Source organism: Bacillus sp. FSL K6-3459 (assembly GCF_038003305.1).
GTDB lineage: Bacteria > Bacillota > Bacilli > Bacillales > Bacillaceae > Bacillus > Bacillus pumilus_O.
Map to the genome: position 1 here is coordinate 1,557,131 of NZ_JBBOOW010000001.1, position 230,686 is coordinate 1,787,816.

Below are 230,686 nucleotides of genomic sequence, written 5' to 3' on the forward strand. Positions count from 1 at the left end.
AAATTTTTAATCGAACTTGAAAATTTAAAATCTCATTAATCAAAACCCCTTTTCAGCAGAAATACAAGCTGAAAAGGGTTTTTTTTTATAAAAAAAGAGGATTTGTCCGAAAAATGACACTCTTTTTTCCAAGAAAACCCTTACAATTCTTAGTTCTTTGAATCTAGGTCTTTATACCTATTCGTAAAATAGATATATATTACGAGTTTTTTTTACATATACATCATAGACTTTAATCCTATTATTTCTTACAATGAACATATGGTTTTACAAATCTCGACATGATTAAATGGAATGAAATACATATGATTGGAGGTATATGGTTTTGGATATATTTTCTGGAACGATAAGCAACCTTGAAAATGCCTTGGGCAGAGCGAATGTTAAGCAAAAAGTCATAAGCAATAATATCGCGAATATAGACACACCGAACTACAAGTCGAAAAACGTCGCATTTCATGATATGCTAAACGATGCGTCGATCAAGTTAGATGCTAAAAAAACATACCAAGGTCACATTGATTTTTCTAAAACAGGGTCTAATTATTCAGTTGTTTCGAGCAACCGTACTTCATATCAAGAAAACGGAAATAATGTCGATATTGATCAAGAGATGAGTGAACTCGCTAAAAACCAAATTCAGTATAATGCGTTGGTTGAAAGAATGAGTGGAAAATTCAATTCTCTTAAAACAGTTTTGACAGGAGGTAAGTGATGTCAATTTTTTCAGGCGTTAACGCTTCAGCCTCTGCACTAACAGCACAGAGGCTCAGAATGGACGTTGTATCCTCTAACCTTGCAAATATGGATACAACAAGAGCGAAACAGGTTGATGGCAACTGGGAGCCTTATAGACGTAAGCTCGTCACATTACAGCCGTCAGGTGAATCGTTTTCATCTATATTAAACTCAAGCATGAATTCGAGCGGTAAATTAGGAAACGGCGTGAAAGCAACGAAGATTACAGAAGACGAAACTCCATTCAACCTTCAATATGATCCTACAAATCCCGATGCCAATGAAAATGGATATGTTCAAACACCTAATGTTGATCCATTAAAGGAAATGGTTGACCTCATCAGCAGCTCAAGGTCATATGAAGCAAACGTGACCGCACTAAATGCGAATAAAAGCATGTTGATGAAAGCTTTAGAAATAGGAAAGTAAGGTGAAAAGAATTGGTTAACGCAATATCTCCTTTCCAGCTTCAAGCTGCTCAGCAAGCAAGTGAATTGACTAATGCATCGTCTGTTCATGCGGCTGCACCTAAAAGTCAAACGAATTTCTCTGATGTGCTGAAGAATTCCATTGAGGCATTGAATCAATCACAGCTAAAATCAGACCAGTATACAAATGCACTTGCACAAGGAAAAGATGTCAATCTCGATGAAGTCATGATTGCCTCGCAAAAAGCGAGTGTGACACTCACAGCTGCAACGGAGTTTCGAAATAAAGCAGTCGAAGCGTACCAAGAGATTATGAGAATGCAGATGTAGGAGGTGCTGACGGACAAAAAAAGACTGAATGGAATGACCGGGGGTTAAGATGAATCGTACTTTAATGCAATTAAGAACAAAAACAGTTGAGTTTTGGCGAAATCGATCAAAATTACAAAAAACACTCATGATTGGTGGCGTTGCTGCCCTAGCAATCATTATTACGGTTGTTAGCATCTTTGCTTCTTCTGAAAAAATGGTTCCATTGTTTAAAGATTTGTCTGAGTCAGAAGCAGGACAAATCAAACAGGAACTGGATGGCAAAAAAATTAAATCGGAACTTGCAAACAATGGAACAACGATTCTCGTTCCAGAAAAGCAGGCAGACTCTTTAAAAGTAACACTCGCATCTCAAGGCCTTCCCAAGACAGGGAAGATTGATTATTCCTTCTTTGCGAACAATTCCGGCTTCGGTTTAACAGATAATGAATTTGATGTTCTGAAAGTAGACGCAACTCAGACAGAACTGTCCAATCTGATCAACACGATTGATGGAATTAAAGATTCAAAAGTTATGATTAACTTGCCAAAAGATTCCGTTTTTGTTGGAGAAGAGCAAAGTAATGCATCAGCATCTATTGTGCTGCAAGTTGAACGTGGCTACACGCTCTCGCCGCAGCAAGTAAAAGGCCTTTATCATCTTATTTCAAAAAGTGTACCGAATTTAAAGACAGAAAACATTGTCATTATGGACCAAGATTCCAACTACTATGACTTAAACAGCAGTTCCGATTCCTATGCAAGTGGAATGGATGCACAGCAGCAGAAAAAAGAAGAAATTGAAAAGAACCTTCAAAGAAAAATTCAACAGCTGCTCGGAACAATGATGGGTCAAGAAAAAGTCGCTGTATCGGTCACGACAGACATTGATTTTACTGAAGAGAAAAGAAAAGAAGACCTTGTAGAACCAGTTGATAAAGAAAACATGCAAGGCATCGCTGTCAGTGCTGAAAAGATTGCTGAAACTTATTCAGGAAATGGTGCAGCAGCTGGTGGAACCGCTGGAACAGGCGATGATGATGTCACAAACTATCAAGGCGCCGATGGAGCGAATGGTAGCGGAAATTACGAAAAGAGCGAAGATCGTATCAACTATGAAGTCAACCGCATTCATAAAGATATCAAAGAGAGCCCTTATAAAATTAGAGATGTTGGCATTCAAGCATTGGTCGAACCACCAACGGCAAACGATGTGAACTCTTTAACAGCTGAAAGGCAAGATGATATTAAAAAGATTCTTTCAACGATCATTAGCACGTCAATTGATAAAGAATACACAAATGGTCAAGCGCTCACTCAAGCAGACCTAGATAACAAAATTGTTTTATCTGTATCAAAATTAGACGGTAAACAGCAAACTGCAGCAGAAAACCCATCAAACAATATTCCAATCTGGGTTTATATTGTAGGCGGTGTGCTACTACTTGCAATTATCGCTCTTATTATTCTTCTTGTGCGTAGACGCAGAAAAGAAGAGGAAGAAGAGTTTGAGTTTGATGAACGTACACCACTCCATGTTCCTGATATTGACACTGAACCAGAAACAGAGGAAATGGTGAGGAAAAATCAGCTTGAGAAAATGGCAAAAGATAAACCAGAAGACTTTGCTAAATTGCTACGCAGCTGGCTGTCCGAGGATTAGGAGGAATACACATGTCGAGAAAAGATCCAAATCGACTAACAGGCAGACAAAAAGCAGCAATCCTAATGATTTCCTTAGGGCTAGACGTGTCAGCATCTGTATACAAACATCTGTCTGAAGACGAAATAGAAAAATTAACACTGGAAATTTCCAATGTACGAAGTGTAGATACTGCTAAAAAAGATGAAGTCATCGAAGAGTTTCACAGCATCGCCATCGCGCAGGACTACATATCACAAGGCGGTCTTATGTATGCAAGACAAGTACTTGAAAAAGCACTTGGTGAGGACAAAGCGGACAGCATCTTAAACCGATTAACATCCTCGCTTCAAGTGAAACCGTTTGATTTTGCTCGAAAGGCGGATCCAGAACAAATCTTAAACTTTATCCAGCATGAGCATCCACAAACCATTGCGCTCATCCTATCCTACTTAGATCCAGTCCAAGCAGGACAGATATTATCTGAATTAGGCGAGGATGTACAAACAGAGGTTGCGAGACGTATTGCTTTAATGGACCGCACATCTCCAGAGATCATCAATGAAGTGGAACGCATTCTTGAGCAAAAGCTTTCTTCAACCTTTACGCAAGATTATACGCAAACGGGCGGAGTCGAAGCGGTTGTAGAAGTACTAAATGGTGTAGACCGAGCGACCGAGAAGACCATTTTAGACACACTTGAAATTCAAGATCCTGAGCTTGCTGATGAAATTAAGAAACGTATGTTTGTCTTTGAAGATATTGTCACTCTTGACAGCAGAGCAATTCAGCGCGTGATCAGAGATGTTGAAAATGATGACTTATTGCTCGCACTCAAAGTGGCAAGCGAAGAGGTCAAAGAAATTGTTTTCCGCAACATGTCGCAGAGAATGGTCGAAACGTTCAAAGAAGAAATGGAGTTTATGGGACCTGTCCGGCTTAGAGATGTCGAGGAAGCACAAACCCGTATTGTCAGCATCGTAAGACGACTCGAGGAAGCTGGAGAAATCGTCATAGCTCGAGGCGGAGGAGACGATATCATTGTCTAGGATTATCAAACATGAAACATCTGTTACTCCTGAACAAGGCCGGCAAACGATTCCTTTGCAGCAAGTGGAGTTCAAAAAAGAACATCATGAAGAAGAGCTTATCAATGAAACAGAAGCATCGCAGCTTGTACTAAGTGATGCTGAAGATCAAGCAAGCCGTATAGTAGAACAAGCAAATAATGAACTTGAAAAAACAATGGCTGAAATCAATCAGCGTCGCGCTGATTTTGAAGAAGAAAGAATGCAGCTCATTGAAGAAGCGAAACAAACTGGTTACGAAGATGGCTTCCAAAAGGGTGAAGCAGATGCGATGAGTCAGTATCGATCAATTCTTGATCAAGCAAATGACATTGTCAGTCTTGCCAAGCAGGATTACGAAGAAAAAATTGAAAGCTCCGCAGAAAAAATTGTGGAACTGGCTTTTGAACTCGCTAAACGCGTTTGGTATTCGGCTGAGGACACGAAAGATCAATTTTTGGCTCTCGTGAAGCAGGTCATTTCTGAAGTGAAAGAATATGACGATATTTCCATCTATGTGGACCCTGAACATTACGATCACGTGATGGAGTATAAAGACGAATTAATCAGAATCCTTCAAAAGGATACACACCTTGCCATTTACTCGGATGAAAAAGCGCCAAAAGGGACTTGTTACGTAGAAACAAGCTTTGGAAAAGTGGAAGCGAGTGTTGATACACAAATGAATCAGTTGAAAGAAAAGCTACTTGAAGTCATTGATTCAGGTGATCACAAATGAACATCGATGTGTTAAAAGAAACGATTGAAACCGCCGATCCTTATAAACGATTTGGCAAAGTCAATCGAGTAGTTGGACTGATGATTGAATCTAAGGGGCCTGAAAGTTCTATCGGAGACGTGTGTCTCATTCATAAAAAGGGGCGTAAGCACGATCCGATAAAAGCAGAGGTTGTAGGGTTTAGAGATGAACATATTCTGCTCATGCCTTATGTAGAAGCATCCAATATTTCACCAGGAAGTCTAGTTGAAGCGACAGGTGAGTCGCTGAAGGTCAAAGTTGGGACTGGATTAATTGGCGAAGTTGTTGATGCTTTCGGTGAACCGCTGGACGGCAGTATGCTTCCAAAGGGACTTGCACCTGTTTCGACAGATCAGTCTCCACCAAATCCGATGGACAGACCACCTATTCGTGAAAAAATGGGCGTTGGTGTCAGAGTGATCGACAGTTTGCTTACAGTCGGCACTGGTCAGAGAATCGGGATTTTTGCCGGGAGTGGTGTTGGAAAAAGTACCTTAATGGGGATGATTGCTAAGCAGACAGAAGCAGACCTAAATGTGATTGCCCTTGTTGGAGAGCGTGGCCGGGAAGTTCGTGAGTTTATTGAAAAGGATTTAGGTACCGAAGGACTAAAGCGATCGATTGTTGTCGTCGCAACTTCTGACCAGCCTGCACTGACGAGAATGAAGGCTGCTTATACAGCAACAGCTATTGCAGAATATTTTAGAGACAGAGGAAAAAATGTCATGTTCATGATGGACTCTGTTACACGGGTCGCTATGGCACAAAGAGAAATTGGTCTTGCAACTGGCGAACCACCAACGACAAAAGGATATACGCCTTCAGTGTTCGCTATACTGCCAAAATTACTTGAACGAACTGGAACGAATCAGCTTGGTTCCATCACAGCGTTTTACACAGTGCTTGTTGATGGTGACGATATGAATGAGCCAATCGCTGATACAGTTAGAGGAATCTTAGATGGCCACATTGTACTTGATCGTGCTTTAGCCAACAAAGGACAATTTCCCGCTGTCAATATTCTGAAAAGTATCAGCCGTGTTATGAGCAATATTGCAAGTCATGATCACAAGGAGGCGGCCAACCGGTTCCGCCAGCTTTTATCCACTTATCAAAACGCTGAAGACCTCATTAACATTGGAGCATATAAAAAAGGCTCCTCGAAAGACATTGATGATGCCATGCAGGCTTACCCCCATCTGATTTCATTTTTGAAGCAGGATGTAGAAGAGGCTGTATCTATTGAAGACAGTGTGAATGTATTGCTCGGTTTGATGAATAGAGAGGATTGACGAAAACAGTGAGATATCAATACAAATTTCAAAAGCTCTTAGAACTGAAAGAAAGTGAAAAAGACAAGTCACTCGCAGCGTACCAACAATCCGTTTTGGCATTTGAGCAAGTCGCTGAAAAGCTCTATGAAAATATGAGTAAGAAAGAATTAATGGAAAAAAGCAAAGAAGAAAAGCTGAGAAGTGGTATGAGTGTTCAAGAAATGCGTCATTTTCAGCAATTTGTGACCAATTTAGATAACACCATTCAGCATTATCAGCAGCTTGTGATCATGAAGCGCCATCAAATGAACGAAAAACAATCTGATTTAACTGAAAAAAACATTGAGTTTAAAAAGTTTGAAAAAATGAAAGAAAAGCAGTATGAAAAGTTTTCCCTTGAACATAAGGCCATTGAAATGAAAGAAATGGATGATATCTCTATCAGCCAATTCATGTTTCAAGGACATTAGGAGTCGAGATGAATGCCTAAGAAGGAAAAAACGAAAGAATCAAGCGGCGGTAAATTTCAATGGATCTTGTTTATTGTCATCATCCCATTGATTGTGCTTGTGTTAGTGACTGGCACAATCCTTTCTATGGCAGGTTTTGATCTAAAGAAACCGCTCCAAAATATTCCGGGCGTCAGTAGTTTGGTTGGTTCAGATGACACGTCAAAAACGTCATCTTCACATAATAATCAAAACGATGCAGAATTGAAGGAACTGAAAAAGACCATTAAAGAGCAAAAAAATGAGCTTGAAATTGCGCAAAAAGACTTAAAAACAAGTGATGAAGAGATTAAAAGACTGAATCAAAAAATCAGTTCGCTTGAAAAAACATCTGAAAATGATGCAAATAATACGTCTTCGAGTGACAGTTCATCAAATAACAGCTCATCAAGCGATACATCAAGTAATAATGCATCAGGGACAACTTCTGATGGGGCAGCAGCCGCTAACCAGAAACCTAAAGGTAAGATTGTTAGTATCTATGAAAGCATGGACGCAGGGAAATCCGCCAAAATTTTATCAGAATTAAATGATAAAGAGGCATTGAAGATCCTCGAAGAGCTGAGCAAAAATAAACTAACAGACATATTAGCGAAACTAACACCTCAGAAGGCAGCTACGTTTACGAAAGAGCTTTCTAAAAAAGAAAGTGAAAATGGGGGTGGACAATAAGTGAAGCTATTGGATATTGGAGCCTTACAGCAATCGTCTCAAGGTCTCGCGGGACCAAAGGGGAGCGGGATGGCCTCTGCAAGCGGGTTGTTTAAACAATTACTTAGCGGGGCAGGAGCACAAAGCGGCCTTGTGAATGCTGAGACAGCGGGTGCCACTCTTTCTATTAATGATGCGATGCAAATCATTGAAAAATGGATGCAATCGCCTGAAGAAGGCATCAACGGAGACCTTCTTAGCGCCCTTCAAACACTTCAAGGTCAAACGCTTGATTCGTCTGATCTCAAGTCACTAGAAGAGTTATTTCAAAAAATGGAATCAGCCATTTACGGTGAACAAGCTGATAAGCCAGCTTCTGAACATAGTGAGCAGCTCATTCAAGTCCACTTTTTCTTATACCAACTGCTCAATCAACAGCCGCTCAGCTTTGATGCAAAGACAGTGCAGGATATTGAAGCAAAGGGTCAAGATTTCATCCACTTTCTTTCAAAAAATGGGGTAGATGAGAAACTGATTCAGCAAGTAAAAGAGCAGTTTTTCTCACAGCAGGGTTCAGCACCAAAGCTGAATTCGATGTCTCAAAGTGAGCTGAAACACTTTAATCAGTTAATCGACCATATGATGGCCAATGCAAAAGGGTCAGACAAAGAGTTGAAGATTGCTTTAGGAGAGTTAAAAGAATTGGTCTCTCCAAGACAAGAATCTACTCTCGCTACTCCTGCAAAAGGGGCTGCCTCTCTTGAATGGCTCATCAAAAAGGAAGTGGTCAAAGGACAAAGCACTGCTGCACCTGCTTCTGAAAAAACGATCACTCATACGCTGTTGCCTGGTCATAAGCAGTTTTTTCAACTGCAATCAGCAGCTCCTGTTCAGCAGACACAAACAAGTGATGAAAAGCCAGGAACGGTTGATCAGCAAATTCTAAATACGTGGAAGCAAATGAAATTCACGCCATTTGGTAACTCAAGCGGACGCTTTACAGTTCGATTAAATCCAGAAAATCTCGGATTTATCACGATTCAGCTGACAAAGCAAAATGGCATGTATGCAAGTAAGATTACTGCTTCGACACAAGCAGCAAAAGAGCTGCTAGAGCATCACCTGCCGCAGCTCAAACAGGCGCTTCCGAATATGTCGGTTCAAGTGGACCGTTTCCATATACCGCTTCAATCAAATGAACAGCCGTTATTTGGACAATTTAACGAAGAAAACAAGCAGCAACAGTCAAAAGGGCAGAATTTCCAGAATCCTGATGAACAGGAAGCAGAATTCCAAGATGTACTGGATGCTCTTGTTGGGTCAGATGAAGAAGAGGAGGAAATCTAATGGCAACAGTTGATGCTACGAATAGAACAGTCGCACAAACAGACACTTCTTCAAAAGCAGAAAAGAAAACAGATACGCTCGGTAAAGATCAATTCTTGAAAATATTGCTCACGCAGCTTCAAAACCAAGATCCGACAAACCCACTAGATGACCGTGAGTTTGTCACACAGCTCGCAACATTTTCATCTTTAGAACAGCAAACCAATATGAACGATTCTATCACCAAGCTGAATCAGCTCATGTCTACATTTGTTGCTCACCAAGATCCGTTTACGACGTATGTAGGCTGGATTGGCAAAGAGGTTTCTGGCAAATTGGATGATAAAGACATATCAGGCACTGTAAAGTCTGTTAAAAACATAAACAATGAATATTTCCTGTATTTAGAAGATGGAACGAAAATCAGCCCTTGGGATGTTACAGCAGTTGGAGAAAAAACGAAGTAATTCGAGGAGGAAAATAAATGTTACGCTCACTTTACTCAGGAATTAGCGGAATGAAAAACTTTCAATCAAAATTAGATGTTGTAGCCAATAACGTAGCCAACGTCAATACACACGGATACAAAAAAAGCCGTATCACTTTTAAAGATATGGTCAGCCAAACCATTGGAAGTTCTGGTGGACCAACGAACAACTCTGGTTCAATCAATTCAAAACAAATTGGTTTAGGATCATCTTTATCTTCTATTGATAAAATCATGTCAGCGGGAGCTTCTCAAAATACAAATGAACCTTACGACTTCTACATCAATGGAGATGGATTTTTCCGTATTCAAAATCAAGGAGAAGTTCTTTATACAAGAACTGGGAATTTTAAACCTGATTCAGAAGGAAGTTTAGTCACTCCTGATGGAAACTATCTGCTTGGAATGAATGGACAAAAAATAACGATTCCAGAGGGTGTTTCAAGTGTAAGCGTTGGTCCAGATGGAACGATTTCGGTTGTTGAAAACAATGTATCAAGAACCGTTGGTCAAGTATCACTGGTATCTTTCCGTAACGCAGGTGGGTTAGACAAAGTTGGTGACAACCTTTACCGCCAAACGTTAAGCTCAGGTGCACCAAGTAACCCTATCGTACCTGGTGAACAAGGAACGGGCGTCGTCCAAACAGGTCGACTTGAAATGTCAAACGTTGATTTAACAGACGAATTTACCGAAATGATTATCGCGCAGCGTGGATTCCAATCGAATGCAAAGACGATCACAACATCTGATGAAATCCTGCAAGAGCTTGTGAATCTGAAACGATAGGAGGTAGGGGGAGCGGAAGATCGCTTCTCTGCTTAATATGATTGAAGTGACAAGATTGAATGGCAAAGGATTTATGCTGAACGCTCTCCATATCGAGCAAATCGAAAGCTTTCCAGACACAACCATTACATTAGCCAATGGAAAGAAATTCGTTGTGAAAGAAAATGAAGATCAGCTTCAAGAAAAAATCATTTCTTTCTACAGAAAAATCCAAGTCATTTCATTGAATCAAGGAATAGAGGAATTTGAATGAAGAAGAAATTAGTCGTAGTAATGCTAATCATGATTATTGCCATCGGCGGAATAGGAGCAGGCATCATTTTTCTGCTGAATGGTTCAGACGAAGCAAAAGCTGAAAAAGAACCAACAGCAGATGAAGTCGTAAAAGCTTCTGTTGAAATTCCTGAGATTATCACCAATTTAAAGTCTGAAGGAAATGCGGTCAAACTTGTATTGAATATTGAAACGGACTCTGAAAAAGCAAAAGAAGAGCTTGAGAAAAGAAGTTTTCAAGTGAAAGACGCCGTAATTGACATTTTATCAGACACAAATGCAGATGAACTTGATGGCAAAAAAGGCAGAGAACATTTTAAAACACTAGTCAAAAACAAAGTGAATAACTATTTGCAAGATGGCAAGGTGAAAGAAGTATATATAACCTCCTTTAATCTGCAATAGAGGCGATTAATTGACACGATGGAGGTGAAGAAATGTCAGGAGAAGTGCTTTCCCAGAATGAGATCGATGCATTATTATCCGCCATATCTACAGGCGAAATGGATGCAGAAGAGCTGAAAAAAGAAGAAACGACGAAAAAAGTAAAGGTGTATGATTTTAAACGTGCACTTCGCTTCTCGAAAGACCAGATTCGAAGTTTAACAAGGATTCACGATAACTTCGCTAGACTGCTCACCACGCACTTTTCAGCTCAGCTAAGATCATATATTCAAATTACTGTCAGCTCGGTTGACCAAGTACCATACGAAGAATTTATTCGTTCGATTCCTAATATGACATTATTAAACTTATTTTATGTCAGCCCGCTTGAAGGAAGAATCATGCTTGAAGTAAACCCAACAATCGGCTATGCCATGATGGACAGGCTGATGGGTGGGATTGGCATTAGTCATAATAAGACAGAATCACTTACAGAAATCGAAACAAAGATCATCTCAAACATGTTTGAGGGAGCTTTGGAAAATTACAGAGAAGCGTGGCAGTCCATAACCGACATCGAGCCTGAAATGGCAGATTTCGAGGTAAATCCCCAGTTTGTTCAAATGGTGTCACCAAACGAAACAGTTGTCGTCATTTCTCTTAATACACAAATTGGTGAGGTAAGCGGGGTTATTAACCTATGTATTCCTCATGTTGTATTAGAACCTATTATTCCGAAGCTATCTGTACACTACTGGATGCAGTCTGAACGAAATGAACCAAAACAACAAGAAACAAAGGCCATTGAAAAACGGATTATGACGGCAAAAATACCGGTAGTCGCAGAGCTAGGGGAATCGGAAATGACGGTGGAAGAGTTTTTGAATTTGGAAATTGGTGATTGTATTGCCTTGGACAAACCAGTAAATGCGCCTCTTACTGTTATGGTCGGAAATAAACCGAAATTCTTGGGACAGGCCGGCCGCGTGAATCGGAAACAGGCGATTCAAATTCTAGATCACGACATAAGAGGTGAAGAAGATGGAGAATAACGGAAGTAAATTATCACAAGACGAAATCGATGCGCTCCTTAAAGGAGGTAGCAATGACGATATAGAGCCTGATACAGTCCTTTCAGCAATGGAGCAAGATGCCATTGGAGAAATTGGAAATATTTCATTCGGCAGCTCTGCTACAGCACTTTCAACCCTATTAAATCAAAAAGTGGAGATTACCACTCCAACTGTGACAGTGATTCAAAAAAGTATGCTAAATGAGGAATTCCCTCATCCGTATGTCGCGATTGAAGTGAATTATACAGAAGGCTTCAGCGCAAGCAACCTGCTTGTTGTCCAGCAAACAGATGCAGCAGTCATTGCGGACTTAATGATGGGCGGAGACGGGACAAATGCTGATCCTTCTTTAAGCGAGATTCACTTAAGTGCAGTGCAAGAAGCGATGAACCAAATGATGGGTTCTGCTGCGACATCCATGTCGACGGTCTTTAACAAAAAGATTGATATTTCTCCGCCGCGCGTCGAGTTACTCGATGTGAAAGAAGGAGAAGGAACAGACCGCATCCCAGCTGCAGAAATGCTTGTCAAAGTGTCCTTCAGATTAAAAATAGGTGAACTCATTGATTCAAATATTATGCAACTTTATCCTATTACATTTGCGAAGGATTTAATTGCAGAATTAACAGACCCAGCGCAAGAAGAAGAGCCGGTTCAAGAAGCTCAAGTGAGTACACCTGAACCTCAGCAGGCAGCGCCGCAAACGCAATCTGCACCAGCGCAGCAAGCAGCTCCGCCGAAAAGACAGGCGAAGCCAAAACCGGCAGCACCTGTAAATGTGGCACCAGTTGAATTTGAAGCATTCAGTGAGCCTCAGCATACAACAAGCCAGCTTGGAAATCTTGATATGCTGATGGATATTCCACTTTCCATTACGGTGGAACTTGGAAGAACTCAGCGAAGTGTCAAAGAAGTCCTTGAGCTTTCAGCAGGAAGTATCATTGAACTGGACAAACTTGCTGGTGAGCCAGTAGACATTCTAGTTAACAAACGAATCGTCGCCAAAGGGGAAGTCGTTGTCATTGATGAGAACTTTGGTGTTCGTGTGACTGATATTTTAAGTCAGTCAGAAAGACTTTCTAATTTAAAATAAACAAACATACAGGGAGAGAATAAGTAAATGGCTACTAAGGTATTAATCGTAGATGATGCAGCATTCATGAGAATGATGATAAAGGATATTCTTGTAAAAAACGGATTTGATGTAGTAGGAGAAGCAGAAAACGGCGCTCAAGCAGTTGAAAAATTCAAAGAAACGTCTCCAGACCTTGTCACAATGGATATCACAATGCCAGAAATGGACGGGATCACAGCACTTAAAGAAATTAAACAAATTGACGCTTCTGCAAAAATCATCATGTGTTCTGCAATGGGGCAGCAGTCAATGGTTATTGACGCGATCCAAGCAGGTGCAAAAGACTTTATCGTAAAGCCGTTCCAGGCAGACCGTGTACTTGAAGCAATTAATAAAACGTTAGGCTAAAAAAGGGTGTAAGACTTGTTGAAAAAACGTTTGATATGTATAGCAATGATCAGTTTTATGCTTTTCTTGACGATGCAGCCTGCCTCACTGTTTGCTGAAACGAAAGATCCTGAAAATGGCACAGTGAATGACTGGATTAAAGAAGAGAAAAGCAGCAAAAAGGATACAGAAAAGACAACCACTGACAATCAAACGAATCCGGCAGAAGAAGTTCCCTCTTCTTCTGTCTCCATTATGGATTTTGTCAAAATGATTGGTGCTTTACTTTTTGTCATCCTGCTTATATATGGATTGGTGAGATTTGTTGGTAAGCAAAACCGCTTACTTAAACCATTTCGCTATGTTGAAAATATTGGCGGAACGACGGTTGGCCAAAACCGTTCAGTCCAGTTGATCAAAGTGGGCAAACGAGTATTAGTTGTCGGAGTAGCGGACTCGATCCAGCTGCTAAAAGAAATTGATGATGAACAAGAATGTGAAGCGATCGTGCAACAATACGAAGAAGCGATGGAAAGTAAAACAGATTTACCAAAAATCGTTCAAAAATTCACATCTCAGATAAAGAAACAGGATCAGCCAACCACTTCTTCTTTTTCAGCCAATTTGAAGGCGCAGCTAGCCGAATTGAAAAAGACCCAATCAGAAGTCAGAAAGAAAGGCCCGAAACAAAATGAATGAGTTTATCGATTTATTTAATTCCAGCGGTGCAGGGAATATTAGCACGTCTGTCCGTCTTCTTTTACTTTTAACCGTATTTTCGGTTGCACCAGGCATTCTCATTTTAATGACATGTTTTACACGAATTGTGATTGTACTTTCATTCGTTAGAACGTCACTTGCAACCAACTCAATGCCGCCAAACCAAGTGCTTGTTGGGCTTGCTTTGTTTCTCACATTTTTTATCATGGCACCCACGTTCTCAGAGATTAATAAAGAGGCACTAACGCCGCTTTTAAATGATGACATTACGCTTAATCAGGCATATGAAAAAGCCGAAGTGCCCATTAAAGAGTTTATGAGTAAACATACGAGACAGAAGGATTTGGCTTTATTCCTTAGTTACGCAAAAATGGATACACCTGAATCGATAAAAGATATTCCGTTAACAGCGATGGTACCCGCTTTTGCGATTTCAGAATTAAAGACGGCATTTCAAATTGGTTTCATGATCTTTATTCCATTTTTAATTATTGATATGGTCGTCGCAAGTGTCCTGATGTCAATGGGGATGATGATGCTTCCGCCGGTTATGATATCGCTCCCTTTTAAAATATTGTTATTTGTTTTAGTCGATGGATGGTATTTGATTGTTAAATCTTTGCTGCAAAGCTTTTAGAGTAGGTGCTTAAAACATGAGTTCAGAATTTGTCATTACGATGGCTGAAAGATCAGTGTATGTGGTATTGCTTGTCAGTGGGCCGCTTCTAGCGCTCGCTCTTATTGTGGGACTGATTGTCAGTGTGTTTCAGGCGACAACCCAAATTCAAGAACAGACGCTTGCGTTTATTCCTAAAATTGTAGCAGTTCTCATTGGACTTGTTGTGTTTGGTCCATGGATGCTGTCAACAATTTTGTCCTTTACGACTGAGCTGTTCTCGAATTTAGATCGATTTACAGGTTAACGAGCGATGTCAATCATAGAATTATTCCCTGCTTTTCTATTGGTTTTTATTCGGATCACCGCTTTTTTTGTGACAGTACCGCTTTTAGCGCATAGAACGATCCCAGCTGTACACAGAGTCGGATTCTCACTGTTTTTAGCCGTGATTAGCTTTAGCACGATTAAGGAACCGCCAGCACTCGACATAGACGGTCTTTATATGATGCTTGCGGTGAAAGAAGCAATGGTCGGACTTCTGCTTGGTTTGATTGCATATATCATGGTGTCCGCTGTTCAAATTGCCGGCTCATTTATTGATTTTCAAATGGGCTTTGCGATTGCCAATGTGATTGATCCACAAACAGGGGCGCAAACGCCGCTGATGGGGCAGTTTTTTTATACGGTCACTTTGCTATTGATGCTAGCAACCAATGCACACCACCTGCTGCTTGATGGGATCTTTTACAGCTTTCAATATATTGCAGTTGATCAGTATGCACTGAATTTCGGCAGTGAATCCTTTGCTTATTTTATTGCAAAAAGCTTCAACCAAATGTTCATCATTGCCTTTCAAATCTCAGCACCGGTCGTTGCCAGCTTGTTTTTGGTCGATTTGGCACTGGGCATTGTGGCACGAACAGTACCGCAGATGAACGTTTTTGTTGTCGGACTTCCTATTAAAATGGCTGTGAGTTTTATTATGATCATCATCTGTATGGGCGTCATCTTCGGAGTTGTCCAAAATACATTTGATACGATTGTGCTTACCATGAGGAATTTCTTAGCATTGGTCGGTGGTTCGTCATGATGACAAGACTTAGACTAGACTTGCAATTTTTCGCAGGTGAAAAAACAGAAAAAGCAACGCCGAAAAAGAGACAAGATTCACGTAAAAAAGGTCAGGTTGCCAAAAGTACCGACGTCAATACAGCCATCTCATTTCTATTAATCTTTTTATCATTCTTTTTTATTGGGCCTTTTATGAAAGAGCGTATTATTGCGCTCATTGAACGTTTTTATTCAACAACCATGCTAATGAAAGTTAGCACATCTAATATTCATCAACTATTCGTGGAATTGCTTCAGGAAACAGGGCTCCTTCTCATGCCAATCCTTGGTGTTGGTATGCTGGCAGGCGTTATCAGTAACTATTTACAAGTTGGCTTTCTCTTTTCAACAGAAATCATCAAACCGAAATTAGAAAAGCTAGATCCTATTAAAGGATTTAAACGGATATACAGTATTCGAGCCCTCGTAGAGCTATTAAAATCCATTTTGAAAATTGGTTTAATTGGTTTTGCGACATTTATTGCACTTTGGATGCACTTTGACGAGATTCTGAGGCTTCCTTTATTAACAGCAGAGGAAACCCTTCATTTCGTCGCAAATATGACCTTGATTATGGGTCTGTATGCAGCAGGTGCTCTCATGATCTTAGCAGGGCTTGATTATATGTATCAGAAATTTGATTATGAAAAAAACTTACGGATGTCCAAACAAGACATCAAAGATGAGTATAAAAAATCAGAGGGTGACCCGCTCATAAAATCAAAGATTAAACAGCGTCAGCGGGAAATGGCCATGAGACGGATGATGCAGGAAGTCCCAAAAGCGGACGTCATCATTACAAACCCAACCCACTATGCCATTGCTTTAAAGTATGACGAAGAAAAGATGGACGCGCCCTTTGTTGTGGCAAAGGGAACCGATATTTTGGCTTTGAAAATTAGAACGATTGCGAAAGAGCACGATATCATGACCGTAGAAAACCGGCCGCTCGCTCGTGCACTATATGATCAGGTCGACATCGACCAAGCGGTCCCAGAGGAATACTTTAAGGCGATCGCAGAAATTTTAGCTTACGTCTATAAAACGAAACAAAAGATTTTATGAATTTTTGGTTTTAAAAGGAGAGAACAGGCATGTCAGCAAGAGATTTATCTGTTATATTCAGTGTTATTTTAATTGTGGCGATGCTGGTCATACCGTTTCCGCCAATGCTATTAAGTATTTTAATCATTATTAATATTTCTCTTGCGCTTATCGTGCTTCTCACCACTATGAACATGCAAGAACCACTGGAATTTTCAATTTTTCCATCATTGCTTTTGCTCTTAACACTGTTTCGTTTAGGGCTTAACATCTCTACAACACGTTCTATTCTTTCAACAGGAGATGCTGGAAAGGTTGTAGAAACGTTTGGTTCATTTGTTGTTGGAGGAAATATCATCGTTGGTCTCGTTGTTTTCCTTATTCTGATCATCATTCAGTTTATTGTTATTACTAAAGGAGCTGAGCGTGTATCAGAGGTTGCGGCAAGATTTACACTTGATGCGATGCCAGGTAAACAAATGAGTATTGACGCTGATTTAAATGCAGGAATGCTGACAGAAAGTGAAGCAAGAAATCGTCGTGAAAAAGTAGCGAGAGAAGCAGACTTTTACGGTGCGATGGATGGGGCAAGTAAGTTTGTCAAAGGGGATGCCATCGCAGGTATTATCATCGTTATTATTAATATTATTTTTGGGATTATTATTGGGATGCTTCAGCAAGGCATGTCGATCCAAGAATCAGCTTCCCACTTTACACTATTAACGGTAGGAGACGGGATTGTATCACAAATTCCAGCACTTCTCATTTCAACAGCGACAGGGATTGTCGTCACAAGGGCTGCTTCTAATGGGAACCTTGGGTCAGATATTACTGAACAGCTGTTTGCATTCCCTGCTATGCTTTACGTTACAGCAGGCACGATCTTCCTTCTTGGGTTGTTTACTCCAATTGGCGTACTTTTGACTGGACCAATCGCAGGTTTACTCGCTCTCGGGGCATACTTGATGTCGAAAAACAAACAAGATCAAGAAGAAATCGAAGAGGTACTAGAGGAACAGGCAGAGGTAGAAGAGATGAAAAGTCCAGAAAGCGTCATTCACCTTTTGCAAATGGATGCCATTGAATTTGAATTTGGCTACGGCTTGATTCCGCTAGCCGATGCAAATCAGGGTGGGGACCTGTTAGACCGAATTGTGATGATCAGAAGGCAGCTTGCCCTTGAACTCGGTCTTGTGATTCCAGTTGTACGGATCCGGGACAATATTGCACTTAACCCAAACGAGTATCGGCTTAAAATAAAAGGAAACGAAGTGGCAAAAGGTGAGCTGTTGCTTGATCACTACTTAGCGATGTCGCCTACGCCTGATGATGATCCGATTGAAGGAATTGAAACAATCGAGCCATCCTTTGGTCTCCCGGCTAAATGGATCTCAGAAGCAGAAAAAGATCAGGCTGAGATGCTTGGCTACACGGTTGTAGATCCTGCATCGGTTGTGTCCACTCACATCACAGAGAAAATTAGACAAAACACACACGAACTGCTCGGACGCCAAGAAACGAAGCAATTAATCGATCATTTGAAAGAAAGTTATCCTGTTTTAGTGGATGAGGTGACGCCAAACCCACTAGCAGTTGGTGATATTCAAAAAGTGCTTGCAAAACTGCTGAAAGAAAAGGTTTCTATTCGAAATCTTGTCACCATTTTTGAGACGCTTGCAGACTACGGAAAATTAACAACGGATACAGATTTGTTAACAGAGTATGTCAGACAGGCGCTTGCAAGACAGATTACCGCACAATATGCGAGAGAAAACGAATCGCTCAAAGTCGTGACATGCTCAGGCCGAGTGGAAAAGGTGATTGCTGACAGCGTACAGCAGACAGAGCATGGCAACTACTTATCGTTAGATCCAGAATCCTCTGAAAGTGTGATTCAATCAGTGGCGAGAGAAATTGAACAGCTTTCGCTTCGTCAGGAAACGCCGGTTCTATTGTGCTCACCTCCTATCAGAATGTACGTCAAGCAGCTGTTAGAAAGATATTTCCCGGACTTACCGGTACTATCTTATAACGAACTGGAAGCAAATGTGGAAGTACAGAGCATCGGAGTGGTGGATATCTAATGAAAATGAAAAAAATCATAGCAAATTCAATGCAAGAGGCAACGATTCAAATTAGGCAGCAGCTTGGGAAGGATGCCGTCATTTTAAATTCCAAAACCGTTGTGAAACGAAAGCTATTCGGTTTAAAGAAACAGCAAATGGTTGAAGTGATTGCAGTGCTGGATCAAGATTTTGAAGAAAGAGCGGGTAAAGGTGGCCCCCCTGCACCTCCTCTTCCAGTATTTCCGAAAAAGGAGCAGGTTCAACACCGACCAGAAGGACCGTCTCTTGCTCCTGAGGCAGTGAAATCAGTCCCTTCTCAAGCTCAACCTTTAGAATATGCGAGGAATGAGCGGCATGCTGGTATTTTGCCTGATCCACTTATGGCAATCGATCAAAAGCTGAAGGATCAAGGTCTTGATGATGCCATTCGAGACGAATGCCTCAAAGGTCTTTTAACGAAGGGTGCTGTCAAGGAAGATCAAATTCAAAAAGAACTTGAACAACTGCTGACAGATAAACTGCCGGCTCACACTTCAGATGAGCCGATGATTCGTTCTAAATACATTGTGCTGTTTGGTTCGACTGGGGCTGGTAAAACAACAACAATTGCAAAGCTCGCTGCCAAAACGGCCATTCAGAAGCAAAAGAAAATCGCATTTATTACAACAGATACGTACCGAATAGCTGCAATTGAACAACTGAAAACATATGCGGAACTGCTCAATGCACCCCTTGAGGTTTGTTATTCGAGAGAGGATTTTGTGAAAGCTCAAGAGACGTTCAAAGAGTATGATCATATTTTCGTAGATACAGCGGGTCGTAACTTTAAAGAAGAAGCGTATATCAAAGAGCTGACAGACATCATTCCATTTGATGAAAGCATTCAAAGTTTCCTAGTGATGAGTGCGACCTCGAAGTATCAGGACATGAAAGCCATGGTTAAACGTTTTGAACACGTTTCAATCGATCAATTCATTTTTACAAAAGTAGATGAAACAGACACGATGGGAACCATCTATCAAATCATTGCAGACTCTCAAATTGGACTTGGCTTTTTAACAAATGGTCAAAATGTTCCTGAGGATATTCTTGAGGGCTCTCCTCTTGAATTAACAAGGATGGTCCTACAATGATGAAGCCCGACCAAGCAGAAGGTTTAAGAAAGCTCGTTCAGCAGAATCAAACGTTCACACCAGCTCCTCTTGGTATAAGCGGACAGGCAAAAACCATTGCTGTCATGAGCGGTAAAGGCGGGGTTGGAAAATCGAATTTGACGCTGAATATGGCACTGTCTATCGCAAATGCAGGGAAGCGAGTGTTAGTCATCGACCTTGATTTTGGTATGGGGAATATTGATATTTTACTAGGAAAAGCATCAACTAGCTCTATATTAGATGTTCTTGTCAGGAAGAAATCCTTCCAAGCAGCTATGACTCAAGGAACGAACAACCTTTATTACATTTCTGGCGGAAGTGGACTTGAACAGCTGTTTTCTTTAGATAAAGATCAATGGTCGTTCTTTCTAGAGGAGATGGAAAGAATGATACACGACTTTGATTGTATCTTCTTTGATATGGGGGCTGGCCTTTCAAAAGATCAATTACCTTTTGTTTTATCAGCAGGAGAAGTTGTGGTTGTGACAACGCCAGAACCAACGTCAATCATGGATGCCTACAGCGCCATTAAACACTTAGCGATTCATCAGTTCGAACAATCTGTGCAAATCATTGTCAACCGTTGTAAAACCCCGTCAGAAGGGTCTGAAACCTATCGGAAATTAGCAGGAGTGGTTACATCATTTCTACACAGAAAACTAGTATTTGCTGGTGCTGTGCCGGATGATCCTGCGGTTCCAAAAGCGGTGGCTGAACAAATTCCATTTTATATGAAGCAGCCTCATTCACGGCTGAGTAAAACGATTAAAATGCTGGCAGAAACACTTTATCAACAGCAGATAAGAGAGGCACAGAGAGAGCAGCATACGTTTATAGATAAGTTGTCCTCTTTTTTTAAAAGGAGGAAGGTGGACTCATGATTAGAGTACTTGTAGTAGATGACTCGGCCTTTATGCGAAAGCTCATTAGTGATTTCCTAAGTGCCGAGCAAGAAATAGAAGTCGTCGGAACGGCGCGAAATGGGGAAGATGCCTTAAAACGGATCAAGGAACTGAATCCAGATGTCGTCACATTAGATGTGGAAATGCCTGTTTTAAATGGAACAGAAGCATTAAAACAAATTCTGGCTGAACACGACCTTGCCGTGATTATGGTGTCAAGCCAGACAAAGCAAGGGAAAGATTTAACCATCCATTGCTTAGAACTTGGTGCTTTTGACTTTGTGACAAAGCCATCAGGAAGTATTTCGCTCGATTTACACAAAGTAAGAGGCCAAATTGTAGAGCGAGTGCTTGCAGCAGGGCTGTCAAGGAAACGCACTGAAGTACAGTTTTCTCCTAAGCCGGTGATGAAGCCATCAATTCCAGTGGTTGCACCTCACCCGCAAGCAGTAAAAAGCAGCTCACTCCGAAAGATTATTTCAATCGGAACATCCACGGGAGGACCAAGGGCACTTCAACGAGTTGTCACGAAGCTGCCCAAGGACATAGAAGCACCTATTTTGATTGTGCAGCATATGCCGGCAGGATTTACAGCATCACTTGCTACTAGGTTAGACCATTTATCTCAAATTTCGATTAAAGAAGCGCAAGATGGAGACATCGCTAAAAATGGAGTAGCTTACATAGCGCCTGGTGGAATGAATATGTCACTTCATGAACAAGGGGCATCCTTAGTCATCAGGCTATCTCCAGAGGACACGGAAAGCCGGCACAAACCTTCTGTTAACTATTTATTTGAATCCATCAGTCATATAAAAGGTTACGAGAAAATTGCTGTCATTATGACAGGCATGGGTAGTGACGGCACAGAAGGTGTCAAAAAAATGGTCGCAAGCGGTCATACAAAAGTCATTGCAGAAAAAGAAGAATCATGTGTTGTTTTCGGAATGCCTAAATCAGTCATTAAAGCAGGCCTTGCACATGAAACAAGGCATGTGGATGACATCGCACATGCAATTATAAGCTCCATGAAAAAAGAGAGGGCGTGAACACGTTGGATGTAAACCAATACTTAGATATCTTTTTAGATGAAAGCAGAGAACACTTACAAACTTGTAATGAAAAACTTCTTGATTTAGAAAAGAACCCAACCGACTTGCAGCTAGTGAATGATATATTCAGAGCGGCTCACACATTGAAAGGCATGAGTGCTACGATGGGCTACGCTGATATGGCTCAGCTAACACATCATTTAGAAAACATGTTTGATGCCATTCGAAATGAACAAATGATTGTCACACCTGAGTCAATGGACACGATGTTTGAAGCACTTGACCACCTTGAAGCAATGGTTCAATCAATTGCAGAAGGCGGAGATGGGAAACGCGATGTCACAGAGATTAGTAAAAAGCTAGATGTGACAGGAAGCCATGCTGAGGCAGCTCCTAGTGTTGAAACAGCGGATGTACCAGCGGCTGCTGCTAACGACTTAGACTATAACGAATTTGAACGAACAGTGCTTGATGAAGCGAGGGAGCAAGGTTTTAAATGTTATGAACTGAATGTAACATTAAGTGACGCATGCTTATTAAAAGCCGTTCGTGTCTATATGATTTTTGAAAGACTGAACGAAGCAGGAGAGGTCGTCAAAACAGTTCCAAATGCAGAACTTTTAGAATCAGAAGATTTCGAATCTGAATTCAGCATTTCTTATTTGTCTAAACAACCGATGGACGAAGTGAAGAAAATCGTGATGACGATCTCAGAAGTTGAACAAGTTGAAATCTCAGAAGTTTCTGCATTTGAAGAAGCGGCTCCAGCTGAAAAACAAGAAGCCAAACCTGAACAGGTAAAAGAAGAAGTCTCTGTTCCTACTGCGAAAGCACCAGCAAACGATGCGCCAAAAGCAAATGGCAATAACGGTGCAGCTGCCGGCGGAACAAAAACGATTCGTGTCAACATCGACCGTCTTGATTCTCTTATGAATCTATTTGAAGAACTGGTGATTGACAGAGGCCGTTTAGAACAGATTGCCAAAGAATTAGAAAATAATGAACTGACAGACACAGTTGAAAGAATGACACGTATTTCTGGAGATCTGCAATCGATCATCCTGAACATGAGAATGGTCCCTGTGGAAACGGTATTTAACCGATTCCCTCGTATGATTCGTCAATTGACAAAAGAGCTGAATAAGAAAATTGAACTGATCATTGAAGGTGCTGAGACAGAGCTTGATCGAACAGTAATCGACGAGATTGGAGATCCACTCTTACACCTACTTAGAAACAGTCTAGATCACGGAATTGAATCGCCAGAAGAACGTGTGAAAAAAGGCAAGCCAGAAAAAGGCACCGTTCTATTAAAGGCGTATCATAGTGGAAACCACGTCTTCATTGAAGTAGAAGATGATGGCGGCGGAATTAACCGTAAGAAAGTGCTTGAAAAAGCATTAGAGCGCGGGGTTATTACAGAAAGAGAAGCAGAAACGCTTGAAGATCATCAAATTGATTCATTGATCCTTGCAGCAGGATTCTCTACAGCTGATACGATTTCTGACATCTCAGGCCGCGGTGTAGGTCTTGACGTTGTGAAAAACAAGCTGGAATCACTAGGCGGATCTGTGAGCATCAACTCAACAGAAGGACAGGGCTCACTATTCTCGATCCAGCTTCCGCTTACATTATCGATTATTTCCGTCCTTCTTGTGAAACTGGAAGAGGAAACATTTGCGATTCCGATTTCTTCTATTATTGAAACGGCTGTCATTAAGAAAAGCGACATCCTTCAAACGCATGATCGTGAAGTGATTGATTTCCGCGGATTTATCGTACCGGTCGTGTACTTGAAGAAACAATTCAATGTACCAAATGCGAATGAATTAGAGGAAGAACTGCACATCATCGTTGTCCGTAAAGGAGATAAGCTGACAGCATTTGTGGTCGATTCATTTATTGGTCAGCAAGAGGTTGTATTGAAATCACTAGGAGATTACTTGCCTAACGTGTTTGCGATCTCAGGCGCAACAATCCTAGGCGATGGTCAAGTTGCACTCATCGTTGACTGTAATGCACTGATCAAGTAAAAAACAATAGAGGAGCGGTCTGAAATGAGTACAGATATCCAAACTGGCGAAAAGATGATTGTGTTTATCGTAAACAAAAAAGAATACGCCATTTCAGTATCAGAAGTAAAGTCCATTGAAAAATGGCAGCAGCCGACAAGAGTCCCTGGCGTTGTCCCTTATATATGCGGTGTTATTAATTTGCGTGGTGTCGTGACGCCTGTCATCGATCTTAGAGTGAGGCTTGGATCAAGTGACAACGAAATTACAGATGAAACAAGAATGATTATTGTACAATTTGGTGACATTGAAGTCGGCTGGATTGTTGATGAAGCGAATGATGTTATTACTGTCCATCAAGAAGAAGTAGAATCTTCTCCTGAATCAGCTGAAAAAGAAGGGCAATCATGGGTGACAGGTATCATTAAGCATGATCAGCGTCTATTTAATATCATTCATCCTGGTGCTGTCCTCGACAAGAGTGTTCAAGATGCACCTGTTCATTAAGGAGGATGTGAAATGAGCATTTTCAATGAAATAAAAGATGAACAGCTGGATGTATTAAGAGAGGTTGGAAATATTGGAGCAGGCCACGCCGCGTCTGCTCTTGCCAGCCTATTGGATCGCAAAATAGATATGGCTGTTCCATTTGTCAAGGTTCTCTCGTTTGAAGAGTTAATGGAATTCTTTGGCGGTGCAGACCTCCCAGTTGCAAGCATTTTCCTGCGAATGGAAGGAGATTTATCCGGCTCAATCTTTTTCATTATGCCCTTTGAGCAAGCAGAGCAATTTGTAAGAGAGCTTGTACGAGATCCGGCATTTGATATTGATACCATTCACGAGCATGTGATGGGGACGTCAGCACTACACGAGCTGGGAAATATTTTAGCAGGCTCTTATTTATCAGCCCTTGCCGATTTAACAAAATTGCAGCTTCACCCAAGTGTTCCAGATGTTACGCTCGATATGTTCGGAGCTGTCATTAGCGAAGGATTAATGCAATTCAGTCCTTTAGGTGATCAGGCAATTGTGATTGATACATCGATTTTTGATGATCAAAATAAGCAAGAGCTGAAAGGAAATATGTTTCTATTACCAGACTTTGAATCGTTTGCAAAACTATTTAAAGCATTAGGTAACCTGTAATGAACGTTCAGATTCCGGCAGTTGTAAAGGTTGGTATAGCGGATGTTCAGCTCGTGAAAACACCGGACCGCATTCGGACATCCGGACTTGGTTCTTGTGTAGGACTTGTTCTGTTTGATCAAGAAAAAAAACTGGCAGGTCTTGTCCATGTCATGCTTCCAGACTCATCCCTTGCAAAAGGGGCAGTGGAGAACTTGGCTAAATATGCAGATACAGGTGTCAAGCATACAATTGATCTGCTCCTTAAAGAAGGAGCGCGCAAACATGCGCTAAAGGCAAAACTTGCTGGTGGCGCAGAAATGTTTAAATTTAAGTCAACCAATGATCTGATGAGAATTGGACCTAGAAATGTATCAGCTGTTAAAGAACATCTGTCTCTTTATCGCATCCCGATCATTAGTGAGGATACGGGCGGAAACAATGGTCGTACGATTGAATTTGATCCGCTTACGACAGAGCTTGAGATCCGCACTGTGAAGCAAGGCATTATGAAGATATAACTAAGGAAGTATAGGGGGAGAAAGATGCAATCCTTAAATTACGAAGATCAGGCGCTATGGGCTAGATGGAAAGAGTGGAAGGACCCAGCTGCTGGAGATGATCTTATGCGCCGCTATATGCCGCTCGTCACATATCATGTTGGAAGAATTTCCATCGGTCTCCCGAAGTCAGTGCATAAAGAAGACTTGATCAGTCTAGGGATGCTCGGTTTATATGATGCCCTTGAAAAATTTGACCCCGGAAGAGATCTGAAGTTCGATACATATGCATCCTTCAGAATCCGAGGGGCCATCATCGACGGTCTTCGTAAAGAGGACTGGCTGCCTCGTACATCAAGAGAAAAAACAAAAAAAGTAGAAGCGGCTATTGAAAAGCTTGAACAACGCTATTTACGAAATGTGACGCCGACAGAAGTGGCAGAGGAACTTGGTATGAGTGAACAGGATGTTGTCACAACAATGAATGAAGGTTTCTTTGCAAATCTGCTTTCAATCGACGAGAAGCTGCATGATCAAGAAGACGGCGAAAACGTCCAAGTCATGATTCGCGACGAGAAAACTGTGACACCTGAAGAGAAGATGCTAAAAGATGAATTAATAGAGCAACTTGCTGAAAAAATGACCGAGCTATCGGAAAAAGAAAAGCTCGTGATCAGTCTATTCTATAAAGAGGAACTGACGTTAACGGAAATCGGTCACGTGCTCAATTTATCGACCTCTCGCATTTCGCAAATTCATTCAAAGGCATTGTTCAAGCTTAAGCATCTGCTTGATAAAGCCATTCAATCTTAAAGAGTTAGTGAGTGAAAAAATATGTTATGGCTGATTAGCTTCATGCTTCATGCTGCACTTATTTATTTTGTGATCATTTTATATACGAGAATGAATACGCTGAAGGCAACTGAACAAAAGCAGCGAGAACTTCTAGAAGAAACGGAAAATACCCTGGCTGCATTTTTGATGGAAGTCAAAGAAGAGAATGACAAACTATCAAAAGTGGCAGCTGCTTCCCCTGATTTTTCTGCTGAAGAGCTGAAATCGGATTTTCAGACACCAAAGCAGCCACAAACACCAATTGAATCCCAGCAATCGGTAGAAAGTGAAGATCCAGTACCAGAGCACTTGTCAGCCCTCCTTAGCGAAGTTGAAGTGCAGGAAGAGAAGGTAAACGAACCCGTTCCACATCTTGAATCAGAAGTTTCTGTGCCTTCTGAAAGTGAAATAGAAGAAACATTCGAGAATCAGGTGAAGACCTTATATGACAAAGGGCATTCGCTAGAAGAAATAGCGAAAGAACTGAAAACGGGCAAGACAGAAATCGAGCTTTTATTAAAATTTAGCGGAAAGCTGTAAAGGATTCTTGATTGTCAGTCCATCATGTGTTATATTATTTCTTGGTGTTAAATACACACGCTTAATGATTCGTATGAAGGTGCTGCCGTGGCGCAGTTTTATGTGAACATGACTTAAGCGGAGGAAAAAAAACCATTATATTAGGAGGCAACAACATGTCAGTTATTTCTATGAAACAATTGCTAGAAGCTGGTGTTCACTTCGGTCACCAAACACGCCGTTGGAACCCAAAAATGAAACGTTACATCTTTACAGAGCGTAACGGTATCTACATCATCGATCTTCAAAAAACGGTGAAAAAAGTAGAGGAAGCTTACAACTTCACGAAAAACCTTGCTGCTGACGGAGGAAAAATCCTTTTCGTTGGTACGAAAAAGCAAGCACAAGATTCAGTGAAAGAAGAAGCAATCCGTTCTGGTATGTTCTATGTGAACCAACGCTGGCTTGGTGGAACTTTAACAAACTTTGAAACAATCCAAAAACGTATCAAACGTTTAAAAGATATTGAAAAAATGCAAGAAAACGGTACATTCGATGTTCTTCCTAAGAAAGAAGTCGTTCAACTGAAAAAAGAATTAGAACGTCTTGAAAAATTCCTAGGCGGAATCAAAGACATGAAAGGTCTTCCGGATGCACTTTTCATTATCGACCCTCGTAAAGAGCGTATTGCAGTTGCAGAAGCTCGTAAATTGAATATCCCAATCATCGGTATCGTTGACACAAACTGTGATCCAGACGAAATTGATGTTGTGATCCCTGCAAACGATGATGCAATCCGTGCTGTAAAACTTCTAACTGCTAAAATGGCAGATGCGATTCTTGAGTCTAAACAAGGCGAAGAAGAAGCTGTTGTAGAAGAAACGACAGAAACTGAAACAACAACTGCGTAACCTATTCAAAAGGTGATAAGAGGGAAATGCCTTTTATCACCTTTTTTTCACCTAGTAATCCGTGTTTTAACATAGAAGGAGGAAATGTAAAATGGCTATTACTGCTCAATTAGTTAAAGAACTGCGTCAAAAAACTGGTGCAGGTATGATGGACTGTAAAAAAGCGTTAACAGAAACTGATGGTGACATCGATAAAGCAATCGATCTTCTAAGAGAAAAAGGAATTGCAAAAGCTGCGAAAAAAGCAGACCGTATTGCTGCAGAAGGATTAACTCTTATCAAAACTGACGGCAACACAGGCGTGATCCTAGAAGTGAACTCTGAGACTGACTTCGTTGCGAAAAACGAAGGATTCCAATCACTTCTTAACGAACTTGCTGATCATTTGCTTGCTGCTAAACCTGCAACAATTGAAGAAGCTCATGCTTCTAAAATGGAAAACGGTTCAACAGTTGAAGAGCATATCACTTCTGCAATTGCGAAAATCGGAGAGAAAATCACTCTACGTCGTTTCTCTGTTATCACGAAAGAAGATAACGCTGTATTCGGTTCTTACTTACACATGGGCGGACGCATCGGTGTGTTAGCTGTTCTTAACGGAACAACTGACGAAGAGCTTGCAAGAGACATTGCAATGCATGTTGCTGCTGTAAACCCTAAATACATTTCTCGTGACCAAGTGTCAGAAGAAGAAGCAAACCGTGAGCGCGAAGTATTAACGCAGCAAGCGCTTCAAGAAGGAAAGCCTGAAAACATTGTAGCTAAAATGGTAGAAGGCCGTCTAAACAAATTCTTCGAAGAAATTTGCTTACTTGACCAAGCTTTCGTTAAAAACCCAGATGAAAAAGTGAAACAAGTAGTAGCTGCGAAAAACGCAAGCATTCAAACTTATGTTCGCTATGAAGTGGGCGAAGGCATCGAGAAGCGTCAAGACAACTTTGCTGAAGAAGTTATGAGCCAAGTGAAAAAATAATGTTTGAAAAGCTCTCTGGGGCTTTTTTAGGGAGCACAAGCACTGTGTTCCCTATTTTTTAGAGGATATTGATTTACAAAAGGCAGTTTCTTACGCATAATAAGAGACGGTATAGTTTACACTTGGAGGTTATCATGAGCAAACCGAAATATAATCGCATTGTACTGAAGCTAAGTGGCGAAGCACTAGCAGGTGATGCTGGAAATGGAATTAACCCAACTGTCATTCATTCAATTGCAAAGCAAGTAAAAGAAATTGCAGAGCTAGATGTAGAAGTTGCAGTTGTTGTAGGCGGAGGAAACCTTTGGCGCGGTAAGACAGGTAGTGACTTAGGTATGGACCGTGCAACAGCAGACTACATGGGCATGCTGGCAACAGTGATGAATTCACTCGCGCTACAGGACAGCCTAGAAACGCTTGGCATTCAGTCTAGGGTACAAACTTCTATCGAAATGAGACAGGTTGCAGAACCATACATAAGAAGAAAAGCGATCCGTCATCTTGAGAAGAAACGTGTCGTGATTTTTGCTGCAGGTACTGGTAACCCTTATTTCTCTACAGATACAACGGCAGCACTTCGTGCAGCAGAAATTGAAGCAGATGTCATTTTAATGGCGAAAAATAATGTAGACGGTGTCTACAGTGCTGATCCTCGTACAGATGCGGATGCAGTAAAATATGACAAGCTTTCATATCTTGATGTGCTAAAAGAAGGGCTTGCTGTAATGGATTCTACTGCGTCCTCATTATGTATGGACAATGACATTCCATTAATCGTATTCTCTATTATGGAAGAAGGAAATATTAAACGTGCCGTAAATGGCGAATCAATTGGAACGATTGTGAGGGGGAAATAACGTGTCAAAAGAAGTATTGAACCAAACGAAAGAAAAAATGGAAAAAGCCGTTCAAGCATACGGACGTGAACTTGCAACTGTCCGTGCGGGCAGAGCGAATGCTTCATTGCTTGATAAAGTAACGGTTGATTATTACGGTGCACAAACACCACTTAACCAAATCGCGTCAATCACAGTGCCAGAAGCACGTATGCTGATTATCACACCTTATGATAAAACAGCTATCGGTGATATCGAAAAATCGATCCAAAAGTCTGATCTTGGCATCACGCCAACAAGTGACGGAAATGTCATCCGTATTGCGATTCCAGCACTAACAGAAGAAAGACGTAAAGAGCTTGTGAAAGTGGTAAGAAAATATTCAGAAGAAGCAAAAGTAGCTGTTCGTAATGTTCGTCGTGATGCAAACGATGAATTGAAAAAGCTCGAGAAAAATGGTGAGATCACTGAAGATGAATTAAGATCATCAACAGAGGATGTTCAAAAATTGACAGATGAATATGTCGCTAAAATTGATGACGTGATGAAAGATAAAGAAAAAGAAATCATGGAAGTTTAAGATAAAACTATGTACAATAGATAATAGTGAAAAGACCCTCTTCATGTTTACAGGGGGTTTTTTTGTTAATACTGTTGGTGACTATATTATTAGCGGAAACGCAACCTTTTTGGGTGATGGAGGAATCTCATGCTCAATATACTCAAAAATTGGAAGAATCAGCAAACTGCTGCTTCCAACTTAGAAAGTCTGACAAAAGAAGACATATTAAACGGAGAAATTCCTGAACATATCGCCATTATCATGGATGGGAACGGAAGATGGGCGAAAAAACGTGCTCTTCCACGGGTAGCAGGACATCATGAAGGAATGAAAGTCGTCAAGCGCATGACAAAGCTTGCAAATGAGCTAAATGTCAAAGTGCTGACTTTGTATGCTTTCTCTACGGAAAATTGGAAACGTCCAAAATTAGAAGTAGACTTTTTAATGAAACTTCCTGAAGAATTTTTGAACATCTATCTGCCCGAGCTCATCGAGGAAAATGTCCGTGTGCGCTTAACAGGTGATCCAGACGGCCTCCCGCAGCATACGAAAAGAGCGGTAGAGAACGCAGTAAAGAGTACGGCGAATAATGACGGACTCGTTTTGAATTTTGCGCTCAACTATGGAGGGCGCACAGAAATCGTCTCCGCATGCAGACAAATTTCTGAAAAAGTCAAAGAAGGTAAGCTTCAAGCAGAAGACATCACAGAAGAGATGTTTTCAGCTTATTTAATGACAGAATCTCTTCAAGATCCGGATTTGCTTATTCGCACAAGTGGAGAAATTAGATTAAGCAACTTTATGCTTTGGCAAATTGCGTACAGCGAATTTGTCTTTACGGATGTGCTTTGGCCTGACTTTTCTGATGAGCATCTTATAGGCGCTATCGGAGAATACCAGCGCCGCGGCCGGAGGTTCGGTGGAATTTAGAGGGTGGTGCAGATGAAACAAAGAATTTTGACGGGTGTGTTGGCAGCTGCTGTCTTTTTACTTGCAGTTATATATGGACAGATGCCATTTACCCTCCTGATTTACTTAATGGGAAGTGTCGCTCTCTTTGAGCTTTTAAGAATGAAAAAGATATCGATTTTCAGCTTTCCTGGTATTGTCAGCTTAATATTGCTTTGGCTTTTAATGGGCGGAGAGAACAGCTTCTTCCCGAACGCAGACGAATCAAAATTGCAAATTGCTTTATTTGCAGTCTTAATCCTTTTAACTTATACAGTGTTGAGCAAAAACTCTTTCACATTTGATGAGGTTGCTTTTGTTGTATTGGCGACATTATATATTGGCGTTAGTTTCTATTATTTTATCCAAATTAGAGGCTTATATGGTATGACTGGGATCTTTTTCGCAGCAGTGATTATTTGGTCCACTGACTCAGGTGCCTATTTTATTGGGAAATCAATGGGGAAACGAAAGCTCTGGCCAGAGATTAGCCCAAATAAAACAGTAGAAGGATTTATCGGGGGCATCGTCACAGCTGTCGTGTTGTCACTTGTGTTTCAAGCGGTTACAGATTTTTTGCCATCATATCTGCTTGTTATGTTTATTACGCTTTTGCTCAGTATCTTTGGCCAGCTTGGCGACCTTGTGGAATCTGCTTTAAAGCGTCATTACGACGTGAAGGATTCAGGGACAATTCTCCCAGGACATGGCGGGATATTGGACAGGTTTGACAGCTTTTTATTCGTTCTACCGTTTTTATATTTACTGCTGGACACGTTTGTCAGCTAACCTCATAGAAACTTATTGAACGAGAGAAGGAGTGGCAATTTGAGATATATTTCGCTATTAGGCGCAACAGGATCAATTGGAGAACAAACGTTAGATGTGATCAGGCAGCACCCAGACAAATTTAAGCTAAAAGCCATGACGTTTGGCCGAAATGTAGACAAGGCCATACCAATTATTGAACAGTTTCAGCCTGAATTTGTCGGATGCTTAAGTGAAGAGGCCTATCACACGCTAAAAGGTCATTCATTTGAATACGATGTCAAGATGGCTGCTGGTGATGAAGCCAACATCGAAGCAGCGATCTATGATGCAGTGGACGTTGTGGTCAATGCCCTTGTCGGAAGTGTTGGGCTTGTTCCAACATTAAAGGCCATTGAACAAAAAAAGACGATTGCACTCGCAAATAAGGAAACACTTGTGACAGCTGGTCATATAGTAAAAGAGTACGCGAAAAGATACGATGTACCTTTACTCCCTGTCGATAGTGAGCATTCCGCTATTTTTCAATGCCTGCAAGGTGAACAAGCTAAAAACATTGAACGCTTAATCGTGACAGCTTCAGGTGGTAGTTTCCGAGATAAAAAACGAACTGAACTTGAAGGTGTTACGGTTGAAGAAGCGCTGAACCACCCAAACTGGTCAATGGGAGCGAAAATTACCATTGATTCAGCGACAATGATGAATAAAGGGCTCGAGGTCATTGAGGCGCATTGGTTGTTTGATATACCTTATGAACAAATTGATGTGCTGTTACATAAAGAGAGCATTATCCATTCAATGGTAGAATTTCACGACAAAAGCGTCATGGCTCAGTTAGGGACACCTGACATGAGAGTGCCCATTCAATATGCACTCACATACCCTGACAGGGCGCCATTACCAGAAGCAAAATCATTGAACCTTTGGGAGATTGGACAATTAAATTTCCAAAAAGCGGATTTTGACAGGTATCGTTGCTTACATTTTGCTTATGAATCAGGTAAAATAGGAGGGACAATGCCCGCTGTGCTCAATGCAGCAAATGAAATGGCAGTCGATGCATTTCTGAAAGGCAAAGTAACGTTCCTGCAAATTGAAGAATTGATTGAAAAGGCACTGAACAGACATCATGTGATTTCAACGCCTAGTTTGCAAGATATCCATGAAGTGGACAAAGAGACACGAGACTTTGTTCAATCAATCCTCACATAAGGTGGTATGTTCGTGAATACAGTGATTGCGTTTATTATTATTTTTGGAACGCTCGTTTTTTTCCACGAGCTTGGCCATTTAATTATGGCGCAGCGAGCGGGGATTTTATGCCGTGAGTTCGCAATTGGTTTTGGACCGAAGATTTTCTCCTTTAAACGAAAGGAAACCGTTTATACCATTAGACTTCTCCCTATTGGCGGGTTTGTCAAAATGGCAGGAGAGGACCCTGAAGTCATTGAAATTAAACCAGGTCATACAGTGGGGCTCTTATTCAATGAGCAAAATGAAGTAGAAAAAATCATTTTAAATGATAAAGAAAAATATCCTGATGCACTTGTCATCGAAGTGGAGCAGATTGATTTAGATCACGCCATGAGAATCTCAGGATATGAAGCTGGAAATGAAGATATTTTGACTGGTTACAATGTGAGTCAAACAAGCTTTTACATTGCAGATGGTGAAGAAATTCAAATTGCTCCGTACAATCGTCAATTTGGATCAAAAACGGTATGGCAGCGTATTAAAGCGATCGCAGCTGGACCGATTATGAACTTCATATTGGCATATGTGATTTTAGTTGCTTTAGGATTTATTCAAGGGGTCACCGTTGATGATCCTGTACTCGGTAAGCTGACGAAAGACGGCCGAGCGGCAGAAGCTGGGCTTATGCAGGGAGACCACATTGTGTCCATTAACGGGGATAAAATGAATTCTTGGACAGACGTCGTTCAAACTGTTCAAAAGAACCCTGAGAAAAAAATGAATGTCGTCATTGACCGAGACGGCAAAGAAAGCACTGTACAGGTTGTACCAGAAGCTGTGAAAGCAGACGGAAAAAACATTGGCCGTTTCGGTTCCTATCCGCCAACGGAAAATGGATTTTTGAAGGTTATTTCATCTTCAGGAACGACTGTGGTTTCAACAGCAGGTCTGATTTTAACGAACTTGCAAAAAATTGTCACAGGACAATTTTCACTAGATATGTTAGCAGGTCCTGTTGGGATCTATGACATGACAGGAGAAGTAGCTAAGCAAGGTGTGTTAACATTGATGCAGTTTGCGGCGTTCCTTAGTATCAACTTAGGTATCGTGAATTTATTGCCGATTCCTGCACTAGACGGAGGACGTTTACTCTTCTTGTTTGTTGAAGCCATTCGCGGTAAACCAATTAATCGTGAGAAAGAAGCACTTGTTGTCTTTATCGGTGTTGCATTCCTCATGCTTTTAATGCTAGTGGTTACGTGGAATGACATCCAGCGATTATTTTTATAAAACCAATGTCTCTTGTTTCTCATTACGGGAAACAAGAGTTTTTGTGAGAAGTCCTATTTCATAAATGAGGTGTAACGACATGAGACAATCCCTGACTTTCATACCAACTCTTCGAGAGGTGCCAGCAGATGCTGAAGCAAAAAGTCACCAGCTCTTAGTAAGAGCTGGGTTCATAAGACAAAATACAAGCGGAATCTATCATTATCTGCCGCTTGCTCATAAAGTCATTCAGCATATTCAATCCATCGTTCGCAAGGAGATGGAAAAGGCAGGAGCAGCTGAGCTGTTAATGCCAGTGCTGCAACAGGCAGAAATGTGGCAAGAGTCAGGAAGATGGTATACATACGGTCCAGAATTGATGCGTATGAAAGATCGTCATGGCCGCGAGTTCGCACTTGGCCCAACGCACGAAGAAGTGATTACATCACTCGTTCGTAGTGAAGTGAAATCGTATAAGAAACTTCCTTTAACTCTTTATCAAATTCAATCAAAATTCCGTGACGAACAGAGACCGCGTTTTGGGCTGCTGCGTGGACGTGAATTTATTATGAAGGATGCGTACTCATTCCATTCTTCACCAGAAAGCCTTGATGACACATACAACAAGATGTTTACAGCTTACTCCAATGTGTTCTCAAAAGTAGGTCTTAATTTTAGACCAGTCATTGCAGATTCTGGTGCAATGGGAGGAAAAGATACACATGAGTTTATGGCACTGTCAGAAGTAGGAGAAGATACAATCGCATACTCTGATACATCTTCCTATGCTGCGAATATTGAAATGGCTGAAGCTGTCTATCAAGGAGAAGAAGCAAATCCTGCGGACTTCAAAGAACTTGAAAAAGTTCACACACCGCAAGTAAAAACGATTCAAGACATCGCTGGATTTTTAGATGTTGATCCTTCTCTTTGTATGAAGTCTGTTTTGTTTAAAGCAGATGATGCGTATGTCCTCATACTGACGAGAGGCGACCATGAAGTAAATGATGTGAAAGTGAAAAACTTGGTAGGAGCACAGCTTGTAGAGCTGGCTACTCGCGAAGAAGTACTAGAAGTCATTGGAACAGAGCCTGGATTTGTTGGTCCTGTGAAGCTGGAAGCAGAAGTTGATATTTATGCAGATCTTGCAGTTAAAGGCATGACAAATGCTGTCGCAGGTGCAAACGAAGCGGATTATCACTATGTTAATGTTAATCCTGCGCGTGATGTGACAGTGAAAGAATTCACAGATCTCCGTTTGATCCAAGAAGGCGACGTTTCTCCTGATGGAGAAGGCACAATCCAGTTTGCCAAGGGGATTGAAGTAGGACAAGTCTTTAAACTAGGTACTCGTTATTCTGAGTCGATGGATGCGACGTACCTCGATGAGAATGGCCGGGCGCAGCCAATGATTATGGGCTGTTATGGTATCGGTATCTCTAGAACTCTTTCAGCGATTGTTGAACAGCATCACGATGAGAAAGGAATCATTTGGCCGGAAGCTGTTGCGCCATATGACCTTCACCTCCTTGCATTAAATATGAAAAACGATGCTCAAAAAGAGCTCGCTGAAACGTTATACGAGCGCTTAGAAGATGAAGGCTTTGACGTACTTTTCGATGACCGCCAGGAGCGTGCCGGCGTGAAATTTGCAGACAGTGATTTAATTGGGCTGCCAATTCGCATTAGCTGCGGAAAACGTTCAGAAGAAGGCATTGTTGAAGTGAAGTTTAGAAAATCAGGAGAATCACATGAAGTATCTGTTGACGAACTGATTTCATTTATACGCCAAGCATAAAAACGAACAAAAAAATGAAGGTACCTCCTGTAGAAAAGAGGTACCTTTCTGATTGACAAAAGGAGGGTCCTGTCTTGGATGAACAATTACCGATCACACGGCGGCAATTTCATATATTACTCAATCAGATTCAAATGACAGATGATGACCTCAGTCGTTACTTTGAAGAAGGAGAAATCGTCAAATTGACGGTGCATAAGCTGGCGAAAACGTGGCATTTCCTTTTTAAATTTAAGGCGCTTCTGCCTTACAAGGTATATGCAATGTTCCTCAGCAGGCTGACAAATGCATTTTCTCATATTGCACAAGTTACTTGTACGATTGAAGTCAATGATCCGAGCATCTCGGAAGAGCTCGTTCAATCGTATTGGTCACATTGTGTGGAAGAGCTTCAAGGAATTTCTCCTCCAATTATCAGCTTGCTTCAGCAGCAAAAACCATCGCTGTCTGGACATAAAATCATCATCAAAACGAAAAGCGAAACAGAGGCTTTGGCCATCAAGAAGAAATACAGTCCAATGCTCCAGGCTGCTTTTAAACAAGTAGGCTTTCCAGAACTGCAATTTGATACAGAAATTTTTGTATCAGATCAAGAGATTCAGAAGTTCAGAGAACAAAAGCTTGCTGAAGATCAAGAAAGAGCGATGCAAGCCCTCACTGAGATGGAGAAAAAGGAAAGTGAGGATCAGGAGGAAGGTCCGTCTGGCCCTCTCATGATTGGCTATCAAATTAAAGACAATGAAGAAATTCGTACGCTTGATAGTATTATGGACGAGGAAAGAAGAATCACCGTCCAGGGCTACGTATTCGATGCAGAAACGCGTGAGCTGAAAAGCGGCAGAACGCTTTGTATCTTTAAAATTACTGATTATACAAACAGTATTTTAATCAAAATGTTTGCAAGAGAAAAAGAAGATGCCCAGCTGATGAAATCATTGAAAAAAGGCATGTGGGTCAAAGCAAGAGGAAGCATTCAAAACGATACGTTTGTTAGAGACCTTGTCATGATTGCCAATGACGTCAATGAAATGAAACCTCAACTGAAAGAGGATACGGCACCTGAGGGTGAAAAGCGTGTCGAGCTTCATTTGCATTCACCAATGAGCCAAATGGATGCTGTTACTGGCATCGGCAGGCTGGTAGAACAAGCAAAAAAATGGGGACATGAAGCAATTGCCCTGACGGATCATGCAGTTGTACAATCCTTCCCAGATGCGTATGCAGCAAGTAGAAAGCATGACATCAAAATGATGTATGGTGTGGAAATCAACTTGGTTGACGACGGAGTGCCTATTGCCTATAATCCAGAGCACCGTTTGTTAGAGGATGCAACGTATGTCGTATTTGACGTAGAGACAACTGGACTTTCAGCTGTTTATGACACGATCATTGAGCTGGCAGCAGTGAAAATAAAAGGCGGAGAAATCATTGACCGTTTTGAGGCATTTGCAAATCCTCATCACCCATTATCAGCGACAACGATCGAATTAACAGGTATCACGGATGATATGGTCAGAGATGCGCCAGATGTCGTCGATGTCGTACGGGATTTCAAAGAATGGATTGGACAAGATATCCTTGTTGCGCACAATGCAAGCTTTGATATGGGCTTTTTAAATACAGCGTACAAACGCCTGTTAAAAACAGATAAAGCGTCAAACCCGGTGATTGATACACTTGAACTTGGCCGATTCCTATACCCAGAATTTAAGAATCACCGGCTGAACACACTTTGTAAAAAGTTCGATATAGAACTGACGCAGCATCACCGTGCCATTTACGATGCAGAGGCAACAGGCTACCTCATGCTAAAAATGCTAAAAGATGCGGCTGAAAAAGATATTGCTTATCACGATCAATTGAATGAAAACATGGGTCAGTCTAACGCGTACCAGCGCTCACGTCCTTACCATGCCATTCTGATCGCACAAAATGAGACGGGGCTGAAAAATTTATTCAAGCTTGTTTCTCTTTCTCATATTCATTATTTCTACCGAGTGCCGCGCATTCCGCGCTCACAGCTTGAGAAATATCGAGAAGGACTAATTATCGGGTCTGCCTGTGATAAGGGTGAAGTGTTTGAAGGGATGATGCAAAAATCACCTGATGAGGTGGAAGACATTGCCGCATTTTACGACTATTTAGAAGTTCATCCGCCAGAAGTGTACCAGCATCTGTTGCAGCTGGAGCTTGTTCGAGATGAGCGTGCGTTAAAAGAAATCATCACAAACATTGTGAAGCTTGGTGAAAAGCTGAATAAACCAGTCGTGGCAACAGGTAATGTGCATTATCTGCATCCAGAAGACAAACTTTATCGTAAAATCTTAATTTCATCGCAAGGTGGAGCGAATCCGCTGAATCGTCATGAACTGCCGAAAGTTCATTTTAGAACGACAGATGAAATGCTTGAAGCATTCTCCTTTCTAGGAGAGGAAAAAGCGAAAGAGATCGTCGTGACGAATACGAAAAAAGTCTCTGAGATGGTCGAAAGCATTAAACCAATCAAAGATGATCTCTACACACCAAAAATTGAAGGTGCAGATGAAGAAATACGAGAAATGAGTTATCAAATGGCGCGCAGCATCTATGGAGATGATTTGCCGAAAATCGTAGAAGACCGTATTGAGAAAGAATTAAAAAGTATTATCGGTCATGGATTCGCTGTTATTTACTTAATCTCTCATAAGCTTGTAAAGAAATCACTTGATGACGGATATCTTGTTGGTTCAAGGGGATCTGTCGGCTCATCACTTGTTGCCACTTTAACAGAGATTACCGAAGTGAACCCGCTTGCGCCGCATTATGTATGTCCAAGCTGTAAGCATTCCGAATTCTTTAACGACGGATCTGTTGGTTCAGGCTTTGACCTTCCTGACAAAGACTGCCCAGAATGTGGCACGCCGTACAAAAAAGACGGACATGATATTCCGTTTGAAACGTTCTTAGGTTTTAAAGGAGACAAAGTACCTGATATCGACTTGAACTTCTCAGGTGAATATCAACCGATAGCCCATAATTATACAAAAGAGCTGTTCGGTGAAGAGTACGTATACCGTGCAGGTACGATTGGTACTGTTGCAGAAAAAACAGCATATGGTTACGTGAAAGGCTACGCTGGAGATCATAATCTTCATATGAGGGGCGCAGAAATCGACCGGCTTGTACAAGGCTGTACAGGGGTAAAACGGACAACGGGTCAGCATCCAGGCGGTATTATTGTAGTGCCAGATTATATGGACATTTACGATTTTTCACCTATTCAATTTCCAGCAGATGCAACAGGTTCTGATTGGAAAACGACGCATTTTGATTTCCACTCCATCCATGACAACTTGCTCAAACTTGATATACTAGGGCACGATGATCCTACAGTTATTCGTATGCTTCAGGATTTAAGCGGAATTGATCCAAAAACGATTCCAACAGATGATCCTGAAGTGATGAAGATTTTCCAAGGAACAGAGCCTCTTGGTGTAACAGAGGAGCAAATTGGCTGTAAAACAGGTACACTTGGTATTCCAGAGTTTGGGACAAGGTTTGTTCGGCAAATGCTTGAGGATACAAAACCAACAACCTTCTCAGAGCTCGTTCAGATCTCTGGACTATCACACGGGACGGATGTATGGCTCGGGAACGCGCAAGAGCTCATCCACAATAAAACGTGTGAACTTAGTGAAGTGATTGGGTGTCGTGACGATATTATGGTCTATCTCATCTATCAGGGCTTAGAGCCATCACTTGCTTTTAAAATCATGGAGTCTGTTCGTAAAGGGAAAGGCCTTCCTCCTGAATGGGAAGAAGAAATGAAGAATAATAATGTACCGAATTGGTATATTGATTCTTGTAAAAAGATCAAATACATGTTCCCTAAGGCCCACGCAGCTGCTTACGTATTAATGGCTGTACGAATTGCCTACTTTAAGGTACATCATGCACTTTTATACTATGCGGCTTACTTTACCGTTCGTGCAGATGACTTTGATATTGAAACAATGACAAAAGGATCGAATGCGATCCGAGCAGTCATGGACGATATTAACTCAAAAGGTTTAGATGCATCACCGAAAGAAAAAAACTTATTAACTGTACTAGAGCTTGCTCTTGAAATGTGTGAAAGAGGCTACCATTTCAAAAAAGTGGATCTCTATCGATCAAGTGCAACAGAGTTTATCATTGATGGTGACGGATTGATTCCGCCATTTAACTCAATCCCTGGACTTGGCACGAACGTTGCGTTAAATATTGTACGCGCACGTCAAGATGGGGAATTCCTTTCAAAAGAAGATTTACAAAAACGCGGAAAAGTGTCGAAAACGATCCTAGAATATTTAGATCGTCAAGGCTGCTTAGAAGCACTTCCTGATCAAAACCAGCTTTCTTTGTTTTAATACGATCAATGAAGAGCGCCCTTAATGGGGCGTTCTTTTTATATATACAATAATATTATTATGTTAACTAATAAAGAATTCCCACCAATTGGAATCATTTTCTAATTCACTCATATACCTTGATTTAGCGTGATGTTTTAAGAGAAGAGATTGTATGTCATTCTTTCTACCCAAATAGAGCAAAAAAGAAAATTTCGCCGTCTGAAATGTTCTCATGCGACATATGATCATTCTGGGTACAGTCACAGAAAGAATCAAGAGAAAAAAACTTCGATGAGCGCAAAGCTGATTGCTGTTTACTATGCTTATTTTTGAAACATATTTGATTCTTTTCAAAGCTGTTCAAATCACGTTCTGAATAAAAGGAGGTGGCTTGTCTATTCATGTTTGACTAAAAAGAAGGGGTGAGTTATACGGAAATGGCATCTTATAACTATGTAGAGGTTCTTCAAAAATCCTTGTTGTTTTATGAAGCACAGCGGTCTGGAAAGCTACCTCAAAGCAACCGTCTCAACTGGCGGGGAGATTCTGGACTAGAGGATGGGAAAGATGTAGGGCATGACTTAACTGGCGGCTGGTATGACGCAGGTGATCATGTGAAGTTTGGCCTTCCAATGGCGTACTCAGCGGCTGTGCTTGCTTGGACAGTATATGAATACCGAGAAGCCTATGAAGAGGCAGGACTGCTTGATGACATCTTAGATCAGATCAAGTGGGCAACAGATTATTTTTTGAAAGCTCATACAGGTCCAAACGAATTTTGGGCGCAGGTAGGTGATGGGAACGCTGATCATGCTTGGTGGGGACCGGCAGAAGTGATGCCGATGAGCCGGCCAGCTTTTAAAATTGATGAAAATTGCCCTGGAACAGAAGTGGCCGCGCAAACTGCGGCAGCTTTAGCAGCGGGTTCTATCATTTTTAAAGAGACAGATGCCCCTTATGCAGCAAAGCTTCTGACGCACGCGAAACAGCTTTATGCATTTGCTGACAGGTATCGCGGCGAGTATACAGATTGTGTCACAAACGCTCAGCCGTTTTACAACTCCTGGAGTGGCTATATTGATGAACTCATTTGGGGCGGAATCTGGCTGCATTTGGCAACAAATGAAGAAACCTATTTAAATCAAGCATTAAAAGCAGTAGAGGAATGGCCAAAGGATTGGGATTATACGTTTACCATGTCGTGGGACAATACTTTTTTTGCTTCACAAATCTTACTCGCCAGAATTACAAAAGAGAATCGATTTATAGAATCAACAGAGCGTAATCTCGATTACTGGACGACGGGTTTTGTTCAAAATGGAAAAGTTGAAAGAATCACTTATACGCCTGGCGGTTTGGCATGGCTAGATCAATGGGGCTCCCTTCGTTATACAGCAAATGCCGCATTTTTAGCCTTTGTCTACGCTGACTGGGTGTCAGATGAAGAAAAAAAGAATCGATACCAAACGTTTGCGATCAACCAAACTCATTATATGCTCGGTGATAATCCGCTCAATAGAAGCTATGTCGTTGGGTTTGGCCAAAACCCGCCGAAGCATCCACACCACCGAACTGCACACGGCTCATGGTCTAACCAGCTGACAAATCCTCCGTATCATCGTCACACTCTTTATGGTGCCCTCGTTGGCGGACCTAATGCACAGGATCAATATGACGATGACATCTCTGATTATGTTTCAAATGAGGTGGCGACGGATTATAATGCCGCTTTTACAGGAAATATAGCCAAAATGGTGCAGTTGTTTGGAAAAGGGCAATCAAAGCTACCCGATTTTCCGCCTAAAGAACAACCAGAAGATGAGTTTTTTGTAGAGGCAGCAGTCATGAATAACGATGCTACATCTACTCAAGTAAAGGCGGTTCTATACAACCGCTCCGGATGGCCGGCTAGACGTAGTCAAACGCTCTCCTTTAGATATTACGTCAATTTGAGTGAGGTCTTTGCAAAGGGATTCACTGAAAAAGATATTCAAGTGACAGCTGCCTACAATGAAGGCGCTTCCTTATCTCCGCTCAATGTATATGACGCATCAGCCCACGTGTATTATGCAGAAATTGATTTTACGGGCGTAGCGATTTTTCCTGGAGGAGAATCAGAGCATAAGAAGGAAATCCAATTTCGATTATCTGCACCAAATGGATCGAATATATGGGATGCCTCAAATGATTATTCCTTTCAAGGCTTAACATCCAATATGCAAAAAACACCGAGATTACCTGTTTTTGATGATGGTTCTTTAGTATTTGGTACACTTCCAGACAAATAAAAATGAAGATTTATTGAAAGGGTGAAGGTTTTGTCAAACAAAGAACGATTTTTAACGCTTTATCATCAAATTAAAAGTGATGCGAATGGATATTTTTCACCAGAAGGAATTCCGTATCATTCAATTGAGACACTTATTTGCGAAGCGCCTGATTATGGGCATATGACAACGTCAGAAGCATATAGTTATTGGCTGTGGCTAGAGGTGTTGTACGGACATTACACAGGAGATTGGAGCAAATTAGAGGCAGCCTGGGATAATATGGAGAAATACATCATCCCGGTAAATGAAGATGGGAATGATGAACAGCCACATATGAGCGCCTACAACCCTTCTAGTCCAGCCACCTACGCAGCAGAAAAACCATATCCGGATCAATATCCTAGTCAGCTGAGCGGAGCTCGTCCTGCTGGTCAAGATCCGATTGATGGTGAATTGAAATCAACCTATGGAACAAATGAAACGTATTTAATGCACTGGCTGCTAGATGTCGATAACTGGTATAAATATGGGAACTTGCTCAATCCATCACATAAAGCCGCATATGTGAACACGTTCCAGCGCGGGCCGCAGGAATCTGTATGGGAGGCGATCCCGCATCCATCCCAAGATGATAAATCGTTTGGTAAGTCAAATGAAGGCTTTATGAGCTTGTTCACAAAAGAAAACCAAGTGCCGGCTGCTCAGTGGCGCTATACCAATGCGACGGATGCTGATGCGCGTGCAATACAAGCGATCTATTGGGCAAAGGAACTTGGCTACAATAATTCAACCTATCTTGATAAAGCGAAAAAAATGGGTGATTTTCTCCGTTACGGTATGTACGATAAGTATTTTCAAACGATTGGAAGCGGCAAGCAAGGGAATCCGTACCCTGGAAACGGAAAGGGTGCCTGTCATTACTTAATGGCATGGTATACCTCTTGGGGCGGAGGACTTGGCGATTATGCAAACTGGTCATGGCGTATCGGAGCGAGCCACTGCCACCAGGGGTATCAAAACCCTGTCGCCGCTTATGCTTTGTCCTCAGACAAAGGTGGTTTAAAGCCATCTTCCGCTACCGGTGCAAGCGATTGGGAAAAAACATTAAAAAGGCAGCTTGAATTTTATGTATGGCTTCAATCAAAAGAGGGAGCGATAGCAGGAGGCGCAACCAATAGCTGGAATGGAGACTATAGTGCCTATCCGGCGGGAAGAAGTACTTTTTACGATATGGCGTACGAAGATGCACCTGTTTACCATGATCCGCCTTCTAATAACTGGTTTGGGATGCAGGCATGGCCGATGGAGCGCGTTGCAGAGCTTTATTATATTTTTGTAAAAGATGGAGACAAAACTTCTGAAAATGTCCAAATGGCTAAATCTTGTATCACAAAATGGGTGAACTATGCACTCGATTATATTTTTATCGGCAAACGTCCTGTGTCAGATGATGAGGGTTATTTCTTAGATGACCAAGGACAAAGAATTCTAGGGGGAACAAATGCTGCTGTGGCAACAACGAGTGCACCAGGCGAGTTTTGGCTTCCTGGAAATATTGCTTGGAGCGGGCAGCCTGACACTTGGAATGGATTCCAGTCTGCAACAGGAAATCCAAACCTAACAGCTGTTACAAAAGATCCAACTCAGGATACGGGCGTACTAGGGAGTCTAGTCAAGGCTTTCACTTTCTTTGCTGCTGCGACTAAGCTTGAAACAGGGAATTATACAGCGCTTGGTGTCAGAGCGAAAGATGCTGCCGCACAGCTCCTTGAAGTTGCGTGGAATTACAATGATGGCGTCGGCATTGTAACAGAAGAAGAAAGAGAGGACTATGACCGCTTCTTTAAAAAAGAAGTGTATTTCCCAAATGGTTGGAACGGGACATTTGGTCAAGGAAATCAGATTCCTGGATCAAGCACAATTCCTTCTGATCCGCAGCGAGGAGGAAATGGAGTCTATACGAGTTTTGCTGATCTTCGTCCGAACATTAAACAAGATCCAGCATGGTCTTCACTCGAGAGTAAATATCAATCTTCATTTAATGAAGCAACAGGCAAATGGGAGAATGGGGCACCGGTTTTCACCTATCACCGTTTCTGGTCACAAGTGGATATGGCCACTGCCTACGCAGAATATCATCGCTTGATCAACTAACAGGTTAAATTTAAGCTGCCGGTTTCTTTGAGCCGGCAGTTTGATTAAGAAATATAAATCCAGTGAAGATAAGGGAGTTTTTACATGGTCAAAGAAAGAAGTTTTCTTCATCAATCATTAAACAAGGACGAAAATGGGCAGATCAATCTGATGTGGAAAAAAGAGGCGAATGATCGAATCTCAGAGCATAGACAAAGGGATCTTGAAATAAATGTCACAAATCATGAAAAAAAGCCAATAGCAGGTATAGAGGTTGAGATGAAGCAAATCAGGCATGAATTCGCATTTGGTTCAGCGATGAATGACCAAGTGTTATTTAATCAACAATATGCCGATTTTTTTGTGAAGCATTTTAACTGGGCTGTTTTTGAAAATGAGGCAAAATGGTATGCGAATGAGCCGGAAAGAGGGAGAAACACCTACGAAAAAGCAGATGCGATGCTGAATTTTGCAGATAAACATCAACTTCCAGTAAGGGGGCACGCTTTATTTTGGGAGGTAGAGGATGCGAATCCAAGCTGGCTGAGGTCACTACCGAATCACGAAGTGTATGAAGCCATGAAAAAAAGGCTTGAGCATGCGGGCAATCATTTTAAAGGAAGATTCCGTCATTGGGATGTAAACAATGAAATGATGCATGGTTCATTTTTTAAAGACCGATTCGGGAAAAGTATTTGGAAATGGATGTATGAAGAAACGAAAAAAATTGACCCTCAAGCACGATTGTTTGTGAATGATTATAATGTGATCTCATATGGTGAGCACCATGCTTATAAAGCACATATTAATGAACTTCGTCAATTAGGTGCACCTGTTGAGGCGATTGGGGTTCAAGGTCATTTTGAAGAGCGAGTCGATCCAGCCGTTGTAAAAGAAAGGCTTGATGTGCTTGCTGAGCTTGGACTTCCTATATGGGTCACAGAGTACGACTCTGTTCATCCTGACGCTAATAGAAGAGCGGATAACCTAGAGGCCTTATATCGCGTCGCATTTAGTCATCCAGCCGTAAAAGGAGTGCTAATGTGGGGATTTTGGGCAGGTGCCCATTGGAGAGGTGAGCATGCGGCCATCGTGAATTATGATTGGTCTCTAAATGAAGCAGGAAGACGTTACGAAAAGCTTCTAAATGAGTGGACCACACAAAGAGCTGAAAAAACAGATGCTAATGGCAATGTGACATGTCGAGCATTTCACGGAACATATGAGATTCGAATCGGTAAAGAAAATAAACTGTTGAAACAACAGACAATTGAACTTGATTCAAAAGAACAAACACCGCTTCGTCTAGATGTGATTGTATCTGAAGAAGGATAGATTGTGAGGAGAATGTAAATGAAAAAGTGGACTCAAAGAGTGTCCTGCTTCATACTTGTGGTCGCTGTATGGGCCGGTTGGTTTTCACTTACGATTAAAGCCGCCGCTTTTGTGCAGACATCTGGTACACAATTTACGCTGAACAATCAACCATTTTACTTTGCTGGTACAAATAATTACTATTTCCATTACAAATCTAAAAAGATGGTAGATGCAGTGTTCGATGATATGAAAGCCATGAATTTAAAGGTCATACGTATTTGGGGATTTCACGACGGGGCCCCTCAAGAAAACTCCGTCTTACAATCTAGTCCAGGGGTCTATGAAGAATCGGGTTTTCAAAAATTAGATTATGCAATTTATAAAGCGGGACAGGAAGGAATAAAGCTTGTCATCCCACTAGTGAACAATTGGGATGACTTTGGCGGAATGAATCAATACGTAAAGTGGTTCAATGCAGGATCACATGATGCCTTTTATACAGATCCTCGTATTCAACATGCTTACAAAAATTATGTACGTTATGTTTTAGAAAGAACGAATACGTACACAGGTGTGCAATATAAGGACGATCCAGCTATTATGACTTGGGAATTAGCCAATGAGCCGCGAGTGCAGTCAGATCCAGCGGGTCATATACTAGTCAAATGGGCAGATGAAATGAGTACATGGATCAAATCACTGGATCCTCACCATCTTGTTGCAGTAGGAGATGAAGGGTTTTTTCGCATCCCAGGCCATGAAGATTGGTTTTACAGAGGCGGAGAGGGCGTTGATTGGGACCGTTTGACGGCTCTCTCTTATATTGATTATGGAACCTATCACCTGTACCCAGATCATTGGAACAAGTCTGCTGCTTGGGGAGTGAAATGGATCGAAGACCATATCACCCGCGGGAAGACCATCGGAAAACCAGTTGTGTTAGAAGAGTTTGGCTATCAACATCAATCAGCACGTCCTGACGTATACCAAAGCTGGCTGTCAGCGGTTGAGCGGCTCGGAGGGGCTGGCAGTCAATTTTGGATTTTAACAAGCATTCAAGACGATGATTCGCTCTATCCCGATTATGACGGTTTTCGCATCATAAATGGGAGCAAAGAGGCAGCACTTATCAGTGAACATGCGAAAAGAATGAACGAAAAGAACCGATGACGAATGCCTGCTCAATAAGGAAGTTCATTTGCATAAAAAAATTGGATATGGTATAGTTTTTATGGAAATGCTAACGATTACCGAGACAAGAGTGGGGAAACCCGCTCTTTTGTATTGAACAGGCAATTTTTGTCTCGACATTATTCATCCGTTTTCTGCTCCCCCTGCTCACATAAAGCAGGGTTTTTATGCAGAATGATTGATAAGAGCGTTTATCGAAAGCACAAGGAGGAAGAGAATGAGCAAAAAAGTAGTGGATGTCGTAAGCGAAATGGTGCAGCCAATTTTAGATGGCTTACAGCTTGAACTCGTTGATGTTGAATTTGTCAAAGAGGGTCAAAACTGGTTCCTTCGCGTGTTTATTGACTCTGATAAAGGCGTCGATATCGAAGAATGTGCCAAAGTGAGCGAAGCCTTGAGCGAAAAGCTTGATGAGGCAGATCCGATTAGCCAAAACTACTTTCTTGAAGTGTCCTCTCCTGGAGCGGAGCGCCCATTAAAGAAAAAAGCTGATTTTGAAAAAGCACTTGGAAAAAATGTTTTCATGAAAACATATGAACCAATTGATGGTGAAAAAGCATTTGAAGGTGAGCTTACAAGCTTTGATGGTGAGATTGCAACAGTGACAGTGAAGATCAAGACAAGAAAGAAAGAGATCAATATTCCATACGAAAAAATAGCTAACGCAAGATTAGCAGTTTCGTTCAATTAACCTTTTCATTGATATAAGGGGGAACCATAAAAATGAGTAGTGAGTTGTTAGATGCCCTGACTGTTCTCGAGAAAGAGAAGGGTATTAGTAAAGAAATTATTATTGAAGCGATAGAAGCTGCACTCATTTCTGCATATAAGCGTAACTTTAATCAAGCGCAAAATGTTCGTGTTGATTTAAACCGCGAAACGGGAACAATTCGCGTATTTGCAAGAAAAGATGTTGTAGACGAAGTGTATGATTCTCGCCTTGAAATCTCTGTAGATGATGCAGCCAATATGAACCCGAATTACATGGTAGGTGACGTCGTTGAAATTGAAGTCACGCCAAAAGATTTCGGACGTATTGCAGCTCAGACTGCGAAACAAGTGGTGACGCAGCGAGTGAGAGAAGCAGAGCGAGGTGTGATCTATACTGAGTTTATTGATCGCGAAGAAGACATTATGACGGGAATCGTTCAGCGAATTGACAGTAAATTCATTTACGTGTCACTTGGCAAAATCGAAGCCCTTCTTCCGGTCAACGAACAAATGCCAAATGAGGACTACAAACCACATGACCGCATTAAGGTATTTATTACAAAAGTCGAAAAAACAACAAAAGGACCACAAATTTATGTGTCTAGAACACATCCAGGTCTTTTAAAGCGTTTATTTGAAATTGAAGTGCCAGAAATTTATGATGGTACTGTAGAGCTTAAATCGGTTGCTAGAGAAGCTGGGGACCGTTCTAAAATCTCTGTTCGTACTGAGGACCCTGATGTTGACCCAGTAGGTTCTTGTGTTGGACCAAAAGGTCAGCGTGTACAAGCAATTGTCAACGAGCTAAAAGGCGAAAAAATTGACATTGTCCATTGGTCTAATGACCCGGTTGAGTTTGTTGCCAATGCATTAAGTCCATCAAAAGTACTTGATGTGATTGTCAATGAAGAAGATAAGGCGACAACAGTGATTGTCCCTGATTATCAGCTGTCGTTAGCTATTGGTAAAAGAGGTCAAAATGCTCGTCTTGCAGCAAAGTTGACTAGTTGGAAAATCGACATTAAAAGTGAAACAGATGCAAGGGAACTCGGTATTTTCCCAAGAACTGAAGACTCTGAATCTCTTTTCTTAGAGGCTGAACCAGTAGCTGAGGAATCTGACGAATAAGAGGTGATGTAAAAGGTGAATAGCCGAAAAAAAATCCCGCTTAGAAAATGTGTCGTGACGGGAGAAATGAAACCAAAGAAAGAACTGATTCGTGTTGTTCGTTCTAAAGAAGGTGAAGTGTCTGTTGACGCAACCGGAAAAAAGAACGGACGCGGAGCTTACCTTTCTCTCGATAAAGAAACCATTCTTGCGGCAAAGAACAAACGCAGTTTACAGCAGCAATTTCAGACACAGATTGACGAACACATATTTGAAGAATTACTAGAACTAGCTGAAAAGGTGAAAAAACCAAATGACTCAAACTGAATGGTATCCTTTGCTTGGTCTAGCAAATCGAGCTCGAAAAGTCGTGTCAGGAGAAGATCTTGTGATCAAAGAAATTAGACATGCGCGTGCTAAGCTGGTTCTTCTTGCAGCAGATGCCTCATCGAACACAGAGAAAAAGGTATCTGATAAATGCAAATTTTATAATGTTCCGGTTAGAAGAGTTGAAGACCGTTCCGTTCTCGGACGTTCTATTGGGAAAGAAGCTCGCGTAGTTGTCGCTGTCACTGACCAAGGCTTCGCTAAGAAGCTTATAAGCTTGCTCGATTAATTTATTTGGGGGTGAACGAATGGCTAAAGTGAGAGTATATGAATACGCAAAAGCCATAGATGTTTCAAGTAAAGATATTATAGCAGCGCTTAAGGATATGAACGTGGAAGTGAACAACCACATGGCGACGCTTGAAGACGACACTGTGAAAAAGCTAGACGCGATCTATAAAAAAGCCAAAGCAAAAGAGACAGCTAACGAGAAACCCGCAGAACAAAAAAAACAATCATCTAACAAAATCAATGATAGAAAGAAGAATGACGTGCAGAATAATCAATTTAATAAAAACAAAAAAAACAACAACCAAAACAAAAACAAAAATAAACGCGGTGGAAATAACAAATCGCAGCATCAACAAGCTAGACCTGTAAAACCTAAAAAAGAGCTTCCTGAAAAAATTGAATTTACTAATTCAATGACAGTCGGCCAGCTGGCTGAAGAGCTTGGAAAAGAAACAGCTGAAATTATCAAAAAGCTGATGATGCTTGGTGTGATGGCAACCATTAACCAAGAGCTGGATAAAGATACAGTTGAATTAATCGCTTCTGAATATGGCGTTCCAGTAGAGGAAGTCATTATTTTAGAAGAAACTGAACTTGAAAAGTATGAAGTTGAAGATAAAGAAGAAGATATGCAAGTACGCCCTCCAGTTGTGACGATCATGGGACACGTTGACCACGGGAAAACAACGCTTCTTGACAGCATTCGTAAGACGAAAGTCGTCGAAGGCGAAGCTGGTGGAATCACGCAGCATATCGGTGCATACCAAATTGAAGATAACGGCAAGAAAATCACGTTCCTTGATACACCTGGACACGCAGCATTTACAACGATGCGTGCACGTGGTGCTGAGGTAACGGATACGACCATTCTAGTCGTTGCAGCAGATGATGGCGTTATGCCGCAAACGGTTGAAGCCATTAACCATGCGAAAGCAGCAGAAGTGCCGATCATTGTCGCTGTCAACAAAATTGACAAACCAACAGCGAACCCTGATCGTGTGATGCAGGAATTAACTGAGCATGGTCTAGTACCAGAAGCTTGGGGCGGCGAAACGATCTTCGTTCCTCTATCTGCAAAAACAGGTGAAGGCATTGACGAATTGATCGAAATGATCCTTCTTGTCAGCGAAGTAGGAGAACTGAAAGCCAACCCAAATCGTGCGGCAAAAGGAACTGTTATCGAAGCTGAGCTTGATAAAGGAAGAGGATCTGTTGCAACCCTTCTTGTTCAAACTGGTACACTTCAAGTAGGTGACCCAATCGTTGTCGGAAATACATTTGGCCGTGTACGTGCAATGGTCAATGACATCGGACGCCGCGTGAAAACAGCAGGACCATCTACACCTGTTGAAATCACTGGTCTAAACGATGTACCGAATGCAGGGGATCAGTTCCTCGTATTCAAAGATGAAAAAACAGCTCGTCAAGTAGGTGAGGCGCGTGCTTCGAAACAGCTTGATGAACAGCGTTCAGACAAAGCAAAATTATCTCTAGATGACCTATTTGAGCAAATCAAACAAGGTGAAGTGAAAGATATCAACTTGATCGTGAAAGCAGACGTACAAGGTTCTGCTGAAGCACTGACGGCCGCTCTTCAAAAAATTGAAGTAGAAGGCGTAAAAGTGAAAATCATCCATACGGGTGTTGGAGCGATTACAGAATCTGATATTATTTTAGCAAGTGCTTCTAATGCGATCGTGATCGGATTTAACGTACGTCCTGATGGAAATGCGAAGAGCACAGCTGAAACAGAAAACGTAGATATCCGCTTACACCGCATTATTTATAAAGTCATTGATGAAATTGAAGCAGCGATGAAAGGAATGCTTGATCCTGAATATGAAGAAAAAGTCATCGGTCAAGTTGAAGTTCGTCAAACGTTCAAAGTATCTAAAATCGGTACAATTGCTGGTGGTTATGTCACTGAAGGAACCATCACAAGAGATAGTGGTATCCGCTTAATCCGTGACGGCGTCGTTATTTTTGAAGGCGAAGTCGACGTATTGAAACGATTCAAAGATGACGTGAAAGAAGTTTCACAAGGCTATGAATGTGGTATTACCATTAAGAAGTACAATGATATCCGTGAAGGTGATGTCATGGAATCATTCGTTATGCAAGAAATCGAAAGAAAATGATCGGTTATACCGAATGTGAGTGCATCATTTATGATGCCTCCTCACTGAAGGAAAAACGTGCGGTTCTTCAGCGTATATTGACAAGAACGCGCCATAAATTTAATGTAACCATGGCTGAAATGGATTACCAGGACACATGGCAGCGTACATCAATTGGAATCGCCGTGATTTCCTCATCTCGGGTTCAAGTGGAAAAGGAATTGCAACGTGTTTTAAGCTTTATTGATTCTTTTCCTGAAATTGAACGAACGATCACGAAAACTGAGTGGTTTTAATTAGAGGTGATATGATCATGAGTATGAGAGCAACCCGCGTGGGTGAGCAGATGAAAAAAGAATTAGGCGACATCCTAGGCAGAAAGCTAAAAGATCCAAGAATCGGCTTTTTGACTGTAACCGATGTCGAAGTGTCCGGTGATTTGCAAATTGCGAAAGTGTACATTTCTGTTCTCGGTGACGAGAAGAAAAGAGAGGAAACCTTAAAAGGTCTTGCAAAGGCTAAAGGGTATATCCGTTCTGAAATTGGCAATCGAATTAGACTTCGCAAAACACCAGAACTGCACTTTGAATTTGATGAATCCGTGGATTACGGAAACCGAATTGAAAGCCTAATTGCTGAACTAAACACAAAAGATCACGAATAAGACGTTGAAATAAGGATAGACGATGATCGTCTGTCCTTTTTCATCGTTTACGAAAGGAGAGCGCGCAGATGATAAATGGTGTTCTTTTATTACATAAAGAAAGAGGGATGACCTCTCACGACTGTGTGTTTAAAGTAAGAAAGATCTTGCATACAAAAAAAGTGGGACATACAGGCACCCTCGACCCAGAAGTTTCAGGTGTTCTGCCTATTTGTATCGGAAGAGCAACGAAGATTGTCGAATACTTAACAGATAAATCGAAAACGTATGATGCAGAAATCACGATTGGTTTTTCTACAACAACAGAAGACCAAACAGGTGAGATCGTAGAAGAAAAAAAGGTGCAAAACCCCATCTCAGAAGAAGACATTGATGCTGCGTTGAAACAGTTTCAAGGAACCATTGAACAAATTCCACCTATGTTTTCGGCAGTAAAAATTGGCGGAAAAAAACTCTATGAATATGCAAGAGAAGGCATTGAAATTGAGCGACCGAGCCGTGAAATTACGATTCACCGTATCGAGCGGACAACATCTGCTTTATTTGAAAATGGAAAAGTATCATTTAGATTTACCGTTTTATGTTCAAAAGGAACGTATGTCAGAACCTTAGCGGTTGACATTGGAAAGAAACTAGGATTTCCAGCCCATATGTCACACCTCATTCGCACTGGTTCAGGTGATTTTACACTAGATGAGTGCATCACCCTTGATGAGCTGCGAGATATAAGCGAAGAAGGCATGGTAGATGAGCACCTTGTCCCGATCGAGCGTGCGCTCAATCATTTGCCGAAATGGGAGATAAATGATACATTAGCAAGTAAAGTGGAAAACGGTGCAGTCCTGCCAATGCCTGATGAATTCGCTCATTTCGCAGAGGAAGATCGTGTCGCTGTCTTTGCTCCTTCAGGCCGGTGTATGGCGATATATATGAAGCACCCGACCAAACAGAATTTGATGAAGCCGGCGAAGATCTTATCTCAGGACAAGCAATCTTAAAGAAAAGGTGACCATCTCGTGAAGACTATACATATTTCACACCCACATACATTGAATCAAAAGGATCAAGACCCGTCTGTTATGGCTTTAGGGTATTTTGACGGTGTTCACCTCGGACATCAAAAAGTGATTGACGCAGCAAAAAGCATTGCCAGAAAAGAAGGTTTGGCTTTAGCGGTCATGACCTTTCACCCGCACCCATCACATGTTTTGCAAAAAGCACGTGAACCCAAGGACTTAATTACGCCGCTTGAGGATAAAATTGATTTCATCGAACAGCTGGGCGCTGACTACTTATACATTGTGCAGTTCAGCGAAAGCTTTGCAGCGCTATCCCCTCAAGAGTTTGTCGATCAATATTTGGATGAGCTGAATGTGAAGCACGCAGTAGCTGGTTTTGATTTTACGTTCGGCCGTTTTGGTGCAGGCACAATGGAAACCTTCGATGAGTACGGAAAAGGACGTATGACGGCCACCATCGTTCCTAAGTTGTCCAATCAAGACCGAAAAGTCAGCTCAACACTCATACGATCTGCATTGAAAAATGGGGATGTTGAATATGTGAGTGAGCTTTTAGGAAAACCTTATCAGCTGCGCGGTATTGTCATTCATGGTGATAAACGAGGACGGACGATCGGCTTTCCGACTGCCAATGTTGGTTTATCTGCTGAGTATATCATTCCGCCAACAGGGGTTTATGCCGTAAGAGCAGAAGTGAAAGGCCACGTGTATGACGGTGTTTGTAATGTTGGCTATAAACCAACTTTTTATGAAAAACGTCCTGATCAACCTGCCATTGAAGTAAACCTTTTTGATTTTAGCGAAGAAATATATGGGGAACCGATTAAATTACAGTGGTTCAAGCGCATTCGCAGTGAGCAGAAATTTAACGGAATCCAGGAGTTAACGGCTCAAATCAGTCTAGATAAAGAAGAAGCGATTCAGTTTTTTCAACATCAGCGAAAGTAAACAAAAAATTCATAGAAAAACAGCTCTACCATTTGCAAATTCAGCATATTTTTAGTATGATTATTCCTGTAGCTTTAAAACCACTTACTTGGCAGGCCGACTTCACCGACGGTTGCGAGGTAGATGGGGCTAACATGATTTGGAGGTGAAACAGGATGGCTATTACTCAAGAGCGTAAAACTCAATTAATTAGTGAGTTCAAAACACACGAATCTGATACTGGATCTCCAGAAGTTCAGATCGCTGTCCTAACAGAATCAATTAACAACTTGAACGAGCATTTACGTACTCATAAGAAAGATCACCACTCACGTCGCGGTCTTTTGAAAATGGTAGGTAGACGTCGTAATCTTCTTACGTATCTACGTAATAAAGACGTAACTCGTTACCGTGAGTTAATTAACAAACTAGGCTTACGTCGATAATCGTAAAAAGCGGGAGGATTCCCGCTTTTTTATCGTATAATCACTAATATTTTATGGTTAAAATGTTGAAAGAATGGCAAAAACCCTTCTACATACACCTTTCACATTGATATGTGAAAATCATTTTGTTCATAATAAGAATTAACTAAAATTTCAAGATAAGAGAGGAGTTTTTCTCAGAATGGGACAAGAGAAACATGTCTTCACCATAGACTGGGCTGGACGTCAACTGACAGTTGAAACTGGCCAGCTTGCAAAGCAAGCAAACGGAGCGGTCCTCGTACGCTACGGAGATACAGCTGTGCTTAGCTCAGCAACAGCTTCTAAAGAACCAAAACCACTTGATTTCTTCCCGCTCACTGTGAACTACGAAGAAAGATTATATGCAGTAGGTAAAATTCCTGGTGGCTTCATTAAAAGAGAAGGTCGTCCAAGTGAAAAAGCGATCCTTGCGAGCCGCTTAATTGACAGACCAATCCGTCCATTGTTTGCAGATGGATTTAGAAACGAAGTACAAGTGATTAGTATCGTTATGAGTGTGGATCAAGATTGTTCATCTGAAATGGCAGCAATGTTTGGCTCATCATTAGCATTATGTGTGTCTGACATTCCATTTGAGGGACCAATCGCCGGCGTTACAGTAGGACGAGTTGATGGAAAGTTTATCATCAATCCAAATGTAGAACAGCTTGAACAAAGTGACATCAACCTTGTAGTCGCTGGAACAAAAGATGCGATCAACATGGTCGAAGCTGGTGCTGATGAAGTACCAGAAGAAACAATGCTTGAAGCGATCATGTATGGTCACCAAGAGATCAAACGTTTAATCGAATTCCAAGAGGAAATTGTCAAAGCAGTCGGTAAAGCAAAGATCGATATTCCTTTATATGAAGTAGATCAAACGTTAGCAGATGAAGTCAAGGCACTTGCTGAAACAGACCTGCTGAAAGCGATTCAAGTACATGAGAAGCATGCACGTGAAGATGCAATCAGTGCTGTGAAAAAAGCTGTGGTTGAGAAATTTGAAGAAGAAGAACGCGACGAAGCGACGATTAAACAAGCGAAAGATGTATTAAACAAGCTTGTCAAAAATGAAGTTCGTCGTCTGATCACTGAAGAGAAAGTACGTCCAGATGGACGCGGTGTAGATCAAATCCGTCCACTTTCTTCAGAAGTAGGACTTCTGCCAAGAACGCACGGTTCAGGTCTATTTACAAGAGGACAAACACAGGCGCTTAGTATTTGTACATTAGGTGCACTTGGCGATGTGCAAATTCTTGACGGTTTAGGCGTTGAAGAATCAAAACGCTTCATGCACCATTACAACTTCCCGCAATTCAGTGTTGGTGAGACAGGTCCAATGCGTGGCCCAGGCCGACGTGAAATCGGACATGGAGCGCTAGGTGAACGAGCATTAGAACCAGTGATTCCATCTGAAAAAGATTTCCCTTATACGGTTCGCCTTGTGTCTGAGGTACTAGAATCAAACGGATCTACTTCACAAGCAAGTATTTGCGCAAGCACACTTGCGATGATGGATGCGGGTGTTCCAATTAAAGCACCAGTTGCAGGGATTGCAATGGGACTTGTGAAATCTGGTGAATACTACACAGTGCTGACAGACATTCAAGGAATGGAAGATGCACTTGGCGATATGGACTTTAAAGTGGCAGGTACATCAAAAGGTGTAACTGCACTTCAAATGGATATCAAAATCGATGGTCTATCAAAAGACATCTTGGAAGAAGCTCTCCAACAAGCGAAAAAAGGAAGAATGGAAATTTTAGATAGCATGCTATCAACGATTCCTACTTCTAGAGGAGAATTGTCTCGTTATGCACCAAAAATCTTAACGATGAAAATCAATCCTGATAAAATTCGCGATGTCATCGGACCAAGCGGTAAACAAATCAATAAAATCATCGAAGATACCGGTGTGAAAATTGATATTGAACAAGATGGTACAATCTTTATCTCTTCTACAGAAGAAGACATGAACCAAAAAGCGAAGAAAATCATTGAAGATCTTGTGAGAGAAGTTGAAGTAGGACAACTTTACTTAGGTAAAGTAAAACGCATTGAAAAATTCGGAGCTTTCCTTGAAATCTTCAGCGGCAAAGATGGACTTGTTCATATTTCTGAACTTGCGCTTGATCGTGTAGGCAAAGTAGAAGATGTTGTGAAAATTGGCGATGAATTACTTGTCAAAGTCACTGAAATCGATAAACAAGGCCGTGTGAACCTTTCTCGCAAAGCTGTTTTACGTGAAGAAAAGGAAAAAGAAGAAAAACAGTCTTAATGAAATATATGAGAAGCCAGGTATCCGTACCAGGCTTCTTTCTTTTCTTGCGCTAACTATAGTTCTAGCTTGTTTCTCCCCATCATAATTTGTGGTAAAGGGGAGGGACAACCATTGAAAAAAACGTTACCATTCATTGTGTTTGTATTTTTACTGCTCGTGTCATATCAAACGATGAAGCAGCCGGTTGCTGTTACATATATTGAATCATTGAAAGAGCATGCTGAGGTTGCATCTGTTTCAAAAGATATTTTATATCAAGAGATTGAATCGAAGTCTTCTGACTATGAAGTGAAGGCGCAAAATGCTAAGATTGATAAAGTGTGGAAAAAGATGCCTGGTCTAAATGGACAGACGGTCAATATCGATGCCTCTTATGAAAAAATGAAAAAGCAAGGGTCATTTGATGAAAAGCTGCTTGTTTTCAATGAAACAAAACCGTCTATTCATTTACATGAACTTGGTGCTGAGCCTATTTACAAAGGACATCCAGACAAAAAAATGAATGCTTTTCTCATCAACGTGGCTTGGGGAGACGAGCATTTAATCAAGATGTTAAAGACACTGGAAAAGCATCAAGTCAAGGCGACCTTTTTCTTAGAAGGCAAATGGGTGAAAAAAAGCACGGAACTTGCTAAAAAAATCGTGGCAGATGGTCATGAAATTGGAAACCATTCATACAATCACCCAGATATGCGCACACTGACAAGAGAACGAGCATTAGAGCAGATTACCAAAACGAATCGTCAAATTGAAGAATCCCTTGGAAAAAAACCGAAGTGGTTCGCCCCTCCAAGCGGTAGCTTTAAAGAAGAAACAGTGAAGCTGGCCGCAGAAGAAGGAATGGAAACCATTATGTGGACGGTAGACACCATCGACTGGCAAAAACCGTCACCAAACATCTTACAAAAACGGGTACTAGGGAAAATTCACAATGGGGCGATGATATTAATGCATCCAACAGATTCGACGGCGAAAAGTCTTGACGCACTTATCACTCAAATCAAGGAAAGAGGATATGAATTAGGAACGGTTTCTGACCTCCTAAGTGAAAAAAGACATCCGTGATCCGATCTGTTTGTTGAATAGGAGGAGCAAAACTTGGTCAAAACGTATACATGCCAAAACGGAGTAAGAATTGTACTTGAAAACAATCCCACTGTAAGATCTGTCGCAATTGGCGTCTGGATTGGAACGGGTTCTAGACATGAGACACCAGAAATTAATGGGATCTCACACTTTCTAGAGCATATGTTCTTTAAAGGAACAAAGACGAGATCTGCACGTGATATTGCAGAATCTTTTGACCGCATCGGTGGTCAAGTAAATGCCTTTACGTCAAAAGAATACACTTGCTACTATGCAAAGGTGCTTGATTCACATGCCGGCTACGCCCTCGATGTATTGAGCGATATGTTTTTCCATTCCGCTTTTGATGAAGAAGAGCTGAAAAAAGAAAAAAATGTAGTATATGAAGAAATCAAAATGTATGAAGATACGCCTGATGATATCGTTCATGATCTGTTGAGCAAAGCGATTTATGGTGATCATTCTTTAGGGTTCCCAATTTTAGGAACAGAAGAAACACTTTCTACCTTTAACGGTGACTCTCTTAGAGCTTATATGGATGAATTCTATACGCCGGACCGCGTCGTCATCTCTGTTGCAGGGAATGTGGATGACACATTCATTAGTGAAGTTGAAAAGTTGTTCGGTTCGTATGAAACGAAAGGAAAAAAACAACCTGTAGAAGCGCCGCAATTTCACTATGACAAACTCACACGCAAAAAGGAAACAGAGCAAGCGCATTTATGCATGGGCTTTAATGGCCTTCCAGCTGGAGATAAAGGCATCTATGACTTAATCGTCTTAAATAATGTTCTTGGCGGAAGCATGAGCAGCCGCTTGTTCCAGGATGTAAGAGAAGACAAAGGCCTCGCATATTCTGTTTTCAGCTATCACAGTTCATTTGCAGATAACGGCATGCTGACGATTTATGGCGGGACTGGAGCGAAGCAGTTAAACTTGCTCTCTGAAACCATCTTACAAACGCTAGACGTTTTAAAACGTGAGGGAATCACACAAAAAGAGCTTGAAAACTCTAAGGAGCAAATGAAAGGGAACCTAATGCTCAGTCTTGAAAGCACAAACAGCAAGATGAGCCGAAACGGTAAAAATGAACTGCTCCTTGGCAAACATCGTACGCTTGATGAAATTATTGACGAAATAAACAAAGTCACATTAGACGGTGTGAATAACTTATCAAAACGAATCTTTACAGAGGATTATGCGCTCTCGCTTATTAGTCCTACGGGTGATCAGCCATCATAATGTAAACAACACGGCAGGCTTCTTAAGAGGTCTGCCGTTTATTGTATATCAAGTGGAAAGGAGTACTGCTTACATGGAACATGAAAAACTGAAACGTCTCTCTCCGCTTCTGACACAAGCCATCTCCTTTCAGCTGATGACATCTGGCTTTTCTGGCAACCGTACTTATCTCGTCACAACATCCTCAAGTGAAAAGCTAGTGCTCAAGCTATCAAACCTCAAAACGTATTTAAATTTTAAAAGAAAAGCATCAATTCAGCAAAAGTTTAAAGATCGAGGGCTTCTATGTTGTGAAGTGAAGGAGATTGGATTAGATACTGAACTCAACTGTACCTATCGTATTTTCTCTTATATTGAAGGAGAGAACGCAAGAGGAGCCATTCATCTCCTTACAAATGAAGAGCAGTATGAAATCGGGAGACGGGCAGGCAAAGAACTGAGTTTCATGCATAGAAGTCCCGCTCCTTCTCATGTTACGTCATGGTATGAGAGGGTCATAGCAAAACATGAACGGTATGTACATGCCTATCAATCAAGTGGAGTGACCTTTGCCCAGGATCAATTCGTATTAGATTTTATCAAATCACATGCTGATGCGGTAAAGGCAAGACCTAATCAATTCCAGCATGATGATTTTCATTTGGGGAATATCATCATACAAGAAGGTGAGTATGCAGGTGTCATTGATTTTGATCAATCTGACTGGGGTGACCCCGTTCATGACTTTTATAAATTGTCCTTATTTAGCCGAGAAAATAGTATTCCATTTTCAGCAGGGCAACTGGATCACTATGTAAATACGCATGCCACAGACGATTTTTGGCTACTTTTTTCTATCTATACAGCAATGAGCTGCTTTTCTTCCATTGTCTGGACGCTTTTTTATGACACTGAACATGTAAAAGATATGGTGAACCGAGTGGAAAGAATGCTGGGAGCCCATGATTACTTTCATCAACTGAAACCCGCTTGGTATTCAAATTGGCATCATTCATAACTTGAAAAAGCGGGACGGTCTATTTCATCTTATGGCTGCATATATGATACGGAAGGGAAGTGATGCGATTTTGAGGCTAAGTGAGCTGTCAGGAAAAGAGATCGTTGATATCAAAAGAGCGGAGCGGCTTGGCGTGCTTGGACAAACCGACCTTGAAATCAATGAACAGGACGGTCAAATCACGGCACTCATTATACCTTCGGTGAAGTGGTTTGGTTTTCGAAAGCAAGGAAATGACATTCGCGTCCCGTGGAATCACATTCAAAAAATAGGATCAGATATGATCATTCTCGATGTGCCTGAAGCACTTCAGCCGCCCGGGGAAAAAGAGCATCCATCATAAATGGGTGCTCTTTTTGTTTTCTCTCTCCGATTCGTTCACAGCCTGAATCCTCTCCTCATATGCTGAAAGGGAGATTCAGAAAATATTACAGACTTTTTTAAATAAAGAAGGTGAACGGTCAGTATGTTGAGCGGTTTAACGGTTGCGGTGATCGGGGGAGATGCAAGGCAGCTTGAAATTATTCGCAAGCTGTCACAGCAGCATGCCAAAGTGTTTTTGGTTGGATTTGATCAGCTGGATCACGGATTTATTGGGGCTGAAAAGCTAAAAATGTCAGAACTTCCATTCGAACAGGTAGACAGTATGATCCTGCCAGTATCAGGGGCAACGGATGAAGGTGTTGTCGCGACAGTTTTCTCAAATGAGCAGGTGTTACTAGAAGCAACATATTTAGAAAGAACCCCTGCCCATTGTACCTTGTACTCAGGTATTTCTAATACGTACTTAGACAATCTGGCAAAGCAGGTGAATCGAAAACTTGTGAAGCTGTTTGAGCGAGATGATATTGCCATATATAACTCTATTCCAACAGTTGAAGGGATTATCATGATGGCCATTCAGCAAACGGATTATACGATTCATGGATCACGAGTTGCTGTTCTCGGACTCGGAAGAACAGGACTCACCATTGCCCGCACATTTCGGGCACTCGGTGCGGATGTAAAAGTAGGGGCGGCAGATACAGCGCATTTAGCACGGGCCTTTGAAATGGGACTCGATCCATTTTCAATGGACCAGTTAAAAGAAGAAGTAACGGATGTAGATATCGTCATCAATACCATTCCAAGCCTTGTATTAGATTCATCTGTCATCGTCAGCATGACACCAAAGACACTCATTTTGGATATCGCCTCCCGCCCAGGAGGAACAGACTTTGACTTTGCACAAAAACACGGAGTGAAGGCGCTTCTTGCACCTGGACTCCCCGGAATTGTTGCACCAAAGACAGCAGGGCAAATCATTGCAAAAGTGCTTTCTGGGCTCTTATGTGAACTTGCAGAGGAAAAAAGGGGGATGGAATCATGACAACATTAAAAGGGAAAAGAATCGGCTTTGGCTTAACTGGTTCCCACTGTACGTACGAAGCGGTTTATCCGCAAATCGAAGCACTTGTAAAAGAAGGAGCGGAAGTGCGTCCAGTGGTGTCATATACGGTCCAGAACACGAATACAAGATTCGGAGATGGGGCGGACTGGATTGAGCGTATCGAGAAGTTGACTGGATTTAAAGCGATTGACTCCATCGTGAAAGCAGAGCCACTTGGACCTAAGCTACCACTTGATTGTATGGTCATTGCTCCATTAACAGGGAATTCAATGGCGAAATTCGCAAATGCCATGACAGATAGTCCTGTTTTAATGGCTGCAAAAGCAACCATTCGAAATCATCGTCCTGTCGTTTTAGGCATTTCAACAAATGATGCGCTAGGCTTAAATGGTACAAATCTGATGAGGCTGATGTCGACAAAAAATATTTTCTTTATTCCATTTGGTCAAGATGATCCATTTAAAAAGCCAACCTCCATGGTCGCAAACATGGATTTGCTTTCTCAAACAGTAGAAGAGGCATTAGAGCATAGACAAATTCAACCAATTTTAATCGGACCAAGCGAGTAATAGATTCACTAGAAAATCATGAAAGATTCAAAAAAGATGCTTCAAGCCTTGCTTTTCTATGGTAAAATAAAATGTAAAAAGTCATAGGATGGCCATCCGAAAGAAAAGAATCATGGATGGGTCGGAAGGAGTTTTACTGATGGGAAGAGGATTGCATGTAGCTGTAGTTGGAGCGACTGGAGCTGTCGGTCAACAAATGTTAAAAACACTAGCTGACAGAGATTTTGAAATGGATACACTGACTCTACTATCCTCAAAACGTTCTGCTGGAACAAAAGTGACATTCAGAGGTCAAGAGTATACCGTACAGGAAGCAACACCTGAAAGCTTTGAAGGAGTAAACATTGCATTATTCAGTGCTGGAGGAAATGTTTCCAAGGCGCTCGCTCCTGAAGCAGTCAAACGAGGTGCGATTGTTGTAGACAACACAAGTGCTTTCCGTATGGACGAAAACATCCCTCTTGTCGTACCAGAGGTAAACGAAAAAGACTTGCATGACCATAAAGGAATCATTGCAAACCCTAACTGTTCAACGATTCAAATGGTAGCGGCATTAGAACCGCTTCGTCAGGCGTATGGCATGAAAAAAGTCATCGTGTCCACTTACCAAGCCGTATCAGGTGCAGGACATGAAGCCATTGACGAGCTATATAGCCAATCACAAGCCATTTTAAATAAAGAAGATGTGAAGCCGGAAGTCATGCCTTATCAAATTGCTTTTAATGCAATTCCGCAAATTGATAAATTCCAAGACAACGGCTATACATTTGAAGAAATGAAAATGATCAACGAAACGAAAAAAATCATGCATATGCCAGAGCTGGAAGTAGCGGCAACATGTGTGAGACTTCCAATTGAGACAGGACATTCAGAATCTGTTTACGTCGAACTAGAATCAACCGACGCAACAGTTGAAGACGTCAAGTCCATTCTAAAAGATGCTCCAGGCATTACATTGCAAGATGATCCGTCTCAGCAAATTTATCCAATGCCTGCAGATGCTGTCGGGAAAAACGACGTATTTGTCGGCCGCATTCGGAAAGATTTGGACCGTCCAAACGGGTTCCATATGTGGATTGTATCTGATAACCTGCTAAAAGGCGCTGCATGGAACTCCGTTCAAATTGCAGAAAGCTTAAAAGCATTAAAATTAGTTTAACATTCAATGGATGATGAGGACGAACAGAAGAGAGTTAGGCATCTTTCGCCTGCTCTCTTCTGTTACGTCAGAATGAACTTGGAGTGAAAACAGTGAAAATAATTGTCCAAAAATTTGGCGGTACATCTGTCAAAGATGATCAAGGTAGAAAAAGGGCACTTGCACATATCTTATCGGCAAAAGAGAAAGGCTATAAGTCGGTTGTCGTCGTATCCGCAATGGGACGAAAAGGTGATCCTTATGCGACAGATACGCTACTTGGCCTACTTTACGGTAGCGGGCAGCAGATGACAAATCGAGAAAAAGACTTGCTCGTTTCCTGCGGAGAGAATATTTCAGCTGTTGTGTTTTCAAGTATGCTGAATGAAAACGGGCTAAAAGCTGTAGCGATGACAGGCGCTCAGGCGGGTTTTGTGACAGATAAGGAACATACGAGTGCGAAAATTATTGATATGAAGTGTGAGCGACTCGAGGCGGCACTATCTGAACATGATGTTGTCGTTGTTGCTGGGTTCCAAGGAGCTGCGAAAAATGGAGACGTGACCACAATCGGACGAGGTGGCAGTGATACGTCCGCAGCTGCTTTAGGTGCTGCATTACAGGCAGACTTCATTGATATTTTTACAGATGTAGAAGGCGTCATGACGGCTGATCCCCGCATTGTTGAAAATGCAAAGCCGCTCAGAGTCGTGACATATACAGAAATTTGCAACCTTGCATATCAAGGAGCAAAAGTCATTCACCCGAGAGCTGTCGAAATTGCGATGCAAGCAAAAGTACCAATGAGGGTCCGTTCAACATACTCTGATGAAGAGGGCACACTCGTCACGTCACACTACTCGGATAAAATGAGCCATGATGTGTACGACCGCCTCATTACGGGTATTGCACATGTCAATGATGTGACGCAAATCAAAGTCCCAGCAAAAGAAGGGCAGTACAGCGTCCAAACAGAGGTCTTTAAAGCGATGGCTAATGCACAAATCAGTGTCGATTTCTTCAACATTACGCCGAGTGAGATTGTCTATACCGTGACAGGTGCAATGACTGAAAAGGCCACCTCGATCCTAAAAGATCTTGGTTACACGCCAATTGTCACAACAAATTGTGCGAAAGTATCAGCTGTTGGCGCAGGTATCATGGGTGTACCAGGTGTCACTTCTAAAATTGTATCAGCTTTATCCGAGCAAAACATTCCGATTTTACAATCGGCTGACAGCCATACGACCATTTGGGTGCTAGTGAACGAAGAAAACATGAGAGCAGCTGTCAATGCCCTGCACGAAGTGTTTGAACTTTCAAGATAAATGTGATTGAATCATGATGAGGTGAAAAAAATGAATTTCGGAAATATCGCAACAGCTATGATTACACCTTTTGATAAAAAGGGCAACATTGATTTCCAAAAGCTATCAATTCTCATTGATTACTTGTTAAAAAACGGCAGTGACTCGCTAGTCGTTGCAGGGACAACAGGCGAATCGCCAACTTTATCGACTGAAGAAAAAGTCGCTCTTTTTCAGCAATCGGTAAAATTAGCAAATGGTCGTTGTAAAATCATTGCAGGAACAGGAAGTAATAATACAAATGCGTCTATCAAACTAACGAAAAAAGCAGAAGAAGCGGGCGTTGATGCAGTGATGCTTGTCGTACCTTACTACAACAAGCCATCACAGGAAGGCATGTATGCACACTTTAAAGCCATTGCCGAGTCTACATCTCTTCCTGTCATGCTTTACAATGTACCAGGGAGAACGGTTGCGTCATTAGCTCCAGAAACAACCATTAAGCTTGCGCAAATTCCTAACATTGTCGCAATCAAAGAAGCAAGTGGTGATCTTGATGCTATGACAAAAATCATTGCAGAGACACCAGAAGATTTCGATGTTTATTCAGGTGACGACAGCTTGACACTTCCAGCTGTATCTGTTGGCGCTAAAGGAGTGGTCTCTGTAGCGTCTCATATCGTAGGGCTTGATATGCAGCAAATGCTGAAAAGCTATGCTTCTGGTCAAACGGCCAATGCCGCATTGATCCATCAAAAGCTACTCCCAATCATGAAACAGCTATTCTCAGCGCCAAATCCAACGCCTGTTAAAACAGCTCTTCAGCTAAAAGGACTAGATGTCGGATCGGTTCGTCTTCCGCTCTTACCTTTGTCAGAAGAAGAGAGACTGGATTTAAGCAGCGTCTTAAACAGCTAATCAAAACAAAAGATTTCGTAAGCGGTCATTCTCAGATGTCCCTGAGTATGACCGTTTTTTATACATAAACACTTTCTTAAAATGTGACTTCATCTTGTTTTCTAAAATTAGATTCAGTTATAATAGCATTAAGCGATGATGGACGGGCTTGAGACTAGGAGGATAAGAATTTTGAAAAAGAAAAATACAGAGAACGTAAGAATTATTGCACTGGGAGGCGTTGGAGAAATCGGGAAAAACTTATATGTCATTGAAATCGATTCCGACATATATGTGGTGGATGCAGGCTTGATGCATCCAGAAAACGAAATGCTAGGCATTGACGTCGTTATTCCTGATATCTCTTATTTAACAGAACGTGCTGATCGGGTGAAAGCAATTTTTCTTACCCACGGACATGATGAAGCAATCGGAGGCGTATTCCATTGCTTAAGCAAATTGTCTGTACCAGTTTACGGAACGAAGCTGACCCTTGCGTTACTTCGAGAAAAATTAAAACAATATGGCTTCAATCAAAAAGCTGACTTGCGTGAGGTTCATGCAAAATCAGTCATTACGTTTGAAACAACAAAGGTATCATTCTTTAGAACGAATCACAGCATCCCTGATTCAGTTGGGATCAGCTTCAAAACCTCTCTTGGTTCAATCGTATGCACAGGTGATTTTAAATTTGATCAAACCCCAGCGCTTAACCAAGCCTGTGACATCGGAGAGATTGCGAAAATTGGAAACAATGGCGTGTTAGCACTTCTTTCAGACAGTGCCAATGCTGAAAAACCAGGTTATACACCTTCTGAGGCGCTCGTCCAAGACGAAATCTCAAATGCGATGTACAATGCTGAAAATCGTGTCATTGTGGCTGTATCTTCATCTAACATTAACCGAGTGCAACAGATCATTAATGCAACAAATCAAAATGGCCGTAAGCTTGCTGTAGCAGGTAAGAATATGATGACCACTCTTCAGCTGGCGATCAAACTTGGTTATGTCACAGCAGACGAAGAATTATTTGTACCAGTTCAAGAAGTGAAGAAAATGGCGAAAAATGATGTGGTCATCCTGACAGCTGGAAGCCACGGAGAGCCTCTTGCTGCGTTAACCAAAATGGCAAAACAAAATCACAAACAGCTTCATATTGAAAAAGATGACACGGTTGTGATTGCATCTACACCTCTTCCTGGACAAGAACTCACCTATTCAAAAACAGTGGATTTCCTTACAAGAAGCGGCGCACAAGTCATTTTTGCTCAAAAACGTGTGCATGTTTCTGGACACGGTTGCCAAGAAGAGTTAAAGCTCATGCTGAACTTACTAAAGCCGAAGTATTTAATTCCGGTGAATGGCGAATACCGTATGCAAAAAGCACATTCTCGTATTGCGGAAGAAGTGGGAATGAAACGAAGTGACATTTTCTTGATTGATAAAGGAGATGTTGTCGAGTTTAGAGGACAGAACGTCAAGATCGGTGAAAAAGTTCACCAAGGCAATATTTTGATCGATGGTCTTGGCGTTGGTGATATCGGGAACATTGTGTTACGCGATAGACGCCTACTGTCTCAAGATGGTATCTTAATTGTCGTCATTACGCTCGACAAACAAAAGAAACAATTAATTTCTGGACCTGAAATCATCACAAGAGGATTTGTGTATGTTAGAGAATCTGAAGAACTGATTGTGAAAGCGACAGAAATGGTCAAAGGGATTGTCAAAGAGCAAACGGAAAACTCAATTGTTGAATGGTCAACATTGAAACAATCCATGCGCGACGTACTGAATCAATTCCTATATGAAAAAACAAAACGTAAGCCAATGATCATTCCAATTATTATGGAAGTGTGATGTGATGAAAAAGCCCAAGGAGCATAAACTGGGACTGACCCCCGTTTTTGAGACAGGAATCAAAACACCTTTATACAGCCAATTGCCGATAGTTTATCGGTGATTGGTTGTTTAGTTTCGTTTGAATACGAATGTTGTTATAATAATAAATGTATTCTTTGACAGTGCGTTCTACGATGGTGGTTGTAGTGCGATCAATCCTGTTAAGATAGAACGTTTCAGACTTTAGTGAGGAATGAAACGATTCGATGGAGGCATTATCAGCGGGCGTCCCTTTACGGGACATGCTCATGGTAATGCCTTTTATATGAACCGCTTTCTGATACTCGTAAGATGTATACACAGAACCTTGATCGCTATGTAACACGCAATTCTCAGGAAGTGCTGGGAGCTGATTAAGTGTGTTTAAGATAAAGTCTGTGTCCTGCTTATCACCAATCGTAAAAGCAATCACTTCTCCATTATATAAATCCAATATACTGGAAAGGTACAATTGTTTCTGTCCATAAGGCAAATACGTGATGTCCGTTACTAGTTTTTCAAGAGGGCGATCAGACTGAAAATTCCGATCCAGTATATTACCGGCTACGGCATAAGGCTGCCCATTCTTCTTACGCTTTTTCATTTTAACCCGGCATTGCCACTGGTTTTTCTGCATGATACGTTGAACAGTTTTATGGTTAATACGCATTCTCATTTTTAGTATGGCTGTGATTTTCCGATAACCATATCGATATTTGTGCTTTCGGCACAACGTGCCGACCTGTTTCTCTAGTTGTCTTTCAGAATGAGTCTGAGTCAAATCTTTTTTCCATCTATAATACGAAGTACGTAAGATGCCTAAATGGACACAGATGTCCTGTACCGTCATCGTTTTGCGAAATTCTTCTACCAGTTTGATTGACGTTTCCTTATCAACTTCCTTTCCAATTCGTTGTACTTTTTTAAAACTTCATTCTGTTGACTCAAATAGCGATTTTCTGCCTGTAGTCTCTCTAATTCAGAAGAGTACTCGGGACCCTTTCCATAGGTATATTGTTTTCCAACAGGTTGTTCGAACCTGTGTGTATCCCCAGCTTTATGCCATCTCACCCATGTCTGAACCTGCGTCTTATTCTTGATATTCAATTCCTGCATGATCTCTTTCATAGGTACGCCTGCCAACCTCATTTCCACAGCCTTCTGTTTGACTTCAACCGGATAACTCACTCTTGTCCCCATAGAAAAAACACCTCCATGTTTTATTTCGGATCACAACGATCCGTTTTCAAACTTGAAGGTGTTTTTTATTTGTCTCATCTTATGGGGTCAGTCCCACTCTTTGGGCTTTTTTGATGTGGTGTGAGCAATGCGGATTGAATACGGTCTTCTTGTTCATAATAGGAGGAGAGTTTGAGGAAAGGATGGAGACAAATGGACGAAAAAAATGAACAGCAGCCTGAGCGAAAGCCAGAAGAAAAAGACAGCATAATGAGCAAAATACAGCAGCTTGGTGAAACAGCCATACCACAGCTACCGCAAGATACAAACATCCATTGCCTTACCATTATTGGACAAATTGAAGGCCACATGCAGCTACCACCACAAAATAAAACAACCAAATACGAGCATGTCATTCCGCAAATTGTAGCAGTAGAGCAAAATCCAAAAATTGAAGGTCTTTTGATCATCTTAAATACAGTAGGAGGAGATGTTGAAGCAGGACTAGCGATTGCAGAGATGCTTGCGTCTTTATCAAAACCGACTGTATCAATTGTACTTGGCGGCGGCCACTCCATTGGTGTCCCAATTGCTGTATCATGCGACTATTCCTATATTGCGGAAACAGCCACGATGACCATTCATCCTGTACGTTTAACTGGACTTGTCATTGGTGTTCCGCAAACCTTTGAATACTTAGATAAAATGCAGGAAAGAGTCATTAACTTTGTGACAAGCCACTCCAATATTACAGAAGAGAAGTTTAAAGAACTCATGTTTTCAAAAGGCAATTTGACAAGAGACATAGGAACAAATGTTGTTGGTCATGAGGCGGCAGAATACGGACTCATGAATGAAGTAGGCGGTGTAGGACAAGCAATTAAAAAGTTAAACGAGCTGATTGGAGAAAGGACATCTCAAAACGAGGGGCTGATCCAATGATTTTATACACACCTATGCCATATGAAGCCATTTACGCAGAGGAACAAGGAGACCGCAAACTTCAGCAGGTAAACATCCAAGGCGTGCCAGTTATGGTTGAAATGAAAGAGGATGAAGCAGAAATCGTTCAAGTCATGAGCACTAATCCAATGGACTTTCTGAATCAAGAGCTTGCACCAGGCAAGCGATTGAAGTTACAATTAGGCTCCAATCAAACCGACTCATATGAATGATTCTATGCTATAATAAAGGGAAAACTTACAACAAGATGCAGCCAAAACCAGGCTGCTTTCTTTCTGATCTTTCGGTAGGTTATATTTTCTTTCGTAGTAAGGTGATGAGTATGGCGAAAAAGAGAAAACGGAAAACGAGAAAAAAACAAAATAAACAGCTAAAACTGAAATATGAATTAAATGGGTTAGTCTGTATTGCCATAGCGATCATTGCCATTTTACAGCTAGGCGTCGTTGGACAAACCTTCGTATATTTATTCCGATTTTTTGCAGGTGAATGGTTCATTCTCTGCCTTATCGGATTATTTCTTTTTGGCGTGACCATCTTCTGGAAAAAACAAATCCCAGATTTGTTGACAAGGAGAAAGGCAGGGCTATACTGCATCATTGCGAGTATCTTGCTTTTGTCTCATGTGAAGCTCTTTCAGCACCTTTCATCTGCGGGTGCGATAGGCTCTCAAAGTGTGATCAGAAATACATTTGAGCTTTTCCTGATGGACACGAAAGGTGAGACAGGATCTCCTGATTTAGGAGGCGGCATGATCGGTGCCGTATTATTTGCTGCTTCTTATTTCTTATTTGCGCAAGCAGGCTCTCAAATCATGGCAATCGTTTTGATGCTGATTGGAATTGTGCTGATTACAAATCGATCTCTTCAAGAAATGGTGAAAAAAGTGACGCTGCTTATCTCGCAATTTATGGTGAAGCAGTGGAAAGCGTTTGTTGAAGATATGAAAGGGATTAGGCAGGCGAAAAAGAGCGCCCCCCCTCAGAAAACGGCTGAAAAGAAAAAACGGTCTCGTATTCAGGAAGAGGATGAAGATGATCAAATCTTAGTTGAAGAGGAAGCGCCAGTGCCTGACAATAGTCAGCCGATTATCTCAAGCTTTGCTGACAGAGATGACATTCTCAACCCGATCGTTCAAAAAGAGCAGGCGGCAAAAGAGACTTCGCCTCTTCAAGAATCTGTACAAAATACGCCGTCTCCATCAGATTCAGCTGATGAACCAAAAGAGGCGCCGCCGATGACGTTTACGGAACTTGAAAACAAAGATTACGAATTGCCGTCACTGGATATTTTGGCAGAGCCGCAGCATTCAGGACAGCAAACAGACAAGAAGAATATATATGAAAATGCAAGAAAACTTGAAAAAACGTTTCAAAGCTTCGGCGTAAAAGCAAAAGTTACACAGGTTCACTTAGGACCAGCCGTGACCAAATATGAAGTCTATCCAGATGTCGGCGTGAAGGTAAGTAAGATCGTCAATCTAAGTGATGACTTAGCCCTAGCTCTTGCAGCAAAAGATATTCGGATTGAGGCACCGATTCCTGGGAAATCAGCCATCGGTATTGAGGTTCCTAATGCAGAAATTGCGATGGTTTCTTTAAAAGAGGTACTAGAATCGAAGCAAAATGACCGTCCAAATGCCAAGCTACTGATTGGACTTGGCCGCAATATTTCGGGTGAAGCTGTACTCGCTGAAATGAACAAAATGCCGCATTTACTTGTAGCAGGATCGACAGGAAGCGGAAAAAGTGTGTGCATCAATGGCATTATCACAAGTATTCTCATGAGAGCGAAACCTCATGAAGTAAAAATGATGATGATTGATCCGAAAATGGTGGAACTAAATGTGTATAATGGCATCCCGCATCTGCTCGCTCCCGTTGTAACGGACCCTAAGAAAGCCTCACAGGCACTGAAAAAAGTCGTCAGTGAAATGGAACGCCGCTATGAATTATTTTCTCATACGGGGACAAGAAATATTGAAGGGTACAATGATTACATTAAACGAATGAATCAATCAGAAGAAGCGAAACAGCCAGAATTGCCTTATATTGTCGTCATTGTAGACGAGCTTGCAGATTTAATGATGGTCGCTTCCTCTGATGTGGAAGATTCCATTACAAGACTTTCGCAAATGGCTCGTGCAGCCGGGATTCATTTAATTATTGCTACACAAAGACCTTCTGTTGATGTCATTACAGGTGTCATTAAAGCAAACATCCCATCTCGCATCGCCTTTAGTGTGTCCTCACAAACCGATTCAAGGACGATCCTTGATATGGGGGGCGCAGAAAAATTGCTCGGCAGAGGGGATATGCTGTTTCTACCAGTCGGGGCAAACAAACCGGTTCGTGTGCAGGGCGCCTTTTTATCTGATGAAGAAGTGGAGCATGTCGTTGACCATGTGATTACTCAGCAAAAAGCACAATATCAAGAAGAAATGATTCCAACTGAAGAAACGCAGGATCAGCTGACAGCTGTGGATGATGATTTATATGATGAAGCAGTGGAACTCATCATCGGCATGCAGACGGCTTCTGTCTCTATGCTTCAAAGGAGATTCCGTATCGGCTATACCCGAGCTGCCCGCCTCATTGATGCAATGGAAGAGCGAGGCGTTGTCGGTCCTTATGAAGGCAGTAAACCGAGAGAAGTCCTGCTTTCAAAAGAACAATATGACGAGCTCTCTTCATAAATCGAAGAGAGCTTTCTAAAAAAAGAAGTAAACGATAGTATGATTATGTTAACTGGAAGTCAGACTATTTATTTATTTGCAAAAACATGATATAGTTATGTTCAACTTATCTCGGAATAGAGATTTCTCATCTTATCATTTGCATTGATTAGACGGAGGGAAAACATGTCGACCAAAACAGACAATCGCCATTTATATTTGAAAGTGATTGACCGTATTAAAGAAGATATACAATCAGGCGTATATGCCGAAAAAGAAAAGCTACCTTCTGAATTTGAGCTCTCAAAGCTTTTAGGCGTCAGCAGAGCGACACTGCGTGAAGCCCTTCGTATATTAGAAGAAGAGAAATATTTAATTAGAAGGCATGGTGTGGGAACATTCGTCAACACAAGACCACTCTTTTCAACAGGCATAGAACAGCTGGCAAGTGTCACGAAAATGATAGAGCAGGTCAATATGACGCCTGGTACCATCTTTTTATCCTCGCAAGAAGGGGAGCCAACAGAGAATGATGTGATTCGTTTTCAGTGTGATGCATCTGATGAGATTTTTTCAATGGAGCGCGTTCGAACGGCAGATGGACAGCCCGTGGTTTATTGTTTAGATAAAATTCCAGTCAAGCATCTTCCCGCTTCTTTTACACATGAAGAAGAGTCTCTTTTTGAGCTGTTTGGAAGAGAACCACACAGCGGGATTAAATATGCAGTTGCTGACATTGAACCAATTGGCTACCATGATCAGGTTTCACCGATACTAGAATGTGACCCTGAAACAGCATTATTATTACTGAAACAAATGCACTATGATCAGGATGATCAGCCGGTCTTATACTCGCTTAATTATTTTCGAGCAGATAAATTCAGCTTTCATGTGATACGTAAACGTTTCTAACGAGCAGTCGCTTTCATAAGCGGTTGCTTTTTGTTTGTCCATACATAATACCCGTAAAACTTGCCACACTAATACGTAACAGTATATAGAATTGGGTGAATGATGTTGGGCGAGAAAACAGTCAGTAAAAAGAATATTATTGCATTATCATCAGTGCCTTTAATCATGACACTCGGGAACTCAATGCTAATTCCCGTATTGCCACAGATAGAAAAGACACTTTCCATTACTTCCTTTCAAGTCTCCCTCATTATTACGGTATACTCCGTTGTTGCGATCTTATGTATTCCGATCGCTGGCTATTTATCAGACCGAATCGGGCGAAAAAAGGTACTCCTGCCATGTCTGTTAATCGCAGGACTTGGAGGGGCTGTGGCAGCAGTTGCCTCAACGATCATGAAAGAACCGTACATGTGGATTCTATTTGGCAGGGTCCTTCAAGGTGTTGGATCAGCCGGGGCAGCACCTGTCGTGATGCCGTTTATTGGAGATTTATTTCATGATGATGAAGAAGTCAGTGCGGGTCTAGGCGCCATTGAAACTTCTAACACAGCTGGGAAGGTATTGAGCCCGATTATTGGGGCGCTTTTGGCTTCATGGTTTTGGTTTGTGCCGTTTTGGTTTATTCCGTTCTTCTCCATCATCAGCTTTCTCATGGTACTATTCATGGTAGAGTCTGGGGAAAAAGAGGAGGACCCGCCTTCATTCAAAAAATTCTTAAAATCAACAAAGACCATATTTAAGCATGAGGGACGCTGGCTGTATGCCATTTTTGCCATTGGCGGTTTTATTATGTTTCTTCTTTTTGGTGTGCTTTTTTACTTATCTGATAACCTAGAGGCAGCTTATCAAATTAAAGGTGTCAAAAAAGGGCTCCTGCTTAGCATTCCGCTCCTTTTTCTATCCATTAGCTCATACGTTGCTGGGAAAACGATTGGAAAAGAAAAAGGGAAAATGAGGATCTTTTTAATTGTAGGTATGGCCTTGCTATCACTTTCCTATATGTTTTTATGGTGGAATCACAGCTTTTACGTATTGTTTATCTGCTTAAGCATTGGCGGTGTTGGCATCGGTATTGTCCTGCCCGCACTTGATGCCCTGATCACAGAAGGAATTGAAAAAGAGCAGTGCGGAACCATTACGTCGTTTTACAGCAGTATGCGTTTTATCGGTGTCGCTTTAGGACCTCCGATTTACGCTTATCTCATGGATAAAGGAGACTCCATCGTTTTTATTCTTTCGACCATTTGCAGTCTTATTTCTCTATTTTTGGTTCTCTTCTTTATCCAGCCAGATGAAGAAGATGAAAGTGAACAATTAAAAACGATTTAATCTAGAAAAAGACGGTATTTTGCCATCTTTTTTCTTTTTTATAAATTGACATGTAAAATTTTGATAGTTAAACTAATGTATAGTAATATCTTTTAAATTATTCCAAACAGGAGGTGTTCAAAAACATTCAATTTCTGTCCTTCTTTAGGCAGAAATTGAGTTCGCGTGGTGATGATGAATGTGTGTTCTTCAACACGAAAAGACAATTGAATAGGTCATCCTGCCATTAGCACGTTGAAGGAGACGCAGTCAGCACTTCAGACACGCTCAAATACAGCAAATTGATTGATGAACTAGAAGGAGCTTGAAGCAGCTATGTTGCAAATAATTAAAGCAAGATGGATTGTATTAGTGGTGTGGATGATAACAGCTGTAATTCTGTTTATTACTGCGCCCAATTTAGAGGAATTAACAAGAGAAAAAGGGCAATTAAAGGTTCCGGAGGGGACACCAACAGCTGAAGCACTTCACTTATTGGATAAGCTCACAGATCAAAATGGGAAAAAGGATACGGGAGTTATTGTATTTTCCGAACAACATCTGTTCCCTAAGAAAGAGCAGGAATTAAAAAAGGCTTTATCTGCACTTATGACACATGCTCCAGACCTCCACATTGACGGAATTACTTCGTATTTTCATGTAGATCCGGACATTCAAAAACAACTTTTATCAAAGGATAAAAGTACACTTCTTGTTCCATTCAAATTCGACCACTACGAAACAAAAGCTGTGAAGATTAAAGAACAAATTGAGGAAGTTTTAAAGCCCTATCATGTCTCATATGAAATGACGGGACAGAAATTTGTGGATTCAGATGTCATTCAAAGCTCTCAACAAGGTCTGAAGAAAACCGAACTTATTACCATCATTTTTATTTTCTTTATTTTAATTATTGTTTTCAGATCAATTTTGGCACCTGTTGTTCCACTCATTACGATCGGCATTTCTTATGCGGTCAGCCGTTGTATTGTGGCTTTTCTAGTAGAATATATGCAATTTCCTCTATCTAACTTTACTCAGATTTTTATGGTAGCGATTATGTTCGGTATAGGAACAGATTATTGTATTTTGCTGTTAAGCCGTTTTAAAGAAGAGATCGGTCAAGGTCGTGATGTCAAAGAGTCGATTATCATCACATATAAATGTGCAGGGAAAACGGTCCTTTTTAGTGGCTTAGCCGTGTTAGTTGGCTTCTCAAGCATTGGGTTTGCCAAATTTCAATTGTATCAATCAGCCGTTAGTGTTGCAGTTGGAGTTGGCATTCTGCTGATCGCCCTTGTCACCATCGTTCCCTTTTTTATGTCTGTTTTTGGAAAATCCCTTTTTTGGCCATCTAAAAGAGAAAACATTCGCCACCCGCAAAGTAAAATGTGGGAATGGGCTGGGCGTTTTTCATTTAAAAGGCCACTGATCAGCCTAGGTTTAGTTGCACTCATTACGGTGCCTCCTATTCTGATGTACGACGGGACTCTTTCTTATAACAGCTTAAATGAGATTGGGACAAAGTATGAATCAGTGTCTGCATTTAATACGATATCTGAGCAATTTGGCTTTGGGGAGGCGCTGCCCCTGAATGTACTTGTTGAAAGTGACAATGAGTTAGATAATCAAGAAAAGATTGTCATGATTGAAAAACTAACCCGTAAATTAAATGACATTGACGAAGTCAAAACAGTCCGCAGTGTCACTCGTCCTGTTGGAGATGGGTTAAGTCAGCTTTACGTTACCTCTCAAGCAAAAGAGCTGGGAGGAGAACTTGGTAAAGGACATGAAGGAATCGGGAAAATTTCAGATGGTTTGACCGAAACAAATCTTGCCCTACTTAAACAAAAACCAAAAATTCAAGAATCTGCTAAAGGCATTGACCAGCTGATTGATGGAACAAAAGCGATCAAAAGCGGCATTGGAGAAGTCAGGGAGTCCCTGATCTCTTTAGAAGATGGGGTGAGGCGCAGTAAAGATGGCGTCGGGACCATCCGAAGTAAAATCAAAGAAGCAAAAAAGGAATTAGAGCAAGAATATCGCAGCAGTGAAGCGATGATCCAAGAGCTTAAGCGAATGGTGAGTACGCTAGAACGTCATGCGAAATCAAATCAGCAGCTGATAACCACCATTAAAAAAGTAAAAAGTTCTTATGAAAATGTATCGTTTGAAGCACTTGAAAAACGGCTTCCAGAAGTAAAAGGTATGGATGAATATAAAGAAATCAAGAACGTGTTCAAAGAGACAAAAGGAATGCTTGATCAAGCAGGGGACCAAATGAATCTGTATGAAGAGGAAGCCTCTCTGTTTAAAGAAAAGATCAAAAAAGCAGATTCAGTGATTCAAAGCTTTTCAAGCAAGCAAAAAGAAGTAAAACATCAAGTGCGAGCGCTTATGGAAGGACTGGATCAAATTTATGCCGGTCTTGATCAAACAAATGAAGGGCAAAAACAATTGATCAAAGAAATGCCTAAAATTGAAGATGGCGCAGATCAACTGACAGGTGGACAAAAAGCCATCAAAAAAGGATTTAATCAGCTTTCATCAAAACTTACATTATTAACAGATGGATTAGGTGAAAGCATTGAAGGGCTTGAGCAGGTCAAAAGCGGCTTCACAGAGGCGGACGACTATTTAAAGCAGCTTCAGCAAGCACCAGATGAAGAGATAACGGGCTGGTTTATTCCAGAAGAAGTGCTGAAACGCCATGAATTTAAGCAAATCTTTCAAACGTATATGTCTCCAGATCGTAAACTAACAACCTTAGAAGTTATTTTAAATGTGAATCCATACAGCAATGAAGCGATGAAAGGCGTTGCAAAAATTGAAGAAACCCTCGATCAATATTTACCTGTCAGCGGGTTAAAGAATGCAAATTACGGCGTGTCTGGTATTTCAAGTTTAAATGTCGATTTAAAAGAAACATCTGACGGTGACTTTATTCGAACAGTCATTTTTATGCTAGCTGGCATCTTTATTATTTTAATTATATTATTACGGTCGATCGTCATGCCGATATACTTAACTCTTTCACTCATTTTAACGTATTTTACATCCGTCGGATTAACAGAGTGGATTTTCAACACATTTTTTGGCTACGACGGTCTCAGCTGGGCTGTCCCATTTTTCAGCTTTGTCATTCTTGTCACCTTAGGCATTGATTATTCAATCTTCTTAATGGATCGCTTTAATGAATGGAAGGGAGAGCATGTGCAAGCATCAATGATATCAGCGATGAGAAATATGGGTTCTGTCATTATTTCAGCAGTCGCAATATTAGCGGGGACCTTTGCCGCTATGCTGCCGTCCGGTGTCTTATCACTTGTTGAAATTGCAACGGTCATACTCATTGGACTTTTATTATATGCGTTTGTTGTATTACCGCTCTTTATTCCGGTCATGGTTCGTATTTTTGGAAAATGGAATTGGTGGCCTTTTAGAATGAAATAACGACTGGCGTCTCTGCTTATAGCAGAGGCGTTTTTATTTCCTATCCTTTCCTCTGATTGATATAATGTCTATTAAATGGCTGTTTTACGTATATATCAGCTATGTTCTAATACATAATAAATAGGATGAACAAAGGAGGTTTCTCATGACGTACTTACAAGAGAAGACACTAGACACACCTGGTCTTCATACTCATATTGTCAAAACAGAAAAATTTAAAACGGTCACAATTCTTTTTAAAATGCTCGCGCCTCTATCGAAAGATGACGTCACCATGCGTTCACTTTTCCCGCATGTGCTGTTAAGAGGAACAGAGAAAATGCCGAAAACAGGAGAATTGCGTGCTTATTTTGATGAGCTTTATGGTGCGACTGTTTCAGCAGACATGGCGAAAAAAGGGGAGAATCACATCATTACCTTCCGCCTGGAAATGGCAAATGAAAAATATTTAAAGGATCAAACCCCTTTACTAGAAAAAGGAATTTCCTTACTATCTGATCTACTATTCCATCCGTATGTTGAAGATGGAGCGTTTAGTCAATTATATGTAGATCAAGAAAAACGCACTTTAAAACAGCGAATTCAAGCGGTGTATGATGATAAAATGCGTTACTCGAACTTAAGGCTTGTACAGGAAATGTGCAAAGGTGAACCGTATGCACTGCACGTCAATGGAGAAATGGAAGATATCGAAACGATCACAGCTCATTCGCTGTTTGAAGCATATCAGCATGCGCTTCAAACAAATCAGCTTGATCTTTATGTAGTCGGAGATGTAGACGAACAAGACATCAGCCGAATGGTCTCTCAATACTTCAAAACAAGTGATAGAGAACCGGTTAAACAACACGCTGAATCAACAAGCACGCAAAGAGAAGCAAAAGAAGTCATCGACGAAGAAGACGTAAAGCAAGGCAAGCTGAATATCGGCTTTCGCACGCATACGACGATTGCAGATGACGATTATCCGGCTTTGCATTTGTTTAATGGCATATTTGGCGGCTTCTCGCACTCGAAGCTATTCATCAATGTTCGGGAAAAAGCAAGTCTTGCATACTACGCTGTGTCTAGACTTGAGAGCTTTAAAGGCTTAATGATGGTGATGTCAGGGATTGAAGTCGGCAACTATCAGCAGGCAGTAGATATCATTAAAGAACAATTTGAAGCGATGAAAAAAGGTGATTTTTCAGATGAAGCGATTGATCAAACAAAAGCTGTCGTCAAAAATCAGCTTCTTGAAACGATCGATACATCTTATGGGACAGCAGAATACCTGTATCAGCATGCCGTTGTGCCAACAGGAGAAACGCTTGATTCCTTTTTACAAGCACTTGACCGAGTGACAAAAGAGGACATCATCAAAGTGGGTCAGAAAATCGAATGGGATACGACCTATTTTCTTAAAGGAACGGAGGGTGCTTCATGACAGTGAAAACAATTCAATTCGACCAGCTGCAAGAAACGGTCTATCACGAAAAAATGGAGAGCGGACTTGACGTCTATGTGCTCCCAAAGCAAGGGTTTAACAAAACCTATGCAACTTTTACAACCAAATATGGCTCTGTCGATAACGAATTTGTGCCGCTTGGTAAAGAAGACATGATTCGAGTGCCTGACGGAATTGCTCATTTCTTAGAACATAAACTGTTTGAAAAAGAAGATGGAGACGTATTCCATACATTTAGTAAACAAGGGGCATCCGCAAATGCTTTTACGACATTTACGAGAACAGCTTACTTATTCTCAAGCACCTCAAATGTCGAACAAAATCTTGAGACACTCATTGATTTTGTCCAAGAGCCTTATTTTACTGAAAAGACGGTCGAAAAAGAAAAGGGCATCATTGGTCAAGAGATTAACATGTATGATGACAATCCGGACTGGCGTTTATTTTTCGGTCTGATTGAAAATCTATATCAAGAGCACCCTGTAAGAATTGATATAGCTGGAACTGTAGAAAGCATTGCTCCGATTACAAAAGATCATTTGTACGAATGCTATGAAACGTTCTATCATCCAAGCAATATGCTTCTATTTGTTGTCGGTCCCGTTGATCCGCAGCAAATATTAGATCAAGTTCGAGCAAATCAGGCGAAAAAGCCATTTACAGATCAGCCAGAGATTAAACGAAAAGACATCAACGAGCCTGAAGGTGTGTACCGAAAAGAGTACGAACTTCCAATGAACGTACAAGGCTCGAAATGTATGTTTGGATTAAAAACAAAGAATCCTCATAAAAAAGGAAATGATCTGCTAAAACATGAACTCGGTATGAATCTCATTTTAGAGACGTTGTTTGGTAAAAGCTCCTTACAATATGAACAAATGTATGAAAAAGGTTTAATAGATGAGACCTTCAGCTACGATTATACAGAAGAAGGCGGCTTCGGCTTCACGTCAGTTGGTGGAGACACAAATGATCCTGATCAATTGGCGAAAGTATTAAAAGAAACCCTTCTTCAAGCAAAGAACTTGATCTCAGAAGAGAAAATCGAGCTCGCGCGCAAGAAGAAAATCGGCAGCTTTTTAAAAGCCATGAATTCTCCTGAATACATTGCGAACCAATTCACTCGATATGCATTTTTAGACATGAGCTTATTTGATGTCGTGACCATGCTGGAACAGATCCAATTAACTGACATTCAGCACATTTTAGAGGAAGAAATTGACGAAGAACGGATGTCCGTTTTCAAAGTTGTCCCGAAAACAAAATAAAATAAAAAAAGACAAACTCAACGTATAAGAGTTTGTCTTTTTTGTGTCCAGCGGAAGAAAGCGCTTTATATGTGAGGATATTGATTGACAATTGTTTTGGTAATTAGTTAAACTCTTTAATAGTTAAATAATCAAACTAAAGGAGAAGCATATGGTACAAAATAAAATTGCACAGCTCATCCAGAGGTATGCGGACGTCTATCTCATGATGGAGAAAAAAGTATCGAGTATGATCACGGAAAAGCTGGATAAAGAACTGACACTTGATCAATATTACTCGCTTCGATACATCAACTTACACCCAGGATGTACATCAACAGACCTTGCCATCGAATGTAATGTCAATAAAAGTGCTGTGACATCCATGACTAATCGTCTTTTTAATAAGGATTATATTTATCGAGAGCATGATCAAGCTGATCGAAGAAACGTTCATCTCTACGTGACACCTGAAGGAAAAGACGTGGTCAGCCGAATGGAGAAGCAGCTTCAGGATCTTGTTCGGTCATATTTAGAAAAGTTTGATGAAAAAGAAATCGAATCATTTATTCAAACATATGAAAAGATTTATCAAATTATCATCGAAGAGGAGGCACAACATAGTAATGAGAGCAATCATAAAAGGTAGATGGCTGATCACGATCCTCTGGGTCGTACTAGCGGCAGTATTACTCATCACCGCTCCTAATATGGCGCAATTAACTAAAGAAAAAGGGCAAATTTCTGTTCCTGATGGTTATCCTTCTTCCTACGCCGATCAATTATTAAAGAACATGTCTAAAAATGGGGATACGGAGAAATCGATCGTCATAGTCTTCCAAGGTAAGGATATCGTTAAAGAAAGAGAAACCTCTTTAAAGAAAGCGATGGAGATATTAGAAAAGGATCAAGACCTCCATGTGCAAGACATCACTTCTTATTTTGATGCAAACAAAGATATCAAAAAACAGATGCTCTCTAAAGATCAAACAACACTTCTTGTTCCTGTTACATACGACTCGAACAAAATCAAAGCATCTGATTTTAAAGAAAGAGTCAATGAAAAGCTAAAGAGTCTGAACCTGACATTTGAAATGACAGGGCAGCCGCTGATCGACGATGATGTCATCACAAGCTCGCAAGAAGGTCTGAAAAAAACGGAATTCATTACAATTGGGTTTATTTTAATTGTTCTTGTGCTTGTCTTCAGATCGGCAGTAGCACCATTTGTTCCTTTAGTAGCAGTGGCGCTTTCTTATTTAATCAGCCAATCGATTGTGGCTTACCTAGTAAAGTATGTTGATTTTCCGCTCTCGACCTTTACCCAAATTTTTATGGTCGCCATCATGTTTGGGATTGGTACCGACTACTGCATCTTATTGCTAAGCCGGTTTAAAGAAGAACTATCTCATGGAAAAGATAAGATTGAGGCCATTATTACAACATATAAGACGGCAGGTAAAACTGTTTTATTCAGCGGAATTGCTGTCCTCATTGGTTTTACGTGTATCGGTTTAGCTCAATTCCAACTGTATAAATCAGCTGTAGCAGTGGCAGTTGGTGTCGCCGTGTTAATTGTGGCACTCCTCACGGTCGTTCCATTCTTTATGGCGGTTTTAGGAAAAGTGTTATTCTGGCCGATTAAAGGAGATATTGCCCACCCGCAATCGAAAATGTGGGAAACAGCAGGTCGTTTTTCATTTAAGAAACCACTTTTCAGCTTGCTAATCGTTGCAATCATTACCCTTCCGCCGATTCTCATGTATAAAGGGACACTTTCATATAACAACCTTGACGAAATCGGCAATAAATACGAATCCGTCAATGCATTCAATACCATCTCTGACAAATTTGGACCAGGTGAAGCTCTTCCAGCAACAGTTGTGGTAAAATCATCTGATCTTTTAGACAATAATAAAGGCCTGATTGCTGTTGAAAAACTCAGCCGCGCGATCGAACAAACAGATGGCGTGAGTAAAGTGAGAAGTGCCACACGTCCTGTTGGTAAAGGGCTGAATGATCTTTACGTGAAATCTCAAGCCAAAGAGCTAAATAGCGGGCTTGATAAAAGTAATGAAGGGTTGAAAAAGATCCAAGATGGACTTGCGAAAGCGAGTAAATCTATTGAAGATCAAACTCCACAAATCAAATCATCAGGAAAAGGCATCAACCAACTCATTTCGGGTACTGAATCGGTACAAACGGGTATTCAAAACGTCGAGAAATCGTTGAGAAAACTAAAAGACGGTATCGATCAGAATAAACAAGGTGTTGCTAAAATTAAAAATGAAATAAAGGCTGCGAAAAAAGAACTAACGGATCAGGTTGCACAAGTAAACCAGCAAGTGACCTTATATAAAAACATTTCGAAAGAATTAAAAGCAGCATTGGCACAAGTCGATACATCATCCTCTGCTGCAGCGGATGTAAAAGCTTTGATCAGTCAAGCGAATAAACAATTCAGTACACTTGAGAATCAAATTCCGCAAGTAAAAGAAAATCAATCGTATCAAGCCATCAAAGCTTCCTATAATGAACTTTCTGCTACTTTGCAAGAGGGTGCTAAACAGGCAGACAGCTATGCAAAACAAGCAAAAGAAGCCAAAAAGCAGCTTGAAGCAGCAGATGCTTTTATCGCAAAAGCCTCAGAGCAGCAAAAAGTGTTTACAAATAAAATCGATGAGCTGATTGCTGGCTTAGAAGCCATTGAAACTGGACTGAATCAAACATCTAAAGGCCAAGGACAGTTAGCAGATAGTATGCCTCAACTTGAAAATGGTGCAGGTAAAATCGTTGATGGTCAAAAACAAATGAAAGAAAAGGTTGGAGGCTTTGGTGATGAGCTCACCAAACTGACAGATGGTCTCAATAAAAGTGTAGATGGACTTGAGAAAATTTCAAACGGCTTAATGGGTGCAGGAGACTACTTAGATGAACTGAAAAACGCACCAGATCAAGACATGGCCGGTTGGTTTATTCCAAAAGATGTCCTGAAAAATAAAGCATTCAAGCAAGTATTTGATTCATACATGTCGGATGACCGCAAGATGACAAAGATTGATGTCATTTTAGAAAACAATCCATATGGGAACGACGCCATGAAAACGATTAAACAAGTAGAAGCTTCGGTAAAACGTGCACTTCCTGAAACAAATCTAAAAGATGTTTCATTTGGCGTATCTGGTGTATCAAGTATGAACGCTGATTTAAAACAGCTGTCAGACCAAGACTTCAATAAGACGGTTCTTTACATGATGATCGGCATTTTCCTGATACTCGTGATTCTGTTCCGTTCTCTCGTTATGCCGCTTTACTTAGTTGGATCGCTGATTTTGACTTACTTCACTGCGATAGGTGTAACAGAATTTATTTTCACCCATTTCTTCGGATATCCGGGCATCAACTGGGCTGTTCCATTCTTTGGCTTTGTCATCTTAATGGCGCTCGGGGTCGACTATTCGATTTTCTTAATGGAGAGGTTCAATGAATACAAAACAAAAGACATTCAGTTTGCGATGACTGAATCAATGAAGAATATGGGCTCTGTCATTATGTCTGCTGCTGTTATTTTGGCAGGAACATTTGCAGCCATGCTTCCTTCAGGAGTGCTGTCTCTCTTACAGATTGCAACACTTGTTCTCACAGGGCTTTTGCTATACGCACTCGTTGTGCTACCATTGTTCGTACCTGTGATGGTGAAATTGTTCGGATCAGCGAACTGGTTCCCATTTAAACGGAAAGAATAGATATTTTAAATAGAAAGTAGGAATCCATGTGATGAGTCGTTGGGCGCTGATAACAGGTGCCAGTGGCGGGATTGGGCAGGCTACGGCTAAAAAGCTTGCCCAAGAAGGCTGCCACATGATACTCCATTATCACAAAAATGAACAGGCAGCCGTGCAGCTTGCCGCTGAGCTGGAAGAAACATGTCATATTCAAACGCATGTCGTTCAAGCAGATTTAGCTAAAATAGGCGGAGCTGATGAGCTCGTCAGCCGTCTTTCTGTATCTCCGGATATCCTTGTGTTAAATAGTGGTAGGAGTCATGTCGGATTAGTGACAGATACAGAAAAAGACGTATTAGCCAGTATGGTTCAGCTTCATGTCACAAGTCCATATGAGCTTACCCAACAGCTATTGCCAGCCATGATTCAAAAAAAAGCAGGTCATATTGTTGCGGTAAGCTCGATATGGGGAGAAACAGGGGCATCATGTGAAGTGCTGTATAGCATGGTGAAGGGTGCGCAAAATGCGTTTATTAAAGGTCTGGCAAAAGAGCTTGCCCCAAGTGGAATTAGAGCAAATGCTGTTTCACCAGGTGCTGTCCATACTGATATGATGAAAAGCTTCACACAAGAAGATATTGACATGCTGGAGGAAGAAATCCCGCTTGGCCGGCTTGCATCCCCTGAGGAGATTGCTGATGTCATTTGGTTTCTCGCCTCAAAGCAGTCAAGTTATATGACAGGTCAAATTTTATCCGTTAATGGCGGCTGGTACTGTTAAAAAACGTGTATAATTCGTCACTTCATGACAAAAGCTATGGCTGTAATTCATCTTTTCGAATGGAGGAATCGACATGTCAGTACTTGAGAACTGGGACCATTGGAAAAACTTTTTAGGTGACCGTTTAAATCATGCGCAGGATAAAGGTTTAAAAGATGATACCATCAATAACCTTGCGTATGAAATTGGCGGATATTTAGCTAACGAAGTTGAAGCAAAAAACGAGCAAGAAAGAGTACTTGCTGACCTTTGGAGCGTCGCATCAGAAGATGAGCAGCGCGCAATTGCCAATATGATGGTCAAACTGGTTGAAAATAATAGCTCGCACTAAAGAAAAAGAGGGGTCGTTTGTGCCTCTCTTTTTATTTTAACTGTTTCACAACATTGTGCTTTCTAAAAATGTGAAAATGCTTTATGATATAGGAAGGTAAAAATTTGCCACAATGAAGGGGGTAATATCATTTGGCAAAGCTCGAATGGTATTTTGAATATGAGATACAGGTAAACCGTCCCGGACTATTAGGAGACATTTCATCTCTGATGGGGATGCTTTCAATTAATATTGTGACAATTAATGGTGTTGATGTATCAAGACGCGGAATGCTTCTGCGCTGTGACCATACAGATCAAATTAAGCGCCTTGAATCAATTTTAAATACAATGGAAACGATAAAAGTAACGAAATTAAGACAGCCAAAACTTCGTGACCGCTTAGCGGTTCGTCACGGCAGATATATTCAGCGTGATGCAGATGACAAAAAGACGTTCCGATTTGAAAGGGACGAGCTTGGTCTTCTTGTTGATTTTATGGCTGAGCTATTTAAAAAAGAAGGACATAAATTGATTGGGATTCGCGGGATGCCGCGTGTCGGAAAAACAGAATCAATTGTGGCCTCAAGTGTATGTGCTAGCAAAAGATGGCTTTTTGTATCATCCACTCTTTTGAAACAGACGATCCGAAGTCAACTGATTGCGGATGAATATAGCCCAGATAACGTTTTTATTATTGATGGGATTGTGTCGACGCGAAGAGGTTCTGAGAAGCACTTGCAGCTTTTAAGAGAAATTATGAGACTGCCGGCAACGAAAGTAGTAGAGCATCCAGACATCTTTATTCAAAATTCAGAATATACAATGGATGATTTCGACTATATTATTGAATTGCGTAATAGTGCAGATGAAGAGATTACATATGAGCACGCTGAAGAACCACAAGTGTTTGATCATTCTGGTTTTTCTGGCTTCGATTTTTAATATGGTAATGGTAGGTGTTTGTTTTGACTGAATTGGGAAAACGGCTCATTGAGGCCAGAGAGGAAAAAGGGATGTCGCTGGAGGATCTTCAGACGGTGACCAAAATCCAAAAGCGCTACTTGCTAGCAATCGAACAAGGAAACTATGATATTATTCCAGGTAAATTTTACGTCAGAGCGTTTATTAAACAATATGCCGAAGCCGTTGGACTAAACCCTGAACAATTGTTCGAAGAATTTCGTAAAGATGTACCGAGCACGTATAACGATGAAGTATCTGATAAATTATCAAATATTAAGCCGCAAAGAGAGCTGCCAAAGCCTGCCTCGAAGGTGCTTGAGCTGCTGCCTACCATCTTGATTATTGGAGGCGTCCTTGTGGTCATCGCGATCATTTATGTCATCGTGCAGGCAGTTAATCATGATAGCGGACAGAAGAACAACCAGACGGCTCCTCAGCAGTCAGAATCTAAGTATGAAGTATCTGAGGATTCATCTCTTGCAAAGGATCAAAAGAAAAAAGATAAAGCTTCGTCAGATGATCAAGAAAAATCATCTAAAAAAGATGACTCATCAAAGGATTCATCTAAAGACGATGAAACGGTCTCTTTGAAGGCAGCGAATACAGAAGGCTCAACGACAACGTATGAAGCGTCAGGCACAGAAGAGATGGAGTTAACCATTTCTGCTACAAAAGCTTCATGGCTGCGCGTCAGAGACGAGTCTGGAAAAGTGCTGAAAATGGGTGAACTAAAAGATGGCGAATCGTTTAAAACAGACTTGACTGAGCTCTCTCAGGTCGATATCCGTCTAGGCAATGCGACTGGAATTGATATCAAGGTGAATGACGAGACGCTTAAGTACGAATTAGACCCTGAGAACACCATGACACAAAACATTGTGATTGTGAATAAAGGAAAGGAAAAGTCATCTTAAGCAAGTAGATGACTTTTCTTTTGTTCCTACTATTATATATACATAAAAAAATGGCCTATTGGAGGATTGAAATTCATGTTTAACTTACCGAATAAAATAACTCTTTCTAGGATCGCTTTGATCCCTGTTTTTATGATTATTATGCTTGCACCCTTAGATTGGGGCGTTGTTCGTTTTGGTCACGTCAGCATCGAAGTGACGCATCTTGTTGGCGCAATCCTGTTTATTGTTGCTTCGACAACGGATTGGATTGATGGGTACTATGCACGTAAACTGAACTTAGTGACGAATTTTGGTAAATTTTTAGATCCGCTTGCAGATAAATTGCTTGTTTCAGCTGCTTTAATTATACTTGTTCAGTACAACCTCACGCCGGCATGGATGGCGATTGTGATCATTAGCCGTGAATTTGCTGTTACTGGTCTAAGGCTTGTACTAGCCGGAGGCGGTGAAGTGGTAGCAGCTAATATGCTTGGAAAAGTGAAAACATGGGCACAAATCATTGCGATTTCAGCTCTTCTATTGCATAACCTGCCGTTCGAACTTGTATCATTCCCATTTGGTGACCTAGCGATGTGGGTAGCAGTGTTCTTCACTGTTGTGTCAGGCTGGGATTACTTTGTGAAAAACTGGGAAGCTTTAAAGAATTCTAACTAAAAAGGACGTGTACGCTTTGAAGTCAGAGAGAAAAGCAGAAATTATTGCAGTCGGTTCCGAACTTTTGCTAGGGCAAATTACGAATACGAATGCACAATTCATCAGCAAACAGCTAGCTGAAATTGGTGTGAATGTTTATTACCATACAGCAGTTGGTGACAATCCAGAGCGTTTAAAAAGGGCCATTCAAGTGGCGCAGGAAAGATCGAATTTTATTATCTTCTCAGGTGGTCTTGGACCAACAAAAGATGATTTAACAAAAGAAACCATTGCGAGTACGCTCGGTAAAGAGCTTGTGCTAAATGAAGAAGCATTTGAATCCATTCAAGAATACTTTCGAAAGACTGGACGAGACATGTCACCGAATAACCGGAAGCAGGCACTCGTTCTAGAAGGATCTGATGTGCTCGTGAACCGGTTTGGTATGGCTCCGGGTATGTTTATTCAAGAAAACGATACGTTTTATATGCTTCTTCCAGGCCCGCCAAGTGAACTGCATCCGATGTTTGAGAACGAGGCGAAGCCGCTCATATCTGAGAAACTAGGTTTAAAGGAAAAAATCGTGTCTGTTGTTCTCCGCTTCTTTGGAATTGGTGAATCACAGCTTGAAACAGACCTAGAAGATTTAATTGATGCTCAAACCAACCCAACGATTGCACCTCTTGCATCTGACGGTGAAGTGACACTTAGGCTCACGGCTAAGCATGAGGATGAAAAAGAAACGGAGCGTCTGTTAAAAGAGACGGAAGCGAAAATTTTAGCGCGAGTAGGAGAGTACTTCTACGGGTATGGTGATACATCACTTGTCCGCGAAGCTTCTAAGGCCTTGCACGATAAGGGGAAAACAGTGGCAGCGGCTGAGAGCCTAACAGGCGGAATGTTTTCTGAATGGCTGACAGATCTTGAAGGTGCATCGTCAATTTTAAGCGGCAGTATCGTTTGTTATACAAACCAAGTCAAACAACAGGTGCTTGGCTGCCGGGAGGAAACATTGTCTTCTCATGGTGCTGTCAGCAAAGAGTGTGCTTTAGAGCTTGCTGAAGGTGTTAGAAAGCTTACGGGAAGTGATATTGGCATTAGCTTTACGGGTGTAGCAGGCCCTGATACCCACGAGGGACAGCCGGTCGGCAAAGTGTTCATCGGGCTATCTACGAAAGACCATACAGACGTGTTTGAATGGATGTTTACTGGAAGCCGGTCAGGCATTCGCAAACGCGCTGTGAAATATGGTCTTCATCACTTGCTCAATTTATTAAAAGAAAGTTAATTTTGTTTTTTGTTAGGTTTCTCCTTTAGAAAAGAGTGTTTTTTCTACTAGAAATCACTCTTTTCTTAAAAATCCACCAAGAAAAAAACGAATATGTGTTCGATTTTTTCTTGGCAAATGACGTAAAACAAGGTATAGTATAGATAGTGGAATTGATAAAGGAGGAAACAATAGAATGAGTGATCGTCAAGCAGCCTTAGATATGGCTCTTAAACAAATAGAAAAACAGTTTGGTAAAGGCTCTATTATGAAACTAGGAGAGCAAACAGATACACGTATTTCAACAGTACCGAGTGGTTCGTTAGCACTTGATACTGCACTGGGAATAGGCGGATATCCTCGCGGCCGTATTATTGAAGTATATGGTCCAGAGAGTTCTGGTAAAACGACAGTAGCACTTCATGCCATTGCTGAGGTTCAGCAGCAGGGAGGACAAGCTGCATTTATCGATGCAGAGCATGCACTTGATCCAGTTTATGCTCAAAAACTAGGTGTCAATATTGATGAACTGTTACTTTCTCAGCCTGACACAGGAGAACAAGCACTTGAAATTGCAGAAGCGCTTGTCCGCAGTGGTGCAGTTGACATTGTTGTTATTGACTCAGTAGCTGCTCTTGTACCAAAAGCAGAGATTGAAGGAGACATGGGTGATTCACACGTTGGTCTACAAGCACGTTTGATGTCCCAAGCACTTCGTAAACTATCTGGTGCCATTAATAAATCAAAAACCATTGCCATCTTTATTAACCAAATTCGTGAAAAAGTTGGGGTCATGTTCGGTAACCCTGAAACAACGCCTGGTGGACGTGCGCTGAAGTTCTATTCATCTGTTCGTTTAGAAGTGCGCCGTGCTGAACAGCTGAAGCAGGGAAATGACATTATGGGGAATAAAACGAGAATTAAAGTAGTGAAAAACAAAGTAGCACCGCCATTCCGTATTGCAGAAGTAGACATTATGTACGGTGAAGGAATTTCAAAAGAGGGCGAAATCATCGACCTTGGAAGCGAACTAGATATCGTACAAAAGAGCGGTGCTTGGTATTCTTACCAAGAGGAACGTCTTGGACAAGGTCGCGAAAATGCGAAACAGTTCCTTAAAGAAAACAAAGATATTCTTCTCATGATTCAAGAACAAATTAGAGAGCACTACGGTTTGGATACAAACGGAGTGAAAGCACCTGAAGATGAAGAAGGTCAAGAGGAATTGGAAATTTAAAGACTAAAAGATGCTGAAAAGCGTCTTAGATAGTTGACAAAGGGCTAAAATGATCTTGATTTTAGCCCTTTGTCTTCTTTTCAGCGTGATAGAAAACCTTTGAAGGCTAGGAAGGGTGAGCACCGGAGCACAGACCTGACACCGAATGCGAGGATTTGACTACACGCTAAAGACGCTGAAAAGCGTCTTTTTTTTACATTTACATGACAGCTAGCAGGTCAAAAGTTCTGTCTTTACTTGAAATAACGACTTACGCCTCAGTCTGACTAGCTTGACAAGTATTTCCGACACAATTACAATGGGAATGTATCACTTGTTTTTCTTAACATGATTGATAACTAATTTAAACTTGACAAGGGCAGTGAGGATCTCATTCCCTGTGAAGGCCCTGTATGTTGAGACACAAAACAATGTACATGCCGACACTTTATTTGTAAAACCAAGTTCATAGCAAGAGGAGGTGAAAATATGTCGCCTACGATGTTTACGATCATCTCCATTTTGCTGAGCCTAATCTGTTTAGTTGTTGGCTACTTTGTTCGTAAAACCATTGCAGAAGCAAAAATATCCGGCGCAAGAAACATGGCCGAACAAATTGTTGAGGATGCAAAGCGTGATGCGGAAGCATTGAAGAAAGAAGCGCTCTTGGAAGCGAAAGATGAAATTCATTCCTTTCGTGTAGAGGCGGAGCAAGAAGTTCGTGAAAGACGTAATGAGCTTCAAAGACAAGAAAACCGTTTACTTCAAAAAGAGGAAAATCTTGATCGCAAAGATGAATCTTTAGATAAACGGGAGTCCCTGTTGGAGAAGAGAGATCATTCTCTGAATGAACGACAACAACATATTGAAGAGATGGAAAGCAAAGTGGATGATATGATTCGTTTGCAGAAAGCCGAGTTGGAACGTATTTCAAGTTTAACTCGAGATGAAGCGAAACAAATCATTCTGGATCAAGTTGAAAATGAGCTTTCCCACGACATTGCAGTCATGACGAAAGAATCTGAAAACCGAGCGAAAGAAGAGGCTGATAAAAAGGCGAAAAACATTCTTTCACTTGCGTTACAGCGTTGTGCAGCTGATCATGTAGCTGAAACGACGGTATCTGTAGTCAATCTTCCAAATGATGAGATGAAAGGTCGTATTATCGGACGTGAAGGACGAAATATCCGTACGTTAGAAACGTTAACAGGTATTGACTTGATCATAGATGATACACCTGAAGCTGTTATCCTATCGGGCTTTGATCCGATTAGACGTGAAACAGCGAGGATAGCTCTGGACAAGCTAGTCCAGGATGGCCGCATTCATCCTGCACGAATTGAAGAAATGGTGGAAAAATCACGCCGTGAAGTCGATGATTATATCCGTGAGATGGGTGAGCAAACGACATTCGAAGTCGGAGTTCACGGTCTGCATCCGGATCTCATCAAAATTCTCGGTCGCTTAAAATTCCGTACAAGTTATGGACAAAATGTCCTGAAGCATTCAATTGAGGTTGCACATCTTGCAGGTCTCATGGCTTCAGAACTTGGAGAAGATGCAAAGCTTGCAAAACGAGCAGGTCTTCTGCATGACATTGGAAAAGCCATTGATCATGAAGTAGAAGGAAGCCACGTAGAAATTGGCGTTGAGCTTGCGACGAAATATAAAGAGCATCCTGTTGTCATCAACAGTATTGCCTCTCACCATGGTGACCAAGAACCGACGTCTATTATCGCTGTTCTTGTTGCGGCAGCAGATGCATTATCTGCAGCACGCCCTGGTGCAAGAAGTGAGACGCTTGAAAATTACATTCGGAGACTTGAGAAATTAGAAGATATCTCTGAATCTTATGAAGGTGTTGAAAAATCGTTTGCGATACAGGCTGGACGTGAAGTACGTATTATGGTGAAGCCGGATTCAATTAATGATCTTGAAGCTCACCGTCTAGCAAGGGATATTCGTAAGCGGATTGAGGACGAGCTCGATTACCCTGGTCACATTAAAGTGACGGTCATTCGAGAAACTCGCGCAGTAGAGTATGCAAAATAGAGCGGTGCGCTTAGCGCCGCTTTATTTTTTTGTGTAAATATGCAACACTGATAAGAAGTCAATTTATAAGAGGAAGGGTTCAAAGCGCATGAAAATATTATTTGTTGGAGATATTGTCGGTTCACCTGGACGAGACACACTGAAAGAATACTTGCCAAAACTAAAGAAAAAATATCAGCCCCATTTTACTATTGTCAATGGAGAAAATGCTGCTCATGGAAAAGGGATAACTGAAAAAATCTATCATGAGCTGCTGCAAGCAGGAGCTGACGTGCTCACAATGGGCAACCATACATGGGATAAAAGAGACATTTTTGATTTTATCGATGATGCAGCCCAAATGGTTCGTCCGGCGAACTTCCCAGAAGGCACACCTGGTAAAGGTCTGACGTTTATCAAAAAACAAGGGAAAGAATTAGCCGTCATCAACCTGCAAGGACGTACTTTTTTACCCCCACTTGACTGCCCATTTCAAAAAGTAGACGAGTTAATTGCGGAAGCATCCAAACGTACACCGTTCATTTTTATTGATTTTCATGGTGAAGCCACAAGTGAAAAGCTAGCGATGGGCTGGTATACAGACGGCCGTGCATCTTGTGTCGTTGGAACGCATACACATGTTCAAACAGCAGATAACCGCGTTTTGCCAAAAGGAACTGCGTATATTTCAGATGTGGGAATGACAGGACCTTATGATGGCATTTTAGGTGTTGATCGGGAGACGATTATTAAACGATTCAAAACAAGTCTTCCCGTCCGTTTTGAGATTGCAGAAGGGCCTACGACATTAAGTGCAGTCATCGTAGAAATTGACGAACAGTCGAAAAAAGCTGTCAAAATTGATCGAATTTTGATAAATGATGACCATATTTTCTTTGAATAAATGTTCACAAATTTATTTCAGAAAAATATTAATCAGAAAGAAGGAATATGCGCCCTCTATCGTGAATATAGTAAAAATGGTAGGTAGCCTGCTATTTTTGAAAAACATTTTGGGGATGGATTTTCAAAAAATAGCATCATCTAACAAAGATTGTTCTAATGAACACTCACTTATCCATTGTAAATTTAAGGGGGAGCAGAAATGGAAATTTTAAAAGTTTCAGCAAAGTCAAATCCGAATTCAGTAGCAGGAGCTTTAGCAGGCGTTTTACGTGAACGCGGTGCAGCGGAAATACAAGCAATCGGCGCTGGAGCGCTGAATCAGGCGGTCAAGGCTGTAGCCATAGCAAGGGGATTTGTTGCACCAAGCGGAGTGGATTTGATATGCATTCCAGCCTTTACTGACATTCTTATCGATGGAGAAGAAAGAACAGCCATCAAATTGATTGTTGAGCCACGATAATTCTAATTTTATTATTTTCAACCTGCTTACATCATGTAAGCAGGTTGTTTTTGTTTACCACTATACATTTCTTATATAACATATTCAGTTCATGAAATAGATAAAAATTACATATTAGAGCTTGCATTTTTTCACCATGATGATAAATTAAGATTAAGTTGAAAATACTTCATCAAAAATAAATATTTAAGTAGGTGAAATAATGATTGAAGCTTTTTTGAAAAGAGGAAAGCTTGTTTTTATTTTATTTTTTATAGTTCTTATCGCTGGTGGCTATTTATTTACGCAGCTTCCAAAGCGAGAACTGCCAGAATTTCAAGCAAATATCGTTACGATTTCCACTGTGTTTCCTGGTGCAGATGCAAAACAGGTGGAAAGTGATGTAACCAATAAGCTCGAATCAGCCATATCTGATATCAATGGTGTAGAGAAAACGAGCTCTGTTTCTGCCATTGGTTTTTCAAATATTGTGCTTGAAATTGATGATCAAGCCGACTTTCAAAAGGTGGCAAGTCAAATTAAGAACGAAACCACCAGTGCTGCGTCGTCCTTTCCTGATGGAGTGCTGGAGCCAGATGTAAAGGATGAGTTTGGCAACGTACCGGTTGGTTCTTATATGGTTGTGGCAAGTCAATCAGCAGACTTAGCAAAAAGTCAGGAATCGCTTCGTGCGTTGAAGGAAAAGGTGGAGGACATCAAAGGGGTAGACAGTGTCGTCATCAAAGGGTTCAATGACAAACAAGCAGTATTAAACATGGATTCAAGCAAACTAGAGGATGAAGGGTTAAATGTAACGGATGTCACAAATGCCATTAATCAGGAGTTTGACACATCCCCACTAGGTGACATTCGGACAGGCGGCGAGAAGGCCAAACTGTCCATCAATACCTACGACCGTTTGGATCAAGTGAAAAAGCTTGAGCTTTTCTCCAAAACGAACCGTGAACCGGTCACAATCAGTCAGCTTGGCAGTTTAAAAGAAGTAGAAAAAGAGAAAAGTGACATTGTGTCGTATAACGGAAAGCCTGCCTATTCATTTACAGTCAATATCAAACCAGGGCTTGATATCCCGAAAATGTATGACAAAGTCAGTGATGTTATTGAGAAAGAGAAAGAGCTTCCAAGTGATGTCGAGTGGGTAAACTACTATTCGCAAAAAAGTGAAGTGGATGCCATTTTTAATGATTTGATAAAAGAAGCCATTGTTGCGGTCATCGCTGTTATTGTGGTCACCACACTTGGTCTCAATATTGGCGGTGCGTTTATCGTTTCACTTGCCATCCCATTATCCATCACCATCGGAACGATTCCGTTGCCATTTTTACAAGTGGACCTCAATCAGATTTCGATTATCGGCTTTATCATTGCCCTAGGAATACTTGTCGATGATGCCATTGTCGTCAACGATAATATTTTAAGGCAGATGAGAAAATATGAAAGTCCGCTGAAAGGAACGATTGCAGGGGTCAAAGAAGTGGCAGGGTCTATTTTGACCTCAACACTTGCGGTTGTGTTTGCTTTCTTGCCACTTGTTTTCCTATCAGGTGCAAACGGTTCATTTATACGAGCATTACCGTCTGTCCTCGTAACGACTGTACTTGCGTCTATGGTCATTTCTCTGACACTAGTGCCGGTCTATCAATATACCGTGAACCGAAAAAGACAGAACAAGAAAATTCAAAAGGAGCCAGGATTCCTAGGCAAACCATTAAAAAAATTAGCTGATTTTTATGCAGACCGCGTGCTGACGAACATTGTGAAGCGTCCGCTGCTTATTGGCTTAAGTGGTTTGCTTGTTGCAACGCTAGCCTTTTTACTAATTTTCGTCACACCATTTGAATTTTTCCCTGCAGCGAATAAGAAAGAAGTGGTTGTCACTGTCACACTTCCGAGTGAAACAACATTAGACAAAACAAATGAAACATTAGAGAAAATAGAACAAGAAGTGAAAAAACAGAAAGGTATTGAAGAGACGGCGATCTTTGCAGGGGGTGGTGTACCGAACCTGTTCAATGAAAGTATCTCAAATGCAAGTGATCATACTGGTCAGGTTGTCGTGAGAGTAGACAATGATCAAATGACGAGTAAACAATTAATCGATCGTATGACAGAGCCATTGCGTAATAAATTTAAAGATGCTGATATCTTTATGAAAACCATTGTTCAAGGTCCACCAACTGGTGCGCCTGTAACAGTAACCATTGCGGGTGACTCTTTCGCAAAGCTCATTGATGCCAAAGAAACACTCACAAGTGAAATGAAAGAAAAAGGAGCGAGCTTGATCACTGACGATGTCAATCAGCCGGTAAAAACGATCTCCTTTGAACTAAACCGTGACCGAATGACAGAGGATGGCCTCAGCGCTCAGTTTGTTAGCAGACAGCTTGGTCTTGTGACAGAAGGCATGCCTTTAGGCAGCTTTAAACAAGGAACAAATGATATCGACTTAGTAGTCAAACAGGATGTAGGTACACATCAAAATGGATTAAAGCTAAACAAAATAAAAGTGCCTGTGAATTCAAATGAAGGCGGTATGCCTTCACTCGAGCCACTTAGCCGATATGTAAAAGAAAAAGAAACAGAGCAGTACGAAAGCATTCCTCATGAAAATGGAATTCCGACCATTACGTTGAAGGCGTACCCTGGCACGTCAGACTCGTTTAAAGACGACATGAAAGAAGTTGTCGATCAAGTAGGACAAACGGATGCAGCGAAGAACTTAGCCATTTCTCAAGGCGGAGAAAATGAAGATCAATCCCAGTTCTTTATTGAAATTAGTCTCTTATTTGGGGTTGTCTTGCTGCTCATTTATGTGACCATCGCTTTCCAGTTCAATTCATTGATGCTTCCACTATTAGTTCTAGGAACGGTTTACTTAGCGATATCTGGAGCTGTTATTGGACTATTTGTTACACAAACGCCGTTCAGCTTTATGGCAACAATGGGAATTGTCTCTTTAGCTGGTATCGTGGTTCGAAACGCCGTTGTCTTGTTCGAATTTATTGAGCAGCGGCGTAAGCAAGGATTCGATCAACAGACTGCTGTCATTGAAGCGGGAAGAGCAAGGATCAGGCCAATTTTACTTACAGCATTTACGGCACTTGTTGCCCTTATGCCTGTAGCATTAAGTAATGATCCGCTGTTTAAGCCGCTGGCCATCTGCATTGTATCGGGTGTCTTTTTCTCAACCATTTTGACACTATTAATCGTGCCAGCTTTATATATTGCTGTTTCAAAAAGACGGTGAAATTAAAAAGTAAATCTCTTTTTCTAAGGAGATTTGCTTTTTTTTTAGAAAAATATCCAAAAAAATATGTGGAGTGTTCATTTGTCCTCATGCAGTAGACATTGGTATTTACGACGAAAATAAGACGTGTTAAAATCTCATTGGGAGAAGTTTTTTAACAAAGGGGTTGTACGCCATGTGTGGAACGATGAAAGCAATTGTTAAAAAAGAAAGCGCTTACGGAGCGGTGCTAATGGAGATGCCGATTCCAGAAATCAATGATCATGAAGTATTAATTCAGGTAAAAGCCACATCGATATGCGGAACAGACGTGCATATTTATCATTGGGATGATTGGGCAAAGGGGAGAGTGAAAGCGCCCTACATTTTTGGACATGAATTTACAGGGGAAGTTGTCAAGACGGGGAAGCAAGTCTCGCGTGCAAAAGTAGGGGATTTTGTATCGGCAGAGACTCATGTTGTATGTAATCAGTGCTCTATGTGTTTAACTGGGCAACAGCACTTGTGCAATGAAACGAAAATTTTAGGGGTAGACATTGACGGATGTTTTGCTGAATATGTCAAAGTACCTGAACAAAATGTGTGGCACAATCCAGCTCAAATGCCAGTAGAGCTTGCGTCTATTCAAGAGCCGCTTGGAAATGCGGTTCATACAGTGCTTCACACACCTGTTTCCGGTAAGGCAGTGGCGATTTTTGGCTGCGGACCAATCGGTTTAATGGCGATCGCCGTCGCGAAAGCTTCAGGTGCTGTCCAAGTGTTTGCTGTCGATCAAAACGAATACAGGCTGGATCTTGCCAAGAAAATGGGGGCAGACCATATCGTGGATATTGGAAAAGGTGATCCTGTTGAGGTGATTAAGCAGTTCACGCGGATGGAAGGCGCAGATGTGATATGCGAGATGTCAGGACATCCAGTTGCCATTAATCAAGCACTCGAAGCTTGTGCAAATGGAGGGAAAGTGAATATCCTCAGTTTGCCCGAACGACCAGTGACAATTGACATTACGAATCAAATTGTTTTTAGGGGATTAACCGTGCAAGGGATCACGGGGAGAAAAATGTTTGAGACGTGGCGTCAAGTATCTGAGTTATTAAGAACGAATACCATTGATGTCCAGCCAGTTGTCACCCATACACTGCCATTTGAACAGTTCGAAAAGGGATTTGAACTCATGAGAAATGGTACGTGCGGAAAGGTCGTACTGATGATGCCATCAAATCAAAGGGGGAAGAAACGATGAAAGAATTCACGTATTTACAAGATGAACTGGAAACAATGAAGCAGCAAGGCACCCACCAAATATTGAAAGAGATTGACTCAAAACAATCATCCACTGTGACATTAAATGAACAATCTGTCATACAGCTCTCCTCAAATAACTACTTAGGCCTCACCTCGCATCCAAGGCTGGTGAAAGCGGCAAAAGAGGCCATTGATGAATTCGGTGCTGGTACAGGATCTGTACGAACGATCGCTGGTACAATGACGATGCACGAACGCCTTGAAAAAAAGCTTGCTACATTTAAAAAGACCGAGGCAGCCCTTGTGTTCCAATCAGGCTTTACGACAAATCAAGGGGTCTTATCAAGTATCTTGACGAAAGATGATATTGTGATTTCAGATGAACTGAATCATGCTTCAATCATAGACGGCATCCGATTAACAAAAGCAGATAAAAAAGTATATGGTCATGCCAATATGGAAGAGCTTGAGAAAATTTTAAAGAAATCTATGAATTACCGCGTGCGTCTCATCGTCACAGACGGTGTGTTCTCTATGGATGGAGATATTGCGCCACTTCCTGAGATTGTCAGGCTAGCAGAAGCATATGATGCATTTGTGATGGTAGACGATGCACATGCCTCGGGCGTGCTTGGTGAAAATGGCCGCGGGACAGTCAACCATTTTAAACTTGATGGCAGAGTGCATATTCAGGTTGGGACACTTAGTAAGGCTGTCGGAGTGCTCGGCGGCTATGTAGCGGGGTCAGCCGTTTTAATTGATTATTTAAAACATAAAGCAAGACCGTTTTTATTCAGCACCTCACATCCACCAGCTGTGACTAGAGCGTGTGAAGAAGCGATTGAAGTGCTGTTAGACGAACCAGAGCGAATTGAAATTCTTTGGGAGAATGCGGCCTATTTTAAAGAAAAAGTCATCGGCCTTGGATTTGAGGTGGCACCAACAGAAACGCCTATTATTCCAATGATGATTGGAGACGAGGCACTCACTTTCCGTTTTTCAAAAGCGTTAATTGAGCGCGGTGTTTTCGCTCAAGGCATCGCTTTCCCAACTGTAGCAAAAGGAAAAGCGAGAATTAGAGCCATCATCACAGCAGAGCACACAAAAGAAGAGCTTGACCGTGCACTGACGATCATCGAAGAAGAAGCAAAAAAACTAAACATACTTGATTGAGAGAGCAAAGGCTCTCTTTTTTTAATAAAGAGATTGGCTGTGACCTTCTTGATGAATAGCCATTTTTTATAGAAAGACTGCATATGAATTTATTTTCAATTCACGACAAAATAGTCTATACTGTAGGGTGGAGCTTGGTTTGAAAGGAGTACAAATACATGAATGAAGAGCAGAGAAAAGCGAGCGGACAAGTAAGTTCATCGGACAAAAAATCCGAGAAGGACTACAGCCAGTATTTTGAAGCTGTGTACATTCCGCCTTCCTTAAAAGATGCAAAAAAACGGGGTAAAGAAGAAGTCGAATACAATCAATTTCAAATTGACGAGCGTTTTCAAGGGTTAGGAAACGGGCGCAAGTTTTATATTCGCACATATGGCTGTCAAATGAATGAGCATGATACAGAAGTGATGGCTGGTATTTTTATGGCGCTTGGTTATGAACCGACAAACTCAACGGAAGATGCAAATGTCATCTTATTAAACACTTGTGCAATTCGTGAGAATGCGGAAAACAAAGTGTTCGGAGAGCTTGGTCATTTAAAAGCATTAAAGCGTGAAAAGCCAGATTTAATTTTAGGTGTCTGCGGATGTATGTCACAAGAGGAATCTGTCGTCAACCGTATCTTGAAGAAACATCCATTTGTTGATTTGATTTTCGGTACACATAACATTCACCGCCTGCCAGAGTTATTATCTGAATGCTATCTTTCAAAAGAAATGGTCATCGAGGTTTGGTCAAAAGAAGGCGATGTCATTGAAAACCTTCCGAGAGCCCGCCAAGGAAAAATTAAGGGCTGGGTGAATATTATGTACGGCTGTGATAAATTCTGTACATACTGTATCGTCCCTTACACGCGTGGTAAAGAAAGAAGCCGCCGCCCTGACGAAATTATTCAAGAGGTCAGACGTTTAGCGGCAGAAGGATATAAGGAAATTACCCTTCTTGGTCAGAACGTGAATGCGTATGGAAAAGATTTTGAAGACATGGAATATGGTCTTGGACACTTGATGGATGAGCTGCGTAAAATCGATATTCCGCGTATCCGTTTTACAACAAGTCACCCGCGTGACTTTGATGATCACTTAATTGAAGTACTGGCTAGGGGGGGGAACCTTCTCGATCATATTCATTTGCCAGTTCAATCCGGCAGTTCTTCTGTCTTGAAACTTATGGCGAGAAAATATGACCGTGAGCGTTACCTTGACCTTGTGCGCAAAATCAAAGAAGCCATGCCAAATGCTTCATTAACAACGGATATTATTGTTGGGTTCCCAAATGAGACAGATGAGCAGTTTGAGGAAACACTTTCCCTCTATCGCGAAGTTGAGTTTGATGCAGCTTATACATTCATTTACTCTCCAAGAGAAGGAACACCAGCAGCGAAAATGCAAGACAACGTGCCGATGCATGTGAAAAAAGAACGTCTACAGCGCCTGAATGCCCTCGTGAATGAAATTTCTGCGAAAAAAATGAAGGAATATGAAGGGCAGACTGTCGAAGTATTAGTAGAGGGTGAAAGTAAAAATAACCCTGAAATCCTAGCCGGATATACAAGTAAAAGCAAGCTTGTGAATTTTAAAGCACCAAAAGAAGCGATTGGCAACATCGTCAAAGTGAAAATCACACAAGCCAAAACTTGGTCTCTTGACGGAGAAATGGTTGGAGAAGCTATCGAGGTGAATTAAAATGACGCTTTATTCAAAAAAAGAAATTGTCGAGCGCGCAAGAGAGCTCGCTAAAATGATTTCTGAAACAGAAGAAGTTGATTTCTTCAAAAAAGCAGAAGCGCAAATCAATGAAAATACAAAAATTTCAACGATTATTAACCAAATTAAGGCGCTTCAAAAACAAGCTGTGAATTTAAAGCATTACGGCAAACATGAAGCCTTAAAGCAAGTGGAAGAAAAAATCGATGCCCTGCAAGAAGAACTGGATGAAATCCCAGTGATTCAAGAATTCAAAGAATCACAAGTGGAAGTCAATTCCCTATTGCAGCTCGTAGCGCATACGATTTCTAATCAAGTAACAGATGAAATCATTCTTTCAACCGGCGGTGACCTCTTATTAGGAGAAACCGGTTCAAAAGTGAAAAATTCATCACCAAGTTGCTCCATTAAATGAGAAAACCCCGCAGATGCGGGGTTTTTTGTTATATAGAATATATGTAATTTGTATTTTGCTACTGCATCAACATTTTGTTGTTGATGCAGTAGCCCTGTATTTCGTAAAAAATGTATTGAGTGATACGTTATTAACTAAAAATTAATTGATTTTACAGATTAAAAGATTTGAATTGAAGCTCAATGCTTAATCTAAAAATGTTTATTATAATATTAAATTGTTTCATAAGATCTCCTCCTTATATAAAGAAGGGCTACTATCTTTATTACATCAATTGACACCATTACAGTCAACCCCAATCTCTCACTCTCCAACTTTTCCAATTTTCAAGGCAAGTTTATGGGCGACCATGCATACACTGAAACAGAAATGAATTTAATTTGATCATGAAGTTCAAAATCGTGACACACTAGACGAATGCCCAGCATAAGATAAAACGATCAAGAACAAGGAGGCATGCCGGAATGTCTGAATACAGAGAGATTATTACAAAAGCGGTGGTTGCAAAAGGGAGGAAATTCACCCAAAGCACACACACCATTTCTCCATCGCAAAAACCAACCAGCATCCTAGGTGGTTGGATCATTAATCATAAGTATGATGCTGAAAAGGTCGGTAAAACTGTTGAGATTGAAGGAACCTTCGATATTAACGTATGGTATTCTTACGCCGATAACACCAAAACAGAAGTTGTCACTGAACGGGTGAAATATGTAGACATCATCAAACTGAGATATAAAGACAAAAATTTCCTTGATGATGAGCATGAAGTGATTGCAAAAGTGCTCCAGCAGCCGAATTGCTTAGAAGTGACCATTTCTCCAAACGGCAATAAAATTATCGTTCAAGCAGAGCGGGAATTCATCGCTGAAGTGGTAGGAGAAACAAAAATTGTTGTAGAGGTCAATTCAAGCTGGAAAGAAAAAGATGATCATGAGTGGGAAGAAGAGGTGGATGAGGAGTTAGAGGATATTCATCCAGAATTTCTAGCAGGTGATCCAGAAGAGTAATTCATGACTAGGGCGCATACCCCCCTAGTTTTTTTGTGTTCTATCTAGGAGAAAAAAGGAGAATTTTTATGCTATAATGAAAGATGGTATGAATTCGAATGTAATATAGTGAGGGATTAGAAATATGGCAAGTTATACGCCCATGATACAGCAATATTTAAACATCAAGGCAGAGTATCAAGATGCCTTTTTATTTTTCCGCTTAGGCGATTTTTATGAAATGTTTTTTGATGATGCAAAAGAAGCGTCACAAGAATTAGAAATTACGCTAACAAGTAGAGATGGCGGGACCATACCAATGTGTGGTGTCCCTTATCATTCTGCTTCTGCATACATAGAACAATTGATTTCAAAAGGCTACAAGGTCGCAATTTGTGAGCAGGTGGAAGATCCTAAAACGGCAAAAGGTGTAGTCAAAAGAGAAGTTGTGCAACTCATTACACCAGGTACGGTAATGGATGGGAAAGGCTTAAGTGAAAATGAAAACAACTTCATTGCCTCTGTGACAAAGTTTGAAAACGGATATGGACTTGCACTTTCCGATTTATCTACTGGTGAAAACATGGCGGCTTTCATCGATCGATTAGATGAAGTCGTGTCTGAAATTTATTCTGTCGGTGCAAAAGAAATTGTCGTGTCAAAGCAGCTGGATGAAGAAACAGTCAAGACCTTAAAGGATCGGTGCCAAGCGACTATTTCATACGAAGATAGTGATGAATTAATCGATGAAGCTGAGCGACTCGTGTCCCGCCTGAGCGAGCAACTAAGATCGACCTTTTTGACATTATATGCGTATTTAAGAAGAACGCAAAAAAGAAGTCTTGATCACCTTCAGCAAGTGCAAGTGTTTGAGCTCGAACAAACAATGAAAATTGATCTTTACTCAAAACGAAATCTTGAATTAACAGAGACGATCCGCTCAAAAAGCAAGAAGGGCTCTTTGTTATGGCTGTTAGATGAAACAAAAACAGCGATGGGCGGAAGGCTGCTCAAGCAATGGATCGACCGGCCGTTAATTCGTCTTTCGCACATTAAAGAACGCCAGGAAATGGTGCAAATTTTAATGGACCATCTCTTTGAACGAGAGGATCTGCGTGAACGGTTAAAGCAAGTATATGATCTCGAACGTTTAGCAGGACGCGTGGCTTTTGGCAATGTAAATGCCCGTGATCTCATTCAGTTAAAGGAATCCTTAAAGCAAGTGCCAGCCATCAAAGAGCTTGTGCACTCACTGCCAGAGGAAATGGCGAAATCAAGAGCAAATGATATTGATCCTTGTGATGATTTACTGGATTTATTAGAAGATGCGCTATATGAAAATCCGCCAATGACGCTAAAAGAAGGCAATTTGATTAAAGACGGCTACAATGCAAAATTAGATGAATACCGTGATGCCAGTCGAAATGGGAAGGACTGGATTGCACGTCTTGAACAGCAGGAAAGAGAATATACAGGCATTCGCTCTTTAAAAGTCGGGTTTAATAAAGTATTTGGTTATTATATTGAAGTGACACGAGCGAATACACATTTGCTAGAGGAAGGGCGTTACGAAAGAAAACAAACGCTCGCCAATGCAGAGCGGTATATTACACCTGAATTGAAAGAAAAAGAAGCGCTGATTCTTGAGGCAGAATCAAATATTAGCGAACTGGAATATGAGCTATTCGCAGCTCTCAGAGAACAAGTGAAAGTGTATATTCCGAGATTACAGTTGCTCGCAAAACAAATGAGTGAGCTGGACGCTCTCCAATGCTTTGCGACTGTCAGTGAAAAGCGCCGTTATATCCGTCCAGAATTCTCAGAGGATGAGGTAGATGTCATAGATGGTCGTCATCCAGTCGTTGAAAAAGTGATGGATCATCAGGAGTATGTGCCGAATGACTGCCATATGGGAAATGGCCGGCAAACCTTACTCATTACTGGACCGAATATGTCAGGGAAAAGTACGTATATGAGACAAATGGCGCTTATCTCTATTCTTGCGCAAATTGGATGCTTTGTGCCAGCATCTAAAGCAACTCTTCCAATCTTTGACCAAATCTTTACACGTATTGGTGCGGCAGATGATTTGATTTCTGGTCAAAGTACTTTTATGGTAGAGATGCTTGAAGCAAAAAATGCGATGGTGCACGCAACGAAAAACAGCTTGATCTTATTTGATGAAATTGGACGCGGGACAAGCACCTATGATGGCATGGCTCTTGCGCAGGCGATCATTGAATTTGTACACGATCATATTGGTGCCAAAACGCTATTTTCTACACATTACCATGAACTTACCGTTCTTGAGTCTCAATTAAGCGAGCTGAAAAATGTTCATGTACGAGCTGAAGAGCATGAAGGCACGGTCGTTTTCTTACATCAAATCAAAGAAGGTGCAGCTGATAAAAGCTATGGTATTCATGTAGCGCAGCTTGCTGAATTGCCTGATGCGATCATCGATAGGGCCCAGACCATTTTGACGGAGCTTGAGAGCGGATCACATGAAGTGACCCCGCACGTATCTGCAGCTCCAAAAGCAGAAAAGGCCGAGGAAAAACAGCAGCTTTCTTTCTTTGAAGTAGAAGAAAAACCGCAAACCAAACCAGTTCTAAAACAGAAAGATCAAGTGGTGATCGAGGAGTTAAAGTCATTCAATTTAATGGATATGACTCCGCTCGAAGCGATGACTAAGCTATATGAATTGCAAAAGAAATTATAATGTAAGGTGAGGTGAGCAACATGGCAAAGATTATTCAGTTATCCGATGACCTATCCAATAAAATTGCTGCAGGTGAAGTAGTCGAGCGTCCGGCTTCTGTTGTAAAAGAACTTATGGAAAATGCAATTGATGCAAGTAGTACAGTGGTTGAAATCGATGTAGAAGAAGCAGGTCTTTCCTCTATTAGAATGATTGATAATGGTGTTGGAATCGATGCCGAAGATTGTAAGCTCGCCTTTCAGCGCCATGCAACGAGTAAAATCAAAGATGAAAATGATCTGTTCCGTGTCAGAACGCTTGGGTTCAGGGGAGAGGCGTTGCCAAGTATCGCATCTGTCTCTCATCTAGAAATGAAAACTAGTACTGGTGAAGGAGCTGGAACGCACCTTGTGCTGCAAGGCGGAAAGATCATTTCAGAGAAAAAAACCTCTGGCCGCCGCGGTACCGAAATTGTCGTTACCAACTTATTTTACAATACGCCTGCCAGACTAAAATACATGAAAACTGTTCATACGGAACTTGGCAATATATCAGATGTCGTCAATCGAATTGCGCTGGCTCACCCAGAAGTATCGATTCGCTTGCGTCACCAAGGAAAAGTCCTGCTACAGACGAATGGAAACGGGGATGTGCGGCATGTGCTTGCGGCCATTTATGGGACAGCTGTTGCGAAAAAAATGGTGCCACTTCATGTGCAATCACTTGATTTTGAAGTGAAAGGATATATCTCCCTGCCAGAAGTGACAAGGGCATCACGGAATTATATGTCTTCTGTAGTAAATGGCAGATATGTTAAGCATTTTCCGCTCGTAAAAGCGGTCCATGAAGGGTATCACACGCTGCTGCCGATTGGTCGCCATCCGATTACATTTATCGAAATGAAGATGGACCCCATTTTAGTGGATGTGAACGTTCATCCTTCTAAGCTTGAAGTGAGACTAAGTAAAGAGCAGGAACTTCATGAGCTAATCAAACAAGGAATTAAGGAAGTATTTCAAAAACAGCAACTCATTCCAAGTGCTTCGGTGCCAAAGAAAGCACCAATGCCAGCGATCAAAAATGAGCAGCAATCCTTAACCTTTGATGCGAAAAAAGGAAACACAAACGAGATGGAAACACCGCTATCCTATGAGCCGGAGCCTCTAGGATCAGTTGTATACGAGACAAATCAGATGGGAACATACGGGACGCCCGTGCAGGAAATGAAAGGAGCATCGTCACCCGTATTTAATGAAGATGCTCCATCTGAACATGTTCATATAGAGGAATCTGCTGCTTCTCTTGAATGTGAAGAGTCAGTACTGAGAGAAGATCACGCAGCAATCATTTCAGATAACGAACGTGTTCCGGTCATGTATCCCATCGGACAAATGCATGGCACATATATTTTGGCTCAAAATGAACGAGGGCTTTATATTATTGATCAGCATGCGGCTCAGGAGCGAATCAAGTATGAGTATTATCGTGAGAAAGTAGGAGAGATCGAACAGGAAGTGCAAGAAATGCTCGTCCCATTAACATTTCACTATTCTAAAAACGATATGCTGATTATTGAAGAGCATAAAGAGATACTAACGAAAGTGGGTGTCTTCTTAGAGCCTTTTGGTTCAGGAAGCTACATTGTTCGGTCGCATCCACAGTGGTTTCCGAAAGGGGAAGAGGCTGAACTGATCGAAGAAATTATAGAGCAAGTGCTGGATGAGAAGCGTGTAGATATTAAAAAATTAAGAGAAGAAGCAGCGATTATGATGAGCTGCAAAGGCTCTATCAAAGCCAATCGTCATTTGCGAAATGATGAAATCAAAGCTCTATTAGATGAACTCAGACAGACAAAGGACCCCTTCACTTGTCCGCACGGCCGGCCGATCATCATTCATCACTCGACATATGAAATGGAGAAAATGTTTAAACGGGTGATGTGATCAAATAAAAAAGACAAAGGGCTAAAAAAGCCCTTTGTTACAGTCTGAAGCGCTCATATTTGAGTGCTTTTTTATTTAGCAACCACACGGATCTGGTGGTGTGACCACAACTGGTCGTGTTTGAATATCGAGGGTATCCTCTGCATAAAATTTAGAACCAATGCTAAGCGCACGGTTTTCTGCACGGAACGTATATGTACCTGCAGCAGGAAGTACTTTGTGTGAAAGTTGTAATTTAAATTGTGAAATTCCTAATAAATCGAGTCTAGCTGGAATGCGGACCGTTTTTCCACTGTTCAAAATGTAGCTGTCTTTTAGTGCTTTTCCATTGAAGATGTCTTTTGTTGTCGCTTGAAAACCTGCAGGTAATGTGAACTCAATGGCACCGAGACTTAATACAGAATTTGGGCGGTATGTCAGCTCAATGTCAGAAAAAGACCATTCCTGCTTACTTGTACCTGTAATTTTCGCATAAAGTTCAGCTGGTCTGGCATTTGTTGATGCCTTGCCCTCCTGTGTGGCTCCTTCAGCGGATGCGGCAATCGGTACCGATAGTGCCATGACCAGTGTGAGCATCCCCATCATGATCATTGTCCATGTTTTTTTCATTTCTTCATTCCCCCTTGTTGATTATAGGTAAATAACAGATGATTAAATCCATTATTTACCTATAATGTTACCATATCCCTATGTGGTATTAAATGGGATATTATACCCTTATTTTGTCAATTTGTTTAATAATAACGAGGGAAGTGTGCATTTGGTTGGTTCATTCCGTAACCAAAGCCTGGCATTTGCTGATTCGGCATCATCATATGCATATCTTGATATCCATAAGGATGGTATGGCATCATTCCATATCCACCATAGTGGCCATGATGATGGTGATCCTTCATTGGAACATGTGAAAAGGGATCATGTTGATTTGGAAAAGCTGGATAGACTGAATGATGATGCGGATAGTGGCCGCTGTACTTATCTTTTTTACCAGTATGATAATGGTTTGGCATATTCATATGATCATGCATGTTTGGCGCGACTACATGCTCATGATTGGCTGTATACACATTCTCAAACGTATGGTACGGATTTCCTTCGTGATGATAATTCATTTGGCTATTCATATTGTTCATTTGATATCTCATCCTTTATGTCAGGTTGCCATATCCTATGAGCATGATCTATTTCATGAGCCTATCCATATGAAAAAAACCGGCTTTTCAGCCGGGAAAACAAAAAGCAGGTGAAAGCGTCAGATGTTAAAATGAGATGCTGTGTCTTCTTCTGCGACGCTTCTTACAGCTGCTGCAGACACTTTTAGGATAATAATAGGGATCGTAGCTTCTAGAAGTATCCCAGAAATCGCTCTCAAACCAATCATCTTTTTTATGACAATATTTCTTTTCTTTACATGGATCAACATGGTGATGATCGTCATGCTTTTTATAACAGTTTGAGTGGGAATGTTTGCACTTGCATTTGCACATTGTCATCCCTCCTAAATGTGACTCAATGCTAGTATATGCAAGAATGAGACAAGGGGACTGGATGGTGGCGCAACTTCTGTAAAAAAAGGCTTTTTCTGAAAATCTCAAATAAAAAGAATTGACTAGTGCTAAAATAACATGATAAAATATAAATTTTTATCCAACGATGAAATATGTTATAATCATATTGTGAATACTTTCGGAGGTGGCGGATTTGTTTCAAATAGGTGATAAAATTGTTTATCCTATGCATGGTGCCGGTGTGATTGAAGGAATGGAAGAAAAAGAGATTTTAGGTAAGACGGAGGAATATTTTCTGATTCAAATGCCGAATATGCAGATGATGATCCCAAGAGGCAGAATCAATCAACTAGGTATACGTCCGGTAGCAGATCAAGCAACGCTGAAAGTTGTAATGAACAATTTTGCAGAAGAAACAAACGACGACACGCTTACTTGGAAGCAAAGATATGATGAAAATCTGAAAAAGCTAAAAACAGGTGCGATCGAAGATGGTGCAGACGTTGTCAAAGATCTGATGAGACGAAATCAGAAGAAAGCATTAAATTCAAGTGAAAAGAAAATGCTTGAAGATGCGCGAGGCATGTTAGTGAGTGAAATTTCTCTTGCACAAGGGCTGTCACAAGATGAAGTCCTTTCAGCTTTAGAGAATGAACTAAGAGTTTTATGATGGATATACAATAATTGGCTGTAAGCATAAGGGCATCCCTTTTGTTTACAGCTTTTTTTGTTTGAAATCAAAAAAATCTGTCCATTTTTGTAGGTGATTTTAACTAAAGCAAAAATGAGGTCATACGATGCAGTTTTTATTCAATCAGCGAATGATGCAAAGAAGTCAGAAATACCTAGAACGGCATAAAAAAACAGGAAAGTTCTCCTGATTCGTTTAAATAAGCCGGACAATCTTTGAATTCTGTTGGGCATTGATAGTAAAATAATGCCGATAAGATGACACCTAAGAGAATGAAAAGGAGCGGTGAAATGAAAAGGCTACTGATATGTGGATTCATCTTTCTGGTCCTGTGTGCTCTTTTAATGGTGAAATGCAGCCATTCTGTTCAAGAAAAAAAAGAGCAAAAGCAACATCAAGAAGAGGTAGAAAAGTATCAAAAGGAGCGAAAAAAAGGGGATCAATATGAAAGTTTTAAACAGCTTATCCGGCATGAAAAAGAGGGCTATGAAATAGAATTTCATGAAAAGGGTGGAAGTGATTTACTCGTCTTTTCTCCTCATGGAGGGGAAATTGAACCAGGAACTAGTGAAATTGTAGAAGCATTTCAACAAAGATACTCGACGTATTTGTTTGAAGGAACGAAACAAGAGAATAATCGTGATTTGCATATTACAAGCACGAAGTTTGATGAACCGATATTGGTCCAAATGATTAAAACGTATCCATTCTCCATTTCCATCCACGGCTATAAAAGTGATAAAAGGCACACGCTAGTCGGCGGGACAAACGAAAAAATGCAAAGAGCCGTTGTACGAGAATTAAAAGATAGAGGGTTTTCAGCGGAAATGGTGCAAGAAGGTGAACGGCTTTCAGGAACAGATCCTAAAAATATTAATAATCGCAATGCAAGTGGTGAAAGCGTTCAGCTAGAAATTAGTACGGCACAGAGAGAGGCTTTTTTCGACAATTTTGATACGAGAAAAGGAAAGAAACAAGCATTCAGACGTTATATCCGTGCTTTAAAAGAAGTATTAAGAGAATTTGACCCAACTTCATAGGAAAAATCGTTTTGATGGGCAAAAGTACTCTATTTAAACTTGGTAAAAAAGATAGAAATATGCGAAATGAACATAAATTATGTAATAACTTACAATTTGCCTTAAAAACATAATTTATGTAAAATAATAGTTATCAGTTTGACATGATAGAATGGGGCTGAAGTGGATGGCACATAAAATACCATCTTCCGAAGTAGGTGTAAAGATCAATCAATGGTACACGCATATTTGCAAATTTGAAGTCGAACAAGCAAACGATATGAAGCGCCTTGTTGAAGAAGAAATTCATGAGATGGAAGAAGATCAAGATTTACTTCTATATTATTCTCTAATGGATTTTCGCCATCAACTGATGCTTCAGCATTTAACGCCAGTCCATGCAGGGAGTGAAACACTTCAAGCCGTGTCTTTTCCTAAAGAAATGGAAGATGGAGAAGATGAGATGACAGGCTTACTTGGCTATTACTTTCATTTTTTTCATGGAATGTATGCGTTTATCCAGCGCCGGTACATCGAGGCCATTTCCTATTACAAGCATGCGGAACATCAACTGATCTTAGTGACAGATGAGATTGAAAAAGCGGAATTTTACTATAAAATCGCTGAAGTATACTATCATATGAAACAAACTTATTTCTCCATGCATTATGCTAAAAAGGCGAGAGACATTTATAAGAAACATCAGCTTTATGGAAAAAGAAGCATTCAATGTGATTTTGTCATGGCAGGTAATTGGATTGATGTGAGCCAGCACCAAAGAGCGCTTCCTTACTTAGAAAAAGCGTTAAAGGTCTGTGAAGCGATGGAGCGGAAAGAGTGCACATCTTATTTTAAAGCGATGGCTCTTAATAACTTAGGAGCTTGTCATTATAGTATGGGAACGTATCATACAGCAACAGTCTTTTTTGAACAAGCCATTTCCCTTTATCAAAAAGATCAAGCATCCACGATGATCAAATCATTATTTTCACTTGCTCTTACCTGGTTTAAACTCGGAGATATCGAGCGGGCGGGTGAGGCTATACGTAAAGGGATGAACGAGTCTTGTTTATTGCAAGATGAAATCTATCAGTTGAAATTCCAATTTTTACAGGCGCTTTATATAGAAAAAGATAGCTGTGAGCAATTAAGATCAGCACTATTTGGACTGCGGAGCAAAAAAATGTTTGCTGATTTAGAGGAATTAGCACTTGATGCGGCTAATTATTATAAAGAACGCGACATGTACAAGGAATCTTCCACTTTTTTTGAGATTGTGATCGAAGCGCGTACGCACATTCAAAAAGGAGATGAGATGTATGAGAACGAAGCATAACATGTCAGCTGATCAAGTAGATGAAAGACTTCACACGTAATAACAGACAAAAATAACACCCTTTACAAATTTCTGTAAAGGGCTTTTTTTATTTATTCTTTGATGGCTTTTTCTGCGTCAATGGCACCTGCCCCGTAAATCATCGGGTCATCTCCAGACCACTTGCTTGTATTTTCTTTTAATAGGGTTTTGACCTCATCGGGCGTTAAATCTGGTGAATGCTCTAATAGGAGAGCACAAATACCTGCGCAAATGGGTGTTGCCATAGATGTACCAGATAACGTCGTGTAATCATCATCGACTCTACTTGATTTGTCGAGTTTATCTAGAAAGGATCTTGGTGATCTGAGAGAGACGATGTTTACTCCTGGTGCAAGGATATCAGGCTTTGTCTCACCATAAACAGTAGGACCTCTGCTTGAAAATGGTGCCACGATATCATCGTTTGATTCTGGTGTATTCCGGTCATCAAAAGCGCCAACCGTAATCACTTTTTGACTGACGGCAGGGCTCGCAATCGTTTGGCTGTTAGGACCTGAGTTTCCGGCTGCAACGCATACGACAATGCCTTGATCCCAAGCAGCATTCACAGCACGAACCATCGGATCGTCTTGTTCGTCATCATAACGCTGAGCATCTCCGCCTAGTGACATACTCATAATATGAATCGGATCATCAGGGTGATCTTCATTGAACTGGATGCACCATTCAACTCCTTCTATAATAGTAGAAAGTGATCCAGCCCCTTGTTTATTTAATACTTTTACGCCAATTAAATGAGCTTTTGGAGCAGGTCCTTTGTACAAGCCATCTGAGGCCGCTCCGTCTCCAGCTACATCTCCAGCGCAGTGAGTGCCATGTCCGTTATCATCATAAGGCTTTGTTTTCTGCTTGACTAAGTCCACAAAATCGCGAATTCTTCCTTCTAGATCTTCATGCGGATAAATGCCTGTATCAATGACAGCAACCGTAATACCTTCCCCTGTTAAGGCTGTACCGTTTCGAATGACTTCATCCGCGTGACTGGCTTGTGTAGCCACATCCAGAAGTGCATGAACTTTCCGATCTAAATAAATTTTACGAATATGCTCACCATTTGCTAACAGTTCTTCTAAAGCGGCCGGTGTTAAGTCAGCAGCGCAGCAGTCGATATGTGAAAAATGCCGTTTGACCTTTGTTTTTCTACTTTTCTTCATGAGCTGTTTTGTGCTTTGAATACCTGCTTCGACCGCGTCTTCCTTAAATTCAATAATCACACGAAGCTTCTTTCTCTTCTTTAATCTTCCTTCAAAGAAACGATGAAGAAAGCATGGCGTCCATTTAAAAGGCTTATAAAGGTGAAGGACGGTCTCTCTTAAAGGCTGATCCAGTTTGCTAGCATGTGTTCTGACCATTTGCACCATAGAAAATCCAAACATGTAATGCCCTCCATTCTAGCTATCCATTCTTGTACACTCTTACGTTATGAGAATGAGAGCTGCTTGGTTCGGATTCTTGTCCCTTCTTTTCATCATATTGGCGTCTTGCTCATTTCAGATGAAAAAGAAAAGCGCTTACATTTTGTAAAATAATAGAAAAAGGTGGAAAACATGTAGAATCAGCCGATGATAGGTGGGAGAGTTCTCCTTAGAGAACCGGTGAAACAAACAATTTTGCAGAAAAAAGGAGGGGTTAGACAGGGCCAATGCTCATACAAATGTGACTTGTCAAAGAGGGGAAAAATCAAATCCATATAAAAAGTAGCCGAATTAAAGAAAACAGACTGGATAGAACTAGGTCATTTTAAACATAACTTCATTTGTCTGTCATACTATTCTAACTCTGTTTTCAAAGTGGAGAGGCGTTTCTGTGTATATAAATGCAATTATCTTATTTTTGAGGAATCTCATGATCTAGAGTGTTATGATCAAATTTGAAGAGAAAAAGTGGAAAAAATGAAAAGAAATGATGATTCAATATAAATCATAGAAACGGCTTAGAAATCTGTTAAAGGAGAACGGGAATGAAGAAGTTTTTTGCTTTGCTTCTCCTGCTTGCGATCGGATGGGGCGTTTATTATACAATGCAAGCACAGGAACATGATGAGCCAGTGTCATCAGGTGGGGAAGACGAAAGCGGTTCAACTGATATTTATCGTAATTTTAAAGAACTGGAAGAGAACGAATCAACAAGCAGCTATCAAATTACAGCCAACCCAGTGCCTGGAAGCCGCCTTCTTGTGATGTCACCCCATGGCGGGAGAATTGAAGGCGGCGTGAGCGAGATCGTCCATTTTTTTGATAATGATTTCTCTACGTATTTGTTTGAAGGTTTAAGAGAGAATGCATCAGAACTTCATGTGACAAGTACAAACTTTGATGAGCCAGTCGGCGTCGCGCAGGCAAAAGCACACGATTATATCTTAGCAGTGCATGGGTACAAAGGTGAGGAAGGCATTGACCATACGCTCGTTGGCGGAACTGATTACGACCGTGCAGAAAAAATAGTGAACTCATTAGAGCGGAACGGATTTTCAGCTGAACTGGCTGTCGCACACGCAACCCTGAGCGGAACAAGCAATCATAATATTAATAATCTTACAAAAACAGGGCAAAGTGTACAGCTAGAGATTAGTAGAAGTCAGCGTGAAGCTTTATTTGACAGTTTTGACTTTCGGCGGCGGTCGAGTACAAAAAACGAGACGTTCTACCGGTATGTCAGGGCGATTCGGACAGTGCTGGATGAGGAATATACATAAAGATGGTGCGCATGTTAAGACAGGCAGCGTGAATTCTTGTTACACTATAAAAAGTGATAACAAAAGGAGAGACGAATATGGCGCAACATCATTTTCATCTTCAGGCAAGCTGGCCTGGCCTGCGTAACGATGTGGGTACAATCTCATGTGAACAGTTAAAAACGAAGATTTCAATTCCAAAAGAAATGGACGGTCCTGGCATTGGAACAAATCCAGATGAGATGCTCTTAGGTGCAGCGGCTACGTGTTATATTATTACACTTGCCGCCATGATGGAGCGGAGCCAATTAGAAAAAGAGGATCTCACGATGAGTTCTGAGGCGGTCGTCGATGTAACGAATGGTGTGTTTACATATGAAAAAATCATTCACCGGCCTGTCATCATCCTCAAAGCATCTGCTTCTCCGCAAGATATTGAACTTGCGCGCAAGCTCGCGCACAAAGCCGAAGGCTCATGTATGATCTCAAGAGCTGTTCAAGGAAATGTGGATATTTCCTTAGAAGAAACCATTCAACTCGGCAGGTAAAAACAAAAAGTCATTTTCTCTTAATAAATGGAGAAAATGACTTTTTTTATGGCGTCCATTCGGTTTGATTGATTTGTTCTTTCGTTTCTTCTTTTTGTTTTTTTGACAAATTCAAGACAATCACGCCGCATATCACAAGTGCAAGACCAATGAAGCCTTTTATGTGAATGGTTTCGTTAAATAGCAAGAGTCCGATAAGAGCAGTGAGGGCTGTTCCAACGCCAGACCATGTCGCGTAAGCAGACGAAAGATCAATCGTTTTAAGTGCTAGACTGAGGAAGGTAAAGGCACACCCAAATCCGATCAGGACCCCAATACTCGGCAAGAGTTGCGAAAAACCTTGTGAAAGCTTTAGCATCGTACTGCCAAAAACCTCTGTCAAAATAGCCCCTGTTAAATAGAGCATTCCTTTCATGATCTCACATCCTTTATGACATATTTAAAAGTACGACCCCTGAGACAAGCATCGCCATCCCAATGACTGCTCTTTGGTTCAAGGTTTCTTTGAAAAAAAGCACGCCAAAAATAGCCGTGAGGACTGTACCAACCCCAGACCATGTTGCGTAAGACATGCTAAGCGGAATGATATTCAGTGTCAATGACAGCATATAAAAGGCAAGTGTATACCCAGCAACAACGACAGCGCTAGGCTTAAAGCGAGTAAAGCCATTCGAGAATTTTAACATCACGGCGCCAATGGCTTCTGAAAAAATGGCCACAGCTAGAAAAAGATATCCGAGGATCATCATGTTCCCTCCTCTAATAGGTGTAAAATCCGTTGAAGTAAAAGGGTTTTTTCCTCTCGATTCAGCGGTTCAAGCTGAAACATTTCTGAAAACCATATTCCATCACATGCAAGACGGATCAGCTGGCTCAATGAAGGGTCATTAATTTCCTCATCTGCTTTCGCTTTGAACTCTGCATAAAAATCACGCCAAGGGTTCAATAACGTTTCATTAAATGACATAGTAGCAAGCATACTTGTACATAGCTGAGTCGTGTTTTGATGATCAAGGTCATGTAATGTGGCTGATATATATGCACGGACATATGGCGCTTTTTCATGTTTATAAGTTTCTTGATACGTTTTGAGCTGCTGACGAAAGCAAAGAATTGCGTGCTCATTCATTTTTTGGATGAGCTCTTCTTTGCTTGCAAAATGATAAAGCAGGCCGGCTTTGGTCATATGTGCATGCTCTGCTACTTGCTGAAGGGTAAGCTGACTTAATCCTTCTTCTAAAATCGTGCGGGCAGCTGCATCAAAGATTTGCTCTTTTTTGGTTTTAGACATAAAAAAAACACCTACTTTACTGAACGGTCGGTAAAGTAAATGTTAACCTATGAAAAACAAGTGTGTCAATCGATTCATTTTATGAGCGGATGTTTTCACTGAAACGTCATATTTAATAATAAGGGTATGGTCCGTATGGCGGGTATGGCGGCGGATAAGGGTACCCATAGCCATATCCTGGCGCGAGTAAAGATCCTGCAAGCAGCCCTCCAGCAAAACCACCTAAAAATGGAGGTCCAAAGAATCCAGGTCTGCCATAACCAAATCCAGGTCTCCCAAACCCAAAACCCGGGCGTCCAAAGCCAAAACCAAAAGGTCTTCGCATGTCTTCTTGCATAAATGGCGGTGCGTCAAAATAATTCATAAAAAAAGGCTCCTTTCACATAAAATGACTGTAACTGACAACAGTGTATTCGATTGGCCTATATGTGTTTGGGTGAACGCCTAAGTTAAGGAGGAATGTTAAAAATGGGCCTGTATCCATCTGATTGGGCAAAATGTCCGCCGCATGCTCATGCTTATAAAGCAAGAACGGATGTTACTGAAGAACATTATCATTTAATAGAAGGTATTTCCCAACCTGTCAATGGAAGCAGTACCGATCAGCATACTCATTACTATCGCGGAATCACTTCTTTTGAGAGAGGGCATTTCCACAGATATTATGGCATCACAGGGCCTGCGATACCGAGAGTGGACGGTACGCATTATCACGAGATTGAGGAAGTCACGTATTCTGCCTATAACGATTCTGTCCCTATTCCATATGGAGGAGTGGTCTTTAGCCCCGACGAGGAGCGGCCAACGCATACGCACCGTTTGAAAGGAAAAACATATGAAGTGGTCGGAAATGAACCACTCGGCTGGTGATAGTCGTTCTATAGGAGAGAAAGAGAAGTTATGCTATACTGTAGGCAGTTTGTAAAAGAGAGTGATGTTATGAAAAAAAAGAAACAACCAGTGATTGTATTAGTAGGACCGACCGCTGTCGGCAAAACAAAACTGAGCATTCATATAGCAAAAGCATTTAATGGAGAAATTATCAGCGGTGATTCTATGCAGATTTACAAAGGAATGGACATTGGAACAGCTAAAATCACCTCTGAAGAAATGGATGGTGTCCCGCACCACTTAATTGATATTAAAGAGCCGGACGAATCCTTCTCTACAGCTGAATTTCAGCAGCTAGTTCGTATGAAAATCAAAGAGATTGCCGCTAGAGGGAAAACTCCCATGATTGTCGGCGGAACAGGTTTGTATATTCAATCTGTTTTATATGATTACACATTTACCGATGAAAAAAGTGACCCTGCTTTTAGAGAAGAAATGGCGCTGTTTGAACAGCAGCATGGCTCCCTTCAGTTACACGAAAAGCTAAAGGCGGTAGACCCTGATGCTGCAAAAGCCATTCATCCGAATAATGTCCGCCGCGTGATCCGGGCACTTGAAGTGATCCATACAACAGGTCAGAAAATGTCTGAAATGCAAAATGGTCATCTAGAAGTTCCTCTTTATGATACAGCCTTCATTGGGCTGAAAATGTATCGAGAGCTTTTGTACGAGCGCATTCACCAAAGAATTGATATGATGATAGATGAAGGTTTAATTGAGGAAGTGAGCGCACTTTATCAATCTGGATTGAAGGATTGTCAATCGGTTCAAGCGATTGGTTATAAAGAGTTGTATACGTATTTCCAAGGTGACTGCTCACTTGATGAAGCCATTCAGCAATTAAAGCAAAATTCCCGTAGATATGCGAAGCGTCAGCTCACGTGGTTCCGTAATAAAATGGATGTCACTTGGTTCGACATGACACCGCCTTGCCACTTTTCAGACAAAAAAGAGGAAATTTTCGCATATATAGCAGGAAAGCTTGGACTTAAAGCGAAACTGTAGGTATCAGAATCAAGGAGGACGAAACATGAAACCGATTAATATTCAGGACCAATTTTTGAATCAAATCCGCAAAGACAATACATTTGTTACAGTATTCTTACTGAATGGCTTTCAGCTTCGCGGTCAAGTGAAAGGGTTTGACAATTTCACAGTGCTGCTTGAAACAGAAGGCAAGCAGCAGCTTATTTATAAACACGCCATTTCTACATTTGCACCTCAAAAGAATGTAAATCTAGAATTAGAATAGGATATGTTCTACCTAATAGCCCCATGCATCTGCGAATAAACCGGCCGAAACCCGCTACGTTTTTTGTCAGTGCAGAGGGGCTATTTTGCATGCCATGAAACTTTTCTGCCTATTTTGCGTATAATCCCTTATTGGATATGAAGAAAGGTGAGGGGAACGATATGGAAAACGCAGAGCTTGAATTAAGAAGGATTAGAGTGATCCTTCTACTAATTGGGATTGTTGTCTTATTTGGATCGTGCGCCATTTCAAACATTGAATCCAGGCAGGAAAGCTGGCATAACTATTCTAATCAAGATGATCATGGAGATATTGAAGGTCTGTTACAATCAGCTGTTGCACTAAAAAATAATCACTTCGCTGTTGTGAAAGATGATGAAGTACATGTGTACCGGTTTGATGAAAAAGAGGGAAAACTGACCCTGATTAAAACAAAATACATAGATGAGTGGGACGAAGATTATGATGATGACGATTCTGTGGAAGAGTAAGCACGTAAATTTACAAATGAATGTGAAGTCGCTACACTATAATCATGCATCAGACATCTAGACAGAAAAGGATGAGTTCATGACACACAAAATTAAAATTAATCATTGGGAACAAACTTGTGAAGATGACTCCTGTTTTGAATATGGAACAAGCGTTTCTGTAAATGGGAAAGAATTAGTCAGAGAAGCTTCAATCGTCTCTGCGCTTGAAGCGGTGCTAAAAGAATTAGGTGTTGAAGTGGAAATTACAGAAGTGTCAGAAGATTTACAGTGCGATGCCTACAAAAAATAAAACAAAAAGTCTAGTCTACTAAGCGATTTTTTTTCGTGTTATGATAGATTTCGGTTTCAGTTGAATAGAGAGTAGAGCAGTCTATTTTTAGATCCTGTTCTGCTCTATTTATTTGAACGTACGAGTTCGGCTATGAATGTTCGGCCGGGTTGGTTGATTTTTTTCGTTTCGAGCATCTATATGTTGTGTTTTGAAAAAACATAGTATACTATATATAGTGAATAACGAAATGATCAACAATACTAAAAACTAGGTCGTGATGGAATTGATTCAAATCGTATTTGATTCAAAAACAGGAAATGTTCAACGCTTTTTGGACAAGACCCCTTTTACAGACAAACAAAAATTGACTGGAGAAGAGTTTTTGGATACGCCGTTTATTCTCGTCACCTTTACGACAGGATTTGGACAAGTCCCTAGTACCACTCAATCCTTTTTAGAGAAAAATGCTCACCTTTTACTAGGTGTAGCGGTGAGTGGAAACAAAGTGTGGGGAGATAATTTTGCCAAAAGCGCCGATACGATTTCTAAACAATATCAAGTTCCTATTTTGCACACCTTTGAACTAAGCGGAACAAAAAGGGATGTTGAATTGTTTACACAGGAGGTAGAAAGAATTGTCACAAAATCAGGTTCCAAAGTGGATACAATTAAATAACGAGATTATGATTCAAAAAGAAGGAAAGTTTCAGTTCGATAAGGACAAAGAAGCTGTACATAGTTATTTCGTAGATTATATTAATCAAAACACAGTCTTCTTTCACAACTTAGAAGAGAAGATTGATTACTTAATAGAAAACGACTACTATGAGGAAGAATTTTTAAGACAGTACAGCATGGCGGATATTAAAGAGGTATTCGAAGCTGCATATGCGAAGAAATTTAGATTCCCATCATTCATGAGTGCGTTTAAGTTTTACAACGACTATGCACTGAAAACAAATGATAAAAAGAAAATCCTTGAACGCTATGAAGACCGCATTTCAGTTGTAGCGCTTTTCTTTGCGGGCGGAGATAAAGCAAAAGCCATTGAGTTTGTAGAACTGATGATCAATCAGGAATATCAGCCAAGTACACCAACATTCTTAAATGCGGGACGTAAAAGACGCGGTGAGCTTGTGAGCTGCTTCTTGCTTGAAGTGAATGACTCATTAAACGATATTTCAAGAGCGATTGATATTTCAATGCAGCTTTCAAAATTAGGCGGCGGCGTCAGCTTAAACTTGTCAAAACTTCGTGCCAAAGGCGAAGCAATCAAAGATGTTGAAAATGCGACAAAAGGTGTCGTCGGCGTGATGAAGCTTCTTGATAATGCATTCAGATATGCAGATCAAATGGGACAAAGACAAGGATCAGGCAGTGCCTACCTTAATATTTTCCACAGAGACATTAATGATTTCTTAGATACAAAAAAAATCTCTGCAGATGAAGATGTGCGTGTGAAAACATTGTCCATCGGTGTCGTCATCCCAGACAAATTTATTGAGCTTGCAAGAGAAGATAAAACAGCTTACACTTTCTATCCGCACACAGTCTATAAAGAATATGGACAGCATCTTGATGAGATGGACATGGAAGAAATGTATGATGAGCTTGTAGAAAACCCGAAAGTCAAAAAAGAAAAAGTCAATCCGAGAAAGCTTCTTGAAAAATTGGCTGTTCTTCGCTCAGAATCAGGCTATCCATATATCATGTTCCAAGACAACGTGAATAGAGAGCATGCATTAAACCATATCTCACGAGTGAAATTCTCAAACCTTTGCTCAGAAGTGCTTCAAGCTTCAGAGGTCTCTTCTTATGCGGACTATGATCAAGAAGATGAAATTGGTCTTGATATTTCTTGTAACCTTGGTTCATTAAATATCATGAATGTCATGAAAAACAAATCGATTGAAAAAACAGTCAAACTTGCAACAGATTCACTAACACTTGTATCTGAAACAACAGATATTCGCAATGCACCGGCTGTTCGAAAAGCTAACAAGGCGATGAAATCAATCGGACTTGGCGCGATGAACCTTCACGGGTATTTGGCTCAAAACCAAATGGCCTATGAAAGTGAAGAAGCAAGAGATTTCGCGAATACGTTCTTTATGATGGTGAACTACTATTCAATTAAACGCTCAAGTGAGCTTGCAAAAGAAAAAGGAGAAACATTCCATCGTTATGAAGGATCTGGCTACGCAACGGGCGAGTACTTCAATAAATACGTGGAGAATGATTTCACACCAAAAACAGAAAAAGCAGCCGCATTATTTGAAGGCATGCATATTCCAACAAAAGAAGACTGGGCAGCACTCAAAGACTTTGTAGCGGAAAATGGCATGTACCATAGCTACCGCTTATGTATTGCACCAACTGGTTCCATTTCTTACGTGCAATCAGCAACAGCCTCTGTTATGCCAATTATGGAACGTATCGAAGAAAGAACATACGGCAACAGCAAAACGTATTACCCAATGCCAGGTCTTTCAGCGCAAAACTGGTTCTTCTATAAAGAAGCGTACGATATGGATATGTTTAAAGTGGTCGATATGATCGCAACGATTCAGCAGCACGTCGATCAAGGAATCAGCTTTACACTATTCCTGAAAGATACGATGACAACGCGTGACCTAAACCGCATCGATCTGTATGCACACCATAAAGGCATTAAGACACTTTATTATGCGAGAACGAAGGATACAGGGCAGGAAGGCTGTCTTTCTTGTGTTGTTTGATTAAAGGAGAGTTTAACGTGACAAAAATTTATGATGCAGCCAACTGGTCAAAACACGAAGACGATTTTACACAAATGTTTTACAACCAAAATGTGAAGCAGTTCTGGCTTCCTGAAGAGATTTCTTTAAACGGGGATCTCTTAACGTGGAAATATTTAGGTGAAAAAGAGCGAGATACGTACATGAAGGTACTTGCTGGACTGACTTTACTTGATACAGAACAAGGAAATACAGGGATGCCGATTGTGGCTGAACATGTAGAAGGTCATCAGCGTAAAGCGGTATTAAACTTTATGGCGATGATGGAAAATGCGGTACATGCGAAATCATACTCAAATATCTTCATGACACTCGCACCAACTGAAACGATCAGTGAAGTGTTTGAATGGGTTAAAAAGAATAAATTCTTGCAAAAGAAAGCGGATATGATTGTCAGTTTATACCGTTCGATTCAAAAGGACGATCCGATTTCCCTCTTTAAAGCAATGGTTGCTTCTGTTTATTTAGAAAGCTTCCTGTTTTACAGTGGTTTTTACTACCCGCTTTATTTCTATGGTCAAGGAAAGCTGATGCAAAGTGGTGAAATCATCAACTTGATTTTGCGTGATGAAGCGATTCATGGTGTATACGTTGGATTATTAGCACAAGAAATTTACAACAAACAAACACCTGACGTGCAAAAAGAGCTGTATGATTTCTCGATTGACCTCTTGAACGAGCTTTATGAAAATGAACTTCATTACACGGAAGATATTTATGACCAAGTCAATTTATCGCATGATGTGAAAAAGTTCATTCGTTACAATGCCAATAAAGCGTTAATGAACCTTGGATTTGCCCCTTACTTTGAAGAAGAAGAGATCAATCCAATTGTATTGAACGGCCTCAATACAAAAACAAAATCGCATGACTTCTTCTCAATGAAAGGGAATGGCTACAAAAAAGCAACGGTTGAGCCGTTAAAAGATGACGATTTCTTCTTTGGAGATGAATCATAAGTGTAAGTAAGGCGTAAAAGTCAAAACGCATCACTCGTTTTGGCTTTTTGCCATTTCATACAATGCGTTACATACTGGAGGTTACCGAACATGGGAAAAATGGATGAGATCATACTAGTTGCACCGCGCGCACGCGTGTTCCAAAACGAAACGCTTGCGTTTAATGGTGTGAATAGTGAAGAGAAAACAATCAACACAATTATGAAAGAAATCGAAGAGCACTTCGAGCAGATGCGTAGGGGCGATGCAGAAGAAAATCCTGAATTCAAGCAGCCAATTCCTTATGTCGTGATTAAGCGTGAGGATGAAGTGTATGTATATGAAAGACTTCAAGGTGGGGGAGAGACTCGATTGCATCATAAGTTATCTCTTGGCTTTGGTGGTCACATGAATTTCATCGAAGGTAAAAACTTTGCTGAAATTCTAAAAGAAAATACGGATCGTGAGCTAGACGAGGAACTTTCTATTCAAGAAAAAGACAAGCTTGAGATGAAAACCCTTGGATTAATTAATGATGATGACAACAGTGTTGGCCGTGTGCACATTGGACTGTTATCAGCACTTGAATTATCTCTAGGTGCTCATGTAGAAGTGAAAGAAACAGATCAAATATCAGGAAAATGGATGAAAGCATCCGATTTGAAAAAGCCTGAATACTTCGATCGACTTGAAACGTGGTCTCAATTTGTCGTGAACATTTTAGCATAAAGGAATCCATCAAAAACCGGCTCAGCAGTAGACTTGAGCCGGTTTATTTCGTTATAACAGCTTCAGTTATTGGAAAACGAATGCGTCATGACCGGCCTGTTTCAACCTTGCGACGAGGTCATCCGCATTTTGCTTTGTACGAAAAGCCCCGGCTTGCACTCGGAACATGCCGCCCTCTAATACAACGAAGGCGTCAAAGCCTTTGGATTTCAGCGTGGCTGCTAATTCATCCGCATTGGCTTTTACCTTGAAAGCTCCGGCCTGTACTTTATAAAGATTACTTGCTTTTTTTTTCAGCTGAAAGGCTTTCTCTAATCCAGTGGCATGAGCGCGAGCGATGCCTTGAAGGAAGGTCGCGTTGCGGAGCTTATTTGCATCAGCGGTCGTATCGATGAAACCATTCTCAGTTAAAATAGCGGGCATAGAAGTTTCTCGAAGAACGTGGAAGTTCGCTGTTTTCTTGCCGCGGTTGGCAAAATCCACCGAGCGAACAATTTCATCATGAAGGGCATTGCGATACGTGGTGGTCGGTGCTGAAACGCCAGGGTACACATAGCTTTCAAAACCATTGCCCCCGCCTGCATTAACGTGAATAGACACGAAATAGTCAGCTCCCCAGCTGTTTGCTGCATTTGTACGCTGAGCTAAAGTGACGGATTGGTCAATTGAACGACTTAAGCGGACGGAAACGTCATCATAATCACTGATCAACATATCTCTCAGTAAAATCGCAATTTGCAGTGTGATATTTTTCTCCAAAAGTCCATTCGCAGCAGCTCCAGAATCTGTTCCTCCATGGCCAGGATCAATAAAAATCTTCACCATCTATTCATCACCTCGTCTTTATTTTATGAGAAAATAGAAAAATTGCCTGTACAAAATGCGGAAATCATTGAGACTCTTTTCTGCACAATTTGTGATGAAAAAGCTACATTTTTCTAAGAAAAAACAAATTGTTGGTTTGTCCGCCTAAATGGGATGAATACAATGGAAATAGCACATCATTTCCTGGGAAACCGCAGAAATCCCTACAATATTCGGTATCTCGGGTCATTTTGACAGCAAACTTGGGCTTAAGCGGGCGATTGTCACGATTACAGCTCCACCCGAATAGAATAAAGAGAGAAGAGCGAGAGGTGAATACGTTGGAGCGAGCTGTCACATATAAAAACAACGGCCAAATCAATATTATACTTAACGGACAAAAGCAAGTATTGGTTGATGCAGATTCAGAGGCAGAATACCTAGAAGCCTTGCAGAAAAATGAGGCAAAACACAGCATCTTACGGGAAATAGAACGTGAAATGAATAGCCTTGTCGGTATGGATGAAATGAAACGAAACATAAAAGAGATTTATGCTTGGATTTTTGTCAATCAAAAAAGGCAGGAACAAGGGTTAAAAGTAGGTAAACAAGCGCTTCATATGATGTTCAAAGGAAATCCAGGCACAGGGAAAACAACGGTTGCAAGGCTTGTCGGGAAACTGTTCTTTGAAATGAATGTCCTCTCAAAAGGCCACTTAATTGAAGCGGAACGCGGAGATCTTGTCGGGGAGTACATCGGTCATACGGCTCAAAAAACAAGAGACTTAATTAAAAAATCACTAGGCGGCATTTTGTTCATCGACGAAGCCTATTCTCTTGCCCGCGGAGGCGAAAAGGATTTTGGGAAAGAAGCGATTGATACATTAGTCAAACATATGGAGGACAAACAGCACGAATTCATTCTCATTCTTGCTGGCTACTCCAAGGAAATGGATCATTTTCTATCTTTAAACCCTGGGCTGCAATCCAGATTTCCAATCAATATCAGCTTTCCTGATTATACCGTCGATCAGCTCATGGACATTGCTAAACGGATGATGGCTGACAGAGAATATATATTTACCCAAGAAGCTGAATGGAAGCTGCGTGATTATTTAATGCATATTAAAAGCACCACGAGTCCAGCAAAATTCAGCAACGGCCGCTTTGTGCGAAACACGATTGAAAAGGCCATTCGAACCCAAGCGATGAGACTCTTGCTAGTGGATCATTATGATAAAAAAGATTTGCTTACGATTAAAAGTCACGATCTCCAAATGAAAGAGGATACGCCTACTTAAAATGGCGTATCCTTTTTATAAAGAGATACTAAAATAAACCATCCGAATAGTGGTATACGTGTGATGTGTTTGGTATGATGGTACTACTGAAAACTTAAGTACAGAAAGGAAACAACTGATATTGAATGAACATGAAATGACAGAAAAAGCGATCCTTGTCGGCTGTCAATTGCCACATGTCACGGATGAACGCTTTCAATACTCAATGGAAGAATTAGCTTCCTTAACCAAAACGGCTGGCGGTGAAGCTGTCAGCGTAATGACGCAGAAGAGAAATAGACAAGACAGCGCAACATATATCGGTAAAGGGAAAGTAGAAGAGCTTGAAGTGCTTTGCGAGGAATTCGAATGTGATGTCATTATTTTTAACGACGAACTATCTCCAAGTCAGCTAAAAGCTTTGGCAACTGCCTTAGATGTGAAAATTATCGATCGGACACAATTGATTTTAGACATCTTTGCAAAAAGAGCGCGAACAAGAGAGGGGAAGCTGCAAATAGAGCTTGCTCAGCTTCAGTATGCCTTGCCGAGACTAAGCGGACAAGGGATCAGCCTCTCAAGACAAGGAGGCGGAATTGGCGCAAGAGGTCCAGGTGAAACAAAACTTGAAACAGATAGACGCCATATTCGTAACCGTATTCATGAAATTAACGGGCAATTATCTACTGTCAAAGAACACCGGACAAGATACCGGGAACGCCGGAAGAAAAATGGTGTGTTTCAAATTGCCATCGTCGGATATACGAATGCCGGAAAATCTACTTTGTTTAACCAATTAACAGATGCAGATAGTCATGAAGAGGATCTGCTGTTTGCGACACTTGATCCAATGACACGTAAGATGACATTGGTATCTGGCTACAGTGTGCTGATTTCAGACACCGTTGGTTTTATCCAAGACCTTCCAACAACGCTGATAGCGGCATTTCGTTCCACTCTTGAAGAAGTGAAGGAAGCTGATTATTTGCTTCATGTCATTGATTCTTCTAATGAGGATTACGAAGGACACGAACGAACGGTTCATAAGCTTTTAGAGGAATTAGAAGCAGATCGTATTCCGATGCTGACGGTTTATAACAAAGAAGATCAAATCAGGCCAGACTTCATCCCATCTTCAAAGCATCGTCATCTGTTAATCAGTGCGAGACGCGAAGAAGATGTGAAGCGATTAAAAGAAGATATCATGGCTGAGCTGAAAAAAGCCTTTTTAAAGCCATACCATGTGAAAATTCCAGCATATGAAGGAAAGCTCATCTCCGCATTAAAATCAGAAACGCTCGTGGAATCACTAGAATTTCAAAAAGAAGCAGAACTTTATGACATCACCGGATTTAGTGGTGAGGAGCAGACCATATTAGGTCAAATCAAGAAGTATATGTTGTAAGAAAGGAATTAAATCAAGATGTTTCATACATTAAAACACGGCAGTATTTTAGAAAAAGTAGCAGCAGAAACAGAACAAGACATTTTACACGTGCATCAGCAAATTGATCAAAAGAGTGAACAAAATGAGTGGCGGGTGCTTGAAAGCTACCGAAAGCATAGAGTCAGTGACTCTCACTTTAACCCGACCACTGGATATGGTTACGATGATATGGGGAGAGACACGTTAGAAAAGATCTATGCGGATGTCTTCGGAGGAGAAAGCGGCCTTGTCCGTCCGCAGATCATTTCTGGCACACATGCGATTTCCATTGCGTTATTCGGTGTGCTAAGACCTGGCGATGAATTGATTTATATGACGGGAAAACCATACGATACGCTAGAAGAAATTGTAGGAATTCGCGGCAAAGAAGGGACAGGCTCTTTAAAAGACTTCCAGATTGATTACAAGGCCATTGATTTAAGGCAAGATGGATCCGTCGATTATGACAAAGTAAAAAAGTCGATCTCCTCTAAAACAAAAATGATCGGCATTCAGCGTTCAAAAGGCTATGCGTCAAGGCCTTCTTTTACAATAGAAGAAATCGAGCAAATGATTACATTTGTGAAAGAGATCAATGAAGAAATCATTGTGTTTGTGGACAACTGTTATGGTGAATTTACTGAATTACAAGAGCCATGTCATGTGGGAGCGGATCTTATGGCCGGTTCCCTTATTAAAAACCCAGGCGGTGGGCTTGCCAAAACTGGCGGCTACATCGTTGGAAAAGAAAAATGGGTAGAAGCTTGCTCTTATCGAATGACATCTCCGGGCATCGGCAGTGAAGCGGGTGCCTCGCTGTATGCGCTTCAGGAGATGTATCAAGGATTTTTCTTAGCACCGCATGTTGTGGCGCAAAGCTTAAAAGGTGCAGTGTTCACGGCTCGTTTTCTTGAGAAGCTCGGATTCCAAACGAACCCAGCGTGGAATGCGAAAAGAACGGATCTAATTCAATCCGTCGAATTTGGTGAACCTAACAAAATGATTGCATTCTGTCAGGCGATTCAATATGCATCTCCGATCAACAGTCACGTCACACCGCATGCAAGCTATATGCCGGGATACGAGGATGATGTCATTATGGCAGCGGGCACCTTCGTCCAAGGGGCTAGTATCGAATTGTCAGCCGATGGACCAATAAGACCGCCTTATACAGCCTACGTTCAAGGCGGACTCACGTATGCTCATGTGAAAAATGCGATTTGTAGTGCTGTAGATGCCTTATTGGAACAAGGTTTTATCAACATACCTGCTCAATAAAAAAATCCATGTTAATATTCCTAACATGTTGTTGACACATAATATAACATGACATATAATAAATTTAAGCAAAGAGGAGGAGACAGTTGAGATGAGTGATAACATTCGCCGCTCAATGCCTTTATTCCCAATTGGGATTGTCATGCAGCTAACAGAATTATCTGCAAGGCAAATTCGCTATTATGAGGAAAATGGTTTAGTATTTCCTGCAAGAAGTGATGGGAATCGCCGATTATTTTCTTTCCATGATGTTGATAAATTACTAGAAATTAAAAACCTCATCGAACAAGGTGTAAACATGGCAGGAATCAAAAAACTTTTTGCCAAAGCTGAGGCAGAACATCCAGCGTCTGATGCAAAGACCGAGGAGAAATCCACAGCGAAGCACAACTTGACAGATGATGAACTCAGGAAGCTACTGAAGAAGGAACTTATTCAGGCTGGACGTTTCCAACAAGGAACGACCTTTAGGCAGGGAGATATGTCAAGGTTCTTCCGTTAACCAATTAGCAAAAGCATTGCTATACAATTTTACCTTTTGTAGGGGAGGAGTTTTACGAAATGGCAAAATACACAAGAGAAGATATCGTAAAATTAGTAAATGAGGAAAACGTAAAGTACATCCGTCTGCAATTTACAGACATTCTCGGAACGATTAAAAATGTTGAAATTCCTGTGAGCCAGTTAGAAAAAGCTCTCGATAACAAATGTATGTTTGACGGTTCATCTATTGAAGGTTTCGTACGTATTGAAGAATCAGATATGTATCTATACCCAGACCTCAACACATTTGTTATTTTCCCTTGGACAGCAGAAAAAGGTAAAGTTGCACGCTTTATTTGTGACATTTACAAACCAGACGGGACGCCATTTGATGGAGACCCACGTAACAACTTAAAGCGTATTTTAAAGGAAATGGAAGACCTAGGATTTAGTGATTTTAACCTTGGACCTGAGCCAGAATTCTTCTTATTTAAATTAGATGAAAAAGGCGAACCAACGCTTGAACTAAACGATAAAGGTGGATACTTTGACCTTGCACCAACAGATCTAGGCGAAAACTGCCGCCGTGATATCGTGCTTGAGCTTGAAGAAATGGGCTTTGAAATTGAAGCGTCTCACCACGAAGTAGCACCTGGACAGCATGAAATTGACTTCAAATATGCAGGCGCTATCCGCTCTTGTGATGACATTCAAACGTTCAAACTCGTTGTTAAAACAATTGCGAGAAAGCACGGACTTCATGCGACATTCATGCCAAAACCATTGTTCGGTGTAAACGGATCTGGTATGCACTGTAACCTATCATTATTCAAAAATGGCAAAAACGCATTCTTTGATGAAAAAGCAGATTTACAATTAAGTGAGACGGCTAGGCACTTTATCGCGGGTATCGTGAAGCACGCAACAAGCTTCACAGCGGTCACAAACCCAACGGTGAACTCTTACAAGCGTCTTGTACCTGGTTATGAAGCACCTTGCTATGTGGCATGGAGTGCACAAAACCGTAGCCCATTGATCCGTATCCCTGCATCACGCGGCATCAGCACACGTGTAGAAGTGCGCAGCGTAGACCCATCTGCAAACCCATACCTTGCATTAAGCGTATTACTTGCAGCAGGACTTGACGGCATCAAAAACAAACTAGACGCACCAGCTCCAATCGACAGAAACATCTATGTCATGGACAAAGAAGAGCGCCTTGAAAACGGCATCGCTGACCTACCTGCAACACTTGCAGAAGCACTTGAACTGCTCAAGTCAAACGAAGTAATGGTCAATGCACTAGGTGATCACTTATTCGAGCACTTCATCGAATCAAAAGAAATCGAATGGGATATGTTCCGCACCCAAGTACACCCATGGGAACGCGATCAGTATATGTCTCAGTATTAATCAAGAAACCCTTTGGGGCCATTGGCTTCAGGGGGTTTTTATTTTTGTGGGTGTTTCTAATATTTCAAAATGAGGAAGCCTCCACCCACAATTCACCCACAAAAAATGATAAAAAAATCACTCCATTATCTTGGAGATATACTCTTCATATTTATTCATTGAATCTGTGTCTATTTTTTCTAGTATGAGATCCATGCCAACGAAGCTGTACCTATGCAGAAAGATGAGAAGCAGCCGCTAAATGATTAGATCCCTCCAAAGTGCGAAAGACGATTCTGACGAGAATGATCAAAAAGAAGAGGAAGACGGGGCTGTCTAAGATGGCACGCAAACGATCAAAACGGTGGTTCCTGCTTTATCGTATAGAGAATGGACAGCGTGTTCACCTCTATGAACCACTTAAAAAATATGAACTGCTCAGTCGGATCAGGAAAGGGTGGAGGATTATCAGATGAAAAACAAATTCTTAGAAGGAGACTGGATTAAAGCATCTAGGAAAGGAAAAAGAGAACCACTTAACAAAGCAGGTTATGTACTTAAAGTATCTGAAGATGACATTTTAGTAAGGTTCCTTAGTGGTAATACCTTGGTTGTTCCAAAGTCTTGGGCTGAAAATTTGGATGAGGTACTTACTGAAGATGATCTGAAGGCTTTGATTGATTTGTCTTTAGATTTAAGGGACGAACACCTCTTTAGAATGTGTGTACATGATTTGCAAGCTCTTCAGGACAAATAAAAAGAACCGAAGCACAAGGCCCCAGTTCTATTGAATCTGCACAATTCATTATAACACGGGAGGTCTTGTGCATGAATAATCCTTACAATCATATAGACTCCAATATCTCAATTGATCAGCTTTTTGAAAAAGGAGAAGTGAAAGTCATTATCCTAGATGGGCATTCCAACAATGTGGTGTTGGCTGAAACACCAATGTACGGTAAAACCGAGATCACTACACGAGGTGGCCAGTTCACAAATTTAAATTATACAAGTTCTCACAGAATAGATATTAGCAGATAGAGCTTCCTAATTACTTGAAAAAATCTAAAAAATGCCGATTCAATAAAGAAGAATATTGAAAAGGTGTGTATTTATGGACTATTTTGGATTTCTTAAAACGATGGGGATACCAGGTGATTTGGCTGCTGCAACTATACTTTTTATTATCATTTTCAAATTAATAAGACCTATTAATTTATTATCATCAAGTATCTTTGAACAAAAGTTGTTAACTAAAGATATGGTTATTCTATTATTAAGTATTAAATATCTTGGACAGACTTTATGGTGGGTATTGATTAATTTGTCTATACTTTATATTTTTGATGTACCGTCCTGGACAGGGGATCCAGATTTATCTCCCATGATAGGATCAATTTTTTTTGCAATTGGTGCTCCAACTTTTTTTTTAATTTATGCTATTAACAATGAATTCCCTTCAAAACTTAATCGGTTAAGAGTAAGAATATTATTAGTAATACTTTTCATGATTTGTTTATTATGCTATTATTTTCCGTTGAATGGAACAGTTGTAACAAATGTATTTGTAGAAAATCCAATTGGAAAATTAGCAATTATAATAGGGTGTACGACCGTTTTATGTCTCCCTATACCAGCTTTAATGAAGCAAATTTCAAAATTTTTATATTGGACAAAAGAAAAGTATATACTCGTTTCTGACATTGATTTAGCTAATGAACAAAATAAACTTGAAAGTGATTTAAATAAAAAATCTTGGTATGTACTACACGCTATAAACAAAGAATTAATTTTATTAGGAAATAACCCTAAGCCAAAGTTATGTACAGAAACAAAAATTATCAAGTTAGAAGACTTGTGCAATATAAAAATGTCGATTGAAGAGGTCGATCAAGATTCTACAAACGAGGAATCTACGAACGATAGTACTACAAACAATAATTCATTATATAATTAAACAGTCTACTTATAAGATTTTTTAGAGAGAGGGTATAAATTTGTTAACCAACCAATTATGCCTTATTCCTGAGGTCAATGAAAAGCAGGTCCGTCAGACATTAATAAATGAATTGAAGCTTTATAAAGCATTAAAAGTTAAACTAGAGAACTTGGATGAGCAAAAAGCAAATGGCATCTTAACTTTGTTTCCAAGATTAAAAGATCAACATGTTTGTTCGGAGCTTAAGGTGCGGCAAATAGAAGGAGCACTAGAGTACAGCTTGGATGAAGTTGAACAAGACATTATACGCATGAAGTACCTTACTTCACGAATGGTTAAAGACCTTGAGGTATGCGAAGAACTTGAATTAAAGAAAGATCGATATTACAAATTAAAAAAGCAAGCAACGTTTAAACTTTCAACAGCACTTGGAATCATCTGAGTGCTGTTTTGTATTTGAAAAAAATAATGGTAAAATACATCATGTTTCTCATAATATGTTTAAAAGAGGTGCGATGATTTTGAAGAGATTTACACTCTTTCTAGTAGTATTAATTCTAACTGTGACATCTATAACATTAATAATAAATAAAAACAAAACTGAGAAATTTAAGAATGAAAATTGGGCCTATGAATATTTAAAAATTAATAAACTGCATAACCAGAAAAAACTAACTGGAAAAGGTGTTAAAGTAGCATTAATTGATTCAGGTGTTTCATTTAAGCAGGAGATCAATGTTAAAAAGGGGATAAACGTTTTAGATCCCAAAAGATCATATCAAGATAATCATGGTCATGGAACTCATTTAGCTGAATTTTAACTAATAAAGATATTGGTGTTGCGCCAAAAATCGATTTATATGTAATTAAAGCCTTGGATAACAATTTAAACGGTGATATTAATAATGTAATAGAAGCAGTGGATTATAGTATTGAAGAAAAGGTTGACATTATTCTTATGTCATTTGGCACTTTAAAATATTCTATAAAACTGGAATCTGTAATAAATAGAGCTTTAAGAAATAATATTGTTGTAATATCATCGGTTGGGAACTATGGGTTACAAGAAAATAGCGAGATACTCTACCCTGCTAAATTTGAAGGTGTTATTGCTGTAGGAGCTTTAAATATGAACGATGATATATGGAAAGGGACAACTGTAGGTAATGGATTAAATGTGTTACTTACGGGGCATTATATAAAAAGTTATTCAAAAGATGGTTCTTTTTTATATAGTAGTGGTACTTCAATGGCGGCTGCCTACATGGCAGGTCTTGCTGCTCTCTTTTTTGAAGAATATTCTTCTGATAATAAATACACAATCTCTAAAAATTTAGATAAAATAAATGGGTATTCAGTTATGAATACAGATAAATTTTTTTGAGAAAGTAGTGTTTATATGAAGAATAAGGTTATTTTAGTAGTACTGTCTTTTATTCTATGTTTTCCGCGGTGACTCCAGCATATTCTTAGAGCGTAACTTCACTGAATAGTGAACTTGTGGTTAGTGATCAATTGATTGAACAAGTATACGAGGATACCAGTATAGATATTTCAAACTTTAATAAAGAATTTGACTTTCTTTTGAATGATCCAGTATTTATTGAATTAGAAGAAACTTTAGCGTTACAGAGTCAGAATGCTAAATTGAAAGAAGACAGTGTAACTGGTCAGTGGATACCGGTGGTGGCTGCTGCTTTAAGATTATTAATTTCTCAAGTTGGAAAAAAGAAAAAGGGAATGCAAAAAGGATGGAAAGTAGCTAGACCATATGTGCAGAAAGCATTAAAGGCGCCTCAAAATCGTATTATTGATGGCCCTGGATCAGTAGGGCGCATTATGCAGGTACGTAGCAAAAAAACCCCTATTCAGACTAGATTATGTACCTATAAAACATGGAAGACCTGCTGTTCTGCATTATCATGTTCCACCAAATCTAAAAGATCATCATGTTATTTTCTAAAGGGGAGATCAACGTTGCTTAACTTAGACGATACAATGCATTTGCATGTAGGTTATTATGAAAATGATTTAGATTATGAAGGAGTGTTTTTAAAAAGTTTAGATTCAGGGAAATGGTTATTGTTTTTTTATCAAGAAAGCTATGGTATAAAACTTGAACAAAAATATGAAAAATATGATGATTTTGTTTTGTTGGTTGGAGAGTATAATATTGATGATGAAGATATTGAGGATAAAGGTGATGCATTGTTCGAACAATTTCTAAAAGAAAATGATTTAATAAAAGCATAGCGTTTTTGTGTGATAAATAAAATGATATAGTAGAAGATATCTTTATCTGTTTGAAGACTGTTATGTAGACTTTAAAACTTTTCTAGAAGTATATTGATTCTGAAGGCGATGCGTTTTGGGAATAATAGAACCAAAGTGTCCATTTTTATGGGCACTTTTTTATTTGCATTGCAGAGAAAAAGCAACATGAATATTTTAGTTTGTCCAGAAAGAAGAACCTGCAGCTGCTGATCATTCGGCCTTTAAGTGCCTCAATGGGTGCCCGATTTTATATTGTGTTTTTGTATCTTTATTCCTATTTAATGACAAGTTTTGTGTTGGTAAAATTGACCTTGTCAATGACTAGGAAGGAGTGAATTCTGCTGGGGAAGATACTTGATGCAAAAGCACTAACAAGTGCCATGGACGCAAGGGCAAAACACTATCAGGAACTCCGCGAACAAATGGTTGATTTAAAAAAGGCACTTCAAGGTGTGGCAAACCTCGGTGATGATTTTACTGGGAAAGGTGCCGATAACATTAAAAGCTTTTATAAAGAGCTAGCTGGAAATGTGGACATGTTTATCAGCTTCATCGATAAGCAGAAAGCCTTTCATGAAGGTGTTTCTGGGACACTTGATGATACGAGCTTTGGCGGAGACACCTTCGTAGAAGAACACTTTTTAGACAATGCAGTACATATGGGCATGAAAAATGCCAGAAGCATTGTGAAGGATCAAAAAAATGCTCTTAAAACGATTTTTGAAGATATCGATGACCTCATTTCACTGGAGGTATTCGATAGCCAAACCTTTGATGAAAAAATAGAATATGCTGAAGATGTTCAAAAAAAGACAGTAAAAGACTTAATAGAGCTTGATCAAAATTTAAAAGATGAATATGCTTTGTCAGAAACGGAGCAGCAAGCTACAATGGCATTGTACGCAGAAATGATCAATGCCACGAATGACGGGAAATCAATTTCACCTATGAATTTTGACAAAAAAGCATTTCAAGATAGTGAAATCTATAAGGCAAAAAGCGATATTGAGAAGCAAACTGCTGAATATCTCAAAATCAAAAAAGAACAAGAAGAAGCCCGCGAGATCGCAAAGGAACAAGAAGCGCTCGCCAACCGTCCTTGGTATGAAAAAGCCCTTGATTATGGGGGGAACATTGTCAATGAGCTAACCGGTGTGAATGATGCAAAACGAGCAGCTACGGGCGTCGATCCAATCACAGGCGAAAAGCTTACGGCAGGCCAACGAGTCGCTGCAGGTGGCATGGCAGCAGCCGGCTACATTCCTATTGTCGGTTGGGCAGGACGCATTTTCAAAGGCGGAAAGGCCGTCTATAAAACGACTCAAGCCACGTCAGCCGCAGTCAGAGCGGTCGACATCTACAAAACGTCACAAAAATCTTTTGATGCCCTAAAGACATCCCAAAAAGGTTTATACGGGCTCACCGCGACCAACGGCTTCAGTGAAGCGATTACAGGTCGAGACATGTTTGGAAATAAGGTCTCGAAAGAACAGCAGGAAGCAAGTATGAATGCGGCGCTTGCAATGCTTTTACCATTTGGAGCAAAAGGGTTTCATGGTAAGATGGGAATCAAGAAAGGTGAGAAAAATCCTTTATCTCCAGGTAATGGATTAGCTACACATGAATCCAGAGGTGGGCACTTAATAGAGAGACATGTTGGAAAAACAGATGAAGAACTATTAGAGAGACTGAAAAGTAATCCTAAAATCACGGGTTCTTCTACTTTTAACGATAGAATGACTGCAGAAAGAGTTGCTGATTCAGTCCTGGGTGATCCTAAGAGTGTTGATAAAATACAAAAGTGGTTATCCAACCCCAACAGTAGACCTACATTACCATTAAAATATAAGGGTGATGGAGAGGTAATTGGAAGAAGTGTTTCGAGAAATTCAGAAGTAGTTGAGAATGTTACAAATGCAAAAATTATACTGAAAAAAGATGAGAATGGCGGTTTTATTTTAACAGGATACCCTGTTAAATAGAAAGAAGGATGATAAAATGAATGAGAGTTACAGTTATTTAGAGGAGTTAGAAGATTTTTTAGGTGGGACATTTCATCAGGATATCGATTCACCAGAAGAAGCGTTAGAGGAGTTTATTCATGAAGCTACTAAAGAATGTCTACTGTCTACTATAAAGGATTGTCAGGATTTTTTGAATGGTACTTTAACAATAGAAGAAAAAGAAAGCTTTATCGAAAATAATGCAGAAATCTATTTTCCGGCGATCTCATTAAATCCTATACAGTGGTTTAATAGGATAGTAGAGGAAATGAAAGAAGCAGTGAAAATGAAGTAACAAAATGATCCTTGATCGGCCAATGCCTTTCAAGGTTTTTTGTGTTTATTGGACTCCTTGCCGAGAAAAAGCCGAGAAAAAACCGACAAAAAGGGGACCTTTTTTCCTAAGTGGATCATCGTATGATAGAGACAAGCAAAACGAACGTGAATATTTTGTCCAGAAGGAAGAACCTGCGGACGCTGATCATTGAGCACTTTAAGTGCCTTGATTGGTGTCCGCTTTTTTTATTGGGAGACGCGCCTTTCCCTTATCAATGGTGTATCTGGATACGGAACAAAGGTGTTGAGGAATGTGGCCATACGAGAGGGACATTCTGAGCCAGGATAGCAGCTGGTCTGCGGCGGCCGTATCGAGGACAGTTTTTCATTTTATTTGATGATTGACTGTACTTGGCATCCTCTCGGAGTGTAGTCATCATTGCAAAATCAAAATCTATTTAAGCGAATAGCGTAAGGTGGTGCTTATTCGGCAAGGAGAGTATGAACATGAAGATCAGGGATTCTGTTTCTAAAGAGACATTAAAGCAATTTAAAAGCATTGCTCCTGGTTCTAATAGTAAGAAGAGCGATGCTGATCCGATAACGACGCGCGATTGGGAAGAAATAATGGGAACGAGACGCGAAACGTATCAAAGACAAGGCGGCCGTATCCGAAGAAAACGATAAATTTTGGGAACAGTCGTCTTTTGGGTGTATGGCTGCACGTGCTTTGGTGAGGGATAGGAGCGCAAAAATATAAAAAGGGAGATGATGAGCATGGCATCAAAATTTGGTGTATCTGCTAATCCAAAAAAAGCGAATCATACTTTAGGAAAGGACAAGGTTGTGGTTGTTGCGATTCAAAATCACAATGATTACATTTGTGGGCCAAACCTTATTCCTCAACGAAAAGTTGCAGGGAGATGGGTCACAATCAGAACGAATTCACCTAACCCGCTTAACCCAGCAGAGAAACAGTATGATGAATTCGATATCAAGGAATCACTAGGTAACAAAAAAGGTACGTATCGATTCAAAGTTGAAGTAGAGCGCTACGACAAGAATGGCAACCATGTTGCAACTGTTGGTACATTTTATACATCGGAATTTTACATCAAGTAAATTACAATGCCGTCTCTAGGCGGCTAATCTTAAATATCCTATATAAGTTAATCCTCTAGTAATCACCTCAATTATTATGATTTCGTTCGACAAAATCCGCAAATGGTTCCATATGCTTATTTTCAGCCGATATTTAAGGTAGGGAGGAATGCAAAATGTTAATTGAAGAATATGCTAAACAACTTGATAAATTAGGAGATCTAATAATATTAATATCAAATAATATAAACTCCGATAGAGAGAGAATGGAAATTGCGATAAAAGAGTATTATAAAGTTTTAGAAATAATTAAGTCCATTGCTAGGCCTACTTTTATTGAAAAAGAGCATTTAAAATTGATTGAACACTTAAAGGGATGGATTGAAATTACTAAAGATTATTATAAAGTTGAATCAGAAGAAGGATTCAACAATTTTATTGACAGACAAAAAGCTGCCGAAGTAAAAATAGGAATATCAGTCGAATCTATAGTGAAGACAATAAATCAAAACCTTTAAAATGCTTATACTAAAATTAAAAGGACAGATGTTAAATCAAATAGAAAAGAGCGATGAACAAATGAGTAAATATAATGAATTTGAAGAGGCTGGAAATGAATTAGAAGAACTATCAATGGAAGGATATTTTGGAGACGATATAAAAGAGTTAACATCGCGAAGTAATGATTTAACTTTAAATGAATATCTTTTTCTATCAGTTAAACTATGGATTGATGACAAAAAAATATATGGGAAAAATGAGGTTAAAGAGTTTATATCATTATTTTTAGAACTTTATGACAGTGCATCAAAAATAAACCCAGTAGAAGTTGTAAGTGTTCTTACAGCATTCTGGCAAGGGTCGAAAGAAAATCCAGAAGCAGAGACTATGTCATCGTATAGTGAGTTTACGAGGATATTTACTGAAACGAAAACTATGTTTAAAAATTCGAAAGGAAAGCAACTTAAATTACATGAAAAGAAATCTATGGGAGCAAATGTTATAAATACATATTCTAAAGGGGTAGAAATGATCGGGAAAGTTTTGAATTCTTGTTTAGCTCTTGCTGAAATAAGCAATAAAAACCAATATGATTTATTTAAAATATCAAAACTAACAATTTATCAGAAAATAGAGCGTTTTAACAAAGTAACAAATGATAAATATTCAAGGTTAACATCCTTAATAAATAGACAAATTAGAAATTCAGACGCTCATCTCAGTATTACTTACAAACCAGATTTAAATAAATTTGCATATAAAAGTACAGTAAAAGGCAAAGTTGAAACACAATTTATTGGTATGGATGAAGTTATAGTTAAGTTATTACCGTCTGTAGGTTGGATAATTCAAGCTTTTATTTATTCAAATATTCTTCTGCATTTTTTTCATGCGGATAAACAAATGTACCTTCAATTAGCTACCGAAATCGAAAAGGCATAATCTAAATATTAAAAACAAACTCAAACTTAATTCAGCAACTCGGAGGTGGGTGATATGTAATGGCTAGACCACGCGATCCAAGAAGAGATGAGGCTTTTCGTCTTTGGAAAGAGAGCGATAGAACCCGCTTGCTTAAAGACATTGCAGATGAGTTAGGTGTGGCAAGCAGTACAGTCCGTAAATGGAAAGCGAACGATAAATGGGAAGACAAATTCAAAGGGAGCGCTCCTTTTCGTTCCGGCGCACCTAAAGGGAACAAAAACGCCAAAGGAAACAAAGGAGGTAAAGCGCCACCCGGCAACCAAAATGCTAAAGGTAATAGGGGTGGCGCAGCTCCAAAAGGGAACAAGAATTCATTCAAGACCGGTGAATATGAAACGACCATGTTTGAGTACATGGATGAAAAGGAACAGAAGCTTTTTATTGAAGTTGAGACTGATCCTCTGTACCAAATTGATCTATCAATACGATTATTGAGCGTTCGTGAATCAAGAATGATGCGATTGATCACTAAATACGAGAATGGATTGACTGATAAGCAGCGGACAGTCTTGCAGCAAATGCGGAAGATGAAAGACGTTGTACAGGCTCCAGATAAGAATGGCCTGATTAAAGCAGCGCCAATAACTAATGAACGTCTTGCTGTGGTCCAGATTGAAGAGACAGACTCACCTCTGCTGGAGAAGATATTGAGCATAGAAGATGCTCTGACACGTGTGACCGCACAACGTGATAAAGCCATTAGGCAGAAAGTCGACATAATGAAAACTATGTCTGAATACGAATTGAGGCTACGTGGCCTTGATCTTGCAAACCGAACGAGAGAAGCAGAGCTGGAGCGGATCACTGCTCGACCTGTTGATGACTCTGTACAAATAACAATTAAGCGGAAGAATAAAGGTGATGGCTGATGGTTCAAATGATGGAGAAGGAAGTCAATCCACATTTTGAGGACTTTCTTTTTTGATTGGGATCAGAAGTTTCAATTCTTGGTGGGCGGCTAAGGCTCGTCCAAAAGCTATCACATTGCCCTCAAACTTATCTTAAAGCTGCTAGATGAGAAGCGAACCGCTCTTGTGATTCGTGAAGTCTATGATACGCACAGGGATTCGACATTTTCGCTGTTTGAAGAGATCGTGAATGATCTTGGACTCGATCATGTCATTCAGTGCCGGACATCACCGCTCATGCTTAAATTTCACAATGGCAGCCGGATCATTTTCAAAGGCTTGGACAAGCCAGCCAAGCTGAAGTCGATCAACAACATCTGGATCATGTGGATTGAAGAATGTTCAGAAGTGAAGTACGAGGGATTCAAGGAGCTGCTTGGTCGTTTGCGTCATCCAACATTGCAGCTGCACATGATTCTATCGACGAACCCTGTCGGCCAGGATAATTGGACGTACAGACATTTCTTTAAGGATGATCAGAACAACCGCTTTATCCTTGATGATGAAAGGTTATACAAAGAGCGAACGATCGCTATCAACGATACGTACTATCATCATTCTACAGCTGAAGATAACTTGTTCCTTCCGGTCAGTTACATCAAGCAGCTGGACGAACTAAAGGAATACGATCCAGACCTTTATCGCATAGCCCGAAAAGGTCATTTTGGCGTTAACGGAATTCGTGTTCTTCCTCAATTCGAGGTGCAGTCACATAAAGATGTGATGCTGGCCATCTCAAATATCAATCGTCCTTTGCTTAGAGCGGGCATGGACTTTGGTTTCGTTGATTCATATAACGCTGTGGTTAGGCTGGCTGTGGATCACGAGAAGAAGTATCTATATATCTATTGGGAGTATTACGATCGTGGTAAGACTGATGATGTCACGGTTGAGGACTTGAAAGAGTTCGTCGAAACAAAAGAGTTGATCAAGGCTGATAATGAGCAGAAGACAATCGCATATTTCCGCAAGATGGGATACAACATGGTGGCCGCTCATAAGTTCCAAGGATCACGCTTGCAGTACACCAAGAAGATCAAGCGGTTTAAGAAAATCATTTGTTCCGACTCATGCAAAAACACGATCTATGAGCTTCAGCCGCTCACGTATAAGACAGACAAGCGCGGCAATATCATAGAGGACGAGTTTCAGATTGACCCTCATACTTTTTCAGCCATCTGGTATGCGTTAGATGATTATGAAGTCACCGATCTGAAAGAGAAACCAAAAGAGCGGACACGCCCGAACAGAGAAAGGAGGTCACGCTGATGAAAACGGTCAGAGCAACAGTGATGAAAGCAAATGTGTCTGAAACCACTAAGCAGATTTATGAAGATGGATTTAATTATGAGGCTGATGACGTTATCGAGCCGCCGTACAATATCACAGAGCTTAAACAAATAGCTGAGTATTCTACCATTCTTCAGCAATGCATCGATGCGTATAAAACCAACATTCTAGGTTTCGGCTTGGGGATCGAATATGTCTTTGATTTCAACGCTGAGAACGCGCCAGAGGAAAAGAAAAAGACAGCTGAGAAAGAATGGACACGACTTGAAGAATTCGGCAGATACATGAACTATGATGAATCAGCCGAAGTGGTTCTAGGGTATGTGATAGAGGATAGGGAGCGGACAGGGAATGGCTTTCTTGAAATTTTACGTAATGGCACAGGGCAACCAGCAGGGATTGAATATTTAGATGCTCAACACATGCGAATATGTAAGATAGGTGATCCTGTCGAGATTGACTTTAAATATACCGATCATGGTCAAGTCAAATCTCTCAAAAGAATGAAACGGTTCAGAAAGTATGTGCAGCAAGTCAACACTAAAAAAGTATTCTTCAAGGAGTACGGTGATCCAAGAACATTGAACGCTGCTACGGGAGAATACAGCGAAGACACCCCTTCTAATCTTGTAGCAAGCGAAGTCATTCACTTCAAGATCGGCAGCGGTACATATGGTGTTCCTCGTTGGATTGGTAACATCGTCAATATGTATGGAGCGCGCAAAGCTGAAGAACTGAACTATCTGTACTTTAAACAAGGGCGGCATGTGCCAGCTGCAATTACTGTAGAGAATGGAATGCTTTCTGAATCGTCATATGAGCAGCTGCAGGAATACATGAACGGCATCGAGGGATCAGACAATGCACATAAATTTCTGTTACTCGAAGTGGAAGGGATTCCGAAGAAGGATGAACTATCGAACGATGAAGAGCCGGCGAATGTAAAGGTAGATATAAAATCACTGGCCGAGATTCTTCAGGAAGATGCTCTGTTCCTTGAATATGATGAGAAGACGAGAAACAAGATACGTTCCTCATTCCGATTGCCGCCGATCTACACAGGCGAGTCACAGGATTATAACAAGGCCACAGCTGACACCGCTCGTAAGACTACAGAGGAACAGGTATTTCAGCCGGAAAGAATGATCATCACTGGCAAGCTCAATACGCTATTTCTTCCTGATCTCGATCTTTGGCATGTGCGGCTCATATTAAATGGTCCTGACTTTCGTGATCCGCTCGAAATCGCAAAGGTTCTTACACCGTTTATTCAGGCAGGAGCGGTTTCACCGAATGATCTGCGTGATCTGGCTGGCCGTATTCTTGGTAAGACACTTGAAGAATGGCCAGAGGAAGAATATCATCGACCAATTGAAGCGAAGCCAAAGGCATCAACTAGCTTCCTTGATACGGTTCTTCAAAAGTCTGCGGGTACTAACAATGAATTGGTATCTATCCTCAAAGACCTTCGGGATGAACTAGAGGAGATCCGCAAATGAGTAAGATTGATCAGCTGATAAAAAACATCAATGCCTTTGTGCAAAAAGCGGAATCGGATGAGATCGAGGAACTCAAAGCGGCGGTGGCTGATTTCCCTGAACTGGAGGGTATCCCTTCCTTGGTGGAGGATTATGAGAAAACCATCGCTAGGTTGTTCAGATTGCAACGTAAGACGTTTTTGAAAGCACTGAATGGTTTTATATCCAAGGATGATTCGGAGACGTTAGAATCAATTCTAGCGTTTTTTAATAATGATCTATTCACTTCAGATGAATTTGCGGAGCTGTTCGGAAAAGAAACTGCTGTCTTTCTTACTCTTACCGTCACACAACTGGCTGAGAAGATCATGCATTCCATCGATGCAGATATTCCTTTCAAGGTCTTATCTGAAAGAACCACAGAGTGGATTGAATCATGGTCTCGGGAGTTGGCGCAGCTGATGAAGCTGAATACTCATACGGCTATTGAACAAACCCTGAAAGATGGTATAAAAGAAGGCCGCTCTATTCAGGAGATTGAATTGGAGCTAAAGGATCTTCCTGAATTCAGTCGAAAACGTGCACGTGTAACAGCCATTACAGAAGTGTTGACCGCTTCTTCTGTTGCTCAACATGAATCATATGTACAATCTCCAGCTGTAACGGGGAAGAAGTGGAAGCACAGCGGAGGGAAAAAGAATCAGTCGAGGGATAGTCATGTGCAGCTCGATGGAACGATCATTCCTCTCGATGAAGAATTTGAGATACCAGGAAGCGGAGAGCGGTGCATGTTTCCGAGAGATACAAAACTGTCTCCGAAAGAGCGGGTTAACTGCCATTGTGCTGTGGGACCTGTGGTTGATCCTGTTATTCTAGGATTGTCGGCTGAGGAAAAAGAAGATATTCTTAGAAAAATGTTATGAAATTAAATTATTTCCATTTTATAGTGCTATAATACTTTTTGAATGAAAAAGTATTAAAGGAGAATACAATGGGTGAATTTATCTCTACTATTATTTTTACGTTACCAGGTCTGATTTGTTATTATTGGTTACAACTTTTCGGAATAACGCCAAATCAAAAGCATAATCCGTTTGAAATGGTTGGTATAAGTGCATTATTGTGGATGCCAGTTTCTGTGATAAGTATAGTGGCATATAACTTTCTAGTTCTTATGTACAATCTATTTTTAGACTGGATGGAGTCCAAAGTAAATATATCATTAATAGAATTAAGAAATGAATATATTAGTGATTTGACATCTCTAAACGATCATTTGACCAGTTTCCCTTTTGTTATAACGTTTCTTTTGTTTAGTCTAATAAGTAGTTATTGGATTGCACGAGTATATACGAAACTATTTTACAAATTGATTTTAACTAATGTTAATAAAATTCGAGAGAAACGAGATTTGAATAAACTATCTAATTCTCAAACTGTTTGGGAAGAGATATTTATTACAAAAGGATCAAATGTAGTTGAAATTTCAAAGATTGATGGATCAGAAAAATTAGTGGGGGATATTGAAAAAGTGTCCAGGCCTTTAGAGCCTGAACGAAATCTTACATTAACTGATACACATTATTTTACAGAGTTAATAAATAAATACGATTTAAAACCAGAAAAGTACTATGTAGATGTAAGAACTGGTATGAAAATTGGCATTTACAATAAAGAAGAAATTAAAGATAGCCAAATTATTGACAATGCATCCTCTAATCCAATTGTATAAATTTCTATTTTTCTCTTCTTGTATTAGAAGCAATTCTGGAAGAAGGAACATCTACAGAAAATCTTTCTCTTTTTTCATTTTTGGGTCCGGGTTTTTTAGGTGTGATCGGATTTGTTGGCAATCTAGACGGTGGAGATTCGACAGATTCATCAAGTTTTTTACCCAGTTTAGTTTCATTCATTTGATTGTAGTTATCTTTATTACTTTTCACAATGTTAATGCCTCCTTTTTATTTGATTAGACTAAAAAATTACAAATGTGTCAATGGACAACTTGAAATAATTTTAAAATTATTGAAAGGAGGTGAATGAATTGCCACGCGAATTGATAAATGCAAAAATCACACACGTTTCATACGTAGACAAGGCTGCTAATCAAAAGCAGTTCTTTTTTATGAAATCAGAAAAACAGCCAGACTTTCAAAAAGAGATCAAGGTCCTTGCGAAGGCTGATGATGTGCAACGTCTTGTGTATGGAATTGTATACGAACCAAATGTAGCTGATGCACATGGAGACTTTATGACACCAGAAGAAATTGAGAAAGCGGCTCACGGATTCTTGAAGGATGCACGTGAGATCGACAAGCAGCATGATTTCCAAGGCGGTGTCGGAGAAGTCGTTGAATCGTACATTGCGCCGTCTGACTTTGAAATGGGCGATGAGATTATCAAGAAAGGATCGTGGGTCCTTGTGACGAAGGCTTCCGATGAAATTTGGGAACAGATTCAAAAGGGCGAGATCACCGGATATTCAATGGCCGGAACAGCGGATATAGGTAAGCAAGAGCGTGAGCCAGCTTCTGAAGAGAAGGGGCTTTTTTCTTTGCTTAAAAACTTCTTTTTATCAAAAGGAGAAGTAAAGAACCGATACGACAAAGGTCGCATGCGTCGTGAGTTTTGGGCGGCACAAGATGCACTGAATTCCGTTTTGTATAAATGGGATTCTTACGACGATGAAGACTTGGAGACTGACCCTGAAAAGGTGAGGGCAGCACTGCAAGATTTTGTGGAAATCACACAAGAGATTTTGCTTACTGATGACTTGGCTGGGATCCAAACTGATCCACCTGAAGAAGTCGCAAAAGCTGGCCGAAAGTTTTCAGCTGCTAACTTGAATGAGCTAAAAAATGCAAGAGCTGCTATAGACAACTTACTAAGTCAAGCGGAAGAGGAGGAGGAAGAAGTGAACAAAGAAGATCTGCAAAAGATGCTAGAGGAAACAATTGCACCAGTCGTAAAACGTCTGGATGACCTTGAGAAGGGAGAAGGCGAAGATCAGCCTGATCCGCAAGAAAAACAAATTGATGAAGAGGTCGCAAAAGAAATGGCCGCAGCTGTAGGGATGTCTAGGTCACAAGTTGAAAATAATTTGGATCGATATTCAGCGGTTGATTGAGCAACAGAATTGTATCGACGTGTCAAATATAGGTTATACGAACTTCTCATTTTTGTAAGGAAACAATTGGTTAAAGATTTCCGATTAAAAAATTGAATTGATTGATAAAGTAGTACTTCATTATAAGTACAAATACTGGTAGAATTGAGCAAACAAACCATAAAATAACTGAGTTAGAGCAGTATAGCCACTATACAAATATAATTACAATATGAGGGAGAAATTTAATGGAGTATGTATTAATGGAACCACCAATTATAATGGAATCCTTTGAAACTTTATCAAAAAAAGAGGCTGAAATTCTCTTTGATTGGTTTGTTAATCAGATACCACTACGAGTTTTGGAAAATGTTACTAATTAAGAGGTGGACTTTAATTTCACTCCCGAATCACTTATAGATATCTATAGTTGGTTTTTATCTCAGATTGAAATTTATGAATTTAGAAGAAGAGATTGGTAGAGAATTAGAAGAATTAAGGCAATATCCTGATTTTATTTATGAAGATGAAAAAAAGAGCTTATTGGCTAATCCGGTTGAAATTGCAAAAGTGGACTATGCAATAGCAATGGATATAGGGATTTATTATGCAGAAGTTATTAGAAGAAACCATCCTCAAGTGGAGTGGACGTACTTTACAAAACCGAAAACTTATGTTTACTTAAACAAGCCTATTCTTCATTCCGAAGAAGGCGACAGCATTTATTATGAGCGTGAACCTATAGATTTAATGTTTATTCTTAACCAACGAATTAAAAAAGGAGAAGTAACAGAGCGTACACTTTATGAAATGTATTTTGTAGATGAAAATTTGATATTTGGTGTAGACGAAGATCCTGAGGATGAAGATTAAAAAAGAGCAACTTCTGACTTAGAAATTGCTTTTTTGCACAAGAACCTTGGTCGAATTTTTGTTCACGTTAAAAGTTTGTGACATTAGGAGGAAATACTACATTGAAATCTTTTTGGGAAATAGACGATGAAGGTTACTATACGTTAAAAAAGATCAACGCAGAAGAAGTAGCGAAGGCTGAAGATAAACTTGGGGTCACTTTGCCAGATACATATAAAAAGCTCATATTAGAACAGAATGGTGGTTATACAGTTCATAATGCTTTTCCAACGACTCACTCTAATTCATGGGCTGAGGATCACATTCAATTTAATCACCTGCTGGGAATTGCTGAAGATGAAGGGATTATGGATAGTGCCTATTTGATAAAAGAGTGGGAGCTGCCAGAAGGGCTTGTTTTGATTAACGGGGATGGCCATACTTGGGTAGCGATGGATTATCGAAAAACAAAAGAGAATCCTCCAATTCATTATTTTGATGTTGAGATGGAAGAAGACTTTAAGTTAGCAGATTCCTTTGATGAATTCATTCAGGGGCTTTATACAGCTGAGTACACTGTTGATGAGGAAGCATCAGAGGGTGAATATGAACTTTCTGAAGTTCATTTAAGTAAAGAAGAACTTGAAGCCATATTTGAATTGGACGTCCTTGATGAAGAGAATCTTTATAAAATTCAATATTACCCGATGGTTGATTTGAACGAAATTGAATGGTTTTTTAAAAAGATGCAATATCACATTGAAAAAACAAAAGATGAAGATGATCTTTATGAAGTAGCTGATACGATTAACAACGTTCTCTTATTGAATCCCAATATGCCAATCAACGATAAAATTAATGGAAATCTAAATCAAATTGCTAAATTTTTAGAAAAAAATAAAGATCCACTTATAGTAAATCAAGGAGAACAAATTGCTATGAAAACAAGTTTCCTTTAGTAAGCTTTGGGCACAAAAAACAGGCCATACTAGTGGAAGATTTATTTGGAGTATCATCAAATAATAAAAGGCATACCAGAGAGGCGAATTCGTCTCTCTTTTTTTGTTCTTTTTTGCGGTTTCTTTTCGGTGTGGAATATTCAAACAGATGATAATATATGTAATTATAGGGAAAATAAAGGAATGGATAGGGGGAGGTTTGTTTGGGAGAAAAAGTAGCAAGCCCATTTGTTGCTAAAATGATCGGTGATTGGTACGGATATATCAAGAAACAGGACATTCTAAAGGCTGAAAATAAGAGAAAAGAGATCGTAATAGCCTTTGAAAATATGGAAGAAGATCAAAATGTCTTATTATACTTTAACTTGATTGATTCCAGATACAAAATGTTGGCGCAGGAGTTTGAGGGATCAAAAGATATATTGAAGCAAATAGACATTGAAGAGAAGCAGAAAACGGATGACATGATTCAGTATTATTATTTCTTCTTCAATGGCATGTATGAGTTTTATAAAAAGCGCTTTTCAGACGCTATCAACTATTATCATATTGCAGAGACCCGACTTCGAAACGTTCCTGATGATTTAGAACGTGCTGAATTTAATTATCAGCTTTCGATTGCATACTACGAAATCGCACAAAATCATTTCTCCATTAACCACGCCAAAAAAGCTTTAGAAAGCTTTAAATCAGCAGATTTACAAGAGAGTCGGGTTGCTACTACTCTAATGGTAATCGCATCAAATAAGATGGATTTAAACCAATTTGTACAAGCTGAATCCACCTATAAGGATGCTATCAATTTAGTAGCAGAATCTAAAATTGATTTTCCACAAGCGCTAGGGTATTTCAATCTTGGGATATGTTATGAGCGTCAAGGAAAGCTTCAGCAAGCTTTAGAATGTTTACAATATGTCTTTTCGGTTGAATTAAAAAAGCCACACAAACCACTGTATATGAGAACAAATTACATGTTAGCGAATGAATTATCTGACAATGCGTATATTGCTAAGTTAAACATCATACATTCAATTTATATAACAGGTGATGAAGCTCAACTAGATGCAGCTTTAAATGCACTGAAAAATCAAAAACTTTGGACAGATGCCGCAGAATTGTCAATTATGGCAGCAAGATTTTATAAAAAGCAGGATAATTACAAACTGGCATCAAAATACTTTGATGAAGGTTTGGAATCACAGGCCAAAAAATTGACATGGATGGAGGAGGAAGCTGAATGAAGCACCTGAAAGTTATGATATTAAGCCTTACCTTATTAATGGGGATCACAACTACTGTACATATAAATTCCTCAAATGATTTTCAAACCGCAGAAAACGGCTACTTTGGTTAAACATGAAGTCTATTAATAAAAAAGCCCTTTTCAGGGCTTTCAGACCGTAGACAAACCCCATCTTTACTTCAAGTAAAAGTGGGGTTTTCACATTTTTTGAAAAAACATCATGTGTTTTACGCTGGACATGGTACTTTCCATGTCCAGTTTGCTAGCTTTTTAAGGTTCATGGCAGCGAAAGTAAGCATCGCTTGCATTGAAACTTTTTTTAGTCCACGAAGTTTCGTCCAACGCATACCATGCTTTTCTTTTGCATCCGCAAAAACGCGTTCAATCGTTTCTTTCCGTTTTGCGTAGATGCTCTTATTTATTTCAGTAAGTCTCAGATTTTCTGCTTCATCTAGGTAATCCTGCCAAATATGCCGATGAATTTGTTTGGTGTGGTTTTGACTTTGGGTACAGTTATCTAAAAACGAGCAGGACTTACATACTTCTGAATCGGACGCATATTGCTTATAACCTTCTCTAGTCGTTGTACGATAAGAGAGAATTTGCCCGTTGGGGCAAATGTAACAATCAAAATATGCATCGTATACGTATTCATTCTTTTTCAAATAACCAGCTTTTGTTCTTGGACGAGTGTATGGCATGACAGGTCTTATCTCTTGATCCATTAAGAACTTAGCGATGTAAGGTGTTTTATATCCCGCATCTACTGCGACTACATTTGGTTTTCCGACTTTCTCTGTCACCTTTGATACGAGTGAATCCAACATACGACTATCATGAACATTTCCGCCTGTGACCAGCGAGCCTAAAATAAATCCTTTTGAATCACAAGCTGTATGAAATGAATAAGCAAATGACTTTTCACGTTCATCCTTTACATAATAGCCACTCTCTGGGTCAGTTGTACTGACTTTCATTTCTTTTTTCTTCTCTTTATTCTGTAGGGGTAACGGCTTTTTTCCATGTTCCTCACGATCAACATTGATCTCCTCATGAAGCTGATTTTGATAACTTCTCGTCTCTACCCGAACGATTTTCTTTTCAAGTTTTTTCTTATTGGCATTCGCTTTGACATGAGTGGAATCAATAAAGGCAATAGACGGGTCAACGAACCCTTTTTTCATCGCTTCTCTTAAGATTCGGTAAAAAATTTGTTCAAATAAATCTGTATCGTGGAAGCGTCTCACGTAGTTTTTACCGAAGGTAGAAAAGTGCGGAATTTTCTCCGAAAACCCATATCCAATAAACCAACGATAAGCCACGTTGGTTTCAATTTCTTTAATGGTTTGACGCATAGAGCGAATACCAAATAGATATTGGATTAAGACCATCTTAATGAGAACAACAGGATCAACACTTGGTCTACCATTATCAGAACTATAATGATCTTTGACAAGATCATAAATGAAGTCGAAATCGATTGCTTGTTCAATTTTCCGCACAAGATGATCTTCAGGCACTAATTCATCTAAAGCCACTACTTCTAATTGATTTCTTCTTTCTTCTTCACGTTTCGATAACATGTTTATCCCCCACAGATTATTGTTATTACCCTTATTATACAAAAAAGCTTGTAGACTTTGTCTACGGTCTGAAACAGACCTAAATGGTCTGTTTTATAGAAAGGATTTGTTATTTATCAAACTAGGTTTATAATGAATTCTCATTCTTTTAGGAAACACCCACAAAACGCCCACGAATCACCCACAATTTAAAAATATTTTATGATTTTGTATTATTTTTTTTAGATGAAAACCTCTATAAATCAACGTTGATGATCTACAAAGACATATAAAGACAATATAGGTTATAATCCGCACCCAAGTACATCCTTGGGAACGCGATCAGTATATGTCTCAGTATTAATATAGAAAACCCCTTGGAGCCATTGGCTTCAGGGGGTTTTTTAAATAGGATGTTTGTGGTCACATTTATAGTGACCACAAACAAAATGAGGAATGACCACTTTTGACCACCAAATTCAACAACTTAGATATCACATGCAAAAGGAACAGATTGATTTAAATAAATTCCTAAAAGATCGTGTAAACTTAAGCGTAAAGAAGCGCTGCAAGATTGGGTTGAAAAAAACGAAAAATCAATTAACGCAAATTATGATGATCTTATTAATGCTGAGCATGGGTTTAAGGATTATATAGGAAAATTGATGAACGATAAGATTATTGATATCAATAAACAGCTTCCTGAATTCACAAAGTTTATCAATTCAAGTATGGAGTCAATCGGCAAGTTCATCTCTAACAGTTTGATTGATAAGCTTAAAAAGGCTTCAAATGCTCTCGTTACCCCAGGATTTGAAGTGTCAGAAACTAAGAATGTTACCAACAATTATTCAGTGAATATGCACTTCGATAAAATGGGTAGTGATGAAAAAGGGCCTGATAATGCTTTATAATCTATTAGAAAAGGATTAAAGCAAATGAAAGAAAAGCTTTGAAAACCGAATTTATAAATAATTTTGGTGAATTTGCAATGGTACCAGCTCTTTCTAACTTATTTTTAATCCATATTCAAGTTCACAACTGAATAGAATCAGTCTATGCTCCTGGATTAAGGTGTTGTCTTTCGTGATGGCTAATTATAGGAAGAGCCTGTCGTAGAATGCGCTAACACGAAGGGGAGTGACTCAGCCAATGCGATAAATGAGGATAGAATCTCTCCGTGCCTCCCTATTTGCCTATTTATCTGATATTAACAGACGCAACTCAGCTTCAAAAAATTGTAAACAAAATGGGGATAATGTCGATAATATAATAACTATCAAAAGAAGAACATTTGGAGGGTGAGAAAGTGAGTTTATGGAATACTATTAAGCATATGATTTTTAAACAAGAAGCAAAAAGTACTGTGAATACTTTAGAAAAGATAGCTGATCCGCCCCTGAAAATCGATGAATATCCAAAGTTTGTGAGTGAAACTTCATACTCAGTTAAGTATGAAGAGGAAGATGCATTTTTTGAATATATCACATTCAATGTTGCTGGAGTAAGCTATTATCAAAAAGAAATAAAAAAGGCCATTGCCCAAGAAAAAGACAATTATAATTTTGAAGAAAAATATAATGGAATGACCAGTACTGAAATATTAGAATACACTTATGACGAGCCTATTTTCCTTCATCAGGATGAATTTTTTTCTGATGGTTATTTGCAACTTGAGGAGGACAACGAACATGATCCTCAAGCTATTGCAGTTTATATTAATAATTTGAAAGTAGGGCATGTTCCACTTAAAGATTATAAAAAAGGCAAGGAATTTATATTCAGATATCTTAGAGATGGTGAGTCCTATCCTGTTTCATCGAGATTGTATGGTGGGAAATATAAAATTAACCGTGATGATATAAAAGTTGATACTGGTGAATCCACTTACAAAATCGAGTGTCAAATAGTTATTAAGACGGATAAGCAGTAAGACAGATGGTTTTCAAATAAAATGATGTTTTTATGGATTAATAATAATATGTATAATGAACCATTAAAGGTATGTAACCAAAACCCTATTTACTTCAATTATTTACAAATGATAGCATAAAACCGAGGGGGGTTACTCTTAATAGCTGAAACAAAATATTGAATTACAAAATATGCTAATATTTGTTAGGAGCATAGCCACTAAATATTTAAAATTAGGAGTTATTATGAAAAATTTAAGCACTTCTAAAGGGATATTATTCTCAATGGTTGCTGGAATTTCTTTTTTAACAGTCACACCTTTTGCAGAAGCAAATGCTGCTAAAGCTCTCGAGAAAGAACAGTCCTATTCTTATTCATTTGTAAATGCTTCTTTTGATCAATCAACAGATCCTACAATAGATGAGATTGTACAGTATTGGAATCTAAACGAAGAAGAAACAGTAAAATTCAAAAAAACTATAAAAGAATTTCAAGAAAAGGAAAATGCAGAAGCCACTGTACATGGTAAATTCACAACGGCTATCAAAGCGATAAAAGGTGCCTATGACCAATTACCGAAAAAACTTAAGGTAATGATAGGCGGTGTTACTGGATTAGAAACGATTCTAATGACTCTAGAACATTATACAGGCGCTCTAGAACATGGTATCTATTTAGGCGCTCTTAAAGTTACTGGAAATGAAAATGCGGCGTGGTGGGTTGCTAAAACCATAATGCTGTTTGTTTTTTAAACTTAGCTAAAACATCCTAATGGTAAAATTCAAGGAGGTGCTTGATTAGATGACACAGGAAAATAAGGCATCTAAAAGTGTGTTAATTACTTTACCTATCGCTATTATAGCTGTTGTGTTGGTTTTAAGTAAAATTGATACACCTGTCACTAATGTTTTATTTTATATTGTAGCTTTTGGTGTTATGGGTTTAACTGTTTCAAGTTTAATAAAAGATCACAAAAAAAAGAAAAATTAATCACATATATGAGGGGGCTACGTTTATAGCTCCCTGTTTTTGATTTTTAATCTATTTCGGATATCTGTTTCTTGTAATAAACAGAAAGGGGAGATACGATAAAATAACCCTTCCGATTTATTATTTGTGTGGGTGTTTTCAATATTTCAAGCATATGTACGCAAGAACGAAAATAGATCCATCAAAGTGACAATAAAGATTTAAAGAAAAAATGAACAAATAAAAAATGAGTAGGCCGTCCTTCTGGGCGGCTTTTTTCTATGCATCTTACAGGAGTAAAAAGTGAAAAAACGAAAGAAGGCATTTACTTTTGTATAACTTCTATCCGGCTAATGGATCAAAAAACAATGGGGTAGATGGCTACTATGTACCAAAGACAACAAATATGTTAAACGCTTCTACTAGTTGATTCGCTTTGAATTGACGGTATTTATGAATCTAAAATAAGAAGAACAAAATGCTGACTGTATTTAATATAGTCATAGTGGCTCTATTTAGAGGAGAAGAAAATTGTTAAAATGATACATGTTTTATAGAAAAAGGGGGAATTATTGATGCAAATAAAAGAAGTTTTTTTTATTAGGTGTATATCATGCTTGAGTGTAGTTCTTATCCATGCAATTGCCATCCTATCAAGTCCACAACAATCATCCATTTTTACAGCTTTACTTATGTTCAGTACACCAAGTTTTATTTTCATTTCAGAGTTTTTATTGGCACATGCTTATCCAAACGGCACACCAAAAGGATTTATGTGGAAGAGGATCAAAGCTATTTTTTTCCCCTTTGTATTTATCGGAATAATAGATGCACTCATGTATTCGGCATCAATCAATTGGGGATTAATTGATTTCTTCAAAAGAGCCTCTGCAAATGTGTTTTTGGGAAATTATATTGGTTATTTTGTTTTGATTATTTTTCAATTTTATCTATTGCATATGGTGTTTCATAAATTTAATCATCTTATTTCCCCAAAGTGGGTATTATCCATTTCATTTATGATAACGATCGGTTATTTAAGTTTGTGGAATTTTGTTAAAATACCGCAGCCTCAATTACCAAATCCAATGTTCGGATTAGAGTGGATTCCATTCCCAGGATGGCTTTTCTATTTTTGCTTAGCTTATTATTGCGGGAAACATTATCAGCAATTTATAGCATTACTGAATCGTTTTCAGCTTGCTGTTTACGGGTTGATCATCGTTTCAGCAATGAATGTGTTATCTAATTCATATTTAGGTTTCTTCACACTTTCTTCTAAAAGACCAGATGTTGTACTTTATACAGTAAGCTTTATTTTCTTATGTTTTCTTATGTTTTCAAAAGTGAAAAAAGTCCCTGCCTTTGTACAGATGATTAGCCAGTATTCATTTACAATCTATTTGCTTCATGGCTATTTTCTTGGGATAGCCGTTTTACTTTGGACACAATTAAAGGAGTATCCTTTTTCCATAAGTACTATTTTAATAACAGTGCTTGCTGTTGTTGGACCAATCATCATATCATGGGCGGCGAATCATCATAAACATGGATATATGTTTGTTGGAAAGATTAACAGACCACGACAAAAATCAGCTGTTTCATAATTTCTCAAAGGAGCCTCAATAGGCGCCCTTTTTTTTGCCTAAATGTACAATCCCTTTTGCCCAAAAGTACAATTTTATTTAACTAATCTATTGCGTAGAATATAAGTGATAAATAGAATGAATTTAATGAAAAGGGAGTAAGTGAATGGCAAAATTTTTATATAACTTAGGGAAATTTTCTTTCTCTAAGCCTAAAAGAATGTTTATTGGTTGGTTACTTGTTTTAGTTGCGATCGTTGCCGCAACAATAGGGACAGGCGTTTCATTTAATGGAGATATGTCGATTCCAGGAACAAAATCCGAGAAAGCCATGGATCTATTGAAAAAAAAGTTTCCTGCAGGTGAAGATGGAGGAACGATCCGACTAATATTTAAAGCGCCTAAAGATGAAACTTTAGAGACAAAGAAAGTTAAGCATAAAATAAATGAGACGATTAAAGAAATTAAGAAAGATAAAGCAGTAAAGCAAGTGACGGATTTGTATCAGACATTTGCCATAAGCAAAGATAAGAAAATAGGGTATGCGGATATTACCTATCGAGTAAAAGCAGATAAAGTCAAGGAATCCTCTAAAAAAAAGGTATTGGATAGTATTGAAATTTCAAGAAATGGTGGCATTCAAACGGAATTAGGTGGCTCAGTCACGTTTTCAGAAATTGAAGTTGGAGGCATTTCGGAAGTTTTAGGTATTGTCCTAGCATTCTTGATTTTAGCTTTTACATTTGCTTCACTTTTAATTGCAGGATTACCAATATTAACCGCTCTCATTGGTTTAATCATTGGCGTGATGGGCATCTTAATCACGTCAAATTTTGTGGATATGTCTGCGTTTAGCCTCACATTAGCTGTAATGATTGGACTTGCAGTGGGAATTGATTATGCACTGTTTATAATTTCAAGATATCGACAGCTGTTAGCGGAAGGTTATGATTTAGAAGAGGCAGCGGGTAGAGCTGTAGGTACAGCTGGAAGTGCTGTATTGTTCGCTGGGGTAACTGTCATTATTGCACTATGTGGACTGGTATTAGTTGATATTCCATTTTTGGGGGTTATGGGAATTGTAGCCGCATTTATGGTGCTATCTGTTATGCTTGTTTCTTTGACAATTGTACCATCCATATTGGGGATTCTTAAAGACAAGGTAAGTCCTTCACGGAAGAATAAATTGTTTGCCAGCATACAAACAAAAAAAGAGAAAGAAACCACACGCTGGGGTAGGTTTATTCAGAAATATCCAGGAAGAATTATGATAGGTGTTATTTTATTGACAGGCTTGATTAGCTGGCCTGCACTTCATATGGAGCTTGGTCTTCCTGATAACGGTATGAAAGGTAAAGAAACCACCGAGCGAAAAGGCTATGATCTTTTAGCAGAAGGTTTTGGTAAGGGGTTTAATGGACCACTTGTTGTCATTATGGATGCCTCTAAATCGAGTAAGGAAATGAAAGCTATTGAAAAATCATCAAAATTATTAGAGAAAATGGATGGCATCAAACAGATCACCCCGGCGATCCCTGATGCATCTGGTCAGTACGCAATGTTAACCATTCTGCCTAAGAGTGGTCCAGAAGAGAAAGAAACGAAGCAATTAGTGAAAGATATTCGAAATGAGTCTAGTGTGAATGGTACTAAATTCCTTGTCACTGGTTCCACTGCAATTAATATCGATATCTCAGATAGGCTTAGTAAAGCATTGCCTAAATTTGCAGGAGTCATCATTGGTTTTGCTTTTATTTTAATGATTCTTGTATTTAGATCATTACTTGTTCCATTCAAAGCAGTACTAGGATTCTTAATGACACTGAGTGCTACATTAGGTTTTGCTGTTTTTGTATTACAGGATGGTCATCTAGCGCAATGGTTTGGAATACCTGCTACTGGGCCATTACTTAATTTTATGCCTGTACTAGTAACCGGAATCTTATTCGGTCTTGCAATGGATTATGAAGTATTCCTAGTAAGTAGAATGAGGGAAGAATTCATTCTAACAGGTGATGCAAAGAAATCTGTTGTTTCAGGATTGAAACACAGTGGTAGGGTCGTAACTGCAGCCGGTTTGATTATGATTTTCGTCTTTGCAAGTTTTATTTTTGCAGAAGATTTGATTATTAAAACAATGGGATTAACGTTGGCATTTGGTGTTTTATTTGACGCATTTGTTATACGGATGACGTTTATTCCGGCTTGTATGATGCTATTAGGACGTGCAAGTTGGTACTTGCCTAAATGGCTAGCACGTTGGCTTCCACATATAGATATTGAAGGAGAGTCAATTTCACAAAAAGAAAAAAAGGTGATCTAATTTATTAGGTATGAACTGAAAGAATGTAACTAATACCGCCGTTGCCTCAATAAAAGGCGGGCGGTATTTTTGTGTTAATATGGGGGGAGGAAGGTGAGCATTTATGGTGAAGAGAAGGGTAGACCCATTTAATGAAATGATATATTCGCGTATCCCTACGTTGTTGTGGGTCACACTGGTTTATGTGGCGGCAATGATTTTTCAATTTATCACTACACAATGGTCGATTTCAGGTTTGGTTTTTTCTGCACTTATTGTCATACATCTTATATTACATTGGTGGTCATTCTATTGGTTCCAAAATAATCCATGGGTATATTTTCTGATTCAAGGGATTATCGTTTTACTTTGTGTCTCAGTCATGCAAGCAGCCTCCCCTGTCATCCTAATAGGTCTCTTACCGGTTCTCATTGCACAAAGTATTGGTGTGTACTATCATACCTTGAAGGTGATATTGACAGGGCTTAGCTTTTATGTGCTTTTCTTTCTTGCGCTTATTTTAGTTAATGATACAGATGATCTGACGGTATACATTCCTATTTTATTTTTAATTTTAATTGTGGTCATCGCATATTCTATTTTATTTTTTAGACAAGTGAAAGCTAGAATTAGAACACAAATCTTTCTAAAAGAGCTAGAGCTCGCACACCGACAAGTTGAGGAGCTGACACTTGCAAATGAACGTCAAAGAATGGCGCGAGACCTACACGATACTCTAGCCCAAGGACTTGCAGGTATTATTATGCAGCTTGAAGCAGTTCAAGCACACTTAGACAAGCAGAATGTGACGCGTGCTCAAAATATTATTAAAGGTTCAATGAGCCAAGCGCGAAAAACATTGGCTGAGGCACGAATGGTTATTGACGATCTTAGAATGCAAGGGAAAGATCAACATGATTTAGCTGATTCGGTTAAGAGTGAAGTTAATCGCTTTATGGAGGCGACGAATATTCCAGTTCATAAGAAAATATCTGACTCTTATCAAGTGTCGCCTTTTCTTATAGAACATACTATTTATATTGTCAGTGAATGCTTAACAAATATCGCAAAACATGCCAAAGCCAGTCTCGTTTGGGTGGTCTTGGATCAACAAGACGACCAAATTTATTTAGAAGTTAAAGATAATGGAGTGGGATTTGATGAGAAAAAAAATGAATCCACTTTTGGACATTATGGCATAATTGGTATGACAGAACGTGTACGACTCGTAAACGGACAAATCTGCTTGAAAAGTACAAAAAATGAAGGTACACAAGTAACGGTTACCATACCTTTGAAAAAGGAGTAAATACATTGTCTTATCGAATTGTGATTGTTGATGACCATTATGTAGTTAGAGAAGGGTTAAAATTAATTCTTGAAACAGATCACCGGTTTGAAGTAGTTGGAGAAGCGGAAGATGGAGATATTGGACTGGATGTGATGAAGAAGGAAGCGCCGGACCTTGTGTTACTCGATCTGAACATGCCTAGAATGAATGGGCTTGATATGCTGAGAGAAATGCAATCTCTTCAATTAAATATTCCAGTGCTCATACTGACTACATATAATGAAGATAAATTGATGGTTCAAGGGCTGAAATTGGGTGCAAAAGGCTACCTATTAAAAGATGCCAGTAGAGAAAATTTATTTAACACGATTGAAGCTGCTATAAGAGGAGACATTTTACTTCAATCAAATGTAGCTACAAAAATTTTTGAGTCAACAGAACATCAGGAACCTCAAGAAAAAACAGAAAGAGAGAACAGCTTGCTGACTGGAAAAGAGCTGCTTGTTTTGCAAGCGGTGGCAAGAGGTTTTAGAAGTAAAGAAATCGCATTTGATATGGGGATTTCAGAAAGAACGGTAAAAGCGCATTTAACAAATATTTATCAAAAACTAGAAGTGACATCAAGAGCTGAAGCAATTAAAACGGCAGTAGAATTGGGCATCATTCATTTTTAAATGAATCATTAAGAACTTCTAATTATCCACAAAGACGATACTCAAAAAAGCATTAAAATAAAACGCCTGTCCTTAAATGGGTAGGGTCTTTTTTTGTTCGTTAGGGAAAAATTGGTTATATAGTGAGGAGAAACGTGATAGGATTGAAAAAGGAGGTCAAATAAATGACATTCAAAAAAGCGTTCAGCATAGGTTATTTTGTTTTGCTTTTATCTTTTATTGTCGTATATTTCTTGCTTCCAGCCGATCAGATATTTACTGCAATTATCATCTTAACCGTACTATTTGGATTATATCAATTTGTGGTTTTCAAAAAACTAAAAGATCAATAAAAGACCTGCTTTTATGCATGGCATGACACAGGCGTGTTTTTCAAAACAGTCGCATCAAGAGGCAGCTCTGTATGGATAATTGATTAATAAACAATAAAATGGATTAAAGTGTCAGGCTCCTTATGGTATTCTAGTAAAAGAATATTCCATAAAAGGAGTCTTTTTTATATGAAAATATTAGATGCTCCATCTTTACTATCGGCTGTTGAACAGAGATCAAAGGCCTATCATGAGCTCCAAGAAGAGATGAAACTTGTGAAAAAAGCACTGAAAGGTGTATCGGGATTAGGTGATGAGTTTACTGGAAAAGGTGCTGATAATATCAAAGCTTTTTATAATGATCTTGCACTATACACAGACACTTATCTTGATTTTATCGATATGCAAAAGGCTTTTTTAGATGGAGTGAAAGGAAAGCTGGATGATGAATCATTAGGCGGGAGTACATTTATTGATGAACACTTCCTAGATGCTCAATTGAAGCAAGGCATTCAGAACAATAAAGATATGGTCAACGAACAAAAAGAAGCTCTATCAACGATTTTTGACGATATTAGTGATTTGATTGAATTACAGACATTTTCCAGCAAAGAGGTAGATGAGCATTTAGATGATGCGAACAAAAAAAGAAAAGATGCAATTGAGGCTATACATACATTAGATCATGTGCTAAAAACAGAGTACGAAAAATCAGAAGCGATTGAGAAACATCTTGCAACTTTTTATACAAAAATGATGGCTGCTACAGGAAAAGGTAAGAACGCTCAGCCGATGTATTATGATGCAAAAGCATTTCACGAGACAGATGTGTACAAGAATCATGATAAAATTGATGCACAGGTGAAAGCATACTTAAAAGTGAAAAAAGAAGAAAAAGAGAAACGAAGAATCAAAGAATTGAAGGAAAAGCTCAATGATCCTTCGTGTATATCAGTAGAGAAATACTTTGAGATTGTAGACGAAATTGGATATGAAAATCTTTCTTACGATCAAAAATTGTATTATAGCCAGCTGCTCCAAATCAAAGCGCAGGAAGAAGCATCAGATGTATTTGTTGATAGTGTAAAAGGTGCTGCAGTGGGTCTATATGATGTGGCCAAAGATACAGTAGTGGGCATCTACGATCTTGTAACAGACCCTGGTGGTGCCGTAGAATCAGTCGTAACGGCTGTTTCTCATCCCATCCAAACATCAAAAGCAATTGGAAAAGCGATTTCAGACTCATTCGAAAAAGAAGTCATAGATGGTGATGCGTATTCACGGTCACACTGGTTCGCCTATGCGACTGGTTCACTCGCAGAAATTGTCTTTGGTTCTAAAGGAGCGGGAGCCATCACAAAAACGGGGACAACCGCAGCGAAAACTACAGTGAAGAAAGGGCTTGAACAAGGAGCAAGATCATTAGACAGAGTCTCTCTTCCGAATCTCTTGCCGTACTCACCAAAGTTTCAAATGGCAGGTGGACCGAAGCTACCGTATAACGTGTTTGACGGAGAAAATCTCAAAAATAAACTCCTCTCCATGGCAAAGCGTCTAGACAACAATTCAGGCTACGGCATCTCTCAGACAGGTAGACGCTTACCAGCACCAAAATTACCGCCAACCGTCGTTAGTTATGGAGACCACTATGTGAGATGGAAACGTAAGAAAGTATTAAAACCGAATGTCGTTTATTCAACAAAGCAAGGGTACACCTACACAACCGATCACTACGGACGTATTGTCAAAGTCGAAGCAAGTGATTTAAAATACGGAGAGATCAAAAGAAACCAATACGCCCAATCCAATTCAGGAAAGCCGGATCGATTGTTAGATGATGATGGTGGACACTTAATTGCGTCTATTTTTAAAGGTTCAGGTGATATTGATAACCTGCTTCCGATGAATTCACAAATTAATCGTAGTGGCGGGAAATGGTATCAGATGGAACAAGAGTGGTTAGCTGCATTGAAAGAAGTTCCTCCTGAGAAAGTATCTGTTTCAATAGAGCCAGTTTATAAAAGTGATTCATTGAGACCAGAACGTTTTATTGTTGAATTTAAAATAGGTAATGACGAATTACAAAGATCAATTATTAAAAATCAAAAAGGTGGATAAACAATGGAATTAGAGAAACTAGATTCTCTGTATGGTGAAATTGCACAAACTGTTAATGAGATGATACCAAAAGAGTGGGATGAAGTTTGTTTATATGCCGAAATACTAGACGACTCTGCAGAGATTAATTTTTATTATAGATTAAAGGGAGAAACGGAATTTCTTTACTCACATAATATACCTGAAGATCATCATGTAAGTAAGTCAATCTATAACGATTTTTTAATAAAATTACATGATTTGTTTGAAGAGTTACAACAAGCATATGAATTAATTAATCCGGAAAAATGGACAAATTTAACTTTGAAGTTAGATGCGAATGGAAAATTCTCTTTAGATTTAAATTATGATGATGTATTGAATCAAGGAATTAACGGATCTCAAAGAAGAGCAATATGGGCTTACGAAAATCTTGGAATACTTCCTAAAAGAAAATCAGTTAAAGAATTTCTTGATCAATATATCAAGAACAAAGAAAAGGGCAACAATTAGCTTATTACCCTCCAAATAAAGGAGGGTTTTTGTATGACAGAATTTACATCGAACAAAGTTCTTGAATTTGAGTTTCTAGTCAAATACAAGATAAGTGGAAGAGTTCATACAGACACAATATATAATAGACTAGGAGGATGAAATAATTGGAAGCAAAAGAAATGGAAATTTTGTATAAAGAAATAGCGCAGCATTTACATGAGATGATTCCTGTAGAATGGGATGCAATTTGGATGTACGCAGAAATGTTAGATGATTCTGCATCAGCTTTATTTTATTTTACAGTCCCTAGTAAAGAGGAATATTATTACTCAAACAATATCCCTGAACAATTTCATGTTAGTGAAGACACATATGATAGTCTATTAATTAACTTACAAAGAAAATTAAGAAGATTAAGAGAAGACTATGCTAAATTACATACAGATAAATGGATAACTGTAACAATGGAATTGACGGCCACAGGAAATATGTCAATCAATTTTGGGTACGAAGATATTTATTCATTAGGCATTGATGGTGATCAAAGAATCGCAGTTTGGGAATATGAAACGTTCGGATTTTTACCCGACGATGACGAAGATAAAGAAGCTGTATTAAATTATTTGAAAAATAAAGACAACAACTAACACACAAAACTCTCCAAATTAAGGAGGGTATTTGTCATATATGTTTCATAAAAACCTCGTTTCATTATTTAAACCGATAAACCATCACTTCACACCCACCCAATATCTCTTCAATCATGCCTTCAACAATCGTCCAATCGCCGCCCGCCAGTCCACAGCCAATCCCGTAAGGAATGGCGATAGACGTTTGGTTTTTCTTTTCATTTAAATGGGTTACTGTGTCTTTTAAGCTTTGTAAGCAGCTGCGTAAGGCATCGTAATCCGTTTGCATTCTTTTTCTTCCGTATCCGGTTTGAGCGAATAGGTTGGCAATTGTTTTTCCGTCATTTGTTGAGATGAGTTGAACGGAACTTAGCAAGTCATCTCCTTGTTCTGTACATAATTGTTTATACTCTTTGTATACATTGGGGTATTTGCTTTTGATTTGTTTGGCTAATCCAGCGCCCATGACGCCTTTACAATTCACCTGGTGACAGATGATATCTTCACTTGCCTCTAAAATGTTGCCATCCACTGTTTTGATCATATCGTGTAACCCCTTTTTCATAAAATAGAAACATAAGTTCTATTTTATCAGTTTTGATCAAATTATTTAATAGCAAAATGCTTTTTATGAGTTTCGTTTATTGGAGACAGTTTACAATAACTTGATTGTCAAAGCTGGAGCATGTCATCTAAAATATGGAGAGACTAGAAAATACGATGATGCAAAGAGGAGTTAAGTATGAATCAAATAGAAACGAATCGTTTAATTCTTAGACCGTTTTGCGTTGAAGATGTGGCAGGGATGCTTGAATACTTGTCAAATCCAAGAGTAAATTGTTTTCTCGCTGATCGAATTTCTACATTAGAAGAAGCTTTGGCTATAGTACAAAAGAGAAAAGAAGATCATTCATATATAGCGGTTTGTTTAAAAGAAAGTGGGCAGATGATCGGTGAGTTGTTTCATTTAAAAGAGGAGCCTGATACGTATGCAATCGGCTGGAATTTCAATGAAGCTTATGAAGGAAAAGGGTATGCACGAGAGAGTGCTGAGGCATTTTTGTCCTATTTATTTGTAGAAAAGGCAGCAAGGCGGCTTTATGCCTATGTAGAAGATGATAATGTCCGTTCACAGGCATTATGTGAGCGACTAGGCATGCGAAAAGAAGGCCTTTTTCTTGAGTTTATTTCATTTACTACATATGAGGACGGCACTCCTAAATATGAAAACACGTACCAATATGCTTTACTAAAAAAGGAATGGGAGCAACATCACTCTCTTTAGAGCAGTAAGTGAATAATGTTTAGTGACAGCAAAGTGACAAACATGTCATATGATTCCATGGTTTGTTCGTTTGATCGATGGAGTCTGACAACTCATTTCAATTATCCTTATCATAAATCAAGTAAAAAGGGATGAAATGAGATGCGGGGATTTAATGAAGATTTATTTAGGTGGGTGAATCAGCTCGGTATCGATCATGGTTACTTGAATCCGATATTTATTGGACTAGCTGAATATACTGTGCTGTTAGTAGCGCTCATGTGTCTGTTCATATGGTTTCAAAATCGAAGTAGAACCGATAGGGGCATGGTTGTATCTGCTGGACTTACTTTCATATTGGCAGAGTTAATGGGGAAAATTGCAGGTATTTTCTATTCCAACCAGCAGCCCTTTGCGGAAATGAGTCATGTCAATCTTTTGATTCAAAAGGAAGTGAATAACTCTTTTCCGAGTGATCATACGATCTTTATTTTTTCTGTTTGTCTGATCTTTTGGCTTTTTCACAAACGTCATGTTTATTGGCTGATTATAGCGTGTGCCGTTGGTTTTTCAAGGATTTGGGTAGGTGTCCATTATCCATTTGATGTCTTAGCAGGTGCTGTCATATCGTGTTTGATTGCGGTTGCGGTTGTCTATTTGCCGATATGTCAAAGGAGTGTGAATGCCATCTTGTCATGTTATGAGTGGCTTGAGCAGAACGTTGTAAGGAAGAGAACAAAATAACATGTTGTAGCAAAATGCCCCGATCTGTTAATGGCTTAGATCGGGGTCCTTTTTATTTTCGCCAAAACGTTGAACAATCCGCTTTGTCTTCGATATTAAATTCGATGATTTTCTTTAGGAGAGGATAATCAACTGGCAAGCTTTCTTTCATGCGAAACATCTTTTTTCCATGATCGTAACCCGCTTGTACAATGTCAGTTGAAAAGTGTTCAATTCCTTTACCTTCTGGTGCGACAGAAATGTGATGTTTTGCCACGCTAAACCCAATAATAAATGTGCCATGGTCTGTGAACATGGGCTGATTCCAAGCAATTTTTGGCTCTAATTGAGGGAATGTGTCTAATATCCATTGTAAAATGTCTTGCGTGCGCTGTTTCAGCTCTGGATTACCAATATTGCTTACATATTCTTCAAACACATGCATGATGTTTTATCCTCCCATTCCATCTACCTCATAAGCCTCAGACGGGATTCGAACCCGCACTCCTTTCGTAAGCATAGGCTAGGGGCAACACGCTTCCCTACGGAATTTCACCGACAGGAATTTCACCTGTCTCAGCTCGTGTGCTTTTCGGTGCTTCTGAAACCCTTGCCTTGCGACCCGCTAGCTACAATTTGTTTTACGGCGCTCTTCCCTTCTAGAGCTACTGAGGCGCGGAAGTTATTGATCATATGATTATAGTAAAATGCTAATAGGGTTATTGTAAAGAGAAATTAAAAGGAAGAGATGATTCTCAAATTAACAATTAAATGAAAAATAATGAAATCATTATGAATGAAAAATTCTATATTTGTTTAAAAGAGACTCACCTAAACCTAGATTACGCTCTCAATTGGGTTTTATATAAAGCTCCCGTTTAGAAGAATTTTTACTCTATAGTAAAAAACGACTCCGAAATTGGAAGTCGTTTTGTGAAAGTTTTATTTTGAAACAAAGCATTTTCCGTTAGATAATACTTCGCATTTTACAAGGAAATAACTGTTGCTGCTTGTCCAAACTTGAGTGTAACTGACCCCATTTTGTTTAATTAATACGTAGTCCCACTGATCAGGATAAGCATCTCTGACCCACTCTAACGGAGCAGCACTTGCAGTATTCATAGAAAATAACATTGTTGCTGAAAAGGCGATAGATAATACAGCTTTTTTTAATGTTGATTTTTTCAAACAAAACAACTCCTTAATAGTAATTAACCTATTATTTATAAATAGGTTAATTCAATAGTAACAAAGAGAAAGAGTATTTTGTGTCGAAATTTGTAAAAATACCTTAAATTTACCTATTTTTAAAAGGTGATCATTCTCACTATTTATAAATAACCTTTTAACTACTCCTTTATAGGCGTATTCATATGGCTTTTTATTTGCGAATAGCTGGCATCGTTTTTGGCGGAGCATGACAGAAAACCGGCGTAATATCCCAAGGTTCAATAGGAAAATGACAACTTCTAAGTAACTTTTCGTTCAGTACATTTTGAGGTTAGTTTCCAGGAGGCTTTTTAGTCCCTAATTTTAGGCGAATCGCACAAAATAGTCAAAGGCACATATGATAAAAGACCATATGGATTTGTATACAGCATTGAATTGGGCTGATGGAAAGTGACAAACCTGTTGTTGAGTAAACTGAAAGAGATCGATATTCAAACAAAAAATGAGGGCTTAACTCACAAACGTCCAATAAGTTCTCCCTTTTTGCTCATCATGGAAGATGGGGAACCTTTCTGCTCATGGGTGTTCTTTGAAAGAAGTGTGTTTAAGAGTTGCTATTTTTCCTTGATTTCCATCAATGAAGAACAGAATTGTGTGGTGTTAGAGGTTCTTGTTCCATGCTGCATGCGATCGACGTGTTGTCACAAAGTTTTATATCGATCCAGTTCAAAGATCCTTGTTGATCTTTCTTTTTTATGCGGAATGATTGAAGCAGATCTACCTGTCTATGATGCGCTCATTTTAAAGAATATAGAACCTCACCACATCCTTCTTGGTTTTTCAACATCGCCCAGTTCGGTTGAAATCTGGCGGAATGGAACAAAATTACTCAATACAGCAACAGTGGTTTTGCATCATCATGATGATCAAGATGTGCCAGTTACTATCACGATTCAAACGAGAAGAGCATGTCATGATATATGTGTTCAAAAGGGAGAAAGCCGCTCGATTACTGTCAAAGATATGATGTTGATTTTCAATCATCAAACTGTTGAAAAGGTGCAAGCATGCTTAGACATTCAATTGAACATGGTGCAAAGGAAAAAAATAAGGCTTTGAGTCTGGGATAATCGCACAATCTTCGTAGATCACTAGATCATAGTCTATCAAGAATAGGTTGAAGGAGGGTTAAAATGGCTATTTTAGGCGGGTGTAGTAATGAGCAAACAGGCTTTGTAAATGATGCGGTATGTTTCACAGTCGATTTAGCAGCAGCAGCGGACCCAGTAGTCGTCTGGACGGATGGAACACCATTTGTCATAAATGGGACCATTATGGTGGAAAACAACGGAATCGTGGCTGTAGCTCCAACTGTGACATTAGAGGTCAACGGTGCGGCTGTTCCAGACTTCACTGTAGCTCCAGGAGAAAGTCAATCCATTACACTCAGTGATCTGAATTCCATTGGGATTGTAGCTACTGGTGGGACATCGACTGGGAGTATTGTCGTTTCTTTTTCTCTCAATTATCAGTATTAGTGTGTATGTCTTGAAGATTCCACAGTTTGAAAGAAGTGAGAGGCATGTGCGCCCAGCTTAATATGTGTGGAGGAATAACGGGTCCAACTGGATCAACCGGAATAACCGGTCCGACGGGAGTAACCGGTGCGACTGGAATAACAGGCTCAACAGGTCCAACTGGAACAACAGGTGCGACCGGAATAACGGGTCCAACAGGGGCAACCGGAATAACGGGTTCAACGGGAGCAACCGGCTCAACCGGAATAACGGGTTCAACGGGAGCAACCGGCTCAACCGGAATAACGGGTCCAACAGGGGCAACCGGATCAACCGGGTTTACGGGTCCAACGGGAGTAACAGGATCAACCGGATCAACCGGAATAACGGGTCCAACAGGGGCAACCGGATCAACTGGGTTTACGGGTCCAACGGGAGCAACCGGAGCAACCGGAATAACGGGTTCGACGGGAGTAACAGGTTCAACCGGAATAACAGGTCCAACGGGAGCAACAGGCGCGACCGGAATAACAGGTTCGACGGGAGCAGCAGGTTCAACCGGAATAACAGGTTCGACGGGAGCAACAGGTTCAACCGGAATAACAGGTTCGACAGGAGTAACCGGGTCGACCGGGTCAACGGGTCCAACGGGAGCAACCGGCGCGACCGGAATAACAGGTTCGACGGGAGTAACAGGTTCAACCGGAATAACAGGCGCAACTGGAGCAACGGGCTCAACCGGAATAACGGGCTCAACCGGACCAACCGGCACAATTGTAACCGCTAACTCAATGTACGCGTCTAATACGTCTGGAAGTACAGTGCTTGTGGTCTTAGGCGGGACAGCGGTTTCTTTGCCTAATAATCAGAGCTTAGATGGTTTTACAGCAAGTGGTGGAAATACGATTTTTACAGTGCCAGTCTCGGGTCGCTATTTCATCACATATCAAGTGAACACAAATGCAGCGCTGCTTGCTGGAACAAGGCTGATTAACAGCGGATCTGCCATTGCTGGTTCTATATTAACACCCGCTTTATCAGCATCTACCTACAACGTATCACTCATTACAACACTTGCAGCAGGTAACCAAATTTCTCTCCAAATTTTCGGTTTAGTCGCAGCAGTGGTGTTACTTGGGGGAGGGTCTGTTGGAGCTGCACTTACCATCATACGATTGGAATAAAGACAAAAAGCCCCGAAAAAGGGCTTTTTTCATTTCACCACGAGATGATAGGTTACTTTAAAATTGAAAAAAGGCGGAATTTGTACGCAAACTTCATTGACTAGAAGAAAGAAACGCATCTTCAAAGGAAACGGTTATTGAAGATTCAAGTGATTCATATTAAAATGATTTCAAATGGACTAATTAGCAATTGCTAATAGAAGTTCCATATTTAGTGAAATCATGTGTTGCAGCTGTAGGTGATTGGGGGTGTAGAATGAGCAAGATTCCTGTTGCGGAATTGGCATCATTATTAAATGACTGGAACATGGAAATTAAAAAAGATCATGCAGATGAGGCAGAACGGCTATTTGCTAAAGCAAAACAAGCAGTAGAGGAAATTGATGATGCGGACATCCTGATGTACTATTCTCTTCTTGAGAAGAGGCATCACATTCTTATGTACAATTTGAGAGGTCAAAAGGGAAGTGTTTCAACGAAAAGTATAGAAAGTCTTCACGGAAAAAAAGAGGAGGACTTATCTAACCGACTTGCCTACTATTTTGATTTTTATGAGGGTGTGTATGAGCAACATCAAGGGAATTACGAGGTTGCATTGCAAATGTATCAAAGTGCTGAAAAGCTTTTAGATAAAATTCCAAGTGAGATCGAACGTGCTGATTTTGATTTTAAGGTGGCCTGGCTTTACTACCGGCTTAGTCATATCATGCTCTCATTAAGCTATATTCGCAGAGCACTTCACGTTTATAAATGGCATAAGCATTATGAAAGAAGAACGGCACTTTCGTATTCTCTCATAGCGGCGAACCAAACAGAGATCGGCCGGTATGAAGACGCACTTGAAAATTATCGTCTGGCGGAAGAAGTTTTGACAAGCGAGCAGGATGACTTTATGCTGGCTCAGCTTCATCACAACGTAGCCATTTTATATTCATTTTGGAACAAACCGAAAGAATCAATACGTCATCTTGAAAAAGCATTGTCACATCAAGAATATTACGAATCGGATTTCTTTTTCCATTCTACGTATCTGATTAGCCGAGAACTCTGTGTGATTGGTGAAAAGCAGCGTGCAAGCCAATATATAGAGGCTGCGTATGCGAGAATAAAAGATGCTTCTCATGAAGTGTTTCAGCTGAAAATAGGCATCGTCCATGACCTTTACTTAACGAATGCACCACAAAGATTTCAGCAAATTGATGAGAAATTAAGAAAGTTAGAAGAGAAGAACGAATATCATGAAGTAAAAGAGCTTTCACATTTTGCAGCTAAGTATTGTGAAAAGCAAGCACTTTATGAGCAGTCTGTTTTTTACTTGAACAAAAGTTTAGAAGCGGATTTACATATGAAAAGAATGGGGTTGATTTAAGATGAAAACAGGTTTAAAAGTATTATTCGTTGTAGGTTTAGCGATCGCTGCGTCAGTTCTGACTCAAAACGTTGCGGGTTCTTTCGAAGTAGCAGAAAAAATCATTGGTGGTTAATCCACCATGTATCTCTTGCCCTTGTTGATGATCGTCAGCAAGGGTTTTTTTATGTGGTTAATAGGCTCTTCTTATTAAACGCTACAAGAACGTTTAATAAGAAGAATTCGCAACAAAGGGGGTGTGCAAATTTGTTACCTGCCCCATTATTCTAAATAAACATAGGGCAGAGCAACAAGTTAAAAAGGTCACCTTTCTTTGCTTAATTTAATTTTTTGCAGGACTTTTCATTCAAATTTTCTCAAATTGGTCTATTGTACATAGAAGTAAATGAAAAAGCCGGAACACCGCTCCATTTGTCATGCATATGATGTGATAGGTGTTAGCCGAAGGCAGGTGATTGAATGTATCCACGAGTATACGGAGGCTTTCATGGAGGCGGTTTTAGCGGCGGAGGAGCACATATTGGGCCGGTTGGTTCTCATATCGGCTTTGGCGGGTATTATGTGAGCCCTGGTGTGTTCTCAGGTTTAGGCGGTTTCCCTGGATACGGTGGATTCGGGACATTTTCTGGTTATCCGTATGGCTCCACGTTCATTATGGGGCGTCCTCCCGGTTTTTATGTAAGAAGTTATTAGTGTTTCATTACAGTGATTGAAATAGCCATCTAATAATTGGCTATTTCAATTGATGAAAGTGCTTAATTGCAGCAGTTATCACAATGACGCCAAGGATAGAGATAGGCAGCCAAATGATGATAAATGGATCGAATGCATCTGTGTATGCAGCTAAAGCAGCACCTAGGCAGTAAAAGACAATAGAGCCTATTCGCATGAAACTAACCTGCTGAATGGGAGCTGTTCTTTTTTCCCGATGTGAAATACGCTGAGCCAAATCCTCAAATAGGTTGGCGAGTGTACTTGTTAGAACTGTTGTGGAAATGCCAGCTACATTTAATTTGCGGGCGGCCGCTGTCTGCAGGCCCATGGCCATACTTAAAAGGATAATCAGCATAAAATAAGCACCTTGTGTATAAGGGAAAATGGTCATGAGAGCAAATAGAAGTAGTATCATGACCTCTATGATAAAGATACGTGTAACGGCTTTTGGCCAAAACGTTTTCTCATGCTTTCCGCCTATCACAACAGCTAGTAAAACCCCTAAAACAAATCCACTTAGTGCGGTGATGGAATGAAGGGCCGTAAGCTGCAAGGAGCTTCCTGCTGCAATGCCAAGCAGCACGATATTACCTGTCATATTGGCTGTAAACACATGCCCTAAGCTCAAATAGCCAATCACATCCACAATACCTGCTGATAGGCACAAGAAAATAAGTGCGATATTTCGAAATGAATGTGCGGTCAAAATGGTCATCCCTTTCTTACTCTCTAATGAATAAGTGTAACGCTTAATGACCGCGTATGTCCATCTTATGTGCTGGGATCATGTCCTCAAGCCGATGCGAAACTTGTCTGAACGTGTCATCATTTACAAGGTGCCTCATGCGGCGGAATGGATCGCCTTTTTCCTTTAGACGCTCTATCACAGCTGGCATGGTAAACAAAGAAGGGTGAAGTCCATCTTGATGGAGTTCGTCCCATTCAAGCGGTGTCGCTACAAGTCCAAGCTCATTTCCTCTTGGTGAATAGGGTGCAATGATTGTTTTTCCAGCATCGTGCTGAATATAGTCTAAATACAAGCGATTGCCGCGTTTTTTCTTAAGGCGTTCCAAAGTAAAAAGTTCCGGTGCTTGTTCACATAAAAATTGGCATATAAACGCGGTAAATGTTCTCGTTTCTTCGTATGTGAAGGCATTTTTCTTTAATGGAATATAAACTTGCAGTCCTTTACCACCGCTTGTTTTAATAAAGGCTGTGAGAAAGAGACCGTCTAAAAGTGTTTTGATTCGCTTGGCAGCTTCTATGGCTAGATGAAATTCGTTAACAGACGGTGGGTCTAAATCAAAGACGATTTCGGCCGGCCGGTTCGTATCCCTTGTTTCAAAAGGAATGTGAAATTCCATTGCCAGCTGATTGCCGAGCCAAAGAAGCGTCTGAGGGTCATTACAGACCGTGTAAGCAATATCATCATCTTGATCGGTCAACACATAATCTGGCGCATAATCAGGTGTCGACTTTTGATAAAAGAATTCATCCCCGGCGCCATGAGGAAACCGAATTAAAGTCAGCCGTCTTTCACGTAAAAAGGGCAAGAGATAAGGAGCAGCTTGTCTCAAATAAAGTAAGTAATCTGCCTTATTCAGATGAAGAGCCGGCACAATTGGTTTTTCAGGATGAGTGACCTCAATGACGGTAGGAAGAGGATATAGCTGTTTGAGCATTTGCTGAAACGTACACGCCGCTGGATCAGTATCCAGTAAAAAGGAAGAAAAACGCGGCTCTCTTAAGGCGGACCCATCAAAGGAGATACAAGCAATGCTCGCGACGATAGATGGTGGGATTTCATATGCTGATGCCCCTGTTTGCTTGCCATTTGTCTGAAAGAGCGTACGTAGCGTTTGTTCTTCTTCTTTAGAAAATCCATGCTTGAATTGGACAACCTCAGTGAGATGATGATCTTGATAAATACAGCCCTGAAAATAGCCATTTTCTTTATCAAAACGAGTCACAATGACAGTAACATATCGCCAGTTTTTGACTTTGAGCCATTCTTTTGACCGAGTATTGTCGTGCCATTTACTCGTCCTTTTTTTCGCAACAAGTCCTTCTGCAAGATAGGTCGTCATCAGTTTTTTCATATGTTCAGAATTTGTGTCTGTATAAATGAGTTGAAGAAGGGAAGGGTGCTCAAGCTGAACAGATGGCGGGAGTTTAGCTGCTTTGAAAACTTGCTGTAATTGTGTTTTCCTTTCCATCAACGGCAAATCAATGAGAGATTTCCCTTTGCATCTTAATAAATCAAATGCGATCAAATGACATGGAAACCGCTCAGCCTGCAGCTTAATCGCCTCTTTGTTTTTCAGCCTGCCCCTTTGCTGAACCCTCGCAAAGTCGCTTTGTTGTTCATCCAGCAAAAAGACCAATTCTCCATCAAACGTCAATGGTAATAAAGGAGCAAAATGATCCCTTAATTGTTCGCACTGTTCAATCACCTCGGGAAACTGTTCGTTTAATCGTTTTCCGGCTCTGCTTTCTAAATGAATTTCGTTTTGATCCCACGTCAGAATGACTCGAAAGCCGTCATATTTTAATTCATACACCCAGTCTGCACCGGTAGGAACATCATGTGCAGCCGTTAATCGCATAGGTTTCATTTGTGCATGTCACTTCCTCATATGATGTGTTCTTAGAGTGGGATGAAATTTTCATTCGCATACATAAGTCTGACGAAAACATTGCATAGTAAGGAGAAAAGAACGGAGGCGACGCGATGCATACGGTTTGGAAAGGCGGCATTAGCTTTGGGCTAGTCAATATTCCAGTGAAGCTGTTTACCGCTACAGAGAACAAAGATATTAAATTAAGACAGCTGCATAAAGAGTGTCACACGCCCATTAATTATAAAAAGGTTTGTGCCAACTGCGGGGAAGAGGTGGCACCAGAACAAATTGTAAAAGCGTACGAGTATGCAAAAAACAAATTCATTGAATTAGACGAGGAAGAGCTTGAAAAACTGCGAAAAGAAAATGAAGAAAAAGCCGTTGAAATCATTGATTTTGTGAAGATAGAGGAGATTGATCCAATCTATTATGAAAGAAGTTATTTTTTATCACCAGATACCGGCGGTGCGAAAGCATATTCATTATTAAGAAAAGCTTTAGAGGAATCGGGGAAAATTGGTGTGGCAAAGATTATGATCCGCTCAAAGGAGCAATTAGCGATCGTTAGGTGCTATGAACATATTTTGCTGATGGAAACCATTCATTTTCCAGATGAAATTAGACAAGTATCAGATGTACCGAATATCCCCCAAGAAGAAAACATTGTGAAAAAGGAGTTAGATACAGCGCTTCTTTTAATCGAACAATTAACCACAACTTTTGATCCAGCAGCCTATCAGGATGAATACAGAGAACAGCTGATGAATTTAATCGGAGATAAAATATCTGGAGAACATACCGTTCAGCCAGAAACGACAGGCAAAAAAGATCCGGCATCCAATGTGACGGATTTAATGGCAGCTCTTCAGGCTTCAATCGATCGATCAAAACCAGCCAAAGCGAAAAAGGCAGCGCCTAAAAAAAGAAAAACACCAGCCAAAAAAGAAAAGAATGCATAAGAAAAGACCGCTCATGGGCGGTCTTATTGCGGTTTTAACACGTCTTGAATGTTCCCATCTTTGCTATGGATAACAACGGAAGACCCTTTATTAGAGGCAATCTCCTTTGCCCGGTTGATTGCTTCTTGTTTCGTTTCTTTGATCTCACTTGCTCGTTTTGCTTTCTCTGTTTGAACCGCCCAGCCTTCTTCGTGTTTGACGACATGCTGCGCATGATCCATAAGTTCTGGTCTTGCGGAGTTGCTGTCTTTAGATGGCGTCACAGAACCATGAGCTGTGAAATCCTCGATCTCTTTCTCCGTTGCGTTCTTTTTCCATTCTTTCGCTTGACTGATTGCAATTGGAATGGCTCTACTTTCGTCATAGCCTTCCTGTATCATTTTATTAGCAATCTCAAGTGCTTTTTTTCGAATAATGCGGTCTAACGATTGAAATGAAGCCGGATAATCATTCATCGTCCAAGGCATATCAAACGCTCCTTTCTTTTATTTGAACACCTTCCCCCATCTGTAATGGATCAAACATATCATTTTTCTCAAACCAATGAAGGGGGCAAAATACATCGTTTTACTGAGGCGGAATTTTTTCAAACCCCGCAGAATAGAAGGTAGAAAAGGAGTGGTTTTGATGATGATAAAAGGTTTGTATGAAGCCCATTTACCTGTGAGTGACTTGAAGGCGTCGATTGCGTTTTATGAAAAATTGGAATTGACACTTGCTCACGAAAATGAACGAGTTGCTTTTTTATGGATTGAAAAAGGAAAGAGCTGGCTTGGCTTGTGGAAAGTAGATATCAATGACTTCCCATATCATCCTTCGACCCGGCACGTTGCTTTTCAAATTACAACGTCTAGTATCGAACAAATCAAGGCTTGGCTAGTTGAAAAAGGCATCGGTGTTCACCCAATGTTTGGTTTTTCAGAAGAGGAGCAGCCTTTAGTTCTGGATAATCCGCCGCAATTTCATGCAGCGATCTATTTTCTTGACCCAGATGGAAATCTGCTTGAATGCATTGCGCCGCTTGAGCTTGATACAGAAGAAGACTACGATATCATGACATATGAGGACTGGGATCGAAAGAAAAATCCGTATATTGATTGACAAAATCACTTATTGTAACTATATTGATTACAACGGTGGTGAAAGATTGTGAAACAAATTAGCAGCAGGTATCCGATTGCTGTTCATATTATGTCATTTATTGCAGGTGTACCAAAAGAGTGTACAGGAGATTTTATTGCAGAAAGTGTGAATTCAAATCCAGCCATTGTTCGAAAAATGATGGCAATGCTCAAACGGGCGGGTCTGATTGAGATACGACGCGGAGTAGGCGGTGCTTACTTAAAAAGGCCGGCAGAGGAAATCACGCTATTAGATGTGTACCGTGCTGTCGATGTAAGCGAGGATGAAGAATTGTTTAACTTTCATCAGCCAGTCATCGCATGTCCGATTGGTCAAGCGATGGATACAAGACTGCGGCATGAACTAAAAGAAGCACAAGCTGCACTTGAGAATCACCTAAAGCAAGTGACAATCCAGCAATTGTTGACAGAGGCGGAATAAAAAGCTCGTTCATTAGAGCTTTTTTTACACCTTTGTTGTAACCATTCTGATTATAACGAATACACATCACCGTTGAACAAAAAATGAGGAGGTCAAACAAATGAAATTATTAGTAACAGGCGCAACAGGACAGCTCGGATCGCTCGTTGTCCAGCATTTACTTAAAAAGGTACCAGCTGAACAAATTGCGGTGAGTGTTCGAGATCCGCAAAAAGCAGCACATTTAAAGGAAACTGGGGTAGATGTACGCCACGGAGACTTTACTCAGCCAGACACCCTGACATCAGCATTTGAGGGCATTGACCGTCTGTTGATCATTTCAACTGCGGATGGTGACCGCGTGCAGCAGCATACAGCTGCCATCCAAGCGGCGAAAGCAGCTGGTGTATCCTTTATTGCATATACAAGCGTTGTAAATGCAAGAGAGAGTCAGCTTGTCCTGGCACATGACCACGCAAAAACTGAAGAAGCCATTGTGGCCTCCGGCATTCCTCATGTGTTTCTAAGAAACAACTGGTATGTAGAAAATGAAAAAGATACGATACTAGCAGCCGTGAGTGGCGCACCATTTTTAAGTCCAATTGGTGATGGCAAGGTTGGCTGGGCAACAAGAAATGACTACGCAGAAGCGGCCGCAAATGCGTTAACACTTTCTGAACATGACAAGGAGACATATGAACTGTCAGGACCTCTTCGGACGCATACTGAACTTGCTCACATTGTTAGTGAAGTGAGCGGAAAAGAGATCAAGGTGGAGCAAATTGATGTCGACACATTTGGAGAATTTTTAGCTTCTAATGGTGTACCAAAAGAAGCTGTGCCATTTGTCAAAGCCATTCAAAGCGGGATTCGCGATGGTGAATTAGCCGTTGAAAGCCATGATTTCGAAACCTTATTAGGCAGACCCTTAACACCTATTAAAGAAAAAATTCGTGAAATGATTTCAAAATAAACATCAAAAACGCCCAATTAAAGGGGCGTTTTTTTGTCCAAAATTAGACAAATCACTTCGTTGAAATTTCAGAAATTTGGGATTAAAATGAAAATAGGACCTGTTATTTAGTCATCAGAGGACCAAATTGATGAATCAAATTGCAGCAAAGAAGGGAAGTTCGCCGATGAAAGTCCATTTATTCGTTACCTGTTTAATTGACACCATGCAGCCAAATGTAGGGAAGGCCACAGTGGAAGTATTAGAAAGGCTCGGTGTAGAAGTGGAATTTCCAGAGGCGCAAGTGTGCTGCGGACAGCCAGCCTTTAACAGCGGCTATACAAAAGAAACCATTAGAGCAGCAAAAAACATGATCAAAGTCTTTGAAACAGCTGAATATGTCGTGACGCCGTCAGGTTCTTGTAAGGCGATGTTTTTAGAATATCCTCAACTTTTAAAAGAAGACCCAGTGTGGTCAACACAAGCTGAAGCACTTGCTGAAAAAACATATGAATTAACCGAGTTTATTGTTGATATATTACACGTCACAGATGTAGGCGCGAGCCTGAAAGGCAACGCAACCTATCACACATCCTGTCATATGACGAGACTGCTGCGAATTAAGGAAGCCCCTTTCACACTGTTGTCAAATGTCAAAGATTTGTCGATGACACCATTGCCGCGTGCAGAAAATTGCTGCGGATTTGGAGGGACCTTTTCAGTAAAAATGACACCTATTTCTGAGCAAATGGTCGATGAAAAAGTCCAAAGCATAGAGGAGACAGGCGCTCAATACATCATTGGTGCCGACTGCGGCTGCCTTCTCAATATTGGCGGGAGACTGAATCGTCTTGATAAACCCATTCAAGTGATGCATATCGCAGAGGTGTTAAATAGCCGCTGAGTTTAAGAGGGGGAACGGCACATGAGTATGAAAATTGGAGCGAAGGCCTTTAAAGAACGAATCGGAGAAGGATTAGAAGATACAGTTATGAGAGGGGCAGTCTCCTCAGCGCAGGAACGCTTGTATGAAAGGCGGCTATCTGCGAGCGAAGAGCTTGGTAACTGGGAAAAGTGGCGAGAACTTGGCGAGGAAATCAGGCAACATACGCTGACGCATCTTGATGACTACTTATACCAATTAAGTGAGAGCGTTAGTGCACGCGGAGGACATGTCTTTTTTGCAAAAACAAAAGAAGAGGCATCAGCGTATATTCAACATGTGGCACAGAAAAAAGAGGCCAAAAAGATCGTTAAATCAAAATCAATGGTCACAGAAGAAATTGAAATGAATCAAGCCCTTGAAGAGATCGGCTGTGAGGTGGTGGAAAGTGACCTTGGCGAGTATATTCTGCAAGTAGATGATCATGAACCCCCTTCACATATTGTGGCACCTGCTCTTCACATGACAAAAGAACAAATACGAGAAGTCTTTCACGAAAAGCTCGGATATGAGATGTCAGAGACACCTGAAGATATGACGAGTTTTGTGAGAGCCATATTACGTGAAAAGTTCCTCGAAGCAGATATGGGTGTCACCGGATGTAATTTTGCTGTTGCCAATACAGGTTCCATTTGCCTTGTGACAAATGAAGGGAATGCGGATCTTGTCACAGCTATCCCGAAGACACATATCGCCGTTATGGGCATGGAACGGATTGTTCCAACGATGGAGGAGCTAGATGTCCTCGTTGGTCTTTTGTGCAGAAGTGCAGTCGGTCAGAAATTAACGAGTTACATTTCTGTCGTCGGACCAAAAGGAGAAGAAGAAGTCGATGGACCAGAAGAATTTCACTTGGTCATTGTGGACAATGGGCGTTCCAATATATTAGGTACGGCCTTTCAGCCTGTTCTCCAATGTATCCGGTGCGCAGCCTGCATCAATGTGTGCCCAGTTTACCGGCATGTGGGCGGACATTCATACGGATCAATTTACCCTGGACCAATTGGTGCTGTTTTATCACCGCTTCTTGGCGGCTATGATGACTATCAAGAGCTTCCCTTTGCATCAAGCCTTTGCGCAGCCTGCACAGATGCTTGTCCAGTAAAGATCCCGCTTCACGAGTTATTAATAAAACATCGACAAGTCATCGTGGAAAAAGAGGGGAGAGCGCCTAAAGCTGAAATGATGGCGATGAAAATGTTCGGAATGGGCGCATCGACTCCCGGGATGTATCAATTCGGAACAAAAGCAGCACCTGTATTGATGAAACGTATGGCTTCAAACGGACAGATTTCAAAAGGAATAGGCCCTTTAAAGAATTGGACAGATATTCGTGACCTGCCAGCTCCAAGTAAAGAAAGGTTCAGAGATTGGTTTAAAAAGAGACAGAAGGAGGAGCAGTGATGAAAGGAACCATAACTCACCGAGAATCGTTTTTAACTCATATCCGTCAGCAATTAGGGAAAGATTCATCCTCGTCTGCATCGATTCAGCGTCCGGCTTGGAAGCATCAAGTTCAGTGGGAAACAAACGGACTTTTGTCTAAAGAAGAGCTAGTCGAGCAATTGAAGATGCAATGTCAACGAATTCACACAAGAGTGGTCGAAACAACCCCAGAGGAAGCGCCCTCTGCACTACGATCATTGATGACAGAGTATGGAGAGGGTTCTGTGATGACATCGGGCGATCATCGTTTTGAACAGTATGGATTTTATCCGATGTTTGACAGCTTGCAGCACGAAGGATTCGCAGTCACAAGCTGGAATGCTGAGGCATCAAGGGAAGAAAATATCAGGCTAGCAGAACAAGCGGCGTATTCGGTTGTATTTAGTGATTACACTTTAGCAGAATCAGGGACGATCGTCCTTTCATCCCATCAGGGCCAAGGAAGAGCACTGCATTTTTTACCGATGATGTATATCGTGTGTATTGAAAAAAGCACGGTGGTTCCGCGGATGATCCAAGCTGTTTCGACTCTCAATCGCTTGGTAGAAGAAAGAGAGCAGGCGAAAGGTGCGATTCATTTCATATCAGGTCCGAGTAACTCTGCGGATATTGAGATGAATTTGGTAGTAGGGGTTCATGGTCCCGTTCGGGCGGTTTATCTATTGATAGATGATGAATAGGGCTTTCGAGATGAAAGCCTTTTTTCATGCAAAAAAGCTTACATAAGTTTAAAAATCATCTTGCCTCTAGCGGATTTGACATAGTAAGATGACGACATACAAGATGAACTTCTCATCTACTGCTGATGTAAAGGAAGCTGCTGCTTATGGACATGAAGTCTACTGCTCAAAAGAAATCAATTGCTCTACCGCTTGTGATTTCAATTATTGCCATTTCGTTTTCTGCGATTATTGTGAAATGGTCAAATGCACCTGCTGCTATTTTAAGCATGTATCGAATGATCTTTGCCGCGGTTTTTATGCTGCCGTTTATTCTGCCACGAAAAAAAGAATTTCTCTCGATTCAGCGAAGAGACTGGTTTTTCTTATGTATGTCAGGCTTCTTTTTAGGACTCCATTTTGTGTTGTGGTTTGGCTCACTAAAGCTGACGACTGTGGCAAGCTCTACTATTATCATCGCCCTGCAGCCGATGGTCTCTTTATTAGGCGGCTTTCTCATTTTCCGTGAACGAACGACGCTACCTGCACTTTTGACGATGTGTGCCGCAATTGTTGGTGCACTTATGATTGGGTGGGGAGACATAGGTCATAGCCAGGAAGCCATCCTAGGAGACATTTTATCCTTTTTAAGTGTGATCGCAGTTGTTTGTTATTTATTAATAGGTCAACAGGCTGTCAGAAAGATATCTCATTGGATTTATAGTTTTTGTGTGTTTGGTTTTGCTGGTCTTTTTTTAATTTTGTTCAATTTGATTCAGCAAACTCCTTTTACAGGCTATCCAGGTAAAGAGTGGGGGATCTTTTTATTGCTTGCGATCATCCCCACCATGTCTCATGTCATTAATAATTGGCTTTTAACCTATGTTAATGCCACAACCATTTCAATGAGTATCCTTGGCGAACCTGTTGGAGCCACGATTCTTGCTGTATGGCTGCTTGGAGAAAAAGTCACACTGCTCCAAATGTGTGGCGGTTTTCTTGTCCTTTTAGGCGTCTTTTTCTTTTTGATGCAGCAGCGGCAAGGAATTGTGATGAAACAAAAAAAATCCGGTTAAAGTCCGGATTTTTTACTCTTTTAAATCGTTTTTTTCAATCACTTTGTTCAATCTTTCCTCAACCTTCTTCAATTCCATTCGTTTTCTTCTGATCATTCGAAAAGCGATGACAATGATCGTCACGATCGCAGCAATGAATAGAAGAGAGAACACTTGAAATAGAAGATCACCTATGTTAAATGCCATATTCTCTCCGTTAGACATACGTAAAACCTCCCTTTCTATCTATATATTACCATAATCAATTAAGGATTGAGATTTATCCATTATTTATCTATAATAGGTAAAATATCACTTGTTAAAGGAGAACCAATATGAGAACTTTAGTCCTTTTACGAGGTCTCCCAGGCGTAGGGAAATCAACTTGGATCAAAGCCCAAGGCTTAGAGCCTTACACGTTATCAGCGGATCAAATCCGTCTTTTGACCCAGCCGCCTCAGTTATCTGTCAATGGGAAACCAGAAATTTCAAGCAAACATGACCACAAAGTCTGGTCTTTATTATTTGAATTGCTTACAGCACGTATGGAACGCGGAGACTTTACTGTGATTGATGCCACGCATATTTCAAGCAAATCGATATCTCAATATAAATCGCTGGCCACATCGTATCGTTACAGAGTGTATGTCGTCGACTTCACGCAGGTGCCGCTTGAAACAGCTCTCCTGCAAAATCGCTCACGGGAAGCTCACAAAGTTGTTCGGGAGTCTGTTTTATATCAAATGAACGAGCGGTTAAAAACAGAAAAGGTCCCATCATGGGTGACGGTCTTGCAGCCTGAGGAATATTCGCAAGTGATGACCTATCAGCCTCGATCCTTCGATCAATATGAGGCCATTCATGTCTTTGGAGATATTCACGGCTGTTATACCGCTCTGACCACCTATTTGCAAGGAGACATTAAAGAAAATGAACTTTATATCTTTGCAGGTGATTTGCTTGATAGAGGAATAGAAAACAAGGAAGTATTAGCATGGATGCTCGCACATAGAGAATGCCGGAATGTCATCGTGATTGAGGGTAATCATGATCAGCATTTATACCGGTTTGCACATGGTGAAAAAGTAAGAAGCAATATGTTCAACAGGCATACTGCACCTGAAATTGAAGCAGCAGACTTTGATTTAAAAGAAGTACGGAAGTTTGTTAGAACATTTCATCAGCTTACTTATTTTACGTACCATGGCAAGACATTTCTTGTTACCCACGGTGGTCTTGCTCATTTGCCAGAAGAGCTTCTACATGTCTCAACCCAGCAACTTATTCACGGTGTAGGTGAATATTCAGATGACATTGATCACTTGTTTGTTCAAAATACCGCTGGATTAGATGTCATTCAAATTCACGGGCATCGCAATTTATACAGACTGCCTACTCAAGCAGCGGAAAGGTCTTATAATCTAGAAGGCCAGGTTGAATTCGGGGGACAGCTGAGGGTATTGAAAATCACAGCTGACGGGATTGAGACTCATGAAATCGACAACCCAATCTATAGAGCTTCTGAGAAAAAACCATCGGCTGCCATTCAACCAGATATCTCACTAGATGACTTTTTAGCTCACTTAGATCAACATGAATATGTACAGGAATTAAAGCTTCCGCACCATATTTCATCTTTTAATTTTACGAAAAAAGCGTTTAGTGAACGGCAGTGGGATGATGTGAATGTAAAGGCAAGAGGCTTGTTTGTCAATATGGTGTCAAAGCAAATTGTTTCAAGAAGCTACAACAAATTTTTTAACATTGATGAGCGTCCTGAGACAAAAATGCATCATTTAGTGAACCACCTTCAATTTCCTGTTACCGTCTTTGATAAAGCAAATGGATATTTAGGGACGGTTGGGTATAACGAAATAGAAGATGAATTGGTGTTTACGTCTAAATCGTATACATCTCATGTGAAGCAAAACCAGCATGCTTCTTGGGTGGAAGAGTTATTCTATCAGACTTTTGGAGACGTGCAGGTCGACTACATCAAATCATATGTACGTGACCACAATGCATCTCTTGTGTTTGAAGTCATTTTGCCAGAGAAAGACCCACATATTATCACATATGATCATGATCAACTCATTTTGCTTGATATTGTGAAGCGTCAGCTAAGCTATGAAAAGGCACCATATACTGAAGTGAAAAGAGTAAGCGAACAGCTTGGAATATCGAGCAAGCAGGAAGTGGCTGTGTTCCAAGATTGGACGTCTTTTTATAAATGGTACCAGGCTGTCTCCCATGACGACTCAATCAAAGAAGAGGGATATGTCATTGAGGATCATCGCGGCTTTATGACCAAGCTCAAACTTCCTTATTATCAATTCTGGAAGCAGATGCGCGCGATCAAGCAGCGCGTTGCAGAGAAGCGTTCCACGCAAAAATATATGCAAGCATTGCAAACAGCAGAGCAAGCTAGATTTTATACGTGGCTTCTTGAGCAAGATGCCCATGTTGTGAGAAATAGCTCCATTATCGAGCTGCGCTCACAATTTGAGCAAAGCGATGTTGCAGAGTTGAATAATGATGGAATAAATGCATAGTCTAAAAAGGAGTCTTTTCTAAGGAAAAGGCTTTTTTTGATGCAATTGAAAGGTGGACCCTGACATGCCTGACCACATTGAAGTCATTTTACGGACGATGTTTGCTTTTGCGATTTTATTTGGCGGAGCACGTCTTCTTGGAAAGCAAACCATTGCTCAAATGAATATTTTTGATTTTATAGCAGCCATCAGCTTAGGTTCAATTGCGGCGAGTCTCGCGTTTAATACAACGCTTCCATTTCATCACACGACGATTTCCTTTGTCACGCTTGTCATGATCATTTATGTGATTTCACTGATTGCTTTAAGGAGCCGGAAATTGAGAGGATTTATGGCAGGTAAACCAACCCTTGTCATACAAAATGGCAAAATTCTTGAAGAGAATATGAAGGGAATGAGGTATACCCTTGATTATTTAAATCAGCAGCTGAGAGAAAAAGACATTTTTGATATTAGTGAAGTTGAATTTGCCATGATTGAAACAGATGGACATATGTCAGTGAAAAAATATCCTTCGTTTGAAAATGTCACTCGAAAGGATCTTCAATTGTATATGAAGGCAGAGGGCTACATGCCGATCGAAGTGATCATGGACGGAAAGCTCATTTTGAAAAACATTCAAGAAAATCAATTAACTGTGGAATGGATAGATGAAGAGCTTGAGAAAAGGCAGCTCTCCTTAAAGGACATTGTATACGCAGTCCGTTCAAGTAATGGTAGCTTATATATTGATACATATGATGATCACATTCACTCTCCGATTGATCAAGAATGAAGGTATAGTGCTGAGGTCACCCGCATGACACATATCTGTCAATGTTTCTAAGTCCTTTGGGTGCTACCTGACTAGGCATCATTTCTTAATTATTATTATTTTCAGAAAATGTGATGACGAAGTAAAATAAGTGTGTTTAAGTATATATAGAAGAAATTAAAATATTAATATAATATGCCACATGCGGAATGAACGTTCATTCCTAAAGAGGAGGAGATGAAGTGCCAGCAGTGACTGATAAACAAGAACAGATCATGAAGGCTTCACTAGACTTATTTATTGAACGGGGCTTTGATGGGACCACAATGCCAATGATTTCAAAAAGAGCAAACGTCGGAGCAGGAACCATTTACCGATATTTCGACAGCAAAGAGGCACTCGTCAATATTTTGTATCAGCGTAGCCTTTCTGCTTTTATCGAAAAAATGAACACAAACAGTCCAGATCCAAAGGTAAGTATTCGTGCGTACTTTAAGCATGTATTCTATTGCCTCGTTTTATTTACAAAGGACAATCCAAGCGGGCTATATTTCTTAGAAATTGATAGACGATCCCATTACTTAGACGAGACGAGCAAAGAGAAAATGCAGCATTTGTTAAATGAATTATTCCTGATCTTTGAAGAAGGAAAAAGGGATGGGATTCATCCTAATCTCTCAGGTAGAACCATTTTATCGATTGTATTTGGTGCCTTTGTGCAGCTGCATAAACAAATTATTGCAGACGGAATAGAGCCGACGATTGAATTTCTAGAGGACATTGAGCAAAGTTTATGGCGCGCTATCAGCGTTGCATCTTAATGAATGAAAGGGAGTGGGATCATGCAACAAACATCAATCATTCCAAAACCAAAAACATACGGACCTTTTAAAAATATTCCTCATATCAAAAAGGGGGAGCTTTCTCAAGCTTTTTGGCGGCTGGCAGATGAATTAGGACCGATCTTTCAATTTGAATTTTCAAAAGCAACAGGTATTTTTGTTTCAAGCCATGAACTTGCCAAAGAAGTATTTGATGAGAGCCGTTTTGATAAATTCATCGGGAGCAGTCTGAATAAAGTAAGAACATTTTCAGGGGATGGGTTATTTACAAGCTGGACAGAGGAACCGAACTGGAGAAAGGCTCATCACATCTTGATGCCAGCCTTTAGTCAGCAGGCTATGAAGGGCTACCATGAGATGATGCTCGATATTGCCACACAGCTTGTCCAAAAATGGCAAAGAACAGGCCGTGATGAAGAAATTGAAGTAGCAGAGGATATGACAAAGCTCACTTTAGATACGATTGGACTTTGTGGTTTTGACTTCAGATTTAACAGCTTTTATAAAGAAAATCAGCATCCATTCATCGAAAGCATGCTGAACGGGTTAAACGAAGCGATGGAACAAGCGAGTAGGTTGCCGGTTGCAGATAAATTAATGATTAAAAGAAGAAAAGAATTTGAAGAAAATGTAGATTTTATGAAGACATTAGTAGACGACATTATTCAAGAACGGAGAAAACAAGATAAAACGGGCAATGATTTACTGTCCCTCATGCTTCATGCAAAGGACCCTGAAACAGGTGAGCGCCTGTCAGATGAAAATATCCGTTATCAAATCATTACCTTCTTAATAGCTGGACACGAAACAACTAGTGGACTGTTATCCTTTGCGATTTATTTCTTATTAAAGAATCCAGAAAAATTAAAGAAAGCCGTCCAAGAAGCAGATGATGTGCTGCAAGGGGAACTGCCAACATTTAAGCAGGTACAAAAACTAACTTACACTCGTATGGTTTTAAATGAAGCCCTTCGCCTCTGGCCAACAGCGCCTACGTTCTCTCTGTATGCGAAAGAGGACACAATCATCGGAGGGAAATACTCGATTAAAAAGAACCAAAGTGTTTCCATTCTGCTTCCTAAATTACACCGTGATCAAGCAGTATGGGGAGAGGATGCGGAAGAATTTAAACCAGAGCGGTTTCTTCACCCTGAAAAGATCCCGCAGCATGCCTACAAGCCTTTTGGGAATGGACAGCGTGCATGTATTGGTATGCAATTTGCTCTTCATGAAGCCACAATGGTGCTGGCAATGGTCTTGCACAACCTGGAACTGATTGATCACACATCATATGAGCTTGATTTAAAAGAATCTTTAACGATTAAGCCAAACGATTTTAAAATCAAAGTGCGGCCAAGGAAGCAGCAACTCTTTATGGCTCCACCGAAAGAAGAGATGAAAAAAAGCACAACGACTGAAGAGTCTAAAGTGAAGAGTCATGGTACACCACTACTTGTTTTATATGGATCAAATCTTGGCACAGCGCAGCAAATCGCAAATGAATTAGCTGAAGACGGAAAAGCAAAAGGGTTTGATGTGACCACGGCTCCGCTTGATGACTATGCACGCCAATTACCAGATAAGGGTGCAGTCTTCATCGTGACCGCTTCATACAATGGACATCCGCCTGACCATGCGAAAAAATTTGTGGATTGGGTCACGCAGGATAAAGAGCAGGATTTAACAAACGTGTCGTTTGCTGTGTTTGGATGCGGGGATCGAAATTGGGCAAGTACGTACCAGCGTATTCCTCGTCTCATTGACGAAGCACTTGAAAGTAAAGGGGCAAAGCGTGTAGCTGATTTAGGAGAAGGTGACGCAGGCGGAGATATGGATGAGGATAAAGAAACATTTCAGAAAACAGTCTTCGAGCAGTTAGCAAAAGAATTTCAGCTCACCTTCCAAGAGAAAGGTAAGGAAAACCCAAAACTATCAGTAGCTTATACAAATGAGCTAGTAGAACGTCCTGTGGCGAAAACATATGGTGCCTTTTCAGCTGTTGTACTGAAAAATGAAGAATTACAATCTCAAAAAAGTGAGCGGAAAACAAGACATATAGAGTTGCGACTACCTGAAGGGAAAAAATACAAAGAAGGGGATCATATCGGAATTGTTCCGAAAAATCGTGATGTACTCGTTCAGCGGGTGATTGATCGCTTCAATCTAGATCCTAAGCAGCACATCAAGCTTTCTTCTGAGAAAGAAGCAAATCACTTACCTTTAGGTCAGCCGATTCAAATAAGAGAATTACTTGCGTCACATGTTGAGCTTCAAGAACCGGCAACACGTACGCAGCTAAGAGAGCTCGCCTCATATACAGTTTGTCCGCCTCACCGCGTGGAGCTTGAGCAAATGGCTGGTGAAGCATATCAAGAAGCTATTTTAAAGAAACGAGTCACCATGCTTGACTTACTAGATCAATATGAAGCGTGTGAAATGCCATTTGCGCAATTTTTAGCACTTTTACCAGGTTTGAAGCCGCGCTATTATTCAATTTCGAGCTCACCAAAAGTCGATGAAAAAAGAGTCAGTATCACAGTAGCGGTTGTGAAAGGGAAAGCGTGGAGCGGCCGCGGTGAATATGCAGGAGTCGCATCAAACTATTTATGTGATCTGCAAAAAGGAGAAGAAGTCGCCTGCTTCCTTCACGAAGCGCAGGCAGGATTCCAGCTGCCACCTTCATCCGAAACACCGATGATCATGATCGGACCTGGTACAGGAATCGCTCCATTTAGAGGATTTGTTCAGGCAAGAGAAGTGTGGCAGAAGGAAGGGAAGCGACTAGGCGAAGCTCACCTATATTTTGGCTGCCGTCACCCTCATGAAGATGATCTGTATTTTGAGGAAATGCAGCTTGCAGCGCAAAAAGGAGTTGTTCACATCCGCCGGGCTTATTCTCGTCACAAAGACCAAAAAGTATATGTTCAGCATTTGTTAAAAGAAGACGGCGGTATGCTCATCAAATTACTCGATGAAGGTGCGTATCTTTACGTATGCGGGGACGGAAAAGTCATGGCACCAGACGTAGAGGCGACACTGATCGACCTCTATCAACACGAGAAACAATGCTCGAAGGAAGAAGCTGAAAATTGGCTGACAACCCTTGCAAATAATAATAGATATGTAAAAGATGTATGGAGCTAACAAGAGGAAAGGCCGCCAATTAGGCGGTTTTTCCTTTTCATTAAGAAAGGTGAGATCGATAGAATGAAAGTTGGAAAGATTCAAAACACCTAATTTAATAATGAAATATTTTGAAAAAATAAGAATATTCTCTCATTTACTCCAATATGAAACAATCGTATGATTTTTGATATAGGACATAAAGGAGGAATATGATGAAAAAGGTGAAAATGTTACTCCCTTCTCTACTCGTTTTTGGTGCTTTAAGTGTGCCTAGTTTTGCCCATGCGGCATCGGATTCAGTACTAACGTCTGATTATGACATGGTGACTTCTGATGGAAAGGTGATCTCTTCAAGTGATTTCCACAATGATTCGAAATCCCCCTCATCCTTTGACAAAGTGGATGATCTATCTTCTACTGTTGGCGAAAAAGTAAAACCACTATCAAAATATTTAAAAGACTCTCAAACGAAAGTCGTCATTGGAGACGATGGTAGAACAAAAGTAGCAAACACAAGAGTAGCACCATACAATTCAATTGCTTATATTACATTTGGCGGCTCAAGCTGCACGGGGACACTGATTGCCCCTAACAAAATTTTGACAAACGGACACTGCGTGTACAATACAGCATCGAGGAGTTATAGTACTAAAGGATCGGTGTATCCAGGGATGAATGATAGCACTGCGGTAAATGGGTCAGCAAATATGACAGAGTTTTATGTACCAAGTGGATATATCAATACAGGTGCGAGCCAATATGATTTTGCCGTGATCAAAACAGACACGAACATTGGCAATACAGTTGGTTACCGTTCCATCCGTCAGGTGACAAACTTAACTGGGACAACGATTAAAATTTCTGGATATCCAGGTGATAAAATGAGATCGACTGGCAAGATCTCGCAATGGGAGATGTCAGGTTCTGTGACAAGAGAAGATACGAACCTCGCATACTATACGATTGATACATTTAGCGGAAATTCAGGCTCAGCGATGCTAGATCAAAATCAGCAAATCGTTGGGGTTCATAACGCAGGGTATTCAAACGGAACGATTAATGGCGGTCCAAAAGCGACAGCTGCCTTTGTTGAATTTATCAACTATGCAAAAGCGCAATAAAAGCTAGGGGCTAAAGCTTGTTTCCTTCATAGGGGACAAGCTTTTTTATATGGAAACAAGTGTCTATCTGTATACGCTTGAAAGATCCATTGACCTCTCAGCCTCTTCATTTTTTTCACATGTCATTCGAGAACGACTCATACATTAAAATGACACATTCCCTTTAAGTCAAGATTCTGCTTGAAAAAAATGAGGAGGTCTCACACTTTTGAAGATGAGAAGAGGCTGGATGACTGCTGTCGCTTTATGCTTTGTGATATGGATGGGCACGCTGTTAAGTGGATTTGGGGAGGAACATGCGGCAAAAGGTGCGGATCGATATGATCATGTCATTCAATTTCCAAAGGAACGGTACCCTGAAACAGGCAGTCATATTCAAGAAGCCATTCGAAAAGGGCATTCACATGTGTGTACGATAGACCGAAATGGAGCAGATGCCCGCAGGCAAGAATCTTTAAAAGGCATTCCGACTAAACCAGGATTCGACCGAGATGAGTGGCCAATGGCCGTTTGTCTTGAAGGAGGAAAAGGGGCGAGTGTTCAATATGTCAGCCCTTCTGATAATAGGGGAGCAGGCTCATGGGTTGGACACCAGATGAGTGGGTATCCTGATGGGAAAAGAATATTATTTATTGTGAAATAAAACTAAAAGAGAGGCACCTGTGAGTAGGTGTCTTTTTTGTTTGATCAGAGCGTATTGGAGTTAGCAGGGACAAAAGATTCAGTGTACAATTGATCTATAAGATACAAAGACAGACAAGAAGAAAATGTGAAGGGACATTTGCTTATGGATAAGAACCGTGCATTATACGATTATTTCATGAAACATGCAGAGAAACTGACTGAAACTTGGTATGATTCAATTGAGGATGATGATCCAGAATCAATATACCGTTCAACAGATTCCAGCATTATATCAGAGCTGAAACGGCAAAATCAAGATTATTACCAGCATTTTATACGTGCGCTTATTGAAGACAAGACGTATTTACATACTGAGTTTAAGAAGTGGTCTGAAGACTTAGCCAGTGACCCGAAGCATTTAAACACACCATTAGATTATGTTGTGAGAGAATATATGTCCAATCAAAGAGTGGTCCTTCATTACTTAAAAGAATTTATTAAGCAGCGCCAAGATGATATTGATATTGACCGCATCTTTTATTGGTATGATTTAATTTCAGAGGCATTTAATATATCAATTCATATGTTCATCCAACAATATGTGAAAAATACAACAAGGAAGCTCGTGGCACAAAGAGACATGATCTACGAGCTAAGTTCACCTGTCATTGTTTTAAAAAGCCATATTGCGTTATTGCCGCTAGTAGGTGATATTGATACAGCGAGAGCAAAGATTATTTTAGAAAATACGCTCAAACAGTGCTCACAAAAAGGTGTGCAGCATTTATGTATTGATTTATCGGGCGTTGTCATTATTGATACAATGGTGGCTCAGCAAATTTTTGATCTTGTTACATCACTTCGGTTAATTGGAGTAGAGACAACCATTTCAGGAATCAGACCAGAAATTGCCCAAACTGCTGTACAGCTCGGGCTTCCTTTTAATGAATTTCGCACCGCAGCATCACTTGCTCACGCATTAGAACGCATGACTGAATTTTCTCCAATATAAAAACCAGGCCGATTAATGGCCTGGTTTTTATTTAGATAACAGCGTCAATTTTTGTGACTTTCCAATCTTTTTGTCCTTTTTCGAACGTAACTGTTCTTTTTACTTTGCGCCCGTCAAGTGTTGGGACAGTGAATTCATATGTGCGGACTGCTTGTTTTTTAGAGACAAGTTTAGGTGTCGCTTTATCCCAATTAAGCATATTGTCTCCGTCGCCAACTGGAACAGCCATTTTACCTTTATGAACAATGAACTGGTAGTCTTTTAAACCTTGATTGATGGCATCTTTTGTGAAAACTTGAGATAGGTAGCTGTTTAGTTTTTTCTTCGTATCAAATGTTTTAGAAAGATAGTTGTAAGTCATGTCTTTATAGCTAAATGATTTTAATTTGTAATCAGAATGTTCTTTAATTTTGTAGCCTGACATCGCACTCCAAAAGTGTTCTCGTGCATCAAGGGCAATATGTAACGCTTCTTTATTTGTCAAAGTGGCTGGTTTTTTAGAAGCGGCCAATGTTGTAGATTGTAATGAAATCATAAGCATAATAGCAGTTAGTAAAACGAATAATTTTTTCAAGGCGATTGCCTCCTTTTCTCAATGAAAACTTCTTATGTTACAAATGTTACAATGATTACAGTGATATTACAAGTATTAAATTGAAATGTTTTTTATTTCTTTTCTTTCTATATATATAACGTTTGAGGGTGGCAAAAAGTTTTCATTTTTTTATTTTTCTTTATATCTAGTATTTAACCGTTCTAAAGAAGAACAAAACGCTTTTTGGGAAAATTTCTGTTTGGACGTTCAACACGCTTTTTCATTTATGACATATACTATCGTGATGAATGTCTAAGAAAGTGGTGTTGAATATGTATTATCCGTATGAAGGTATGTGGAATGGGTACCCATATGATAGGCAGATGCAAAGTTTTCCGTCGTTTCCTTCTCAAGTTGGAGGATTTCCAGGGTTTCCATTCGGAGGAGGAGGCACTGGATCCGGATCTAGTGGATCAGCCCCGCCAGCTCCACCGCAGCATATTATTTCGCAATATCAGCAAGCATTATCACAGCCTCAAAGCATGCAATCACTGATTTCAGGGCAAACAGGTGGAGGGCAGCAATCGGTTCAATTCGCTGCGGGATGTATTAGAAGATGGACGATTGTCTTTATGAGAAACGGTCAAGTATTTTTAATGTATGTCCTATCCTCACAGCCATTCGGGAGAACAACGGGCTTTATTTGGCCGAACTTTACATTTGGTTCCTTCCCAAGCTCGAGTATTCTTGCCTATTCTTGTTCATAAAAAAAAGCCGGTTCTCATCATTAGCTGATGAAATACCGGCTTTTTTTAGTGAATATTTCTAAATACGCCAATCACTTTACCTAGTATACTTACATTCTGTAAAATAATCGGTTCCATAGATGGATTTTCTGGCTGTAATCTAAAGTGAGTATTTTCTTTATAGAAACGCTTGACTGTCGCTTCATCTTCCTCTGTCATGGCGACGACAATATCTCCATTGTTAGCAGTGCTTTGCTGACGCACAATGACATAGTCCTTGTCCAAAATACCTGCGTCAATCATACTTTCTCCCATAATTTCAAGCATAAATACTTGTTCATCTGGTGCTGCAAAAGTTTCTGGAAGAGGGAAGTATTCTTCTACATTCTCAACAGCCGTAATAGGCAGGCCTGCTGTTACTTTTCCGATGACTGGTACGTTCATTACAGCACTCTTTGGAATATTCATTTCCTCTTCATCTAGTACTTCAATCGCTCTAGGTTTTGTCGGGTCTCTTCTAATTAAGCCCTTCGTTTCTAATCTAGCTAAATGTCCATGAACCGTAGAACTGGATGCTAGACCGACAGCTTCTCCAATTTCACGAACGGATGGGGGATAGCCCTTACTTTTTACTTCTTCTTTGATGAATGTCAGGATATCGAGTTGTCTTTTTGATAGCTTCGTCATCTTTTGCACCTCAAAACGTCAATTTTAAAGAAATTATAGCATGTTTTTCCTAACAGTACAAACATAGGTTCGAAAAAAACGTTTGACAGAAACGTTTGTTCGTATTTATAATAAGTGACAGAAAGAACGAACATACATTCTATTAGGAGAGATGACATTATGAGGTTAAAAGAATCTATTATTTTTATTGGGGTATTCTCATTCATCGTTGGCATATTTCTCTCACTTATTGCAGTCACAAGCCATAATGATCCAAATCAATATGTTAAAATAGAAGTTCAATCAGGTGATACTCTTTGGGGGTTAGCTGATCAAGTAAACGACAGCAAATCAATCGATAAAAATGCGTTTATTGACTGGGTGACTCAGCACAATGACCTTGCTTCAACAGAAATCCAGCCTGGTGACATCCTTGTCATACCAGTCAAAAAAGAGCATCCAGTCGTATATCAACTTGCAACAGTACAGTAGAAAGGTCGATTGAAGACATGAATGCAATCATCTACGCGAGAGTAAGCACTGTCAAAGAAGAGCAGGAAACCTCGCTGAAGAGACAAGAAGAAGAATTACTGGCTTTAGCTGCTATGCACAAGATGAATGTGGTTAAAGTCATTAAAGAAAAAGCAAGCGGGTATGATTTAGATCGCGATGGTGTGTTTGATATGCTAGCTACATTAAAAGAAGAGTCAATTGATGCTGTTCTGATCCAAGATGAAACACGTCTCGGAAGAGGACAAGCAAAAATTGCGCTTCTTCATTGTCTTTTTAAAGAGAATGTGAAGGTGTACAGTACGTTTCATAGAGGAGAGCTTGAGCTTTCAGAAGCTGATGAAATGGTGATTGAGATCGTGGGAGTCGTTGAAGAATATCAACGAAAAATTCACAACCTGAAAATCAAGCGGGGAATGAGAAGAGCTGTAGAACGCGGATATCAGCCCGAACTGAATTTAAAACAGCAAGATCATGCCCCTGGCCGTGAGCGTATTGAAGTCCCGATTTCAGAAATTGTTCGATTAAGAAAGAACAACATGACATTCGCCGAAATTGCAGCAACTCTTCAGGCATTAGGTTTTGACATTTCAAAAGCAACAGTTCATAGAAGGTATCAAGAATATGAAAAAGGTCTGATCACCTAAAGCTCGATTTGTTGTCAAAGTGATGGATATTTAGTAGTATGTAGAGAAAATGTTTTAAAGGAGTTAGTCATGATTTCTAAAAATCAGCTTGCAAGAATCAATGAGCTTTCAAAAAAGTCAAAAGAAACCGGTTTGTCAGATGCTGAAAAAACAGAACAAAAGCAATTAAGAGAAGAGTATTTAAAAGCTTTTCGTTCTTCTATGAAAAATACACTTAAAACCGTAAAGATCGTTGACCCTGAAGGAAACGATGTCACACCAGAAAAATTAAAAAGAGAAAGAGATCAAAACCTTCATTGAAGTTTATGATTTCTTGAATTTTGAAAAGATGGGAAAAACATTCTCATCTTTTTTCATGTTTGCATAACTTTTTAGGTGATCGATAAACTAAATGTGACAAAATCACTCTTTTTCAGCGTGAAATAGTTGTGAAAAAAGGACAGTAGATTTATGATAATGGTGTACACAAGATACGGAAGGGGATTTATATGGAAACGATTGAATTGAAATCTATTGCAACAATACGTACTCTCTCCATAGACGCAATTGAAAAAGCGAATTCCGGTCACCCTGGAATGCCGATGGGTGCTGCACCAATGGCATACGCTTTATGGACGAATCACTTAAACGTAAGTCCGCAAAACCCAAATTGGTTTAACAGAGACCGTTTTGTATTATCTGCTGGACATGGTTCTATGCTTCTATATAGCATGCTTCATTTAAGCGGATACAACCTGAGCATCGATGATCTAAAGCAATTCCGCCAATGGGGGAGCAAAACACCTGGACATCCTGAATTTGGACATACAGAGGGCGTAGATGCCACAACAGGTCCTTTAGGACAAGGGATTGCCATGGCAGTTGGTATGGCACTTGCAGAAAGACATCTTGCGGAAACGTATAACAAAGACAACTTTAATGTTGTAGATCACTATACATACAGCATTTGCGGAGATGGAGACTTAATGGAGGGGATTTCCTCTGAAGCTGCTTCTCTTGCTGGTCATTTAGGCTTAGGGCGTTTAATTGTTCTTTATGATTCAAATGATATTTCTTTAGATGGCGATCTAGATCGTTCATTCTCTGAAAATGTGAAGAATCGTTTTGAAGCGATGAACTGGGAAGTTCTTTACGTAAAAGACGGTAACAACATTGAAGAAGTGACGGCTGCTATCGAAAAGGCGAAACAAAGCACAGACAGACCTACACTGATTGAAGTGAAAACAACCATCGGTTTCGGATCGCCAAACCGTGCAGGAACGTCTGGTGTGCATGGTGCACCACTTGGCAGCGATGAAGCTAAGCTGACGAAGGAAGCTTACTCTTGGACGTTTGAAGAAGATTTCCATGTACCTTCTGAAGTGTACGATCATTTCAAAGAAGCTGTAAAAGACGCTGGTCAGAAAAAAGAAGCAGCTTGGAATGAACAATTTGCGCAATATGAAAAAGAATACCCTGAGCTTGCAGCTCAATTGAAGCTTGCGATTGAAGGAAAACTTCCTGAGAATTGGGATCAAGAGGTTCCTGTTTATGAAGCAGGCTCAAGTCTTGCCTCCCGCGCTTCTTCAGGCGAAGTATTAAATGGCATTGCGAAGCAAGTACCTTTCTTCATTGGTGGTTCTGCTGACCTTGCAGGTTCAAACAAAACAACGATTAAAAACACAGACGATTTTGGTAAAGATCATTATGCGGGTAAGAACATTTGGTTCGGTGTTAGAGAATTTGCAATGGGTGCCGCGTTAAACGGTATGGCGCTTCACGGTGGTCTTCGTGTATTCGGCGGAACGTTCTTTGTTTTCTCAGATTACTTAAGACCAGCAATTCGTCTTGCTGCATTAATGGGACTTCCAGTTACTTATGTCTTTACTCATGACAGTATCGCTGTTGGTGAAGATGGTCCGACGCATGAGCCGGTTGAACAGCTTGCTTCATTACGTGCAATGCCAAACCTTTCTGTCATTCGCCCTGCGGATGGGAACGAGACAGCTGCAGCATGGAAACTTGCTGTATCTTCAACGGATAAACCGACAGCACTAGTTCTGACTCGTCAAAACCTTCCAACGATTGATCAAGCACCTGAGAAGGCATATGAGGGAGTAGAAAAGGGTGGATACGTCGTCGTTGAAGCTGCTGATGCACAGCCTGAAGCACTTCTACTCGCTTCTGGATCTGAAGTCGGTTTAGCGATTGAAGCGCAAAAAGCACTTGAAAAAGAAGGAATTCGCGCGTCTGTTGTTAGTCTTCCTGCATGGGATCGTTTCGATCAGCAGTCTGACGAATACAAAGAATCAGTCCTTCCTACAGTAGTGCGGGCTCGTATTGCGATTGAAATGGGAGCTTCACTTGGCTGGGAGCGTTACACTGGTCTTGATGGTGACGTAATTGCTATTGATAAATTTGGCGCATCTGCACCTGGTGAAACCATTATTGAGAAATACGGCTTTACGGTCAGCAATGTCGTCAGCAGAGTGAAAGCGAAGCTGAACAAATAATTAGTCTCCATGCATCATGCTTTTTTTCAACTGTTTGCAGAGCATTTTCATCCGCTCTGCAAACTTTTTTCTTTTTTCTTGTTTTTTTGACAAAACTAGTTTCTTCTTGCTTCATATATAGACAATTCTTTCTTTCACATTTTTGTATAATACAAGCAATATACGAGATTGACGAAATGTGAAAGGAAGGGATAGACATGGAACGCCATTATTATATTTATTGGATTGAGGATGAATTTGCGCATCATTATTTTGGCAGAGAATCAATTTTGTTTCATTTGTTTGAGTCGTTACACTGGACGAATCGCACGGAAGATGAGTTGGTGATGCTTGTGAAACAAGTGGATTACGTGACGAAACGAATCCCTGCTTTTCATATGCACCAGCGATTAATGAACAACTTAACGAATATTCACTATACACAAATTGGCTCGATATACAGCGCTTCCTTACCTGATGGAAAAGGAACGGCTGCATTTATCATAAAAGATCGCTATATCCAAATGTCTGCTACCGGCAGTTATGAAGCAGAAGCAGTATTTTTTGAAGTGCTGAGAAAAATCAGTCCTTGCTTCCTTGCGATGGACTTCGGTTCAAAGAAGCACGGGTGGCTCAATCCGGTAAAAGTGAGGAATTTTGTTTAAAAAAATAAAATTGAACGTGAAATGTTGTATAATAGCCTTTTGTTTAGTACACTTTATACGAGACAACATGAAGGAGGAAGAATTATGGATTTATGGGTTGTCATCCTTGTAGGCGTTGTTGCACTGCTTGCAGGAGTTGCACTCGGATTCTTTATTGCTCGTAAGTATATGATGAGCTACTTGAAAAAGAATCCACCAATTAACGAACAAATGCTTCGAATGATGATGATGCAAATGGGCATGAAACCGTCCCAGAAGAAAATCAATCAAATGATGAAAGCCATGAACAACCAAGCGAAATAATACGTACGATATTATGATCATAGATGGAACATGGTTATAAAGAATGGACAAGCGTTGTCCTTTCTTTATTGAATTCACCTTCATCAGACGCTTTAAAACCACTGTACTTGCCTAAATGAAGCAGGGAAGGTGGTTTTTATTTTGGCTTCAGCTTATTGCTAAAAAACAAAAACCCCTGTTATTCAGAGGTTTTTGTTTCGTTTATGGTCACACATATCAACTGTTCTAAAAATCGTGCAGCATGATAAATATCATGAGATATGATTAGTTGGCTGAGTTTGAGTGTAAGTGTCGTTGATATTGTAAGAGGAGATGATCTAGCTGCTGGCTATGTTCGATGGTTACTGTTGATGTCATCCCATTGTGCAAGACAACTTTCATCAGCTCTTCTCTTTTTTCTTCGATTTGAGTTAATAATGATGTTTTTACCAAAGTCATGTTCCTTTCATGCAAATCTTGATAAAAAGAATCGATTCTATTATATCCATTTTAAGGTTTATTTTCAAATTTAAAGGATTCATTATCTTGATGTCAAATTAAATTATATAAGGTTTTAAGAGAATAGACCATCTTTATTGAGAGGATGTAAAAAAAATGAAATGATTTTGTCATCTCTTATTGTATATTGTAAGAAGGGGGTGTTGTTTTGACAGATTTGAATTTCTTTTTAGCCTTTGGAGCAGGGTTTCTTTCTTTTATCTCACCATGCTGTCTACCGCTTTATCCAGCCTTTTTATCGTATATTACGGGCGTTAGTATGGATGAAGTGAAATCTGAGAAGGTGATGCTGAGAAGAAGAAGTCTACTTCATACCTTATTCTTTTTAGTTGGGTTCTCTATTATCTTTATTGCGATTGGCTTTGGAACATCGTTTGTTGGGAAGTTTTTTGATGATTACCATCAAGCGATTCGCCAGGTTGGAGCCATTCTCATTATTTTCTTTGGCTTTATGACGCTTGGTGTATTTCAGCCTTCTTTCCTCATGGGAGAAAAGAGGATGCAGTTCAAAAACCGACCTGCTGGTTTTTTGGGGTCGATTCTCATCGGAATGGGCTTTGCCGCTGGATGGACACCTTGTACAGGACCAATTTTATCGGCCGTTATCGCACTTGCTAGTAACAATCCAGAGTTGGCTGTGCCTTATATGATTGCATATGTCCTTGGATTTGCCGTCCCGTTTTTTATTCTATCTTTCTTCATCACGAAAATGGCATGGATCAGGAAGCGTCAGCAGCTTATCATGAAAATTGGTGGGATCATTATGATTGTGGTAGGGCTATTGCTGTTCTTTGATCTTCTCACATGGATTATCATCATGTTCTCTTCCTTTTTTGGCGGATTTACTGGCTTTTGAAATCGTTTTCTACAGTCGCGGCGAATGGTTTTTTTTCGTCAATTGGAGTATATTATACATAGGCTGACCTTAAAGAATAAAGGAATGATTTGATATGATGGTCTTGATCTCTTCAATAATTGCGGTATGTATGGCGGTAGCCGTCATGTTTATTCGCATTAAGTCATCTGCAAAACCGGCAACTGCGAAAAAAATTATATTACCTCCTATTTTCATGAGCACTGGAGCTTTGATGTTTTTTGTTCCAATGTTTCAGGTAACTGGGGCTGAATTTCTTGAGGCAATCACAGTGGGGATGTTTTTCTCCATCTTTTTAATCAAAACATCGAAGTTTGAAATTAGAGGGAATGAGATTTACTTAAAGCGGTCAAAAGCATTTGTATTTATTCTCATTGGACTTCTTGTTCTTCGTATCGGAATGAAGACGATCCTGAGTTCTTCTATTGATTATGGCTCTCTAAGCGGAATGTTTTGGATACTTGCCTTTGGCATGATTGTACCTTGGCGCGTTGCCATGTATTTGTCGTTTAGAAAGATATCTAAGCAACTAGACCCTCAGCAGGTTCAAATGAATTAAACCCAGATTGTTGACAAAGTGCTAAAATGATCTTGATTTTAGCACTTTGTCTTCTTTTCAGCGTGATAGAAAACCTTTGAAGTCTAGGAAAGACGAGTACTGGCGCGGAGCGAATTTGACATTCGTGAGCACCAGCACGCAGGACTGACAACGAATGCGAGGGTTTGTCTACACGCTGAAACCTCCTTTTATAAGGAGGTTATTTTAATAATGCTTCATATGGCGTATGATCGATGTTTTTTTCTTGAAGGCGTTTCAATAAAAACTTATGATCACGCTTTGGTGTAGCGATAATATAGCCGCGAATGATTAAGTCTAAATTAATGCTGGCAGCTTGTTCTTTTAATGCCAGCTCGCCAATTTTGCCTGCAATTTTTTCTTTGGCGACATCTCTAAACAGCTCTGGAACAGGTAATACAAGTTCATTTAAAAGCTGTTTGTCTTCTTCCCGCCATAGGTGAAGGCTCTTTTGAATATATTCATCCTGCCAATCAAGCTCTGATTTCCCATCTTCCTTCGGCAATCGTTTTAAAAATTTGCGAAACATAAAAAAGCCACCGATTGCGAGTAAACCGATCATCACCGTGCCCCAAAATAAAATGAACCACAAAAACCAGCCGCTTAACATGTTCTCACTCCTTATACCCCTCGTCTCTCTATCTTATTTTACATGAAGAAATGATAGAAGAAAATAACAAAAATGTATGTCTCTTATCTCTATGAACGCCTTTTTTCATTCATAACTGCCCATTTACTAGAAAAACCCAAACTATCTAATAGCAAAAGAATACCTTATCATATAGCGACTCTACTATTTGGCCATGGTGGTTCGCAAAAGGTATTGACTTGACACGAACGGAAGAGAGCCCACCAAATGAAGGTGGGCTCTTAATGTTTGAAGTGCGGGATTTGAAAGGAAAATGCACCGCTTGAATGGTCAGAACTTTTTTTAATTTTTATCGAAATGATTCGGTTTTCGTATTCTGTTTCAATCTCTTTGTCGTTCAAATAAAAAGGGAGCATGACACTCTTTTCAATTGGTTGTTCGCTTTTATCATTGGGCTTTTGTACTGTGTAAGCGAGAGTGAGCTCATGTCCAGCGAAGGTCAGCTTTACATCAGTGATCGACAGGGTGGAGACATCAATCTCAATAATATAATCACGGCTTGTTTCATAAAGGTCAATTGGGAGGTGTTCATCATACCAAGCAAATGGATCGTCCATTAAAACATTGAGCCAATCGTCTATTTCAAGAAAATCAGAGGAATTCGATTGCTTTTCATTCTCCATAAACACTCCTCCATCACATCTCATAATAAATGATATGTTGAGAACTGAAATGTGTGAAAGACCTAAAACATCCCGCTTTGCCACGGGATGAGAGGAGAATGTTTACATATCGTGATGAGAATTGTGCTTTTGTCTTGTATGGTTGCGGTTTTTCACTTTTTTACTGCCTGATAATGGCTCAGGTTGCCCACTTTGATGCTCCTTAGGCGAGTTTTGACGGATGTCTTTTCCTGTGTTTTTATTCGTCATGATACTGGCTCCTTTCTTATTGATTTTTTTTACGTTTTTTATTGTTTTGTCTTTGTGCTTCTGTTAAAACGAGTTGGTCATCTTCAATATAGCCTGCACCATTTCCTTGGCTTTTGGCTGCGTTCATGCCGTTAATCACATGATTGGCTTTACGTTTTGTCATGTTCTATCACCTCAATTGTAGTATGAACCCGCTCTGCCTCGATTATGAAGAGTAATCATTTCCTAATGATAAGATAAACTTATTGAATTTAATAAAAGCATTGTTATTTACTTATGTATGAATTTGTTTTAAGATGAAATTGTGAGAAAATTGTGGTGAAATACGACGATTTTTCTGAGAATTGAAATTGATCTTGATCATCAAAAGGGGGATTTTGGATATGTCGAAACAGCAGCAAGTCGCTAAACAAGACGCTTTTCAATCTAGAAAAACGTTTTCGACAAATGGGAAAACGTATCACTATTATTCGTTAGAAGCACTAGAGAAACAAGGAATCGGAAACGTTTCTAAGCTGCCTTATTCCATTAAGGTACTTTTAGAATCAGTGCTTCGCCAAGTAGACGGTAGAGTGATCAAAAAGGAACACGTTGAAAACTTGGCAAAATGGGGAACTGCCGAGGTCAAAGAAATTGATGTTCCATTTAAACCTTCTCGTGTTATTTTACAAGACTTCACGGGTGTACCAGCCGTCGTTGACCTTGCTTCTTTAAGAAAAGCAATGGCAGATGTAGGTGGGGATCCGGATAAAATCAACCCTGAAATTCCAGTTGACCTTGTCATTGACCACTCAGTACAAGTTGATAAAGCTGGAACTGAAGATGCATTAAACATTAACATGGATTTAGAATTCGAACGTAACGCAGAGCGTTATAACTTCCTTAGCTGGGCAAAGAAAGCGTTTAATAATTATCAAGCTGTTCCGCCTGCAACAGGAATTGTTCACCAAGTAAACTTAGAGTACCTTGCAAGTGTTGTTCATGCCATTGAAGAAGATGGCGAGATCATCACTTACCCAGATACATTGGTTGGTACTGACTCTCATACAACCATGATCAACGGGATCGGCGTCCTTGGATGGGGTGTTGGTGGTATTGAAGCAGAAGCTGGTATGCTTGGTCAGCCTTCATACTTCCCAGTACCAGAAGTCATTGGTGCTAAATTAGTTGGAGAGCTTCCAAACGGAACAACTGCAACTGACCTTGCACTAAAAGTGACACAAGTTCTTCGTGAAAAAGGCGTAGTGAACAAATTCGTTGAATTCTTCGGACCTGGCGTTGCACAGCTGCCGTTAGCGGATCGTGCAACGATTGCGAACATGGCGCCTGAATACGGGGCAACTTGCGGATTCTTCCCAGTAGATGAGGAAGCTCTTGCTTACCTTCGCCTGACTGGACGTGATGAAGAGCAAATTAATATCGTTGAAGAATATTCTCGCGCAAATGGCTTATTCTATACGCCAGATGCAGAAGAGCCAATTTTTACGGATGTTGTGGAAATTGACCTTTCTCAAATTGAATCAAACTTATCTGGTCCAAAGCGTCCACAAGATTTGATTCCACTTTCTGAAATGAAAGAAACATTCCATCAGCACATTGAAAGCCCAGCTGGTAACCAAGGGTTTGGCTTAGAAAAATCAGAGCTGGATAAACAAATTGAATTTGATCTAGCAAATGGTGAAAAAGCTGTGATGAAGACAGGTGCGATTGCGATTGCAGCGATTACGAGCTGTACGAATACATCGAACCCATACGTCTTGATCGGAGCAGGTCTTGTTGCGAAGAAAGCAAGTGAGCTTGGCATGAAGGTGCCAAACTACGTGAAAACGTCACTTGCGCCAGGTTCTAAGGTTGTGACAGGATACCTCGTGAACTCAGGACTTCTTCCATACTTAAGAGACCTCGGGTTTAATATCGTTGGGTATGGCTGTACAACATGTATCGGAAACTCAGGACCGCTTGCACAAGAAATTGAAGATGCTGTCTCTGAAAATGATCTGCTGATCACTTCTGTTTTATCAGGTAACCGTAACTTTGAAGGTCGTATCCATCCGCTTGTGAAAGGAAACTACCTTGCATCTCCACCATTAGTTGTGGCGTATGCACTTGCTGGTACGGTCAATATCGATTTAACAAAAGACCCTATCGGTGTCGATAAAAATGGTGAGAACGTTTATTTCAATGACATTTGGCCATCAATGGACGAAATCAACAGTGTCGTCAAAAGCACAGTCACACCTGAACTCTTCCGTTCAGAGTATGAAACTGTTTTTGACAACAATGATCGCTGGAATGAAATTAAAACGACGGATGATGCATTGTACAAATGGGATGAAAATTCCACATACATTGATAACCCGCCATTCTTTGAAAACCTATCAGTTGAACCTGGTAAAGTTGAACCGCTTAAAGGCTTGCGCGTCGTTGCGAAGTTCGGTGACTCTGTGACGACTGACCATATTTCTCCTGCTGGAGCGATTGGTAAAGACACACCTGCGGGTAAATACTTGCAAGAAAGAGGCGTATCACCTAGAGACTTTAACTCATACGGATCTCGCCGTGGTAACCACCATGTCATGATGAGAGGTACTTTTGCAAACATCCGTATTAAGAACCAAATCGCACCAGGAACAGAAGGTGGATATACAACTTATTGGCCAACTGGTGAAGTGACATCCATTTATGATGCATGTATGCGTTATAAAGAAGATGGTACAGGTCTTGCAATATTAGCAGGTAAAGACTACGGAATGGGTTCTTCACGTGACTGGGCTGCAAAAGGAACAAACCTTCTTGGAATTAAATTTGTTCTAGCTGAAAGCTTCGAGCGTATCCATAGAAGTAACCTTGTCTTCATGGGCGTACTTCCTTTACAGTTTAAAGACGGAGAAAGTGCAGAAACTTATGGTCTAACAGGAACTGAAACATTTGAAGTTCATGTTGATGAAACTGTTCGTCCACGTGATCTTGTCACTGTGAAAGCAATTGATACAGATGGCAATGAGAAAACATTTGAAGTGGTTGTTCGTTTTGATAGTGAAGTCGAAATTGACTACTATCGTCATGGCGGTATCCTTCAAATGGTACTTCGTGAAAAATTGGCAAGCAACTAATACTCATACAGCAAAGAAGAGAAGGCGCCTAAACAGCTTTCTCTTCTTTTTTAAAATAGTGGAGGATCCATCATGTGGAAAAAAGGAATAGCAAGCGCTGTTTTACTTTTGTTGATTGGTTTACTTGTGTGGAATTTACTTGAACCGAAAGAGCCCGCAATCGGTCTTGAAAAAGGGGATCAAGCCCCTGACTTTGAACTGAAAACCTTAGACGGTCAAACGGCCTCGTTATCTGATTACCAAGGGAAAAAGGTGCTCGTCAATTTTTGGGCGACATGGTGTAAGCCATGCAGGACAGAAATGCCGGATCTAGACGCCATTAGAAGCGAATATGATCAGGTCGAAGTACTGGCAGTGAATTTGACGACCACTGAAAAAAGTGTAGATCATGTTGCAGCATTTGCAGATGAATTAAAGTTGAGCTTTCCTATTTTATTGGATCAAAAAGGCATTCAAGCACGATATCAAGTGCTTTCATACCCCACGACATACATATTAGATGAAAAAGGACGCATCGTGTCTGTGAAGCATCAAATGCTGACAAAAAAAGAAATTGAGCAAGAGCTGGGTCTATAATGATTCAGCTTTTTTGCTTATTTTCTAAATGTTTTGGCGAAAATGAAATACAACTACTGGAGGTGAGTACAATGAGAAGAAGAAAACGACGTACATTTGAAGAGCTTGTACTTGAAAATAAAAAAGAATTATTAAGCAATGAGGAATTTTTAAACCAACTTGAAGAAAAGTTGGAAGAGCGGTTTAGACAGAAATAAGTTATGAATTCTCCTTTTTCGTTCATCCTAAAGAAGAGGGAGGGATGAATGATGGGTAGAGAGCATGATAAACAAGCACAGTTTACACCAGACCATTTAGGGACAAAACCTGTCGCATACAAACGCAATAAAGGTAAAAAGATGCATAATAAATCAAATGAACAGCCTGATGTGATCCAGACGAAGGGCGAATAAGGAGGGTATTAAGATGAATGAAAAGTCATATCAATCCAATCCAGATGATCGTTCTGATAATGTTGAAAAGCTGCAAGATATGATCGAAAACACCCTTGACAATATCGATGAATCTGAAGCAGCGATGGCCCTTTCGACAGATCAAGAAAAACAGATGATCAAGCAAAAAAATGAAAATCGAAAAATGAGCATTGATGCCATGCGTTCTGAGATTAAGGACGAAGAAGCAGCAAGAAAAAATGGCTATACTGAATAAACCAGGGATTCCTGGTTTATTTTATTGCCTCCTTTTAGAAGAACCATTTCGATTGTGGTAAAATGGCAGAGACCTTAGGTTTTGATAGGAGAGCGATGAAAACGTGTATGTATCTAAAAAAGAAATAGAAGTTCGTTATGCAGAAACAGACCAAATGGGCATTGTGTATCATGCCAATTATTTAATCTGGATGGAAGTCGGTAGAACAGCACTGATTAAAGAATTAGGATTTTCCTATGCACAGCTAGAAGCAGAAGGCGCTCTTGCACCCGTTATAGATTTGCAGGTGAAATATAAAAAACCACTCTTGTACGGTGAAACAGCGACCGTTCATACTTGGATTGAAGAATACAATGGACTCAAAACGGTATATGGCTACGAAATTCAAAAGCCTGATGGACAAACAGCGATTACAGGGACAACCTCGCATATTTGTGTAGACAAAGACACCTTTAGACCGATTCAATTTAGAAAAGCATTTCCTGCCTGGCACAAAGTATATGAACAGTCGAAGAAGCAGGTTTAATTCATGGCGTTTGGTATTAAAAGAAGCGATTTAAATGCGTGGAAATCAGCTGTTCAGCAAGGAGAAATAGCGTTTTTAACCCATTATTGGCTTGATGACCGTTTCCCGCATGCCAATACCGTCACTAAAGCAGCCTGTCAGGATATGAAACACTTAATTGAGTGGGGAAAAAAGCATGGACTTAAAAAAGAATGGATTCATGACCGCGCAGGGTTTCCTCACTTTGACTTGATCGGTGAAACGCAAAAAAGAATCCTGCAAAAGGAGCGGTCTTTAGGAAACATTCAGGAATATGGGCTATATATTGAAGGATAATACAAAAAAGATACCCGAGGGATGAGGTATCTTTTTTGTTTATTCATAATGAAATTCTGGTTCTTTTACAGACTCGTTATAATCAATATGCAGATCATGGTTGTCAAAATACCAAATATCACTTTCTTCCACAAAGAAAGTAATACCTTCTATTTCAGCGGTTGCGCCGGCATTTTGAGGTTCATCTTTTGCGACGCCGAGAGAAAAGCCTTTTTGTACATTACTGCACCCGCCATATCTCACAAAAAAGCGAACTTGATCACCTTTTTCTAAATCTAATTCATCCTTGTACCAATTGAGTGCATCTTCTTTAATCGTTAATTTCAATGTGATCGCCCCTTTTTTGAAGTCATGCTGTTTTTTAAAATGCAGGATGCAAAAAAACAGCTTTTCTTTACTTTTACCACAGAATGAAACTTATGAAACGGCTAGAGCCATTTGATTTTCGGTTCAGTTTTGTTGAGGATTCGTTTGAGGTTGGCGATGTGTCTGTAAATCACAAAACCAGCAAGAACGGCAACAACAATGATTAAAAATACGTCTTTGGTGAATATGCTGTAAATGAACGTATAGATCCCGGTCAGCATAGATGATAATGATACATATTTACTAATGTATAAAAATAAGAAAAAAGCAGCGATCATCGTGATAAATAAGAACGGGGCATAAAATAATAACACGCCGCCAGATGTAGCGACTGCTTTTCCCCCTTTAAATTTTGCAAAGATAGGAAAGCTGTGACCGATAACAGCAGCAACCCCCGCTAATAAGGGATGAATGTCCAGTTGCATGAAAAACGGTAAAGCAGAAGCGAGAGTCCCTTTTAAAATATCAGCAGAAATAACAATAGACCCTGCTTTTATGCCAAGCGTACGAAATGCATTCGTTGCACCTAGGTTTCCGCTGCCATGTTCACGGATATCAATACCCTTTGCAGCTTTCCCGACAATGAGACCGGATGGAATACTGCCGAGAAGATAAGCCAAAATAAACATCAAAGCAATTAACATCTGCATAACTCCTTTATATTCTCCCTCTTGTCTTACATTTTAACATGATCTTATGAAAAACATGGGGATCTTTTTTTGAAAAAATCAAATGCAGATGGATTCAGCTTTGTTTTTAAGCAGAAGTTCGCTAAAATAGAGGAAAAGGGGTGTTTGGATGAATCATCCTTCGAAACAAGAAATTGGTCGTATTTTAAAGAGCAGTAAAAGAATTGCTGTTGTTGGATTATCAGATCAGCCGCACCGAACGTCTTATATGGTGTCTAAAGCAATGCAGGATGCCGGTTATGAGATCATTCCGGTGAATCCAACGATCGATGAAGCACTTGGTGTGAAAGCAGTCGCTTCACTAAAAGAGATCAAAGAGCCTGTTGATATTGTGAATGTTTTCAGACGTTCAGAGTTTTTGCCCGAGGTGGCTGAAGAATTTCTTGAAATCGACGCACCTGTTTTTTGGGCGCAGCAAGGCATCTATCACGAAGAAGCGAAAAGGCTGATTGAGGAAAATGGCAAGGTTGCCATCATGGATTTATGTATCAAGGTGGCTCATGCAATGACAAAAACTCATTAAATCGTCAAAAATCCTTGGTTTTCAAGGATTTTTGCTTTTTTGTTGCAGAAATATATTTGCGATTCTAGAAGAAAGCGATAAAATAAGGCGACAGGGACATATCGGTGATCTTGCATATCAAGAAAAAGAGCGATAAGATAAAGATAGAACATTTGTTCTTATTTGTGAAAATCATCATATGATTGCATTTGGCTTATCAAACAGTCTTGTTTATAATGGACTTCTAGTTCTCATTGCAGAATGTAGAACATTCTCATAGCCGTGCAAAGGAGCATGTTTTGTTGAAACACATGCATGGTGATGATGCAGCTTATTAAAGTAGACAGTAATGAGCAGCATGATCATCATTAAAATCTAGAGAGATCAACTGATGGTTTGCCGGTTATGTTTGTTAGTGAAAGGGGATTAAGCATTTGGTTAAAAAGCAGCAAGTAGATTATAACGATGATTCTATTCAGGTGCTAGAGGGACTTGAAGCGGTCCGTAAACGTCCAGGAATGTATATTGGGTCAACGGATTCACGCGGTCTTCATCACCTTGTCTATGAGATTGTAGACAACTCTGTCGATGAAGTACTCGCTGGCCATGGAGAACATATCGTTGTCAAAATACATAAAGATAACAGCATTTCCGTCCAGGATAAAGGACGTGGAATGCCTACTGGTATGCATAAGCTTGGAAAACCGACACCTGAGATCATTTTAACGGTCCTTCACGCAGGGGGAAAATTTGGTCAAGGCGGATATAAAACAAGTGGTGGGCTTCACGGAGTTGGGGCATCTGTTGTAAACGCGCTGTCAGAGTGGCTTACCGTCACAATTGAACGTGATGGCTATATCTATCATCAGCGTTTTGAAAACGGCGGAAAACCTGTGACGTCACTTGAAAAAGTCGGAAAAACGAAAAAAACCGGAACACTGATTCATTTTAAACCAGATCGATCCATGTTCAGTGTCACCACCTATAATTTCGATACATTATCAGAACGTTTAAGAGAATCTGCCTTTTTATTAAAAGGATTAAAAATAGAGCTGATTGATGAACGACATGATGTACAAGAAACCTTTTATTATGAGACAGGCATTGAAGCCTTCGTTGCTTATTTAAATGAAGAAAAAGATGTTCTGAGTGAAGTAGTCTCATTTGAAGGAGAGCATCAATCCATCGAAGTAGATTTTGCATTTCAATTCAATGACGGCTACTCGGAAAATATTCTTTCTTTCGTCAATAACGTGAGAACAAAAGATGGTGGTACACATGAGTCTGGTGCCAAAACAGCGATGACGAGAGCCTTTAATGAATATGCGCGCAAAGTCGCACTTTTAAAAGAAAAAGACAAAAATTTAGAGGGCACTGATATTCGCGAAGGGCTATCTGCTATTATTTCTGTCAGAATTCCTGAAGAACTGCTTCAATTTGAAGGTCAGACAAAAGGAAAGCTTGGGACAAGTGAGGCTCGCTCAGCTGTTGATGCTGTTATTTCTGAAAAGCTAGCTTATTTCCTTGAAGAAAACCGTGAAACAGCGACTCTTCTTGTGAGAAAAGCGATTAAAGCGCAGCAGGCAAGAGAAGCTGCTAGAAGAGCACGTGAAGAAGCAAGGAGCGGCAAGAAACGGAAGAAGTCCGAAGCGACCCTGAGCGGAAAATTAACACCTGCTCAATCTAGAAACCCGGCAAGAAATGAGTTGTACCTAGTAGAGGGAGACTCAGCAGGCGGGTCAGCAAAACAAGGACGTGACCGTAAATTCCAAGCGGTGCTGCCGCTTCGTGGAAAGGTCATTAACACAGAAAAAGCGAAACTTGCTGATATTTTCAAAAATGAAGAAATCAACACGATTATTCATGCGATCGGTGGAGGCGTCGGTGTCGATTTTAATGTAGAAGACATCAATTATGACAAAATCGTGATCATGACAGATGCTGATACAGATGGAGCGCATATTCAAGTGCTTCTGCTCACGTTCTTCTACCGCTATATGAAGCCGCTGATTGAGCATGGCAAGGTGTTTATTGCACTACCGCCTTTATATAAAGTCAGCAAAGGCTCAGGGAAAAAAGAAGTCATTGAGTACGCATGGTCTGATGAAGAAATGGATGACGTACTGAAGAAAGTTGGAAAAGGGTACACGATTCAGCGCTATAAAGGTTTAGGTGAAATGAACGCCGACCAGCTATGGGAAACGACAATGAATCCAGAATCGAGAACACTTGTCAGAGTCAAAATCGACGATGCTGCACGAGTGGAACGCCGCGTCACGACATTAATGGGTGACAAAGTAGAACCACGTCGTAAATGGATTGAAAAGAATGTCGCCTTTGGACTTGATGAGGAAAGTAACATTCTTGAAAATGAAAACTTGTCGCTAGCTGAGGAGGTTTAAACATGGCACAACAAGAACGATTTCATGATTTACCGTTAGAAGAAGTCATCGGAGACCGATTTGGTCGCTATAGTAAATATATTATCCAAGATCGTGCGCTTCCAGATGCGCGAGATGGATTAAAGCCTGTACAACGAAGAATCTTATATGCGATGTACGCAGAAGGAAACACGCAAGATAAAAACTTCCGTAAAGCCGCGAAAACAGTCGGTAACGTGATTGGTAACTATCATCCGCACGGTGACTCATCTGTTTATGAAGCAATGGTGAGAATGAGTCAGGATTGGAAAGTGCGGAATGTGCTCATTGAGATGCATGGAAATAACGGGAGTATCGATGGTGATCCGCCTGCTGCCATGCGTTATACAGAAGCAAGGCTATCTGCGATTGCTTCAGAGCTCTTAAAGGACTTAGACAAGGAAACGGTCGAGTTTGTCGCAAACTTTGATGATACAAGCAAGGAGCCTGTTGTTTTACCAGCGATGTTCCCAAACCTTCTCGTGAATGGATCAACAGGCATTTCCGCTGGTTATGCCACTGATATCCCGCCGCATCATCTAGGAGAAGTGATTGATGGTGTCATTAAACGAATCGAACAGCCGCATTGTACGGTTGAGGATTTAATGACAGTCATCAAAGGTCCAGATTTCCCAACAGGCGGTATCATTCAAGGGATAGACGGCATTAAGAAGGCTTATGAAACAGGCAAAGGAAAGATCATGATTCGCGGGAAAGCGGAGATTGAAACCATCCGCGGCGGCCGCCAGCAAATTGTGATCACAGAAATTCCTTATGAAGTGAATAAAGCCAACCTTGTTAAAAAAATGGACGAGTTCCGAATTGAAAGAAAAGTGGAAGGAATTTCAGAGGTTCGAGACGAGACTGACCGGACTGGGCTTCGAATCGTAGTAGAGCTGAAAAAAGAAGCGGATGCAAATGGCGTTTTGAATTTCTTATATAAAAACTCAGATCTGCAAATTCCATATAACTTTAATATGGTAGCGATACATAATCGTAGACCAACCTTAATGACGCTGACAACTATACTTGATGCATATATTGCCCATCAAAAAGAAGTAGTGACGAACCGTTCAGCATATGAGCTTCGAAAAGCGAAGGAGCGCCACCATATTGTAGATGGATTAATTAAGGCGCTATCCATTTTAGATGAAGTCATTGCCACAATCCGCTCCTCCAATGATAAACGAGATGCGAAAAACAACTTGATGGTGAAATATGACTTTACAGAAGCACAATCAGAAGCGATTGTTTCCCTTCAGTTATATCGTTTAACGAATACAGATATTACGCAATTGAGAGACGAAGCGAATGAGCTTGATGTGCGTATAGCAGAACTTGAAGACATTTTAGGTAACGAGAAAAAGCTGTTAAAGGTCATTACAAACAGTTTGAAAAAGCTCAAAAAGACATATGCTGATGACAGACGCTCTGTCATTGAGGAAAAAATTGAAGAAATTAAGATTAACCTAGAAGTAATGATTGCCTCAGAGGATGTTTACGTCACGGTGACGAAGGATGGGTACATCAAACGGACAAGTCAGCGCTCCTATGCTGCTTCTAACGGTAAGGACTTTGGCATGAAGGATACAGACCGCCTGATTCATCAGTTTGAAATGAATACAACGGATGTCCTCCTACTATTCACGAATAAAGGGAGCTACATTTATTGTCCTGTGCATCAGCTGCCAGACATACGCTGGAAAGACATGGGGCAGCATATTACGAATATCATTTCGATTGATCGTGATGAATCCATCCAAAAAGCCATTCCAATTAAAGAATTTGATGAAAAATCGTATCTTCTGTTCTTTACAAAAGGCGGAATGGTGAAGAAAACTGAGCTTCTTCAATATAAAGCGCAGCGCTATTCAAAACCGCTTGTCGCCTTGAATCTAAAAGGTGATGATGAGCTCGTGGATGTCCATGTGACATCAGGACAGCAGGAATTGTTTATTGCGACGAAAAATGGTTATGGATTGTGGTTTGATGAAGAAGAAGTAAGTGTTGTTGGTCCGAGAGCGGCCGGTGTCAAAGGCATCAACTTGAAGGATGGGGACGAAGTAGTCTCTGGCCAGATCATAGATCCAAAGAACGATGTCCTCGTGCTGACGACGCAAAGAGGGGCTGTGAAGCGAATGAACCTCTCTGAATTTGATAAAACATCTAGAGCCAAACGCGGAGTTCTGATGCTTAGAGAATTAAAGAAAAACCCGCATCGTATTGTTTCTGTCATCGCTGCATCACTGCACGATACACTTGAGATTGATACAGAGAAGGGTGCAACAATTCCGCTAGATATCTCTACTCTGAGAGCGAATGACCGCTATAGCAATGGATCATTTATTGTAGATGAGGAAGAGCAGGGAGAAGTAACACATGTACTTGTCACACCTCAACCTGCACCAGATGACAATAAATAAGCAAACGAAAACCCCCTGCGATCAGCAGGGGGTATCTTTTATATACAGGTCTTAGCTCTCGTGGTTGCCAAACATGCTTGTAATGGCGTGCACTACTTCAATTCCTTGGTAGACGAAAAGAGAAAGTGAAGTGACAGAGAATAGACCTAGAATGAATACTCTTAAGAAAAATAACATCGTGTAAAACCTCCCAATTTTTGTTTTGATTTAAATGGTTGGGTTAAACACGAGATAGTCGGAAATAAGAAGATTGATAGAATACTGCAAGTAAATGCTTCTTTTTCCGGTCATATTGATCAGTATGAGTGATGCGTGCAAATCCAGCTGTCATACTGCCAATCATCAGCAGTACTGTAAATGCGGCAAATACTGCGCTCACATGTTTTTGTTTCTTTTCATCGCCCATAGTCTGAGCGATTTTCATCTCATGTGATTCTTGATCGGCAACCACCTTTGCATGATGGTATACCTGAACGGAATGAGGCATTGAGAACAAATGAAAACTTGCGAGTGCTATGAATAAGACAGCTAATTTTAGCAGCATATTTTTTTTCATTTATCTCACCCCTTCCTGTTTATTTTCATGATCTTACCACGTTTTCTGTTATTTGAAAAGTCTTATTTTTTTACTTTCCCTCTTTAAAAAAGCGATAAACATCAGGACATTTATAGGACTGTTTCACTTCATGAAAGGTTTCAATTTTATTTTTTAAATTTAAAAAAAGTGCCATGATCGAGGATCAGACACTTTTAGTGAACTTGTGATGCAAGCGGTTTTGCGACAGCTTTTGTAAAGATTCCCGCAATACATATGGCGAATAAAACAAAAATAAAGGCATGAAGCAGTCCAACTTGATTGGCAAGCAGCCCTAATATAGGCGGACCAGAAAGAGAGGCGGTGTAACCTGATAAGGTCACAATGCTGACGCGTTTCACGGCGTACCGGCTATCATCACCGGCTGCAGAAATGGTTAGCGGGAAGCCTAAAGAAGCGCCAAGTCCCCATAAAAAGATCGATATCATACATACCACAAGTGAAATCTTTAAAATGACCAATAATAGTCCAGCAGCAGCTGATACAATCGCAACTCTTAGCAATAACACCCTGCCGAAACGGTCGATCAAACGTCCGCTAATTAATCTACCGCTAATCATCCCGCATAAAAATAATGCATAGATGACTGTACTCATGGAATGTGAAACCTGGTATCCATCCACCATTGCAAGTGGAATCCAATCGTTGGCAGATCCTTCGACAAACGCAAGACATAAGGCGATCATGGCAAGAGAGATCGTTCGTTTATTCAGCCACGGCGTTTGAGTATCATCTATTGTACCTGACTGCGGGTGCTTCTCATGCTGATCCATTCCAGTCCCGTGCGGAATAAACCGGGTACAAATGAAGATGCTGAGAAAGAAAAGAAGGGCAATGACAAGTAAGTGATTCAACACAGAGATCCCTAGATGGATAAAAAGAATGCCAGCTCCTGCTCCAATTAAAGTACCAATGCTAAAGGAAGCGTGCAATATAGGCAAAATGGTTTTCTTAATCCTGTATTCAATTTCTGTCCCTTCTAGGTTCATCGCCACATTGCACATACCTGAACCTGCTCCAAAAAGAAATAGCCCGGCTGTGACGACAAAGATAGAAGAGAGGGTCGAACCAACAGCAAGAGTGGTGAACCCAAGAAACATCAAAAAAGCACTAATGACAATCGCCACTCGTCCGCCTTTTTTTCGAACAAATACATTTGAAAGAACAAGTCCAACAATTGAACCAACGGATAAGCCGAGCAGGATGAGGCCCATCGTTCCTGTATTGGCTTGTAATAAATCTCTCACTTCTGGTGTCCGTGAAAACCATGTAGAAATGGAGATACCAGACATCGTGAAAATGATGATGATGGCTTTATACCACTTTAATTCCATGTAAACCCCTCACATTTAAAGATGTATCTGTTCCTAAACAAATCTACTCGATTATAAATGAGACAGGGCGATTCGTAAATAACTTGGGGCAGGAACAGGGGTAAATATTAGATAAAAGAAATCATACTTTTACAATTATTCTGATGAGGTAAAATAAACATAAAGGGGATATATCAGGATAAATAGAAGGGGAGGAGAGGATGAAGATGAAAAGTGAGAAGGAAAAAATGATTCAAGGGGAACATTATGTATCTAGTGACGAAACCTTGATCGCAGATCGAGAAAGAGCGAGACAATTGACATTTTCATATCAGCAAACCAATCAGCCAGAAAAAAGAACATCCATTTTAAAGGAATTATTAGGTGCTTGCGGCGATGATGTCGTTTTTGAAGGAAGACTACAGTGCGATTACGGATACAATATCGAAATTGGCGAGCATTTTTTTGCGAATTTTGATGCGGTGTTTTTAGACGTATGCAAAATTGCCATTGGACATCATTGTTTATTAGGACCGAATGTACATATTTATACGGCTGGTCATCCGCTTGATCCAATAGAACGTGCAAAAGGCATTGAATTTGGTAAACCAGTCACCGTTGGAAACCACGTATGGATTGGCGGTGGCGCTATTATTAATCCAGGTGTCACGATTGGCGACAATGCTGTCATAGCATCTGGTGCCGTTGTGACAAAAAGTGTTCCAGCAAATGTCGTGGTTGGCGGAAATCCTGCGAAAATCATAAAGTATCTGGATGAATCAAAATCTGGCGAATAAGCGAAGGATTTTGATTTCCCTTTTTTGTCTCAATAAGATAAGTATACTTAGAATTGAGACAAAAGAAATGCTTTCATCGTTTAACTTCCTAGAATATATATTATGTAAACTAATAAATGAAAATATACAGGAGCAATGTGACGTTTTGCTGTATAGCGTTTTTTCTGCTCTCCCTCTTTCTTCGTACTGTAAATGTGTGTACACTGACTTGAATCAACTATAGCTAGTTTAAATTTCAAAACCTCTACCTCTCCTCCATAGAAGTTTTTGAAATAAAGCCCAATCTAGCTGCTGACGCCAAAATCTTGAGTTTTTCTTTTAAAAATATATTTCTCTTTTCATCTGTTGTTAGGTTCACTCTAGAAAAATGAATCCATTTGATGTATTCATTTTTAATTCCCAAGTCAGCAAGCGTTCTGTTAATAAAAACGCTTTGAATCGCATTTCCAGCTTCAGGTTCTATATAATCTTTATCTGTTGTAGAAGTTGAAATAACGGTTGTTTTTTTAAAATAGGAAATTAGCTTGAAACGTATGCTAGGAACGATTTCTTTTAAAACATGAACCAACACACTAAAAGAACTTAAACCTGTATTAGATGAGATATGTTATTGGGGAGAGGAACAAATGAAAAATCATTAGGTAGACTGGAAAGAAAGCTACTACGGTTTAAACATGCTTTCTAAAGTAGCTTTCTTCTCATCTTATAACAATCCCATTGGCTCATTTTGTTGATGCGCTAACTCCATTCCTTCTGCCAGATAGAGAGCGTTCTGCGTGATTTTTCTCTCAGGTTATTTTGATTTTATCCCTGCACCACAAAGAGGTATGACAATGGTTTCTTCTGGTTTCTTTTGATATTTCATGTAGCCAGCCAAATTGACGGCAGATGTCACTTCGACATAAAATCCTTTCTCACTTAGTTTAGAACGTGCATTGAGAATTTCATCTTCTTCAATCTCAATAAACGTACCATTGGTATCTTGTACAGCTTCTAAAATTTGTTTGGAGCGTGCTGGAGAAGCAATGGCGATCCCTTCTGCTAAGGTCCCTTTATTCGTGACAGGTGCTGCTGATTCCTCTTCATTTTGATACGCTTTTACAAGGGGTGCACAGTTTTTCGCTTGTATAGCAACAATTTTCGGTATTTGATGAATGAGACCATTTTCAAATAACTCTTTAAAACCATAATATGCTCCAAGTAGGAGAGTACCGTTTCCAACCGGAATGATTAAAGCATCAGGTGCTCCATTTAGTTGCTCATAGATTTCATAGGCGTATGTTTTAGTGCCTTCAAAAAAATAGGGGTTATAGACATGACTTGCATAAAAAACGTTTTCATTGTCTACTGCCTTTTGGGCCGCAGCAGCAATGTCCTCTCGCGTCCCGTGAATTTCTTTAATCGTTGCTCCATGGGCTTTTATTTGAGCGACTTTTTTGGGTGAAGTGTTATCGCTTAGATAGATGTCACAGGCGATACCACAACGTGATGCATAAGCTGCAATTGCCGTTCCTGCATTCCCACTACTATCAGCAATCACCTTTGATACCCCTAATTCTTTTGCATGTGTCATCAATACAGCGGCTCCTCGGTCTTTAAAGGATAATGTCGGCATCATAAAATCAACTTTTACATAAGTGTTTGGCTCATGAGGATCTAGTACGATTATAGGGGATTGACCCTCCCCCATTGTGACCGTTTCCCAAGTGTTGGAACCTTTTGGAAATGGCATGGTTTCAACATAACGCCATAAGGAGTTTGGATAGTGATTCCAAGCTGCGACGTCTATTTTCGGAGTATCTTTCACTAGATTTAATACGCCATCACAATCACATTTCCATAGAGTTGGTGTCATCTCATATTTTTTCCCGCAATGGTGACAAATTAATTGATTCATCAATCATCTACCCCTTTGAATATTTTTTTATATGAAATATAATTTTTTATATAGAGTAGGCAAAAAAATATCTTAAATATATGCAATGGCATCCATTTCAATTTTAAAACCAAAATGTAATTCATTCGTTGGAACAATCGTACGCGCTGGTTTATGTTCACCGAAAAATTCCGTATAAACAGCATCGACTTTGTCCCATAAATGAATATCCGAAATGTATAATGTCATGCGCAAAATCTTCTCTTTTTTACTTCCCGCAGCCTCTACAATCATCTCTACATTCTTAAGCGCTAGTAACGTCTCTTCTTCAATGGGACCGAACTCTTTTTCTGTCGTTTCGGGGTTGATGGCAAATTGTCCCGAAACATAGACTGTGTTTTGATGAATGGTTGCGAATGCATAGTGCCCGTTTGATTTTAGATTTCCTACCTCGCGTATGCTTTCCATGTTGACACTCCTTACCTTGATTTATTTTTGATTTCATCCAAATAGCTATAGACAGTAACTTTGGAAATGCCTAACATAGATGCGACCTTCTCTACAGATCCTTTCATTAGAAAGATGCCCTTTTCATCCATAAATTTAATTAGTTCAATTTTCTCATGACGTTTCATGACTGGATGAACACTGTTTTGAATGATTTGTTGAATCAATTGATCTACTATTTCTTCCACATTTTCAAGATCATCATTTGATGTTGTTTCTTTCTCTTGAGCTTCCACTTGTGTAGAAAGAAAAGTGTCCATAAATTGCTGCATTTGATTTAGGGCTTCAATATCAAAATTAATACAAAAAGCGCCAATCACTTTTTGCTTTGAATCACGTATTAATGAAGTCGAAGAACGAATCGTACGCTTGTCTTCTGTTACAAATGTATAACCAGCCAGATAATCTTCTTTAAAATCTTCTGATTGTAATACAGTCTTGACTAGATGATCAAATGATTGACCAATTTCTCTTCCTGTCACATGGTTATTTACTGTAAACATGACAGATGCTTGAGGGTTCGTTAAATCATGTATCACCACTTCACAATTTGGTCCAAACATTTTTGCAGTAGATTTTGCTAAAGGAATATAACTCTCTAATAACTTTTTAATATGTTCCATGCCTAAGCACCTCATTTTTTTATTCCACTAGATTATATAATTTTTTATATATAAAAACAATATATAGATTTATTTATATGTTGTGAAAATTACCATATAAAAAAAGCAGCCATTGACTGCCTTTTACTTGTGCTCCTTTCTATTTGTCTTTTTGCTGGATTCCATACAAAATGACGTCAATTCCCCATCGGAATCGTTCCATTGAAACGGGATCACCTGCAAACATTTCTTCTTTTACAAGATGAATGAAAGGAAAACGCGTTTTGTCTGCATCATGAAATGCTTTTTTTGTGTCTGAAACCTGCGAAGAGTCATATTTTTTCCAAGAGACCTTTTCGTATGCTACCGAAGATACGTATAACAGCAATAGGTCTACTCCCCATGCAGCGGATGTAGATTTGATCCCGCCTTCATGCAATGCAGCGAGAAGATGTTCGGTCAACTGTAGAAAGTTCGTTCCTTGAGGAATGGTGGAAAGAGAAATTTCAGCAAGACCAGGTTTCTCGAATAGCAGTAGGAAATAAGTATGCAATATGTCAAATAACTGTTCTTTCCATGTGCGATCCGCTGAATCTGGATAAACCATTTGGCCGAGACCATAATCCAATACGTAAGCACTGAGTTCTTGAAAATTGTTCACGTAGACATACAAGGAAGCAGGTCCCGTATCCAAGGCTTTAGCCACCTTACGCATACTCATGCCCTCTATCCCATGCTCCTTAAGAAGGTCATATGCCGTTTTCACAATGAGCTCACGGCTTAAGGGCTCTTTAGCCGGCCGAGACCGGCGACTTATAATACGACGATTTGAATTGTTCATACTCTCTTTATAACATGTCAAAGTCAAATAGTAAATTGAGCATCAATCACCGTTTTCTTGAAAAGAATTCATCATTTCTGCAAGCTTGACCACAGCATCTTTTGAAAAACACAGTTTTAAACTTTTTTCCGATTCACGAGCTTTCTCCGATGAATATTCGTACATCTTGTCTTCGTATTCTTCAATGGCCTTTTCAGTATCATGAAGATGTCGGATAATAGCAAGTGCGAGCTCCCTTGCATCAAACATCGCCATGTTTACACCCTCTCCTGCGAATGGTGACATGACATGAGCTGCATCACCGATAAGCGTTACCCCTTTATGACGATTCCATTTAAAACCGACCGGAAGCGTATAAATCCGTCTTGGAATGATGGAATCTTCTGCATAACGAATATAATTTTTCAGCTGATCATCCCAATCACTAAATAACGTTAATAATTGTTCTTTTGCTTCTTTCGCTTGATGAAACGGTATACCACAAGTCTCGATCCAGTTGCGTTCTACCATTAGGCTTGCATACACTTTGATTCGTCCATCACCGTTTAACTGTCCAATTAGTCCTTTGTGGTCTGCTAAAGCAAACATCTTACCACGTTTATTAAATTCAGCTAAATCAGGGTAATTCTCCTCTACGCTTAAGACATTCAATTCCAGCATCGTGAGACCTGAGTATTCAATATCAATATCTGTTAACAGAGGACGCACACGAGAAAAAGCACCATCAGCCCCAATCAAAAGGTCAACTGTCTCGACGACTCCGTTTTCAAAATGAAGCTCCGTCATGCCGTTTTCTAATGAAACGCATCTTTCTAGTTTATAACCATATTTGATATTTTTAGCATCAATTTGATCTAACAGTAGATCACATAACACACCACGATCAATTTCTGGGCGAGTGCCTTTTTGATCTAATTCCGTTTCTTCATCTACATAAATTCTTCCTGATTTATCAAGTAATCGGAAATCTTCTTCTTCATAGCGGGCATTCCTTTGAAATTTTTCATAAACTCCTGCTTCTTTTAAGGCTTTTTGACCTGTTTCTTCATGAATATCCAGCGAGCCCCCTCGTTCAAGGCTCTTGTCATGCATTTCCCGTTCATAGATGGTTGTTTGTATACCGTAATTTTGCAGAATTAAAGCGAGTGTTAGTCCCCCAGGTCCTCCTCCAATGATAGCGATTTGCTTTTGATCCTTAGATAATGACGTCATCGTATGCATCTCCTCTCCCTTTATGGTAATCGTTTAAAACGACATCTCATTTATATTATAACGAACATCGTTCGTAAAGAACAGTGTTCGTTAAAATCGTTTGGTTCACGATTGTGTTTTCGTGATAAGAAACCAATCGCCCGCCATCATATGATACACTTCATCTAGGAAGGTTAAAGGTTTACATTGTTCTAACTCTAAGTGTAAGAGGTGTTTCTATGAATAAATTATTGGCCATGTTGATATTAGGATTGGGGTTTAGTGGTGCCGCGCTTATTCTTTCTATCCCTTTGTTATTCAAAGTCAAACCAGAACACACTGAGCTGATGTTTGCTGCTGGATCAGCGGGCGCTTTCGTAGTATTTGCTGTCTCCTGCTTAGTTCTTCGAAGGCGATTCAATCGCTAAAAAACCTAAACAACATCCATCATTGGACCAATGGAGATTTGTTTAGGTTTGTGACTTACCTTGATATGAATTTAAAGAAAGTGGTATAGGCTGACCCCAATACTAAGAGCGAATAAAACAAGTGCAGGAATTGCTTTTTTAAAGGGATCTCTGGCCAATACGATCAGAGTAAATGCAGCTGCCAGCATCGTGCCTCCTAACAATAAGCCTGATAATAATGCTAATATTGGCATCCAAATGCCGGCGAGCATTCCAGCAGCGCCTATTAGCTCAAGAGCCCCCGTTAAAATATTGAAAAATGCAGGTAAACCAAATCGTTTGAACTCTTCTGCCATTTTTCCAGATATGATTTTCGTTCCTGTGAGGAAAAAGAAAACGCCCAATACAATTTGTAGAATCAGAATGAAAATAATGATCACATCTTTCTAAGTTATTTGACCAGAAAGAAACACAGTTTTCTGGAGTCATCTTGATAAAATCTCATTTCGACACGGAATGGATGAAATTTATATGTCATAGCATATATTGTACAAAAATAGAGGATGTTCCTACCTTACAGATTTATCAAGATGGATAGTCTGAATGAAATAATTTGTTTAAAAGTAATTTTAATTGTTGAATCTCTTCATCGCTTAATTGATTTGTCACAGTTCGGTGTGCATCCATGACGACAGGAAGAATCGCCTTTTTGATCTCGTCCCCTTTTTCTGTTAAAAACAAGTGATGCGAGCGCCGGTCTTGTTCATTAAAGATTTTTTTGACAAGTCCTTTTCGTTCCATTGACTGGATCATTCTGACGACAGTGGTTTGATTTTTATCAATGCCCTCTGCCAATTCTTTTTGAGTTGAGCCTTTTTCACTGCTAAGAATACTAATAATACTCCACTGTTCTGGTGTAACTCCGTACGGCTTTAACCTATTCGTAAAATAATTCGTCATTTTCACATCAGTGCGATGAACGAGATAACCTATTAAATCATGTAACTTCATGTAAACACCCTCTCACCATTTTATATGCTATAGCATTTATATTAGTGGAGCGGTGAAACATTGTCAAATTGTCTACCTGTTATGCTTAAAATCAATACCTGACATGATATATGGCAATGCTGATTTGATAAATTCTTCTGCAGATATGTGCGAACTATTCCTTCTCCACTCAACAGAAGCTCCGTGAATTCCCCAGCTTAAAAAAACAGCCGTGACCTTCAACACTTGCTTTTCAACATTTATATATTGATTCACTAACAATTGATAAAAAATAATTTCAAGCTGTTCTCGAACAATTGGAGCAAGTTCAGTTTCATATTCTACTTGGCAGCGATTATGCAGAGACTGTTGAAAATTCGCCAGCGCTTTAAAAATCTTCAACATTGTATCTTCATCTAGTTTACTATTATTAAAATTGATACTTTCTAAATTAATCGACAATACTTCTGAGAGTGTTTTATCTAATAAATCGTATTTATCCTCAAAATGATAATAAAATGTCGCTCGGTTAATCATGGCTTCTGCTGTCACATCTTTTACCGTAATATCCTTAAATTCCTTTTTTGATGAAAGCTTGATAAATGACTCCATTATTAATTTGCGTGTTCTTAATACGCGCGGATCTGTCTTTGGCTGCGTCATCTTCTTCCCCCTTCTTTTTAAACACATGCTTCAATCTGTTGGATAAACAACAAATTGAAGAAATTATTGGTGTTGATCTCACTCATTCTGTCTTAAGATTCAATTGTAAAGCAAATGATGGTTTGATTCAAACAACGGATCAGGAAACAAGTATTCCTAATAATTGAGGAGGAAATATCATGATTAAAATTGGGATTATCACTGGTAGTACAAGAGATTCAAGAGTTAATATTCAAGTTGCGGAATGGGTAAAATCCATCGCAGATAAACGAACGGATGCTACTTTTGAGATCGTTGATATTAAGGATTATGAGCTGCCTCGCTACAACGAACCAGCACCTGCCCTCATGTCAAAGGATTATCAAACACCTGAAGCGCATGCATGGTCAAAAAAAGTGAGTGAGCTTGATGGGTTTATCTTTGTCACGCCTGAATACAACAAAGCGGTCACAGCTGGACTGAAAGATGCTATTGATTACTTATATACTGAATGGAACAACAAGGCAGCTGGAATTGTCAGCTATGGTTCTTCTCTAGGTGTAACAGCAGCAAATAACTTACGGTTAATTTTATCTGTTCCGGCTGTTGCAACAGTTCGTACTCAACCTGGACTAAGTCTTTTTACTGACTTTGAACATATGACAACCTTTAAACCAGCAGTATTTCATGAGCAAACGGTTGATACGATGCTGTTTGAAGTCGTATCTTGGTCTACAGCTTTAAAAACCATCAGACATTAATACTTAAATAGAAAAATAGAAAAGAGGAAATAACTTGAAAAACAATGACATGTTTTGTGATGTAGAAACTGGTGTATGCGGTGTAGGTGAAGAGGAAGATATCCAAGTCATTGACTTTCACCAACCTAAAAAAACCATTACACTCTACTATGTAACAGATCCGATTTGTTCTCATTGCTGGGCAATTGAACCGGTCTTGCGTCGTTTTAAAGAGCAATACGGAAATTATTTTCATTTCCAGACTGTGCTTGGTGGACTGCTAGAGAAATGGCATGACGGTCCAATAGACCCAGCAAACGGAATTTATAAGCCTGCTGATGTTGCGGGTCACTGGAGAGAAGTCGGAGAACATTCTCGCATGCCAATTGATGGGTCGTTAATGATTGACAATCCTGTTCAATCCTCTTACCCATCCTCTCGTGTGTTCAAAGTGATTCAAAAACATCATGGTGATGAACGAGCCTATACGTTTTTACGCCGTGCAAGAGAAGCGCTATTTGCATTCAATCAAAATATATCGGATATCGCGGTTTTGATTGATATCGTTAACAACCTTGGACTGAACGGAGATGTGATTTTACATGAAGCGGAGCTCCCAAGCGGACAAGACTTATTAAATCAAGATTTTGCTCTTGTTCGAGACCTCGGTGCAAGAGGTTTTCCGACCATCATCTTCGTCAACGAAGAAAATAAAGGAGTTAAAATCACGGGCGGTCGACCATTAGACGTCTATGTAGATGGATTAAAGCAAGCTTTAAACACTGAAGAGCTTCAACCGAAGAAACTCCCGTCGGTTTCTGCCTTACTCGAAAAAGAAAAATGTCTATTTTCTAAAGAGATTGAAGTAATGTACGATGTTGACCAATCGGATGTGCAGCCTTTTATGGAGAAAGAACTTTCACAAGAATCGTTCCAAATGAAAGAAGTGCTAGGAGAACAGTATTTCACAACTTCAACATAAGGAGAACGGCGATGGCTTACGTATTACAAGTGGATTTTAAAATGAATGGCCCTTTTGGAGATGAAATGGCAAAAGAGTTTTCTGATTTAGCAAGAAGTATTCATGAAGAGGACGGGTTCATATGGAAGATATGGACGGAGAATCCTGAGAAAAATGAGGGTGGCGGGATCTATTTATTCGAAACAAAAGAAGCAGCTGAAATATATCTCGATATGCATTCTAAAAGAATCACGAGCTTTGGCATAACAGACATCAATGCAAAAATCTTTGATATAAACTCTGAGCTGACTCATATTACAAAAGGTCCATTCAAAACACATAAAGATTAATACACGAAAAAAAGAGCGGTTGTTGGCTGCTCTTTTTTATTTATTAAGATGATGGATTGATCCATTTTACATTGTCTCTTTTCTCTTCATTGACAATGAGTTGGAATATATCAGGTCTTGAATAATGACCGACAACATCGAAGTCAAATTGACTAGATGAAATATCGCGTAAATCAAGCTCTGCTAATAGGAGCTCTTCTTTTCCGTAAACAGGCTCTTTTATATATTCTCCTAAAGGACCGACAATGGCACTTCCACCTCGGCACATTTCATCAGGAGAAGATGCTAATTCATCATAGCAGGCTAAATCTTTAGGATACATTTCTTTATTCACATATTGGTTACAGGATAGAACAAAACATCTGCCTTCTGCTGCAATATGACGAATCGTCGATTGCCAGAGCTCCCGGGAATCTGCCGTAGGGGCAATATAGATTTGGACGCCTTTTGCATACATGGCTGTTCTAGCTAATGGCATGTAGTTTTCCCAGCAAATTAAAGCACCTATTCTGCCATAAGGTGTATCGAAAACCGGTAATGTGCTACCATCCCCCTCTCCCCATATGAGTCGTTCAGAACCTGTCGGCTTTAATTTACGGTGTTTTCCAAGTAAGGATCCATCTGGTCCAAAAAATAATACGGAACAATATAAAGTGCCATGACTGAACTCATGATCTCTTTCAATGACCCCGATGACGAGGTAGACTCCAGCCTTACGTGCTGCTTCCCCTAACCGTTCTGTCGTTTCACTAGGAACAGGGACCGAATTTTCTAAGTAACGAAGCCAGTCTTTTCTGCCTTCTTGAGAGCGGCTGCCTACTGTGGCGCCAAAAGATAGTCCTCTTGGATAAGCAGGGATAAAAGCTTCAGGAAATACGACAATATTGGCGCCTTTTTCTCCGGCTTGGCGTGTTAACGAAATGGCTTTTTCAGTACTTGCTTCTCTATCCATAATGACAGACGCAGCTTGAATAACAGCAACTTTACATGGTGACATTTTAACTCCTCCTTTACCTAAGTGTAAAAATAAACGTTTATAATGTACAATATATCATCATCATAATGAGTATTCCTTGTTGGAATAATGGGAGGGTAAAATGAACATACGAGACTTTGAAATATTTAAAACAATTGCGGAATGTGGGAGTTTTTCAAGAGCAAGTGAAAAGCTTTTTATCGCACAGCCTTCCCTATCTAAAACCATTCAAAAATTAGAGAAGAAACTAGGTGTCATTCTTTTTGATCGATCTAATCGCATTTTTAGGTTAACTGATGAGGGACAGCTTGTGTATGAAAAAGCGGTGACGGTGCTTCAGCAAATGAATGAGCTTCAAATTGAGCTTGAAGATACTGATAAGCATGTTCGTGGACATTTAAAGATCGGACTGCCGCAAGTGATTGGAACCTTTTTCTTTTCAAAAGTGGCAAAAGTTTTTACTGGAAAATATCCAGATGTGACTCTTGAAATCGTCGAAGAAGGTGGCTTACATGTAGAAAAACTTGTTGAGAAAGGCGAAGTAGATGCTGCCTTTGTTGTCATACCTGCACAAAGTCATGCGTTAGAAGAACAACTCATTTTTGAAGCACCATTTGTGGCTTGTTTACCAAACAATCATGCTTTAAAAGATGAACAACAACTTTCACTCGAACAGCTGAAAGAGGATGACTGGATATTGTTTGATTCTTCATTTGCTTTAAGTCAAGTGATTTTGGAAAGCTGTCAGAAGGAACATTTTGTTCCCAAAATCGCCTATAGCACGACACAATGGGATTTGTTAATGACATTAGTTCGTGATGAATTAGGAGTGGCCATCATTCCAAGTCCTTTAACTGAAATGTATCAAGAAGAGATTTGTGTAAAACCAATTAGCAGTCAATATATCGCTTGGAAAATTGGGATTGTCGTGAAAAAAGATCGATATAAAACATGGGCTTTGAAAGCTTTTTTGAAAAACGTGACGGATATATATGCTATAAGTAGTGAAGTGAAATCATGATATTTCCTACTTCCAAATAATTAGCACCCAGTGTATTGAAGAACTGTGATATTCAAAATTTTAGGCTGATTCTTTAAAAGGCTACTATTAGCAGCTTCCCCGTTAACTCACTTGTTGCTGGTTTTCTTGATTAAGTTTACACCTTCATATGACAGGCTTTCTACACGTACAGCCTTTTGCAGGATGTAATGATCAAAAAACGTCTTCGTGTAGTCCGTCACAAGATGATGCATCTCTAATGCATCCCTTGTGCCTCTAAGTTCCTCATCTACACCTGTAAACACGATGTCACAGTAATCTAAATGTGCAGCACCATCAACAGTGAAATAATAGGTTTCCGTGCTGTTGTTAGCACCAATGATCGCATTCATATCATAATTCGGTTCAGTAAACAGGAGCAAAAAGGGTTTATTGAGGTCGCTGTCGAGAAGGCCGAATGCACCACTATCTAAGCCAACCCCGCAGACAAACCGGTCGTCATCCCGGCAAACAAAAGCCGCTGTAGGTCCGCCATAAGAATGTCCAGCGATGCCCATGCCGGTGCCGAGCAGCAGTCTGTCATGAAAAATGGACTTCCATTCTCCAGAGTTTAGTTTGTGAAGTTGATCGGCTACGTACATTACATCTTCTGCCTGACGTTCACTATATCTTGTTAACTCGTTAATGATTGGCAAGGAAAGGACGTTGCGGCACATCTCAATAGCTGTTTCATCGTTAGGTCGCAATTTCATCTTACCTGCCAGCGTCATCATCTCTGGATCTTCAGAAAACGCCATAATGACATCCGAAAAATCCTTTGATACATTCAACAGCTTCCCATCTTTCCGTTTGTACATGGTGCTATCCTGATGGCCGATACTCACGACAACATACCCCTTGCTTGCCATGTCTGTACAGATGGCTGTCCCCCATTCTGGTGAACCACCTCCGCCGCAAATATAGAATACCACTGGATAGCGCTCTTCCTTCTGGGAAAGAGCCAGGTCGTCGTAACAATGCGTTTTGATATCAATAGAGAAGAAGTTTATTTCCTTCATATACTCAGTGACGAGCGGCTGGTCATGAAGCAATTCGTAGACTTCAGGAAACATGTATGTGGATGGAGTCTTCCCTTCACTGCTATCAGATGGATAGTACATAAATGCGGTCAGTTCTCTTTTCGAGTGATCTGATGCTGTATATTCAAAATCCATCTGGGTTCGACCTGCTATATAGCTACCGACTGGTTCTGGAAATGTGTCATACCTTTTCATTCTTTTATGCCCCTTTCATCATGAAAATGGATATCAGGTCTTTGCTTGGTGAGTATCGTTTTGTGATATAATTTTGAGTCAAAGACAAGCGCTAAGAGAAATGAAATGTCATGATTGTGAAAAATTCTAAAGAAGTGATAGGGTGATAGCGATGAGAAGACTTGAGTCTGGTATACCAATAGACAACGAAACATTTCCTGATGTTGCTAGGTATGAAAACGAAACAATCAGCAGAACGACGATCATCAACTCAAATGTTCGTTCTCCTATTTTTTGGAGCTGTCACCTGGATCATCTTGTATTTGATACGTGTGATCTCACGAATGCAAGATTTTTTGCCGGTAGTACGATTGATCATTGTACTTTTATTCGTTCCGACATGCGCTCTGTGGGCATCGGCAAAAACGAAGCAGTCTTCACCAATTGCGTATTTTCTTCCTGCGATATGAGAGGAATGACATTGGAGAATGCTACGTTTATTGATTGTACTTTCTCTAAATGTAGATTCAATGACCGCGTTTTACAGGTAGCGAACATCGTCAATTGTACCTTTGCTGGTAAGCTAATAGATATAACGTTTGAGGGAAAGGGCAAACAAAAGCTAATCGCCGATTTTAAAAACTGCAACCTTGACGGTGTTCGTTTTATAGACTGTGACCTGTCGGCATGTATTCCGCCAGCATCCAAAAACCATCTATATGTTGAAAATGTATCTGCACGTGTGAAAAAGACCTTGGAGAAGCTAGATGATGATCCTACTCTTTCTGACGATGATCGTAAAATACTAGTGCGCAGTCTGCGCAAGCTTGAACAAATGGAACAGTATATTTTTAACACGAAATATGTGAAGAAAATACATGGGGCTGCTTTTGTGGAGCGATTTTTCAGTCATCTTGGATGTAGCAAGGGTCACATTTAGCGCTTGCTACATCTCTTTTTCTACTTTATCTTTATGTGGTACATCAGCTTCGAGTATATTTGAGCGGAATGAGTTCTTCGATTTTCACCTTGACCAGCTCCCCATCGATCTCAAGGATGACAAAACATGCTGGTCCAAAGTCTGAAATGAGCTCTCGGCAGATGCCGCAAGGGCTTACTACCCTCATACTTCTATCTTCTTCATCTGAATAAGGGTGTCTCACTGCAACAATGGTATCAAAATCCTTATATCCATTCGATAAAGCGCTACCAATCGCAATAGCTTCTGCACAAACAGTTACCCGTCCGATATAGGCTTCTATATGGACAGCTGATACGATTTCTCCTGTTTTCATACGGATCGCTGCCCCTACATGGTGTTTATCATCTTCATAAAGACTGATAATCTTCTTTTTTGCTTCGTCTATTAATTTTACATCTTCTTGTGATAGATCAAAAGTTTTCATCACGTTCCCCTTTCATCTCACTACTCGTATGTATTATACCAAACATGAGGTGATGAACTGTTGCGTGAGATGAAATGAATGGCAACAAAAAATTTATGTTTGCACATATCATCATCTTCTTATCTTTTTTTATAGCGATGAATCATATAGTGGATGATTTTTGTGATGACAGAGGTACACATGCATAGAAAGGTCATCGTAATGACCCAATACATATTCGACATATCAAACCCCGTATAGGCAAAGATAAAAATAGTTGAAGCTGCAAAGGTGATCATTAGAACGATGTAGACCCGCTTAAAGAGGATATAGCCTACAATCCCCCATATTAAAAATAACAAAGGCAATGTAAATAAGATCAGAGCCATAGGTTGAAGAAAAGACATCATCATTATTCACTCTCCTTTACTAACTACCCATTTGTTTCATTCCAATGATAAAGCGAACAATCTTCATGTTAATGGGAAAGATGCTCCTTGTAAACATAAATTGGAATTTAAGGAAAGTTTAATCTGTTATGAATTGATATTGTGATTGTATTTAAAAAGACTGCTTTCAAGTAAGCAGCCTTTTGGGTGTGAACCGAATCCCTAACGATTGATCACTTGAATGATTTTCTCCGCGGCATCTTGTGCCTCAGGAATGGGCATGACAACAAACACATGCAGCAATTCAGGATAAATAAAGGTTTTGATGTCTATTCCTTGTTCTGTTAGTTTTTCATCGAGCTTTATGGCATCTGGATATAACATATCATGTGTTCCAATGAAATGAGTAATCTTCGCAAGTCCTTTGAAGTCTCCGAATATGGGACTGATTAATGGGTCAGTTAGATGTTGATCAGCTGTCCAAATCTTTGCAATGACTTCCATTCCTTCATGACCTAGAATCGGGTCCTTCTTTGCATATTCAAACATGAGAGGATTGCTTAAGCTCATGTCAACACATGCAGATAATAAAATAATATCCTTCGGCTGCGGCAGATCTTCCTTCTTTAAAAGGTGCGCCAGACCAAGTGAGATATTTCC

At 40.1% G+C, this 230,686-nt stretch carries 239 protein-coding genes and 2 pseudogenes (2 of these 241 cut by a window edge); 197 read left to right on the top strand and 44 right to left on the bottom strand.

Translation table 11 applies throughout. The annotated features are described in order from the left end of the window. The 68 genes from codY to rnjB all read left to right on the top strand — a co-directional run. On the top strand, window positions 1–39 hold the final stretch of the coding sequence (gene codY, locus MHI35_RS07730; protein ID WP_144521404.1) for a GTP-sensing pleiotropic transcriptional regulator CodY. 741 nt of this gene lie to the left of the window's left edge; only the last 39 of its 780 coding nucleotides appear in the window; its start codon lies off the left edge, out of view; the stop codon is at window positions 37–39. 286 nt (window positions 40–325) lie between these two features. After that, entirely contained in the window at window positions 326–715 is a 390-nt protein-coding gene (flgB, locus tag MHI35_RS07735) for a flagellar basal body rod protein FlgB (RefSeq protein WP_012009952.1), read from the top strand. Further along, a complete protein-coding gene (gene flgC / locus MHI35_RS07740) occupies window positions 715–1,167 on the top strand; it encodes a flagellar basal body rod protein FlgC (protein ID WP_012009953.1) in 453 nt (150 codons plus the stop codon). Before flgB ends, flgC begins: the two co-directional genes overlap by 1 nt. Before the next feature lie 11 nt (window positions 1,168–1,178). Beyond that, entirely contained in the window at window positions 1,179–1,496 is a 318-nt protein-coding gene (gene fliE / locus MHI35_RS07745; RefSeq protein ID WP_003212183.1) for a flagellar hook-basal body complex protein FliE, read from the top strand. Window positions 1,497–1,545: 49 nt separating this feature from the next. Further along, window positions 1,546–3,138: a flagellar basal-body MS-ring/collar protein FliF gene (gene fliF, locus MHI35_RS07750; RefSeq protein ID WP_144521406.1), complete on the top strand. Its 1,593-nt coding sequence runs from the start codon at window positions 1,546–1,548 to the stop codon at window positions 3,136–3,138. 11 nt (window positions 3,139–3,149) lie between these two features. Then, a complete protein-coding gene (gene fliG / locus MHI35_RS07755; protein ID WP_034317753.1) occupies window positions 3,150–4,166 on the top strand; it encodes a flagellar motor switch protein FliG in 1,017 nt (338 codons plus the stop codon). Then, window positions 4,159–4,923 (top strand): flagellar assembly protein FliH, encoded by a 765-nt coding sequence (gene fliH / locus MHI35_RS07760; protein ID WP_211063840.1) that lies wholly within the window; start codon window positions 4,159–4,161, stop codon window positions 4,921–4,923. The genes fliG and fliH overlap by 8 nt, the downstream gene beginning before the upstream one ends. Next, a complete protein-coding gene (gene fliI / locus MHI35_RS07765) occupies window positions 4,920–6,236 on the top strand; it encodes a flagellar protein export ATPase FliI (protein WP_012009957.1) in 1,317 nt (438 codons plus the stop codon). Before fliH ends, fliI begins: the two co-directional genes overlap by 4 nt. Window positions 6,237–6,244: 8 nt before the next feature. Further along, window positions 6,245–6,688, top strand: coding sequence for a flagellar export protein FliJ (fliJ, locus tag MHI35_RS07770; RefSeq protein WP_144521516.1), 444 nt, complete (start codon window positions 6,245–6,247; stop codon window positions 6,686–6,688). A 12-nt stretch (window positions 6,689–6,700) separates the two neighbouring features. Continuing rightward, the gene (locus tag MHI35_RS07775; protein ID WP_144521410.1) at window positions 6,701–7,399 is read left to right on the top strand and encodes a MotE family protein; all 699 of its coding nucleotides are present in this window, start codon (window positions 6,701–6,703) and stop codon (window positions 7,397–7,399) included. Then, window positions 7,400–8,725, top strand: coding sequence for a flagellar hook-length control protein FliK (gene fliK, locus MHI35_RS07780; protein WP_144521412.1), 1,326 nt, complete (start codon window positions 7,400–7,402; stop codon window positions 8,723–8,725). Further along, a complete protein-coding gene (flgD, locus tag MHI35_RS07785) occupies window positions 8,725–9,171 on the top strand; it encodes a flagellar hook assembly protein FlgD (protein ID WP_003211424.1) in 447 nt (148 codons plus the stop codon). Before fliK ends, flgD begins: the two co-directional genes overlap by 1 nt. Window positions 9,172–9,188: 17 nt before the next feature. Next, window positions 9,189–9,980 (top strand): flagellar basal body rod protein FlgG, encoded by a 792-nt coding sequence (gene flgG, locus MHI35_RS07790; RefSeq protein ID WP_144521414.1) that lies wholly within the window; start codon window positions 9,189–9,191, stop codon window positions 9,978–9,980. A gap of 37 nt (window positions 9,981–10,017) precedes the next feature. Continuing rightward, entirely contained in the window at window positions 10,018–10,233 is a 216-nt protein-coding gene (locus tag MHI35_RS07795) for a flagellar FlbD family protein (RefSeq protein ID WP_012009963.1), read from the top strand. Then, entirely contained in the window at window positions 10,230–10,658 is a 429-nt protein-coding gene (fliL, locus tag MHI35_RS07800) for a flagellar basal body-associated protein FliL (RefSeq protein WP_012009964.1), read from the top strand. Before MHI35_RS07795 ends, fliL begins: the two co-directional genes overlap by 4 nt. A 32-nt stretch (window positions 10,659–10,690) precedes the next feature. Continuing rightward, window positions 10,691–11,689, top strand: a complete 999-nt coding sequence (fliM, locus tag MHI35_RS07805) for a flagellar motor switch protein FliM (RefSeq protein ID WP_003212239.1) — start codon at window positions 10,691–10,693, stop codon at window positions 11,687–11,689. Continuing rightward, window positions 11,679–12,803 carry a flagellar motor switch phosphatase FliY gene (gene fliY, locus MHI35_RS07810; RefSeq protein WP_144521416.1) on the top strand — a complete coding sequence of 375 codons (1,125 nt, stop codon included), beginning with the start codon at window positions 11,679–11,681 and terminating at the stop codon, window positions 12,801–12,803. The genes fliM and fliY overlap by 11 nt, the downstream gene beginning before the upstream one ends. A gap of 27 nt (window positions 12,804–12,830) precedes the next feature. Next, complete coding sequence (locus tag MHI35_RS07815) at window positions 12,831–13,193, top strand: response regulator (RefSeq protein ID WP_003212360.1); 363 nt, start codon at window positions 12,831–12,833, stop codon at window positions 13,191–13,193. Between the two features lie 18 nt (window positions 13,194–13,211). Beyond that, window positions 13,212–13,871 carry a flagella biosynthesis regulatory protein FliZ gene (gene fliZ, locus MHI35_RS07820; protein WP_144521418.1) on the top strand — a complete coding sequence of 220 codons (660 nt, stop codon included), beginning with the start codon at window positions 13,212–13,214 and terminating at the stop codon, window positions 13,869–13,871. Next, window positions 13,864–14,529, top strand: coding sequence for a flagellar type III secretion system pore protein FliP (gene fliP, locus MHI35_RS07825; RefSeq protein ID WP_007499580.1), 666 nt, complete (start codon window positions 13,864–13,866; stop codon window positions 14,527–14,529). The genes fliZ and fliP overlap by 8 nt, the downstream gene beginning before the upstream one ends. Window positions 14,530–14,545: 16 nt before the next feature. Then, a complete protein-coding gene (fliQ, locus tag MHI35_RS07830) occupies window positions 14,546–14,815 on the top strand; it encodes a flagellar biosynthesis protein FliQ (protein ID WP_144521420.1) in 270 nt (89 codons plus the stop codon). Between the two features lie 6 nt (window positions 14,816–14,821). Then, window positions 14,822–15,601: a flagellar biosynthetic protein FliR gene (gene fliR / locus MHI35_RS07835; protein WP_144521422.1), complete on the top strand. Its 780-nt coding sequence runs from the start codon at window positions 14,822–14,824 to the stop codon at window positions 15,599–15,601. After that, window positions 15,598–16,686, top strand: coding sequence for a flagellar biosynthesis protein FlhB (flhB, locus tag MHI35_RS07840; RefSeq protein WP_065097282.1), 1,089 nt, complete (start codon window positions 15,598–15,600; stop codon window positions 16,684–16,686). Before fliR ends, flhB begins: the two co-directional genes overlap by 4 nt. A 29-nt stretch (window positions 16,687–16,715) precedes the next feature. Next, complete coding sequence (gene flhA, locus MHI35_RS07845) at window positions 16,716–18,749, top strand: flagellar biosynthesis protein FlhA (RefSeq protein WP_065097283.1); 2,034 nt, start codon at window positions 16,716–16,718, stop codon at window positions 18,747–18,749. Further along, a complete protein-coding gene (flhF, locus tag MHI35_RS07850; protein ID WP_144521426.1) occupies window positions 18,749–19,864 on the top strand; it encodes a flagellar biosynthesis protein FlhF in 1,116 nt (371 codons plus the stop codon). Before flhA ends, flhF begins: the two co-directional genes overlap by 1 nt. Beyond that, a complete protein-coding gene (locus tag MHI35_RS07855; RefSeq protein WP_144521428.1) occupies window positions 19,861–20,766 on the top strand; it encodes a MinD/ParA family protein in 906 nt (301 codons plus the stop codon). The genes flhF and MHI35_RS07855 overlap by 4 nt, the downstream gene beginning before the upstream one ends. Next, window positions 20,763–21,836: a protein-glutamate methylesterase/protein-glutamine glutaminase gene (locus MHI35_RS07860; RefSeq protein ID WP_211063837.1), complete on the top strand. Its 1,074-nt coding sequence runs from the start codon at window positions 20,763–20,765 to the stop codon at window positions 21,834–21,836. Before MHI35_RS07855 ends, MHI35_RS07860 begins: the two co-directional genes overlap by 4 nt. Before the next feature lie 5 nt (window positions 21,837–21,841). Continuing rightward, entirely contained in the window at window positions 21,842–23,872 is a 2,031-nt protein-coding gene (locus MHI35_RS07865; protein ID WP_211063836.1) for a chemotaxis protein CheA, read from the top strand. 24 nt (window positions 23,873–23,896) lie between these two features. Further along, window positions 23,897–24,358, top strand: coding sequence for a chemotaxis protein CheW (locus MHI35_RS07870; RefSeq protein WP_144521434.1), 462 nt, complete (start codon window positions 23,897–23,899; stop codon window positions 24,356–24,358). A 12-nt stretch (window positions 24,359–24,370) separates the two neighbouring features. After that, the gene (locus MHI35_RS07875; RefSeq protein WP_335349785.1) at window positions 24,371–24,997 is read left to right on the top strand and encodes a chemotaxis protein CheC; all 627 of its coding nucleotides are present in this window, start codon (window positions 24,371–24,373) and stop codon (window positions 24,995–24,997) included. Continuing rightward, window positions 24,997–25,497, top strand: coding sequence for a chemotaxis protein CheD (locus MHI35_RS07880; protein WP_003212153.1), 501 nt, complete (start codon window positions 24,997–24,999; stop codon window positions 25,495–25,497). The genes MHI35_RS07875 and MHI35_RS07880 overlap by 1 nt, the downstream gene beginning before the upstream one ends. Window positions 25,498–25,521: 24 nt before the next feature. Beyond that, on the top strand, window positions 25,522–26,289 hold the full coding sequence (locus MHI35_RS07885; protein WP_012009976.1) for a FliA/WhiG family RNA polymerase sigma factor: 768 nt from the start codon (window positions 25,522–25,524) through the stop codon (window positions 26,287–26,289). A 21-nt stretch (window positions 26,290–26,310) separates the two neighbouring features. Further along, a complete protein-coding gene (locus MHI35_RS07890) occupies window positions 26,311–26,850 on the top strand; it encodes a Swarming motility protein SwrB (protein WP_335349786.1) in 540 nt (179 codons plus the stop codon). 155 nt (window positions 26,851–27,005) lie between these two features. Next, entirely contained in the window at window positions 27,006–27,740 is a 735-nt protein-coding gene (gene rpsB, locus MHI35_RS07895) for a 30S ribosomal protein S2 (protein ID WP_003212093.1), read from the top strand. Between the two features lie 91 nt (window positions 27,741–27,831). Next, window positions 27,832–28,713, top strand: coding sequence for a translation elongation factor Ts (gene tsf / locus MHI35_RS07900; protein WP_144521438.1), 882 nt, complete (start codon window positions 27,832–27,834; stop codon window positions 28,711–28,713). Between the two features lie 134 nt (window positions 28,714–28,847). Next, window positions 28,848–29,570 (top strand): UMP kinase, encoded by a 723-nt coding sequence (pyrH, locus tag MHI35_RS07905; RefSeq protein WP_003210919.1) that lies wholly within the window; start codon window positions 28,848–28,850, stop codon window positions 29,568–29,570. A 1-nt stretch (window position 29,571) separates the two neighbouring features. Continuing rightward, complete coding sequence (gene frr, locus MHI35_RS07910) at window positions 29,572–30,129, top strand: ribosome recycling factor (protein WP_012009980.1); 558 nt, start codon at window positions 29,572–29,574, stop codon at window positions 30,127–30,129. Window positions 30,130–30,258: 129 nt separating this feature from the next. Continuing rightward, window positions 30,259–31,041 (top strand): isoprenyl transferase, encoded by a 783-nt coding sequence (locus MHI35_RS07915; RefSeq protein WP_034662319.1) that lies wholly within the window; start codon window positions 30,259–30,261, stop codon window positions 31,039–31,041. A gap of 12 nt (window positions 31,042–31,053) precedes the next feature. Beyond that, the gene (locus tag MHI35_RS07920; RefSeq protein WP_213019739.1) at window positions 31,054–31,848 is read left to right on the top strand and encodes a phosphatidate cytidylyltransferase; all 795 of its coding nucleotides are present in this window, start codon (window positions 31,054–31,056) and stop codon (window positions 31,846–31,848) included. A 39-nt stretch (window positions 31,849–31,887) separates the two neighbouring features. Next, a complete protein-coding gene (gene dxr / locus MHI35_RS07925) occupies window positions 31,888–33,039 on the top strand; it encodes a 1-deoxy-D-xylulose-5-phosphate reductoisomerase (RefSeq protein ID WP_144521442.1) in 1,152 nt (383 codons plus the stop codon). Between the two features lie 6 nt (window positions 33,040–33,045). Then, entirely contained in the window at window positions 33,046–34,311 is a 1,266-nt protein-coding gene (rseP, locus tag MHI35_RS07930) for an RIP metalloprotease RseP (protein ID WP_211063833.1), read from the top strand. 79 nt (window positions 34,312–34,390) lie between these two features. After that, window positions 34,391–36,088 (top strand): proline--tRNA ligase, encoded by a 1,698-nt coding sequence (locus MHI35_RS07935; RefSeq protein WP_211063832.1) that lies wholly within the window; start codon window positions 34,391–34,393, stop codon window positions 36,086–36,088. 134 nt (window positions 36,089–36,222) lie between these two features. Continuing rightward, window positions 36,223–40,476 (top strand): PolC-type DNA polymerase III, encoded by a 4,254-nt coding sequence (locus MHI35_RS07940; protein ID WP_335349793.1) that lies wholly within the window; start codon window positions 36,223–36,225, stop codon window positions 40,474–40,476. A 419-nt stretch (window positions 40,477–40,895) separates the two neighbouring features. Next, entirely contained in the window at window positions 40,896–42,746 is a 1,851-nt protein-coding gene (locus MHI35_RS07945) for a glycoside hydrolase family 9 protein (protein WP_144521518.1), read from the top strand. A 30-nt stretch (window positions 42,747–42,776) separates the two neighbouring features. Further along, window positions 42,777–44,882: a glycoside hydrolase family 48 protein gene (locus MHI35_RS07950; RefSeq protein ID WP_335349787.1), complete on the top strand. Its 2,106-nt coding sequence runs from the start codon at window positions 42,777–42,779 to the stop codon at window positions 44,880–44,882. Between the two features lie 84 nt (window positions 44,883–44,966). Continuing rightward, window positions 44,967–46,196: an endo-1,4-beta-xylanase gene (locus MHI35_RS07955; protein ID WP_335349788.1), complete on the top strand. Its 1,230-nt coding sequence runs from the start codon at window positions 44,967–44,969 to the stop codon at window positions 46,194–46,196. Window positions 46,197–46,214: 18 nt separating this feature from the next. Next, window positions 46,215–47,348, top strand: coding sequence for a glycoside hydrolase 5 family protein (locus MHI35_RS07960; RefSeq protein WP_335349789.1), 1,134 nt, complete (start codon window positions 46,215–46,217; stop codon window positions 47,346–47,348). 238 nt (window positions 47,349–47,586) lie between these two features. Continuing rightward, window positions 47,587–48,060, top strand: a complete 474-nt coding sequence (rimP, locus tag MHI35_RS07965; RefSeq protein ID WP_003211398.1) for a ribosome maturation factor RimP — start codon at window positions 47,587–47,589, stop codon at window positions 48,058–48,060. Between the two features lie 32 nt (window positions 48,061–48,092). Then, window positions 48,093–49,208 carry a transcription termination factor NusA gene (nusA, locus tag MHI35_RS07970; protein ID WP_144521451.1) on the top strand — a complete coding sequence of 372 codons (1,116 nt, stop codon included), beginning with the start codon at window positions 48,093–48,095 and terminating at the stop codon, window positions 49,206–49,208. A 15-nt stretch (window positions 49,209–49,223) separates the two neighbouring features. Then, window positions 49,224–49,514, top strand: coding sequence for an RNase P modulator RnpM (rnpM, locus tag MHI35_RS07975; RefSeq protein ID WP_335349790.1), 291 nt, complete (start codon window positions 49,224–49,226; stop codon window positions 49,512–49,514). Next, on the top strand, window positions 49,501–49,803 hold the full coding sequence (locus tag MHI35_RS07980; RefSeq protein WP_211063827.1) for a YlxQ family RNA-binding protein: 303 nt from the start codon (window positions 49,501–49,503) through the stop codon (window positions 49,801–49,803). The genes rnpM and MHI35_RS07980 overlap by 14 nt, the downstream gene beginning before the upstream one ends. A 19-nt stretch (window positions 49,804–49,822) precedes the next feature. Then, window positions 49,823–51,943 (top strand): translation initiation factor IF-2, encoded by a 2,121-nt coding sequence (gene infB / locus MHI35_RS07985; protein WP_211063826.1) that lies wholly within the window; start codon window positions 49,823–49,825, stop codon window positions 51,941–51,943. Further along, a complete protein-coding gene (locus MHI35_RS07990) occupies window positions 51,940–52,218 on the top strand; it encodes a DUF503 domain-containing protein (RefSeq protein WP_012009994.1) in 279 nt (92 codons plus the stop codon). The genes infB and MHI35_RS07990 overlap by 4 nt, the downstream gene beginning before the upstream one ends. Window positions 52,219–52,235: 17 nt before the next feature. Beyond that, the gene (rbfA, locus tag MHI35_RS07995; protein WP_007499525.1) at window positions 52,236–52,586 is read left to right on the top strand and encodes a 30S ribosome-binding factor RbfA; all 351 of its coding nucleotides are present in this window, start codon (window positions 52,236–52,238) and stop codon (window positions 52,584–52,586) included. A gap of 68 nt (window positions 52,587–52,654) precedes the next feature. Further along, window positions 52,655–53,584, top strand: a complete 930-nt coding sequence (gene truB / locus MHI35_RS08000) for a tRNA pseudouridine(55) synthase TruB (RefSeq protein ID WP_335349791.1) — start codon at window positions 52,655–52,657, stop codon at window positions 53,582–53,584. Window positions 53,585–53,602: 18 nt separating this feature from the next. Beyond that, entirely contained in the window at window positions 53,603–54,553 is a 951-nt protein-coding gene (ribF, locus tag MHI35_RS08005; protein WP_144521457.1) for a bifunctional riboflavin kinase/FAD synthetase, read from the top strand. 155 nt (window positions 54,554–54,708) lie between these two features. After that, a complete protein-coding gene (gene rpsO / locus MHI35_RS08010; RefSeq protein WP_012009997.1) occupies window positions 54,709–54,978 on the top strand; it encodes a 30S ribosomal protein S15 in 270 nt (89 codons plus the stop codon). A 181-nt stretch (window positions 54,979–55,159) separates the two neighbouring features. Next, complete coding sequence (gene pnp, locus MHI35_RS08015) at window positions 55,160–57,277, top strand: polyribonucleotide nucleotidyltransferase (protein ID WP_217016180.1); 2,118 nt, start codon at window positions 55,160–55,162, stop codon at window positions 57,275–57,277. Window positions 57,278–57,391: 114 nt separating this feature from the next. Then, on the top strand, window positions 57,392–58,345 hold the full coding sequence (locus MHI35_RS08020; protein ID WP_144521461.1) for a polysaccharide deacetylase family protein: 954 nt from the start codon (window positions 57,392–57,394) through the stop codon (window positions 58,343–58,345). Between the two features lie 33 nt (window positions 58,346–58,378). After that, window positions 58,379–59,608 (top strand): M16 family metallopeptidase, encoded by a 1,230-nt coding sequence (locus tag MHI35_RS08025; RefSeq protein WP_003212188.1) that lies wholly within the window; start codon window positions 58,379–58,381, stop codon window positions 59,606–59,608. Between the two features lie 73 nt (window positions 59,609–59,681). After that, window positions 59,682–60,605, top strand: a complete 924-nt coding sequence (locus MHI35_RS08030; RefSeq protein ID WP_335349792.1) for an aminoglycoside phosphotransferase family protein — start codon at window positions 59,682–59,684, stop codon at window positions 60,603–60,605. Window positions 60,606–60,675: 70 nt separating this feature from the next. Further along, window positions 60,676–60,948, top strand: a complete 273-nt coding sequence (locus MHI35_RS08035) for a YlmC/YmxH family sporulation protein (protein WP_012010001.1) — start codon at window positions 60,676–60,678, stop codon at window positions 60,946–60,948. 123 nt (window positions 60,949–61,071) lie between these two features. Continuing rightward, window positions 61,072–61,974 (top strand): dipicolinic acid synthetase subunit A, encoded by a 903-nt coding sequence (dpaA, locus tag MHI35_RS08040; RefSeq protein WP_119124853.1) that lies wholly within the window; start codon window positions 61,072–61,074, stop codon window positions 61,972–61,974. After that, the gene (dpaB, locus tag MHI35_RS08045) at window positions 61,971–62,564 is read left to right on the top strand and encodes a dipicolinate synthase subunit B (protein WP_012010003.1); all 594 of its coding nucleotides are present in this window, start codon (window positions 61,971–61,973) and stop codon (window positions 62,562–62,564) included. The genes dpaA and dpaB overlap by 4 nt, the downstream gene beginning before the upstream one ends. Before the next feature lie 139 nt (window positions 62,565–62,703). Next, a complete protein-coding gene (gene asd, locus MHI35_RS08050) occupies window positions 62,704–63,723 on the top strand; it encodes an aspartate-semialdehyde dehydrogenase (RefSeq protein WP_012010004.1) in 1,020 nt (339 codons plus the stop codon). Between the two features lie 92 nt (window positions 63,724–63,815). After that, window positions 63,816–65,030 (top strand): aspartate kinase, encoded by a 1,215-nt coding sequence (gene dapG, locus MHI35_RS08055; RefSeq protein WP_144521467.1) that lies wholly within the window; start codon window positions 63,816–63,818, stop codon window positions 65,028–65,030. 30 nt (window positions 65,031–65,060) lie between these two features. Further along, window positions 65,061–65,927, top strand: coding sequence for a 4-hydroxy-tetrahydrodipicolinate synthase (dapA, locus tag MHI35_RS08060; protein ID WP_012010006.1), 867 nt, complete (start codon window positions 65,061–65,063; stop codon window positions 65,925–65,927). A gap of 171 nt (window positions 65,928–66,098) precedes the next feature. Continuing rightward, window positions 66,099–67,766 (top strand): ribonuclease J2, encoded by a 1,668-nt coding sequence (gene rnjB / locus MHI35_RS08065; RefSeq protein ID WP_012010007.1) that lies wholly within the window; start codon window positions 66,099–66,101, stop codon window positions 67,764–67,766. A 70-nt stretch (window positions 67,767–67,836) separates the two neighbouring features. Here the strand turns inward: rnjB and MHI35_RS08070 are convergent. Next, a protein-coding gene (locus MHI35_RS08070) for an IS3 family transposase (protein WP_340991683.1) occupies window positions 67,837–68,987 on the bottom strand; the annotation gives its coding sequence in 2 pieces (ribosomal slippage) (window positions 67,837–68,714 and window positions 68,714–68,987; 1,152 coding nt in all). A gap of 192 nt (window positions 68,988–69,179) precedes the next feature. Here MHI35_RS08070 and MHI35_RS08075 point away from each other — a divergent pair. The 28 genes from MHI35_RS08075 to mutL all read left to right on the top strand — a co-directional run bounded on the left by MHI35_RS08075 (window position 69,180) and on the right by mutL (window position 107,603). Further along, window positions 69,180–69,908: a ClpP family protease gene (locus tag MHI35_RS08075; RefSeq protein WP_144494430.1), complete on the top strand. Its 729-nt coding sequence runs from the start codon at window positions 69,180–69,182 to the stop codon at window positions 69,906–69,908. Continuing rightward, entirely contained in the window at window positions 69,905–70,141 is a 237-nt protein-coding gene (locus MHI35_RS08080; RefSeq protein WP_003211099.1) for a YlzJ-like family protein, read from the top strand. The genes MHI35_RS08075 and MHI35_RS08080 overlap by 4 nt, the downstream gene beginning before the upstream one ends. Before the next feature lie 110 nt (window positions 70,142–70,251). Then, entirely contained in the window at window positions 70,252–72,624 is a 2,373-nt protein-coding gene (locus MHI35_RS08085; RefSeq protein ID WP_335349640.1) for an FtsK/SpoIIIE family DNA translocase, read from the top strand. A gap of 165 nt (window positions 72,625–72,789) precedes the next feature. After that, window positions 72,790–73,515, top strand: a complete 726-nt coding sequence (locus tag MHI35_RS08090; RefSeq protein ID WP_144521475.1) for a GntR family transcriptional regulator — start codon at window positions 72,790–72,792, stop codon at window positions 73,513–73,515. Window positions 73,516–73,617: 102 nt separating this feature from the next. Beyond that, window positions 73,618–74,847: an MFS transporter gene (locus MHI35_RS08095; protein WP_417894690.1), complete on the top strand. Its 1,230-nt coding sequence runs from the start codon at window positions 73,618–73,620 to the stop codon at window positions 74,845–74,847. 315 nt (window positions 74,848–75,162) lie between these two features. Continuing rightward, window positions 75,163–78,279 (top strand): MMPL family transporter, encoded by a 3,117-nt coding sequence (locus tag MHI35_RS08100; protein WP_335349638.1) that lies wholly within the window; start codon window positions 75,163–75,165, stop codon window positions 78,277–78,279. Window positions 78,280–78,424: 145 nt separating this feature from the next. Further along, complete coding sequence (yfmF, locus tag MHI35_RS08105) at window positions 78,425–79,705, top strand: EF-P 5-aminopentanol modification-associated protein YfmF (protein ID WP_335349637.1); 1,281 nt, start codon at window positions 78,425–78,427, stop codon at window positions 79,703–79,705. Continuing rightward, window positions 79,702–80,994: an EF-P 5-aminopentanol modification-associated protein YfmH gene (gene yfmH / locus MHI35_RS08110; protein WP_119124859.1), complete on the top strand. Its 1,293-nt coding sequence runs from the start codon at window positions 79,702–79,704 to the stop codon at window positions 80,992–80,994. The genes yfmF and yfmH overlap by 4 nt, the downstream gene beginning before the upstream one ends. A 151-nt stretch (window positions 80,995–81,145) precedes the next feature. After that, window positions 81,146–81,622 carry a MarR family winged helix-turn-helix transcriptional regulator gene (locus tag MHI35_RS08115; protein WP_144521483.1) on the top strand — a complete coding sequence of 159 codons (477 nt, stop codon included), beginning with the start codon at window positions 81,146–81,148 and terminating at the stop codon, window positions 81,620–81,622. Next, window positions 81,600–84,719 carry an MMPL family transporter gene (locus tag MHI35_RS08120; protein ID WP_335349636.1) on the top strand — a complete coding sequence of 1,040 codons (3,120 nt, stop codon included), beginning with the start codon at window positions 81,600–81,602 and terminating at the stop codon, window positions 84,717–84,719. Before MHI35_RS08115 ends, MHI35_RS08120 begins: the two co-directional genes overlap by 23 nt. 31 nt (window positions 84,720–84,750) lie before the next feature. Beyond that, window positions 84,751–85,479 (top strand): elongation factor P 5-aminopentanone reductase, encoded by a 729-nt coding sequence (ymfI, locus tag MHI35_RS08125; protein ID WP_335349635.1) that lies wholly within the window; start codon window positions 84,751–84,753, stop codon window positions 85,477–85,479. Between the two features lie 73 nt (window positions 85,480–85,552). Continuing rightward, window positions 85,553–85,810: a DUF3243 domain-containing protein gene (locus MHI35_RS08130; protein ID WP_003211590.1), complete on the top strand. Its 258-nt coding sequence runs from the start codon at window positions 85,553–85,555 to the stop codon at window positions 85,808–85,810. Window positions 85,811–85,941: 131 nt separating this feature from the next. Beyond that, window positions 85,942–86,733, top strand: a complete 792-nt coding sequence (locus MHI35_RS08135; protein WP_003211480.1) for a DUF3388 domain-containing protein — start codon at window positions 85,942–85,944, stop codon at window positions 86,731–86,733. A gap of 23 nt (window positions 86,734–86,756) precedes the next feature. Beyond that, entirely contained in the window at window positions 86,757–87,668 is a 912-nt protein-coding gene (locus tag MHI35_RS08140) for a helix-turn-helix domain-containing protein (protein WP_144521489.1), read from the top strand. A gap of 75 nt (window positions 87,669–87,743) precedes the next feature. Further along, window positions 87,744–88,325 carry a CDP-diacylglycerol--glycerol-3-phosphate 3-phosphatidyltransferase gene (gene pgsA / locus MHI35_RS08145; RefSeq protein WP_335349634.1) on the top strand — a complete coding sequence of 194 codons (582 nt, stop codon included), beginning with the start codon at window positions 87,744–87,746 and terminating at the stop codon, window positions 88,323–88,325. A gap of 16 nt (window positions 88,326–88,341) precedes the next feature. Further along, window positions 88,342–89,592: a competence/damage-inducible protein A gene (locus tag MHI35_RS08150; RefSeq protein WP_211064331.1), complete on the top strand. Its 1,251-nt coding sequence runs from the start codon at window positions 88,342–88,344 to the stop codon at window positions 89,590–89,592. A 175-nt stretch (window positions 89,593–89,767) separates the two neighbouring features. Then, on the top strand, window positions 89,768–90,808 hold the full coding sequence (gene recA / locus MHI35_RS08155; protein WP_144503276.1) for a recombinase RecA: 1,041 nt from the start codon (window positions 89,768–89,770) through the stop codon (window positions 90,806–90,808). Window positions 90,809–91,276: 468 nt separating this feature from the next. Continuing rightward, window positions 91,277–92,839 carry a ribonuclease Y gene (gene rny, locus MHI35_RS08160; protein ID WP_003211958.1) on the top strand — a complete coding sequence of 521 codons (1,563 nt, stop codon included), beginning with the start codon at window positions 91,277–91,279 and terminating at the stop codon, window positions 92,837–92,839. Window positions 92,840–92,927: 88 nt separating this feature from the next. Continuing rightward, entirely contained in the window at window positions 92,928–93,722 is a 795-nt protein-coding gene (locus tag MHI35_RS08165) for a TIGR00282 family metallophosphoesterase (RefSeq protein WP_144521495.1), read from the top strand. 201 nt (window positions 93,723–93,923) lie between these two features. After that, on the top strand, window positions 93,924–94,184 hold the full coding sequence (spoVS, locus tag MHI35_RS08170; RefSeq protein WP_003211281.1) for a stage V sporulation protein SpoVS: 261 nt from the start codon (window positions 93,924–93,926) through the stop codon (window positions 94,182–94,184). Between the two features lie 202 nt (window positions 94,185–94,386). Further along, entirely contained in the window at window positions 94,387–97,431 is a 3,045-nt protein-coding gene (locus MHI35_RS08175) for an efflux RND transporter permease subunit (protein ID WP_335349633.1), read from the top strand. Between the two features lie 175 nt (window positions 97,432–97,606). Further along, window positions 97,607–98,674, top strand: a complete 1,068-nt coding sequence (gene tdh / locus MHI35_RS08180; protein WP_144521499.1) for an L-threonine 3-dehydrogenase — start codon at window positions 97,607–97,609, stop codon at window positions 98,672–98,674. Further along, the gene (locus tag MHI35_RS08185) at window positions 98,671–99,849 is read left to right on the top strand and encodes a glycine C-acetyltransferase (protein ID WP_335349632.1); all 1,179 of its coding nucleotides are present in this window, start codon (window positions 98,671–98,673) and stop codon (window positions 99,847–99,849) included. The genes tdh and MHI35_RS08185 overlap by 4 nt, the downstream gene beginning before the upstream one ends. A 158-nt stretch (window positions 99,850–100,007) precedes the next feature. After that, window positions 100,008–101,534, top strand: a complete 1,527-nt coding sequence (gene miaB / locus MHI35_RS08190) for a tRNA (N6-isopentenyl adenosine(37)-C2)-methylthiotransferase MiaB (protein WP_335349631.1) — start codon at window positions 100,008–100,010, stop codon at window positions 101,532–101,534. 1 nt (window position 101,535) lies between these two features. After that, on the top strand, window positions 101,536–101,970 hold the full coding sequence (locus MHI35_RS08195; RefSeq protein WP_003211238.1) for a RicAFT regulatory complex protein RicA family protein: 435 nt from the start codon (window positions 101,536–101,538) through the stop codon (window positions 101,968–101,970). A gap of 464 nt (window positions 101,971–102,434) precedes the next feature. After that, complete coding sequence (cotE, locus tag MHI35_RS08200; protein ID WP_003212450.1) at window positions 102,435–102,980, top strand: outer spore coat protein CotE; 546 nt, start codon at window positions 102,435–102,437, stop codon at window positions 102,978–102,980. Window positions 102,981–103,104: 124 nt separating this feature from the next. Further along, window positions 103,105–105,681 (top strand): DNA mismatch repair protein MutS, encoded by a 2,577-nt coding sequence (mutS, locus tag MHI35_RS08205; RefSeq protein WP_335349630.1) that lies wholly within the window; start codon window positions 103,105–103,107, stop codon window positions 105,679–105,681. Window positions 105,682–105,701: 20 nt separating this feature from the next. Then, a complete protein-coding gene (mutL, locus tag MHI35_RS08210; RefSeq protein ID WP_335349629.1) occupies window positions 105,702–107,603 on the top strand; it encodes a DNA mismatch repair endonuclease MutL in 1,902 nt (633 codons plus the stop codon). 75 nt (window positions 107,604–107,678) lie between these two features. Here the strand turns inward: mutL and bslA are convergent, their stop codons facing one another. Both bslA and MHI35_RS08220 read right to left on the bottom strand, forming a co-directional pair. Further along, entirely contained in the window at window positions 107,679–108,212 is a 534-nt protein-coding gene (gene bslA, locus MHI35_RS08215) for a biofilm surface layer hydrophobin BslA (RefSeq protein WP_003211006.1), read from the bottom strand. 125 nt (window positions 108,213–108,337) lie between these two features. After that, on the bottom strand, window positions 108,338–108,736 hold the full coding sequence (locus tag MHI35_RS08220) for a hypothetical protein (RefSeq protein ID WP_211064337.1): 399 nt from the start codon (window positions 108,734–108,736) through the stop codon (window positions 108,338–108,340). 568 nt (window positions 108,737–109,304) lie between these two features. Between MHI35_RS08220 and MHI35_RS08225 the strand changes: the two genes are divergently transcribed. The 3 genes from MHI35_RS08225 to MHI35_RS08235 all read left to right on the top strand — a co-directional run bounded on the left by MHI35_RS08225 (window position 109,305) and on the right by MHI35_RS08235 (window position 112,157). After that, window positions 109,305–109,781, top strand: coding sequence for a CarD family transcriptional regulator (locus MHI35_RS08225; protein ID WP_012010031.1), 477 nt, complete (start codon window positions 109,305–109,307; stop codon window positions 109,779–109,781). 311 nt (window positions 109,782–110,092) lie between these two features. Then, entirely contained in the window at window positions 110,093–110,842 is a 750-nt protein-coding gene (locus MHI35_RS08230; RefSeq protein ID WP_012010032.1) for a poly-gamma-glutamate hydrolase family protein, read from the top strand. Window positions 110,843–111,008: 166 nt separating this feature from the next. Then, complete coding sequence (locus MHI35_RS08235; RefSeq protein ID WP_335349628.1) at window positions 111,009–112,157, top strand: Rap family tetratricopeptide repeat protein; 1,149 nt, start codon at window positions 111,009–111,011, stop codon at window positions 112,155–112,157. A gap of 92 nt (window positions 112,158–112,249) precedes the next feature. Here MHI35_RS08235 and MHI35_RS08240 read toward each other — a convergent pair whose 3' ends face one another. Beyond that, window positions 112,250–113,575 (bottom strand): S8 family peptidase, encoded by a 1,326-nt coding sequence (locus MHI35_RS08240; RefSeq protein WP_335349627.1) that lies wholly within the window; start codon window positions 113,573–113,575, stop codon window positions 112,250–112,252. A 584-nt stretch (window positions 113,576–114,159) separates the two neighbouring features. Here MHI35_RS08240 and MHI35_RS08245 point away from each other — a divergent pair. Next, entirely contained in the window at window positions 114,160–114,894 is a 735-nt protein-coding gene (locus tag MHI35_RS08245) for a poly-gamma-glutamate hydrolase family protein (protein WP_012010035.1), read from the top strand. A 77-nt stretch (window positions 114,895–114,971) separates the two neighbouring features. After that, the gene (locus MHI35_RS08250; protein WP_211064339.1) at window positions 114,972–115,421 is read left to right on the top strand and encodes an OsmC family protein; all 450 of its coding nucleotides are present in this window, start codon (window positions 114,972–114,974) and stop codon (window positions 115,419–115,421) included. A gap of 46 nt (window positions 115,422–115,467) precedes the next feature. On the opposite strand, the gene erbB is transcribed toward MHI35_RS08250, so the two are convergent. The 4 genes from erbB to MHI35_RS08270 form a co-directional block, all read right to left on the bottom strand. Further along, on the bottom strand, window positions 115,468–115,836 hold the full coding sequence (erbB, locus tag MHI35_RS08255) for an SMR family multidrug efflux transporter EbrB (RefSeq protein WP_213019797.1): 369 nt from the start codon (window positions 115,834–115,836) through the stop codon (window positions 115,468–115,470). Window positions 115,837–115,849: 13 nt separating this feature from the next. Then, window positions 115,850–116,167, bottom strand: a complete 318-nt coding sequence (gene erbA / locus MHI35_RS08260) for an SMR family multidrug efflux transporter EbrA (RefSeq protein ID WP_144523626.1) — start codon at window positions 116,165–116,167, stop codon at window positions 115,850–115,852. After that, window positions 116,167–116,712 carry a TetR/AcrR family transcriptional regulator gene (locus MHI35_RS08265; RefSeq protein WP_144523625.1) on the bottom strand — a complete coding sequence of 182 codons (546 nt, stop codon included), beginning with the start codon at window positions 116,710–116,712 and terminating at the stop codon, window positions 116,167–116,169. The genes erbA and MHI35_RS08265 overlap by 1 nt, the downstream gene beginning before the upstream one ends. A gap of 112 nt (window positions 116,713–116,824) precedes the next feature. After that, window positions 116,825–117,076: a hypothetical protein gene (locus MHI35_RS08270; protein WP_012010040.1), complete on the bottom strand. Its 252-nt coding sequence runs from the start codon at window positions 117,074–117,076 to the stop codon at window positions 116,825–116,827. A gap of 104 nt (window positions 117,077–117,180) precedes the next feature. On the opposite strand from MHI35_RS08270, the gene MHI35_RS08275 reads away from it, so the two are divergent. The 9 genes from MHI35_RS08275 to MHI35_RS08315 all read left to right on the top strand — a co-directional run bounded on the left by MHI35_RS08275 (window position 117,181) and on the right by MHI35_RS08315 (window position 124,064). Next, complete coding sequence (locus MHI35_RS08275; protein WP_012010041.1) at window positions 117,181–117,582, top strand: YmaF family protein; 402 nt, start codon at window positions 117,181–117,183, stop codon at window positions 117,580–117,582. A 69-nt stretch (window positions 117,583–117,651) separates the two neighbouring features. Continuing rightward, a complete protein-coding gene (gene miaA, locus MHI35_RS08280) occupies window positions 117,652–118,608 on the top strand; it encodes a tRNA (adenosine(37)-N6)-dimethylallyltransferase MiaA (RefSeq protein WP_335349626.1) in 957 nt (318 codons plus the stop codon). Window positions 118,609–118,633: 25 nt separating this feature from the next. Next, window positions 118,634–118,855: an RNA chaperone Hfq gene (gene hfq / locus MHI35_RS08285; protein WP_003211269.1), complete on the top strand. Its 222-nt coding sequence runs from the start codon at window positions 118,634–118,636 to the stop codon at window positions 118,853–118,855. A 161-nt stretch (window positions 118,856–119,016) separates the two neighbouring features. Beyond that, a complete protein-coding gene (locus MHI35_RS08290) occupies window positions 119,017–119,346 on the top strand; it encodes a YmzC family protein (protein WP_144523623.1) in 330 nt (109 codons plus the stop codon). A 79-nt stretch (window positions 119,347–119,425) separates the two neighbouring features. Next, on the top strand, window positions 119,426–119,638 hold the full coding sequence (locus tag MHI35_RS08295) for a hypothetical protein (protein WP_003212415.1): 213 nt from the start codon (window positions 119,426–119,428) through the stop codon (window positions 119,636–119,638). A gap of 265 nt (window positions 119,639–119,903) precedes the next feature. After that, window positions 119,904–120,296, top strand: coding sequence for a class Ib ribonucleoside-diphosphate reductase assembly flavoprotein NrdI (gene nrdI, locus MHI35_RS08300; protein ID WP_041816236.1), 393 nt, complete (start codon window positions 119,904–119,906; stop codon window positions 120,294–120,296). Continuing rightward, the gene (nrdE, locus tag MHI35_RS08305; RefSeq protein ID WP_211064342.1) at window positions 120,256–122,358 is read left to right on the top strand and encodes a class 1b ribonucleoside-diphosphate reductase subunit alpha; all 2,103 of its coding nucleotides are present in this window, start codon (window positions 120,256–120,258) and stop codon (window positions 122,356–122,358) included. The genes nrdI and nrdE overlap by 41 nt, the downstream gene beginning before the upstream one ends. A gap of 17 nt (window positions 122,359–122,375) precedes the next feature. After that, window positions 122,376–123,356 carry a class 1b ribonucleoside-diphosphate reductase subunit beta gene (gene nrdF / locus MHI35_RS08310; protein ID WP_003212452.1) on the top strand — a complete coding sequence of 327 codons (981 nt, stop codon included), beginning with the start codon at window positions 122,376–122,378 and terminating at the stop codon, window positions 123,354–123,356. 90 nt (window positions 123,357–123,446) lie between these two features. Beyond that, window positions 123,447–124,064 carry a hypothetical protein gene (locus MHI35_RS08315; protein ID WP_335349625.1) on the top strand — a complete coding sequence of 206 codons (618 nt, stop codon included), beginning with the start codon at window positions 123,447–123,449 and terminating at the stop codon, window positions 124,062–124,064. Between the two features lie 66 nt (window positions 124,065–124,130). On the opposite strand, the gene MHI35_RS08320 is transcribed toward MHI35_RS08315, so the two are convergent. Further along, window positions 124,131–124,889: an N-acetylmuramoyl-L-alanine amidase gene (locus tag MHI35_RS08320; protein WP_211064343.1), complete on the bottom strand. Its 759-nt coding sequence runs from the start codon at window positions 124,887–124,889 to the stop codon at window positions 124,131–124,133. Between the two features lie 320 nt (window positions 124,890–125,209). On the opposite strand from MHI35_RS08320, the gene spoVK reads away from it, so the two are divergent. From spoVK to MHI35_RS08435, 23 genes and pseudogenes are all read left to right on the top strand, one after another. Next, entirely contained in the window at window positions 125,210–126,169 is a 960-nt protein-coding gene (gene spoVK, locus MHI35_RS08325) for a stage V sporulation protein K (protein ID WP_003211912.1), read from the top strand. A gap of 121 nt (window positions 126,170–126,290) precedes the next feature. Further along, a complete protein-coding gene (hflX, locus tag MHI35_RS08330) occupies window positions 126,291–127,553 on the top strand; it encodes a GTPase HflX (protein ID WP_144523008.1) in 1,263 nt (420 codons plus the stop codon). A gap of 18 nt (window positions 127,554–127,571) precedes the next feature. Next, window positions 127,572–128,852, top strand: coding sequence for a methionine gamma-lyase family protein (locus MHI35_RS08335; protein WP_211064344.1), 1,281 nt, complete (start codon window positions 127,572–127,574; stop codon window positions 128,850–128,852). A gap of 91 nt (window positions 128,853–128,943) precedes the next feature. Next, on the top strand, window positions 128,944–129,354 hold the full coding sequence (locus tag MHI35_RS08340) for a MerR family transcriptional regulator (protein ID WP_050944935.1): 411 nt from the start codon (window positions 128,944–128,946) through the stop codon (window positions 129,352–129,354). A gap of 59 nt (window positions 129,355–129,413) precedes the next feature. Then, window positions 129,414–130,748, top strand: a complete 1,335-nt coding sequence (gene glnA / locus MHI35_RS08345) for a type I glutamate--ammonia ligase (protein WP_144483334.1) — start codon at window positions 129,414–129,416, stop codon at window positions 130,746–130,748. A 451-nt stretch (window positions 130,749–131,199) separates the two neighbouring features. Beyond that, complete coding sequence (locus tag MHI35_RS08350; RefSeq protein WP_144523010.1) at window positions 131,200–131,484, top strand: hypothetical protein; 285 nt, start codon at window positions 131,200–131,202, stop codon at window positions 131,482–131,484. Between the two features lie 71 nt (window positions 131,485–131,555). Next, window positions 131,556–131,768, top strand: coding sequence for an XtrA/YqaO family protein (locus MHI35_RS08355; protein WP_144523011.1), 213 nt, complete (start codon window positions 131,556–131,558; stop codon window positions 131,766–131,768). 73 nt (window positions 131,769–131,841) lie between these two features. After that, the gene (locus MHI35_RS08360; protein ID WP_211064345.1) at window positions 131,842–132,684 is read left to right on the top strand and encodes a hypothetical protein; all 843 of its coding nucleotides are present in this window, start codon (window positions 131,842–131,844) and stop codon (window positions 132,682–132,684) included. Window positions 132,685–132,724: 40 nt separating this feature from the next. Continuing rightward, window positions 132,725–133,108: an ArpU family phage packaging/lysis transcriptional regulator gene (locus MHI35_RS08365; protein ID WP_211064346.1), complete on the top strand. Its 384-nt coding sequence runs from the start codon at window positions 132,725–132,727 to the stop codon at window positions 133,106–133,108. A gap of 79 nt (window positions 133,109–133,187) precedes the next feature. Further along, window positions 133,188–133,487, top strand: a complete 300-nt coding sequence (locus MHI35_RS08370) for a S8 family serine peptidase (RefSeq protein ID WP_211064347.1) — start codon at window positions 133,188–133,190, stop codon at window positions 133,485–133,487. An 11-nt stretch (window positions 133,488–133,498) separates the two neighbouring features. Next, entirely contained in the window at window positions 133,499–134,050 is a 552-nt protein-coding gene (locus tag MHI35_RS08375) for a S8 family serine peptidase (RefSeq protein ID WP_284553843.1), read from the top strand. 131 nt (window positions 134,051–134,181) lie between these two features. After that, complete coding sequence (locus MHI35_RS08380) at window positions 134,182–134,919, top strand: DUF3986 family protein (RefSeq protein ID WP_249407487.1); 738 nt, start codon at window positions 134,182–134,184, stop codon at window positions 134,917–134,919. Between the two features lie 401 nt (window positions 134,920–135,320). After that, entirely contained in the window at window positions 135,321–136,922 is a 1,602-nt protein-coding gene (locus MHI35_RS08385) for a ribonuclease YeeF family protein (RefSeq protein WP_249407489.1), read from the top strand. 16 nt (window positions 136,923–136,938) lie between these two features. After that, entirely contained in the window at window positions 136,939–137,238 is a 300-nt protein-coding gene (locus tag MHI35_RS08390) for a contact-dependent growth inhibition system immunity protein (RefSeq protein ID WP_144523018.1), read from the top strand. Between the two features lie 488 nt (window positions 137,239–137,726). Beyond that, entirely contained in the window at window positions 137,727–137,906 is a 180-nt protein-coding gene (locus MHI35_RS08395) for a hypothetical protein (protein WP_058015612.1), read from the top strand. A gap of 90 nt (window positions 137,907–137,996) precedes the next feature. Then, the gene (locus MHI35_RS08400; protein WP_211064348.1) at window positions 137,997–138,341 is read left to right on the top strand and encodes a structural protein; all 345 of its coding nucleotides are present in this window, start codon (window positions 137,997–137,999) and stop codon (window positions 138,339–138,341) included. Between the two features lie 155 nt (window positions 138,342–138,496). Continuing rightward, window positions 138,497–138,838 (top strand): hypothetical protein, encoded by a 342-nt coding sequence (locus tag MHI35_RS08405; RefSeq protein ID WP_211064349.1) that lies wholly within the window; start codon window positions 138,497–138,499, stop codon window positions 138,836–138,838. A gap of 61 nt (window positions 138,839–138,899) precedes the next feature. Then, window positions 138,900–139,763, top strand: a complete 864-nt coding sequence (locus tag MHI35_RS08410) for a hypothetical protein (protein ID WP_211064350.1) — start codon at window positions 138,900–138,902, stop codon at window positions 139,761–139,763. 59 nt (window positions 139,764–139,822) lie between these two features. Beyond that, the gene (gene terS, locus MHI35_RS08415; RefSeq protein ID WP_211064351.1) at window positions 139,823–140,674 is read left to right on the top strand and encodes a phage terminase small subunit; all 852 of its coding nucleotides are present in this window, start codon (window positions 139,823–139,825) and stop codon (window positions 140,672–140,674) included. Between the two features lie 11 nt (window positions 140,675–140,685). Further along, a pseudogene (locus MHI35_RS08420) lies at window positions 140,686–141,982 on the top strand (PBSX family phage terminase large subunit). Next, a complete protein-coding gene (locus tag MHI35_RS08425) occupies window positions 141,982–143,502 on the top strand; it encodes a phage portal protein (RefSeq protein WP_211064352.1) in 1,521 nt (506 codons plus the stop codon). The pseudogene MHI35_RS08420 and the gene MHI35_RS08425 overlap by 1 nt, the downstream one beginning before the upstream one ends. Next, a complete protein-coding gene (locus MHI35_RS08430) occupies window positions 143,499–144,404 on the top strand; it encodes a phage minor head protein (protein WP_211064353.1) in 906 nt (301 codons plus the stop codon). Before MHI35_RS08425 ends, MHI35_RS08430 begins: the two co-directional genes overlap by 4 nt. 68 nt (window positions 144,405–144,472) lie before the next feature. Then, window positions 144,473–145,213, top strand: coding sequence for a hypothetical protein (locus tag MHI35_RS08435; protein ID WP_211064354.1), 741 nt, complete (start codon window positions 144,473–144,475; stop codon window positions 145,211–145,213). A gap of 4 nt (window positions 145,214–145,217) precedes the next feature. Here MHI35_RS08435 and MHI35_RS08440 read toward each other — a convergent pair whose 3' ends face one another. Then, the gene (locus MHI35_RS08440) at window positions 145,218–145,424 is read right to left on the bottom strand and encodes a hypothetical protein (protein WP_211064355.1); all 207 of its coding nucleotides are present in this window, start codon (window positions 145,422–145,424) and stop codon (window positions 145,218–145,220) included. Window positions 145,425–145,525: 101 nt separating this feature from the next. Between MHI35_RS08440 and MHI35_RS08445 the strand changes: the two genes are divergently transcribed. From MHI35_RS08445 to MHI35_RS08460, 4 genes are all read left to right on the top strand, one after another. Continuing rightward, window positions 145,526–146,608 carry an XkdF-like putative serine protease domain-containing protein gene (locus MHI35_RS08445; protein ID WP_249407491.1) on the top strand — a complete coding sequence of 361 codons (1,083 nt, stop codon included), beginning with the start codon at window positions 145,526–145,528 and terminating at the stop codon, window positions 146,606–146,608. A gap of 435 nt (window positions 146,609–147,043) precedes the next feature. Beyond that, window positions 147,044–147,460: a hypothetical protein gene (locus MHI35_RS08450; RefSeq protein WP_211064356.1), complete on the top strand. Its 417-nt coding sequence runs from the start codon at window positions 147,044–147,046 to the stop codon at window positions 147,458–147,460. A gap of 101 nt (window positions 147,461–147,561) precedes the next feature. Next, entirely contained in the window at window positions 147,562–148,398 is an 837-nt protein-coding gene (locus MHI35_RS08455) for an SMI1/KNR4 family protein (protein WP_211064357.1), read from the top strand. A gap of 203 nt (window positions 148,399–148,601) precedes the next feature. Further along, on the top strand, window positions 148,602–149,639 hold the full coding sequence (locus MHI35_RS08460) for a Rap family tetratricopeptide repeat protein (RefSeq protein WP_335349624.1): 1,038 nt from the start codon (window positions 148,602–148,604) through the stop codon (window positions 149,637–149,639). Between the two features lie 229 nt (window positions 149,640–149,868). On the opposite strand, the gene MHI35_RS08465 is transcribed toward MHI35_RS08460, so the two are convergent. Next, on the bottom strand, window positions 149,869–151,224 hold the full coding sequence (locus MHI35_RS08465; protein ID WP_284553833.1) for an IS1182-like element ISBpu1 family transposase: 1,356 nt from the start codon (window positions 151,222–151,224) through the stop codon (window positions 149,869–149,871). Window positions 151,225–151,698: 474 nt separating this feature from the next. Here MHI35_RS08465 and MHI35_RS18890 point away from each other — a divergent pair. The 12 genes and pseudogenes from MHI35_RS18890 to MHI35_RS08525 all read left to right on the top strand — a co-directional run. After that, window positions 151,699–152,117, top strand: a pseudogene (locus MHI35_RS18890) (hypothetical protein); the annotation flags it as partial. A gap of 395 nt (window positions 152,118–152,512) precedes the next feature. Continuing rightward, window positions 152,513–153,136, top strand: coding sequence for a hypothetical protein (locus MHI35_RS08475; RefSeq protein WP_284553834.1), 624 nt, complete (start codon window positions 152,513–152,515; stop codon window positions 153,134–153,136). A 226-nt stretch (window positions 153,137–153,362) separates the two neighbouring features. Further along, window positions 153,363–153,869, top strand: a complete 507-nt coding sequence (locus MHI35_RS08480; RefSeq protein WP_144522665.1) for a hypothetical protein — start codon at window positions 153,363–153,365, stop codon at window positions 153,867–153,869. Window positions 153,870–153,918: 49 nt separating this feature from the next. Further along, on the top strand, window positions 153,919–154,107 hold the full coding sequence (locus MHI35_RS08485) for a hypothetical protein (protein ID WP_003211444.1): 189 nt from the start codon (window positions 153,919–153,921) through the stop codon (window positions 154,105–154,107). A 554-nt stretch (window positions 154,108–154,661) separates the two neighbouring features. Next, on the top strand, window positions 154,662–155,693 hold the full coding sequence (locus MHI35_RS08490) for an acyltransferase family protein (protein WP_211064020.1): 1,032 nt from the start codon (window positions 154,662–154,664) through the stop codon (window positions 155,691–155,693). A 145-nt stretch (window positions 155,694–155,838) separates the two neighbouring features. Beyond that, window positions 155,839–157,995: an MMPL family transporter gene (locus tag MHI35_RS08495; RefSeq protein ID WP_211064019.1), complete on the top strand. Its 2,157-nt coding sequence runs from the start codon at window positions 155,839–155,841 to the stop codon at window positions 157,993–157,995. 103 nt (window positions 157,996–158,098) lie between these two features. Next, complete coding sequence (locus tag MHI35_RS08500) at window positions 158,099–159,283, top strand: histidine kinase (protein WP_211064018.1); 1,185 nt, start codon at window positions 158,099–158,101, stop codon at window positions 159,281–159,283. 5 nt (window positions 159,284–159,288) lie between these two features. Next, the gene (locus tag MHI35_RS08505) at window positions 159,289–159,939 is read left to right on the top strand and encodes a response regulator transcription factor (RefSeq protein WP_211064017.1); all 651 of its coding nucleotides are present in this window, start codon (window positions 159,289–159,291) and stop codon (window positions 159,937–159,939) included. Window positions 159,940–160,103: 164 nt separating this feature from the next. Next, window positions 160,104–160,271 carry a hypothetical protein gene (locus tag MHI35_RS08510; protein WP_186325066.1) on the top strand — a complete coding sequence of 56 codons (168 nt, stop codon included), beginning with the start codon at window positions 160,104–160,106 and terminating at the stop codon, window positions 160,269–160,271. A 168-nt stretch (window positions 160,272–160,439) separates the two neighbouring features. Continuing rightward, window positions 160,440–162,368, top strand: coding sequence for a T7SS effector LXG polymorphic toxin (locus tag MHI35_RS08515; protein ID WP_335349349.1), 1,929 nt, complete (start codon window positions 160,440–160,442; stop codon window positions 162,366–162,368). A gap of 3 nt (window positions 162,369–162,371) precedes the next feature. Continuing rightward, complete coding sequence (locus tag MHI35_RS08520; protein WP_335349350.1) at window positions 162,372–162,860, top strand: antitoxin YezG family protein; 489 nt, start codon at window positions 162,372–162,374, stop codon at window positions 162,858–162,860. Between the two features lie 146 nt (window positions 162,861–163,006). Continuing rightward, window positions 163,007–163,489 carry an immunity protein YezG family protein gene (locus MHI35_RS08525; protein WP_335349351.1) on the top strand — a complete coding sequence of 161 codons (483 nt, stop codon included), beginning with the start codon at window positions 163,007–163,009 and terminating at the stop codon, window positions 163,487–163,489. Window positions 163,490–163,553: 64 nt separating this feature from the next. Here MHI35_RS08525 and MHI35_RS08530 read toward each other — a convergent pair whose 3' ends face one another. Beyond that, entirely contained in the window at window positions 163,554–164,015 is a 462-nt protein-coding gene (locus MHI35_RS08530; RefSeq protein WP_088001329.1) for a macro domain-containing protein, read from the bottom strand. Between the two features lie 198 nt (window positions 164,016–164,213). On the opposite strand from MHI35_RS08530, the gene MHI35_RS08535 reads away from it, so the two are divergent. Both MHI35_RS08535 and MHI35_RS08540 read left to right on the top strand, forming a co-directional pair. Further along, window positions 164,214–164,756, top strand: coding sequence for a GNAT family N-acetyltransferase (locus MHI35_RS08535; RefSeq protein WP_335349352.1), 543 nt, complete (start codon window positions 164,214–164,216; stop codon window positions 164,754–164,756). Between the two features lie 141 nt (window positions 164,757–164,897). After that, complete coding sequence (locus MHI35_RS08540) at window positions 164,898–165,479, top strand: undecaprenyl-diphosphatase (RefSeq protein ID WP_335349353.1); 582 nt, start codon at window positions 164,898–164,900, stop codon at window positions 165,477–165,479. Window positions 165,480–165,531: 52 nt separating this feature from the next. Here the strand turns inward: MHI35_RS08540 and MHI35_RS08545 are convergent, their stop codons facing one another. Together MHI35_RS08545 and MHI35_RS08550 are read right to left on the bottom strand one after the other, a co-directional pair. Further along, window positions 165,532–165,903, bottom strand: a complete 372-nt coding sequence (locus tag MHI35_RS08545; protein WP_335349354.1) for an iron chaperone — start codon at window positions 165,901–165,903, stop codon at window positions 165,532–165,534. Between the two features lie 497 nt (window positions 165,904–166,400). Further along, entirely contained in the window at window positions 166,401–166,646 is a 246-nt protein-coding gene (locus MHI35_RS08550; protein ID WP_034660753.1) for a hypothetical protein, read from the bottom strand. Window positions 166,647–167,078: 432 nt separating this feature from the next. Here MHI35_RS08550 and MHI35_RS08555 point away from each other — a divergent pair, with 432 nt between their 5' ends. From MHI35_RS08555 to MHI35_RS08575, 5 genes are all read left to right on the top strand, one after another. After that, window positions 167,079–167,747, top strand: coding sequence for a CotZ-related putative spore coat protein (locus tag MHI35_RS08555; RefSeq protein ID WP_335349355.1), 669 nt, complete (start codon window positions 167,079–167,081; stop codon window positions 167,745–167,747). A gap of 74 nt (window positions 167,748–167,821) precedes the next feature. Then, entirely contained in the window at window positions 167,822–168,166 is a 345-nt protein-coding gene (locus MHI35_RS08560) for a DUF3992 domain-containing protein (RefSeq protein ID WP_012010072.1), read from the top strand. A 44-nt stretch (window positions 168,167–168,210) separates the two neighbouring features. Continuing rightward, on the top strand, window positions 168,211–169,329 hold the full coding sequence (locus MHI35_RS08565; protein WP_340993082.1) for a BclA C-terminal domain-containing protein: 1,119 nt from the start codon (window positions 168,211–168,213) through the stop codon (window positions 169,327–169,329). A gap of 256 nt (window positions 169,330–169,585) precedes the next feature. Continuing rightward, entirely contained in the window at window positions 169,586–170,698 is a 1,113-nt protein-coding gene (locus tag MHI35_RS08570; protein ID WP_335349356.1) for a response regulator aspartate phosphatase, read from the top strand. Window positions 170,699–171,157: 459 nt separating this feature from the next. Continuing rightward, window positions 171,158–171,391 carry a hypothetical protein gene (locus MHI35_RS08575; protein WP_144456613.1) on the top strand — a complete coding sequence of 78 codons (234 nt, stop codon included), beginning with the start codon at window positions 171,158–171,160 and terminating at the stop codon, window positions 171,389–171,391. 40 nt (window positions 171,392–171,431) lie between these two features. Here MHI35_RS08575 and MHI35_RS08580 read toward each other — a convergent pair whose 3' ends face one another. Both MHI35_RS08580 and MHI35_RS08585 read right to left on the bottom strand, forming a co-directional pair. Further along, entirely contained in the window at window positions 171,432–172,127 is a 696-nt protein-coding gene (locus MHI35_RS08580; protein WP_335349357.1) for a YoaK family protein, read from the bottom strand. A gap of 34 nt (window positions 172,128–172,161) precedes the next feature. After that, a complete protein-coding gene (locus MHI35_RS08585) occupies window positions 172,162–174,027 on the bottom strand; it encodes a DNA ligase D (RefSeq protein WP_335349358.1) in 1,866 nt (621 codons plus the stop codon). Window positions 174,028–174,143: 116 nt separating this feature from the next. On the opposite strand from MHI35_RS08585, the gene ku reads away from it, so the two are divergent. Then, the gene (ku, locus tag MHI35_RS08590) at window positions 174,144–174,992 is read left to right on the top strand and encodes a non-homologous end joining protein Ku (protein ID WP_012010078.1); all 849 of its coding nucleotides are present in this window, start codon (window positions 174,144–174,146) and stop codon (window positions 174,990–174,992) included. 23 nt (window positions 174,993–175,015) lie between these two features. On the opposite strand, the gene MHI35_RS08595 is transcribed toward ku, so the two are convergent. Beyond that, window positions 175,016–175,459 carry a DUF2188 domain-containing protein gene (locus MHI35_RS08595; RefSeq protein ID WP_335349359.1) on the bottom strand — a complete coding sequence of 148 codons (444 nt, stop codon included), beginning with the start codon at window positions 175,457–175,459 and terminating at the stop codon, window positions 175,016–175,018. A 160-nt stretch (window positions 175,460–175,619) separates the two neighbouring features. Between MHI35_RS08595 and MHI35_RS08600 the strand changes: the two genes are divergently transcribed. The 7 genes from MHI35_RS08600 (at window position 175,620) to MHI35_RS08630 (ending at window position 181,610) form a co-directional block, all read left to right on the top strand. After that, entirely contained in the window at window positions 175,620–176,093 is a 474-nt protein-coding gene (locus MHI35_RS08600) for a VOC family protein (protein ID WP_049754904.1), read from the top strand. A gap of 48 nt (window positions 176,094–176,141) precedes the next feature. Continuing rightward, window positions 176,142–176,555: an Rrf2 family transcriptional regulator gene (locus MHI35_RS08605; RefSeq protein ID WP_335349360.1), complete on the top strand. Its 414-nt coding sequence runs from the start codon at window positions 176,142–176,144 to the stop codon at window positions 176,553–176,555. A gap of 100 nt (window positions 176,556–176,655) precedes the next feature. Continuing rightward, window positions 176,656–177,507, top strand: a complete 852-nt coding sequence (locus MHI35_RS08610) for an SDR family oxidoreductase (RefSeq protein WP_335349361.1) — start codon at window positions 176,656–176,658, stop codon at window positions 177,505–177,507. A gap of 166 nt (window positions 177,508–177,673) precedes the next feature. Then, window positions 177,674–178,390 (top strand): (Fe-S)-binding protein, encoded by a 717-nt coding sequence (locus MHI35_RS08615; protein ID WP_335349393.1) that lies wholly within the window; start codon window positions 177,674–177,676, stop codon window positions 178,388–178,390. 21 nt (window positions 178,391–178,411) lie between these two features. Further along, entirely contained in the window at window positions 178,412–179,833 is a 1,422-nt protein-coding gene (locus MHI35_RS08620; RefSeq protein ID WP_335349362.1) for a LutB/LldF family L-lactate oxidation iron-sulfur protein, read from the top strand. Beyond that, on the top strand, window positions 179,833–180,555 hold the full coding sequence (locus MHI35_RS08625) for a LutC/YkgG family protein (protein ID WP_335349363.1): 723 nt from the start codon (window positions 179,833–179,835) through the stop codon (window positions 180,553–180,555). Before MHI35_RS08620 ends, MHI35_RS08625 begins: the two co-directional genes overlap by 1 nt. A 146-nt stretch (window positions 180,556–180,701) precedes the next feature. After that, window positions 180,702–181,610: a DMT family transporter gene (locus MHI35_RS08630; RefSeq protein ID WP_088002863.1), complete on the top strand. Its 909-nt coding sequence runs from the start codon at window positions 180,702–180,704 to the stop codon at window positions 181,608–181,610. A gap of 12 nt (window positions 181,611–181,622) precedes the next feature. Here MHI35_RS08630 and MHI35_RS08635 read toward each other — a convergent pair whose 3' ends face one another. Continuing rightward, window positions 181,623–181,814: a TIGR00366 family protein gene (locus MHI35_RS08635; RefSeq protein WP_137054585.1), complete on the bottom strand. Its 192-nt coding sequence runs from the start codon at window positions 181,812–181,814 to the stop codon at window positions 181,623–181,625. Window positions 181,815–181,924: 110 nt separating this feature from the next. Between MHI35_RS08635 and MHI35_RS08640 the strand changes: the two genes are divergently transcribed. The 7 genes from MHI35_RS08640 (at window position 181,925) to MHI35_RS08670 (ending at window position 191,620) form a co-directional block, all read left to right on the top strand. After that, window positions 181,925–184,141, top strand: a complete 2,217-nt coding sequence (locus MHI35_RS08640) for an RNA ligase (protein ID WP_335349364.1) — start codon at window positions 181,925–181,927, stop codon at window positions 184,139–184,141. A 64-nt stretch (window positions 184,142–184,205) separates the two neighbouring features. Then, window positions 184,206–184,916: a DUF421 domain-containing protein gene (locus MHI35_RS08645; RefSeq protein ID WP_335349365.1), complete on the top strand. Its 711-nt coding sequence runs from the start codon at window positions 184,206–184,208 to the stop codon at window positions 184,914–184,916. A gap of 221 nt (window positions 184,917–185,137) precedes the next feature. Continuing rightward, window positions 185,138–185,716, top strand: coding sequence for a TetR/AcrR family transcriptional regulator (locus MHI35_RS08650; protein ID WP_335349366.1), 579 nt, complete (start codon window positions 185,138–185,140; stop codon window positions 185,714–185,716). A gap of 21 nt (window positions 185,717–185,737) precedes the next feature. After that, a complete protein-coding gene (locus MHI35_RS08655; protein ID WP_335349367.1) occupies window positions 185,738–188,881 on the top strand; it encodes a bifunctional cytochrome P450/NADPH--P450 reductase in 3,144 nt (1,047 codons plus the stop codon). Between the two features lie 194 nt (window positions 188,882–189,075). Continuing rightward, a complete protein-coding gene (locus MHI35_RS08660) occupies window positions 189,076–189,984 on the top strand; it encodes a trypsin-like serine peptidase (protein WP_335349368.1) in 909 nt (302 codons plus the stop codon). Window positions 189,985–190,246: 262 nt separating this feature from the next. Further along, window positions 190,247–190,627 carry a NucA/NucB deoxyribonuclease domain-containing protein gene (locus MHI35_RS08665; protein WP_335349394.1) on the top strand — a complete coding sequence of 127 codons (381 nt, stop codon included), beginning with the start codon at window positions 190,247–190,249 and terminating at the stop codon, window positions 190,625–190,627. Window positions 190,628–190,771: 144 nt separating this feature from the next. After that, window positions 190,772–191,620, top strand: a complete 849-nt coding sequence (locus MHI35_RS08670; protein WP_144522640.1) for an STAS domain-containing protein — start codon at window positions 190,772–190,774, stop codon at window positions 191,618–191,620. A 31-nt stretch (window positions 191,621–191,651) separates the two neighbouring features. On the opposite strand, the gene MHI35_RS08675 is transcribed toward MHI35_RS08670, so the two are convergent. Further along, a complete protein-coding gene (locus MHI35_RS08675) occupies window positions 191,652–192,194 on the bottom strand; it encodes an IseA DL-endopeptidase inhibitor family protein (protein ID WP_144522639.1) in 543 nt (180 codons plus the stop codon). Window positions 192,195–192,487: 293 nt separating this feature from the next. Between MHI35_RS08675 and MHI35_RS08680 the strand changes: the two genes are divergently transcribed. Beyond that, on the top strand, window positions 192,488–192,922 hold the full coding sequence (locus MHI35_RS08680; protein WP_335349369.1) for a hypothetical protein: 435 nt from the start codon (window positions 192,488–192,490) through the stop codon (window positions 192,920–192,922). 45 nt (window positions 192,923–192,967) lie between these two features. Here the strand turns inward: MHI35_RS08680 and lexA are convergent, their stop codons facing one another. Continuing rightward, on the bottom strand, window positions 192,968–193,588 hold the full coding sequence (gene lexA, locus MHI35_RS08685) for a transcriptional repressor LexA (protein ID WP_117730431.1): 621 nt from the start codon (window positions 193,586–193,588) through the stop codon (window positions 192,968–192,970). Between the two features lie 159 nt (window positions 193,589–193,747). On the opposite strand from lexA, the gene yneA reads away from it, so the two are divergent. From yneA to MHI35_RS08715, 6 genes are all read left to right on the top strand, one after another. Next, a complete protein-coding gene (gene yneA, locus MHI35_RS08690) occupies window positions 193,748–194,059 on the top strand; it encodes a cell division suppressor protein YneA (RefSeq protein ID WP_003211955.1) in 312 nt (103 codons plus the stop codon). Window positions 194,060–194,076: 17 nt separating this feature from the next. Next, window positions 194,077–194,724: a YneB family resolvase-like protein gene (locus MHI35_RS08695; RefSeq protein ID WP_211063999.1), complete on the top strand. Its 648-nt coding sequence runs from the start codon at window positions 194,077–194,079 to the stop codon at window positions 194,722–194,724. A 69-nt stretch (window positions 194,725–194,793) separates the two neighbouring features. Continuing rightward, window positions 194,794–195,024, top strand: a complete 231-nt coding sequence (locus MHI35_RS08700; RefSeq protein WP_003211509.1) for a DUF896 domain-containing protein — start codon at window positions 194,794–194,796, stop codon at window positions 195,022–195,024. A gap of 188 nt (window positions 195,025–195,212) precedes the next feature. Beyond that, window positions 195,213–197,216, top strand: coding sequence for a transketolase (gene tkt, locus MHI35_RS08705; protein WP_335349370.1), 2,004 nt, complete (start codon window positions 195,213–195,215; stop codon window positions 197,214–197,216). A gap of 197 nt (window positions 197,217–197,413) precedes the next feature. Then, window positions 197,414–197,860 (top strand): sporulation inhibitor of replication protein SirA, encoded by a 447-nt coding sequence (gene sirA, locus MHI35_RS08710; RefSeq protein ID WP_012010100.1) that lies wholly within the window; start codon window positions 197,414–197,416, stop codon window positions 197,858–197,860. A gap of 84 nt (window positions 197,861–197,944) precedes the next feature. Further along, window positions 197,945–198,163 carry a YneF family protein gene (locus MHI35_RS08715; protein WP_003212379.1) on the top strand — a complete coding sequence of 73 codons (219 nt, stop codon included), beginning with the start codon at window positions 197,945–197,947 and terminating at the stop codon, window positions 198,161–198,163. Window positions 198,164–198,427: 264 nt separating this feature from the next. Here MHI35_RS08715 and MHI35_RS08720 read toward each other — a convergent pair whose 3' ends face one another. After that, entirely contained in the window at window positions 198,428–198,601 is a 174-nt protein-coding gene (locus tag MHI35_RS08720) for an aspartyl-phosphate phosphatase Spo0E family protein (RefSeq protein ID WP_369810454.1), read from the bottom strand. 208 nt (window positions 198,602–198,809) lie between these two features. Between MHI35_RS08720 and MHI35_RS08725 the strand changes: the two genes are divergently transcribed. Together MHI35_RS08725 and MHI35_RS08730 are read left to right on the top strand one after the other, a co-directional pair. Then, a complete protein-coding gene (locus MHI35_RS08725) occupies window positions 198,810–199,517 on the top strand; it encodes a cytochrome c biogenesis CcdA family protein (protein WP_335349371.1) in 708 nt (235 codons plus the stop codon). A 94-nt stretch (window positions 199,518–199,611) separates the two neighbouring features. After that, a complete protein-coding gene (locus tag MHI35_RS08730) occupies window positions 199,612–200,094 on the top strand; it encodes a CcdC family protein (RefSeq protein ID WP_088002832.1) in 483 nt (160 codons plus the stop codon). Between the two features lie 199 nt (window positions 200,095–200,293). On the opposite strand, the gene MHI35_RS08735 is transcribed toward MHI35_RS08730, so the two are convergent. The 4 genes from MHI35_RS08735 to sspO form a co-directional block, all read right to left on the bottom strand. Beyond that, the gene (locus tag MHI35_RS08735) at window positions 200,294–200,722 is read right to left on the bottom strand and encodes a DUF2621 domain-containing protein (protein WP_044141405.1); all 429 of its coding nucleotides are present in this window, start codon (window positions 200,720–200,722) and stop codon (window positions 200,294–200,296) included. Window positions 200,723–200,982: 260 nt separating this feature from the next. Then, window positions 200,983–201,384, bottom strand: coding sequence for an Hsp20/alpha crystallin family protein (locus tag MHI35_RS08740; protein ID WP_144522632.1), 402 nt, complete (start codon window positions 201,382–201,384; stop codon window positions 200,983–200,985). A 102-nt stretch (window positions 201,385–201,486) separates the two neighbouring features. After that, window positions 201,487–201,633, bottom strand: coding sequence for a small acid-soluble spore protein P (locus MHI35_RS08745; RefSeq protein ID WP_012010105.1), 147 nt, complete (start codon window positions 201,631–201,633; stop codon window positions 201,487–201,489). Window positions 201,634–201,649: 16 nt separating this feature from the next. Beyond that, window positions 201,650–201,796, bottom strand: coding sequence for a small acid-soluble spore protein O (gene sspO / locus MHI35_RS08750; protein WP_144522631.1), 147 nt, complete (start codon window positions 201,794–201,796; stop codon window positions 201,650–201,652). A 220-nt stretch (window positions 201,797–202,016) separates the two neighbouring features. Here sspO and acnA point away from each other — a divergent pair, with 220 nt between their 5' ends. The 7 genes from acnA (at window position 202,017) to MHI35_RS08785 (ending at window position 206,811) form a co-directional block, all read left to right on the top strand. Beyond that, window positions 202,017–204,746, top strand: coding sequence for an aconitate hydratase AcnA (gene acnA / locus MHI35_RS08755; RefSeq protein ID WP_211063997.1), 2,730 nt, complete (start codon window positions 202,017–202,019; stop codon window positions 204,744–204,746). A 72-nt stretch (window positions 204,747–204,818) separates the two neighbouring features. Continuing rightward, the gene (locus MHI35_RS08760) at window positions 204,819–205,322 is read left to right on the top strand and encodes a TlpA family protein disulfide reductase (protein WP_335349372.1); all 504 of its coding nucleotides are present in this window, start codon (window positions 204,819–204,821) and stop codon (window positions 205,320–205,322) included. A gap of 71 nt (window positions 205,323–205,393) precedes the next feature. Continuing rightward, on the top strand, window positions 205,394–205,519 hold the full coding sequence (locus MHI35_RS08765) for an FbpB family small basic protein (protein ID WP_003211002.1): 126 nt from the start codon (window positions 205,394–205,396) through the stop codon (window positions 205,517–205,519). Between the two features lie 51 nt (window positions 205,520–205,570). Beyond that, window positions 205,571–205,714: an acid-soluble spore protein N gene (locus tag MHI35_RS08770; RefSeq protein ID WP_008357830.1), complete on the top strand. Its 144-nt coding sequence runs from the start codon at window positions 205,571–205,573 to the stop codon at window positions 205,712–205,714. Between the two features lie 13 nt (window positions 205,715–205,727). Next, window positions 205,728–205,970, top strand: a complete 243-nt coding sequence (gene tlp / locus MHI35_RS08775; RefSeq protein ID WP_012010110.1) for a small acid-soluble spore protein Tlp — start codon at window positions 205,728–205,730, stop codon at window positions 205,968–205,970. A 103-nt stretch (window positions 205,971–206,073) separates the two neighbouring features. Next, complete coding sequence (locus MHI35_RS08780; protein ID WP_088002823.1) at window positions 206,074–206,496, top strand: acyl-CoA thioesterase; 423 nt, start codon at window positions 206,074–206,076, stop codon at window positions 206,494–206,496. A gap of 3 nt (window positions 206,497–206,499) precedes the next feature. After that, a complete protein-coding gene (locus MHI35_RS08785; protein WP_144526363.1) occupies window positions 206,500–206,811 on the top strand; it encodes a hypothetical protein in 312 nt (103 codons plus the stop codon). Between the two features lie 39 nt (window positions 206,812–206,850). On the opposite strand, the gene MHI35_RS08790 is transcribed toward MHI35_RS08785, so the two are convergent. Both MHI35_RS08790 and plsY read right to left on the bottom strand, forming a co-directional pair. Further along, complete coding sequence (locus MHI35_RS08790) at window positions 206,851–207,138, bottom strand: HesB/YadR/YfhF family protein (RefSeq protein ID WP_003210876.1); 288 nt, start codon at window positions 207,136–207,138, stop codon at window positions 206,851–206,853. A gap of 101 nt (window positions 207,139–207,239) precedes the next feature. After that, complete coding sequence (gene plsY / locus MHI35_RS08795) at window positions 207,240–207,821, bottom strand: glycerol-3-phosphate 1-O-acyltransferase PlsY (protein WP_144522627.1); 582 nt, start codon at window positions 207,819–207,821, stop codon at window positions 207,240–207,242. Window positions 207,822–207,975: 154 nt separating this feature from the next. On the opposite strand from plsY, the gene MHI35_RS08800 reads away from it, so the two are divergent. The 3 genes from MHI35_RS08800 to parC all read left to right on the top strand — a co-directional run bounded on the left by MHI35_RS08800 (window position 207,976) and on the right by parC (window position 213,211). Next, on the top strand, window positions 207,976–208,389 hold the full coding sequence (locus MHI35_RS08800) for a CoA-binding protein (RefSeq protein WP_012010115.1): 414 nt from the start codon (window positions 207,976–207,978) through the stop codon (window positions 208,387–208,389). A 413-nt stretch (window positions 208,390–208,802) separates the two neighbouring features. Further along, on the top strand, window positions 208,803–210,770 hold the full coding sequence (parE, locus tag MHI35_RS08805) for a DNA topoisomerase IV subunit B (RefSeq protein WP_335349373.1): 1,968 nt from the start codon (window positions 208,803–208,805) through the stop codon (window positions 210,768–210,770). Window positions 210,771–210,772: 2 nt separating this feature from the next. Continuing rightward, a complete protein-coding gene (gene parC / locus MHI35_RS08810; RefSeq protein ID WP_335349374.1) occupies window positions 210,773–213,211 on the top strand; it encodes a DNA topoisomerase IV subunit A in 2,439 nt (812 codons plus the stop codon). Window positions 213,212–213,262: 51 nt separating this feature from the next. Here the strand turns inward: parC and MHI35_RS08815 are convergent, their stop codons facing one another. The 3 genes from MHI35_RS08815 to MHI35_RS08825 form a co-directional block, all read right to left on the bottom strand. Beyond that, the gene (locus MHI35_RS08815; protein WP_008343787.1) at window positions 213,263–213,388 is read right to left on the bottom strand and encodes a hypothetical protein; all 126 of its coding nucleotides are present in this window, start codon (window positions 213,386–213,388) and stop codon (window positions 213,263–213,265) included. Window positions 213,389–213,431: 43 nt separating this feature from the next. Further along, window positions 213,432–213,767, bottom strand: a complete 336-nt coding sequence (locus MHI35_RS08820; RefSeq protein ID WP_003210975.1) for a hypothetical protein — start codon at window positions 213,765–213,767, stop codon at window positions 213,432–213,434. 194 nt (window positions 213,768–213,961) lie between these two features. Beyond that, window positions 213,962–215,140 (bottom strand): MFS transporter, encoded by a 1,179-nt coding sequence (locus MHI35_RS08825; protein ID WP_211063993.1) that lies wholly within the window; start codon window positions 215,138–215,140, stop codon window positions 213,962–213,964. Between the two features lie 206 nt (window positions 215,141–215,346). Between MHI35_RS08825 and MHI35_RS08830 the strand changes: the two genes are divergently transcribed. Then, window positions 215,347–215,916, top strand: coding sequence for a sugar O-acetyltransferase (locus MHI35_RS08830; protein WP_335349376.1), 570 nt, complete (start codon window positions 215,347–215,349; stop codon window positions 215,914–215,916). Between the two features lie 244 nt (window positions 215,917–216,160). Here MHI35_RS08830 and MHI35_RS08835 read toward each other — a convergent pair whose 3' ends face one another. The 6 genes from MHI35_RS08835 to MHI35_RS08860 all read right to left on the bottom strand — a co-directional run bounded on the left by MHI35_RS08835 (window position 216,161) and on the right by MHI35_RS08860 (window position 220,954). After that, complete coding sequence (locus MHI35_RS08835) at window positions 216,161–216,487, bottom strand: hypothetical protein (protein WP_249407430.1); 327 nt, start codon at window positions 216,485–216,487, stop codon at window positions 216,161–216,163. Window positions 216,488–216,709: 222 nt separating this feature from the next. Beyond that, the gene (locus tag MHI35_RS08840) at window positions 216,710–217,813 is read right to left on the bottom strand and encodes a threonine synthase (protein ID WP_211063991.1); all 1,104 of its coding nucleotides are present in this window, start codon (window positions 217,811–217,813) and stop codon (window positions 216,710–216,712) included. A gap of 72 nt (window positions 217,814–217,885) precedes the next feature. Then, complete coding sequence (locus MHI35_RS08845; protein WP_211063990.1) at window positions 217,886–218,260, bottom strand: RidA family protein; 375 nt, start codon at window positions 218,258–218,260, stop codon at window positions 217,886–217,888. Between the two features lie 11 nt (window positions 218,261–218,271). Beyond that, on the bottom strand, window positions 218,272–218,922 hold the full coding sequence (locus tag MHI35_RS08850; RefSeq protein ID WP_211063989.1) for a helix-turn-helix transcriptional regulator: 651 nt from the start codon (window positions 218,920–218,922) through the stop codon (window positions 218,272–218,274). 139 nt (window positions 218,923–219,061) lie between these two features. After that, on the bottom strand, window positions 219,062–219,742 hold the full coding sequence (locus MHI35_RS08855; protein ID WP_211063988.1) for a TetR/AcrR family transcriptional regulator: 681 nt from the start codon (window positions 219,740–219,742) through the stop codon (window positions 219,062–219,064). A gap of 42 nt (window positions 219,743–219,784) precedes the next feature. Continuing rightward, window positions 219,785–220,954: an FAD-dependent oxidoreductase gene (locus tag MHI35_RS08860; RefSeq protein ID WP_211063987.1), complete on the bottom strand. Its 1,170-nt coding sequence runs from the start codon at window positions 220,952–220,954 to the stop codon at window positions 219,785–219,787. Window positions 220,955–221,172: 218 nt separating this feature from the next. On the opposite strand from MHI35_RS08860, the gene MHI35_RS08865 reads away from it, so the two are divergent. Further along, a complete protein-coding gene (locus tag MHI35_RS08865; RefSeq protein WP_211063986.1) occupies window positions 221,173–221,361 on the top strand; it encodes a hypothetical protein in 189 nt (62 codons plus the stop codon). 71 nt (window positions 221,362–221,432) lie between these two features. Here MHI35_RS08865 and MHI35_RS08870 read toward each other — a convergent pair whose 3' ends face one another. The 3 genes from MHI35_RS08870 to MHI35_RS08880 form a co-directional block, all read right to left on the bottom strand. Continuing rightward, window positions 221,433–221,780, bottom strand: a complete 348-nt coding sequence (locus MHI35_RS08870; RefSeq protein WP_211063985.1) for a DoxX family protein — start codon at window positions 221,778–221,780, stop codon at window positions 221,433–221,435. A 145-nt stretch (window positions 221,781–221,925) separates the two neighbouring features. Then, window positions 221,926–222,351, bottom strand: coding sequence for a MarR family winged helix-turn-helix transcriptional regulator (locus MHI35_RS08875; protein ID WP_211063984.1), 426 nt, complete (start codon window positions 222,349–222,351; stop codon window positions 221,926–221,928). Window positions 222,352–222,423: 72 nt separating this feature from the next. Continuing rightward, the gene (locus tag MHI35_RS08880) at window positions 222,424–222,993 is read right to left on the bottom strand and encodes a TetR/AcrR family transcriptional regulator (protein ID WP_211063983.1); all 570 of its coding nucleotides are present in this window, start codon (window positions 222,991–222,993) and stop codon (window positions 222,424–222,426) included. 179 nt (window positions 222,994–223,172) lie between these two features. Between MHI35_RS08880 and MHI35_RS08885 the strand changes: the two genes are divergently transcribed. The 3 genes from MHI35_RS08885 to MHI35_RS08895 are packed head-to-tail and all read left to right on the top strand — an operon-like array spanning window position 223,173 to window position 225,023. Beyond that, window positions 223,173–223,733 carry an NADPH-dependent FMN reductase gene (locus tag MHI35_RS08885; RefSeq protein WP_211063982.1) on the top strand — a complete coding sequence of 187 codons (561 nt, stop codon included), beginning with the start codon at window positions 223,173–223,175 and terminating at the stop codon, window positions 223,731–223,733. Between the two features lie 34 nt (window positions 223,734–223,767). Further along, window positions 223,768–224,694: a DsbA family protein gene (locus tag MHI35_RS08890; protein WP_211063981.1), complete on the top strand. Its 927-nt coding sequence runs from the start codon at window positions 223,768–223,770 to the stop codon at window positions 224,692–224,694. An 11-nt stretch (window positions 224,695–224,705) separates the two neighbouring features. Beyond that, the gene (locus tag MHI35_RS08895; RefSeq protein WP_211063980.1) at window positions 224,706–225,023 is read left to right on the top strand and encodes a monooxygenase; all 318 of its coding nucleotides are present in this window, start codon (window positions 224,706–224,708) and stop codon (window positions 225,021–225,023) included. Window positions 225,024–225,066: 43 nt separating this feature from the next. Here MHI35_RS08895 and MHI35_RS08900 read toward each other — a convergent pair whose 3' ends face one another. Next, window positions 225,067–226,020 carry a carbon-nitrogen hydrolase family protein gene (locus tag MHI35_RS08900; RefSeq protein WP_211063979.1) on the bottom strand — a complete coding sequence of 318 codons (954 nt, stop codon included), beginning with the start codon at window positions 226,018–226,020 and terminating at the stop codon, window positions 225,067–225,069. 100 nt (window positions 226,021–226,120) lie between these two features. On the opposite strand from MHI35_RS08900, the gene MHI35_RS08905 reads away from it, so the two are divergent. Next, window positions 226,121–227,020, top strand: a complete 900-nt coding sequence (locus MHI35_RS08905) for a LysR family transcriptional regulator (RefSeq protein WP_211063978.1) — start codon at window positions 226,121–226,123, stop codon at window positions 227,018–227,020. 107 nt (window positions 227,021–227,127) lie between these two features. Here the strand turns inward: MHI35_RS08905 and MHI35_RS08910 are convergent, their stop codons facing one another. Further along, window positions 227,128–228,273: an alpha/beta hydrolase gene (locus MHI35_RS08910; RefSeq protein ID WP_335349377.1), complete on the bottom strand. Its 1,146-nt coding sequence runs from the start codon at window positions 228,271–228,273 to the stop codon at window positions 227,128–227,130. A gap of 151 nt (window positions 228,274–228,424) precedes the next feature. On the opposite strand from MHI35_RS08910, the gene MHI35_RS08915 reads away from it, so the two are divergent. Further along, window positions 228,425–229,192 carry a pentapeptide repeat-containing protein gene (locus MHI35_RS08915; protein WP_335349378.1) on the top strand — a complete coding sequence of 256 codons (768 nt, stop codon included), beginning with the start codon at window positions 228,425–228,427 and terminating at the stop codon, window positions 229,190–229,192. Window positions 229,193–229,235: 43 nt separating this feature from the next. Here the strand turns inward: MHI35_RS08915 and MHI35_RS08920 are convergent, their stop codons facing one another. The 3 genes from MHI35_RS08920 to MHI35_RS08930 form a co-directional block, all read right to left on the bottom strand. After that, on the bottom strand, window positions 229,236–229,658 hold the full coding sequence (locus MHI35_RS08920; protein WP_335349379.1) for a cytidine deaminase: 423 nt from the start codon (window positions 229,656–229,658) through the stop codon (window positions 229,236–229,238). 119 nt (window positions 229,659–229,777) lie between these two features. Then, complete coding sequence (locus tag MHI35_RS08925; RefSeq protein WP_335349380.1) at window positions 229,778–230,050, bottom strand: DUF2651 family protein; 273 nt, start codon at window positions 230,048–230,050, stop codon at window positions 229,778–229,780. A 198-nt stretch (window positions 230,051–230,248) separates the two neighbouring features. Further along, window positions 230,249–230,686: the final stretch of an alpha/beta hydrolase gene (locus tag MHI35_RS08930; protein ID WP_335349381.1), read on the bottom strand. Its footprint extends 489 nt past the window's final position; the window shows 438 of its 927 coding nt (coding positions 490–927); its start codon lies off the right edge, out of view; its stop codon occupies window positions 230,249–230,251.

Bases quoted from the DNA above. Each gene is read 5' to 3' on its own strand.
- MHI35_RS08335 (WP_211064344.1), top strand. From the start codon at position 127,572: ATGTTTCATACATTAAAACACGGCAGTATTTTAGAAAAAGTAGCAGCA.
- MHI35_RS08700 (WP_003211509.1), top strand. From the start codon at position 194,794: ATGATTTCTAAAAATCAGCTTGCAAGAATCAATGAGCTTTCAAAAAAG.
- fliY (WP_144521416.1), top strand. From the start codon at position 11,679: ATGGAGAATAACGGAAGTAAATTATCACAAGACGAAATCGATGCGCTC.
- MHI35_RS08485 (WP_003211444.1), top strand. From the start codon at position 153,919: ATGACACAGGAAAATAAGGCATCTAAAAGTGTGTTAATTACTTTACCT.
- MHI35_RS08540 (WP_335349353.1), top strand. From the start codon at position 164,898: ATGCGGGGATTTAATGAAGATTTATTTAGGTGGGTGAATCAGCTCGGT.
- rimP (WP_003211398.1), top strand. From the start codon at position 47,587: ATGAGCAAAAAAGTAGTGGATGTCGTAAGCGAAATGGTGCAGCCAATT.
- MHI35_RS08575 (WP_144456613.1), top strand. From the start codon at position 171,158: ATGTATCCACGAGTATACGGAGGCTTTCATGGAGGCGGTTTTAGCGGC.
- MHI35_RS08295 (WP_003212415.1), top strand. From the start codon at position 119,426: ATGACACACAAAATTAAAATTAATCATTGGGAACAAACTTGTGAAGAT.
- spoVS (WP_003211281.1), top strand. From the start codon at position 93,924: ATGGAAATTTTAAAAGTTTCAGCAAAGTCAAATCCGAATTCAGTAGCA.
- MHI35_RS08910 (WP_335349377.1), bottom strand. From the start codon at position 228,273: ATGAAAAGGTATGACACATTTCCAGAACCAGTCGGTAGCTATATAGCA.
- MHI35_RS08315 (WP_335349625.1), top strand. From the start codon at position 123,447: ATGGGAAAAATGGATGAGATCATACTAGTTGCACCGCGCGCACGCGTG.
- MHI35_RS08785 (WP_144526363.1), top strand. From the start codon at position 206,500: ATGGCGTTTGGTATTAAAAGAAGCGATTTAAATGCGTGGAAATCAGCT.
- MHI35_RS08730 (WP_088002832.1), top strand. From the start codon at position 199,612: ATGATGGTCTTGATCTCTTCAATAATTGCGGTATGTATGGCGGTAGCC.
- MHI35_RS08490 (WP_211064020.1), top strand. From the start codon at position 154,662: ATGCAAATAAAAGAAGTTTTTTTTATTAGGTGTATATCATGCTTGAGT.
- mutL (WP_335349629.1), top strand. From the start codon at position 105,702: ATGGCAAAGATTATTCAGTTATCCGATGACCTATCCAATAAAATTGCT.
- MHI35_RS08880 (WP_211063983.1), bottom strand. From the start codon at position 222,993: ATGACGCAGCCAAAGACAGATCCGCGCGTATTAAGAACACGCAAATTA.
- MHI35_RS08625 (WP_335349363.1), top strand. From the start codon at position 179,833: ATGAAAGGAACCATAACTCACCGAGAATCGTTTTTAACTCATATCCGT.
- MHI35_RS08615 (WP_335349393.1), top strand. From the start codon at position 177,674: ATGAAAGTCCATTTATTCGTTACCTGTTTAATTGACACCATGCAGCCA.
- erbB (WP_213019797.1), bottom strand. From the start codon at position 115,836: ATGAAAGGAATGCTCTATTTAACAGGGGCTATTTTGACAGAGGTTTTT.
- MHI35_RS08850 (WP_211063989.1), bottom strand. From the start codon at position 218,922: ATGGAACATATTAAAAAGTTATTAGAGAGTTATATTCCTTTAGCAAAA.
- MHI35_RS08655 (WP_335349367.1), top strand. From the start codon at position 185,738: ATGCAACAAACATCAATCATTCCAAAACCAAAAACATACGGACCTTTT.
- MHI35_RS07815 (WP_003212360.1), top strand. From the start codon at position 12,831: ATGGCTACTAAGGTATTAATCGTAGATGATGCAGCATTCATGAGAATG.
- MHI35_RS08435 (WP_211064354.1), top strand. From the start codon at position 144,473: ATGGGTGAATTTATCTCTACTATTATTTTTACGTTACCAGGTCTGATT.
- MHI35_RS08250 (WP_211064339.1), top strand. From the start codon at position 114,972: ATGGCGCAACATCATTTTCATCTTCAGGCAAGCTGGCCTGGCCTGCGT.
- sirA (WP_012010100.1), top strand. From the start codon at position 197,414: ATGGAACGCCATTATTATATTTATTGGATTGAGGATGAATTTGCGCAT.
- MHI35_RS07855 (WP_144521428.1), top strand. From the start codon at position 19,861: ATGATGAAGCCCGACCAAGCAGAAGGTTTAAGAAAGCTCGTTCAGCAG.
- MHI35_RS08905 (WP_211063978.1), top strand. From the start codon at position 226,121: ATGAACATACGAGACTTTGAAATATTTAAAACAATTGCGGAATGTGGG.
- MHI35_RS08770 (WP_008357830.1), top strand. From the start codon at position 205,571: ATGGGTAGAGAGCATGATAAACAAGCACAGTTTACACCAGACCATTTA.
- fliF (WP_144521406.1), top strand. From the start codon at position 1,546: ATGAATCGTACTTTAATGCAATTAAGAACAAAAACAGTTGAGTTTTGG.
- fliM (WP_003212239.1), top strand. From the start codon at position 10,691: ATGTCAGGAGAAGTGCTTTCCCAGAATGAGATCGATGCATTATTATCC.
- MHI35_RS08875 (WP_211063984.1), bottom strand. From the start codon at position 222,351: ATGAAGTTACATGATTTAATAGGTTATCTCGTTCATCGCACTGATGTG.
- MHI35_RS08030 (WP_335349792.1), top strand. From the start codon at position 59,682: ATGGAACATGAAAAACTGAAACGTCTCTCTCCGCTTCTGACACAAGCC.
- dapA (WP_012010006.1), top strand. From the start codon at position 65,061: ATGAATTTCGGAAATATCGCAACAGCTATGATTACACCTTTTGATAAA.
- rbfA (WP_007499525.1), top strand. From the start codon at position 52,236: ATGAGTATGAGAGCAACCCGCGTGGGTGAGCAGATGAAAAAAGAATTA.
- MHI35_RS08390 (WP_144523018.1), top strand. From the start codon at position 136,939: ATGAATGAGAGTTACAGTTATTTAGAGGAGTTAGAAGATTTTTTAGGT.
- fliR (WP_144521422.1), top strand. From the start codon at position 14,822: ATGTCAATCATAGAATTATTCCCTGCTTTTCTATTGGTTTTTATTCGG.
- MHI35_RS08340 (WP_050944935.1), top strand. From the start codon at position 128,944: ATGAGTGATAACATTCGCCGCTCAATGCCTTTATTCCCAATTGGGATT.
- MHI35_RS08500 (WP_211064018.1), top strand. From the start codon at position 158,099: ATGGTGAAGAGAAGGGTAGACCCATTTAATGAAATGATATATTCGCGT.
- MHI35_RS07875 (WP_335349785.1), top strand. From the start codon at position 24,371: ATGAGCATTTTCAATGAAATAAAAGATGAACAGCTGGATGTATTAAGA.
- nusA (WP_144521451.1), top strand. From the start codon at position 48,093: ATGAGTAGTGAGTTGTTAGATGCCCTGACTGTTCTCGAGAAAGAGAAG.
- MHI35_RS08080 (WP_003211099.1), top strand. From the start codon at position 69,905: ATGATTTTATACACACCTATGCCATATGAAGCCATTTACGCAGAGGAA.
- MHI35_RS08495 (WP_211064019.1), top strand. From the start codon at position 155,839: ATGGCAAAATTTTTATATAACTTAGGGAAATTTTCTTTCTCTAAGCCT.
- yfmF (WP_335349637.1), top strand. From the start codon at position 78,425: ATGACGTACTTACAAGAGAAGACACTAGACACACCTGGTCTTCATACT.
- MHI35_RS08480 (WP_144522665.1), top strand. From the start codon at position 153,363: ATGAAAAATTTAAGCACTTCTAAAGGGATATTATTCTCAATGGTTGCT.
- mutS (WP_335349630.1), top strand. From the start codon at position 103,105: ATGGCAAGTTATACGCCCATGATACAGCAATATTTAAACATCAAGGCA.
- MHI35_RS08430 (WP_211064353.1), top strand. From the start codon at position 143,499: ATGAGTAAGATTGATCAGCTGATAAAAAACATCAATGCCTTTGTGCAA.
- yneA (WP_003211955.1), top strand. From the start codon at position 193,748: ATGAGGTTAAAAGAATCTATTATTTTTATTGGGGTATTCTCATTCATC.
- asd (WP_012010004.1), top strand. From the start codon at position 62,704: ATGGGAAGAGGATTGCATGTAGCTGTAGTTGGAGCGACTGGAGCTGTC.
- hfq (WP_003211269.1), top strand. From the start codon at position 118,634: ATGAAACCGATTAATATTCAGGACCAATTTTTGAATCAAATCCGCAAA.
- infB (WP_211063826.1), top strand. From the start codon at position 49,823: ATGGCTAAAGTGAGAGTATATGAATACGCAAAAGCCATAGATGTTTCA.
- flgG (WP_144521414.1), top strand. From the start codon at position 9,189: ATGTTACGCTCACTTTACTCAGGAATTAGCGGAATGAAAAACTTTCAA.
- lexA (WP_117730431.1), bottom strand. From the start codon at position 193,588: ATGACGAAGCTATCAAAAAGACAACTCGATATCCTGACATTCATCAAA.
- MHI35_RS07940 (WP_335349793.1), top strand. From the start codon at position 36,223: ATGACAGATGATGACCTCAGTCGTTACTTTGAAGAAGGAGAAATCGTC.
- MHI35_RS08120 (WP_335349636.1), top strand. From the start codon at position 81,600: ATGAGAGCAATCATAAAAGGTAGATGGCTGATCACGATCCTCTGGGTC.
- MHI35_RS08510 (WP_186325066.1), top strand. From the start codon at position 160,104: ATGACATTCAAAAAAGCGTTCAGCATAGGTTATTTTGTTTTGCTTTTA.
- MHI35_RS08695 (WP_211063999.1), top strand. From the start codon at position 194,077: ATGAATGCAATCATCTACGCGAGAGTAAGCACTGTCAAAGAAGAGCAG.
- MHI35_RS08220 (WP_211064337.1), bottom strand. From the start codon at position 108,736: ATGAACAATATGAATAGCCAAATGAATTATCATCACGAAGGAAATCCG.
- MHI35_RS08740 (WP_144522632.1), bottom strand. From the start codon at position 201,384: ATGGAGAATGAAAAGCAATCGAATTCCTCTGATTTTCTTGAAATAGAC.
- MHI35_RS08900 (WP_211063979.1), bottom strand. From the start codon at position 226,020: ATGTCACCATGTAAAGTTGCTGTTATTCAAGCTGCGTCTGTCATTATG.
- MHI35_RS08395 (WP_058015612.1), top strand. From the start codon at position 137,727: ATGAAGATCAGGGATTCTGTTTCTAAAGAGACATTAAAGCAATTTAAA.
- MHI35_RS08885 (WP_211063982.1), top strand. From the start codon at position 223,173: ATGATTAAAATTGGGATTATCACTGGTAGTACAAGAGATTCAAGAGTT.
- MHI35_RS08745 (WP_012010105.1), bottom strand. From the start codon at position 201,633: ATGACGAATAAAAACACAGGAAAAGACATCCGTCAAAACTCGCCTAAG.
- recA (WP_144503276.1), top strand. From the start codon at position 89,768: ATGAGTGATCGTCAAGCAGCCTTAGATATGGCTCTTAAACAAATAGAA.
- fliQ (WP_144521420.1), top strand. From the start codon at position 14,546: ATGAGTTCAGAATTTGTCATTACGATGGCTGAAAGATCAGTGTATGTG.
- acnA (WP_211063997.1), top strand. From the start codon at position 202,017: ATGTCGAAACAGCAGCAAGTCGCTAAACAAGACGCTTTTCAATCTAGA.
- MHI35_RS08095 (WP_417894690.1), top strand. From the start codon at position 73,618: ATGTTGGGCGAGAAAACAGTCAGTAAAAAGAATATTATTGCATTATCA.
- MHI35_RS08715 (WP_003212379.1), top strand. From the start codon at position 197,945: ATGGATTTATGGGTTGTCATCCTTGTAGGCGTTGTTGCACTGCTTGCA.
- MHI35_RS08565 (WP_340993082.1), top strand. From the start codon at position 168,211: ATGTGCGCCCAGCTTAATATGTGTGGAGGAATAACGGGTCCAACTGGA.
- MHI35_RS08265 (WP_144523625.1), bottom strand. From the start codon at position 116,712: ATGTCTAAAACCAAAAAAGAGCAAATCTTTGATGCAGCTGCCCGCACG.
- MHI35_RS08560 (WP_012010072.1), top strand. From the start codon at position 167,822: ATGGCTATTTTAGGCGGGTGTAGTAATGAGCAAACAGGCTTTGTAAAT.
- MHI35_RS08915 (WP_335349378.1), top strand. From the start codon at position 228,425: ATGAGAAGACTTGAGTCTGGTATACCAATAGACAACGAAACATTTCCT.
- ymfI (WP_335349635.1), top strand. From the start codon at position 84,751: ATGAGTCGTTGGGCGCTGATAACAGGTGCCAGTGGCGGGATTGGGCAG.
- MHI35_RS08530 (WP_088001329.1), bottom strand. From the start codon at position 164,015: ATGATCAAAACAGTGGATGGCAACATTTTAGAGGCAAGTGAAGATATC.
- MHI35_RS08595 (WP_335349359.1), bottom strand. From the start codon at position 175,459: ATGCCTTGGACGATGAATGATTATCCGGCTTCATTTCAATCGTTAGAC.
- MHI35_RS08630 (WP_088002863.1), top strand. From the start codon at position 180,702: ATGGACATGAAGTCTACTGCTCAAAAGAAATCAATTGCTCTACCGCTT.
- MHI35_RS08845 (WP_211063990.1), bottom strand. From the start codon at position 218,260: ATGGAAAGCATACGCGAGGTAGGAAATCTAAAATCAAACGGGCACTAT.
- truB (WP_335349791.1), top strand. From the start codon at position 52,655: ATGATAAATGGTGTTCTTTTATTACATAAAGAAAGAGGGATGACCTCT.
- MHI35_RS07955 (WP_335349788.1), top strand. From the start codon at position 44,967: ATGGTCAAAGAAAGAAGTTTTCTTCATCAATCATTAAACAAGGACGAA.
- MHI35_RS08535 (WP_335349352.1), top strand. From the start codon at position 164,214: ATGAATCAAATAGAAACGAATCGTTTAATTCTTAGACCGTTTTGCGTT.
- MHI35_RS08165 (WP_144521495.1), top strand. From the start codon at position 92,928: ATGAAAATATTATTTGTTGGAGATATTGTCGGTTCACCTGGACGAGAC.
- MHI35_RS08230 (WP_012010032.1), top strand. From the start codon at position 110,093: ATGAAAAGGCTACTGATATGTGGATTCATCTTTCTGGTCCTGTGTGCT.
- MHI35_RS08245 (WP_012010035.1), top strand. From the start codon at position 114,160: ATGAAGAAGTTTTTTGCTTTGCTTCTCCTGCTTGCGATCGGATGGGGC.
- tlp (WP_012010110.1), top strand. From the start codon at position 205,728: ATGAATGAAAAGTCATATCAATCCAATCCAGATGATCGTTCTGATAAT.
- flhB (WP_065097282.1), top strand. From the start codon at position 15,598: ATGATGACAAGACTTAGACTAGACTTGCAATTTTTCGCAGGTGAAAAA.
- MHI35_RS08240 (WP_335349627.1), bottom strand. From the start codon at position 113,575: ATGTTTGGATTTTCTATGGTGCAAATGGTCAGAACACATGCTAGCAAA.
- MHI35_RS08800 (WP_012010115.1), top strand. From the start codon at position 207,976: ATGAATCATCCTTCGAAACAAGAAATTGGTCGTATTTTAAAGAGCAGT.
- erbA (WP_144523626.1), bottom strand. From the start codon at position 116,167: ATGATCCTCGGATATCTTTTTCTAGCTGTGGCCATTTTTTCAGAAGCC.
- MHI35_RS08585 (WP_335349358.1), bottom strand. From the start codon at position 174,027: ATGAAACCTATGCGATTAACGGCTGCACATGATGTTCCTACCGGTGCA.
- MHI35_RS07885 (WP_012009976.1), top strand. From the start codon at position 25,522: ATGCAATCCTTAAATTACGAAGATCAGGCGCTATGGGCTAGATGGAAA.
- MHI35_RS08645 (WP_335349365.1), top strand. From the start codon at position 184,206: ATGCCTGACCACATTGAAGTCATTTTACGGACGATGTTTGCTTTTGCG.
- MHI35_RS08925 (WP_335349380.1), bottom strand. From the start codon at position 230,050: ATGATGATGTCTTTTCTTCAACCTATGGCTCTGATCTTATTTACATTG.
- bslA (WP_003211006.1), bottom strand. From the start codon at position 108,212: ATGAAAAAAACATGGACAATGATCATGATGGGGATGCTCACACTGGTC.
- MHI35_RS08100 (WP_335349638.1), top strand. From the start codon at position 75,163: ATGTTGCAAATAATTAAAGCAAGATGGATTGTATTAGTGGTGTGGATG.
- MHI35_RS07795 (WP_012009963.1), top strand. From the start codon at position 10,018: ATGATTGAAGTGACAAGATTGAATGGCAAAGGATTTATGCTGAACGCT.
- MHI35_RS08610 (WP_335349361.1), top strand. From the start codon at position 176,656: ATGAAATTATTAGTAACAGGCGCAACAGGACAGCTCGGATCGCTCGTT.
- MHI35_RS08830 (WP_335349376.1), top strand. From the start codon at position 215,347: ATGAAAAGTGAGAAGGAAAAAATGATTCAAGGGGAACATTATGTATCT.
- MHI35_RS08855 (WP_211063988.1), bottom strand. From the start codon at position 219,742: ATGAACAATTCAAATCGTCGTATTATAAGTCGCCGGTCTCGGCCGGCT.
- rseP (WP_211063833.1), top strand. From the start codon at position 33,046: ATGTTCGTGAATACAGTGATTGCGTTTATTATTATTTTTGGAACGCTC.
- MHI35_RS07860 (WP_211063837.1), top strand. From the start codon at position 20,763: ATGATTAGAGTACTTGTAGTAGATGACTCGGCCTTTATGCGAAAGCTC.
- fliL (WP_012009964.1), top strand. From the start codon at position 10,230: ATGAAGAAGAAATTAGTCGTAGTAATGCTAATCATGATTATTGCCATC.
- dpaB (WP_012010003.1), top strand. From the start codon at position 61,971: ATGACAACATTAAAAGGGAAAAGAATCGGCTTTGGCTTAACTGGTTCC.
- MHI35_RS08385 (WP_249407489.1), top strand. From the start codon at position 135,321: ATGGACGCAAGGGCAAAACACTATCAGGAACTCCGCGAACAAATGGTT.
- MHI35_RS08235 (WP_335349628.1), top strand. From the start codon at position 111,009: ATGGCACATAAAATACCATCTTCCGAAGTAGGTGTAAAGATCAATCAA.
- MHI35_RS08735 (WP_044141405.1), bottom strand. From the start codon at position 200,722: ATGTTAAGCGGCTGGTTTTTGTGGTTCATTTTATTTTGGGGCACGGTG.
- MHI35_RS08130 (WP_003211590.1), top strand. From the start codon at position 85,553: ATGTCAGTACTTGAGAACTGGGACCATTGGAAAAACTTTTTAGGTGAC.
- MHI35_RS08825 (WP_211063993.1), bottom strand. From the start codon at position 215,140: ATGGAATTAAAGTGGTATAAAGCCATCATCATCATTTTCACGATGTCT.
- MHI35_RS08410 (WP_211064350.1), top strand. From the start codon at position 138,900: ATGAGTAAATATAATGAATTTGAAGAGGCTGGAAATGAATTAGAAGAA.
- MHI35_RS08075 (WP_144494430.1), top strand. From the start codon at position 69,180: ATGGACGAAAAAAATGAACAGCAGCCTGAGCGAAAGCCAGAAGAAAAA.
- MHI35_RS07870 (WP_144521434.1), top strand. From the start codon at position 23,897: ATGAGTACAGATATCCAAACTGGCGAAAAGATGATTGTGTTTATCGTA.
- MHI35_RS08115 (WP_144521483.1), top strand. From the start codon at position 81,146: ATGGTACAAAATAAAATTGCACAGCTCATCCAGAGGTATGCGGACGTC.
- MHI35_RS08895 (WP_211063980.1), top strand. From the start codon at position 224,706: ATGGCTTACGTATTACAAGTGGATTTTAAAATGAATGGCCCTTTTGGA.
- MHI35_RS07775 (WP_144521410.1), top strand. From the start codon at position 6,701: ATGCCTAAGAAGGAAAAAACGAAAGAATCAAGCGGCGGTAAATTTCAA.
- MHI35_RS08635 (WP_137054585.1), bottom strand. From the start codon at position 181,814: ATGTCTAACGGAGAGAATATGGCATTTAACATAGGTGATCTTCTATTT.
- rpsO (WP_012009997.1), top strand. From the start codon at position 54,709: ATGGCTATTACTCAAGAGCGTAAAACTCAATTAATTAGTGAGTTCAAA.
- MHI35_RS07915 (WP_034662319.1), top strand. From the start codon at position 30,259: ATGCTCAATATACTCAAAAATTGGAAGAATCAGCAAACTGCTGCTTCC.
- MHI35_RS07945 (WP_144521518.1), top strand. From the start codon at position 40,896: ATGGCATCTTATAACTATGTAGAGGTTCTTCAAAAATCCTTGTTGTTT.
- MHI35_RS08350 (WP_144523010.1), top strand. From the start codon at position 131,200: ATGAAAAACAAATTCTTAGAAGGAGACTGGATTAAAGCATCTAGGAAA.
- MHI35_RS08620 (WP_335349362.1), top strand. From the start codon at position 178,412: ATGAGTATGAAAATTGGAGCGAAGGCCTTTAAAGAACGAATCGGAGAA.
- MHI35_RS08355 (WP_144523011.1), top strand. From the start codon at position 131,556: ATGAATAATCCTTACAATCATATAGACTCCAATATCTCAATTGATCAG.
- MHI35_RS08840 (WP_211063991.1), bottom strand. From the start codon at position 217,813: ATGAATCAATTAATTTGTCACCATTGCGGGAAAAAATATGAGATGACA.
- MHI35_RS08570 (WP_335349356.1), top strand. From the start codon at position 169,586: ATGAGCAAGATTCCTGTTGCGGAATTGGCATCATTATTAAATGACTGG.
- MHI35_RS07920 (WP_213019739.1), top strand. From the start codon at position 31,054: ATGAAACAAAGAATTTTGACGGGTGTGTTGGCAGCTGCTGTCTTTTTA.
- MHI35_RS08670 (WP_144522640.1), top strand. From the start codon at position 190,772: ATGGATAAGAACCGTGCATTATACGATTATTTCATGAAACATGCAGAG.
- pnp (WP_217016180.1), top strand. From the start codon at position 55,160: ATGGGACAAGAGAAACATGTCTTCACCATAGACTGGGCTGGACGTCAA.
- MHI35_RS08760 (WP_335349372.1), top strand. From the start codon at position 204,819: ATGTGGAAAAAAGGAATAGCAAGCGCTGTTTTACTTTTGTTGATTGGT.
- MHI35_RS08720 (WP_369810454.1), bottom strand. From the start codon at position 198,601: ATGACTTTGGTAAAAACATCATTATTAACTCAAATCGAAGAAAAAAGA.
- MHI35_RS08765 (WP_003211002.1), top strand. From the start codon at position 205,394: ATGAGAAGAAGAAAACGACGTACATTTGAAGAGCTTGTACTTGAAAAT.
- dpaA (WP_119124853.1), top strand. From the start codon at position 61,072: ATGTTGAGCGGTTTAACGGTTGCGGTGATCGGGGGAGATGCAAGGCAG.
- MHI35_RS08580 (WP_335349357.1), bottom strand. From the start codon at position 172,127: ATGACCATTTTGACCGCACATTCATTTCGAAATATCGCACTTATTTTC.
- MHI35_RS08665 (WP_335349394.1), top strand. From the start codon at position 190,247: ATGGGCACGCTGTTAAGTGGATTTGGGGAGGAACATGCGGCAAAAGGT.
- MHI35_RS07960 (WP_335349789.1), top strand. From the start codon at position 46,215: ATGAAAAAGTGGACTCAAAGAGTGTCCTGCTTCATACTTGTGGTCGCT.
- MHI35_RS08175 (WP_335349633.1), top strand. From the start codon at position 94,387: ATGATTGAAGCTTTTTTGAAAAGAGGAAAGCTTGTTTTTATTTTATTT.
- MHI35_RS08465 (WP_284553833.1), bottom strand. From the start codon at position 151,224: ATGTTATCGAAACGTGAAGAAGAAAGAAGAAATCAATTAGAAGTAGTG.
- MHI35_RS08450 (WP_211064356.1), top strand. From the start codon at position 147,044: ATGAATTTAGAAGAAGAGATTGGTAGAGAATTAGAAGAATTAAGGCAA.
- MHI35_RS08820 (WP_003210975.1), bottom strand. From the start codon at position 213,767: ATGAAAAAAAATATGCTGCTAAAATTAGCTGTCTTATTCATAGCACTC.
- MHI35_RS08360 (WP_211064345.1), top strand. From the start codon at position 131,842: ATGGACTATTTTGGATTTCTTAAAACGATGGGGATACCAGGTGATTTG.
- pyrH (WP_003210919.1), top strand. From the start codon at position 28,848: ATGAGCAAACCGAAATATAATCGCATTGTACTGAAGCTAAGTGGCGAA.
- miaB (WP_335349631.1), top strand. From the start codon at position 100,008: ATGAATGAAGAGCAGAGAAAAGCGAGCGGACAAGTAAGTTCATCGGAC.
- plsY (WP_144522627.1), bottom strand. From the start codon at position 207,821: ATGTTAATTGCTTTGATGTTTATTTTGGCTTATCTTCTCGGCAGTATT.
- rny (WP_003211958.1), top strand. From the start codon at position 91,277: ATGTCGCCTACGATGTTTACGATCATCTCCATTTTGCTGAGCCTAATC.
- MHI35_RS08085 (WP_335349640.1), top strand. From the start codon at position 70,252: ATGGCGAAAAAGAGAAAACGGAAAACGAGAAAAAAACAAAATAAACAG.
- flgC (WP_012009953.1), top strand. From the start codon at position 715: ATGTCAATTTTTTCAGGCGTTAACGCTTCAGCCTCTGCACTAACAGCA.
- MHI35_RS08400 (WP_211064348.1), top strand. From the start codon at position 137,997: ATGGCATCAAAATTTGGTGTATCTGCTAATCCAAAAAAAGCGAATCAT.
- MHI35_RS08270 (WP_012010040.1), bottom strand. From the start codon at position 117,076: ATGAATTATTTTGACGCACCGCCATTTATGCAAGAAGACATGCGAAGA.
- rpsB (WP_003212093.1), top strand. From the start codon at position 27,006: ATGTCAGTTATTTCTATGAAACAATTGCTAGAAGCTGGTGTTCACTTC.
- MHI35_RS08600 (WP_049754904.1), top strand. From the start codon at position 175,620: ATGATGATAAAAGGTTTGTATGAAGCCCATTTACCTGTGAGTGACTTG.
- MHI35_RS07990 (WP_012009994.1), top strand. From the start codon at position 51,940: ATGATCGGTTATACCGAATGTGAGTGCATCATTTATGATGCCTCCTCA.
- MHI35_RS08405 (WP_211064349.1), top strand. From the start codon at position 138,497: ATGTTAATTGAAGAATATGCTAAACAACTTGATAAATTAGGAGATCTA.
- MHI35_RS08425 (WP_211064352.1), top strand. From the start codon at position 141,982: ATGAAAACGGTCAGAGCAACAGTGATGAAAGCAAATGTGTCTGAAACC.
- tdh (WP_144521499.1), top strand. From the start codon at position 97,607: ATGTGTGGAACGATGAAAGCAATTGTTAAAAAAGAAAGCGCTTACGGA.
- MHI35_RS08515 (WP_335349349.1), top strand. From the start codon at position 160,440: ATGAAAATATTAGATGCTCCATCTTTACTATCGGCTGTTGAACAGAGA.
- miaA (WP_335349626.1), top strand. From the start codon at position 117,652: ATGAAAAAAAAGAAACAACCAGTGATTGTATTAGTAGGACCGACCGCT.
- fliP (WP_007499580.1), top strand. From the start codon at position 13,864: ATGAATGAGTTTATCGATTTATTTAATTCCAGCGGTGCAGGGAATATT.
- MHI35_RS08090 (WP_144521475.1), top strand. From the start codon at position 72,790: ATGTCGACCAAAACAGACAATCGCCATTTATATTTGAAAGTGATTGAC.
- MHI35_RS08520 (WP_335349350.1), top strand. From the start codon at position 162,372: ATGGAATTAGAGAAACTAGATTCTCTGTATGGTGAAATTGCACAAACT.
- sspO (WP_144522631.1), bottom strand. From the start codon at position 201,796: ATGACAAAACGTAAAGCCAATCATGTGATTAACGGCATGAACGCAGCC.
- cotE (WP_003212450.1), top strand. From the start codon at position 102,435: ATGTCTGAATACAGAGAGATTATTACAAAAGCGGTGGTTGCAAAAGGG.
- tkt (WP_335349370.1), top strand. From the start codon at position 195,213: ATGGAAACGATTGAATTGAAATCTATTGCAACAATACGTACTCTCTCC.
- terS (WP_211064351.1), top strand. From the start codon at position 139,823: ATGGCTAGACCACGCGATCCAAGAAGAGATGAGGCTTTTCGTCTTTGG.
- MHI35_RS08680 (WP_335349369.1), top strand. From the start codon at position 192,488: ATGTATTATCCGTATGAAGGTATGTGGAATGGGTACCCATATGATAGG.
- flhF (WP_144521426.1), top strand. From the start codon at position 18,749: ATGAAAATGAAAAAAATCATAGCAAATTCAATGCAAGAGGCAACGATT.
- pgsA (WP_335349634.1), top strand. From the start codon at position 87,744: ATGTTTAACTTACCGAATAAAATAACTCTTTCTAGGATCGCTTTGATC.
- MHI35_RS08275 (WP_012010041.1), top strand. From the start codon at position 117,181: ATGGGCCTGTATCCATCTGATTGGGCAAAATGTCCGCCGCATGCTCAT.
- MHI35_RS07935 (WP_211063832.1), top strand. From the start codon at position 34,391: ATGAGACAATCCCTGACTTTCATACCAACTCTTCGAGAGGTGCCAGCA.
- parC (WP_335349374.1), top strand. From the start codon at position 210,773: ATGGCACAACAAGAACGATTTCATGATTTACCGTTAGAAGAAGTCATC.
- MHI35_RS08860 (WP_211063987.1), bottom strand. From the start codon at position 220,954: ATGACGTCATTATCTAAGGATCAAAAGCAAATCGCTATCATTGGAGGA.
- MHI35_RS08640 (WP_335349364.1), top strand. From the start codon at position 181,925: ATGAGAACTTTAGTCCTTTTACGAGGTCTCCCAGGCGTAGGGAAATCA.
- ku (WP_012010078.1), top strand. From the start codon at position 174,144: ATGCATACGGTTTGGAAAGGCGGCATTAGCTTTGGGCTAGTCAATATT.
- glnA (WP_144483334.1), top strand. From the start codon at position 129,414: ATGGCAAAATACACAAGAGAAGATATCGTAAAATTAGTAAATGAGGAA.
- fliI (WP_012009957.1), top strand. From the start codon at position 4,920: ATGAACATCGATGTGTTAAAAGAAACGATTGAAACCGCCGATCCTTAT.
- MHI35_RS08185 (WP_335349632.1), top strand. From the start codon at position 98,671: ATGAAAGAATTCACGTATTTACAAGATGAACTGGAAACAATGAAGCAG.
- MHI35_RS07980 (WP_211063827.1), top strand. From the start codon at position 49,501: ATGACTCAAACTGAATGGTATCCTTTGCTTGGTCTAGCAAATCGAGCT.
- yfmH (WP_119124859.1), top strand. From the start codon at position 79,702: ATGACAGTGAAAACAATTCAATTCGACCAGCTGCAAGAAACGGTCTAT.
- MHI35_RS08545 (WP_335349354.1), bottom strand. From the start codon at position 165,903: ATGCATGTGTTTGAAGAATATGTAAGCAATATTGGTAATCCAGAGCTG.
- MHI35_RS08920 (WP_335349379.1), bottom strand. From the start codon at position 229,658: ATGAAAACTTTTGATCTATCACAAGAAGATGTAAAATTAATAGACGAA.
- MHI35_RS08290 (WP_144523623.1), top strand. From the start codon at position 119,017: ATGGAAAACGCAGAGCTTGAATTAAGAAGGATTAGAGTGATCCTTCTA.
- MHI35_RS08865 (WP_211063986.1), top strand. From the start codon at position 221,173: ATGAATAAATTATTGGCCATGTTGATATTAGGATTGGGGTTTAGTGGT.
- tsf (WP_144521438.1), top strand. From the start codon at position 27,832: ATGGCTATTACTGCTCAATTAGTTAAAGAACTGCGTCAAAAAACTGGT.
- MHI35_RS07890 (WP_335349786.1), top strand. From the start codon at position 26,311: ATGTTATGGCTGATTAGCTTCATGCTTCATGCTGCACTTATTTATTTT.
- fliG (WP_034317753.1), top strand. From the start codon at position 3,150: ATGTCGAGAAAAGATCCAAATCGACTAACAGGCAGACAAAAAGCAGCA.
- flhA (WP_065097283.1), top strand. From the start codon at position 16,716: ATGTCAGCAAGAGATTTATCTGTTATATTCAGTGTTATTTTAATTGTG.
- MHI35_RS08195 (WP_003211238.1), top strand. From the start codon at position 101,536: ATGACGCTTTATTCAAAAAAAGAAATTGTCGAGCGCGCAAGAGAGCTC.
- MHI35_RS08320 (WP_211064343.1), bottom strand. From the start codon at position 124,889: ATGGTGAAGATTTTTATTGATCCTGGCCATGGAGGAACAGATTCTGGA.
- MHI35_RS08815 (WP_008343787.1), bottom strand. From the start codon at position 213,388: ATGTTATTTTTCTTAAGAGTATTCATTCTAGGTCTATTCTCTGTCACT.
- MHI35_RS08660 (WP_335349368.1), top strand. From the start codon at position 189,076: ATGAAAAAGGTGAAAATGTTACTCCCTTCTCTACTCGTTTTTGGTGCT.
- flgD (WP_003211424.1), top strand. From the start codon at position 8,725: ATGGCAACAGTTGATGCTACGAATAGAACAGTCGCACAAACAGACACT.
- MHI35_RS07880 (WP_003212153.1), top strand. From the start codon at position 24,997: ATGAACGTTCAGATTCCGGCAGTTGTAAAGGTTGGTATAGCGGATGTT.